The following is a 230,686-nucleotide window of genomic DNA, read 5'->3' as shown; positions in this document are numbered from 1 at the left end:
GTCTCCCCGCGGGCCCCGCCGGTGCCGGTGTCGCGGCCGGGGTCGGCATCGGCATCGGTGTCGGCATCGGTGTCGGTGTCGCGCACCGAGACGGTCACCCCGTCGGCGTCCTGCGTCAGGCCGTGGACCTCGGTGCCGTAGCGGATCGTGGCGCCCTGCTCCAACGCCCGGCGCAGCAGCAGCTTTTCCACCTCGTACTGCGGGGTGACCAGCAGGAACGGGAACCGCGAGGGCAGTTGGCCGATGTCGAACGGTATCGCGCCGAACAGCCGCAGCTCCCGGATGACCTGTCCGGTGGGGACCAGCTCGTCCGCCAGGCCCCGGGCGTCGAGGAGTTCGAGGGTACGGGCGTGGACGCCGAAGGCCCGGGTGAGGTTGCTGACGCCTTCCGGGCGCCGTTCGAGGACCACCACGTGCACGCCGGCAGCCGCGAGGTCGCCCGCGAGCAGCAGCCCGCTCGGGCCGGCGCCGGCCACCACGACCGTGCGGGAAGGCGGTTCGGCCGGACCCGTGCCGGTGCGGTGCCGAGGTTCCTGGGACATGCGCGACTCGCTTCCTGAAGAGAAGACGGGGCAACGCGTGCCGGCCCGGAGTCGGCGGTGCGGCGGGAGCGCGGCGGGCACCGCGGGCTCCGCGGAACAGGGGGCGCGGGGCCGGCTCGCGACACGTCTCATCCTGCTCCGCGTCTGTGAACCCCGTGCTGCGACGGCATGTCAGCCCCCGGGCTCCGGGTACGGGCCACCACGGGCTGCCGGTCTCGGCGCGGGCCCCTTCGCAGCCGCCTACCGTGCCGCCCGGCGGGCCGCGGCCAAGTCGGTGACCAGGAGCTCCTCGACGGGGACCGAAGGGTCCGAGTACTGGCCCGACAGGCAGACCGGCCCGTGGTAACCGAGCTCGGCCAGTACCTCCAGCGCGGTGGCCCAGTTGGCGAGCCCCTCCTCGCCGGGAACGAACCAGGTGCGCCAGCGGTCGCCGGTGGAGGAGCGGCCGGCTTCCACCGGGGCGTAGACGGCGTTCTTGAGGTTGACGATGCCCAGCCGGTCGGCCGCCAGCGGCAGGGTGACCCTCGGGTCGTCGCCGGCCAGCGCGTCGTGCGCGGCGTCCCAGACCAGCCTGAAGTGCGCGGAGGGCAGGCCGTCGAGGAGGGCCAGCACCCCGAGCGTGGACGAGACGTAGCTCCCGTGGTGAGGCTGCACACCGACCTGCACGCAGTACCGCTCGGCGAGCGGCGCCGCCGCTTCGAGCCAGGCGCGTGCGCGGTGTGCGGACGCCGCGTAGCCGTCCGGGCCGAGTGCTGCCATCACCCGGATCATGGGGACTCCCGCGGCGGCGCACGCCGCGAAGAAGGACTCGTCGAGGTCACCGGCGAGGCTGATCACTTCGACGCCGTCGTCCTTCAACCGCTGGGTGAGCCTGGGCAGTTCCCGCTCGGCCACGGCGGGCGTCACATACGAGGTGTCCCGCACGGGTACCTCGGCGCCGGCGAAGCCCAGGCCGGCGACGAGGGGTCCGAGCCGGTCGCCGGGGAGTTCGGACCAGGGTTTGGTGAAGACGGACCACAGGAATGTCATGGTTCAGCGGCCTCCGAGTCCGCTCATGGTGCTGCTCGTCGTGGGAGGGACCAGCGCCGTCGCCGGCCCGGAAGGCGGTCCTGTTCGGCCGGGACGGCGGCCTTGTTCAGCCCGGACGGCGGTCCGGGCCGGGTCACCCGCGGCTCAGGGCTTTCGCTTCGGCGCGGATGCGCTCCTCGTCGACCTCCACGCCGAGCCCGGGCGCGGTGGGCACGGTCGCTGTGGCCGCGGTGACGGACAGCCCTTCGACGTAGAGGTCGGCGAGCAGTTCCGGGCCGTTCAGCTCGGCCGGCAGGGCCAGCTCCAGCTGGCTGAACAGGTGCAGCGCCGCGGCGAACCCGATGCCGCAGTCGGTCAGACCGCTGCCGAGCACTTCGAGCCCGTTGGCCGCGGCGAGTTGCGCGGTCTTGAGGGCGTTGCGGATGCCGCCGGACTTGCAGATCTTGACCACCACCAGATCCGCGGCATCCAGGCGCAGGCACCTGGCCAGGTCCCGTGCGGTGAAACACCCCTCGTCGATGGCGACCGGCAGAGCGGTCATCTGCCGCAGCCGCCGCATGCCGAGCGTGTCCGTGCTCGGCACGGGCTGCTCCACGCAGTGCAGGGTCGAGACGTCCCGGAGCCGGTCCAGGAGACGCAGCAGCGCGGTGGGACGGTAGGACTGGTTGGCATCCAGCCAGATCGGCTTGTCGCCGGCCACGCCCGCCACGGCCGTGACCGCCGCGGCGTCGGCGACGGGGTCACCGGCGATCTTCACCTTGTACGCGCCGTAGGCGCGGGATTCCTGGGCGTGGGAGCGGACGGCGGCGGGTTCACCGACTCCGATGGCCGAGCAGAGCGGTATCTCGTCCCGCACCTTGCCCCCCAGAAGGGCGTGGACCGGTTGGCCGGCCAGTTTGCCCGCGGCGTCGTGCAGGGCGATGTCCACCGCGGCCCGCGCGAAGGGGAAGCCGTTGGACACCGACGGGCTGAGCCGGCGTGCGGCCCGGGCGTGGAACAACTCCACGTCGAAGGGCGTGAGTTCCAGCAGGATGGGGGTCAGCTCGCGCTCGATCACCGAGCGGATCGTCTCCGCCGTCTCGTAGCTCCAGCTCGGCAGGGCTCGCTGCTCGCCCCAGCCGCTGACGCCGTCCTCGGTCGTCAGTTTCACGAAGACGACCGAACCCGCCTGGCCGGGGCCGCCGACGGCTCCGCTGCCGAGCACGAAGGGGCGGGCGAAGGGGACGGCGACGGTGAAGACGTCAACCGCGGTGATTCGGGACATGGAGGTCGAACCTTTCGCATCGGGTGCCGGGCACGCGGATGTGCGGACGCGGTACGGTCCGGCGGCCGGCCGGGGACGACTCAGGCCGCGGTGGACCACGCCGCCGGGTCGACCCAGGACGGACCGCGGGCGCCGCTTTCCCACCACGCGGCGACATCGGCCATGACGTAGCCGGTCAGCGCGAGGTGGCCCTCCACCGTGTCGCCCGCGACGTGCGGGGTGAGCAGGAGGTTCGGGCAGCTCAGCGTGTCCGCGTCGAGCACCGGGGGCTCCGCGTCGTAGACATCGAGGGCGGCGAGCAGCCGGCCCGCGCGGGCCTGCTCGATCAGCGCGGACTGGTCGACGGCCGGGCCCCGGGAGGAGTTGACGACGATCGCGCCGTCGGGCATGGCTTCGATGAGCGTGCGGCTCACCATTCCCTCGGTCGCGGGCAGGTTCGGCACGTGGACGGAGACGACGGGACAACTCAGCGCCTCTTCGAGCGAGGTCGTGCGCACGCCGAGCCGCCGGGCCCGCTCCTCGTCGAGGTAGGGGTCGTACACCGCGATGTCGCACTGGAAGGGCGCCAGCAGGGTGATCAAGGCCCGGGCCGTCGAGCTGGCGCCCAGGATGCCCACCCGGCGGTGGGCGAGTTCATGGCCCCGCAGCCGCGGCTGTGTCCAGCCGCCGGCCCGCACCGCGGCGTCCAGCTGCGGAAGCCGCCGGGCGAGGGTGAGCATGGCCCCGAGGCAGTATTCGCCCACCGACCACGCGATCCGGCTCGCCGCCGAGAAGACGGCGACGCCCTGGTCGAGGACCTCCCGGTCGAGGAGCTTCTTCACGGTGCCGGCCGCGTGGGCCACCACGCGCGGGCCGTCCGCGCCGGCCCAGATCGACCGGTCCAGGTGGGGCGTACCCCAACCCGTCAGCAGCACGTCGCTGCCGACGGCGAGCCGGGCGACCTGGGCACCGCTCATCCGCGCGCCGCCCCAGACCACTTCGTAGCTCCCCTCGATCTCGCGGCGGAGCTCCTGCCCGCACACGTCGTCAACGCGCTGCGGTGTCATGGCTACGGCCAGTTTCAGCAACCTGAACTCCTGGATGTGGGATGCCTCGTGTTACCGGGCACGAGCCTAGGAAGGCCCACTCATGCGCGTCCAAGGCCGATTTCGCATCGCCCGATACCGTGACGGTATGAACTACTCACTTCAGCAGCTCCGCGGCTTCGTCGCGGTGGCGGAGGAGCAGCACTTCGGCCGCGCCGCGGTTCGCCTCAACATGACCCAGCCGCCGCTGACCCGGCAGATACAGGCCCTCGAACGCACCCTGGGAGTCACCCTGTTCGAGCGCGGCGGCCGGGGCACGCGGCTGACCGCCGCCGGGGCGGTCTTCCTCGACCACTGCCGCCGGGTGCTCGCGCTGCTGGAGGCGGCGCCGGCCGCGACGCGGCGCGCCGCCGACGGGAGCGGCGGCACCCTCCGCCTGGCCTTCACCTCGATCGGCGCCTATGCCGTACTGGCCGACATGCTGAAGCTGGCGGACGCCCATCTTCCCGACGCGGCGGTCGAACTCACCGAACTCGCCAGCCCCGACCAGTTCACCGCCCTGTCGGAACTGCGCATCGACATGGGACTGGTACGCCCACCGATCCCGGAGCAGTACGAGTCGGTCCTGGTGCACACGGAGGACCTGGTGCTCGCGGTCCCCGCCGGCCACCCGCTCGCCGCGGCGGGACCGGTCCTCCTGGCCGACGTCACGCACGAGTACATCGGCTACAGCCCCGAGGGCTCCCGCTACCTCCACGACGTCTGCGCCGCGCTGATCGGCGTCGACCGTTATGCCGTCAGCCAGTTGACCTCACAGGTGCCGACCATGCTGGCGCTCGTGAGGGCGGGCCTCGGCTGCGCGCTGGTGCCGCGCTCGATCATGGCGATGGGGGTACACGGCGTCCGCTACCGCGACCTCGCCCCGGCCGACGCCCACTCCGTCACCTTGCACGCCTGCTGGAGCCCGGACAGCCCCAATCCCGTGCTGCGCCGCCTGGCCGACGTCCTGCGCGCCGCCGGCTCCGGCCTGCCGGCCCTGCCCGACGCGCGCGGCAGCGAGCGGACCGCGAGCGCGTAGCTGCCAGGACCGGGCAGCCGCACCCGGGCGATGCCGACCCGGGCGGCGGCGAGCAGTTCCCCGGCGTCGCCGAAGCGGGCCCGCGCCCTGCCCGGCTACAGCGCCCGGTGCGGGGAGCGGCGCACGGCGAGGACCGCGAGGTCGTCCTGCTGTACCCCCGCGGCGAAGGAGCGCGCGTCGTCGACGAGCGAGCTGGTGAGCCGATCGGCGGTGTCGGTGCGCCCGCTGAGGCGCGCCTCCAGCGGGTAGAAGGCGCCGTCGGGCGAACGGGCCTCGGTCAGACCGTCGGTGCACAGCAGCAGCGTCGCCCCGGCGGGGAAGGCGAACCAGGCCACCGTGCGCGGCTCGTCGACCAGCTTCGCCAGACCGAGCGGCACATGCTCCGTTCCCACGCCGACGGCGGTGACGTCGCCGGCGTGCAGCAGATACGGCGGGATGTGGCCGCACGAGACGACCTGGGTGTCGACGGCCCCGTCCACCCCCAGGACGAGCGCGGTGACGAACCGTTCCGGCTCGCCGCGCCCGAGCGCGTCGTCGTTGTGGCGGACCACCGCCCCTTCGAGGGCGTCGACGAGCGAGGTCACCGTCGGCTCGCGGTGCGCGGCCTCGCGGAAGGCGCCCACCACGTCGATGGCCATGCCGATGGCGGGCAGCCCCTTCCCCTGGACGTCCCCGATCAGCACCCGGGTGCCCCAAGGGGTGGCGGCCACGTCGTAGATGTCGCCCCCGACGAGCTTGTCCTGCTGCAGCGGCTCGTACACGCCGTCCACGAGGACGTCGTCGGTGAGCATGGGCAGCGGCCGCAGGATCTGCCGCTGCATCGCGGCCGCGGTCGACCGCAGCCGTACCAGTTCCGCCTCGCGGCTGATCCGCGCGCGGGAGGCGTAGACGGCCAGCGCGCCGAACGCGACGGCGAACAGCGAGAGGACCACCCGGTCGACGATCCGCCCCGTGGGTTGCAGGGCCACCGGGATGATGACGATGGCGCAGACCCAGGTGGAGACCATTGCGGTCTGGCGCGGGCTGCACCGCGCGGCGGCGAACGCCGGCAGGAACACCAGCAGGCCGAGAACGAGTACCGCGGTACCGGTCAGCAGGACGAGGGCGACCGCCACCGCCGTCGACACCACCGTCGTCAGTACGACATTGCGGGTGGGCGGGGTGCCGATGGGGGAGTCCTCGTCGCTGTCCGTCGGTCCTCGTGTCGAGGGCGGCGCTGCGCGGAGCAGACGGGACATGCGCGGTTCCTCCAGCGGCGATCGCGGCGAGCCGGTGGCGAGTCCCGCACCCGGCAGCAGACAGACCGCCCCGATCATTCCCTCCCGCCGACCGCCCGTCGGAAGGCTGGCCGCGACCGCGCCGAAATGGGCCCGTACGGGTGGCGATCCGTCGGCGCGCGTGGCGCGCATGCGGTAGCGTGCGCGGCTGACAAGGCTGCCTATGAGATGGCATATAAGGGGCGCTGTGGCACCGCGGCCGGGTGGGGAGACGGACAAGTTCGGCATCCGCTATGAGGGGGCCTGGACGGTCAGACATGCGCTGTACGTCCTGCTGGGCACGGGGACGTCGATCTCCCTGGAGCCGGCTGGACAGTCGGGCGACGGTGTCGAGTTCGTCTATCGTCACGACGACGTGACGGAGGTACACCAGGTCAAGCGGCAGAACCGGAACTCCAACAGCTGGAGCGTGGCCTCTCTTGGTGCCAACGGAATTTGGGCGCATCTGCGTTCTCACGTCGCAGCCGGTCGGATATTCCGTTTTGTCTCCACACTCCCCGTGCGCTCACTTGATGAACTCACCGATCGCGCCCGCCGCTCCGACGACATCGTCTCCTTTGAGACCGAGTGGTTGACAGACGAACTCCGGGGACCCTTCGCCGCCCTTGCCTCACCGGACATCTACGGCTCGGCGGCGGCTGCCTGGCGCATGCTGAGAGGGTTCCGGGTGGAGTGGCACGACGAACGGGAGCTCGCGCACACCAACGCGGTCCTGGCCGAACAGGCCCTGGCGGGTGCGCCGGGCCGGCTGGCGGCCGTCGGTCTGGGGCAACTTCTGCTCGAAAACCTGGGAACCACGCTTGACGCCGCTGCTCTCACCGCCCGGCTGGCACTGTACGGACTACGCCGGGCCGAGCGGGCGGACGGTGCCACGGTGTCCGACGCGGTGCGCAGGACGACGCGGCGGTGGGCTGCCACCGTCGAACGGCAATTGCTCCAGCCTGGCATCCCCCGTGAAGAAGCCGCTCGGGTCGTGGAGCAGTTGATGAGGGATGACCGGCAACTCGTCCTCCTGATCGGCGCTGCGGGAGGTGGGAAGAGCGCCGTGCTGCACCAGGTATTCACCGCACTCGACGACGCGGCCACTCCGGTACTCGCCTTCCGCCTCGACCGGCTGGGCCCATTCGACTCGACCCACGCCCTGGGGCGGTGCGTCGGCCTGAGCATGTCCCCGGTCGGCGCCCTCGGTGTCATGGCCGACGGGCGGCCCTGCGTACTCGTAGTGGACCAGCTCGACGCCGTCAGCATGGCGTCGGGTCGCATCCCGGAAGCCTTCGATGCGGTGGCCGACCTGGTGGACGAGGCGGCGGCGCATCCGGGCATGCGGGTGGTTCTGGCCTGCCGAGCTTTCGACGCGGAGGCTGATCACCGCATTCGCCGGCTCGCCGCCCCGGAAGACTGTCGACGCGTCACGGTCGGGCCCCTCTCCGAGACCCAGGTCGAAATCGCCGTCACCGACATGGGGCTGGACCTTTCCCGACTGGACACGGCGCAGCGGGCGCTGCTGCGCTCACCGCTGCATCTCGCCCTCTTCGCCCGGATCACGCACCACGAAGAGGCCCTCTCCTTCCGCACCACGCGCCAACTGTTCGACGCCTTCTGGGACGCCAAACGGCAGGACTGCGAGCGCCGGCGGTCCTCCGTGCGGTTCCACGAGGCGGTCTCCGCCGTCGTGTCCGCCATGAGTGCGCGGCAGCGACTGTCCGTGCCGTACAGCGTGCTCGACACGGACGATCTCGCCGCCAGCCGGGAGATTCTGGTGTCGGAGCACGTCTGTGTGCGCGACGGCCGGAAGCTGGCCTTCTTCCACGAGAGTTTTTTCGACTACGCGTTCGCGCGCGACTGGCTCCGACGCGACGAGAGCCTGATCGCATTCCTCACCAGCGGGGAGCAGGAACTTTTTCGGCGTGGACAGTTGCGGCAGGTACTCGACCACCTGCGGGACCTGGACCCCGAGAGGTTCGTTGAGGAGGCCGAGCAGCTGCTGACTAGTCAGGAGATCCGCTACCACCTCAAAGACCTGACCCTCGACGTGCTGCGCGGCCTGGACGCCCCCACAGCCTCCGAGTGGGGCGCCGTGATGCGCGTGCTGGACACCCGTCCGGCCTTTCGGGACCACCTCGTCGGCATCATCGGCATCCCCGCTTGGTTCCGTCACGCGGACGACGAGGCAGTCGTCGAGAGCTGGCTGGCCAGTGCTGACCCGAGGGAACAGAGCAGGGCAGTGCGGCTGCTGATGCTGGTTGCCGGTTCCCTGCCCGACCGGGTGGCCCGCATCCTCGAACCACACACCGGGCATCCTCAGTACGGGGCCTGGCTGCAGCAGATCGTTCGTTTCGCCGCCTTCGCCGACAGTCGACCGCTCTTCGACTTGCTGCTCAAAGCCCTTCGAACCGGCCTTCTCGCGGACGGCGACCATATCCTCTGGGTCTCTGCGAGCGAGCTGGCGGGCAAGGAGCCAGCCTGGGCGGTCGAACTCCTGGGTGTCGTGCTGACGGAACGCCCGAACGCCCTTCACCTCGATGACCAGGGCCGCGTCGCCGCGCTGCTGACCTCCGACTACGCGGCACTCCGCACGGTGGCGGCCGCCGCGCTCGGCGCACCTGTGGAGTTCTGTGTCCGGCTGCTGCCGTTCCTGCTGGACGTCATCAGCATGACGGCTGCTCCGTCACCGACCGCAAGGCCCGTCCGTGATCGTCACTTCTCGTACCGTCAGCCAGGAGATGATCCTCGCGACCTTGGCGACGCCCTGGTGCACGGCGCGGCCCAGGCACTGCGGGCGATCGCCGGACGGGACGCCGTGCGTGCGCGCGGGCTCGTGGAAGGTCTCGCCGACCTTCCGTACGAGACGGCACAGTGGCTCCTCTACCAAGCCCTGGCCGCGGCAGGACCCGCCCTGGCTCCGTGGTCGGCTTCGCTCCTTCTCCAGGGCAGCCACCGTTTTATGTCCGGCTACTTGGCCAATGCCGTGTGGAGCGCCCGTGAAGTCCTCCTCGCCGTCAGCGGGGCGCTTCGTGACGAGACCCTTGTCCGGCTGGAGGGTTCTCTGCTCCACCTGCGCCTTTCCCCGGACGGAGAACTCTCGCCCTGGCACGAGTTCACCCTGCTGACAGCCCTGCCCGAAGGACGGCTGTCCGAGCGGGCGGCCCGTCGGCTCGGCGAACTGCGCCGGCTCCACGACAACCGGCGGGAGCCGGACGAGCCGGAGGGAATGACGAGCGGAGTCATAGGACCGCCCATCTCGTCAGAAGCCGCGCAACACATGAGCGACGACCAATGGCTGCGGGCCATGAGGAGATACAGCCAGGACCGGATCGACTGGGCCACCTTCACCGGCGGAGCGCGCGAACTGGCCCAGGTGCTGCGGAGCATGACGGTGACGGACCCCGGCCGCTTCGCGCGGCTCGCCCTGCGGATGGACACCGCCACACACTCCGCGTACGGCGCCTCGCTGCTCCTCGGCCTCGGAGAGGCCGAAGCGTACGACGACCCGGAGGTCGTCTTCGCGGCAGTGCGTCACTTCGCCAGCCGGGGCCGGCCGGAGCAGGACCGTTGGCTCGGACACGCTCTGCGCAGGTACCCCGACCGAGTGCCGCTCGATCTGGTCCGGGTGCTCCTGAGCCGCGCCCTCGGATCGGGTGAGGCGGGCGACGACGAGGGCGGATTCGGCGCAGACGAAGAAGACGTGACACGTGACTTGCTCACTGCGGGGATCAACACCGTATCGGGCAGTGCTGCCGAGATCCTGGGTGACCTGCTCGTCCATGACACGGACGGCTCCCGTGCCGCCCTCGTTGCCCCTCACCTGCGCCGACTCGCGGCAGGTTCCTCCCTCGCCGTCCGTGCGAGCGTGGCCCACGTGCTGCATGCCGCGCTCCGCCATGACCGCCGGGCCGTGGCCGAGGCATTCGACGTACTCGTCCGGGCACCCGACCACCTCCTGGCCTCGCCGCACGTGTACCGTCTGGCGCTTGCCTTGATGCACGCGAACACCGGAATGGTCGGCCCTTTGGCGCAGCGGATGCTGGCCTCCCCGGTGCCGACGGTACGCCGGATCGGGGGCCAGATCTCCGCGCTGGCCGCGATGGACTGGCAGATGCCGGACCTTCTGGCCAAGGTGCTCGCCGGGAACGACGCGGCGCAGCGACAGGGCGCCGCCGATGTGTGCGCACGGCGACTCGTGGACACCGGGGACGTCGCGCTCGCCCACCATGCTCTCGTGCGGTTCTTCCACGACCCCGAGGCACAGGTACGGGAAGCAGCTGCGGAAGTGGCAAGCGCGCTGAGGGGCCGACGTCTGGGACCTCACCGCCGGACACTGACCGCGCTGATCGACTCCCACGCCTTCGAGGCCGCCCTGACACAGTTGCTGATCACGTTGGAGTGCGCCCCTGATCGGGTCGACGAATTGGTTCTAACGTGCGTCCAGCGCTTCGTCGCGGTGTTCGGAGTCGCCTCGGCCGATCTGACACGAGGCGTGGCAGATGACGCTCATCACATCGGAGGGCTGCTTGTTCGGTCCTACGTCCAGGCCAACTCGGCCGCGCGCCGGTCTGAGATCCTCGACGTGCTGGACCGGTTGCTGCTGCTCGGGTCCTACGGTGTGGCCAAGGCGATCGGCGACGCCGACCTGCGCTGAGTGCGGCCGGTAAGTTCCGTCTTCTGGAGGACCGGTTCGCCAGGAGGACGACCGGTGCCCCCACTGTGCGCCGCCGCGCGCCCCGGCGTGCGTCCGGAGCATCGGCGGGCCGTCCGGAAACAGCCGCCACAGCCGTGACCGAGTGCTGTGCTGTGCAGATGACGTATTACGGGTCGAACCCCAAGGGACGCGCGTCGTTCCACGACACGTTGTCGCACGAGGCACGCGCCGCCTTCGCCCAACTCGGCACGCGGCGCCGGTACGCCGTGGGGGAGGTGCTCATGCACGAGGGCGACCAGGCACAGGAGCTGGTGATCCTCCACGAGGGCATGGTGAAGGTGACCGCCCGGCTGGGCAGCGAACGGATGTCGCTGGTGGACATCAGGATCGCCGGGGACGTCGTGGGTGAGGTCGCGGCGATGGATCTCGGACCGAGGTCGGCCACAGTCACGGCCTGCGGTCATGTGGCCGCCACCGTCGTCCCGCGACACGAACTGGAGTCTTTCCTCTTCACCAACCCTGAGACTTGGATAGCCCTCAACCGCATGATCTGCGGCCGGCTGCGCCGCTCTGACCGCTGGCGGCTGGAATTCAGCAGGTACCCGGTCGCGGTCCGTCTCGCCCGTGTACTCGTCGAACTGGCCACCAGTTACGGGCAGCCCGATAGGAAGAACTCGGTACGGATCGACGTCAACCTGTCCCAATCCGAGTTCGCCGCCCTCATCGGTTCCAAAACGAACACCGTGCACAAGGCACTCGCCGGTCTGCGGGAGGAGGGGATCATCAGGACTGGTCACCGACAGACCTACGTACGGGACCTGCCCCGCCTGCGGAGGGCAGCACGCCTCGGCACGTCGGTCGTCGAGTTGACGGGGCGCTGGACTGTGCGTGACGCCTCGTCCTGAGCCGGCCGAGCGGTCGCGGGGCGGTGATCGAACGGCCCCGCCCCCACCGGCGGGTCCTGCGTGGCGATCAGCGCCTACGTGCGCCGACCGGCACGCATAAGCCGTGAACCGGGAAGCAAGACCGGCCGTGCCGAGCGATCGGCCGTTCCCGCACGCGGACTGACCGTCAAGGTCCCACCCCACGTGCCCACAGCTTCGGCCCGCCGGACGCTACGGACCCCGCACCGTGAGGCCGCGGCGATGTCGCATTAATGCGGCTTTCTTGGCTGTCCCGTCCCCTTCTCGGACAGTAGGTACGCAACGCACCGAACACCTACTGAAGGGCGGCGAGTTGCCGTGAACGAGATCTCTCACCCCCGGCCGCGGGAGGGTCTGCCGCACCGTCGGTTGTGCCTTGCCGTGGACGTCGAGCAGTACAGCCGCCTCGACACCCCGAGCCAGTCGGCCGTCCAGGGCGATCTGGTCCTGATGCTGGACGAGGCGGCGTCGCTGACCGGGTTGGACCGGACCGGCTGGGCGCGTCAGCCGCAGGGCGATCTGGAGTTCGCTGTCCTTCCCGAGGGGACATCGGAGGCAGCAGTGCTGGGGCCCTTTGTGCAGCACCTGGCACGCCGTCTCGGGGAGCGCAACGCCCACCCGGCCGCCTGCCGGGTCAGGCTGCGACTGGCTGTGGATACCGGCGTGGTCGCGGATGCCGCCCTGGGGCACGCCGGCCCGGCCCCGGTCGCCGTGGCGCGCTACGTCAACGCGCCACAACTGCGGGCCGTGCTGTCCGCCCTCACGGCGGCTGATCTCGCCGTCATCGTGTCGGACCGGCTGTACCAGGATGTCGTCCGGTCCGGACAGCCCGACCTCGACCCCGCCCAGTACGTGCGGGTCCACGTGCGGGTGAAGGAGTTCGGCGGTTACGGCTGGGTCCGCGTGCCGGGCCACACGTCGGATGAAGTGCGGTCTCCGTTGGCCGAGGCGCCGGCGCCGCAGCCCACTCCGGAGGGTCGGGTTCCGAGCCCGGCGGCTCTGTCCCAGTACGTCCATCAGGGCGCCGCCGTCGGCGGGAACGTCGCAGGCGGTCTCACTGTCGGTCTGCCCGCGCCACATCCGCCGAGCGGCCCTGGGGCTGCCAGGTGACAGCGGCGAATGACCCCTCGCACCGGCGCGAGAGGCGCGACAACCAGTGGGTGGACTACGGAGTGAACGTCGGCAACGCCGTGTACGGCGGTATTCACTTCCACCGGCCCGTCACCCGAGCCGCATCGTCCGATCGGCATGGGAAGGCGCACCCTGCCCGCCTCGAACGTCACGCGGCAGTCCGATCAGCCCTGGCCGACCTCGCACGTGCCTGCGGACGCGTGGCTGTCGCCATGTCGTACCTCCGGCCCGACGAGGCCGGAAAGGAGGAGTGATGACACCGACCGGAAACAGGAGCGTCTTCGCCCGGATCGATAGCAGCGTCTCCGGAGCGTCGGGCGACCCGGGCCCGTTCCTCAGCGTGATCGTCGGCTCCGATACGCTCCGGCTCACCCCGGAGGAGAGCAGGAAGGCGCTTTACGGCCCGGCCCGGGACACGGCGCTCGGCCCGGAGGTATGGCGGCAGGCCGTCGCCGAAGCCCGGCAGGAGCCGCTGAACGGTGACGGGGATCGGCAGCTGCTCGTCGTCTGGCTGGCCCTGCCCGGGCTGTACCGGAACCTGCACCGGATTCTGCGCCTGTGGCAGATCGACCGCGCCGACCTTGAGGCGGAGGCGGTCCTGGCCGTACTCGCGGAGATCCATTCGGCGGACCTGGACCGCCCGGACATCGGCGGTCGGCTGGTCAAGGGGGCCGTGAACCGAATGTGGGCCTACGCCGGGCGCGTCACGCGGGAGATCCCCGTTGCGGACATCGGCGCCCTCCGGCAAGCGCGCAGCACCGTCGTTCCGCCAGAGGAATCCCCTCGCCCACCTGAGGTATGGGAGCTGCACATCACGCCTCTGCCCCGCCGCGAAGGTCTGCGGGCCACGCTCCGTTTCTCCGAACCACGGGCGCAGCGCGGTAACCCGCTGATCGACACCCGCCTGACCGACCTGGTGTTCCGGGCCCGCCGACACGTTGAGTCCGACCTCATCGGCACGCTCGCCCTGCGTCCTGCCGGAGCCGAGTGATGAGCGCGCGATCCGGGCTGCCGCTCGGTTTCGCCGAGGCCCTCGACCTGCCCCTGAGCGTTGACCTGCGCACTGCTGCTCGTGCCTTCTGCATCTGCCCGGCGACGGCTTACAAGCTGATCCGTCTCGGCACCTTCCCCTGCCCCGTACTCAGGGTCGGAGGGCGCTACCGCATCCCCACAGCCTACTTGCTGCGCACGCTCGGAATCGAGGAACGCCCAATCTACGCAGTCCCCCTGGAGGACAGCTCCGGGCCCGAACACCGACTCGATCACAACGACCCGTATGCATCGGAGGCTTGCGAATGACCACACCACAGACGCTCCCACCGGAGCCTGAACAGGCCCAGAGGTGCTTTGTCATCGGTCCCATCGGCGATCCGCACGCCACACACGGCAGCCCCGAGCACGAGGCCTACGAGCACCACCTCGGCGTCTTCGAGCAAGTGATCGCCCCCGCCTGCGAGAAGTACGGCATCACCGCTGTGCGCGCGGACGGGATCGCGCACGCCGGTGACATCAACGAGCAGATCTGTCGGCACGTCGTCGAGTCCGACCTGGTCGTCGCGGACGTCACCGGCGGCAACCCCAACGTGATGTACGAGTTGGGACTGCGCCATATCACCGGCAAGCCGACCATCCACATCGGCGAGGCTGGGCAGTTGCCCTTCGACATCGCGTCGATCAGAACGATCCGCTACCAGCGCAGCCGCAGCCATCTGGTGGCCGCGCGCCGGGAGATCGAGAGTGCCCTGGAAGCCGGGCGTCGGGACGGCTTCGAACTCCTGACCCCGGCAAGGGTTCTGCGAGGGCTCCAGGCAGGCGACGAACCGCCTTCCGCCGCGGACGGCGGAAGCGGGGAGGACGAGGACCCGCCCGGTCTGCTTGACGACTTCGCCGTCATCGAGGACGGAGTGGACGAGATGACCGCCGACATGGAGGAGATCACCAAGACGATCGAGACGATCGGGGCGCTGACCGAGCAGTCGGCCACCGAGATGCTCGATCTCACCCAGGCTAATGCGCCAGTGAGCGCACGGCTCGCGGCTGTGGCCCGCTACGCGGAGACGATCGGCGCGCCGGCCCGCGAACTGAACGCGGTCGCCACTGCGTTCGCGGAGCGGATGACGAACCTCGACAGCGGAATTCGGGCCGCGCTGGGCCTGATCGAGATGACACCCCCCGAGGAGCGCGGCGAGGGCGCGGAGGAGTTCCTGGAGCAGCTGATGTCCCTGGACGAGACAGCACAGGAGGGTCTGGCGCAGATCGGTTCCTTCGGCACCTCTGCGAGCGCCATGACCCGGGTCAGTCGGCACCTGCGCAAACCGGTGAAGGAGATCTCTGGCGCGGTGAGGCAACTGACCTCCGCCATCACGAGAATGGGGGAGTGGGCGGCGAAAGCCCGTACTTTGGCGCGCGGTTCCACCGCGTAACGCTGCCCCTGCAGGACCCGGACCTCTCCGAGGGCCGGGTCCTGTAGCGTCACGCCGCGGGAGCCGCACCCCGGGGGACGCGGCCCACGCGAGCAGCGGTGGTCAGACCGTGCAGCCGGCGCACAGCGTCGTGTCGCAGCAGCTGAACGACCACTCCCAGCTCTGGGCGATCATGCCGCCGTGTGTGACGTCGGCGATGTCGATGGAGCTGACGGGGCTGGAGTCGGGCGTCCCGGTGGGGGTGTATTCCTTCCAGGAGCGCACGACGTCGTTGTCCATGTCCATGTGTCGACCCTTTCTGAGGCGGGCCACGCCGCGGGAGCCGCACCGTTGCGGTGCGGCCCCCGGCCGGCGGTGGTGATCCCGGCAGCGGTGATCAGTGGATGGAGCAGTCGGAGCAGAGCGTCGTGTCGCAGCAGCTGAACGACCACTGCCAGCTCTGGGCGATCATGCCGCCGTGTGCGACGTCGGCGATGTCGATGGAGCTGACGGGGCTGGAGTCGGGCGTCCCGGTGGGGGTGTATTCCTTCCAGGAGCGCACGACGTCGTTGGCCAAGTCCATGTGTCGACCCTTTCGTTCGTTTCTCTGGTGGTGCCGGATGTGGTGCCGCAACATCGCCGGGAACTCCCGGCGGATGCGCGCTTGCCGAGCCGCGGGCCCAGGACGGGGACCGTCCGCGGATCTCAAACCGGTGGAGGCGGCGCCAACAGCAGGACGGGGGCCACCTGTTCGGGCGCGGCGATCCGCAGCAGCCCGTGGCCGATCCCGGCCAGACCGGTCATCAGCCCTGGCGTCGCGATGCCGCCCGGCGTTCCGCAGACCGGCCCGTCCCGCTCGATCTGCGCCACCGCGGCCGACGCCTCCCGGGACCAGGCGAGCTGAACCGCGGTGTGGTGTGCGCCATCCGCGCCGCCCGCGCCGCCCGCGCCGTCCGCACCGCCCGCGCTGACCGACGCCCCCAACGTCCTTGCCGTGGAGAGCAGTTCGAGGTTCCCCAACGCGCCATGGCACAGGCTGTGGTTGCGGTGCCGGTCGAACCGGGCGGTGCTGTCCAGCGCCCGCCGCAGGTCCGCGAGGTTCGCCACGAAGCCGGGTGCCTCGGGGACCCGCGAGTACGCGTGCAGCACCGCGGCCCTGGCCAGGCCGACACCGGGCGCCCCGTGGCACCAGGAGTGCTGGCTGCTCGGCTCCGCCTTGCGGTGATCCGGCCAGTTGCCCGACCGCGCGTCGTACGCGCCGCGTTCGTAGCCGAACGCGCGCAGGCCCGCGGCGCGCGCACCCCCGTCACCGGTCCGCGCGGCGTACGACAGCAGGGCCCAGCCGGCGCCCGCGGCACCGTGGGAGAAACCGAGCAGCGGGCGGTGCGCCGTCCCCGGCCACCCGACACCGTCGCCGGCCGGCACCGCGCCGGCGACGAGCGCCTCGGCGCAGCGTTCGGCCAGCCGGTGCGCGGCCGGCCGGTACGCCGCCCATCCGTGATCGGCCGACAGGGCCTCGGCCACCGCGAGGCAGCCCGCGGTGCCACTGATGACGTCGTGGGCGACGTCCTGCGACACGCGCTCCCGGGCGAGTTCGAGCAGCGGCGCGACAAGAGCGCGCGCGGACGCGTCGCCGAGCAGCGCGGAAGAGCAGGCGAGCGCGTACGCCACCCCGCTCATGCCGGTGAACGCCCCCACGATCGCCTCGGCTTCGTGCGCACCGCCGGCGTCGAGCACCTCCGCCGCGTAACCCGCGACCGGGCCGAGTGCTCCCCGGGCGAGGTCGGCGTGGCGGGGCTCGCCCGTGACGTGGGCGAGCTGCGCCAGGAACAGGGCGATGCCCGCGTAGCCGTTGTACAGATCGACGCCCAGCGGCCGCACCGACCAGCGCGACTCCTGCCACAGGTCGAGCCCGAGCCAGCCGAGCCGCCCCCCGCTCGCGTACGCCGACGCTTCGAGGCGGTCCGCGACGGCCCGTGCGGCGGCCAACGCCCGCTCGGACAGGTCCGATGGCAGGAGGTCCCGATCGGGCAGGGCCCGGCCGGACCCGGCGGCGTCGCCCGACGGTCCGGGCTCGGCGCCGCTCGTACGCGTGGCCAGGTGCGCCGAGACGATCCACCGCTGGTCGTCCAGGCCGCGCCCGCCCATCCCGGCCAGGGCGCGCCCGACCAGGGCCGCGCCGGATTCCGGCAGCAGGTCCGCGAGGACCGCGCCGCCGGCCGTGCGCACGTCACGGGAATCGGCGCGGGCGGTGAACAGCGGGACGTCGCCCGCCCACAGATCGGCCACCTCGTGCCGGACCAGCCGGGCGCGGGCCGGATCGGCCGCCGCCCTGGCCCACAGCACGCCGAACACCTGGTCCCGGTCGAGCGCGTCGCGCAGCACGTCCGGGTGCGTGGTCTCGGCGAGCAGCGTGGCGTACTCGTGGGTGGGCCGCGGGATGACACGCGCGAGGTCGCCCGCGAAGGGGGCCAACGGCCCGTCCGGCGCGAGCGGTTCGCCGGACGAGGCGGGCCCCTCGCGCGACGCGCGTGCCTCACGCGTCGGCAACGGCTCTCCTGGGTACAGCAGTTCGCCGCGTCCCGCGGCGATCGCCGCGTATCCCTCGCGGTAACCGTCCAGCAGCGGGCCCGCGTACCGCACCGCGTCCAGGTCCGCGCCGTCCAGCCGGGGCCGGTTGTGGACGCTGCCGAGGACGGGCTGGACCCGGTCCAGGCGCATCGCGTCGGTGCCCGCCCCGGTCCAGTCCACCACCCGGTACGGCAGCGCCGCGTCCTCGTCGCCCCCCATGCCGCCCGCGTCGAACGCCTGCCCGTCGGCGCCGACCACGACGGAGGGCAGCAGGCCGACCCGGCCCACCGACTCGCGGTACGCCGTCACCGCCGGGTCGCCGTCCAGGGTCGCGCTGCCGTAGGAGCGGGGCAGGTCGGCGCAGAACAGCGATTCGAGGTCGATCGGGACGGGCTGGTCGCCGACGGCGATCAGGTTCTCGAAGTGGAAGTCGACGCCGCCCAGGCTGTGCAGGAGCGCGAGCAGCGCGCCCTGGCGGTGGAAGTAGCGGGTCGCGGCGGCACTGTCCGCGCAGGGCGCCGGCGCGACGAACTCGACCCAGCCGTGCTCCCCGCGGTCGACGACGGTCAGGGTCCGCAGCCGGGACGGGCCCGGCAGCCGCCCGTTGTACCAGTCGATCACGTCGTTGAAGTGGCGGTGCATGCTCAGCGGCCGGGGCTTGTAGACCGCCCGGGCGCCCGAGGCGAAGGTGGCGACGCCCACCGAACGGCCGCCACCGTGCGTGTCGCCCTTGGCCAGTTCGACGCGGGCGAGGGGGCCCGGGGCGGCACCGCCGAACAGCCGGCGCACCAGCTCCGGCCGGTCCTGGACGAGCCGCTGGAGGAACTCCGCGTGGACGGCGGCCACTTGCCCGGCCGTGGCGATCATCAGACGGGCCAGCACGGCGTACTCGTCGAGCAGTTCGGCGAGCGGCGCGGGGCGGCGGAAGTGCCGGACGAACGACCAGAAGCGCTCCTCGGGCGCGTCGCCGTCGAGCCGGCCGGTGACGCGCAGGACGTTCAGTTCGAGCACGAGCACCCGGCTGGCGAGGCGTACGAGACGGCGGGTGACCTCGCCGCGCGCGGCGTCCCTGACCGCCGCGCGGTCCGCGGCGCTTGACGGGCCGATGTTGTCCGTCGCGGCGTCGAACCGGCGCAGCGACTCGTGCACGAACGGCTCGACGACGAGGGCGAAGCCGCGCTGCCAGCCGCCGAGTTGGCCTGTTTCCTGTTGGCCTGCTCCGTGTCGGCTTCCGTCGTGTCGGGTTCCGTCGGGGGCCGGAGGGCCGGCCGGTGCCTTCGCGCCGTGGTCTCCTGTCACCGACGCCGCCACCCGTTCGACGTCCAGGGCCCACGCGGGCTTGGCCACGCGCTGCGCGAGGCGCTCGGGCGGTTCGGCCAGCAGCGTCCTGAGCTGCCGGGGCGTACCGCCGTACTCGCCCGTCTGGCGGTCGAGCGCGTCCGCGGCGAGGTCGGCGAAGGCGTCGCGCCAGCGCCGCAGCCGGATGTCGGCCACGGCCGCGGCGTCGTCGCTCTCGGCGTCCCCGTCCTCGGCCGGACCCGCGTCGTCGGCCTCCGGCCACCCGGTGGCGGCGCGCTCGTCGAGGCGGAGCGCCCGGACCCACCAGGCCCCGGTCAGGGCCGGCCGGCCGCGACGCTCCCAGGGCATGGCGAGCGGGCGGGCAGCGGTCGGCCGGGTCTTCGACGCCATGGGGGCCTCCCTCGTCGCGGTCGGGTAGCTGCCATGAGTCGACCGCGGCTGCCGTCGCACCGCATGCGCGTTCACCACCCACATTCGCGCGTGCGCGCCGGGGCGCGGTCCGGCCGCCGCCGGTCGCGGCCGTCAAGTGCGCCGGGCGGGGCGGAACTTGGGTGCTCAGCACGCATGTCCGTGCCGCGGGCCGCTGCGATCGTCGATCTCGGTCGCGCCGGTCCGGCGCCGGTCCGGTACCCGGCCGGAACCGACGTGCCGCGCCGCGACCCACCCGCACGAACGGACGTCGCCGGGTTCACGCGACGAGGGAGGAGGGCCTGGTGCCGACAGTCGACGAGAACGGGCGGAAGCTCCTCGCCCCCGCCCGCCCGGCACCGACCGCCGGCCGGTCGAGCGGTGGTCTGCCGAGTCGTGCCCTGCCGAGCGGTGCCCTGCCGGTTCGTCGAAGGCCGCCGGTCGCTGGACGGCCGCTGCTTGCCGAACGGCCACTGGTCCTCGAACGGCCACTGGTCCTCGAACGGCCGCCGGTTCTCGAACGGCCTCTGGCGACCGGGCAGTTGACGGTGCCGGCCCGGGTCGGCACCGCTCCGCGGCCCGCTGACGCGCGGTACGGGGCGCCGCTCCTTCGCGCCGCGCCGGAAAGCGTCACGTCCGCCCTTCCCCTGGAGGAACAGCCATGAGCCTCCCCCCGTTCGCGCGTCGCCTCCTTCCGGCCCGGCGGGTCCCGCTGCGCGTCCAGCTGACCAGGACCGAGTGCGGCGCCGCGTGCCTGGCGATGGTGCTCAGCTTCCACGGCCGGCGGACGTCGGTGCCCGAGAGCCGCGCCCGCCTGGAGATGGGGCGCGACGGGGTCTCCGCCGGCGAGATCGCGCGCGCCGCCGAGACGTTCGGGCTGCGGGTGACGGTGGACACCTCCGACGACGCGTGGGCGCGACCGCAGAGCGGGCCGACGATCGCGTACCTGTCCCGCCACCACTTCGTCGTGGTGGCCAAGGTGTCGCGCTCGCACGTCTGGATCGCCGACCCCGGCGCCGGGCGGCGCCGGCTGCCCCGCGCCGAGTTCGCCGAGGGCTACGGCGGAGTGCTGCTCCGCTTCGTACCGGGCCCGGACTTCGCCCACCGCCGGTCGGCGGTCCGGGACCTGCCGATGGTGCGCTACCTGCGGCAGTTCGTCGCCATGCCGGGCGGGCGGCGCCGGCTCGCGCTCGCCGCGCTGCTCGCCGCCGGCCTGCAGGGGCTGGGGCTGGCCGCGCCGATGGCGACCAGGGCCATCGTGGACTCGGTCATCCCCGGCCACCGCGTGGGCTCGCTCGGCTTCTTCTTCGTGGCCGCGGTGGGCGTCGCGCTGCTGTGCGGGGTGCTCGCCGCGGCCCGCGGCCTGGCGATGCTCGCCCTGCGGGTGCGCGGGGACCAGCGGCTGAGCCGGGAGTTCGTGACGCATCTGTTCGCCCTGCCGCTCGGCTTCTTCGGCGACCGGGGCCGGGGCGACCTGCTGATGCGCCTGGCGAGCGTGTCGTCGACCCGGGAGGCGCTGACCCAGCAACTGCTCACCACCGTCCTCGACGGCTGCCTGCTCTCCGGGTACGTCATCGGCCTGCTGGTGACCGCGCCGCTGTTCGCCGTGGCCGTGGTCCCGCTGTTCGTGCTCCAACTCGCCGTCGTCACGGGCAGCTACCGCAAGACGCGGATTCTCGCGCAGCGGGAGCTGGCGGCCAAGACCGAGGAGCAGGGCTACCTCGTGGAGGCCCTCGAAGCGATCAGCGCGCTGAAGGCCAACGGCGTGGAGCGGCGTGCCACCGCCCGCTGGGAGCGGCTGTTCACGACGTACCAGACGGCCAGCGCGCACCGCGGCCGATGGACCGCCTGGCTGACCGGCGCCCAGAAGGGCCTGAGCATGTTCGGGCCGCTGGCGCTGCTCTGGCTGGGGGCGTGGCTGGTGCTCACCCACCGGATGAGCGTCGGCACCATGCTCGCCGACAACGCGATCGCGCTGTCCGTCCTCAGCCCCATCGAGACGTTCGCCAACTCCGGCCAGATGTACCAGGGCATCAGGGCGCAGGTCGAGCGGGTCTTCGACGTCCTGGACGCCCCGCGCGAGCGGTCCGGCACCGTCCGGCTGCCCGCGGCGGCGTCCTCGGCCATCTCCCTGAGCGATGTCGCGTTCCGCTACCCGGGAGGCCGCCGCCCGACGCTGGAGGGCATCACCTTCACCGTCGCCGCCGGGCGGAAGACGGCGATCGTCGGCCGGACCGGCTCGGGCAAGAGCACGCTCGGCGGGCTGCTGCTCGGCCTGCACCTGCCCGAGTGCGGCGAGATCCGGCACGACGGTGTCGCGCTGGTCGACCTGGACCTGCCGGACCTGCGTGCGCACTGCGGCGCCGTCCTGCAGGACCTGACCCTGTTCGACGGTTCGATCCGGGACAACCTGGTGCTCAGCAGACCGGACGCCGGACTCGACGAGATCGTCAGGGCGGCGCGGCTGGCCGGGCTGCACGACGACGTCGCCGCCCTGCCGATGGGCTACGACACGGCGGTGGGCGAGGGCGGCACCGGGCTGTCGGCGGGCCAGCGCCAGCGGGTCGCGCTCGCCCGCGCGCTGATCCACCGGCCGCGGCTGCTGCTGCTCGACGAGGCGACCAGCCACCTCGACCCCGAGACCGAGCGCCGGGTCGACGCGGCGCTCAGCGAACTGTCCATCACCCGCGTCGTCATCTCGCACCGGATCAACGCGGTCCGCAACGCCGACCAGATCATCGCGCTGGAGCGCGGCCGGATCGTCCAGCGCGGCGACCACCGCCGGCTGATCGCGCAACCGGGCGTCTACCGGGATCTGTTCGGCCACGACGAGGCGGCCGGCGCGGACCCAGGCCCGCACCCTGACCTTGCGGTGCCCGCGGGCGGTGCGGCCCCCGGCTTAGTGGCGCCAACGCCTGGTGCGGCTCCTGACCTGGCCGCGCCCGCTGCTGGTACGGCCCTCGACTTGGCCGCGCCCGCTGCTGGTGCGGCCCCCGATCTGGCGGCGCCCGCCGCCGACCGCCGCGTGGAGGTCACCTCATGAGCATCGACGTGTTCACCTTCGCCGATCCCGACTTCTACCTGCCGCCGTCCGCGGTCGCGGACCGCGCGCCCCACCTGCGGCCGGGGACCGTACCGCCGGACTGGACCGCCGCCAGGACCGGGTGGTGGACCCAGTGGACGTCCGACGGCGGGCGGCGGTTCGAGGCGAGCGACCTGCGCGTCCACGCCTCCGCGCACCCCGATCAGCTCCAGCCGGTGCTGGACGCCTTCGCCGCGGCCTGCTTCGCGCGCGGCATCCCCTTCCGGCACGTCGCGAACCGTAGCGTCCACCGTCATCTGAACCACCCGCGCGGCTCGCGGGCGCAGGCGGGCAGGTTCTGTGTCGCCGCCCCCGCCGACGCGGCCGCCTCGGAGGACCTGCTGCGGGCGCTGCGCACGGCGGCCGTCTTCGAGGCCGGGCCGGCGGGGGCGGCCGAGGCGCAGCACCAGGGCCCGTCGTTCGTACGGTCCGGCCGCGTCCCCTCCCCGGCCGCGTCCGCGATCCGCCCGGACGGCACGCGGGCCACCGAGGACTACCTGATGGACGGCCCCGCGCCCACCCCCGTGCCGCCCGAGGGCTTCGAGGTACGGCGGCTCAAGGCGGCCTCCACCGCCGGATACTCCTACACGGCGCGCAACGTGCTCGACGGCTCCGAGATCTTCGTCAAGCAGGCGTTCCCGCACGCCGGGCCGACCGAGAACGGGGGCACGGCGACCGATCGGCTGCGTGCGGAGTGGCGGGCCCTGACCCTGATCCACAAGGAGGCGCCCGGCCTGTGCCCGCGCCCGCTGGTCTTCGTCGCGGGGCGTCAATACCCCTACCTGCTAGCCGAGTTGGTGGAGGGGGTGCCGCTGACCTCCTGGGTGGTCGCGAACAGCCCGCTGGCCGACCCGGCCGCGTCGGCGGCCGACTGGGCGCGCTACCACCGGCGGGCCGCCGACCTGATGGCCCGGATCGAGCGCGACCTGCACCGCCTGTGGCTCCTCGGCCGGCCGGTGGACCGCGTCGAGGCGCGCGACGTCCTCGTCGATGGTGACGACGGCATCCGGTTGACCGGCGGTTTCGTCGGCGCGGGCATCGGCAGCGGCCCGGACGCCGATAGCGATAGCGATAGCGACGCCGGTGCCGGTTCCGGTTCCGGTTCCGCCCGACGGGGGAGCACGGACGGTCCGGCCGCGACCGCCGCCCGCCTGGGGCTGCTCCTGCTGACGCCGCTGGCGCCCTCGGCCGAGCGGAACCCGGGCGCCTTGGCACACCTCCTGCGCGACCTCACCGAACGCGGCCCGGTGCCGCCGGAGCTGTGGCGCCGGGCGACCCGCTCGGCCGGATCGTCCGTGACCGCGGCGGCCACCGCCGCGCTCCCCACCCCCGAACAGGTCGACGCCGACGAGCGCAAGGCCCTCACCGAGCTGCGCGACCGCGTCGCGGCGGGCATCGTGGACGCGGCGGCCGACCGTCCCTGGGGTGTCTTCCCCACCGTCCCGCAGGGCTACGAGACCAACACGCTCGGCGTGGCCTACGGCACCGCCGGCGTGGTGCACGCCCTGCGTAAGTCCGGGGTGGACGTCCCCGACCGGATCACCCGGCGGCTGCGGGAGGACGCGCTGGCGCAGGCCGACTCCCTTCCGCCCGGGCTCTGTTCGGGCCTGGCCGGCATCGCCTGGGTGCTGGCCGACCTTGGGTACCTCGACGAGGCGGGCGCCCTGCTCGGCGCGGCGGACCGCCATCCGCTGACCCGCGACTCGGCCACCCTCGCGTGGGGCGCCGCGGGCGTCGCCATGGCGCACCTGGCCCTGTACGGGCACAGCCGCGACGAGCACCACCTCGACCGGGCCCTGGAGTTGACCAGCCTGCCCGAGCGGCCGGCCGCGCTGAGCGCACGGCTCGGCCCGCACGACATGACCGGCCTGTGCTACGGACGCACCGGGATCGCCCACGCGCTCCAGCAGGTGGCGGCCGTCACCGGCGAGGACCGCCTGCGGCGTGACGGCGTACGGCTGCTGCACGCGGAACTCGACCGAGCCCGGGAGTCGGGGACCGGCGAACTCGTCTTCCCGGTCTCCGCGAAGGACCGCAGGGGCATGTACTACCTGCACTGCGGCACCGCCGGCTTCCTCACCGTGGCCGCCCGCCACCTGGCCGCCGCACCGGACGAGCGGCTGGCGCTGGCCGTACCGAAGCTCGTGGCGAAGTCGTCGATCACGTACGTGGCGCACGCCGGGCTCTTCCAGGGGCTGGCAGGACTGGGGTTCGCCCTGGCCGAGTGCGGCCGACTGCTCGACGACGAGCGGGCGCGGGCCGCCTCGTGGAAGTCGGCGCGCACCCTGTTCGCCCACGCGCGGCCCAGCGGCGACGGCGTCCGCTTCCTCGGGGACCTGCGGCTGCGCCACAGCTGCGAGCTGTGGAGCGGCGCGTCCGGTGTCCTGCTCTTCCTCTCGCACCTGCTCGACCAGCGCCCCGACCCGCTCTTCAGCGTCGACTCCCTCGCGCGCGGCGCCGGTTCACCGTCCCCCGCCCGCCGCGCCGGCCGCCCGGCCCCCGCCGCCCGCCGCGCCGTCACGCCGGCCCCGGCGCGCACCCCCCAGATGTCCGCCCGTCACCCGACGGCGCGGAGACCGTGAAGACCCGACAGATCAGGAGAGACCCATGAGCCAGGTGCTGGACCTCCAGGAGATGGAAATCCCGGCCCCCGACCAGCAGCAGGAGGTAGAGGGCAGCTACTTCATCTGCAGCGACGCCAGCTGGTTCCTCTGCGCGTGAGGCACTGCGCGTGAGGCACTGCCGGGGCGGCGCGTCCGTGACACGCGTCGCCCCGGCCCCCCGCGGGGCGGCCGGCCGCCCCGGCCCCCCGCGGGGCGGCCCCCTGCTCACCCACGTCCGGGAAACGCGAGGCAGCGATGATCGAACAGACCTATGCGATGGCCGACCCCGACTACTACCGGCCCGTCGAGACGCTCGCGGACCGCGGCCGGGAGTACGCTCCGTCGAAGGTCCCGGACGGCTGGCAGTCCTTCGACCACTACCTGTGGCGGTCCTGGGGGCGCAAGGGCCGGCCGATGCCCGACCAGGGCTGGAAGGTGCACGTCTCGGCCCGCGCCGACCGGATCGCCGACGTCCTCGACGTGGTCGCCGACGAGTGCTTCGCGCGCGGTATCCCCTTCAAGCACGTCGCGGCGACGCGTTTCGTGCTGCTGCTCCAGCACAAGCACGCCTCCCGCACGCAGAGCGGCAAACTCGTGGTCGCCTACCCGGCCGACGAACGGGCCGCCCGGACGCTGATGAGCGCGCTCGCCGCGCGACTGGAGTCCGAGCAGGGGCAGTTCATCCTCACCGACCGCCGCTTCGGCGACTCCCAGGTGGTCCACTACCGCTACGGCTCCTTCACGCCCCGGCGCCGGCTCCAGCCGGACGGCACCGGCACGCCGGTGCTGCGGGACGGTCGCGGCCGGATCGTCACCGACCGCCGCGAGCCGAGGTTCCACCTGCCCGAGGGGATCACCGACCCGTTCGCGCCGGACAGCGCGCCCGACGACACGGGGACCGACTTCCACGGCTTCGCCTTCGACCACGCCGTCCGGCACAGCAACGGCGGCGGGACCTACGCCGGCCGCGAACTCGCCACCGGCCGGAAGGTCTTCATCAAGGAGGCCCGCGACCACACCGGGCTCTCCTGGGACGGCCTGACCGCCGTCGAGCGCACCCGCCGCGAGTGGGACACCCTGCGGGCGCTGCACGACGCGCACCCCGGGATCTGCCCCGAGCCGATCGCGTACTTCCGCGAGTGGGAACACGAGTTCCTGGTCACCGAGTTCATCGAGGGCATGACGCTCAACTCCTGGGTGGTCGCCCGCAGCCCGGTGACCCAGGTGGAGGCGCGGCGGCCGGACTTCGACCGGTACACCGCCGACTGCCAGGCGGTCGTCGCGTCGCTCGCGGAGCAGGTGCGGGTCCTGCACGCGCTGGGGTACCTCTTCGGTGACGTCAGCCCCGGCAACGTCCTGGTCGGCGACGGCGACCAGCCGCGCCTGGTGGACTTCGAGGCGGCGCGCGGGCTGCGGGACAAGGGCGTCTCGGTGGCCACCGACGGGTACGCGCCCCCCGCCCACCTGGTGCGGGACGACCCGGCGGTCCAGGACGACTACGGCATCTCGGCGCTGGTCCGGCTGATGCTCGGCCCGACCTTCGCCACGGCCGACCGCTACCCCCGCTCGCTGGAGCACCTGCGGGCCGACCTCCAGGACCGGATGGCCGTGCCCCCGGCGCTGTGGGAGCGCGCGGTCCGCTACCACCCGGCCGACGGCCCGGAACTGCTGCCGGGCCCGCGGGAGGTGGCGGCCGACCCGGTACGCCACCTCCGCGACCTGCGCGACAAGGTCGCGGACGCCCTGACCTCGATGGCCGACCCGGACCGCGCGGACACCCTCTTCCCGACCATCCCCGACGGGTACGCCAGCAACACCGTGTGCGTCGCCTACGGTTCCGCGGGCGTCCTGCACGCGCTGCGGCACAGCGGCGTCATCGTGCACGAGGACCTCGTCGCACGCTTCCGCCGCGACGCGCTGGCCATCGCCGGGAGCCTGCCGCCGGGGCTGCACGTCGGGCTGGCCGGCGTCGCCTGGGTGCTGGCCGACCACGGGTACCTCGACGAGGCGCGCGACCTGCTCGCCGCCGCGACCGAGCACCCGCTGACCGGCCGGCGGGCCGGCTTCGCCGAAGGCGCGGCCGGGGTGGCGATGACGCACCTGTCGCTCTTCGAGCACACCGGCGACCACCGGCACGTCGACACCGCCGAGCGCCTGCTGTCCGCACTGCCGGCGGACGGGGAACTGGCCGGACTGCTGGCGCCCGACGACCCGACCGGATGGCTGCACGGCAGGTGCGGCATCGCCTGGGCGCTCCACCCGCTCGCCGCGGTCACCGGGGACACCGGCCATCTCGACCGCGGGGTGCGGCTGCTGCACCACGAGTTGGACCGGGCGATGCCCGCCGGCTCGGCGTCGCCGCACTTCCCGCTCTCCGCCACCGACCGCCGGTCGATGCCGTACCTGTTCAGCGGCACCGCCGGAATCCTGCGCGCGGTCTGCCGCTACACCACCGTCTGCGACGACGAGCGCCTCGCCGCCGTCGAGAGCGACCTCCTGCCGCGGCTGCGCACCACCTACACGGTCATGCCGGGCCTGTACCAGGGCCTGGCCGGGCTGGGCTTCGCGCTCGCCGACCACGCGGCCGTCAGCGGCGACGAGGCGTCCGCCCGCTCGGCGCTGCGCACCGCCCGGGCCCTGTTCAAGTACGCCGTCCCCGGCGCCACCGGCGTCAGGTTCCACGGCGAGAAGCTCAAGCGGTTCAGCGCGGACCTGTGGAGCGGCGGCGCGGGCGTCCTGCTCTTCCTCGACCAGGTGCTCGGCGCGGGCCAGGACCGGCTGTTCAGCCTCGACCGGCTGAGCGCGCGCCACCGCGCGGCCGCTACGGCACCGGCCGCCACCGACGCCCGCGCCGACGACGGCACGGGACACCACCGACCCGACCTCTCCCACGGAAAGAGCGGACCATGGACCAAGTGATCGCCTTGCAGAGCCTCCCCGACGCACCCCGGCACGACCCCGCCCCCGAGAACGGGGAGATCGCGATCTCCGAGCTGAGTTTCGCGATCTGCGGACCGTTCCCCAGCGAGTTCAGCCTCAGCGTCTGCATCTGAGCCCCCGCCCGCCGTTATGCCCGCGCCCGGGCCCGCCCCCGTTCCGGCCGCGCCCGGGCCCGCGCCCCCACCGCGGGCCCGGCCGGACGGCCGGCGGAACCTGTGCGGCACCGGAGGCTCGGCCACTTGGCGGGTGGACCTCGTTCGCGTGAATCGGGGGGCCGGATCGCTTGAGGATCGGCGGGGGAGCGTAATTCTCCTGGGAACGCAACCCCCGGACGTTCGTCCGCCGACCGGAAGGCGCCCCCGTGCGTATTCTCCGTCCCGCCACGGGCGCTGCCGCGCTCGTGCTCGCCGCCTGCACCACGCTCACCGCCACGTCGGCGGCCCACGCCACCGCGGTCGACCTGGCCTGCACGAGCACCATCGCCCCGCAGTACACCCCCGGGCTGACCCTCACCCCCGCGGCCGTCACCCTGAACGGGCCCGGCACCCTGGACAACTGCGTCGGGAAGCCGGGAGTGACCTCCGGGACCATCGCCGCCCAGGGCTCCAGCGACTCCTTCTCCTGCACCGCCGGGAGCCTGAAGGTCGAGGGCGACATCAGCTGGAACGACAAGACCACCTCGCACTTCACCTTCACGGCGCTGCGCGTGCTCCAGACCAACGGCTCCCTGGTCAGCGTGAACAGCGGCACCATCACCTCGGGCCCCTTCACCGGGGACACCATCACCGCCTCGTACACCCTCAGCAACCTCCCCTCGGCCTGCGCGCTCCCGGGCGGGGTGACCACCGCGACCGGCACCGGCGTGTACACGCTGTCGAACTGACCCCCGAGGTAATTCCGACAGCCACGGGACTTTTGACGCCGCGGATGTTGACGCTGTCGGCGACAGTTGAGGGGCCGCCGGTGGCGGGCCGCGGGAGGGGCGGTTCGGCAGGCATCGAGGGCTGATCCGGAAGCATGGGTCCGGCGAGGGTGTGCCGCCGTGGTGGCTGCGGTTGCGGCGTACGTGTCGTACGAGCACCAGCGGGCGTTCGCCCAGCGTGGCGGGGCGGATCGGATGGGCGCGTCGTCGTCGCCGTTGTCGGTCGACGACCTGCTGGTGCTGGCTACTATCGGACCACTGAAACCTTCTGCTCAGTGCGGTCGGCGAGCACGGCTCGCGGTTCGAGTGTCCTTGTGCGTTGGGTCGTACGCAGACGGGTGCGGACCTCGACCGTGCCGCTGGCATCGACAACTACAGCCGGGCTGTCCTGGCCCAGTGACGCCGCACCGGCCGCGTCCCGAATGGCCCCGAGCCGGGGCGCAGGCACCCCGGCTGACGGGGGGAGAGCGCCTGTGTTCCCCCGCTTCCGCGAAACCGTCCAACCTTGTGCACGGCGGAACACCCCCGCGCTGGCGGGACGGACCCCCCAGTTGGTACCTATGCGGCGTGCAGCGTCGGAACACCCCCGCGCTGGCGGGGCGGACACTTGCTGACCTGGGGCTCAGACGGGGCTTTGCAATTGCTTTGCTCTGCTGCTGGGCTGTGGTGCGGTCATGGCAGCACGCTACAACGCTGAGCGGTCGCGGGTAGGCGTTGTCTCGGGTCCGGCGAGGATCGGCTGTTGCAAAAACGCGCGGGTTTGCCGTGGTTGGCTGCCCGCCGTCGATGGGGTGGATTGCAACGGGGCAGGCAGGCGCAGACTCACTCACGCGGATCGGTCACGGCCCCAGGACTGCTTCGCGCGCGGCGCGGGACCAGATGGACTGCTGCCGGGTGGTGAAGCCCATGCGGTTCCAGTGAAAGAGGACATGGCGGGCGAGGACACCGCGGAGGCCGAGAGCCAGTTGGCCCTCGCCCGCAGCGTTCGCGAGGGCTGCGCCACTTCGTTGCAGAGCATCGAGCCAGGTCCGTATCGATGTGAGGGGGCCGTGGGTCAGTAGAGGGTCGGCGTCGGTGAGGAGAAGGCGGCGCAATGGTGTGCGCATGTTCTCGATGCCGTCCAGGGGCACGTTCGCCGTCAAGGGCCGGTGTTGTTCGACCTGTGCCCAGACGTCGCCTTGTTCGCCGAACTCCAGGCGGGCGGCGCGCATCAAGAGCGTCATGGCCAGGAGCGAGGTGGTCTTGGCGTCAGGCAGTCCCGGTTGCCCTTGGGCGGTGCGGTGTTCGTAGTCGAGGATGCCGGCGCTGTCGACGTGGAACAGGTCGTGGGCCAGCGCCATGCCGGCCGGGCCGCCGAAGGCGGTGGTCTCCGGCTCGTACGGTCCGTGGCGCCAGTTCTTGACCGCGCCTCGCGTGACGGCACGGTCGAGGGCTTTCGCGAGGTGGGTGGCGGCGTCCTCCGTTGCCGCGTCCGCGGCGGGGTGGACACGGAGGCGCCACTGGGGGTGCTTCCGCAGGAACCACCAGCTGCTGACGGGTGCTGTGGTCAGGGCGGGGAGGAGGTGGGCGTGGAAGGAGGCGGCAGCTGTGGGGTAGCGGGTGAACTGGATGTTCAGCTGGTGCCAGCCGCGGGGGTGGGTTTCCAGTGCTGCGCGGCCGGCGGCTCGGTAGCGCTCCAGGTTTTCCGCGAGGTGAGTGGTGGGGATGTCGGCGTGGCGGGCGGCGTCCTCGATCGGTGTCCCGGCGAGGACGGCCAGGACAGCTTCTTCGGCCTGGTCGACGTCACGAGCGGCGGCTGACTCTGTCATGACAGCAGGAGGCAGGCGTCCCACTGCCCTTGGAGCGGGGCGGTCGAGCCGCCGGGTTCGGCGTCCTGGAAGGCCAGGGCGGCTCCCGTTCTCCCTTCGAGGAACCCGCTGTCCTCGGGTGGGCCTGCGGTGAGGAACCTGTTGGCGAGCAGGCCGGTTCGGGCGGTGAACGCCGCGGGGTTGGCGGAGTCCTCGGCGACACGCAGCACCGTGCGCAGGATGCCGCCGTATCCGTGGCACAGGCCGCGGGTGGCGACGCGGTCGAGCGTGGTGGGGTCGGTGATGCAGTGGAGCAGGGCGCGTTCGGCCATCCGCTTGCGGTCGTGGTCTTCGGTGACGATGGCGGCGAGTTGCTGGGCGCGGGCCAGTCCGGGTGTGCCGTAGCACCAGGAGTGCGCGGCGTGGTGGGTTGGTGCGGGGCCGTGCTGGTTGATCCAGCGGGGCCAGTGGGTGCCCTGGTGGTCGTGGGTCCGTATTTCGTCGAGCCAGCGACAGATGCGCAGGATGGCGGTCTCGTGATGGTCGACGGTGGTCCCGGCGCGCAGGGCGAGGGCCAGGAGCGCGAGCGGGCCTGTGATGCCGTGGGCGAGGCCGGCGTTGGCGTGGCCGCCGGGCATGGTGGCCTGGTTGGTGGTCGGGGCGTGGCGGACCCACCACCCCGGTATCGGTGTGCCGTGGGCGGTGATCGGTTCGGTGAGGCGGACGAGGTAGTCCAGGACGGCTTTCGTCTCCGGGCCGCGGGGTTGTCGTTGCAGGAGCAGGGCGCCGATTCCGGTGAGGCCGCGGAAGAGGTCGTACTCGGCGAAGGTGGTGGCGCGGCCGGCATTGATGCGGGCGTGTGCGTCGGTGAGACGCCGGCGGGTGTGGGCGGCCACGATGCCGTCGAGCGTGTGGAGCGCTCCGGCGTACCGTTCGGTCCCGCCTGCGGCCTGGTGGAGGACGAAGGTCATGGCGGGGGCGCCGAGGTAGAGGCCGGCGTCCGGGCCTTCGATCAGGGGGCCGAGGCCGGACAGGGCGCGGTGTACGTTCTCCCAGGTCTCGGTGCCGCGCCGGGCCCGTTCGATGCTGAGCAGGGTGGTTCCGAGGGGGCCGTGGGCGAGGGACTGCCGGACCGATAAAGCACTTTCGGTGGGCGGGGCTGTGGTCACCACGGGGCTCCTTTGAGGCGGACGGTCCAGGACAGGGCCGCCGCGCGGGCGGTGCGGCGGCAGGTGGCTTCGCCCATGGGGGCAATACCCGCGGCGCGGTTGTGGTGCATGTGGAGGAGGGAGGGCAGCACGTCGGCCGGATCGGTTCCGGACGCGTCCAGTGCTTCGCGGTACTGAAGGAGTGCACGGCGTCGCGCTGTCCATGCCGGAGTGAGTTCCGGGTGGCCGGCATCGGGGCCTGCGAGCCGGACGGCGAGGGCCTGGGTGCGCCGGGGTGGGGCCTGGCCGTCGGTGCGCGGCAGGTTCCTGATCATCCAGCCGAGGCCGGCTTGCCGGGAGCCGAGCAGGCCGGTGGCGATGTCCACGAACGAGGCTGCTGCGGCGGCCGGTTGGTGGTCGGCGGGGTCGAGCAGCATCTGTGCGCGAGCGGCGGCGGAGTCGGCTGCGAAGTACGCCTCGGCGGCGTTCAGCGCGGCGCCGGTGCCGTAGCGGCCGGTCTCCGGTCGGTCGGTGTCCCAGGCGATGCGCTGGATCAAGCCCTCCTCAAGGGGCTCGGCTGCCCAGGCCGCCACGCGGTATGCTGCTGCGCCGAACCCTTCGGGGCCGGGAAGGAGCAGCCGCAGACGGACGTGCGGTTCGGGGTCTGCGTAGCGGACGAACCACGCGGCCGGGTCAGTCTCCCAGTCCGCGAGCAGGCCGGGCAGGTGCGTGGTCAGCAGTTCCGGGACGCGGGCCGGGTTGCCGTAGAGCTTGAGGAAGGCGCGGCCAGATCCGCCGGGTAGGCGTACGGCCCCGCGCTCCACCATGCGGTCGGCACGAAGCGCGGGAGCCGGGGCGGGTGGCTGGTCGGAGGCGCAGGGTAGGACCACTTCGTGGGTGTGGCCGATCCAGCCGAAGGCGCTTTCGTCCGGTGCCTCGTGCAGGACGACGGCGCGGTGGCGGTTCAGTTCGTGCCGCAGGAGATGGCGGTGGGCGGCCAGGTCGAGGTCGAGCCGGAGGAGTTGGTCACTGGAGCCGACGTAGACGGTGCGCGGGACGCCGTACTGGACGCGCCAGTTGGTGAACCTGAGAATCCATTCCTTCCCGTCGCCGAGGTCTTCCGCGCGCAGCCGCCAGCACGCGGCGGACAGGATGGTCCGGCCGTAGCGGACCTCGGGCAGGAAGGGCAGGCGGGCCGCGGCACCCCAGGCGAAGGGGATGAGGATCGCGGCGTGCGAACGGTGCACCTCGCACAGGAACCGCACCAGGGGATGCGTGGCGTGGCTCAACTCGACGGCGTTCATCACCGAGGGTTCGATGACGCGACCCGTGGACAGGGACACCAGGTACAGGCGGCGAGCGTCCGCGACGACACCGAGGTCGTTCAAGTCGAGGGTGGCGGCGGGGTTGTGCTCCCCGAGGGCCAGCACCTCGGGAGCGACCACGGGGGCCCGGGCGACGTTGTACGTCTGCTGCTTCATCGGGGGAGCGGAGATCTGGGCCCGGACCGCGCCGGCGGCCAGCGTCGGCAGGGACTCGTACACCCTGGTGTGTCGGGTCAGTTCGTCGGGCGGCAGCATCGACAGGAACCGTCCGGTGGTCGTGCCGGCGGCCGGCGACAGGCCCACGGTGGACAGTGCGAACCGGCCCTGGTCGACGTCGTCCAGGGAGCTGGCGCGTACGGTGAAGCACAGCTCGACGTGGGCGGGCAGCTGGGTCGGTTCGCCGGCGGACAGGGCCTGGATGTCCGCGTCGGTGAGCGTGACCTCGCGCCGGTCGGTGAGCGCCGCGTTCTGGGCGAGCGCGAGGAGGTGTTCGTCGCGCGGTGTCGTGGCGAGGACGGGTCGCGGCAGCACGCTGCCTCGGTAGCCGACGGGAAGACCGAGCCCGGTGTCCGGATCGGTGAGCTCCCGCAGCGGCACGACGGTGCCCACGCTGTACCGCTCCAGGAACCGCGCCCGGTAGTCCTTCCAGGCCGGTGAGCCGTTCGGATACGGCGTGATGCGCGCCATGGCCGTCAGCGCCTGCTCGGCCTCACGAGCGACCAGCTCCGGCAGCACGATCTCGGCATCGAGGCGGACGTTCACCGCCAGGGCGAGTTCCGCGGCCGGAGCGAGAGCCGTCATTGCCTCGGCGGCCTGTGCGCGCAGGGCAGGTTGGCTATCGGGGTCGGCTTCGTCGTGACTCTGGAGGGCGCGGTGGATCTGGCGCAGCAGCGTGACCGCAGGCAGGTCCTCTGCGGCCTGTTCGAGCTGGTGGATCAGGTGGCCGAGCCCGTCGCCCGTGGTCGTCGGCGGCTGGAGATCGGTCAGCAGAACACGGTGTCCGACCAGGCTGGTGACCATCGCGTCGATGGTGGCAGCGGGCGTGCTGGGGTAGCCCGCTCGGAGCTTGGCTGTGAGGTCGCGGACCCGGATCGGGGTGGCGGCCAACGTCAGCGCCTTCTCGGCGGCCGGGGTACGGCGCAGGCTGGTGCTGGTCGGGCCGTCGGTGCCCGGCTGGTAGGGGACCACGCTGCGCGGTCCATGTCGGGTCCGCCATGACCGTCAGGTGCGGCAGCACGGCTCGGTCGCGCTCCAGCGCCGTCATGATCTCGTGCAGCCACCTGGCGTCGACCCCGGCGAACGCCCGGTGCTCCCTTCCCCAACGGGCTTGAGCGCTTTGCCCACACCGCACCGTGGTGACCCCGGCGAACAGGCCGAACGGGGTGGCGCGATGCTGCATCCGCAACAGGTAGCGGGCCAAGGAGCGCGCGGTGCTCTCGACGCGCGGTGGGTGGGCGGTGCCGTTGAGCGTTTTGCGGACGGCCCGCGCGAGTGTGGGCGCGGCATGGGTGACGGCCTCGGCCCGAAGTGCGTCCGCCCAGACCTCCCCCATCCATTCGCGCAGTCGCGCGCGATCGGTGAAGTCCTCGGGCCAGGAGGGCACCGGAGCCGCTGTCGGGATGACGGATGCTCTGATGACGCCGGCGTCGAGCGCGTGGTACATCGTGCCTCCTTCCCTCTCGGGGTGCCCGGGGCCGAGCGGGCGGGTGCCGCTCGGCCCCGGGACAGGGGTAGGGATCAGCCGCCGATGCAGGTGCTGTTGGAACAGGCGGACTGGCAGGTGGAGGTGCAGTTGTCGCTCGTGTCATTCAGCAGCGAACCCAGAACGGGAGCCGCGCTGACGGTCTGGACGTCGAGGTCGAAGTCGGCGTCGCCTCGGTAGTCCGTCGCCGCCTTGGGGACGACGGACGCGTTCTGCTGTGCCATGACATGCCTCCCGAAGAAGTGGGTGGGGATGTGCCTTGTGCCGCCTGACCGTCGGCCCGGAAAGGGCTTACGGCCAGGTGATCGTGACCCGCGTGTGGCGCCGTTCGATGCGGCGGCCCGCGGGGAGTTGGTGATCCGGGGTGCCCGCCGGGTGGACCTCGATGCGGGCCTGGTCACCGCGGTGCTCGCGGTCCCAGATCCGGATCTCGGAGACCAGGCGCTGCGCGAGCTGCTGACCGTGCGGGCCGTGCCCGATCGCCCCCAGCTCGTAGCGGTCCTCGACGTCCGTGGCCCGTACGGTCCGGTAGGCGAAGCTGCTCCCTTCCACGAGGGTCGGGATACCGAGCGGCGAGGCGGAGGCGACCAACCCGCGCTCGCGGGCGCCCGGCTCCGCCGCCATCAGCGGAAGGTTGTCCAAGGCAGTCGTCAACCAGAGGTCCAGGTGCTCGTTGGACTCCGTGCCGCCCAGGGTGACCCCCGACCACACCGTCGCCCGCGGTGTGAACAGCGATCTGGCGAGCGCTGCGGTGTCCGGCTCGGGGTGACCGTCGAGGCGCAGGGCGACCTGTTCGCCCTCCGTGTCGTGGAGGACGGCGAGCCGGACCCGGTTCTCGCCGGCGCCCTGCATCGGGACGAAGCCGCACAGTTCGAACCCGTCGCTGACCAGGCGGTCGCCGGCGCGGACGAAGGCGACGGTGCGGGTCATGCCGCGCATCCGCAGCGGGACGACGAGCCTGCCGCCCTCCTTGAGCTGGTGAATCCACGCGGGGGGAATGTCGGCGGCCTGCACCGTGACGACGATCCGGTCGAAGGGCCCGTGGCCGGGCGCGCCGTCCTCCGCGTCGGCGGTGAGGACGGTGACGTTCGGGTATCCGGCCGCCGTGAGGAACGCCGATGCGCGGGCCGTCACGTCGGAGTCGATGTCCATGGTGAGCACCCGGCCGTCCTCCTCGACCATCTCCGCGAGGTAGGCGGCGTTGGGACCGCCGGACCCGATCTCCAGCACCGTCATCCCCGGCTCGATCCGGGCCTGCTCGATCTGTAGCGCCTGGACCCTCGGGGCCGACACCGAGCTGATGTCCACGCCCGTCGCGTCCGTCTTGGTCACGGCCGCGAACTCCGCGTCGTACGACTTCGCCCTATCGACGTCGGGAGTCGCCAAGTGCCGCGGTACGGACCGGAACGCGGCAACGACCCGGGAGTCCCGAGCGGTGCCGAGTCCGATGAGGCGCTGCACCATGGCATCGCGCAACTCCCTCTCGACGGCGTCGTCGGGTCCGCCGGTCGTATCGGTCATGCGGGTGGTTCCTTTGCTCGTATGGGTCGGCGCGCTCGGCTGGACGCAGTAGCCATGCCGGACAGGGCCGTTGAGGGCAGCGGTAGGCGGCCTCAGCCGTAGGAAGCGGTACGGGCGGTGCTCGGCGAAGGGGGCCACGCGTATGTCCTCCGGAGCGTGACGGATGGGCTGAACCCTTCGAGCCTGGCCCTCTTCCACCCTGTCGGGAATGAACGGCCGTTGCACCGTTGTGGCACTTCCGTGGCCCCTCGCACACCGTCCGTGATTCCATGACGGCACGAGGGAGGCGGTTTGTGACGAGCGTGAGACGTTGGACCGGCCGCGAGGCCGGCCTGCTGCGGCAGGCGCTGCGGATGAGTGTGCGGGGCTACGCAGCCCATCTCGGTGTCGGTATCCGCACCGTCTCCAAGTGGGAGAAGCTGGGCACGGGCACCTGCCCGTGGCCGGACACCCAGGCCATCCTCGATACGGCCCTCACCCGGGCTGATGCCGCCGCCCAAACCCGCTTCGAGCAACTCCTCGCCGGTCCCCGGCGACCACGGCCGAGCAGGACCCCCGTGTCCGCGGTCGACGACCATGAGACGTGGGCGGAGGACCTGGAGCGGATCGTGGTGTGCCTCGACCGCCAGGACTTCGACTTCGCCGCCACGCTCCTGGAACGCCGGCTCGGCCGCGCCCAGGTGCGTGACCTCGACGACCGCGGACTGTACCTGTACGGGCGCTCGTTGACGCTCTCCGGCGATCTGCGCCGTCTGCAAGGGACCCTTCAGGACCTCTTGACCGCCAGGCGGCTCTACACCGACGCGCACGACCTGTTCACCGAACTCGGCATCCCCCGCCGGGCCGCGCAGCTCGAACTCTCCCTCGCCGTGGTCACGGAAATGAGCGGACGCCTCACCCCCGCGGCCACCCGCTACCAGCAGCTCACCGACGACGAACGGCTCGGCTCCGCCGACCGTGCCCGCGCCCTCCTGTGGATCGGCACCGCGCTGGCCAAGGACGGCCGCAACACGTTCGCCATCCAGGTCATGGGACAGGCAGCCGAGCGGTTCGTGGAACTGGACGAACCGGAGGACTGGGCGACCGCCCAGCAGAAGCTGGCACTGGCCCACCGCGGGGCCGGGGACCTGACCCGGGCCTTGGCCTACATCGACACCGCCCGCAGCAACGGCCGCTTCGAGTCCCCGCTTCAGCGCGTCCAGATCGATACCGCGCACGGCCACATCCTGCTCACCGACCGGGCCACCCGCAGCGCGGGGAACGACGTGCTCGACCGGGCCTCGGAGATCGCCCGCCAGTACGGACTGAATCACCAACTGCGAAGCATCAAGAGCGTGCGCAACAGCGGGGAGTACGTGTGACCGGCCAGGCCACGATCAGCGACGCAGACCGGGCCGACGCCCGAATCATCTGGGACTTCCACCAGATGGGCCACGAGCCGAGGCCCTGCTCTGCCGCGATCGCTCTCGGCAGCCTCGATCTCGGCGTGGCCACCACCACCGCCGGCCTCTACCACGGCGGTATGTTCCCGGCGGTGGTCTTCACCGGCGACACCAGCGTCGCCACCCAGGAGAGGTTTCCCCGAGGCGAGGCCACCCACTACCGGGAGCACGCGCTCTCCCTGGGGGTGCCGGACCAGGCGATCCTGCTGGAGCCCAAGGCCACCAACACTGGCCAGAACATCGCCTTCTCCCGCGAGGTGCTGGAGAACGCGGGTATCGCCGTCACCACCCTGCTCCTGATCTCCATGCCGTACATGCAGCGACGCGCCTACGCGACGTGCCGCAAGCTGTGGCCCGAAGTGGACCCGGTCTGTGTCTCGCAGCCGTTGTCGTACGACGAGTACGCCACGACGCACGACGACGAGAAGCAGTTCATCGACATGCTCATGGGTGACATGGAGCGGGTGATGGAGTACCCCAAGCGCGGCTTCGCGATCGAGCAGCACGTCCCGGAAGGGGTCCGCGATGCCTTCGACCGCCTCCGCGCCCGCGGCTACGACAGCTGGCTCCTCCCTTCCTGACCACGTGAGCCGCCAGAACACGCCACTGGCGCGTTCGTGCGCGATCCACCAGCCCAACCTGCTGCCCCGCCTGTCCACCCTGGCGAAGATCCACGCGGCCGACGTCTGGGTGGTCCTCGACGACGTCCAGTTCGCCCGCCGCGACTACCAGCACCGGGCCCGCCTCGCCGCACTCGCCGACCCCCAGCACCGCAAGTGGCTCTCCATCGAAACCCATCTCCCCGACGGGCGAGCGACGTTGATCCGCGATGCGCGACTCGCCGACCCGCACCGCACGGCCCGCCGCCTCGGCCAGCTACCCGCGCAGTTCTACCGCACCAGCCCTCACTGGCCGCTGCTCCGCAGCGCACTCGAACCTGTCCTCCGCTCCCTCACCGAGACCACCCCTACAGCGGCCGTCGCCGAGGCCACCACTCTCGCCCTGCTCAGTCTCCTCGGCTGGCGCGGCTCCGTCGTCCGCAGCAGTGACCTCTCCGCTTCCTCAGACCGATCGGCACGTTTGGCCGACCTGACCACCGCGGTCAGCGCCGACACCTACCTCTGCGGCACCGGCGGCCTGCGATACCTCGACCCTCGCCCGTTCGCCGAACAACACCTCAACGTCCGCGCGTTTCGGCCGCCGGCCGCCGACGGCCTGTGGACCGGCGCGGCGCAGATCTCCGCTCTCTGGGCACTCGCCGCCTACGGCCCATCCGACGTGCGAGCCGCGATCGACCACCAGCGCGCAGCCCCCTGACCGTCGCACCCGCTTTTCCCCACATGTTCGCCGCGGCCGCGCCGACCTTCCCGCCCGGTGCCGCGCGGACGTTCATCCTGGCCGAGCGTGCCACCGCAGGCTGGAACGCCCCGCGCTGGCGGGACGGCCTACGGGGAAAGTGCCTAATTAGGCGCTACGCGGAACACCCCCGCGCTGGCGGGACGGACCCTTTCTGACCTGCGGCTCAGCAAGAGGTTTGCAATCCCTTTGCATTGTGTGAGATCTGCGATCGGGCCACGGCAACACGTTATATCGCTGATGGCTGCGAAGCACGATGGGCGCACGGGCTCTCTGCGCGGTGGCCCGGGCGAACCGCCGCAGTGTGCGCTGCGTTTTCGCCGTGCGGCCGGTGGGATTCGGTCAATTCGACGTTCTATCGGAGAAGTTGGTTCGCTGGTGCGCCCGCGCACTCCTTGCAGAGAGTGCGGGGGCGGGCAATAGACGTGGTGCTTGTTCACGACAGCGGGTTGTCCGTGTCGGTAGCGAGGTGCTGCGTCAGTGGAGACAACGGCGAGGAGTGGGCGTGCCCCGCGGGTGGCCGGACTGCCCTGGTGGGAGGTGTAAGCCTGGCGCTGGGCATGGTGATGCTGGTTGCGTGCAGTCCTTCGGGCGGGTCCGGTGGGTCCGGGCCGCGGCCGACAGGTAGTGCGCCGGAGCACCCATCGATCCGGCCGAGCGCTGTGGCGACGTCCACCGGAAGTGCAGAGCGGGCAGCTCGATCGGCTGCCACCGCCGCGTACTTGGGGATGTGGCGGGATATCGCGCAGGCAGCGACGGCTTCGGATTGGAAGTCCCCTCGGCTCGCCGACCACGCGTCAGGGGACGCGCTTTCCACGGTCTCGCGGGGAATGTACGCGGATCACGTCAACGGGCTGGTGATGAAGGGGGCGCCCAAGAACGATCCGAAAGTGACCCCTGCCATTCCTTCGACGGCCCCCACCACGGTGCTGATCTCCGATTGCGGTGACTCGTCGCACTGGCCGAAATACCGGGCGGACAGCGGCAAGTTGGCCGACTCCGATCCTGGTGGGCGTCAGTCGATCACCGCCGAGGTGAAGCGGCAGTCCGATGGGACCGGGAAGGTCGACCGGAAAGGACCATGCCCAGCACCTATGCGCCGTCGTCCAACCGTGACGACGGCCGTTGTGCCGTGGCTGTAGGTACCCCCGAGGGGCCGCCGACGCCGCGTCACTGCTGGGCCTGGGCGGCCCATGCCGCGATGTGGGAGCGCGAGCGCAGGCCGAGGGTGCCGCGGATGTTGCGGACGTGGGTCTCCACCGTGCGCACCGACACGTGAATCCGCGACGCGATCTGACGGTTCGTCAATCCCTGTATCAGCAAGGCGGCCACGGCCCACTGGCGCGGGCTGAGCGGGCCGTGCCGGGCCTCGTCCCGCGCCGGGGGCGCCGCCGGTGCGTCGCCCAGCGCGTACGCCACCACCTCGTCCGGGCGGAGCGAACGGCCCAGGGCCAGCTCGCGGTCCGCCCGGGAGGTCAGGCCGTTGATGCCGGCGGCCCTGGCGGCCTCGACCCGCTGACGCCACCAAGGGTGGGACCGCAGCCCGCAGGTGACCGACTCGGCCATCTCCTCGGCGGCCGAGATCAGGTGGAGCCCGCGCTCGAACTGGAAGCGCCGGACGGCCACCACGGCCAGCCCCTCGATCAGCCCGGCCGCGTCGCCGGGGCGCTTTGCCGGCGACCGCAGCGGCGCGGTGAAGTGCCGCTCCGCCGTCGAGAGGTCGTCACACTCCACGGCGAGCGCCCCCGCCACGTGCATGATGTCGCACTGCCACTCCGGCGGGACGGCGGGTACGGCGGGGAGCGCCCGGTCGATCAACCGGGCCGCCGAGGCGGGCTCGCCGCGGACCAACTCGTGCCTGGCGAGGTGGCCCACGCACACCGCGAAGGTCGGCTCGTCCGCCAGTTGTTCGCCCGCGCGGACGCTCGCCGTGAGGTCCTCGAGGGCGCCGGAACGGTCGCCGGCGTGCTCCTTCAGCAGGCTGAGCCGGAGCAGCAGGCGGCACAGCAGGGGGCTCGGCGCGCTCGCGCGTTCCCGGTCGACCGCCTCCTGCATGGTGTGCAGCGCCTCGCGGTGCGCGCCGCGCCGAGCGGCCAGCATCGCCGCTGCCTCCAGGGCGATCGCCCGGTAGCGCGCCTCGGGCTTCGCGGCGCGCAAGGCGCCGTGGACGAGGCGGGCCGTATCCGTACCGGCCTCCGGGTCCGGGTCCGGGTCCGTTTCCAGGGTGACCAGCCCGCCCACCAGCAGCAGCCGGCGCTCGTCAGCGTCGGCGGTCGGCCCTTCGAGGGCGTGCCGCAGGTTGGCGAGTTCGGCCCCCGCCGTGCGCACCGTCTCCCGGGAGGCGATCCCCGTTCGCCACAAAGGACTCACCAGGGCCGTCAGCCACCGGGTGAGTCCTTCGTACGCCTGCTCCTCCTCGTGCAGATCGCGGAGTTGCTGGTGGGCGTAACATCGGACCGGTTCCAGCATGTGGAACCTGCCGGCCCCCGCCTCCTCGCGACCCAGGCCGGCCGGGGACCGGATGACGGACTTCGATTCGAGCGCCGTCAACAGCCCGGGCACCGACGACGCCGGGACCTCGTCGGTGACCACGGCGACCGCGGCGTCCACGCCGAAGCCGCCCGGGAAGACCGAGAGCCGCCGGAACAGCAACTGCTCCATCGGCTTGAGCAGGTCGTAGCTCCAGGTGAGCGCCGCCCGCCAACTCCGGTGCCGGGTGGACGCCGTCCGCCACCCGCCGACCAGGAGGGAGAGCGGGTCGTCCAGCCGCTTCCGCAACTCGGCCACCGAGAAGGTCCGGATCAGCTGTGCGGCGAGTTCGATGGGGAGCGGCAGGCCGCCCAGCCGCTCGCAGACCGCCCCGGTGTCCGCGGCGTTCTCCTGGGTGAGCGCGAAGTCCGGCACCACGGCGCGCGCCCGGTCGGCGAACAGCCGGACCGCGTCCGATCGAAGGTATTCGCCGGCCGAGGGCCTGCCGTCAGGGTCCGGCAGCGGCAGCCCGTTCACCGGGTAGACGGTCTCACCGGGTATCCGCAGCGCCTCGCGGCTGGTGGCGAGGATCTGGAGCCCCGGATACCGGGCCAGCAGCCGGCCCACCAGGAGCCCGCACTCGCCGATCACGTGCTCGCAGTTGTCGATCACCACCAGCCAGCCGGACAGCTTGACGCCAGGCCCCTTCGCCTCCGCGAAGAGCGTGTCGGCGTCGATACGGCCGTGCAGCGCGGCGAAGACGCGACTGGCCACGGACTCCGGTCCGGCACACGCCCCGAGTTCGACCACCACGATCGCCTGGCGCCCGCCGCGCTGCTCCTTCCTGGCCACTTCGAGGGCCAGCCGGGTCTTCCCGGTGCCCGCGGTTCCGGTCAGCGTGAGCAGCCGGGTGCCCCGCAGCAGTCTGCTCGCCTCCACCATCTCGTCCACCCGGCCGACGAAGCTGCTCAGCGGGGTCAGCAGATCACCGGACGTCTCCGTCGCCAGAGACTCGCTCTTCATACGCCGTCGATAGGCGCGCTGCCGGCACGCGTTCGAGCAGTACCGAGCGGACGTGCCTTCCGTTCTCAATCCTTTTTCCAGCGGGGTGCCACAGGAATTGCAGGAATGCGGCATGGAATTCGGATGAACCATGAAAAAAACTCCACGACACTAATGGGGGGAAGTCTCGCGCGGTGGACATGGCGGATCTCATGGATGGTGACGAGGTGTCAGACGCTGTGATCGTAGGGCCCGTTGACCGGGGTTTCAAGGCTTCATCTTTCGTCATATTATGACAGCGTTCCGGCTTGTCGGGAGGCCAGGCGGGTATACGCTCGCGGGTTTCCGTCCGCGTGCGGGGCTGAACACACCGCCGAGTGAGGCTGATTTCGGTCATCCGGAAAAGAGGATGGCGGATAAACTCCGGTCGGTCGCCCGGCCGGTGAGGACCGTACGCCGCCGGTCCGGGTGGCACACGGCGCAGGTCACGAGGTGGGCGCATCGCCTTCCTGCCGTCCGTACGGGTCCGGGGCCGGCGTCAGGGGACCTGCGCCGGCCGCCGCGCACTTCCTGTTGCCGCATCTGAGCGATTTCTCCGGTGGGAAATGACGCACATTCTTCATTTGAATCACGAGTCTGCGCGGATTTCATGGGTGAGGTTGCCGACGCGGGCTTCAGCGGTCGGTGGTACGGGCCCCGGCGGCGCGAACCGGCGTAACTGCGGGCATCACCGATACCCGAAGTGTTCGATGTCTGGAACCTTCGGGGCATGAACCCCTTTGACGAACCGGACGGCGAGTTCCTGGTGCTGGTCAACGACGAAGGACAGCACTCCCTCTGGCCCGCGTCCTTCGACGTGCCCGACGGCTGGCGCGTGGGCCTCGACCGGGCCGGCCGCACCCGTGCCCTTGCCCACATCGAGGAGAACTGGACGGACATGCGGCCCAAGAGCCTGGTCGAGGCCATGGACGGGTGAGTTGCGGCTCCCGTCGCGCGCGCCCGCTCGACCGGGCACCGATCCCAGGCGGTGCACCGATCGGGAAGTGCCGCGCGGCGGGTCACCCGGCCGGCACGCGCGCCCCGGTGTCAGGGTGCTCTCCGCGTCGCGAGCCGGCCGGCCGGTCGGTCGGTGGCGGTCCGCCAAGCCGTCGGCCACCAAGCCGGGGCGGGGGCCCTTCCGCCCCGGCGCACCCGGCGCACCCGGCGCACCCCGCACGTCCGGCTCACCCGGCGCACCCGGCACCTCCGCGAGCGGTTCGGTCCGCGCCCGCGGGCCCACCCCGCCGCCCGGTCCGCAGGAGCCGGGCGGGGAAAGCGGGTTACGCAACCGTGCGGACTGCGCCGAGGAGGTCCGCGGACCACTCGGCGTACTCCGGCGACGTGCGCCGAGTCCCGGAGACCGGTCGGACGGCCCCGTGGTGCCACGTCCACGGGGCCCTTCCGCCGGTCCCGACTGGAGGTTGATCAGCCCATGAACACGCTGAGTGCCGCGACCGCCGAGACGGGGGCCGCCCGCGTCCCCCGACCGGGCGGCACCCCCCTTCCCCGCCGTGCCGGACCGACCTTTCTCGGCGTGGGCACCGCGGTCCCGACCCGTTCCTACACGCAGGAGGAAGTCCTCGACTTCTTCGGGATCACCGACGCACGCGTCCGCTCGGTCTTCGCCAACAGCGCGATCGACCGCCGCTGCCTCACCCTCCCGCCCCGTGACCGGCTGGGGCGCCCGCACGTCGAGACCCAGGGCGAACTGCTGCGCAAGCACGCCGCCCAGGGGATCGCCATGGGCGCCGACGCGCTGCGCCGCTGCCTGACGGCCGCGGGGCTGTCGCAGGACGACGTCGGCTATCTGTGCTGCGTGTCGAGCACCGGCCTGCTGACGCCGGGACTCAGCGCCCTGCTGATGAAGGAACTCGGTCTCGCCGTCGACACCGGCCGGCTCGACGTCGTGGGCATGGGCTGCAACGCGGGCCTCAACGCGCTGAACGCCGTGGCCGGTTGGAGCAGCGCGAACCCCGGACGGGTGGCCGTCATGGTGTGCGTGGAGGTCTGCTCGGCCGCCTATGTCATCGACGGCACGATGCGCACGTCCGTGGTCAACAGCCTCTTCGGCGACGGCGCGGCGGCCGTCGCGCTCAGCACCGGCCCGGCGGACGCCACAGGACCGGGACCGGGACCACGACCGGGACCGCGATCGGGACCGCGATCGGGACCGGGACCGGCACCGCGACCAGGACCCGAACTCCTCAAGTTCGCCAGCCACCTCATCCCCGAGGCGTGCCCGGCGATGCGTTACGACTGGGACGACACCGCGGGGAAGTTCAGCTTCTTCCTCGACCGGGACGTGCCCTACGTCGTCGGGGCGCACGCCGAGACCGCGGTCGACCGGCTACTGGCCGGCACCGGTCTGCGGCGCAGCGACCTCGCGCACTGGGTGGTGCACTCGGGCGGCAAGAAGGTCATCGACTCCGTGCGGGTCAACCTCGGCCTGTCCCGGCACGACCTGCGCCACACGACCGGTGTCCTGCGGGACTTCGGCAACGTGTCCAGCGGGTCGTTCCTCTTCTCGTACGACCGCCTGGTGCGTGAGGGCGTGCCCCGGCCCGGCGATCACGGCGTGCTCATGACGATGGGCCCGGGTTCGACCATCGAGACCGCCCTCGTCCGCTTCTGAGCCGGCGCCCCGCACCGACGCCCGGTACCGACCCCGCAGGAGGAGTCCGCAGTATGCACGCCACCATTTCGCAGACGGTCGTGGAAGCCGACATCGACGTGGCCCGCCCCCTGACACCCGGCCTCGTGGCGGAACTCGCCGACGCCTGCGACCGGGTGGAGGACGCCGGGGGCGGCCGGGTCCTGGTGGTGCGGCTGACCGGGTCGAAGGACGCGCCCGCCGCATGGCCGGGACCGGCGCAGGTGCACCTGGTCGGCAAGTGGGAGAACGCGCTGCGCAGACTGGAACGGCTCGACGCGCTGACCGTCGGGATCGTCGCGGGCCGGTGCAACCAGGCCTGCCTGGAGGTCCTGCTGGCCACCGATCACCGCGTCGCGGGACCCGGTACGACGCTGGACGCGGGCACCAGGACCGACGGCATGTGGCCGGGGACCGCCCTGTACCGGCTGGTGCAGCAGGTGGGCCTGGCGACGGCCCGTCGGCTCGTGCTGTTCCCGGGCGAGACCGGCGTACCGGCCCTGCACGCCGCCGGAGTGCTCGACGAGGTGACCCAGGACGCCGGCGCCGCGCTGGCCGCCGTCCTGAAGCGGGCCGCCGACTCCGCCGGGACCGAGCCGGCCCTGCGCCGCCGGCTCCTGCTCGACGCCGGCACGGTCTCCTTCGAGGAGGCGCTGGGGAGCCATCTGGCCGCCTGCGACCGGGCCCTGCGCCGTATCGACCTGACGGAGGACGGCAAGTGACCGCGGCCACCACCGCCGAGGACCGGCAGCCGCCGGCCGCCCCCGTGCCGCTCACCGGCGTCTTCGACACCGACCGTGAACGCGCCACCGCCCGCCTGCGGAACGCGACCGGGCAACTGGCGGCGATGCCCCCGCGGGCGCGAAGGAGCCTGGCGGACACCACCCGGGCGCAGCACCTCCACGACGCGGCACGCCAACTGCGGACCGCCTTCCTGGAGCTGCACGCCGAGCGGGTGTACGACACGCTGACCGCCGGCCGGACGGCACACCTGCGCCTGGTGGAAGTGGCCCACGCGGCCGGCCGGGACTTCCCCGGCCTGGCGCCCTCCGCGCGGCAGATGACCGAGGAGGCGGCGCGCCCCCAGTCCGAGAAGGAGGGGTGGGAGATCGACCAGGGAATCCTCTTCCGCGCCCTGCTGCGCGCTCCCGGCCCGGGCGCCCACCTCATGGAGTCGATGCTGCGCCCGACCCCCCGCGCGCTGGAGCTGCTGCCCGGTTTCCGGGACACCGGCGAGGTGGTCCTCAAGGCGGCGCGGCTCGAACGCCGGCGCGGCGCGGGCTTCGTGACCCTCACCAACACGCACTGCCTCAACGCGGAGGACAACCAGCACGTCGCCGACCTGGAGACCCTGGTCGACCTCGTCCTGCTCGACCCCCAGGTGCGCGTCGGCGTGCTCAGGGGCGGCGTCATGACCCATCCCCGGTACGCCGGCCGGCGGGTCTTCAGCGCGGGCATCAACCTCAAGGAGCTGCGCGCGGGCGCCATCTCCTTCGTGGACTTCCTGCTCGGCCGCGAGCTGGGCTACCTCAGCAAGATGATGCGCGGACTCGTGCGGGCGGACCGGCCCTGGCCGGGCACGGACGCGCAGAAGCCCTGGCTCGGCGTGGTGGACGGGTTCGCCATCGGCGGAGGCGCCCAGATCCTGCTCGCCTGCGACCGGGTACTGGCCGCGAGCGACGCCTACTTCAGCCTCCCCGCCGCCCAGGAGGGCATCGTGCCGGGCGTGGCCAACCTGCGGCTGACCCGGTTCCTCGGCGCCCGCCAGGCCCGCCAGGTCGTCCTGTGGGGCCGCCGGATCGAGGCGGGCGAGCCGGCCGCGCGCCTGGTCTTCGACGAGGTCGCGGCCCCGGACGCGCTCGACGCCGCGGTCGCCGGGTCGGTGGCCCGGCTGGCCAACCCGGCCGTGGCGGCCAACCGGGCCATGCTGAACCTGGCGGATGAGCCCGCCGAGCAACTGCGCGCCTACCTCGCCGAGTTCGCGCTCCAGCAGGCGTTACGCGCCTACAGCCCCGACGTCCTCGCCAAACTGCACCGGTGACCGGTCCGGCGCGCCCGGGGGCACCGCGTCCCCGAGCCGGGCCGCCACCGGTTCCCCGGCGGCCCCGCGCGCACGTAACGGCGGCGATCGCGGATGGTCCGGGGCGTGCGACCGGACCGAGAGTGGGCCGTATGGAACTTGCGGATTCGGACGCCACGTCGGTGACGGTGCCACAGGGGGTCAAGCCGTCCACATCCTGGCTCTCGGCCGGAGGGGACGCCGATGTCCCGGCCTCGCGCGAGGCGGGGCATCCCGCCCGGACGGACGGCGGGATCGCGGACGGCGGGTTCGCGGCCGGCCGTGAACTTCCCACGCTGAGCGGGGCGTTCGGCACGGACCGGCAGCGGGTGTCCCGTTGCCTGGTGGAGCTCGTACGGGCGGTGGACGCGCTGCCGCCGAAGGCGAGGCGCTCGCAGGACCCGCAGCGGCGCGCCGACGGCCTGCACCAGCGGGCCCGCCTGCTGCGCCGGAGGTTCCTGGACCGCCATGCCGAGCGGCTCTACGAGGAGCTGACCGACGGACTCACCCGGTCGCTGCGGGTGGAGGAGATCGCCGTTCTCGCCGCCGAGCGCTGTCCTGGCCTGGTGCCGGGGCCCGAGCGCCTGGCGGCGGAGGCGCGGCTGCCGCAGTGGGAGAAGGAGGGGTGGGAGATCGACCAGGGCCTCCTCTTCCAGGCCCTGTTCGGCTCGGCTGTCGCGGGGCCGCACCTGTTGCGCGCGATGCTGCGGCCGACCCGGCGGTCACTGGCGGCGCTGCCCGGGTTCCGCGCCACCGGTCGCGCGGACCTGGGCACCGTCTCGGTGACCCGCAGGGAGGGCATCGCCCAGGTGGAGGTCTGCAACGACGCCTACCTGAACGCGGAGGACGACGCCCTCGTCGAAGCCCTGGAGACGGCGACGGACCTGGTGCTGCTCGACGACGGCAGCCGGGTGGGCGTCCTGCGCGGAGGGGTGATGACGCATCCCGCCCACCGGGGCCGGCGGGTGTTCAGCGCGGGCATCAACCTGACCCACCTGTTCCAGGGCAGGATCTCCCTGGTGGGCTTCATGCTGCGGCGCGAGGTCGGCTACCTCGCCAAGTTCGTGCACGGGCTGCACCACGGGGAGGACGGTCCGGGCGGGCTGCCCGCGCGCGTGGCCAAACCGTGGGTGGGCGCGGTGGATTCGTTCGCGATCGGCGGCGGCACGCAGATCCTGCTGGCGCTGGACCGGGTGGTGACCGCCGAGGACGCGTGGTTCAGCCTGCCCGCGATGGACGAGGGGCTGGTGCCCGGGGCCGCGAACCTGCGGCTGGTGCCCGCGACGGGGAGCCGGCTGAGCCGGCAGATGATCTTCTGGGGCCGGCGGCTGCGGGCCGGCGATCCGGCGGCGTCCTGGCTGTGCGACCAGGTCGTGCCGGCAGGGGAGTTGGACGCGGCGGTGGAGCGCGCGGCGGCGCACCTGGACAACCCGGCGGTCGCGGCGAACAAGCGGATGCTGGCGATCGGTGAGGAGCCGGAGGACGTCTTCCGCCGGTACATGGCCGCGTACGCGATCGAGCAGGCCGTCCGCATGTACAGCCCCGACCTCATCGCCAACCTGGAACGCACCTGGGTCAACCGGTCGCGCCGACGCCCGGCCGGGGCCTGAGGTGCGCCGGGGTGGAGGCGCAGCCGTGAGCCGGGGTGGAAGCGCGCCTGTGAAGAACAGCGGGACCCCGTCGGGCAGGACCCCGTCGCCGGAAGGTCCCGCCCCTGCCGGTCCCGCCCCGGCCGGTCCCGAGCTGACCGGTCCTGAGCTGACCGGCCGGCCGGTACCGCCCTACCGGCGGGAGTGCCCCGCCGCGGCGGCACTGCTCCCCGACGAGCGGCCGTTTCGCGTCTTCGGCACGCCGGCCGAGGCCGCGGCCGATCCCGCGCTGCTGTTGCGGCTGTACGGCGGGCTGGTCCGGGGCCGCAGGTTCAACACGCAGGCCACCGCGCTGACCCGGCAGGGCCGGCTGGCGGTGTATCCGTCGAGCACCGGTCAGGAGGCGTGCCAGGTGGCGGCGGCGGCCGTCCTGGCCGAGCGCGACTGGCTGTTCCCCAGCTACCGCGACTCGCTGGCCGTGGTCGCGCGCGGCGTGGACCCGGTGGAGGCCCTGACGCTGCTGCGCGGTGACCGGCACACGGGTTACGACCCGTACCGGCACCGTGTCGCGCCGCTGTGCACTCCGCTCGCGACGCAGTTGCCGCACGCCGTGGGTCTCGCGCACGCCGCCCGCCTCAAGGGCGACGACGTGGTGGCGCTCGCCCTCGTCGGCGACGGCGGCACCAGCGAGGGCGACTTCCACGAGGCCCTGAACTTCGCGGCCGTGTGGCGGGCGCCCGTGGTCTTCCTCGTCCAGAACAACGGCTTCGCGATCTCCGTACCGCTGGCGAAGCAGAGCGCCGCTCCGACGCTGGCGCACAAGGCCGTCGGGTACGGCATGCCGGGCCGGCTGGTCGACGGCAACGACGTGGCGGCCGTGCACGCGGTCCTCGCCGAGGCGGTGGAGCGGGCGCGCGGCGGCGGGGGCCCGACGCTCGTCGAGGCCGTCACGTACCGCGTGGAGGCGCACACGAACGCGGACGACCCGGCGCGGTACCGCGCGGACGACGAGGTGGCCGCGTGGCGCGCGTACGACCCGGTGGACCTGCTGGCGGGCGTGCTGCGGCGCCGGGGCCTGCTGGACGACGCGGCGGCGGCTCGTGCCGCGGGAGAGGCGGAGGAGATGGCGGCGCGCCTGCGGGAGCGGATGAACGCGGACCCGGTGCTCGACCCGATGGACCTGTTCGGGCAGGTGTACGCGCGGCGGACCGGCCAGTTGGAGGAGCAGGCGCGGGGGCTGCGGGCGGAACTGGACGCGGCGGCGGAAGCGGCGGAAGCGGCCGAAGCGGCGGAGACGGACGCGGCGGCGGAAGCGGCCGGCGTGCCGGGGCGGGGCGGCGCCCGATGACCGCGCTCGCCGAGCAGCCGGCCGCGCTCGCGGCCCGACCGGCCACGATGGCCCAGGCGTTGCGGCGCGCCCTGCGCGACGCGATGGCCGAGGACTCCTCGGTCCACGTGTTCGGTGAGGACGTCGGCACGCTCGGCGGCGTCTTCCGGATCACGGACGGCCTGGCGCAGGAGTTCGGCGACGACCGGTGCACGGACACGCCGCTCGCCGAGGCCGGCATCCTCGGCACGGCGGTCGGCATGGCCATGTACGGGCTGCGGCCGGTGGTGGAGATGCAGTTCGACGCCTTCGCCTACCCGTCGTTCGAGCAACTGGCGAGCCATGCCGCGAAGATGCGCAACCGTACCGGCGGCGCGATGCGGATGCCGCTGACCGTACGCATCCCCTACGGCGGCGGGATCGGCGGCGTCGAGCACCACAGCGACTCGTCGGAGGTCTACTACATGGCCACGCCGGGCCTGCACGTCGTCACCCCGGCGACCGTGGAGGACGCCTACGGGCTGCTGCGGGCCGCCATCGCCTCCGACGACCCGGTGGTGTTCCTGGAGCCGAAGCGGCTCTACTGGTCGAAGGCGCCGTGGTCGCCGGAGGCGCCGGCGGCCGTGGGGCCGATCGGCCGGGCCGCGGTGCGGTGTTCGGGTTCCAGCGCCACGCTGATCACGTACGGGCCGAGCGTGCCGGTGTGCCTGGAGGCGGCGGAGGCGGCGCGCGCCGAGGGCTGGGACCTGGAGGTGGTGGACCTCAGGTCGCTGGTGCCCTTCGACGACGAGACGGTGGCGCGGTCGGTGCGGCGCACCGGGCGCGCGGTGGTGGTGCACGAGGCGGCGGGTTTCGCTGGTCCCGGCGGGGAGATCGCCGCGCGGGTGAGCGAGCGGTGCTTCCACCATCTGGAGGCGCCGGTGCTGCGGGTGACGGGGTTCGACATCCCGTATCCGCCGCCGATGCTGGAGCGGCACCATCTGCCCGGCGTGGACCGGGTGCTGGACGCGGTCGCCCGGCTCCAGTGGGAGGTGGAGCGCTGATGGCCCCCCGGGTGCGTGAGGTCCGGCTGCCCGATCTCGGCGAGGGGCTGACCGGGGCGGAGGTCGTGGGCTGGCTGGTGGCGGTCGGCGACGTCGTCGTGGTGGACCAGCCGGTGGTGGAGGTGGAGACGGCGAAGTCGCGGGTGGAGGTGCCCTGTCCGTATGGCGGGGTGGTGACGGCGTGCTTCGGTGAGGAGGGCAGCGAACTGCCGGTCGGGGCGCCGTTGCTGACGGTCGCCGTGGACGGGGAGAGCGCGGCGCCGGTGTCTGGCGAGGGGCCGCCGGCCGGGACCGCGCCCGGCCCGTCCGGCTCCCCGGACCCCGGGGCGGGCGCGAGCGGCTCGGGCAGCGTGCTGGTCGGATACGGTACGGCGGCGCCCTCCGCGCGCCGCCGCCGGGTGGTGGCCGGCGGCCCACGGGCCCACGGCGCCCCGCTGGACGCTGTGCCCGCGCAGGGTGCGGGCGCGGGTACGGGTGCGCGGGGTCCGGCCGCGGCGAGCGGGCCGGCCCCGGTGGTGTCGCCGCTGGTGCGGCGGCTGGCGAGGCAAAGCGGCCTCGATCTGCGGCAGTTGGCCGGGAGCGGGTACCAGGGGCTGATCCTGCGGTCGGACGTGGAGCGGGCGATCGCACAGGGGACGGCGCGGGCCCCCGACCCGCGGCCCGCCTCGGGAGCGCCGGGCGCGCCCGTCCGTTCGGCTGAGGCGGAGGACGGTGTGCGGGTGCCGCTCAAGGGCGTACGGGGTGCGGTCGCGGCGAAGATGGCCCGCAGCCGCCGGGAGATTCCCGAGGCGACCTGCTGGGTGGACGCGGACGCGACGGAGTTGATGGCGGCCCGCGCCGTGATGAACGAGGCGGGCGGGCCGAAGATCTCCGTGCTCGCGCTGCTCGCCCGCCTCTGCACGGCGGGGCTCGACCGGTTCCCCGAGCTGAACGCCAGGGTGGACACGGCGGCCCGGGAGATCGTGCGGCTGCCCGCCGTGCACCTCGGCTTCGCCGTACAGACCGACCGGGGCGCGGTCGTGCCGGTCGTGCGCGACGCGCACACCCGCAACGCCGAGTCGCTGGCGCGGGAGTTCGCGCGCCTGACCGACCGTGCCCGGCGGGGGGCACTGGCGCCCGCCGAGGTGACCGGTGGCACCTTCACCCTCAACAACTACGGCGTCTTCGGCGTCGACGGGTCCACCCCGATCATCAACCACCCCGAGGCCGCCATGCTCGGCGTCGGCCGGATCGTGCCGAAACCGTGGGTGCACCAGGGCGAACTGGCGGTCCGCCAGGTCGTCCAGCTCTCCTTGACGTTCGACCACCGTGTCTGCGACGGCGGCGTGGCCGGCGGTTTCCTGCGCTACGTGGCCGACCGGGTCGAGCAGCCGGCGACAGCGCTGCGCACCCTCTGAGCGCACCCGCTGAGCGCATCGCTCAGGGCGCGCACCGAGCGCGGGCTCCGCCGTACGCGCGGAGCCCGCCGTGCCCGCGTCCGGCAGGCACCCCCACTCCGACGTCGACCGCACGCGGAGGGCCGCGGAGGACGCGCCGGGTCCGGCTCCCGCGGTCCGGGACGCCTGCCCGTCCCCGCCCGGCTCCCACGGGCGGACGACCCGGACGACCCGGATGACCCGGACGACACGACGACGTGGACGGCGTAACGGTGGAGATCGCCGATAGCCGCGGCCCGCCGCTCGGCCGGAGAGTGGGCGGCATGGAGCTGTCAGATCTGCACGCGGCGGTGGGCGACCCGTCGCTGGACTCGGTCACCTTCCTGAACGAGGTGGCCGACCGCTACCCGGACGCCGTGTCCTTCGCGGCGGGCCGCCCCTCGGAGGACTTCTTCCGCGTCGGCGACCTGGACCGCTACCTGCGGCGGTACTGCGCGTTCCTGGCATCGGAACGGGGCTTCGACGAGCGCCGGATCGTCCGCACCCTGTTCCAGTACGGACGGACCAAGGGCATCACGGCCGACCTGGTCGCCCGCCACCTGGCGGTCGACGAGGGCATCACGGCCGACCCGGAGTCCGTCGTCGTCACCGTCGGCGCCCAGGAGGCGATGCTGCTGGTCCTGCGTGCGCTGCGCCGGGACGGGCGGGACGTGGCGCTCGCGGTGTCACCGACCTACGCGGGTTTCACCGGCGCCGCACGGCTGGTCGACATGCCGGTGCTGCCGGTGGCGTCGGGAGAGCGCGGCATCGACCTCGACGACCTGCGGGAGCGGCTGCGCGCCACGCGCGGCGAAGGGCTGCGGCCGCGCTGCCTGTACCTGGTACCGGACTTCTCCAACCCGACCGGCCTCTCCCTCGACATCCCGACCCGGCGCCGGCTCCTCGACGTGGCGGCGCGCGAGGACCTGCTGCTGCTGGAGGACAACCCCTACGGCCACTTCACCGGGCGCGGCGACCGGCTGCCCACGCTCAAGGCGCTCGACGAGGAGGCCCGCGTCATCTACCTCGGATCGTTCGCGAAGACGGCGTCGCCCGGCGTGCGGGTCGGCTTCGCCGTGGCCGACCAGCGGGTGACCGTGCAGGGGCGGTCCACCGGGTACCTGGCCGACGAACTGGCGAAGATCAAGAGCATGGTGACGGTCAACACCTCGCCGATCAGCCAGGCCCTCGTCGCGGGGCAGCTGCTGGAACACGACTTCAGCCTCTACGCGGCCAACGCGGAAGCCAGAGCGTCCTACCGGCGCAACCTGGACCTCGTCTGCGACGGCCTGCGGCAGCGCTTCCCGGCCGGCCAGGCCGGAGAGGTCCGCTGGAACGTGCCGACCGGAGGGTTCTTCGTGGTGCTCTCCGTGCCGTTCCGCGCCGACGACGAGATGCTCGAACACTCGGCGCGCGCCCACCGGGTGCTGTGGACCCCGATGGGGCACTTCTACCCGGAACCCGGCGCGGGCGACCACCAACTGCGGTTGTCGTGCAGCCTGTTGACCCCCGCGGAGATCGGGACCGGCCTCGACCGGCTGGCGGATCTGGTCGCCGAGCAGACCCGGCACGAGACCGCCGAGACCGTCGGGTCCGCCGAGACCGCCGAGACCGCCGAGACCGCCGAAGTCGTCAGGGCCGGACCGAGAGCCTGAGCCCGAGCGCACCCGACCGCGAGCGGTCCCCACGACCGACCTCCCATGAAGCCCACGGGCACGCGTCCGTGCCGCGGCGAGAGGAACCCCCACCGTGATCAGGAAGAGCGACCTTCAGAAGATCGTGACGGAAGCCCTGTCCATGCAGGCGTCCGGAGAGGTCGGCTACGACACCCCGCTCGCCATGGACTCCTTCTCGCTCGTCATGCTCCAGCACCTCCTGGAGGAACTCCACGGCATCGAACTCGAACCGGAGCCGGCCATCCTGCACGGATTCGCCTCGGTCCGGGAGATCCACCTCTACCTGGCCGAGAACTTCCCGGCCGACACCGAGGCACCCACGGCCGTGTGACCGAGGAGGCGCCCGCCGGACCCGGTCCGGCACCAACCGATCGGCAACCCGACGTCGAGGAGGAGTGAACCATGGCCACCCGAGCATGGTGGGGCGAGGAACTTCTGGACCGGGGGCCCGACAGCGCCCCGCTGGCCCGGCTCCGCGGGCGTCTCACCCGCGGCGGACTGCGCACCGGGGCACGGGAGTTGGCGGACCTCTTCCGCCGCCAGGGCATCGGCCCGGGGGCGTCCGTCGCCGTGTACGTGCCGCCCGGGTTCACCCTGATGCAGGCACTGGTCGGCCTGTGGTCCGTCGGCGCGCAGACCGTCCTGCTCGACGCGCGCACCCCCCTCGCCGAGCGGGAGCGGCTGGCCGCGCTGTGCGCGCCGCAGTTCCTGGTCGCCGCGGCGGGCCCGGGCGGCAGTGGCACCGGGCTCGTGGAGGAGAGCCCGCTCGTGGTCTCCGCCCGGCCCGGCGGCCGTCCCGCGGACGAGGACATCTGCCTGGTGCAGTTCAGTTCCGGGTCCACCGGCGTGCCCAAGGTGATCGGGCGCACCGGCCGCTCGCTGCGGGACGAACTCGTGCGCTACGCCTCCCTGGACGGCATGCCCGGTCAGGGCGAGCGCGTCCTCCTGCTGAACTCGCTCGTGCACACCGTGGGCCTCATCGGCGGGTTCCTGCACGCGCTCGGCTCGGGCGCGGAACTCGTGCTCCCGGCCGGCACCCGCATCGGCGCGGTCCTGGAGACCGCCCGGGACGCCGACGTGCACGCCGTCTTCGGCATCCCCTTCCACTTCGACCTGCTCTCGCGCGCCTCCGGCCCGCCCCCGCGGTCGCTGCGGGTCACCCTGTCGGCCGGTGAACCGCTCCCCGAGGCCGTCTACGACCGCTTCCTGGCGAAGTACGGCGTGCCCGTCGGACAGATCTACGGCATGACCGAGACGGGCATGCTGACCGGTGACCTGACCGGGTCCAGGAACCGCGCGCCGTGGGTCGGTTACCCGGCCGGCGACACCGTGGAACTCAGGTCCGTCGACGAGGAACTCCAGGTACGGGTCGACCGCTCGCCGTACCTGCGCGGTGACGCCGACCGCTACGCGGACGGCTGGCTGCGGACCCACGACCGGTGCGCGCTGGACGAGGAGACCGGTGCGCTGGCGATCCTGGGGCGGCTGGACTCCGTCGCCACGGTGGGCGGGATGAAGGTCGATCTGGCCGAGATCGAAGGGGTGTTGCGCGGCCATCCGGCGATCCAGGAGGCGGTCGTCGTCCACTGCGGCGCGATCGAGGCGTACGTCGGCGGCGAGGGGCTTCCGCCGTCCGAGGAGCTGATCCGCTGGTGCCGGCTGAACCTCGGCCCCTTCAAGGTCCCGAAGGCCGTCTTCAGAGCGACGGCCCTGCCCCGCAACAGGAGCGGGAAGATCCTCCGGAACAGGGACCTGCTCAGGTCCCACCCGTGGGAGTGATCCGCCATCGGCACGGGACGGGTACGGGAGCACGCCCGCAGCCGGCCCGTGGGCAACGCGCCTCACACGTCAGGAGCGACGGTATGAATGCCACGGAAGAGCGGATGGCCGCGGTGCTGTCCACCAGGTTCAAGGTCGAGCGGGGAGCGATCAGCCCGGAATCGGCGTTCGGGGCGCTCAGGTTCGACTCCCTGACGCTCGTCGAGCTGGGACTCGCCCTGGAGGACGAGTTCGGGGTCCCCATCGAGGACGGCGAGTTGACCGTATCGATGACCCTGCGCGACGCCGCCGAGCTCGTCGAGACACGGGAGGCCGCGCTCTGATGGGCGCTCCGACGGGCGGGGAGAAGGCGTCGTTCGGGGCGGCGATCACCGGGCTCGGCCTGGTGACGCCGGCCGGCATCGGGGTGAAGGAGAACTGGGACCGGGTCACCTCGGGCCGGTCGTGCGCGACGGCGGACGAGCCGCTGGGCGGCCTCCCGGCCGGTGTCACCTGCCGGGTACCGGGTTTCGACGCCGACGCCCTCCTCGGGGGCTTCTCCGCGTGGGGGTTCGACCGGTTCGCGCAGCTGGCGATCGTCGCCTCCCGCCAGGCCCTGGCGGACGCGGGCTGGGACCCGGCGCGGTGGGACGGCACCCGGGTGGGCGTCGTGCTCGGCAACTCGCTCGGCGGGATGCAGTCCCTGGAACGCCAGCACACCGCCTTGCTGGAGCGGGGACCCCGCAAGGTCTCCCCGCTCACGATCCCGATGTTCATGGTGAACATAGTCGCCGGCCACGTCGCGATCGACATCGGCGCGAAGGGACCCAGCGAGGTCAGCGCCGCCGCGTGCGCCGCGGGCGGCACCGCGGTGGGTACCGCACGCGCACTCCTGCGGTCGGGCGTCTGCGACGTGGTGGTGGCCGGCGGCACCGAGTCCGCGCTGACCCCGCTGGTGCTGGCCGCGCTCGGCAAGATGGGCGCGCTGTCCGGGCGTACCGACGAACCCGGCCGCGCCTCCCGCCCGTTCGACGCGGGCCGGGACGGGTTCGTGGCCGCCGAGGGCGCGGGCGTCCTGGTCCTGGAGCGGACCGCGGACGCCAGGGCCCGGGGCGCGAGGGTGCACGCCGTGGTCCGCGGATACGGCAGCGCCTCGGACGCCCACCACCCCACCGCGCCCGACCCGAGCGGCCAGGGCATCGAGCGGGCACTGCGCGCCGCCCTGGCGGACGCCGGACTCGGGCCGTCCGACGTCGACCACGTCAACGCGCACGGCACGGCCACCGTGCTCAACGACGCGGCCGAGGGCCGGATGCTGCGCCGGGTGCTGGGCGACCGGCCCCTGGTCACGTCCACCAAGGGCGTCATCGGCCATACGCTGGGCGCGTGCGGCGCGATCGAGGCCGCCTACACCGCACTCGCCGTCGCCCACCACTGCGTGCCGCCCACCGCCAACCTCACGCGGCTCGACCCGGAAGTCGAGATCGACGTGGTGGGCGGAGCGCCCCGCAGCGCTCCGATCGACGTCGCCGTCAGCACCTCGATGGGGTTCGGCGGCCACAACGCGGCGCTCGTCCTGACGGCTTCCTGACCCGGCCCGCGCCGGTGGTCTGCCCGCGCCGGTGCCCGAGGGTGCCCCCGCGGGTACCGGCGACCGCGCCGAGGGTGCCCCTGCCCGGACCGGCGACCCCGCCCGTACCGGCGACCGCTGCCGTCCCGCCCGCGCCGGTGTCCCGCTCCCGTCAGCGGCGCGTGAAGTGCCCCACCGCGTCGAGGAGCAGGCCGACGTCGGCCGCGGAGTTGAACCAGTGGCAGGAGACCCTGATACCGCCGACGCCGGCCGTGTACCGCACGCTCACCGCGACACCGGCCCCGCCCAGGTAGTGCATCAGGGCGGTGTCCGCCGTGCTCGTACCCAGGGTGAAGGTGACGATGCCGGAGCGGTACCGCCGGCGGCGCGGCGTGACGACGACCATGCCCAGGCGGTCCAGCCCGGCGAGCAGACGGTCGGTGAGCGCCACGATGTGGTCGGCCATCACCGCGGGCCCGACCTCGATCACCAGGTCCAGCGCGGAGGCCAGCGCGATGCCGCCGGGGTAGTTCGCGGTGCCGCCGATCTCCCAGGCCCGGGCGTCGCCGGTGTACGTGAAGTCCTGGAACGGGCTGATGTCGGGACGCAGGAACGCCTTGCCCCAGGTGTCGGCGGGCGGCACGGCCGCGAAGAAACCGGACATCGGGCGGTTCAGGCGCTCACGGATCTCGGGCGCCAGATAGAGGAACCCGGTTCCGAAGGGGGAGTTGAGCCACTTGTGCCCGCTGCACACCAGCACGTCCACCGGTGTCGCCGACACGTCGAGCGGAAGCGCGCCGACGTGCTGGGCGGCGTCGACCACCAGCCAGATCCCACGGCTGCGGCACATCTCGGACACGGCGGCCAGGTCCGCCCGGAACCCGTTCGTCCACTGCACCGAACTCAGCGCGAGAACCGCCACGTCGTCGTCGAGACAGGCCCGCAGCACGTCGACCGAGACCTCGCCCGCGGTGTGCGGGACCCGGCGCACGCCGATGCCGCCGCGCGCCAACTGCGACCAGGTGACGCCCATCTGGATGTATTCGAGGTCCGCGAGCGCCACGGCGTCCCCGGGCTTGAGCGGTAACGCCTGGGCGGCGATCGACAGACCGTGGGTGGCGCTCTCGACGAGCGCGATGTCCTGCGGCTGCGCGCCGATGAGGCGGGCCGCACGCGGCCGGGCCGCGTCCCGCGCCGTGTTCAGCTCGCCGTGGTGGGCCGTGCCCGAATCCGCCGGAATCCACTGGGTCCGCTCGGTGAAATGGGTGACGGCGTCCACCGCGCGCTGCGAGGCCACCCCGATGCACGCGGCGTCCAGATACGCGCGTTCCCTCGTCAACGGGAACTGCGTCGCGGCCATCTTCGACAGTTCATCCTGGATGGCCGTCATGTGCTGGTGCCCTTCTGTGAACCGTCCTGGTCCGCGGAGTTCGGCGGTTCCCGGCTCCAGAATCCAGAAAACCGCCGGTCGGAGCATCCGTGGTGTCCACAGTTACGTGCCCGCCGCCCCGCGATCCCCCCGCCACCGGCCGGCGTACCGCGCGGATCGGCCGCACGGCGGCCCGAACGACCCCCGGCGGTCGGGTGATCACGCCCGTAACGGCGGCGAACGCTGATACCGCGGGACCGACGCGGCACCGGAAGGTGGGGGGAACACCGTCGAGCGGTTGGGATGGATGGCGTGGACCGATCTGGTGAGGGGCTCCTCAAGCTGACCGCCGCCCAGGAGGGCATGTGGTTCGCGCAGCACCTGGCGCCGGGAAACCCGGCCTACCGATGCGCGGAGATCCTGGAGATCCACGCCCCGATCGACGTCGACCTGTTCCAGCGCGCCGCGGAACAACTCCACGAGGAGAACGAGTCGGGCCGGTTGCAGGTCACCCGGACCCCGGAGGGCCTGCGGCAGTTCCCCGGTTCCGGACAGCCGCCGCGGGTGAGGGACGTCAGCGACGAGGCCGACCCCTGGGGCGCCGTACGGGCCTGGACGCACACCGAACTGGCCCGCCGGGTCGACCTGGAGCGCGACCCGCACAGCACCACGGTCCTGTTCCGCGCCGCCCCCGACCACTTCTACTGGACGCAGGTGTTCCACCACGCGCTCCAGGACGGCCACGGCACCACGCTGACCGCGCGCCGGATGGCGGAGATCTACACCGCGCTGGCCGAGGGCGGCTCCTCCGGCACGGGCCGGCCCCTGCCCCCGTACCGGCAACTGGTGGCGGCGGACGAGGCGTACCGGAGCTCCGAGCAGTACGCCCAGGACCGCGGGTTCTGGCGCGAGCGACTGGCCGACCTGCCCGCCCCCGTCACCCTCGCCGGCCGGTCCGCGCCCGCGTCCCCCGCGAACCTGCGGCACACCGTGGACCTCTCCGCCGACCGGTCCGCCCGCCTGCGGGGAGCGACCCGGCGTCTCGGGGTGCACTGGCCCGCGCTGGCGATCGCGGCCACCGCGGTCTACCTGCACCTGGCGACAGGTGCCAAGGACGTGGTCCTGGGCGTGCCGGTCACCGGCCGCGTGGCGGAGGAGACCCGGTCGGTTCCCGGCATGATGGCGAACATCCTGCCGCTGCGCCTCACGGTGGACCCGGAGCGGAGCCTGCGCGCGTTCGTCCTGGAGACCCGGACGGCCGTCAGCGCCGCCCTGCGCCACCAGCGCTACCGGATGGAGCAGATGCGGCGGGACCGCGGCCTCACGCACGTGGACGAGCCCTTGTACGGCCCCCATGTGAACATCCAGCCGGCCGCGTCCGACATCACGTTCGCCGGCTGCCGGACCACCGCGCACAACGTCGCCAACGTTCCCGTCGAGGACCTGGCGTTCGTCGTGCACGACCGCAGGTCGGACGGCATGCACCTCCACGTGGACGCGAACCCCGCGCTGTACCGCGCCGACGAGGTCGCGCTGCACGCCGAGCGGTTCGCGCGGTTCCTGGACGACCTCGCCACGCTGGACCCGGACCGCCCGCTCGGCGACGTCGAGTTGCTGGGGGAGGCCGAGCGGCGTCGCGTGCTGGTGGAGTGGAACGACACCGCGTGCGAGGCGCCGGTGGGCACGGTGCCGGGACTCTTCGCCGCCCAGGTGGCCCGCACCCCCGAGGCGGTGGCGGTGGCGTCCGGAGCGGAGCGGCTGTCGTACCGGGAACTGGACGAGCGGTCCGACCGGCTCGCGCGCGTGCTGGCCGACCACGAGGTGGGGCCGGAGTCACCGGTGGCGGTGCTGATGGAGCGTTCCGCCGAGCTGGTGGTCGTGTTGCTGGCGGTGCTGAAGGCGGGGGGCGCGTACGTGCCGCTGGACGCGCGGGCCCCGGCGGAGCGGCTGCGGCGGCTGCTCGCGGAGACCGGCGCCGGTGTGCTGCTGGTCGACGCCGCCGCCGGCGGGGGCGGCTTCGCGCGGGACGCGGCCGCCTCGGGTGTCCGCGTGGTCGAGGCCGGACCCGCCTCGACAGGTGACGGTTCGGCGCTGCCGGTCCGCTGCGTCCCGGACCAGTTGGCGTACATCATGTACACGTCCGGTTCGACCGGCGTGCCGAAGGGGATCGCCGTCACCCATCAGAACGTGGTGGACCTCGCGAGTGACGCGTGCTGGCGCCATGAGGAGCCGCTGCGGGTGCTGTTCCGGTCGCCCCACTCCTTCGACGCCTCCACCTACGAGTTGTGGGCGCCGCTGCTGGGTGGCGGTCAGGTGGTGGTGGCGCCGGAGGAGCGGTTCGACGCGGGGGTGTTGCGGTCGTTGATCGCGCGGTACGCGTTGACGCATGTGCATGTGACGGCGGGGCTGTTCCGGGTGGTGGCGGAGGAGGACCCGGCGGCGTTCGCCGGCGTGGTCGAGGTCAGCACGGGTGGCGACGTCGTCCCCGCCGCCGCCGCGCGCCGCGTACTGGAAGCCGCACCGGGAATCACCGTACGGAACACCTATGGTCCGACGGAGATGACGTTGTGTTCGGTGCAGGTGGCTTTTGATGGTCCGGGTGGGGTGGGTCGGGTGTTGCCGATCGGGCGGCCTATGGACAATACGCGGGTGTATGTGTTGGACGGTGGTTTGCGGTTGGTTCCGGTGGGTGTGGTGGGGGAGTTGTATCTGGCGGGTGCGGGGATGGCGCGGGGTTATGTGGGGCGGGCGGGTTTGACCGGGGAGCGGTTTGTGGCGAGTCCTTTCGGGTGTGGGGAGCGGATGTATCGGACGGGGGATGTGGTGCGGTGGGGTGTGGGTGGGGTGTTGGAGTTTGTGGGGCGGGTGGATGACCAGGTGAAGATTCGTGGTTTTCGGGTGGAGCCGGCTGAGGTGGAGGCGGTGGTGGTGGGGTGTGCGGGGGTGGCGGAGGCTGCGGTGGTGGTGCGGGAGGATGTGCCGGGGGACAAGCGGTTGGTGGCTTATGTGGTGGCGGATTCGGCGGGTGGTGGTGCGGGTTTCGCTGAGGGGGTGCGGGGTTTTGTGCGGGGGTTGTTGCCGGATTACATGGTGCCGGCGGCGGTGGTGGTTTTGGGTGCGTTGCCGGTGACGGGGAATGGAAAGCTGGATCGTGGGGCGTTGCCGGTTCCGGATTACGGGTCGGGGTCGGGTCGTGGTGGTGGTCGGGGTCCGGTGTCGGTGCGGGAGGAGATCCTGTCCTCGGCTTTCGCCCAGGTGCTGGGGGTGCAACGGGTCGGCGTCGACGACGACTTCTTCGACCTCGGCGGGCACTCGCTCCTGGCGATCCGCCTGATCAGCAGGATCAGGGCGACGCTGAACGTCGAGGTGCCGATCCGGCAGGTGTTCGACACCCCGACCGTGGCCGGGCTCGCCCGCGGGTTGGGCGGCACACGTCCCGTACACGCCCCCCTGGTGGCGGGGCCCAGGCCCGACCGGCCGCCGCTCTCCTTCGCCCAGCAACGGCTCTGGTTCCTTTCGCAGTTGGAAGGCCCGAACACCACCTACAACATCCCGATCGCCGTGCGGCTGACCGGTGCGCTGGACGCGCGGGCCCTGGCGGACGCGCTCGCCGACGTGGTGGCCAGGCACGAGGTCCTGCGCACCCTCTACCCGTCGGACCAGGGCGAACCGTGGCAGCGGGTGCTGCCCGCGGACGCCGCGCGCCTGGACCTGGCGGTGACCGAGGTCGCACGGGACGACCTGGACACGCAGGTGACCGAGGCCGCCGCGCACACCTTCGACCTCACGGCGGAACTTCCGCTCCGGGCCGCGCTGCTGTCGATCGCACCGGACCACGACCCGCTCGGAGGCGAGAAGGACCGGCCCCAGGAGCACGTACTGGTGCTGGTCGTGCACCACATCGCCGGAGACGCCTGGTCGATGGGGCCGCTGTGGCGCGACCTGTCGAGGGCGTACGCGGCCCGCCGGGCCGGGCGGGCTCCGGCATGGGAGCCGTTGCCGGCGCAGTACGCGGACTTCGCGCTCTGGCAGCGCGCGGTGGCCGACGGCGGCGGCGCCGACGCACTCGCCTCGGACCTCGCGCACTGGCGGCAGCGGCTGGCGGGGGCGCCGGAGGAGATCGTGCTGCCCGCCGACCGGCCGCGCCCCGCGGTGGCGAGCCACCGCGGCGGGCGCACCGACATGCGGATTCCGGCCGAACTGCACGCGCGCCTGCACGCGTTGGCGCAGCGGCAGGGCGTGACGATGTTCATGCTGCTGCACGCGTCGCTGGCGGCACTGCTGTCCCGGCTGGGCGCCGGCCACGACCTCCCGATCGGCAGTCCGGTCGCGGGCCGTACCGACGAGGCCACCGACGACCTGGTCGGGTTCTTCGTCAACACGGTGGTCGTGCGGACCGACGTGTCGGGCGACCCGGCGTTCACCGCACTCCTGGACCGGGTGCGGGAGACGGTGCTGGACGCCTTCGAGCACCAGGACATCCCCTTCGAGCGGCTGGTCGAGGAGATCGCCCCGCAGCGGTCGATGGCACGGCACCCGCTGTTCCAGGTGATGCTCGCGGTCCAGAACACCGACGCCGCGGCGCTGGAACTGCCGGGGCTGCGGGCCGAGGAGCACCCCGCCGGACGGCCCGCGGCCAAGTTCGATCTGGACATCCAGTTCACCGAGCGGTTCGCGCCCGACGGCTCACCCGCCGGTCTCCTCGGCGACATCGTCTTCGCCACCGACCTGTTCGACCCGTCCACCGCGGAGGCGATCGCCCAGCGGCTGCTGAGGGTGCTGGAAGCCGTCGCCGACGACCCCGCGCAGCCCGTCGGCCGGATCGGGATTCTGGGCGACCAGGAGCGGCACCGCCTGCTGGCGGAGTGGAACGACACGGCGTGCGAGGCACCGGTGGGCACGGTGCCGGAGCTGTTCACGGCGCAGGCGGCACGCACCCCGACGGCACCGGCGTTGCGGGCCGAGGACCGCGAGCTGACGTACGCGGAGGTGGAGGCGCGCTCCAACGTCCTCGCGCGGCGGCTGGTGGACCGGGGCGTGGCGCCCGAGGCGCGGGTGGCGGTGCTGATGGAGCGTTCCGCCGAGCTGGTGGTCGTGTTGCTGGCGGTGCTGAAGGCGGGGGGCGCCTATGTGCCGCTGGACCTGCGGGCCCCGGCGGAGCGGATGCGGGTGCTGATGGCGGAAGCGTCGGCGGAGCTGCTGCTGGTGGACGCCGCGATGAACGGGCACCCGGCGGTGGGCGCGTTCCGGGCTCGGGGCGGCACCGTCGTGGAGGTCGCGGCCGGATCTGGCTGGTCCGGTGACGGTTCGGCGCTGCCGGCCCGGTGCGTTCCCGACCAGTTGGCGTACATCATGTACACGTCCGGTTCGACCGGCGTGCCGAAGGGGATCGCCGTCACCCATCAGAACGTGGTGGATCTCGCGAGTGACGCGTGCTGGCGCCATGAGGAGCCGCTGCGGGTGCTGCTGCGTTCCCCGCATTCCTTCGACTCCTCGACGTACGAGTTGTGGGCGCCGCTGCTGGGTGGCGGTCAGGTGGTGGTGGCGCCGGAGGTGCAGTTCGACGCGGGGGTGTTGCGGTCGTTGATCGCGCGGTACGCGTTGACGCATGTGCATGTGACGGCGGGGCTGTTCCGGGTGGTGGCGGAGGAGGACCCGGCGGCGTTCGCCGGCGTGGTCGAGGTCAACACCGGCGGGGATGTCGTCCCGGCCATCGCGGCGCGGCGGGTCTTGGAGGCCGTTCCCGGCGTGGTGGTGCGCAATCTCTACGGTCCGACGGAGATGACGTTGTGTTCGGTGCAGGTGGCTTTTGACGGTTCGGGTGGGGTGGGTCGGGTGTTGCCGATCGGGCGGCCTATGGACAATACGCGGGTGTATGTGTTGGACGGGGGTTTGCGGTTGGTTCCGGTGGGTGTGGTGGGGGAGTTGTATCTGGCGGGTGCGGGGATGGCGCGGGGTTATGTGGGGCGGGCGGGTTTGACCGGGGAGCGGTTTGTGGCGAGTCCTTTCGGGTGTGGGGAGCGGATGTATCGGACGGGGGATGTGGTGCGGTGGGGTGTGGGTGGGGTGTTGGAGTTTGTGGGGCGGGTGGATGACCAGGTGAAGATTCGTGGTTTTCGGGTGGAGCCGGCTGAGGTGGAGGCGGTGGTGGTGGGGTGTGCGGGGGTGGGGGAGGCTGCGGTGGTGGTGCGGGAGGATGTGCCGGGGGACAAGCGGTTGGTGGCTTATGTGGTGGCGGATTCGGCGGGTGGTGGTGCGGGTTTCGCTGAGGGGGTGCGGGGTTTTGTGCGGGGGTTGTTGCCGGATTACATGGTGCCGGCGGCGGTGGTGGTTTTGGGTGCGTTGCCGGTGACGGTGAACGGCAAGCTGGATCGTGGGGCGTTGCCGGCTCCGGATTACGGGGCGGGGTCGGGTCGTGGTGGTGGTCGGGGTCCGGTGTCGGTGCGGGAGGAGATCCTGTCCTCGGCTTTCGCCCAGGTGCTGGGGGTGCAACGGGTCGGCGTGGACGACGACTTCTTCGACCTCGGCGGACACTCCCTGCTCGCCGTGGCGCTCGTGGAACGGCTGCGGACCCGGGGCATCTCGGTCGACGTCCGCACCCTGTTCGCGGCGCCCACCGTGGCCCGGTTGGCCGCAGCCGAGGTCCGCGACGAGGTCGTGGTGCCACCGTGCCTGATTCCGGCGCAGGCGACGGCGATCACCCCCCGGATGGTGCCCTTCGCCGGGCTGACCGCCCGCCAGCTGGCCGACGCGGTGGCCGGTGTGCCCGGCGGCGCCGCGAACGTGGCGGACGTCTACCCGCTGGCCCCGTTGCAGGAAGGGCTCTTCTTCCACCACCGGCTGGCGGCCCGGGACGGCCACGACCCCTACCTTCTCCACCAGGTCCTGAGGTTCGACTCCCGGGCCCGCCTCGACGCCTTCGTGGCCGCCTGGCAGCACGTCGTCGACCGGCACGACGTGCTGCGCACCGCCCTCGCCTGGCAGGGCCTGCCCCACCCGGTGCAGGTGGTGCACCGGCACGCCGCGATCCAGGTGACCGAGGTCGAGGCCGGCCCGGCGGCCGGCGACGACGCGGCGCGCCTGCTGGCCGAGGCCGCCGGGACCGCCCTGGACCTGGGCCGTGCCCCGCTGATGGACGCGCACATCACGGCGGAGCCGACCGGCGGCCGGTGGATCATGGTGCTGCGGATGCACCACATCATCCAGGACCACACCGCGCTTGAGGTGATGCTGGACGAGGTACGGGAGGTGCTCGCCGGACGCCAGGACGCGCTGCCCGCACCGCTGCCCTACCGCGCCTTCGTCGCGCAGGCCCGGCTCGGCACCCCGAGCAAGGAGCACGAGGCGCACTTCGCGGCACTCCTCGGCGACGTCACCGAGCCGACCGCGCCGTTCGGCGTGGAGCGGGCGCGGGGAGACGTCGGCGCCGTCAGCGAGGCCCGGGGCGCGGTGGACGACGCACTCGCGGCCCGGGTGCGGGAGCAGGCCCGCCGGCACGGCGTCAGTCCCGCGACGGTCTTCCACGTCATCTGGGCACGCACGCTGGCCGCCGTCTCGGGACGCGACGACGTCGTGTTCGGCACCGTGCTGTTCGGCCGGATGCGAGCCGGCGCCGGAGCCGACCGGGTCCCCGGCCTGTTCATCAACACCCTGCCGGTACGGGCCCGCGTCCGGGGCGTGACGGTGGCCGAAGCGGTCGGCGCCATGCGGGCCCAACTCGCCGACCTGCTCGTCCACGAGCACGCGCCCCTCGCGGTGGCCCAGCGCGCCAGCGGCGTCGCCGCACCGGCACCGCTGTTCACCGCCCTCTTCAACTACCGCCACAGCGACGCCCGCCGCCAGGTCGGCGGGCTCTTCGACGGCGTCGAGGTCCTCTCCGCGAAGGGGCGGACCAACTACCCCCTCACGGTGGCCGTGGACGACCTCGGTACGGGGTTCGTGGTCGTCGCGCAGGCGGCGGAGCCGATCGACCCCGACTGCGTGCGCACCCTGTTCCTGACCGCGGCCGAGGGGGTGGTGTCCGCCCTGGAGACCGACCCCGGCACCCCGCTGGGCCGGGTTCCGGTCCTGGGCGGGGCCGAGCGGCACCGGGTCCTGGTGGAGTGGAACGACACGGCCCGCGAGGTGCCCGCCGCCACGGTGCCGGAACTCGTCGACGAGCAGGCCGCCCGTACCCCCGGCGCCGTCGCGGTGGTGTCGGAGGACGCCCGGCTGACGTACACCGAACTCCAGGAGCGCTCGAACGCGCTGGCCCGATTGCTCCTCGCCCGGGGAGTGCGGCCCGAGTCGCGGGTGGCGGTGGTCATGAACCGCTCCGCCGCGCTGGTCGTCGCCTACCTGGCGGTGCTCAAGGCCGGCGGCGCCTACGTGCCCGTCGACCCGGCGTACCCGGCGGAGCGGATCGCGAGCACGACCGCCGACGCCGGGGTGGTCGCCGTCCTCACCCACACGTCGGTGGCGGACCGGCTGGAGGCAGCGCTTCCCGAGGGGCCCGGGGTGCCGCCGCGGATCGTCCTGGGCACGCCCGGGGTCCGCGCCGCGCTGGCCGCCGCGGGCACGCACGCGCTCACCGACACCGAGCGCCGGAGCCGGCCGCGGCCGGAGCACCCCGCGTACGTGATCTACACCTCCGGCTCCACCGGCCGTCCCAAGGGCGTGGTGGTCGAACACCGGTCGGTGGTCGCCTACCTGGCCCGGGAACGCGCGGTGCACGGCGACGTGGCGGGCGGCACCGCACTGCTCCACGCCTCGATCTCGTTCGACGCGACGGTGACCGCGCTGTACGTCCCGCTGGTCTCCGGCGGGGCGGTACGGCTGGCGGACCTGGACGAGGAGGTGGTCTTCGGACCGCGGCCGTCGTACATGAAGGTGACCCCCTCGCACCTGCCCCTGCTGGCGGCGCTGCCGCCCGGGGCGTCCCCGTCGGGCACGCTGATCGTGGGCGGGGAGGCGCTGACCGGCGAGGCGCTCGACCCGTGGCGCCGCCGCCACCCGGACGCCGTCGTGGTCAACGCCTACGGCCCCACCGAGGTGACGGTGAACTGCCTCGACCACCGGATGGCGCCCGGCACCCCGACACCGCGGGGCGCGGTGCCGGTCGGACGCCCCTACTGGAACACCCGGGTGTACGTGCTCGACGCGTGGCTGCGCCCCGTCCCACCGGGTGTGCCCGGCGAGTTGTACGTCGCGGGGGCCCATGTGGCGCGCGGCTATCTCGGCCGGGCCGCGCTGACGGCCGAGCGCTTCGTCGCCGACCCCCACCGGTCCGGGGAGCGGATGTACCGCACCGGCGACGTGGTGAGGTGGAGCCCCGAGGGGCTGGTGGAATTCGTCGGCCGGGCCGACCACCAGGTCAAGATCCGCGGCTTCCGGATCGAGCCGGCCGAGATCGAGGCGGCCCTCCTCGCCGACGACCGGGTCTCCCGGGCCGTGGTGGTGGTGCGGGAGGACACGCCCGGGGACAAGCGCCTGACCGGCTACGTCGTCCCGGCCGCCCCCGGCGCGGACGTCAGCGCCGCGGAGCTGAGGGCGGCCGTCGCCGACCGGCTGCCGGCCCATATGGTGCCCGCCGCCGTGGTCGTGCTGGACGCGCTGCCGCTCACGGCGAACGGGAAGCTGGACCGGCGGGCCCTGCCCGTGCCCGCGTACCCGGCCGACGTGACCGGCCGGGAGCCGCGGTCGCGGCGCGAGGCGGAACTGTGCGCGCTGTTCGCCGAGGTGCTCGGCGTCGAGCGGGTCGGCATCGACGACAGCTTCTTCGTCCTCGGGGGCCACTCGCTGCTCGCCACCCGGCTGGTCGGGATCGTCAACGAGCGCCTGGCCGCGGCCCTTCCGCTGAAGGTGATCTTCGACCACGACACCGTCGCCGCGCTCGCGCCGCTGCTGGACGCGGCCCCGGCGGCCGGGGCGACGAGCCTGCCCGCCGCCGCGGACCGGCTGATCGCCGACGTCCACCTCGACCCCGCCGTCACCGCCGAGGGGCACACGCCCCGGGTGCCGGACGGGCGGGCCCCGCGCAGCGTCCTGCTCACCGGCGCCACCGGGTTCCTCGGCGCGTTCATCCTGCGCGAGGTGCTGGACCGCACGGCAGCGGACGTCTTCTGCCTGGTGCGCGCGGCCGATCCGGGCCAGGCCCTGAAGCGGGTCCACCGGACCCTGGACGGGTACGGACTGTGGGAGGAGCGGTTCGCGGGGCGGATCGTCCCCGTCCCGGGGGACCTGGAGCAGCCCCTCCTGGGACTGCCGCCGGAGCGCTTCGACCGGCTCGCGCGCCAGGTCGAGGCGGTCTTCCACAACGGCGCCCGGGTCAACCTCACCGAACCGTACGCGCGGCTGAGGAAGGCCAACGTGCTGGCGGTACGCGAGATCTGCCGGCTGGCGGCCCTGCACCGGGTGAAGCCGGTGCACTACGTCTCCACGCTCAGCACCGCCATCGCGGGCCCCGGCGACCCCGAGGTCCTGCCCGAGGCATGGCGCAGCGACCCGGCCCTGCTGGAGTTCAGCGGCTACGCGGCGAGCAAGTGGGTCGCGGAGGGCATCCTCCGCCTCGCGCACGAACGGGGCATCCCGACCGCGGTCCACCGCCCGGCGCACGTCAGCGGCGACTCCCGCAGCAACGTGGTGAGCGGCGACGACGCGCTCTGGCACTTCGTCAGGGCCTGCGTCGAGCTGGGCGCACGCCCGGCCACGGAGGTCGACTTCCAGGCGAACCTGGTCCCGGTGGACTTCGTGGCCAAGGCGTTCACCCATCTCGCGCTCGGCGGGCGGGCGGACGGCACGGTCTACAACATCGCCGCGCCGGCCGCGACCGGGACCGGGACCGTGCTGGACCGGGTGGCCGCCCTCGGCTATCGCCTGGAGCCCGTCCCGTACGACGCGTGGCGGCAGCGGCTCGCGGACGCGGCGGCGAGGACGCCCGTCTCCGAACGGACGTCGCTGCACGCCGCCCTGCTGCTGGACAGCGCTCCGCGGCCCGCCACCGGGGCGTACCGGCTCCGGGCCGACCGGCGCAACCTCCTGCGGGGGCTGGCCGGAACCCCGCTCGTCGGGGCCCCCGTCGGGTCCGCGCTGCTGCACCAGTACCTCACGTACTTCATCGAGACGGGCTTCCTGCCGAGGCCGCCGGAGGACGCCCACGAGAGCGGTGCGTGATGCCGACCGCCCGAGGAGAGGGAACACCCGTGAGCGCGAAGGACGTTGTCCGCAACAGCACGGTCCCGACGCACACCGCACGCCACTACGACCTGGTCTGCCGGGCCTGCGGCCACACCATGGCCGACGACGGACTCACCCTGCGCTGCCCGCGGAGCCACGCGCCGGCGCTGCTGCGCACCCGCTACCACGACCGGGAACTCGCGGTGAGCCCCGCGGCCGACGGCCTGTACCGCTACCGGCGCTGGCTGCCGGTCGTCCGCACCCTCCCCGGGGCGGGCCGGACGGTCGTCTACCGCGGCGAGGAGTTGGGGCGCGCGCTCGGGCTCGACGACCTGTGGATCGCGTTCAACGGCTACTGGCCGGAACGCGGCGCCGACCTGCGGACCGGCACGTTCAAGGAACTCGAGGCGTACGCCGTCTTCGGCCGGCTGCCCGAGCGTCCCCCGGTCCTCGTGGTGCCGTCCGTCGGCAACACCGCCGCCGCGTTCGCCTCCGTGTTCTCCAGGACCGGGGTGGAGTGCCTGCTCGTGGTGCCGGACAGCGGACTGCACCGGTTCGCCGCGGTCCCCGACCTCGCGCCGACCGTCCGGCTGGTGTCGATCGCGGGCGGCGACTACGACGACGCCATCGAACTGGCCGAACGGGTCTCGGCGTTACCCGGGTTCCGGGCCGTGGGCGGGGCGTGGAACGTCGCCCGGCGCGACGGTCTCGCCACGGTCCTGCTGTCCGCGGTCGAGGCGATGGGCGCGCTGCCGGACGTCTACGTCCAGGCCGTCGGCAGCGCGGTCGGGGCGATCGCGGTCCACGAGGCGGCCACCCGGCTGATCGCCTCCGGCCACTACGGCCCGGCGACACCGCGGCTGCTGATCTGCCAGAACGAGGGCGTCGCACCGGTGCACCGGCTGTGGCACGAAGGCGCCGCGGCCCGCGGCCCGGTGGACAAGCGGCAGCGCCGCGCCGCGACCGGCCGGGTGTACGCGGACGAACTCGTCAACCAGCACCCGCCGTACGCCCTCACCGGAGGCATCGAGGAGGCGCTGCGCACGAGCGGCGGTGACGTCCTGCACTGCCCCGGCGACGCGGCCCGCGCGGCGGCCGAACTCTTCGCGCGGACCGAGGGGATCGACATCGAACCCGCGGCGGCGGTGGCCCTCGCCTGCCTGGGCCGATCCGTGCGGGAGGGCCGCGTGCCCAGGGGTGCCCGCGTCCTGTTGAACATCACCGGCGGCGGCCGCGCCCGGCTGTCCGCCGCGACACGCGACGGCCTCGCCCCCCGGCCGGTCCTGCGCCTTGACCCCGCCACGCTCGAATCCCCCGGCACCCTCCAGCGGGTCCGGGAGCTGTTCCCCGCGGCGGAGGCGTCCGCCTGAGCGCGCGGCAGGCCGCCCGGCCCCACGCCGCGCGAGCGGACGCGACATGTCCACGATGGGCGATACGAGTGGCCGTGGCGAGAGATCCCGCGGGCGCGGCGGGGAGCCGCCGGTGGCCTAGGCCGTGTTTTGGAAGTAGCGCCGTCCGCCCAAAGGGCGGGGCCCGTGGCGTCTGGTGCTCCCCCACAGCCTGCGGCGTGGGAGGTGCCCCCAGATCGCAAGGCGGAGGGTTGTCCTCGTAGGGGGCCTACTCGGACAAGCCCGACAACGAAGCGAGCGTGCGTGCCAGGCGCCACGGGATGGGGGCACCTCCCCCGCCGAAGGCAGGGGGGGAGGGACTTCCAAAACACGGCCTAGTGTTCTGAGTCGGGAGTTCTGTTCATAACGGTAGGCTGTGTCTGTGGTGCGGACGGGTCGGCCGAAGGCCGAGTTGGTGTTGTCGGATGATGAGCGGGCTGCCCTGGAGGGGTGGGTGCGGCGTCGTTCGACGCCGCAGGCGTGGGCTTTGCGGTGCCGGATCATCCTGGCCTGCTCGAGTGGGGCGTCGAACAAAGACGTGGCGGCGGAGGTGGGCTCGACGCCGCATGCGGTGGGTCGGTGGCGGGCGCGGTTCGTTCAGCACCGGATCGCCGGCTTGGGTGACATGCCCAGGCCGGGTGGCCCGCGCACGGTGACCGATGAGCAGGTGGCGGACCTGATCGCCAGGACTTTAGAACGTACTCCGAAGGACGCGACCCACTGGTCGACGCGGTCGATGGCCAAGGAGACGGGGCTGTCGCAGTCGACGGTCTCGCGGGTGTGGCGGGCGTTCGGCCTGCAGCCGCACCGTAGTGAGACGTTCAAGCTGTCGACCGATCCGTACTTCGTCGACAAGGTCCACGACGTGGTCGGGTTGTATCTGGATCCGCCTGAGCGGGCTCTGGTGTTCTGCGTGGACGAGAAATCGCAGATCCAGGCACTGGACCGGTCCCAGCCCGTACTGCCGATGATGCCCGGAGTCCCGCAGCGGATGACGGCCGACTACGTCCGGCACGGCACGACCACCCTGTTCGCCGCACTGGAGGTCGCCACGGGCAAGGTCATCGGCTCACTGCACCGCCGGCACCGGGCCGAGGAGTTCAAGAAGTTCCTGGCCAAGCTCGACAAGGAGATACCGGCGGACCTGCAGGTGCACCTGGTCCTGGACAACTACGCCACCCACAAGACCCCGGCCATCAAGACCTGGCTGCTGGCACACCCACGGTTCCACCTGCACTTCACACCGACCGGCTCGTCCTGGCTGAACCTGGTCGAGCGATGGTTCGCCGAACTGACTAACAAGCAGATACGGCGAGGCGTCCACAAATCCGTCCAGGCCCTGGAGACCGACATCCGCCAGTGGATCGCCACCTGGAACACCGATCCCAAGCCCTACATCTGGACCAAGACCGCAGAGGACATCCTCGAACGCCTCGCCGGATATCTGAAGCGAATTCCCGACTCAGAACACTAGGTCCCCGCGGCGCGTCTCCCGCCACGCCGAGGCAGGGAAGCGCGAGAGAGAGCGGGACGGACGATGACGGATCAGCACGCGACGGGCCCGAACCCCTTGCGCGGCACGGGCGTTGCCCCGCTCGGAGCCGCGGTGGCCGGCCCGGCGCTGCTGCCTGGCAACGAGGGCTGCCGGAGGAGTGCGCCACCTTCGATCTGATGACGCCGGTCCGGCCGGCGGTGGCGGTCGGCGCGAGGGGAGGGGCCGACGCCCCGACCGGGTCGGCCGCCGCTTGACCCGCGCCCCGCGCCCGTACGCCCCGTGCTCGTACGCCTCGCGCGCGTACGCTTCGCGGCCGGCTCAGTGGAGCTGCGCGATGAGTTCGGTCGCGTAGTCGCACAGGGCCGAGCGGTGCGGCCGGCCGGTCTTGGCGAGCAGCTTGGCGACGTGCTTCTCCACCGTCCGCGGGGAGATGTACAGCCGCTCGGCGATCTCCTGGTTCCCCAGGCGCGGCGCGAGCAGCAAGAACACCTCGTACTCGCGTGCGGTCAGCCCCTGGCGTCGCAGCTGGGTCGGTACGCCGGGCGTTCCGTCCCGCCGCTGCCGGACGGTCGCGCCCGCCCGGCGCAGCAGGTCGCGGCAGCTGTTGGCCACGGCTGGCACGCCCGCGCCGTAGAAGTACTCCTCGGCGTCGCGCAGCCAGCCCACCGGGTCACCCCAGCCGTCGGCCAGCGCCACCGGCGCCACCAGCCGCTGGCCGAGCCGGCGGGCCATCAGGAACGGCTCGCCCGCCTCCTGCGCCTGCGCCACCGCGGCCTCGGCCGCCGCTCCGCGGCCGGCCCGGCCCTCGTGCACCGCGAACGCGAGCCGTTCGAACTGCCGGTTCCAGGGGAGCGCCGCGGAGGGGTCGGCGACGATCTCCGCGTGCTCCTCGGGGCCGGCCTGCCCGGTCAGCGCGCGCAGCAGCGGCCGCAGTCCGTAGCGGCCGTTGAGGTAGTGCACGGAAGGGTTGCCCTGCTCCCAGGCGAACGCCTCGTCGAGTTCGCGCAGCGCCCGCTCCTGGTCCTCCTCCAGCAGCGCGCAGATGGCGCGGCTGCCGAACGCCTGCGGCGACTGGAGCGACTGCTCACCGCCCCAGCGGCGGAACTCGGCCAGCTCCCGTTCCATCTGCCGGCGCCGCCCCTGGTGGGCGGCGAGCGCCACACGGGTGAGCAGGACGAACTGGTGGTTGTCGGCGTCCCGCAGCCGCGCGGTGCCCTCGGCGCAGCGGTCGGCCAGCTCCTGTGCCCCGGCGTAGTCGCCGCGCAGGACCTGCTGCATGGCCATGGCGGCCTCGGCCCGGTACATCAGTGCCAGCGCGCCGTGCCCGAGCGCTGCCCGGTGGGCCCGCTCCAGGCGGGCGGAGGAGCCGGTGCGCATGAAGTCGTTGACGCCCAGCCACATCAGGGTGTCGAGCTGCCACGCGGTCAGCCGGTGCTCGTTGGCCAGCACGAGGCACTTCTCCAGGTACGTGTCGGACTGCTCGAAGCCGTGCCGGCGGGCCAGCACGGCGAGTAACTGCCATGCCTGGCAGGCGATCTCCGGCAGCCCGGCGCGCTCCGCGCCGTCCGCGGCCTGCCGGGCCAGCCGTTCCGCCTCGTGGGTGCGGTCGCCGCCGCTCTCCCGCACGCCGGAGAGGATCAGATGGGCCTCGACCATCTTGACCGCCGGCCCCAGCGCGGCGCCGGCGGACGGGCCGTCGCCGTCGGGAACCAGCCGGAGCAGTTGGCGGACCTGGCGCACCCGCCCCGCGGCGTCCTCGAACCGCGCGGCCGTCACGGCCGCCCAGGCGATCCGGGCCTGCAAGGTGGCGGCCCGGACCGCGTCCAGGGCGCCAGGACCGGCCTCCGGCAGCTCGTCGGCCAGGGCGCAGGCCCGGTCCAGCTGGCCGTTCTCCACCAGCGTGTACACCAACTGCTCGACCAGCGGCGCCCGTTCGGCGGCCTGGTCGGCCCCGGGCAGCAGGTCGAGGGCCCGTTCGAGCAGTGACACGGCGGAGTTGACGGCGCCGCTGTCCAGTGCGGACCGGCCGGCCTCCGCGAAGCGCAGCGCGGCGGCCCGGGCGTCCCCGGCCGCCTGCCGCAGGGCGGCGACCAGGACGCACCACTCACCGGGCAGCCCGGGGTGCGCGCGTTCGATCGCGTCGGCGCCCCGGGCCGCGATCGCGGCGCGTTCCGCGGGCACCAGCGCGGCGACGAGAGCCTCGGCGGTGAGCGTGTGCCGGAACTCGTACCAGTCGCCCACCGGACGGCTGGGCGAGATGAGGTGGGCGTCCATGCCGGCCCGCAGATGGACCAGCAGGTCGCGGTCCGGCAGCCCGCTGACCGCCTGCAGGACCGCCAGCGAGAACCGCCGGCCGAGCACGGCGGCGCTGTTGAGCAGGGCCCGCCCGTCCGGGCTGAGCCGGGCGGAGCGCTGGGAGACGCTGTGCACGACGGTCCGGGGGACATCGATGTCCAGATCGCCGCAGACCTGCCAGCCGCCGGCCGGCCCGCGGCGCAGCACGTCGGCGCTGATCATGCCGCTGAGCAGTTCCTCGACGACGAACGGGTTGCCGTCGGCGTCCCGGGCGAGCCGGTCGACCACCTCCTGGGGCAGCCCGACCGCCGCTTCGTGCGGCGGCGGTCCGGTGGCCGCGAGGGCCGCTTCGGCCATCACCCGGACCTCCTCGCCGGTCAGCGGGCGCGGTTCGGCGAGGACCGCGGACCGGCGCTGGGCGACCTGCCGGGCCAACTGCTCGGCCGGTCCTGGCTCCGGGCGGAGGGTGGCCAGCAGGAAGATCGGCTGCCCCCGGAGGTTGTCGCACAGGTACTCGATGAGGGCGAGGGTCTCGGTGTCGGCGTCGTGCAGGTCCTCCAGGACCAGCAGGCAACCGGGGTGCCGGTGCTGCGTCAGGTCCCGTCCGATGGTGACCAGCAGCCGCAGCATCGCCTCGGCCGTCTCCACCGGCGAGGCCGGCGCCCCCGGGTGCCCGGTGGCGCGCCACTCGGGCAGCAGGCCGCCCAACGCCGAGCGGTACGGGGCGAGTTCGGCGTCCTCGGGCAGGCCGCCGAGCCGGACGAACGACAGCAGGGCCTCGGCGATCGGGCGGAAGGGCGCGGCGGCGCCGCTGGCGGCCCCGGACCGGCCGCGCAGCACCGCCAGGCCGCGGGTGAACGCGCGGAACGCGCACTCCGCGGCCAGGCGCGACTTGCCGATCCCGGCCTCGCCGAGCAGGAACACCGCCCGGCCGTCCCCTTCACGGGCAGCGGCGAGACTCGCGTCGAGCACGGCGAGTTCAGCGCCGCGCCCGATCACCGTTGGTGATGTGATGAGCACCAACGGAGGGTATCTCCGGCTCTGATCATCTGCCAGGGGCGGGGGGAACGCTCGTCGGTTCCTCCGGTGCGGTCAGTAACCCCCGGGGTCGCACATGGAGGTGAAGGTCAGGGAGTAGGTGGGAAACACGGTGGAGGGCTCCTCCTCCATCGTGGCCAGGCCGGCCAGCAACTGGGCGCGGCGGCCGACGACCGCACCCGTGCCCAGGCGGATGGCGCCCGCTGGGTGGGCGACGACGGCCCCGTTCCGGGCAGCGGGGTTCTTCCACACGTTGACGAGGGCGTTGTCGCTCATCGGATGCTCTCCTTCGAAGGGCCGGGGTGGGCGGTCACGAGGCCGGCGACTGCAACAGCAGTACCGAGGGAACACGGGAAGCGAAGCCGAGCTGCAGCAACGCGTGCCCGATGCCGGCCAGGCCGGTCAGCAGCCCCGGGCTGCTGACGGAGTCGGGTGTCCCGCAGCGCGGGCCGAACCGGTCCAGCGCGGCCAGCAGCGCGGCCGCGCGGGGCAGGGCCGCGCCGGGCCGGGCACGGCCCGCGCGGGACGCGGCGAGGAGGAGGTCGAGGGCTCCCGCCTCGCCGTGGCAGAGGCTGTGGTCGCCCGCGGTCGGCGCGGCGGCGCGCGCGACCACGAGATCCAGCAGCGCGGCCAGCTCGGGGACGTCCGCGGCGGCCGCGCTGTCGGCGATCGCCAGCGCGGTGCCCGAGAGTTCGTCGCACCAGCCGGTCCCGACCGGGGCCGTCGCGCACCGGGCCGCCGCCGTACGCAGCGCGGCCAGGCCGGCCGCCGCGTATGCGGCTCCGCCGCCGGTCGCGGTGTGCCCGGGTCCGCCGCCGGGTGCCGCGTATCCGGGTCCGCCGCCCGGTGTCGCGTGTTCGGGCTGGCCGTTGGCTCCCGCGTGTCCGGGCTGGCTGCCGGTCGTGGTGTGTCCGGGTGTGCTGCCGGTCGCGGTGTGCCGGGGTCCGCTGGCCGGTGTCGCGTGTTCGGGCTGGCCGTTGGCTCCCGCGTGTCCGGGCTGGCTGCCGGTCGTGGTGTGTCCGGGTGTGCCGCTGGTCGCGGTGTGCCAGGGCCCGCTGCCAAGTGCCGCGTGGTCGGGTCCACTCCCGGTTGCCGTGGACCCGTGTTCGCTGCCGGGTGTCGCGTGTCCGGGCTGGCCGCCGGTCGTGGTGTGCCCGGGCTGGCCGCTGGTCGCGGTGTGCCGGGGTCCGCCGCCCGGAGTCGCGTGTCCGGGCTTACCGCTGGTCGCGGTGTGCCAGGGTCCGCTGCCGGGTGTCGCGTGGCCGGGTCCACTACCGGTTGCCGTGGACCCGTGTTCGCTGCCGGGTGTCGCGTGTTCGGGCTGGCCGTTGGCTCCCGCGTGTCCGGGCTGGCCGCCGGTCGTGGTGTGTCCGGGTGTGCCGCTGGTCGCGGTGTGCCAGGGTCCGCTGCCGGGTGTCGCGTGGCCGGGTCCACTCCCGGTTGCCGTGGACCCGTGCTCGCTGCCGGGTGCCGCGTGACCGGGCCGGCTGCCGGTTGCGGTGTGTCCGGGTCCGCTGCCGGGTGTCGCGTGGCCGGGCCGGCCGTTGGCCCCCGCGTGTCCGGGCTGGCCGCCGGCCGTGGTGTGCCCGGGTCCGCCGCCGGGTGCCGCGTATCCGGGTCCGCCGCCCGGAGTCGCGTGTCCGGGTCCGCCGCCGATCGCCGCGTGTCCGGGCGCGTCGCCGGCTGCCGCGAACCGCAGCAGCGCCCAACCGACGCCGGCGGCCCCGGTGCTGAAACCACCGGTCGGCAGGGCGTCGGGTGCGTGGGCGGCGAGACGGTCGGCGCAGGCCCGCGCGACGCGGCCCGCCGCCGCAGACCCGGTGGCCCGCTGCACGGCGACCATCGCCGCCAGGCAGCCGGCGTCGCCGTCGAGGACCCCGGGCTGCGGGCTCGCACCGGCCGCGGCCGCGGCCAGGTCGACCGTCGCGGCGGCCCAGCCGGCGATCTCCGCGTCGTCCAGCAAGGTGGCGAGCCGGCTGAGCGCGTAGGCGATCCCGCCAAGGCCCGCGAAACCCGCGCCGATGGCGGGCAGGTCGGCCGGCCGGTCGGCCAGCGCGGCGAGCAGGCCCGGCAGCGGGGCCAGCGCGCGCCGCGCGACCGAGGTGTACCGCTCGGTGCCGGTGAGGTCGGCGAGCTCCGCCAGGAAGAGCGCGGTGCCGCAGTAGCCGTGCGGCAGTCCGGCGCCGAGCGGCTGGACCGCCCAGATCCGGTCGTCCAGGGGCTCCAGGCCCAGCCAGTTGACCCGCCGGCCGTCGTCCTGGGCGCTGGCCAGGATGCGGTCGGCTATGCCGCAGGCGGTCGCCAGCAGCCGCTCGGCGTCGGGCACGGTGGCGGCCGGCGGGCCGGGTGGCGCGACGGCGGCGCGCGGTCCGCCGTCGCGGCGCCGGGTCGCGAGCGTGGCGCGGATCATCCACTCCTGGTCGAAGCGGTCGGTCTCGCCCATCGCCGCGATCCGGCGCTCGGCCCGGGCCAGGCCGCACTCGGTGACCAGGCCGTCGACCGTCAGCGGGCCGACCGCCAGCTCCGTCGTACCGGGGGAGCAGGCGGCCACGGGGACGTCCCCCGCCCACAGTTCGGCCAGCTCGGCGCCGACCAGCGCGCGCAGCCCCGGGCCGCCGGCCGATTCGCGCCACAGCGTGTCGAGGAGCCGGTCCCGGTCGAGCGCGTCGCGCAGGACGTCGGGATGGGTGGACTCGTCCAGCAGGACCGCGTACGAGCGGGTGGGACGGACCACCGCACGCGTCACATCGTGCGTGAAGCGGGCCAGCAGGCCGCCGGGGCCGGTGAGTTCCGTACGGTGGCCTGCGATCACGTCGTAGCCCGCCCGGAAGCCGGCGACGAGGGAATCCACGTGGAGGGCGGGGTCGGCTTCGGCGTCGCGCAGCAGCGGCCGGTTGGCCGAGCCGCGGAACACCCCCACGGTCCGGACCAGTTGCATCTCGTCCGTCCCGGGCGCCGACCAGCCGGTCACCTCGCCGGGCAGCGGGGTGTCCCGGTCACCGCCGAGACCGGAGACGTCCAGCACGCCGTGCTCGCCGACCAGGAAGAACGGCAGCAGCGCGGTCCGCGCGACCGACGCCGTCAGCACCGCCTGCGCCGGGTCGCCGCCCGCCGGCCCGGACAGGTCCGGGTGGAAGAGCGTCTCCAGGTCGACCAGGACGGGCTGGTCGGCGCAGGCGATCAGGTTCTCGAAGTGCATGTCGGTGGCGCCGAGCGCGTGGATCAGGGCCAGCAGCGCGCCGAGCCGCCAGTAGAACCGGCCCACCTCGGCCGGGCCCGCGCACGGTGCGGCCGCGGCGTACTCGACCCAGCCGTAGCCCGAGCGTTCGAGCACGGCCAGATCGCGCAGATCCAGGCCGTCCAGGCGGGAGTTGAGCCAGCGGACGGTGTCGTTGAAGTGCCCGTGCACGGTGACCGGGCGGGGCTTGAACACCACCCGGGCGCCGTGTTCGAAGGACAGTACGGCGACCGCCCGCCCGCCCTGGTGGCGGTCGCCGGCGCTCATGTCCACCTGGACCAGCAGGCCGGGGTCGACGCCGCCGAGGAGACCTTCGACCACCGCGGTCCGGTCGGCGACCAGGCGCCGCAGCAACTCGGTCCAGGCCGCCACAGCCTGGTCGCAGGTCTGCGCCAGCAGCCGTGCCAGGACCGGGTACTCGGCGACCAGGGCGCGCAGTCCCGCCCGGGCCGAGGTCTGCCGGACGAAGTCGTGGAACCGGCCTTCCGGAGTGCTGCCGCGCAGCCGCTCGCGCACTCTCAGGACGTTGAGTTCGAGCACCAGGGTCCGCCGGGCGAGCTGCACGAGCGCCCGGCCCAACCCGTCGGTGAAGCAGCCGCGGAGCGCCTCCTGGTCGGTCAGCCCCGCGAGGCCGTACCGGTCGACCGCCCGCAGCAGCCGCGTGGCCGCCGTCTCGGTGAACGGCGCGAGCACCGTGGCGAATCCCGCCGACCACGAGCCGCCGGCCGGCAGCGGCGGGTCGAGCGGAGCGCAGGCCAGCGCGTCCTCGACCGTGCCGACCCAGCCGGGCCTCTCGATCCGGCCGGCCAGGGCCGCGGGCTCCTCGGCGAGCAAGGCGCGCAGGCCGTCCTCGTCCAGCCCCCGGTCCGCCAGCCGGGCCCGCAGCAGCGCGGGCGAGGAGTAGTCGGACCGCCAACTCTCCGCCAGGCTGGGGGTGCCGGCGGATATCGGGGGCGGCGGCAGCCGCTCGGCCAAGGCCACGCCGCCGGTCCACCACGTCTGCGGATCGATCACGCCCGCGATCCTGCCATCGATGGCCCGCACCTCCTATGGGGGACGGCCCCCATATTCCGGTGCGGGCGGGGGCCGTGACCGGTGGGCGCGGTGGAATGCGGGGGGCGGTCCCCATAGGAAGCCGGTACCCGGCAGGCGACGCTCGATCCATCACGACGACGGCTCGGCACGGCCGAGCAGCACGGGTGCGGGCGGGCACGTTTCCGGTCCGGCCGCACCCGGCACCGCACCCGTGCCGACGCGGGTGCGGCCGTGCCCGGACGGCGGTGGTGCGGGTCGCGCAGGGCTCCTGCGGACCTCCGAGAGCGGGACACCGGATCGAGGTGGTGCCAGGTATGCGTGCAACGTCCGTTACCGCCCGCGCATTCATCTCAGCCGACCGCCCCGGCGCCGCGGCCGTCGGCACGTACCCGAACTCCGTGGAGGCACGCCATGCGCGATGACCAAGCCCGCGAGCAGCCGGCGCAGAGCCCCGACACCGTTCAGGCCCCCGCGTCGAGCCGCGCGTCCACCGCTGCCTCCGCGGCGGACGACCTCCGGCCCGGCGCCACGGGCCGCGGCCCGCGGCCGGCCGGCGCGGCCGGGCCCGCTCTCCCTCGGCGGTCTCCGGCCGCCGGCGCCGCGAGCCGGCGCCTCGCGGCGCAGCGGCCCCACCGGACGGTCCTGACCTACCAGCGGGCCGTCCGGCACGGGACGCCGGGAGCGCGGGAGCGGGCCCGGCTGGAGGCGGTGCGGCTGCTCGGCGGCCACCCCGCGACACGGTCGGCCGACGCGGCGCGCCTGGAGGCCGCGGTCGCCGAGGCGAGCGCCGTCGCGGCGGTGATCGAGGCCCCCCGCAGGCAACTCCTGCTGGCGGTGGACGCGTTGTTCCGCGGCCGCTTCTCCCAGGCGGCCGCGCTGGTGGACACGGCGTGGGTGGACATCGAGCGGCTGGGGCTCCTGGGCCTCGGAAGCCACGCGCTGGCCGTGCAGGCGCTGATCCACGCCCACCAGGGCCGGCGGGACGCGCTGGCCGACGCCTCGGCGCGCTTCGACGCCTGGCGCGGGGACCGCGAGGACGAGGTGCCGATCGTGCGGGGACTCGGCCACGCGGTCTGCGAGTTGCTGCACGGCGCCGGCGAAGCCGCACGGGCCCTCCTGCACCAGCTCCACGCCGGAGACGGCGACCGCGCGGGGAACGGCGAGCGCTCCGACACCCACCACCTGTGCGGCCCGTACGGCCTCACCCTGCTGCTGGACTGCGTGGACGGCTCGGCGGGCCGGCGCGACCATGCGGCGATCTCCGCCCACCCGGCCGGCCGGCTGCCGTGGAACGCGTTCTTCGTCCACCTCGCCGACGCCGTGCTGGCCGGCCGCGAAGGCGATGCCCGCGCCGCGGAGAGCGCGCTCAGGCAGGCGTGCGCGGTCGCGGCGAGCTATCCGCCGGCGCGCCACCTCGGCCTGGGGCTGGTCGCCCGCACGGCTGCCCGTGACGGCTGGGGCGAGCCGGTCCGCTGGCTCCAGGAGGCCGAACTCTTCTACGCCGCGCACGGGATACAGCCCGCCGCCCGGCACTGCCGCAGCCAGTTGCGCGACCTCGGCGAGCGGGTGCGGCAGCGCCGGCACGGCAGCGCCGACGTGCCCGAGCGGCTGTGGCGCCTCGGCGTGACCGTGCGCGAGTTCGAGGTGCTCACCCGGCTCGGCCGCCGCCACACCAACCGCGAGATCGCGGCCGCGCTCCACCTGTCGCACCGCACGGTGGAACGGCACGTGGCCAACCTCCTGGAGAAGACGCAGGCGGCCAACCGCCGGGAGTTGGCCGCGCTCCTGACACCGGAGCCCAGGGACCCGGTCGGCGCGTACGGGTGAGCACCGCCCCGTGCGAGCCAGATCGCGGTCCGCCGCTGCCCGGTCCGGCGGCGAAGACCCGCCCCCGCGCGCCCGCCGGCGACCGCGCGGGCGCGCCCGGGGGGAGGCGCCGCCGCGGAGGCGCCGCCTCGCCCGCCGACGGCCGCGGACACCCGGCCCGGAGCGGCGGACCCGGCACGACCGCCGGGGAACAGGCCGTACACGGGGCTGGGGAACAGGCCGTACACGGGGCTGGGGAACAGGCCGTACACGGAGCTGGGGAACAGGCCGTACACGGGGCTGGGGAACAGGCTGTACACGGAGCCGGGGAACAGGCCGTACACGGAGAGGATCGCGCCACCCACGATGAGACGTACAGCGACTCACACCCCGGTGAGCGTCGAGGAGTTGGTCGGCGCCTGCCTCGACGGCGCGTCCCTGCTGGTGGAGATCGCCGGTGAACCCGGCAGCGGCAGGACCCGGCTGCTCGGTGAACTCGCGGCCGGCGCGCGTCGTGGCGGTCTGCTGGTGGCGCACGGCCTCCAGGTCGTCCGGGCATCGCCGGGCCGCGGCGTGGTGCGCTGCCTGGACGACCTCGACCGGGCCGGCCCCGAGACGGCGCGACCGCTGCGGCGCCTGCTGGCCGAGCGCCCGACCGTGCCGACCGTGATCACGTACACGGTGTCGACCGGCCAGCCGCCGATCTGGCTGGTGTCCTGCCTCGCCGCGGCCAGCGACAGCTACCGGACCCACCGGATTCCGGTCGGGCCGCTGACCCCGGAGGATTTCGCCGCCCAACTGCCCCCTGGCACCGGCCCGATGCGTGAGGGGCTGCTGTACGAGCTGAGCGGCGGCGTCCCGGGCTGGCTCGGCGTGCTGAGCCACCTCACGTCGCCTCAGTTGCGGGAGCTGGCGACCGCCGACCACCCGCCGGGCACCGTCCCGCTGCCCGCCAACTGCCCTCCGCTGCGCGCCCTCGACGGGCTCGCCCCTGAGCAGATCGAGGTGGTCCGCTGCGCGGCCGTGCTCGGCGATCCGTTCGCCCCCGCGCTGGTGGCGGCCGTCGCCGACCGCGCGACGCACGCGGTGCTGAGCGTGCTCGACGACCTGGTGGCACGCGACCTGATCCGCGCGGTCGACGGTGGCGCGCCGCTGTTCCGCTTCCGCCATCCGCTGCTGCGCACGCTGCTGTACGCCAGAACGCCCCCGGGCCGGCGCATCACCGCACACACGCGAGCCGCGGAAGCGCTGGACCGGGTCGGTGCACCCCTCGTGCAGCGCGCGCCGCATCTGGCCCGGTCCGCCGAGCAGGGCGACCGGCGGACCGCGTGCCTGCTGGCCCGCGCGGCGCGAAACGTGCTGGACACCCGGCCGGCCACCGCGGCGTCCTGGCTGCGCGCCGCCCTGCGCATCCTGCCCGACGACGACTCCGCCGACCCCGACGGCCCAGGTGACCCCGAAGGCATCAGGCCCGCCGAGCGTTTCCGTATGGCGGCGCTGCTGTACCACGCGGCCGAACGCACCGGGCAGTACGCCGAGTGCCGTCGGCTCCTGCCCGCCCTGCTGGAGGCCGCGGGGAACGACGCCACGCCCGCGACCTGTCCCGGGGACCTGCTCGACAGGACCCTGATCGTGGACCTGCACACCCGGCTGGAGTCCGACCTGGGGCGCAGCCGCCTCGCACGGGCGCTGCTGGACGGCGAGTTGGCGGCGGACCCGCGGCCCGGCGCCCGCGGCGAGCGCGTCCTGCTCCTGCGGAAGGCCGCGATGGCCGCGGCCGAGGGGGACCTGCCGGCCACCCGCCGCCACGTCCACCAGGCGCTTCGGCACGCCGACCGCGCTCCCGACGTGCTGCGCGTGGACGCCGCGGCCACGCTCGCCCTGGCGGGGGCGAGGGCCGGCGATCCACCCCGGCCGGCCGGGACCGACGGCGCCGACGGCATCCTGGACGCCGTCCGGATGGCCGACGCGCTCGGTGACCCCGAAGTGGCCGGCAGGCTCGATGCCGTGGCCCGCCTGGGCTGGGCCCTCAACCTCGCGGAGCGGCACGGCGACGCGCTCCGGCTGCTCACCCGGGCACTGGGAATCGCCCGCCGTACGGGGCGCGTTGCCGCGTTGCCGCCGCTGCTGCTCGGCCGCGGCTACGGGCATGCCGCGCTCGGCGGCCTGTCCGCCGCGCTGCGCGACACCCGCGAGGCGGAGGAGACCGCGCTGCTGCTCGGCGACGGTGAACGGGCCGGCTGGGCCCGGGTACTGCGCGCGTGGACCACCTTGTGGTGCGAGGGCCCGGACGGCGCGGCGGATCTCGCTGATCACGTGCTGCGGCAGCACCCGGGCCCTGGGGCGCTGGGGGAGGCGGCGGCCGGCGTGCTCGGGTGGGCCCGGCTGGCCCAGGGGCGGCCCGGGGAGTGCCTTGCGCTGGTACTGCCGGCCGCACGCGGTACGGATCGGCCGCCGGTGGCCGGAGTGCGGGTGCTGTGGTGGTCGGCGGCGACCGTGGCGGCCTCGGACCTGGGCGCGGCCGGCGCCCGGGAGTACGCCACCCGGGCCACACAGGGGGCCACCGCCTTTCCCACGGCCGGAGCACGGGCCGAGGCCCTGCGCGCGCAGGCCCTGCACACGCCGGACGAGGCCGCCGTACGGTCGCTCTCCGCCGCGGTGGAGCTGTCGGCCGCGGCCGGCCTCGCGGTCCTGGAGTGCCGGGTCCGTCTCGAACTGGCCCAGCGGCTGGTCGCGGTGGGCCGGCTGGAGGACGCCGCCACCGAGGCGGGCCGGGCGAAGGAGCGGGCCGACCGGATGGGCGCCCGCTGGCTGCGCGGGGTCGCCGTCGACACCCAGCGCAGGATCGGGGCCAGCCGGCCGCGCCGGACATCCGCGCGGCAGGGCCCCCGGAGCCGGGAGGGGGAGGTCCTGTCGGCACGGGAGGAGCAGATCCTCGACATGGTCTGCCGGGGGATGTCCAACCGGGAGGTGGCCGGCGCGCTGTTCGTCTCCGTCAAGACCGTGGAGGCGCATCTGACCCGGATCTTCCGCAAGACCGGCGCCCGTTCGCGGGCCTCCCTGGTGGCCGCCTTCGCTTCGGTGCGGCCGGTCCGGGTGTGACGGCGTCGGGTTCGACGGTTCGACGGCGGGCCTGTGCGGGGTCGCGGGGCCTGTACCGGATGCCGTGTTAGGGGACGGGGGTCGGGAGGGGCGGTGTACCCCGGGTGTGTGGCGAGTAGTTCGGCGTGGGTGCCGTACGCGTGGCCGTCCGCGTCCAGGATCAGTACCCGGGCGGCGCGGGCGGGTCTCCCTGGTGGCTGCCATCGCTTCGGTGCGGCCGGTCCGGGTGTGACGGCGTCGGGTTCGACGGTTCGGCGGCGGGCCGGTGCGGGGTCGCGGGGCCTGTACTGGGCTCCGTGTTAGGGGACGGGGGTCGGGAGGGGTGCGTTCCAGTGGCCGACCAGGGTGGCGTATCCCGGGTGTGTGGCGAGTAGTTCGGCGTGGGTGCCGTACGCGTGGCCGTCCGCGTCCAGGATCAGTACCCGGGCGGCCCGGGCGGCACTGCTCAACCGGTGGGCGACCACCACGAGCGTGCCCGGGCGGCGGGCGAAGGCCGCCTCCACGGCGGCCTCGGCGGCGGGGTCGAGGTGGCAGGTGGCCTCGTCCAGGATCACCAGGCGGGCAGGGGAGGCGTACACCCGGGCCAGCGCGATCAGTTGGCGCTCCCCGCTGGACAGCGTGCCCGCCGGGTCGGCGAGTTCGGCGTCGTAGCCGCCGAGCCGGGCCGGCAGCGGGCCCAGACCGACCGCCGCGGCGGCCCGGTCCAGCGTGTCGTCGGAGGAGTCCGGCGAAAGGTAGGCGATGTTCTCCCGCAGCGTGCCGGGGAAGACGTACGCCTCCTGTGGCACCAGGGCGACCGAAGCCGCGCGCTCGGCCTCGGGCAGCGCGGCGATCGCCCGCCCGCCCAGCGTGACCCGGCCCGCGTCCGGCTGCCCGATCCCGGCCAGCAGCCCGGCGAGCGTGGACTTGCCCACGCCGCTGGGCCCGACCAGGGCGAGATGGCCGGCGTCGGGGACGGTGAAGGAGACGTCGCGCAGGACGGGGGCGGCGTGCGGACCGTAGGCGAAGGTGAGCCCGTGCACGGCGAGTTCCGCGTCGCCGTCGCCCGCGGGACCCTCCGCCGGCGCGGGCGGGTCGGGCCGGGCGGAGGTGGCGGCCAGCCGGGCGGCCAGCACGCGGAGCTGGCTCCAGAAGCCGGCCACCGACCCGGTCATCTGCTGGAGCGCCGGGATCAGGTACGCGGTGACGTAGCTGACCGCGCCGATCACGGCCCCCGGCGACACCGTCCCGTGGCGCACCAGGGAGGGCCCGGCGAGCAGCAGGCCCAGGACCGGGAGTTGGCCGCCGATCAGGATCACCGGGACGCGGAGCGCGTTCGCCCAGGCCACGGTGGTCGCCGCCCCGGCCGAGGCGGCGGCCGCCCGCTGCACCTCGGCCAGCGCCTCGCGGCGGGCCCCGAGGGCGGCCACGTCGCGCGCCGCCCCGACCACCGAGCCGGTGGCGGCGGCCACCCGCTCCTCCGCGAGCAGGAAGGCGGCCCGGCGCCGGGTGAGGGTGCGCATCGCCGGGACGAAGGCCGCCACGGCCGCCAGCAGCGGCACCGCGACCACGACCGCCATCCGCAGGTCGAGGGAGGCCAGGCCGAGCAGCGCGGCCAGCAGGTTCACCGCGAGCGGCAGCGCCGTCCGCAGCAGCGCGGAGACCGTGCCGCGCACCGCGTCCACCTGGCTGCTCAACCGGGTCACCCCGGCGGCGTCGGGCCCGGCCCCGGGCAGTCCCTCGTGGACGGCCCGGCGCAGCGCCCCGCGCACCACCCGGCGCACCAGCTCGTCCCGCATCGGCTCGACGATCGCGGCCAGCGGGTCGAACACCGCCCGCTGGGCCGCCGCGCGTACGCCGTACAGTGCGGCGATCCCGGCCAGCCAGCCGATCCCGACCATCGGCCGGCCGGCCAGGAAGCCGTGGTCGAGGGCCGTGGCCAGCATGCGGCCGGAGGCCAGCGCGGGCGCCGCCTGGACGGCCGACCAGCCCAACGCCCGCACCAGCGACCGCCGGGAGCCGGCCGTCGCCTCCCGCAGCAGCCGCAGCCCCGGGTCAGATCCCACGATGTCCGGCATACCGCTCCCCGCCCTTCTCCTCGCCCGTGCCGTGATGCACGGCGTCCTCCGGCCCCGGGGTGCCGTGTTCGGCTCCGTCCGCGGCGAACACCGCCCGGTACGCCGGGTCGCGCCACAGCTCGGCGTGCGTGCCGCGGGCCCGGACCCGGCCGCCGTCCAGCCAGACCACCTGGTCGCAGCGGGCGGCCGTGGCCACCCGGTGGGCCACCACGATCCGGGTGCGCCCGGCGAGCGCGCCGGTGACCGCCGCGCTGACCTCGGACTCGGTGACGGTGTCCAGGCCCGAGGTGGCGTCGTCCAGCACGTAGACCCGGGCCGAGCGGGCCAGGGTGCGGGCCAGACCGAGCCGTTGGCGTTCGCCGCCCGACAGGGGCACCCGCTCCATCGGGGTGTCGTAGCCGTCGGGCAGCCGCCGGACGAAGCCGTCCGCGGCGGCGGCCCGCGCGGCCTCGCGCACGGTGTCCTCCGACAGCCCGGGCCGCCCGTAGCCGATGGTCTCGCGCACGGTGCCGCCGAGCAGGGCGGGCCGTTCGAAGGCGTAGGTGACCGCCGCCCGCAGCGGGTCCTCCGCCAACTCCCGCACCGGGCGGCCGTCGAGCAGCACCTCGCCCTCGTCCGGGTCCGCGAGCCGGCCGGGCAGCCCGGCGAGCACGCTCTTGCCCGAGGCCGTGCGGCCGACCAGTGCCACGCAGGCGCCGGCCGGGATGTCCAGGTCGATCCGGTCCAGCACCGGCGCGCCGGTCGGGCGCTCGGCAGCCGAGCTCCCGGTCGGCCGCTGCGCACCCTCCGCCGCGGCGGCCAGGACGGTGATCCCGCGGAAGGACACCGCGCCCGCCCCCGGACCGGGGGCCCCGGTCCCGTACCGGACACCCGGGTGCGCGAAGGTCCCGGCGAGGCGGCCCGCGGCGGCGCGCGCCTGGGCGAGGGTGAAGAACACGTCGACCTGCTGCACCGCGGGGAACGCGAGCTGGAGGTATCCGGCCACCGCCACCAACTCCCCGGGCGAGAGCCGCCCGTCCGCGACGCCGAGGCCCGCCACCGCGAGCACCAGCGCCTCGGTGAGCGAGAGCAGCAGGCCGAACTGCCAGACGGTGCCCTTCTGCAACCGCCACATCCGGTACCCGGCCGCGGACACCTCCCGCAGTGGCGCGAGCACCCGGGTCACCTCGCGGTCCAGCGTCCCGGAGGCCCGGATGGTCCGGGCCCCGGAGAGCGCGGCCAGCAGCCGCACGGCGATACGCGACTGGGCGGCCAGATAGCCGCTCTGGACCCGTGTCACCCGGCTCACGAAGCGGCGGGTGATCAGCACCGTCAGCGGGACGACCACCAGGAACGCGAGCCCGCAGCGCCAGTCCAGCCACCACAGGGCGACCAGCGCCGCGGCCGAACCGGTCACCGTCACACCCCATTCGGCCACCGCGACGGGCAGCGCCCCGGCCTGCTGGGCGGCCTGGGTGACCTGGGTGACCGCCTCGCCGGTCGGCACCGGCGAGCGCCCGCCCAGGCCGAGCAGATGGCCGACCGTGCGCAGTTGCAGCCAGCGGGTCCCGTACGCGGCGCAGGAGACGCCGAGCGGTGCCATCAGCGTGTCGCCGGCCGCGCCGGCCGTGGTCACCGCGCCCCAGGCCAGCGCCGGGCCGACGCCGCTTCGGCCGTGCAGCACCGCGTTCACCGCGGCGGCCAGCAGGGCGGGCAGGGCCAGCGCGGCGGCGATGCGCAGCACCATCAGGGCGACCAGCAGGGACAGCCGTCCGCCGGTGTGCCGGACGGCCCCGGCCAGCAACCGGCCCGCGCCCTGCGGGCGGTCGCCGCTGCCCGGCCCCGGCCCCGGCACCGCCCCCGGCCCCGGTTCGTTCCTTGTCACGTGATCGCCTCTCTTCCCCTCGCCGTGCGGGCGTCCCCCGGGTACGCGGGAGGGGCGCCGGAACAGGTCCGGCACCCCTCCCGCTGCTGCCGACCGGTCTCCGTGACGGGCCGGAGCCGTCAGCCGGTGACCTTGCAGGTGTACGTACAGCTGTCGAAGGTGCAGGTCACGGCGCACTGCATCGCGTCGGTGTCCTGGTCCTCGGGCAGGGCCTGCAGAGCGTCGAGGTCGAGCTCCATCGGTCTGTCCGGACTATTCGGTGAGGGTGCAGGTGGCGGGGCAGGAGTAGGTGCTGCACGTCCAGGTGCACTCCATCTCCGTGGTGTCGTCGCCGCCGGGGAGCAGTTCCAGCGCGTCGATGTCTGAGTTCATGGCTTTCTCCTTCTGGGTGGTGGCGCTCAGTTGGTGGAGGTACAGGTCTCTCCGCCGCAGGTCTGGCCGTAGCCGCAGGTGACGGTGCACAGCATCTGCGTGGTCGGCTCCTGCTCGGCCGGCAGGGCCTGCAGGGCGTCGATGTCGATGTCCATGGGTTCCTCCTCTCGGGGTGGCGTGGTGTGCGGGGTGGCCGCGTGCCGTCGCGGGCACACGGGCGGGTTCCCTCCGCGGTCAGGGGCGGTCCGCCATCCAGGGGCGCGGGCCGCCGTGGTCGAGCCGCAGGAGGAAGCTGATGACGCCGGCGGTTCCGGTCTGGTAGCCGGCGGTGAAGGCGCTCGCGCCCTCGTCCGGGACGAGGCGCAGGCCCCCCACGACCGCGTGCCGTGCGTACAGCACCGTGGCCAGGTCCTCGGCCCAGGCGCGGTAGGGACCCTCCGGCCGGGCCGCCGCGAGGTCGAGCAGGAACTCGCCGTCCCCGGCGAGGCCGTGGCAGACGGCGGTGGGGGAGGTCCAGGCGGCGGCGCGGACCGACTGGGCCGCCTCCTGCGCGAGCCGGAGGTGGCGTTCCTCGCCGGTGGCCTGCCCCAGCCGCAGCAGGAAGGTGCCGACGCCGGAGGAGCCGCTGCACCAGTGGTAGATCAGTCCGGTGCCGGGCTTCTCGTCCAGGTCGGAGCGCCAGCGGGCGCCGACCTGGCCGCGTTCGGCCTCGGCCGCCAGGGTGTCGCCGGCCATGACCGCCAGGTCCAGGGCGGACCGCTGTCCGGTCGCGTCGGCCGCGGCCAGCAGGAACGCGCCGATCCCGGCGACGCCGTGCGCGAACCCGAGGTGTCGGATGCCCGCCAGCTTGGAGTCGAAGTCCGGGGGCACCTGCCAGACCACCCGGTCCGCGGTGCGGTCGGCGGCGGCGACCAGCGCGTCGGCGCACCGCGCGACCCGTTCCAGGAACTCCCGCCGCCCGGTGGCCTGCCAGAACTTGAGGTGGGCGAGCCCGGAGCCGGCCGCCCCGTGGCAGATGTCCGGGTTGGGCCACACCACCGGGAGCGAGAGCGCCAGGTCGGTGGCGTGCGAGGCGAGCGTGTCGTCGCCGAGGTGCCGGGCGGCGTCGTACAGGGCCCAGGCGGTGCCGGCGCGGCCGAAGTAGAGGCCGGGCAGCAGTTGCGGCACCTCCGTACGGCGCCGGTCGATCCAGGCCGCGACGCGCCGGACGGCGACCCGCAACTCCTCCCGGTCCAGCGCCCGGTCGGCCCGCACCAGGGTGCCCAGCACGCCGGCCGCGCCGTACTGCACGTTGCACGGGTCGGTGCCGTCGCCGAACGCGCTGCCGGACCAGAGGCGTTGGGCCGGGCCCTCGGGGTCGGCCATGCCCCTCAGCAGGTGGGTGAGGCCGTCGTCCACCAGCCCGGCCCGGATCTCGCGGCCCGCGGTGGGGCGGTCGGGTCGGCCGCCGCGCGACCAGACCGGGACCGGCACGGTCTCCGTCTCGGCCGCGTCTCCCGCGGTCTTCGCGGTGGCCGGCCCGGCGTCAGTCGCCGCGTCTCCCGCGGTCTCCGCGGTGGTCGGCCCGGCGTCAGTCGCCGCACCAGCGGCTGCCTCGGTCACCTCGGCTGCCCCGGTCGCCCGGGCTGTCCCGGCGGCCGCGTCCGCGAGGAACCCGGCCAGCCGGGCCGACGTCCAGCGGTCCTCCGGGCGTTCGGCCATCAGGCCGAGGATCGCCGGGGTGAGCAGCCGGGCGGCCGGACGCTCCTCACCGAGCAGGGAGAGCACCAGGGCGATGCGCTCGCCTGCCGTGCGGCCGGCGGGGGCGTACGGTCGGTGCGAGCCGTGCGCGCCCTGCGGGTCGTCCGAGCTGTCCGGGGCGAAGGACGGCGGTATCCCGGTGGCCAGGAAGTACAGCACGCCGCCGAGGGCGTAGCGGTCGACCTCCGTCCCGAACGCGGGCCCGACCCGCGGCTCCGCGGTCTGCTCGGGCGCGCCGAACCCGGGGGTGTGCACGCGCAGGATACGGGTGCCGGGGGTGGTGGCCCACTCCGCGTCGATCAGCACCAGCCGGTCCTCCGGCGTGACCATGATGTTGTTCGGCGTGAAGTCCTGGTAGACGACGCCGCGTCGGTGCACCTCGTCGAGCAGCGCACGCAGCTTCTCCGCCAGCGCCAGCACCTGCGGGACGGGGATGAACCCGGGCTCGGCCCGCCGGTCGGTGACCCAGGAGGCGAGCGCCTGCCCGGGCACCAGGCTCTGCACCAGGAAGGCGTGGCCGTCCTCCTCGAAGAGGTCGACCAGCTCGGTGCAGAGCCCGGTGAGCGCGGTGAGGTTGGCGGCCTCCCGGCGCAGGCAGGCCCGGGCGTCCTCGCCGGTCACGTTCACCGCCACGTGCGCGCGGGCCTGCTTGACGATGACCTCGGCCCCGGTGCGCTGGTCCAGTGCCCGGTACACCCCGCCGCGCGCCGAGTGCCGGATCGCCTCCCGCACGACGAACCGGTCCGCCAGCAGCACCGGTTTGGCGCTCTGCGCGGTGGCCGGACGTCCCGGGCCGCCGGGGAACGGCAACTCCGCCCAGGGCGGCGGGCTGAACCACGCCTTGCGGTGGTCGTCCACCAGCGTCCCGTCCGGGGCCCGCAGGCGTACGTCGAAGGAGCCGTCGTTGCCCAGCACCCGTACGCCGTGGAAGCCGCCGTAGCGGTAGTGCACCAGGCCGCCCTTGCGGTAGGGGCGGTCGGAGAGGATGGCCGGGCCGGGCAGCCCGGCAGTCGCGTCGTCCAACCGGGCAGCGAGCTCCCGCAGTTGGTCGTCGTCCCGCGGATACGCGGTGATGATCTTGCCGCACTGGGCGCGGTCGTGGTTGCCGGAGGTCATCTCCTCCACGGTCTGCAGGTCCCGGGCGGTCTTGAAGGCGCATCCGGCCCGGACCAGTACCCCGGCGGCCCGGTGCAGGACCTCCGGCGCGGACAGCCGGGTCGCCGAAAGGTGCAGCTTCCACCCCTGCACCCGGGGTTCGTGCTGCGGAGGAGTCACCCGGCACCAGACGCCGTCCTCTTCGACCTGCCAGTCTTCCTCGTCCAGCGCGGTGAGCACGGAGCGCACCACGTCCCGCAGAGAAAATGTGAGCAAGAGGACCCACTCCCAACGCCCGGCTGACGGAGCCGGACGCCCGGCTCGCGAACGGGTCCACTCTCGCCGCGGCCGGCGGCGCCGAGCATTGGGGGAATCCCTATGCTCGGCGCCGCCGGCGGCCCCGGGTGCAGGCCGTCAGCGTCGGGCCGTCAGTGTCAGACCGTCAGCGTCAGGCCGTCAGTTCACGGACCCACCGCTCGGGCCCGGTTCCCGCGGCAGGGCGATCCCGCCGGCACTGGCGAACGGCCTGCCTTCGGTCGCCGACGTGGCGGTGAGCCCCCGCCCCTGACGGCCGCGACGATGCGTCCGACCCGGCATCGGGCCAGGTCGGGCGCGTCCTGCGGCTTTGGCCGCGGTGCCGGGCACCGCCGCCCGCAATGGGCCGATACCGGCCGCGGCGAATTCCTTCCGGCCGGCCGGAGATGCCGAGTATCCAAGGGCTCCTGCCCCTTTCCGTGAATGGCCGCACCGACAGCCATTCCTGGCGGCACATGGGCGCGCCTGAGCGCGGGGGAAGCCGAGCCGTCCCTCTTCTGGACATGGGATGACCTGCTAGTATCCCGGCGGGAGCAGGGGAAGGCGTGGTTCGATCGATGTCGCTGACCGACAAGGCAATCGCCCGGATAAGGGAACTCATTCGGTCCGGCGAATTGTCACCCGGTGGCAAACTGCCGCCGGAACAGCAGTTGGCGGCCGAGTTGGGCCTTTCCCGGAACCTGACGCGGGAGGCGGTCAAGGCCCTTGTCGTCGCGCGCGTCCTGGAGATCAGGCGCGGAGACGGGACCTACGTGACCAGCCTGGAACCGGCCCTGCTGCTGGAGGGCATCGGCTCCGCGGTCGAACTCCTCCGCAGCGACACGGTGCTGGAAGTGACCGAGGTGCGCAGGCTGTTCGAGCCCGCCGCGACCGGGCTGGCCGCCGGCCGGATCTCCGATGGGCAACTCCTCGACGTCAGACGGCACCTCGACGCCATGATCCGGGCGCGCGACGACGTGGAACTTCTGAACGAGCACGACGCCGCCTTCCACCGCGCGGTGATCGCGGCCGCAGGGAACGCCACGCTGGCCAGCCTGCTGGACGGCATCTCCAGTCGTACCATCCGTTCCCGCGTGTGGCGCGGGATGGTCGACGACAACGCCGCGGGCCAGGCCGTCGCCGAACACGAGGCGATCTACGCGGCCCTGGAGACGAGGGACCCGGTCATGGCGCAGGCCGCGGCCCTGATGCACGTGAGCACGACCGAGCAGTGGCTGCGCCGCCACCTGGGTTCCGGGAACGCCGACCGGCCCGCCACCGAGGAGTAGCCGCATGGCGGCCCCTTGGCGGGCCCGGTCGCGGCAGCCCGGGCACGCGGGCACGCGGGCACGCGGTCACGCGGTCACGCGGTCACGAGGGGGCCGTCCTCCGATACGACGACCGCCTTGCGTCCGGCCTCCGGATAGACTGCTTGCAGAATGTGCATGGAAGTTGCAGAGGAGACCGGAATGGCGGCAGAGCAGGGGACCAACCAGAGCGTGGAGCGGGCCGCCGCCGTGCTCCGGGCCCTCGCCGAGGGGCGGCCGGAGCGCCGGGTGTCCGATGTGGCCGCCGGCGCCGGGCTGGGTGCGTCCACAGCCTCGCGCCTGCTGGCCACCCTCGAACAACTCGACCTGGTGGAACGCGACCCGGTCAGCGGCCTGTACCGGCTCAGCCTGGGTACGGTGTCGCTGGCCGCCGTCGCGCTCAACGCCGACCCGGTGCACCGCGCCTCCCGCATGGTGCTGCAGGCGCTGGCCGCACGGACGGGTCTCGGCGCCAATGTCGGCATCCGGCGCGGCGGCGAACTGATGTTCCTCGCCAACTTCGAAGGCGCGCGCACACCGCGGGCCTACACGCAGGCCGGCCACACCGCGCCGCTGCACGCGACGGCGATGGGCAAGTGCCTGCTGTCCCGGATGACCGGGGCCGAGCGCCGGGACCTGCTCGGCCCCGACCTGGAAGCCCCGACCGAGCACACGATCACCTCCCACGACCGGCTCGACTCCGTGGTGGACGAGGTGCGCCGTACCGGCTACGCCACCGAGGCCGAGGAACGCGCCCTCGGCCGCGCCTCGGTGGCCGCACCCGTCAGGGACGCCGCGGACCAGGTGGTGGCGGCCGTCTCGCTGTGGGGCCCGGCCTCGCTGCTCGCCGAGGAGAACGAGGGAGCCGGCCGGAGCGGTGACCTGACCCGCCAGGTCATCGAGGCGGCCGACGCGGTCAGCCAGGCGCTCGGCGCACACTGACCCGGCCGGTCCGGCAGGTCCCATTACTTCTGGCAGGTCCCGTCACTCCTGGCGGCTCCGGTCAGTCCCGGTAGGCCCGGACCGCGAACAGGTGCGCGCGGGGCGCGCCGTGCGTGGCGTCCACCACCACGCGCAGGGCGGTCGTCCGCAGCGGTTCGTCGGTGAAGCGGTGCACCCGGTGGCGGCGGCGGTTGCCCTCGACGACGGCCGCGATCCGCCACCCCCCGTCGGCGGTGCGGGCCAGCAGGCGGTAGTCGCGCACCAGTTCCGGCATCACCTCGAACGGGGTGCGGTGCCGGTGCAGGTTGTTGAGGTACTCGTCCACGTCGTCGTCCCACACCAGGTGGACCGTCCGCAGCTCCTGCTCGCCGTCCCATTCGAGCTGGAGGTGCTCGCTGCCGCGGCCCGACCCGGCAGTGGTCTGCGAGACCCACATCTGGGGTCCGCCGTAGGGCCGTTGGTAGCCGCCGACCGCCTTCGTGGGCGCGAAGGCGGCGGTTTCGGGGGAGACCCGGAAGCAGAACGAGCGCCGGCGCAACTCGCGGGCGGACCACTCCACGAGCGGCTGGCCGCCCTCCTCGGGTATGTCGTGATCGACGGCGGCGTCACCGTCCGCCTTGCGGCGCAGGGCGAGCACCCCCTCGGTCCGGTCCGGCACCAGGTACAAGGCGACACCCGGGACCGCGCGCACCACGAGGACCACGTTCGCGGGCGACGCCGGGCGGTAGGGGAGAGGCGCCGTCACCCAGCCGGGGCCGCCTGGCGGCACCGCCACCCGGGTGCCGGCCAGGCGCTCCAGCGGGACCCCGTTCTCCGGCAGGAGGGTGCCCCACAACTCCACGGTCAGGTCGGCGCCGCCGCCGGCGGACACCAGGAGGTCGACCGACTCCAGCGCCGGATGGACGGGCAGCAGGATGCCGATGTCACGCTCCAGGGCGAACGGTTCGCAGCCGCCGCCCGGCGCGGGCTCGGCCGCCAGCCGGCGAAGGTGCGAGGACGCGGTGACCCGGGCGGCCGTACGGGCGAGGTCCGCGGGGTCGGTGTTGGCGACGCCCATGACCGACGCGTCCTGGCGCAGCAGCACCTGGCCCACCAGGTCCGCGTGCTCGGTCGCCAGCGTGCGCGGGCTCAGCTTCTCCGCGACGCACAGGGCCGCCGCCGTACCCGCCGCCTCGCCCAGCGTCGCGCAGGTGGCCATGACGCGGGTGGCGCCGAACGCGATGTGCGTGGCGGAGATGTTCCGGCCGGCGAAGAACAGGTTGCCGACGTTCGCCGAGTACAGGCAGCGCAGCGGGATGTGGAAGACCCCGTTCGCGTACCGCTGCCGGGCGCCGGGCCCCTCCGCGTACATCCCCTGCACCGGATGGAGGTCCACCGACCAGCCGCCGAAGGCGATCCGGTCGGCGAACTGCCGCTGCTCCAGGATGTCCTGCTGGGTCAGCACGTGGTCACCGGCGAAGCGGCGGTACTCCCTCTTGCCGGGCACGCTGCCCGCCCACTCCAGGACGAGGTCGTCGGCGTCGAACTCGCCGGAGTTCTTGATGTGGTCCCAGATGCCGGCGATGACGGCGGACAACTCGTCGCGGATGCGCTCGTTGTCGTGGACGGTGTCCAGTTCCCCGCCCCACTCGACCCACCAGTAGTCGCAGCCGTTGTCGCCGGTGCGCAGCACGCGGTTGCGCAGGATGGGTGTCGTCGCCAGGTCCTTGGCGTAGCTCGGGGGCACGAACTTCACCGGCCGGTCGGCCTTCTTGGTGTAGAAGAGCAGCGTGGAGCCGAGCAGTGCCCCGTCGGCCTCCTCGGGGGCCCACGGCTCACCGAATTCGCGGCGTGCCTCCCGCCCCAACCGGTACCGGGCGCCGGCGAGATGGCCCACCAGACCGTCGCCCGTGCAGTCCAGGAACTGCTCGCCGGTGAAGGTGAGGACGCGCTCGGAGCCCATCATCCAGCCGGTGACCGAGCGAACGGCGCGGGCGTCCTCGGGGCCGTCCGCCTCGACCTCGCGTACGTCCGTGTTGAGGTAGAGGTCGATCAGCGGCTCGGCACGGACCGCGTCCAGGACGACCTGGTCCCAGTAGTACGGATTGCCCTCGGGATTGCGGAACTGGTTCTCCGTGTACAGCTCGCCCATGATGCCGCTCTCCCGGGCGAACCGCTGTACCCCGTGAGCCGTCGCGCCGCAGACCCACACCCGGACCTCGCTGCTGCTGTTGCCCCCCAGCACGGGCCGGTTGTGGACCAGTGCCACCCGCGAGCCCAGCCGGGCGGCGGCGATCGCGCCGCACACGCCGGCGAGTCCGCCGCCGATCACGACGATGTCGTGGTGGTGGTGTTCGTGCCGCATGGTGCTGTGCTCCCTCACGTCGGCGGCGCGCCCGCTGTCACCATCGCTGCAACTGGCATCCATATAACGCGCTCGATGTGCACAGTATGCATCCAAGCGAACGGTCTCCGGTAGTGGGTGCGTGCGATGCCGTTCAGGTCGTCGCCGCCCGTGCCTCGGCCCGGTCGTATCGCCGTACGCCGGCGGGGCATCGGGGTCGGCATCGGGCCGCGAGGCGGGCAAGCCATGGGATGAATCCACCGGCACCCGCCCTTCGGCTACCGCCCCGCCGACCAGACCTACTTCTCCATTCCCGGCGGCACTCCGGACGAGAGCAACGACCTCGTCACCACCCACAGCCTGGACGGCGGCGCCCCCGATCCCCGGTACGGCGATCCCGAGCACGGGGGCTACACCCTCCAGCCCACCTCCCCGGCGGTCGACGCCGGAGCCGTCGTGCCGGGCGTGACCGACGGCTACGCCGGAAGCGCCCCCGACCAGGGGGCCTACGAGTCGGGCCAGACCCCCTGGGTCCCCAGCGGGACTTACGCCCTCGTCGACGCGTTCCGGGTCGTCGACCCGGTCATCGACGACGCCTCGGACCGGGTGGTGTACGCGGGGGAGTGGACCCACGCGGACGCCTCCCAGAGCTGGACCCAGGACGACCTCGACCGGACCGAGTCGTTCAGCCGGAAGGCCGGGGACACCGCGCACGCGGACTTCTGGGGCAACGGCGTCCGCGTGATCTGCCCGAAGGGGCCGACCCAGGGCATCGCGGAGATCAGCGTCGACGGCGGCGCGGCCACCCGCGTGGACCTCTACGCCGCGGCCAAGAACGCCGCCCAGAAGGTCTTCGAGCTCGCGAACCTGCCGGAAGGCCGGCACACGGTGTCGGTACGGGTCACGGGCGACAGGAACACGGCGGCGAGCGACACCTTCGTGTCGCTGGACGCCTTCGAGGTGCTCAGCGCCGACCCGTTCGCCGCCCAGGAGCCGGGCGTCCGGCTCATCACCAGCGCGCGGATCAACTACCCCGACCTCGGTTGGGGCAACTACACCGATCCGGCGATCACCCTGGCCGCGAACTTCAGCGCCACCACCCGGATGCGGCTGCTGGGCTCGTAGCCCGGCGCCGGCCCTAGGGAAGGCCGAGGTCGTGGCTGGTCTCCGCGAGGTGGCCGGTCATGGCCTCGGCCGCCGCCGCGCCGTCTCCGGAGGCGATGGCGTCGAGGATGCGCTGATGCCCCTCGATCGTGGCGTCCTGTCCGGTGCCGCGCTGCTCGCGACCCTGGTAGCTGGCCCGGCGGGCGTCGAGCAGCACGCCGTTCATGGCCGCGAGCAGGAAGGAGAACACCTCGGACCGCGCCAGGTTGGCCACCGCCTGGTGGAAGGCGAGGTCGCCGGCGATGAAGGCGTCGCGGTCCCCGACCGCGCCCCGCATGGTCTCCAGCGCCTCCGCCGCCTCGGCCACCGTGCCCTCGCCCGCGGCGACGCACGCCGCGGCGCGCTGCGCGAGTTCGCCCTCCAGCACCCTTCGGGTGTCGAGCAGGTCCCGCAGGTCCATCGACTTCTGGCTGAGCCGGAATTCGAGGATCTGAGCCAGCACGGCGGGCGAGGGGGTGGCCACCGTCGCGCGCTTGCCCTGGCTGGACGCGAGGACGCCGCGCGCCACCAGCGTGCGGATGGCCTCGCGGACCACCAGCCGGTTCACGCCGTGCCGCTCGGCGAGTTCGCCCTCGGCCGGGATCTCGTCACCGGCACGCAGCTGGCGCTGCTTGATCTCCGCGATGATCTCCCGGACCACGTGGTCGCTCAGGGTGGTGCGTGCGAACGTCATGCGCGCGCCTCCAGACCGCACTTGGCGTCCGGGCACGCCTGGTAGGGGTGTCGCGAGGCACAGCGGCCGACCGTCTTCACAGCCGCCATATTGCCATGTCGCCGGGCGCCGGGGCGCCCGACGGCCGGCGGGCTGTTCCGCGGTGCGCCGGGGACCGCGCCGGGGACACCCCTGTGCGGATGCGCCTTCATCCGATTCCCTCTCCGTTCGGCTTCCCCGGCGGCCCGGCCCCCAGGTCGGGACGCCGGGGAAGCCGCTTCGACGAAAGCCCGTGACGAGCTCACTGTCTATGCTTGACAGCATAGCTGCCAAGTGCCATCGTCCTGTCGTATTCGCTATGACGGACTCCATGGCCGTGCCTTCGCTGCCGGGAGCGGTCGGATCGAGCGACCACTCCGTTCAGGAGAGTGGACCCCAGAAAACCGGAAGGTGTGGCGGCGATGCGTGACCGGATCACCACGAAACGCGCGGGCAGGTCTCTTGTGGGGAGCCGGACATGAGCCCCCTGCGGAGTTCGGCCTGGTGGGACGAGCCCGGCAAGGCCGGCTTCATCGCCCGCCACCACATGCGCCAACTCGGACTCACCCGCGACCAGTTGCGCGGCAAGCCGGTGGTGGGCATCTGCAACAGCTGGTCCGAACTGTCCCCGTGCAACGCGCACCTGCGGGTGCTGGCCGAATCCGTGCGCCGCGGGATCACCGCCGCGGGCGGCCTGGCCCTGGAGTTCCCGACGATGTCCATCGGCGAGCCCCTGATGCGGCCCACGTCGATGATGTTCCGCAACCTGATGAGCATGGACGTCGAGGAGACCATCCGCGCCAACCCCCTGGACGCGGTGGTGCTCCTCGGCGGCTGCGACAAGACGCTGCCCGCGCAGCTCATGGGAGCGGTGAGCGTCGACCTGCCCGCCATCGCGCTGTCCGGCGGCCCGATGCTGACCGGACGCTTCCGGGGCCGGACGGTCGGCTCCGGCACCGACATCTGGCGGATGAGCGAGGAGTTGCGCGCCGGCCGCATCACGCAGTCCGACTTCGACGAGTTCGAAGGCTGCCTCGCCCGCTCGGCCGGCCACTGCATGACGATGGGCACCGCCTCCACCATGGGCTGCGTCACCGAAGCCCTCGGGCTCTCGCTGCCCGGCGCCGCCGCCCTGCCCGCCGCCGACGCCCGCCGCGCCCAACTCGCCGAGGAGTCCGGCGCCCGCGCGGTCGAACTCGCCCGCGAGGGCCTGCGCCCGTCGGACATCCTCACCGAGAGGGCCTTCACCAACGCCGTCGTCGTCAACGCCGCCATCGGCGGCTCGACCAACGCGGTACTGCACCTGCTCGCGATCGCGGGCCGGGCGGGCGTGCCCCTCACCCTCGACGACATCGACACCCTGGGCCGCCGGGTGCCGCTGCTCGCCGACCTGATGCCCAGCGGCCGCTTCCTCATGGAGGACTTCGCCTACGCCGGCGGCCTTCCCGCGCTCATGGCCGAACTCGGCGATCTGCTGGACCACGACGCGCCGACCGTCAACGGGCGGACCCTCGGCGCGAACATCCAAGGCCATCAGGTCTGGAACCGCGAGGTGATCCGCCCGGTCGACGATCCCGTCCAGCCCGTCGGCAGCGGCACCGTGGTGCTGCGCGGGAACCTGGCACCGGACGGCGCGGTGCTCAAGCAGTCCGCGGCCTCGCCGCATCTGCTCCGCCACCGCGGCCCCGCCCTGGTCTTCGACGACATCGAGGAGTACCTGCGCGCCGCGGACGACCCCGACCTGCCGGTGGACGCCGGCACGGTCCTCGTCGTCCGCAACCTCGGCCCCCGCGGCTACCCGGGCATGCCCGAACTCGGCAACCTGCCCATGCCCGCCAAGCTGCTGGCCGCGGGCGTCACCGACATGGTCCGCATCTCCGACGCGCGGATGAGCGGCACCGCCTACGGCACCGTCATCCTGCACGTGGCACCGGAGTCCTCCGTCGGAGGGCCGCTCGCCCTGGTACGCACCGGCGACACGATCGAACTCGACGTCGCCGCCCGCAGCCTGCGCGTGGACGTCACCGACACCGAACTCGCCGAACGCCGCGCCGCGTGGACCGCCCCGCAGCGCACGGACACCCGCGGCTGGACGCGGCTGTACGTCGACCGCGTCCTGCAAGCCGACCGCGGCGTCGACCTCGACTTCCTGGTCGGCGGGTCCGGCGACCAGCCCGGAAAGGTGCCCTTCTGATGAGCGTGCCCCCGACCACCGGCGCCGACCTGCTGCGCGGGGTGATGCCCGTCCTCGAAGTGCCCTTCACCGCGGGCGGCGACCTCGACCTCGACAGCTTCGACCGCCTGGTGCGCCACGTCCTGGACACCGGCGTCACGGCCGTCATGTTCCCCGGCTTCGCCAGCGAGTTCCACAAGCTGAGCGACGCCGAACGGGACCTGCTCACCGCCCGCCTGCTCGACCTCACCTCGGCCCGCCCCGACGTGGCGGCCGTGGTGTCGATCCCCGACCACGCCACCCGCCTCGCGGTCGAGCGCGCCACCGCCGCCGTGGACGCCGGCGCCGACGCGATCAACCTCCTGCCGCCGCACTTCCTCGCCCCTCCGGCCGACGAGGTGCGCCGGCACGTGACGGCGATCCTGACCGCTGTCGCCCCCACGCCCGTGGTCCTCCAGTACGCCCCCGCGCAGACCGGGTCGTCCTTCACCGCGGACGCCCTGCGCGCCCTGGCCGCGGACCACCCGAACCTGGTGGCCGTCAAGATCGAGACGCCGCTGCCGGGTCGGCTCGCGGAGGACCTCGCGGCCGGCACCCCGGGCTTGCGCTCCTTCACCGGCTACGCCGGACTCCAACTGGCCGACGGGCTGCGGCGGGGCGTCGACGGCGTGCAGCCGGGATGCTCCTTCACGGAGATCTACCAGGAGATCTGGCGGCTGTGGCATTCCGGCGACGAGGCCCGGGCCCTGCGCCTCCACGCCCGCCTGGTGCCCTACCTTGCGTACTGGATGCAGGAGGTGGAGTTGATCATCATGGTGGAGAAGGTCGTCTCGGCCCGCCGCGGACTCATCGACGACCCCCAATGCCGCCATCCGGCGCGCAGCCTGGACCCGCAGGAGATCGGCGGCATCGACCGGTTCCTGGCCGAGTTCGACGCGCTCCTGCGGCCCCGGCGGAACAGGAGCGCATCATGACGGATCTCACCGGCCACCGCGTACTCGTCACGGGTGCCGCACGGGGGATCGGCGCGGCCGTCGCGGCCGCGGTCGTCGACGCCGGCGGCCGCGCCGGCCTGCTGGACATCGACGCGGACGGCGTCCGGGCGACCGCCCGCCGCCTCGGCGCGTCGGCCGCGTCGGCCCCCTGCGACATCACCGACGAGGAGCAGGTCGCCGCGGCGGTGGCGGCACTGAGCGCGGAACTCGGCCCCTTCACCGGGCTGGTCAACAACGCCGGGCGCAACTCCTACGCCGACCCGGTCGCGATGACGACCAGCCAGTGGGACGAGGTGTTCGGCGTCGACCTCAAGGGGGCCTGGCTCACCGCCCGCGCCGTGCTGCCCCCCATGCTCGGCGCCCGACGCGGCTCGATCGTCAACATCGCCTCCATGCACGCCAGCCTCACCTGCCCGGGGATGTTCCCGTACGCCGCGGCCAAGTCCGGCCTGGTCGGCCTCACCCGCAGCCTCGCACTGGAGGTCGGCCCGCAAGGGGTACGGGTCAACGCGGTCAGCCCCGGCTACATCGAGACCGACCTGCTCGCGGAGTACTTCGCGCAGAGCGCGCCGGACGAGCGCCAGGACGCGCTGGACAAGCACATCCTCGGCCGGCTCGGCACACCCGCGGACGTCGCCGCCGTGGTGGTCTTCCTGCTCTCCGACGCGGCAGGCTTCGTCACCGGCGCCGACTGGCCGGTGGACGGCGGCGTGTCCGCCCGGTTCGCCTGAACTCCCCACCGGGCCACCGGCCGGCGGCCACCGCGTGCCGCCGGCCGGTGGGCGCCCGGCCGTGGGGCGCCCCTCCTCAGCCGCCGGCCCGGCCCTCCGGACCCGCGCCCGGCGGTTGCCGGTGCAGCAGCCGGCCCACGGCCTTGCTGACGCCGGCGTAGTGGTGGTCGTTCTCGATCTCGCCGGCCACCGTGTACTCCCGCATCACCATGATGCGGTCGGCGAGCGTCACCATCTCGGGCAGGTCGGACGAGATCAGCAGGATCGCCAGGCCGCCCGAGGCGAGTTCGACGATGAGCTCGTGGAACGCGGCCTTGGTGCGCACGTCGATGCCGACGGTGGGTTCGTCGATGATGAGGATGTCGCACTCGGCGGCGAGCCACTTGGCCAGGCTGAGTTTCTGCTGGTTGCCCCCGGACAGCTGGCCGGCGAGCTGGCCCGGCCCGGACACCCGCATGCCCAGCCGCTCCTGGTACGTCGCCAGGACCCGGCGCTCGTCGCGTTGGCGCACCATGCCGGCCCTGGCCAGCCGGTTCCAGACGGTCACGGCGACGTTCCGGGTGACCGGCTGCTGGAGGAAGACGCCCTCCTCCTTGCGGTTCTCGGTGACGTAGCCGATGCGGTGCCGGTGAAGTGCCTGCCGGACACCGCCGATCCGCACCTCGCGGCCGTGCACGCGCACGGCGCCGCCGGTGATCGCGTCCAAGCCCAGTACCGCGCGCGCCAGTTCGCTGCGGCCGGCACCCACCAGCCCGTACAGGCCGAGGATCTCGCCGGGGCGGACGGCCAGCGAGACATCGCGGTGCCCGGCGGCCGTGCTGACCTGGTCGAGTTCCAACGACGGTGCCGCGTCGGCGGGGACGGGCACGCGGTCGAGCCGGACCTCCGCGTGGGCCCGGCCCACCATCAGGTCGACGATCTGGGCGACGGAGTGGTCGGCGAGCGGTTCGGCCTCGGTGATGGTACGGCCGTCGCGCAGCACCGTGACGGTGTCGGCGACGGCGAACACCTCCTCCAGCTTGTGGCTGACCAGCACCACGGCACGCCCTTCGTCGCGCAGCCGGCGGACCACGGTGTACAGCCGGTCGGCCTCCTGCGAGGTGAGCGACGCGGTGGGTTCGTCCAGCAGCAGGACGCGGCTGTCGGTCGCCAGCGCCTTGGCGATCTCCACGAGTTGCATCTGGGCGACGGACAGCGAGGAGACGGGGCGGTCCACGTCGAGGTCGACGTCGAGTCGTGCCAGGCAGTCGCGGGCGAGCGTCCGCATGGCCGACCGGTCGACCAGCCCGCGGCGTCCGGGCAACGCCTGCAAGGCGACGTTCTCCGCGACGCCGAAGGCGGGAACGAGGTTGCGTTCCTGGTGGACGACCCCGATCCCGGCCTGCTGGGCGTCATGCGGCCCGGAGAACCGCACCTCTCGCGCTCCGGTTCCCGCCGCGTCCTGGAGGAGCAGCCGGCCGTGGTCCGGTCGGACCACTCCGGTGAGGACCTTGATCAGGGTGCTCTTTCCCGCCCCGTTCTCGCCGAGCAGCGCGTGCACGGAGCCGGGTTCGAGGCGCAGCGTCGCGTGGTCGAGGGCCCGCACTCCGGGGAAGGTCTTGACCAGGCGTTCGGCGGTGAAGATCATCGGGCGCCGCCCGGCTTGCCGCGGCGCAACTGGGTGAGCAGGACGGCCCCGAGCACGACGGCTCCCACGATGAGGTCCACCCAGTCCGGATCGACGGAGTACTGGGCCTGCGCGACGTCGACGAGGCGGATCACCAGCGCGGCCAGGCAGGTCCCCAGGACGCTCACCACGCCGCCCGCCAGGGCGACGCCCCCGATGATCGGCGCCGCGAAACTGGGCAGCAGCAGGTCGTCGCCGATGGTCGCGTTCACCGATCCGGACAGGGCGACCACGATCACCCCGGCCACCCCGGCCAGCAGGCCGGACAGGAGGTGCGCGACCACCACCGACCGGTCGTTGGACACTCCCGACAGCCGCGCGGCGAGCGGATTGCCCCCGCTGGCCAGCAGTTTGCGGCCGAGCATCGCGTTCCGGAAGAAGAGGCCGACGAGGACGGCGACGAGCACGGCGGCCAGGAACACGGTGGGAACGCCGAGGAGCGAACGCTGGCCGAGGGAGACCAGGCCGGGGGAGTACCCCTGGTAGGTCGCCGTGCCGTGGATGCCGTAGCGGAGGCCGTCGATGATGGTCATGGTCGCCAGCGTGACGATGAACCCGTTGATCCGGGTGAGGACCACCAGCAATCCGTTGACCAGGCCGATCGCGGCCCCGGTGAGGACTCCGCCCAGGACGGCGAGCCACGCGGGCAGCCCGGCGGCCGCCATCAGCCAGGCGCACACCATGGCGCACAGGCCGGTGAGGACTCCGCTGCTGAGGTTCATCTGGCCCACGCTCAGCACCGCCATCTGGGACAGTCCGATGACCATCGGCACCGCCAGGAACTGGAAGACGGCGGTGAGGGTGTCCCCCGAGACGACCGCGCCGTGCGTGGTCGCGGCGAGCAGGGCGTATCCGGCCACGGCGAGGCAGGCCAGGGTGAACTCGGTGCTGCGGACGGTCTGTTGCCAGCGCCCGCGGGGACGCGGGCCGGCGCCCACGGTGGGGTGCGGGGTGGTCATGCGCTGCCTCCTCTGCGCTGGGCGATGACGTGCCGGACCCGGTCGAGTGACAGAGCGGCGAGCAGCACGAGACCGATGAGGATCTTGGACTTCTCGATCTGGAACTGCATGAGGTTCAGACCGGTCTGGATCACCTCGGTGAGGGCGGCCCCGAGGACGGTGCCGATGACGCTCACCGCGCCGCCGGCCAGCAGGGTGCCGCCGAGGACGGGGCCCAGGAAGGAGGGGAGCAGGAACTGGCCACCGATGTCCGCGGAGAACGCCCCGTTGGTGATGGCCAGCAGGAAACCGGCGAGCGCCGCGAGCAGCCCGGACACGGCGTGCGCCTGGACGACCCTGCGGGCGGTGGGGATGCCCGACAGTTCGGCCGCTCGCGCGTTGGAGCCGGTCATCAGGATCTCCCGGCCCAGCCGGGAGTACCGGAAGAGCACGCCGACGGCGACGACGGCCAGGAGGGCGAGCGGGGCGATCAGCGGGACCGGCGGCCCGCAGACGTTGCCGGCGCAGTAGTCGCTGAACGTGTCGTTGCGCAGGCTGTCCATTCCGGCGGGGTGGACGTGGAACGCGACCCCGTCACCGACACTGCTGTACAGCAGGGAGACGAGCCCGATCAGCCCGAAGTCCAGGGCGAGCGTCACCACGAAGGAGTTGACGCCGGTGGCGTGGATCGTCCAGCCCGCGGCGGCGCCCACGGCCGTCCCGACGGCCATGCCGACGAGCAGGCCCACCGGCAGCGGCAACGACAGCTTGTCGTAGCACCAGCCCATGGCGAAGGCCGAGATGGCGGCGATCCGGCCGATCGCCAGGTTCATGTGCCCCAGGGACAGGACGGACAGCTGGGCCAGGCCGACGACCACGAACACGCTCAGGTCGGCCTGCATGGGCACCAGCGTGAGATCGGTGTCGAGGAACTCCGGTCGCAGCGCGGTGAAGACCCCGACCAGCGCGGCGATCACGACCAGGAGGCCGAGCCGCGGATTGGCCCAGTACGGCAGCGCCCGGGTGACCGGGGGGAGCGGGTCCGGTCCGGGGCCGTCCAGGTCGGACGCGGCGGCGGGCGAGGCGGCGGGGGGCGGTGAGGAGCGGCTCATCGTCAGGCCTTTCGCAGCGCGTCGATGGCGTCCCGGTCCCAGTCGATGCCCAGGCCGGGCGTCCGGGGAACGAGGGCGGCGCCGTCCTCGACGGCCAGCGGGCTGCTCGTGATCGCCGTCAGTTGCGGGATGTACTCCAGGTAGCGGCCGTTGGGGACCGCCGCCGCCAGGCTGACGTGCAACTCCATGAGGAAGTGCGGGCAGATGGCGACGTTGTGCGCCTCGGCGAGGTGCGCCACCTTCAGCCACGGGGTGATGCCCCCGATACGGGCGACGTCGGCCTGGACCACCCCGGCCGCCCCCCTGCGCAGATACTGGGCGAACTGGCCTATGGAGTAAAGGGATTCGCCCACCGCCACCGGGATGGTGGTGGAGCGGGCCAGGTGGGCGTGGCCGTCGAGGTCGTCGGCGGGCAGCGGCTCCTCCAGCCACAGCAGGTTCACCGGTGCCAGGAGGGCCGCGCGGCGCACCGCTTCGGCGGCGGTCATCGACTGGTTGGCGTCGACCATCAGGTCGATGTCCGGGCCGACCGCGGACCGCACCGCCGTGAGCCGTTCCGCGTCCTCGACCGCGGACGGCTTGCCGATCTTGACCTTGATGCCGCGGCGGCCCTGCGCCACGGCCTTGCGCGCGCCGGCGACAAGTTCCTCCGTGGTCAGGTGGAGCCATCCGACCTCGGTGTCGTAGAGCGGGACGCGGTCGCGGGCACCGCCGGCCATGATCCACAGCGGCAGGCCGGTCTGCCGGCCCCGCAGGTCCCACAGCGCGGTGTCGACCGCGGCCAGGGCCAGCGAGGTGATCGCGCCCACCGCGGTGGCCCGGGTCGCCGCGAACAGGTCCTGCCAGATCGCGTCGATCCGGCGGGCGTCCTGCCCGTGCAGCCGGGGCAGCAGGTAGTCGCGGAGCAGCGCAAGGACCGCGGTGCCGCCGGTACCGATGGTGTACGAGTACCCGGTGCCGGCGGCGCCGTCTGCCGTGGAGATCTCCACGAAGATGGTCTCCTGCTTCAGGAACGACTGGACGGCGTCGTTGCGCTCGGCCTCGACGGGCAGGTCGACGAGGTAGGCCACGGCGCGGGTGATGCTGGACAAAGGGCTCTCCTCGGCGCGGCCGGCCGGAGGTGCACCGGCCGCGCCTGCTCGGGGTGTGCGGGGCGTTCGGGGTCGTCTTCGCGGTCGTCGGAGCGTGCGGGGTGTTCGGGCTTACGGGCAGGACAGGTAGCTGCGGTCGAAGTCCTTCCTCAGCTGCGCCGTCTTCGCGGCGCGGGCGGCGTCGTAGCTGCCGACGTCGGCCGTCGTGACGACGAAGGACCCGGAGTCGATCACCACACCGGGCGTGCGCATGGTGCAGCCGCCGGCGAGCTTCATCAGGGCGTAGGAGCCGACATAGGCCTGGCCGACCGGGTTCTGCACCACGGACGCGGTGACCGAGCCGTCCTTGATGTCGGCCAGGATCGTGGGGTCGTCGTCGATCGCGACGACCTTGATCGGCAGGCCCGCCTTCTTCACGGCCGCCGCCGAGGCCACCGCGGGGTTGTAGGCGGTGTTGACGATGCCGTTGATCGCCGAGCCCTTGGCCGCCAGCAGGTCGGCGACGGCTTTCTGGGCGGTCTGCAGGTCGGTGTCGATGTCGGTGACGGTCTGCAGCAGCGTCACCTTCCCGCCGGTCTCGGCGACGGCCTTGGCCACGCCTGCCTCCCGGCGGGAGGTGTTGGAATCCGTCTTGTTCCCGGTGAGGTGGACGAGCCGGCCATGGCCGCCCATGGAGGTGATGGCCGCTTTGGTGGCCTTGTAGGCGGCCTGCTCGACGTCGGTGGACAGGCAGAAGTCCGCCGCGTCGGTGCTGCCGGCCGGGCACGAGCCGAGGGACGCCACGTGGAAGCCCTGCCGTTCGAGGTCCCCGAAGGTCGAGTTGATGTTGTCGGGCGACACGCCGAACACCCCGAAGGCGTTGTACCCGTGGGCGGCAAGCGACTTGAGCACCGAGTTCTGCGTGGTCTGGTCCCAGGCGGACGTCTCGTTGAAGGTGACCTGGCCGAGCGAGAAGTCCTTCCTGGCCTGCTGGATGGTGCTCTTCCAGGGCTGGAAGTAAGGGTGCGGGCCGCCTGGGACCAGGGCGACGTTGACCTTGCCCGGCGACAGGCCGTGCCCGGCGCCGTCGCCGTTGTCCGCCTTCTTCGCACATCCGGTCAGGGCGACCGCGAGGGCGATCAGGCCGGCCGACGCGCTGAGGCATCGGCGAGTGAGGGGGGAGCGCATGACGTACCTCTCTGTAAGCCCGGAGGACGCGCGACGTACCGCGGACTCCTTGCTGCGGTGCGTGGGATCGCCGGCCCGTTGGCGGTGGGGGGCGACCGAGAATGGCGCACAACATAATTCGTCATACGAATGCAGTCAAGGGAATGCGTCGACTATGCTCCACGGTCAGAACCCAGCGCGAGAACGGACGCCATGAGCCCTGTTCCACCCCCCGCGGCCGGCGGTACGGACGGCCCCGCACCCGCATCCGGCCCCGCGTCCGGCAGTACGGACGGCCCCGCAGACGAGCACGGCACCGTGCTGCGGCCATGGCCTCGCCGTCCCAAGCGGCTTGCCACCGCGGTCGTCGAGGACCTCATCGACCGCATCGTCGGCGGAGACCTGCCCGAGGGCGGCCCGCTGCCCATCGAGCCGGTGCTGTGCGAGCTGTTCGGCGTCAGCCGTACGGTGATCCGCGAGGCGGTGAAGTCACTGGAGGCGATGCGGCTGGTGACGGCGCAGCAAGGACAGGGCACCCGGATTCGCCGTTCCGACGAGTGGGACCTGCTCAATCCGGTGGTGCTCGCCGCCAGCGTCCGCCACGACGCGGAACTGGCGATCCTGGAGGACATGGTCGCGACGCGCCGCGCCCTGGAGGCCCAGATGGCCTCGCGGGCGGCCGCCCGCTCGGCACCCGAGGACCTGCAACGCATCACCGCGGCCTTCGAGTTGCTGGTGGCCGAGGAGAACGATCCGGCCCGCTACCTGCGCGCGGACCTCGAGTTCCACGACGCGATCATGGTGGCGTCGGGCAACCGCCTCGGCCGGGCGGTGGTGCGCACGATCAACGCCGAGGCGTACCGGAGCCTGCGCTACATCGGGGACACCTCGGTCAAGGACTGCCAGGACTCCACCGCCGAACACCGGCTCATCCACGATCGGGTGCGGGCCGGGGACGCCGAGGGCGCCGCGCGGGCGATGGACGACCACATCCAGCGGTCCTGGCTGCACCGGCGGCCGCCTCGGCCGGAGCGGCCGGAGCGCTGACCTCGCGTCCTGAGTGACCGTCAGCCGGCCCCGCCCGGCCCGGCCCGTCGGGTGGGTGCCGGTGGTGGGCCCGTATCGCCGCGCGGTTGCCGCACGTTCGCCGTACCCTTCGCCGCACGTTCGCCACATCTTCGCCGCACGTCGAGGGCCGCGCGCCGGCCGCCGCGGTGAACCGGTGCGGTACGACCTCTTGCGCCGGCGGCCCGGCGAGGACATCCTCTGCATCGTATTTCGTCATACGAATGCTCAGCAGGACGTCCACCGGAAGGACCTGCCCCATGGCTGACATGTCCCGACGCAGCGCGCTGAAGGCCGGAGCGGCGGGAGCGGCACTCCTGTGGGGTGGCCGGCTGTTCACCGCCGCTCCCGCGACCGCCGCCACCCCGGCAACCGCCTCGCTCGTCACCCCCGATGCCGCGAGCCTCCTGCGGTACACGGCGCCGGCCACCGAAAGCGCGATACTCCAGCAGGGCCTCGCCGTCGGGAACGGCCGCATCGGCGCCCTGACCACCTGCGGGCCGGCGAGCGAGGCGCTCTACCTCAACGACGGGTCGTTCTGGAACGGCACCGCCAACGCCACGCTGCAGTCCGACGGCCAGTTCCCTTACGACAACACCGAGTTCGGCCACACCGGCCTCATGGGCAAGGTGTACGTCGCGGTTCCGGCGCACCAGTCCGCCACCGGCTACACCCGCCAACTCGACATGGCCAACGGCATCGTCTCCGCGAGCTACACCGTCGACGGTGTCACCTACCGCCGCGAGATCGTCGCCAGCGCGCCGGGCGAGGTCATCGCGGTCCGGCTGACCCAGTCCGGCGGCGGCACGTACACCGGAACGATCACGCTCGCCGGGCTGAACGCGGAGCAGCCGACGGCCGATTCCGCGACGAACACCGCCGGTTTCGCCGCCGCGTCGGACAACGGACTGAAGTACGCCGTGGCGGCCTCGGCCACCGCTTCCGGGGGAACCGTCGGCGTCAGCGGCAGCACCGTCACCTTCACCGGGTGCAGCGACGTGCTGGTGGTCGTCACCGCGGGGACCGACTACTCGCCGACGGCGGCCGGGTACCAGGACACCTCGATCAACCCGGCCGCCGTCGCGGCGAGTCGCCTTGCCGCGGCCAAGAGCGCGGGAGCCGACCAGGTGCTCGCGGCGCACCTCGCCGACTACCAACCGCTGTACGGCGCCCAGAAGATCGACCTCGGCGCGTCCACGCCGGCGCAGCGGGGCATGGCCACCCCCGACCGGCTGGCCGCCCGCAGCGCCTCGGGTGCCGCGCCGGACCCCGAACTGGAAGCGTCCTACGTGCAGTTCGGCCGCTACCTGATGATCAGCGGATCGCGCCACGACCTGCCGATCAACCTGCAGGGCCTGTGGTTCGACGGCCCCAACCCGCCGTGGCAGGGCGACTACCACACCGACATCAACGTCCAGATGAACTACTGGCTCCCCGACCGGTGCGCCCTGCCCGCCTCGTTCGAGCCGTTCGCGGACTACTGCGTGTCGCAGCTTCCGGTGTGGACCGCCACGACGACGGCCGACTTCAACGACACGCGCAACCGCTACCGCAACACCAGCGGGAAGATCGCCGGTTGGGCGGTCGGCATCTCCACCAACATCAACGGCGGTTCGGGGTGGAACTGGCATCCGGCGGGCAACGCCTGGCTGTGCACCACCCTGTTCGACCACTACCAGTACACCCAGGACGCCGCCTATCTGGCGAAGATCTACCCCCTGCTGAAAGGGGCTTGCGAGTTCTGGCAGGCACGGCTGGTCACGATGGACGTCGGCGGGAGCCAGGTGCTCGTCGACGACTACGACTGGTCGCCGGAACACGGCCCGGACGGCACGGTTCGCGGCATCACCTACGCGCAGGAACTCGTCTGGCAGCTCTTCGAGGACTTCGGCGCGGCGGCCGCGGCCCTGCACCGCGACGCGTCCTTCGCCGGTGCGGTGGCCGACCTCCAGAGCAGGCTGTACCTCCCGGTGGTCAGCCCGACCACCGGCGACCTGGAGGAGTGGATGGACCCGGCCGACCTGGCCGACGATCCCCAGCACCGGCATCTGTCCCCCCTCATCGGGCTCTTCCCGGGCGACCGGATCGCGGTCGACTCCAGTCCGGCGGCCCTGCTCGCCGGCGCCAGGAGCCTGCTGACGCGTCGCGGCGACGGGTACTACGGCTGGGCCGAGGCCTGGCGGTCGGTCTGCTGGGCCCGGTTGAAGGACGCCGGCAAGGCGTACCAGTACTTCGCCAGCGTGATGAAGCTCAGCGTGAACAACAGCAACGGCACGGCGATCAACTTCTTCGACGTCTACACCGGGCTCTTCCAGATCGACGCCAACCTCGGCACGCCGGCGGCGGCGGTCGAGATGCTCGTGTACTCACGGCCCGGGGTGGTGGAGGTGCTTCCGGCCCTGCCCCCGGCCTGGGCCACGGGCTCCATCACCGGGGTGCGGGCCAGGGGCGGGCTGACCGTCGACCTCACCTGGTCCGGCGGGCAGGCCACGTCGGTCACGCTGCACGGCCCGGCGGGCGCCACGACGAGCCTGCGATTCGGTACCTGGACCCAGCACGTCACCATCCCGGCGAGCGGTGCGCTCACGGTCACCCCGGCGCGGCCCGCGACCGTCAGACTGGTCAACCGCCTGACGGGCATGGATCTTGAGGTGCCCGGCGGCTCCCGGCAGCAGGGCGTCCTGCTCGACCAGTGGCCGGACGCGGCCGGGTCGTCGAACCAGCAGTGGCGGATCGTGGACCGGGGCGCGGGGAAGGTCGCCCTGCGGAACGTCAACTCCGGGCTGCTGGCCAACGTCGGCGGCGGTTCGACGGCCGACGGCGCGACCCTCATCCAGTGGCCGTCGGGCAACAGCACCAACGAGGAGTGGACCATCGACCCGGTCGGCGGCGGCTTCGTGACCCTCACCTCGGTGCGCAGCGGCAAGGTCATCGGCGTGGCGGACGCCGCCACCTCCCAAGGCGCGACGCTGACGCAGCAGACGAACACCGGTGGCTACCACCAGAACTGGACGCTCATCGCGGTGTAGACGGCCCCCGCGGTGCGGCGCGGTTTGGCGGGAGTTTGGTGAGGTTCTGGAGGGCCCGCCGAAGGTGAGGAAGCACGTTCCGTTTCCCACTCCAGGAGGTCAGCGATGAAGAAGATCGTGATCCGCAAGGCCGGTCCCGTCCGTCTCACGACCGCGGGCTGCCACACCTACCCGACTGCCTGATCCAGGCCGAGGGTACGCCGCCGTCCAGCAGCCTGCTGCCGGGCGGCGGCGCGCGCCCCCCATCTGCCAGCGGGGCACATCGCCCCTGCGGACGGCCGCGGAGAAGCGAGGTCGAGCGGTGCCGGAACAGATCACCAGCAGTCAGGGCACGAGCAGTCAGGGCACGAGCAGTCAGGCGCCCGGCGGCCAGGCCGTCAGCAGCGAGGCCACCGGCGGTCAGGCCGTCGACCGCCAGGCCACCGGTCAGAGCACGCGGAAGCCGATCCTCTTCCACCCGCTGGTCTATCTCGAAGACGGCGACGGTGTGACGATCGGCCGGGCGGACATCGACTCGTACGCGATCTTCCCGCCGGACGGCGCCCAACTCGTGCGCTGGCTCGAAGGCGGCGCGACCGCCGACGAGGCCGCCCGCCGCTACCGCGACACCTACGGTGAGAGCGCGGACGTCGAGGACGTCCTGGCGGCGCTGGAGGAACTGGGCTTCACCAGGACCGTCGACGAGGAGCCCGCCGAGACGGCCCCGCTGCGGTGGCAGCGCCTGGGCCGGGCGACGTTCTCGCCGTACGCCTGGTTCTGCTACGCGGCACTGGCGGTGACCGCCGTGGTGCTGATGGCGCGTTCGCCCAGCCTGGTGCCGCGCTCGCACGACCTCGTCTTCAGCTCGTACTACTCCCTGGTGAACCTGACGCTGCTGGTCGCGGTCACCCCGCTGATCGCGCTGCACGAGATCTTCCACGCGCTGGCCGGCCGCCGGCTCGCCATCCGCTCACGGCTGTCGATGTCCTACCGCTTCTACTTCCTGGTGGTCGAGACCGCCCTCGACGGGCTGGTGGCGGTGCCCCGGCGCAAGCGGTACCTGCCGATCCTCGCGGGCATGCTCGCCGATGTCCTGGTGCTGTGCGCGCTGGTGGTCCTCGCCGACGTCCTCGGTGGGACGGGCAGCCACCCGTCCCTGGCCGGCCGGGTCTGCCTGGGCGTGGCCTTCGCCACCTTCACCCGCCTGCTCTGGCAGTTCTTCTTCTACCTGCGCACCGACATCTACGTCCTGATCACCACCATGCTCGGCAACGTGGACCTGCACGGCGTCGCCCTGCGGACCCTGCGCAACCGGGTCAACCGCCTCCTCGGCCGGCGCGACAAGATCACCGACCTGAGCACGGCGCATCCGGTGGACCTCAAGGCCGCCCGCTGGTACGCGTGGCTCGTGCTGGCCGGCTACACCATCAGCCTCAGCACCACGCTCTTCGCGCTGCTGCCGGTCTTCGTGCACATGTGCGTGAACTCCGTGGAGCGCTTCACCTCGGGCGGGGCGAGCGCCCTGCGGCTGCTGGACTCGGTGGTCTTCCTGGTCCTGCTGCTCACGCAGACGCTGCTCCCGCTGTGGATCGCCCTCAGGGACCGCGCCCGCCGCCGATCCGAAGCCGTCCACGTCGTCGCCTGACGGCCGCACGCCCGGAGCACAGCTCACCTCGTCGCTCGAAAGGCAGGCTCATGAGTAGCCACTACTGGATACAGGCGCCGTTGCGCGCCGACCGTGACCGGCTGATCAGGGGTCTGTCGCTGCCGCCCCTGCTCGCGACGGTCAGCGCGCACCGCCACCTGCGCGGACCCTACACGGCCGTCGGGACCCTCCTGCGGGCGATCGCCCCGGAGGCGCTGCGGCGCGACCCGGAACTCGCGCGGCGGCACCGCATCGAACTCCAGGAGACGACACCCGAACTGGCCGGCCTGGTACCGGCGATCCACCGGCCCCTGGAGGCGAGCGCCACCGGGCCGGTCGCGGTCAGCCGGTACCCCGCGCGACTGCACTCGCTGCGCATCTCGCACGGCCTGGTCGACTTCCTCGAAAGCCACCTCGGCGGCCCCGGCGGGGCCCCGCAGACGCTGGTGGTGCACGATGTCGAACACGCCGACGCCACCGACCAGGAGTTCCTGGCCGTGCTGCTGCGACGGGTCCCCGCCCGGCTGCTGACCGTCGTGGTCGCCACCGGCCCCGACACACCGCCGTCGCGGCCGGGCCCGATCTCCGAGGACCTGCCCCGGGCCCTGCTCGCCCACACCGAGCGGATCACCGCGCCCGGCCGGGTGCCGGAGCCCGCCGCGGCCCGACCGGCCGCCGCCGCCCCCACGCCGGACGAACTCGCCCGCGCCTACGCCGAGTCCGACGGCGTCGCGGACAACCCGGCGACGGTCGCGGCGTACGAAGCCCTGGACCCGGCAAGCCGCGTGGCGCTGCACGACGCCCGCGCCGCCGTACTGGCCCCCATGACCGAGGCCCAACCGTCCCTGCGGCTGGGCGCCTTGGCCTACCACCTGGAACGCGGCAGTGACCGCGGCACCGCCGGCGTCGAGGCGCTGCGCTGGGCGCAGACCCGCTGCAAGTACCTCGGTCTGTACGGGACCGCGGTGGAGTACGGCGAGCGCGGGCTGCTGCTGGTGGAGGCGGCGCAACAGCCCGACGCCTGGTGGGAGTTCACCCGGGACACCGCGGTCTCGCTCGCGGCGGCGGGCCGGGCCGAGGAGTCCGCGGCCCTCCAGGACGCCGCCCGGCGCACCAGCATCGACCCGGCCGTGCACATGAAACTCGCCTACGAGACCGGCATGCTCTACGCCCGCCACTTCAGCCCGGACAAGCGCGATCCGGGGCTGGCCAGGGCCTGGATCAACCAGGCGATCGCCATCGCCTCGGTGCTGGAGGACCCGCAGGAGCGTACGTTCTTCTCCGTCTTCAACCGCAACGGGCTCGCCCTCGTCGCCACCCGCACCGGCGGCACCGACGAGGCGCTGAAGCTGCTCGACGAGGGCATCGAGCGGCTGGACAGGGAACTCGGCCTCGGCGAGCGCAGCTGGCACCGGGTGGGGCTGCGCTACAACCGGGCCCAGGTCCACACGATGAGCGGCCGGCTGGAGGAGGCACTGGCGGACTACGCCATCGTGATGGCCATCGACGACGACTTCTCCGACCACTACTTCAACCGCGGCAACATCCTGCGCCGCCTGGGCCGCACCGAGGAGGCGCTCGCCGACTACGAGCACGCGCTGACGCTGGAACCGCCCTTCCCCGAGGCGCACTACAACTGCGGTGACGCCCGGCTGGAGCTCGGGGACATCGAGGGCGCGCTCGCCGAGTTCGACCGCACCCTGGTGCTGGACCCCGGCAACGTGGACGCGCTGCTGAACCGGGCGGGGGTGCACGCCGAACTCGGCGACCCGCAGGCCGCGCTGCGCGATGTCGCGGCGGGCCTCGACGTGGACCCCGGCAACGCCCATCTGCTCACGCTCAAGGGCCGGTTGCTGGCCGAGCAGGGCGAATCGGGACCCGCGCTCGACGCGCTCGGCGCGGCTCTGGAAAGCGCCCCCGACCTCGCCGAGGCGTGGGCGGTCAGGGCCGAGATCGCCTTCGGCGCGGGCGATCTGGACCGGGCGACGGCCGACTTCGACCGGGCGGTCGGAATCGGCGGCGGCGCCGCCATCCGCTACAACCGGGGCCTGGTGCACGAGGCGGCGGGCCGGTTCGCCGACGCCGTGAGCGACTTCGCGGCGGTGCTGGAGGAGACCGACGACGAGGAAGCCCGGGTCCACCACGCCTCGTGCCTGCGCGCCGAGCGGGCCGGGGTGTAGGCGGTGCCGCCGGGAGGGGACGCGGCGCTGACCGCGGTCTTCACCGAGAGCATGGCCCGGCTCGCGTCCGCGGTGGCCGTGGTCACCGTACGGCGGGCCGACGGCGCGCCGTGCGGGCTGCTGGTCTCCTCGGTCTGCTCCTACAGCGTGGCGCCGCCCTCCGTGCTGGTCGCCGTCGCCGAGTCCGCCCGCGCCTGCCCGGCGCTGGCGGTCGTCGGCGCGGCCTTCGGCGTCCATCTGCTGAGCGCCGCGGACCGCGCGACGGCCGAGCTCTTCGCCCGCCGGGGAGCGGACAAGTTCGCCCACACGCGGTGGAGTTGGGACGGGCCGGTGCCGCGTCTCGCGGACGTGCCGTCATATCTGCGGTGTGTGTCCACCGCGGTCCTCCACCACGGCGACCACGCCGTGGTGGTCGGCGAGGTGGTGCGCTGCGTGCCGGCCCCGGCGGAGGACGATCCCCTGGTCCACTACCGGCGGCGGTTCGGGTGGCGGCTGGCGGCGCCGGAGGACCAGGGGGGCGCCGCGAGGGCGGGGGAGGTCGCGGGGGAGCGGGACCAGGTGGCGGCGCCACGGTGACCGGGCCCCTGTCGTCGCGGATGTCTCCGTCCTCGTCCGCGTCTTCGTCGCCGCTCGCGCGCGGAGGCCCGCCCTTGCCCGGAGTTCCGCCCTCGCCCGGGTCCTCGTCCTCGTCCTCGTCCCCGTCCCCGTCCCCGTGCCGCGGTCCGTCAGCGGCAGTGCAGATGCCCGGTCCCGTAGGGCTCGCGTGCTTCCAGGGCGACGAGTTGGGCCGCTCTGAGCCCCGGGCCGGGTTCGATGCCGAGTTCCGCGATCATCATGCCGCGCACCCGGGCGTAGACCGTGAGCGCCTCGGCGCGGCGGCCGACCCGGCACAGCGCCCGGATCAACTGCTCGTGCAGCGACTCCCGCAGCGGATGGGCGGCGCACAACTCGTGCAGCTCACCGATGACATCGCTGATCTCGTGGCTCCTGCCCCGGCACAGCACCACGTCGATGCTGTCGCCGAGCGCCGAGAGGCGTTCCTCCTCCAACCGCACGGCGTAGGAGCCGAGTCGGCCGGAGTGCTCCAGGTCGGCGAACGGGTGCCCGCGCCAGAGTGCCAGCGCCTGGCGGAGCGCCTCGCCCGCCTGCCGACATCGTCCTTCGGCCAGGTGGCGGCGGCCGGCCGCGGTGAGGGTGCGGAACCGGTCGAGGTCGAGTTCGCCCGGTGCCACCCGCATCCGGTAGCCGTTCGCCTCGGTGCGCAGCACCGGATGGTGCCGCGGGTCGCGATGCGCGGCACCGTGCTCGGGGTCCAGGGCGCGGCGCAGTCCGGAGACGTACATCTGCAGGGTCGCGGCGGCGGCCTGCGGCGGGCGCGACCCCCACAGCCCCTCGATCAGCCGGTGGGTCGGGACGGGAGCGTTGGCGGACAGCAGCAACAGGGCCAGCAGGGCCCGCTGTTTGAGCGCGCTGGGGGTGCGGGGCAGGCCGTTCCGGAGCATCGTCACCGGTCCCAGCACGAAATAGCGTGGGCCTTCCGCTCTCGTTGCGGGGAGGATTCCGGGTGACGCTGGAGTGAGCTGACTGACCACGGCGGTCTCCGAATTCTACGAACCGGTCTGATCGTTGCGGCAGAGCTGATCCGATCGATATGCGCGCGCGGACGACGTGCGGAGAACATCCCTAGGCAAGGGCGGGAACCGAGGGGGCGACTTCTCGCCGATAAGGCGGGCCGGAGTTCATGTCACGGCCATGGGAGCCAATAGCCCGGGAAATCCGCCCCGCGGGCGCGGCCGGCGGGTGAAGGGCGGGCCGACGCAGCACGTGCGAAGCGGTGCGGTGCCACGGAGGAACGCACGGCGCGCACGGAACGATGTGCCGGCCACAGTGCCCTCCCTCGAAAGAGACGTTCCCCGTGTGAGCTGACGTGGATGGAACTCTTCCACATGCCAGCCATCGCACAAAGCTGGATTCAAGACAAAAGAAGATTTGCGCCATTCCTGATATTCGATCTTGGCGGAGCGCCAACTCCCCTCGTGGGCAGCCCATTTCGTGGCCCGGAAAATCCTCGGCGGCAATGGTCGGAGGTTCCGGATGCGCTGTCCGCTGTCTCGAAATACGGCAATCCGAGCGCCGGGCCGGTGACCGCCGGGCCGGCCTTCGAACGCCGGCTCGACCCGCGCGGGGGGCTCGTTCACCGCAGTGCGAGCAGCATTCCCACCGAGCCGACGACGAGCACCGCGTCGACGAGAAGCTCGAAGGTGCGTACGCGAAGCCGCCGCACGACCCACCTGCCGCACATGGCGCCGGTGAGCAGGGCCACCCCGATGACGAGGCCGCGGGCGACGACGGGCGGCGCGAGGACGCCGGCGGTGTCGAACGTCGCGAGCTTGCCCGCGTAGAGCAGCACCGCGCTCGCCGCCTCGGAACCCAGGAACGCGCCACCGGTCATCCCGTATCCGGTGAACACCGGCACGCTGAGCGGCCCGGTGGACAGGACCAGCCCGGTGAGGAAACCGACGAACGCCCCCGCGAGCGCCATGTGCCACAGCCGGACACGGACGCGTGAGCGCCGGATCAGGCGACGGATCGGGATCATCGCCAGGAAGAACCCGGCCAGGAAGACATCGACGGCGGCCGGGGGGATCGTCAGCAGGGTGTGGGCGCCGAGCACAGCGCCGGGCACGCCGGTCAGCGCGTACGCGAGCACCGGCCGCCAGCGGATCTCGCGCCACCAGGCGATCACCCGCCCGAGGTTGCCGAACACCGAGGCGATCGCCATCACCGGAACGGCGACCCGCGGCCCGTACAGCACGACGAGCACCGGCAGGAGGACCAGCGAGGAGCCGGTGCCGACGACGCCACCGAGCACACCGGCGGCGAGGGCGAGGCACGAGAGAAGGGACAGCGCGAGCATGCGGAAGGACCGTTTCTGTCCCGTCGCGGGCGCGAGCGGAACCGATCCTCCAGGCTTTTGTCCTTTGAGATGACCGCGCCCCGATCGGCGGCGCGCGGTGGCGCCGCTCGGACCAGCCGTGCCACCCGGCACCGGAACCCTAGGCGCTGTCGGGCACGATGCTAGCGCCATGACGGGAAAGGTGCACCGGTTCGCGGCGCCCGGCACGGCAGCTCGCTGCGTTGGCGGTGTACGGCGGCCAGGGACCCAGCTCGAAGACCGACGGCACGGTGAACCTCAACGTGGTGTCCGGCCACCTGAACAGCAACCCCAGCTGGTTCGAGTGCAGGATCGACAACGGCCCGTGGAACGGCGGCGGCCCGCACCCCAACCGCCCGGCGCGGCTCCGCGCCACCCGGTCGCGGACCGGTCCCGGTCAGGCCGACGTCTCTGGTGACCTGGTCAGGAGGAAGACGCGGATCGCGCGGTCGGGGGCCCGCGTGGCGTAGGCGTCGTACGCGGGCCAGTACGCCGCGACCTTCTCCCACGCGCTCCGGCGCTCCTCGCCGGTGAGCAGCCGCGCGGTCACCGCCGTCGTACGGCCGCGGGCGGTCACCTCCGCCCGCGGCTGGGCGAGCAGGTTCGCGGACCAGCCCGGGTGGCGGTCGCCGCCCCAGTTGGAGCCGACCACGACGAGGCCGCCGCCGTGGCGGACGTACAGCACGGGGACCTGCCGGGGCTGCCCGCTGTGCCGGCCGGTCGTCGTCAGCAGCAGGGTGGACAGACCCGCCGCCGCTCCCACTCCGACCCGGCCACGGCTCAGGGCCAGCAGAACGCGGTCGGCGGGGGCCAGGAAGCGACCCAGGGCCGCCCAGGCCCGCGTGGCGCCCGGCTTCATGAGCAGCTTCCGTATCTTCGGCACAGCGGAGGCTAACACGCGTCCGCGCGGCCCGAGTGCCGGTGCGGGAACCGTGTGCGCCGGCCGGCCGGCTTCGGCGCGCCACGGGAGAGGCCGGAGATATATTCCAGGCGGAGAACAGGAGAACAGCAGAACTCAGCGAGGCGGTCGCAGTGGCGCAGGACCGGAAGTCGGGGCGGGCGGGGCGGAGCGCGGTGCAGCAGGGCATCCGCGAGGCGCTCGCGGCCGGAGACATGGTGCCCGGCCAGCGGCTGGTGGAGCAGGAGTTGTCGGACGGGTTCGGCGTCACCCGCAGTTCGGTCCGCGAGGCTCTCCAGGAGCTGGCCGCCGAGGGGCTGGTGGAGCTGGTGCCGAACCGGGGCGCGCGGGTGCGCGTGGTGTCGGTCGAGGACGCCGTGCTGATCACGGAGTGCCGCGCGGCGCTCGAAGTCCTGTGCGCGCGGCGGGCGGCCGTCCACGCGACGGCCGAGGACCGCACGGCGCTCCTCGACGTCGGGGAGCGCATGCGCGCGGCCGTCGCCGAAGGAGATCTGGACACCTACTCCGCCCTCAACCGCCGCCTGCACGAGCGCGTGGCCGCCGCGAGCGGTCAGACGGTGGCCGAGTCGCTGCTCGACCGGCTCAGCGCCCAGATGGTGCGTCACCAGTTCCGCCTCGCCGCCCGCGCCGGCCGCCCCGCCAGGTCGCTGCCCCAGCATCTGGCGATCATCGACGCGGTCGTGGCCGGGGACCCGGACGCCGCGCAGGAGGCGACGCGGGCGCATCTCGACAGCGTGCTGGAGGAGTTGCGAGCGACCGCTGACGGTGCTGCCTCGTCCGTCGTCGGCTGAGACGGAGCTGAAACGGGGCTGAGGCGGGGGCGGGGGCCGGGGGCGGGGGCGCGCGTGGGGTGGGCCGCATCGCGAGGCGGAACCGGAAGCGCGCCATCTGCGGGTGGGGCCGCTCCAGTTGGCGCTGGGCGACGGCCCGGCCGGGGGACTCGATGACGAGGTCGTGCGGGCTGCGGTTGAGCGTGGAGTAGGTCGCGAAGGCCCCTTCGGCGACCGCCGTACGCAGGCGCTCGCCGACCTCGACCGTCGCGGCGCGCTGCTCCTCGTTCGCGGTCCCGGCCGCTGTCCGCGCGCACAGGCGCTCCAGCGCTGAGGCACCCGGTGATCTGGAGGGCCTCCTCGACCGAGACCACCCTGACCCGGGCGCCCCGGTTCGGCACCGGCCCACTGGCCCACCGGCCCACCGGCCCACCAGGTCGTCGGAGGCGAGGTCGAGCAGCGCCTCGCGCACGAAGCCGCGGGTTGCCCCCGGCCGGTCGGCCGGGTCCTGCTCCACCAGGCTTTGCCCCGGCATGAGTTCGCCAACCCACAGGGCGCTTCGGATCTGGGCGCCGACGTGGCGCCGCGCGGCCGCCTTCTTTCTTCGCGTGCTGGTCACCTGTCGCCGCTTCCTCTCTCATGGGTCCCGCTCTCATGGGTCCCGCGCGGCCCGCGGCCCCGGCCCGCAGGCCCCAGGTCGACACCCGTGGATCGCTCAGCCAGTTGCCGACTTTACCGTTGGCAATATTGTCAGCAATATGATGGACGACTAGCATGCGGAGTGCGACACGACAGACGAACGCCCGCCCCCAGCAGCCTTCACGACCAGCGAGGAGAGGCCGCGTTGATCATCGACTGCCACGGCCACTACACGACCGCTCCCGTCGCACTGGGCGAGTGGCGCGAGCGCCAGATCCGGGCCCTGGCCGGCTCCGGTGAGCCGCCGCGGCCCTCCGACCTTCGGATCGGCGACGACGAGATCCGCGCGACCATCGAGGCCAACCAGCTGCGGCGAATGGACGAGCGCGGCATCGACCTGACGGTCTTCTCCCCGCGTGCCTCGTTCATGGCCCACCACATCGGCGACTTCGCCGTGTCGGAGGCATGGGCGCGGTGCTGCAACGACCTGTGCGCCCGTGTCGCCGAGCTGTTCCCCGACCGCTTCGCGCCCGCCGCGATGCTGCCGCAGTCACCCGGGGCCGCCCCGGCCGGCTGCGTCCCCGAACTCGTCCGCGCGGTCGAGGAGTTGGGCGCCGTCGCGGTCAACCTCAACCCCGACCCCTCCGGCGGCCACTGGACGGCGCCGCCGCTGACCGACCGCTCCTGGTACCCGCTCTACGAGAAGATCGTCGAACTCGACGTACCGGTGATGGTGCACGTGAGCACCAGCGACAACCCCGCGTTCCACACCACCGGCGCGCACTACCTCAACGCCGGCACCACCGCCGTCATGCAGCTGATCCAGGGCGACCTGTTCGCCGACTTCCCCACGCTGCGGCTGGTCATCCCGCACGGCGGCGGCGCGGTCCCGTACCACTGGGGCCGCTTCCGCGGCCTGGCCCAGGCGCTCGGCCGGCCGGAGCCGGCCGAACACCTCCTGGGCAACGTCCACTTCGACACCTGCGTCTACCACCAGCCGGGCATCGACCTGCTGTTGAAGGTGATCCCGCACGCCAACGTGCTCTTCGCCTCGGAGATGATCGGCGCGGTCCGCGGCATCGACCCGGACACCGGGCACCACTTCGACGACACCCGCCGCTACGTCGAGCGGGCGGGCCTGTCTGCCGCGGACCTCGCGGCGATCACCGAGGGCAACGCCCGACTCGTCTATCCCCGGCTCGACGCGCGCCTGCGCGCGGCAGGACGTTGAGCCGCGCCCCGGCCCGACGGCACGTCAGGCCGGCCCGTGACAGAAATGCGTCACCGAGCCACGGGTGAAAGGAAGAAGCATGCGAGAACTCGGCGTCGTCCACACGTCGATCGATCGAGCGAGCCGATCCCGGGGCCGTGGCGCGGCTGTCCGCGCCGGGCGTGGCGACCGTGCACGAGGCGATGGGCCGGCACGGCCTGACGCACCCCTCCCTCCGCCCGATCCACCCCGGCGCCCGCCTGTGCGGCACCGCGCTGACGGTGCCGAGGCACAACACATCCCGATCTGCCGGCAGATGACCGTCGAGGGAATTCCCGCGCTGAGCCGCGCACGTGAACGCCTCCCGCGCACCCGCGCGCTGCTCGACCACCGCGCGCGCCCCGACCTGTCCGACGGCGCGCCGTACCGGCGGTCCGGGGCGCTGTCCGAGCTCGCCGACTTCGCCGGCTTGCCTCTGCAACCGAGCCGCCGGGCGAGCGGCGCCGCCCGGCACGGCGCTTCCACGGTGCCGGACTTCCTGGCCGCGCTGCTGTCCGCAGCCGGCTCCGCGCGTCTGATGTGGGGTTCCGGCTTCCCCGCAGCGGAGGGCGAGCCGGCCGGTCCGCCCGGCCCGGCTCGTGAGTCGCCGGCGATCCTGCCGGCCGCGGACGCCGAGGCCGTCTTCGGCGGCACCGCCGAGCGCTGCTCCTGGGTCGCGCGGACGAGGACGAAGGAGAACGGCGATGCGTGAGGTCCGGCTGCGTACCGCGCTGGGCGCCCACCCCATCGGCGACCTGCTGCGCGCGGGCACGTTCACCGATCCTGCCGTCGGCCTGGACTTCGTCCAAGTGGCGCCGATCCACCGGGCGTTCGCGCCGATGGTGCGCGAGCAGGCGTACGACGTCAGCGAACTGGCCGTCGTCACCGCACTACAGGCGATCGCCCACGGCCACCCGATCGCGGTGCTGCCCGTCGTGGTGGCCGCGCGGTTCCAGCGCGGATACCTGATCGCGCACCGCTCGCGGCCGATCACCGACCCGACCGGGCTGCGCGGCCGCCGGATCGGCGTGCGCTCCTACACCCAGACCACCGGGATGTGGGTGCGCGGCCACCTCGCCGAGGACTTCGGGCTGGCCGCCGAGGAGTCGCACTGGGTCACCCAGGACGAGGCGCACGTCCCTGAGTACGACGACCCGCGGTTCGTGGAGCGCACGCTGTCCGGCAGCCTCGTCGAGGCACTGCGCTCCGGCGAGGTCGACGCGGCGGTCCTCGGCAACGACCTTCCCGGCGGGGAGGAGTTCGTCCCCGTGATCGACCGGGCCGCCGAGCGGGACCGGGCGTGGTGCGCCGCCCACGGATACGCCCCGGTCAACCACCTCGTGGCCGTCTCGACGGCGACCCTGGAGCGCGAGCCGGCGGCCGTGCGCGGCGCGTACGCGCTGCTGTGCCGGGCGGAGGAGGCCGCCGCGGGTCAGGCCGCCGCCGGGCAGGCCGCGGCCGGGCAGGCCGCCGCCGGGCGGGCGCCGGCTCACCCGGCCGACGAGCCACGGCTCACGATGTCGGGCCTGGAACGGCTGAACCGCCCGATCGAGGAGATCGCCGCCGCCTGCCTCGCCCAGGGACTGCTGCCCCGCCCGCTCGGCGCCGACGAGGTCTTCGAGCCGTTCCGCCGCCTGCTGGGCGCCCCACCGGCCGGGACCTGACCCGGCCACGTCCGCCGAGGCGGCGGCGCGTCCTCCCCGACCCGAACGGCTCCGCGTCGACCGTGTGCGCCCACCACCGGACGGCGGCACCCGACAACTGGACGGCGGTGCCCGGTGATCCGCGCCGGGCCGACCAGGGGAGGCCGTCCACGGTCCGGCTTCAGCAGTCGAACACCCACCAGCAGATGTCGTTGCGCAGCCGCTGGTCATCGAGGACGAGCTCGCGGATCGCGTCCGGGAGCCGGTCGCGCTGCCACCGGCACTCGACTCGTCCCGCGGCCTCGCTCTCGCCTTCCGGTGCCGCCGCACGTGCGGCCTTGATCGCGTAGGCGGCCGCGCCGAGCTCGTGCGCGGCGACGTGGGCGACCACCCCGGCCTGGCCGGCGGCGTACGCGGCGTGCCGGGGCGCCCCACGCAGATCCCTGGCCGCCCCCATCGCGTGCCCGCCCGCCGCGCGGGCCCGCATCATCCCGACCTCGCCACGTACCCAGGCCCGGGCGTGCTCGATCGCCTGGCGCGGTCGCGGGTCGTCGGGCCGGGCCGACTCGAAGAGGCCGAGGACGTGCTCCGCGCAGGCGGCGGCCCACAGCGCGAGGAGGCGGTGATCCGCGTCGGTGAGCGTCCCACCACGGCGGATCGTCACGAAGCGGGGGTCGCGGACCTTCGGGAGGATCACGACGTGCCCTCCCCCCTGTCCGCATCGGCGCCGCTCGCTTCGACGGGCCCTGGTGGCCGGTCAACCGCCTGGCGCAGGGAACGGTCCAGAGCGCCCATCAGCCGGGCGACGCGACTGCTGCCGCCCGGCGCGGGCGGGTAGCGGCACAGCACATCGATGAGCATCGGTGTCGCAAGCCGCCGCGACCGTTCCAGCAGGGCGTCTCCGATCGCGGGATCACCACCCGCCGCCACCTCCCCGATCCGCGCGGCGCTCGCGCCGGCCCGCAGGATGTGGCCGACCTGGCCGGCCTGGGCGATGGGGTGCAGGTACGCGGCCGATGCGGCGTCACCGGCGGATCGCGCGGCCAGGCGCGCGGCTTCGGAGGGCGCGGACCGGGCGGCCCGATGAGCGTCGATGGAGGCGACGCGCTGCAGTTTCGTCCGGCCGGCACCGTTGATGAACACCCAGGCCGCCTCGATCGCCGCACGGGGGCGTGGATCATCGGGAACGGCCTGCTCGAAGACCGGCAGGACGTCCTCCGCGTGCCGCACCACGTAACGCGCCACGACGCGCAGTTCGTCCATCGTGAGATCGAAGTCCCCGGACACGGTGTGCGTGCTCTGCGCCATGGCCCCGAAGCGTAACCCTGACCGCACCGGCGCCACGGTTCCGTCGAGCGGCTCCCGTCCGGCCAGGCGGCCCACGGCCGGGAGCGGCGGAAGGAGATCCGGTGCTCCGAGGCGGGGCCGCCGGCGGCCGGCGGTGGGCGGTTCGGGCACCCACCCCATGACCCGGCTGTTACGAGACGGTGACGAGGCGTCCACAACGCAATCGTGCGATCGGCCGTCTTATCCGGTGAGACCACACCAACGGCACTTATCACGCCTTTGGTTGATACCGCGAAGTTTCACAAGGGAACGGACAGACTCATGGTCATCACCAAGCGGAACTCCCTGCGCGTCGCCGCCCTCGGAGCCCTCACCGCGGCCTCCCTCGCCGTGGCCGGCACCGCGATGGCGGCCACCCCGGCCGCGCACGCCGCGCCTCCGGCCGCCGCGCAGTCGGCGGCGCCTGCCAAGGCCGCCATCACCGCCACGCCGTCGGTCACCTCGGTCGCCGCCTGGAAGCTGTTCCGGGTCACGGGCAAGACCACCGGTCTGAAGGCCGGCAGCAAGGTGACGCTCCAGCAGAAGCAGCACGGCAAGTGGGTTTCCCTGCCCGCCTCCGCGCCCATCACCCGCAGCGGCTCCTACTCCCTGGGCGTCGAACTCGGCCTGAAGGGCAAGAACGACCTGCGCATCGTCAGCGGCAGCACGGCCTCCCCGGTGTTCCACGTCACCGTCCGCTAGAAAGCCCGCGCCGGGGCCGCCCGCGGCGGTCGAGAAGGGGACCCCGGACCGGGTCCCGACCCACCGGGCACCCGATTACGCGCCGGGCCCGGCGGCACTTGAGGTGCCGCCGGGCCCGGCCGGCGCCGTCCCGGTGGGACGGCGGGTGTCAACTGCCGGAAGGGGTCAGGACGTTCCCGCCGCGGCACCGGCCGCGATGAGCTTGCGGTTGATGTCCCGAACCGGCCCGGGCTCGACCTTGACGACCTCGCGGTCGTAGGTGATCAGCCCGTTCAACTCGCCTTCGACGTCGCTGAGTTGCGTGTACACCGAGCCGGACAGGTTGCCGGCCGCGGCGGTCAGCAACTGGCTGGTGTTGTCGACGTAGTCCTGGGTCAGCTCCGCGATGGTCGAGGCGTCGCCACCGTAGTTCTGGCCGCCGGAGACCCCCAGGATGTGGCCGGGCACGTTCAGCGAGTACCCGCCGTGCTCGCCGTCCACGGCGGCCCGGGTCGCGTCCGGGGACGGGAACGCGGGACCGTGGTACACGTGGTAGTCGATCAGGTCGCCCTTGCCCGAGTCGCCCTGCGAGGCACAGCAGTTGACGCCGGACGCGGCATCGACCAGCCGGCTCGGGTCCTGCTGCTTGATCGAGTCGGCCAGCGCGCCGGTGGCCTCCTTGGACTGCTCGCCCCAACCCTCGTTCATCATGGTCCAGACGATGATGGACGGGTCGCTGAGGTGCTGGTCCACGATCTCGTGCGCCTGGTCGCTGAACGCCTTGTCGCTGGCCTCGCTCGCGCCGGGCCCGACGTTGCGGCTCGGCATGTCCTGCCAGACCATCACGCCGAGCTTGTCGGCCCAGTAGTACCAGCGCGCGGGCTCGACCTTGATGTGCTTGCGCACCGTGTTGAAGCCGAGCTGCTTGTCCAGCTCCAGGTCGGACTTGAGGGCCGCGTCGGTCGGCGCGGTGTAGATGCCGTCCGGCCAGAAGCCTTGGTCCAGGTTGGCCAGCAGGTAGGTCGGCTTGCCGTTCAGCTCCACCTTGTTCACGCCGCCGACCTTGGCGACGGACACCGACCGCATGCCGAAGTACGAGCCCACCGAGTCGTACGAAAGGCCGTCGGTGAGAGAGACCTTGAGGTTGTACAGGTACGGGTGGTCGGGGCTCCACAGCTCCGGGTGCGGCACGTGCAGCGTCAGCTTCCCGCCCACGGTGCCGATGACCGTGCCCACCGGCTTGCCGCCCGCGTACGCGGTGGCGTTCACCAGGGACCACGCGGGGGTGCCGGCGGACGGGCGCACGGTGACGGACAGCGTGTCGTCGGACAGGTTCGGCGTCAGGACCAGCGAGTCGATGCTCGCCTTGGCCACCGGCTCCATCCAGACGGTCTGCCAGATGCCGGAGGACGGGGTGTACCAGATGCCGCTGGGGTCGCTCGACTGCTTGCCGGTCGGCGTGTTGGGGTCGATGGTGTCCTTGACCTTCAACGTGAGGGTCTGCGGCCCGCGTCCGGCCAGCGCGTCGGTGACGTCGGCGGTGAACGCCTCGTAGCCGCCGACGTGGTGGGCGACCTGCTTGCCGTTGACGTAGACCCACGCCTCGTAGTCCACCGCGCCGAAGTTGAGGTTCAGCCGGTTGCCCGAGCCGACCCGCCAGTTCCGCGGAACGGTGAACGTGCGCTGGTACAGCGACCAGTCGTGGTGCTCGGCGACGCCGGACAGCGGCGCCTCCATCGGATACGGCACCAGGATCGACCCGCTCAGCTTGCCGTTCGGCAGCGCGGCGTTCTCGGCGGTGCCCTGGAACTGCCAGGTGCCGTTGAGGTTCTGCCACTTGTCACGGGTCATCTGCGGCCGGGGGTAGTCCGGGAGCGCGTTCTCGGGGCTGACGTCCTTGGCCCACTTGGTGGCGAAGTACCAGGTGGAGTTGTTGGTCGCCAGGCCGGAGAAGAGCGGGACCGGGCCCGCGGCGGTGGCCAGGCCGCCCTGCCCGTCGTAGCTGATCCGGACCTTCGCCTTCAGCGCGGCGGGGATGTCGGACTTCCCCGCGGTCAGCAGCAGTTGTGACCTGTCGGCGGGGTTGACAACGATGTCGGGCGTCCACCGACTGCTGCCCGCGATGACCGCCAGGTGCTTGCCGAGGTCGGACGGCAGCGAGCTGACCGCTCCGGGCAGTTGCACGGTCGCGCTCTTGCCCGAGGACGTGACCGCGGCGTCGACGGTGGGTGCGGTGAAGCCGGCCGGCAGGTGCAGCGCGGAGTCGGGGATCGCCTGCCGGGTGATCCCGGGGCCCGACCACTCGGTGGTGATGTACGCGCCGCCGTCGCCCTGGTTGTAGTCGAACGCCAGGGTGTGCGGGCCGGCGGTCAGCGTGATCGGCTCGGACTGCGTCTGGACGTCCCAGTCGGTCGTCCAGTGGTCGATCACGCTCGACCCGTCGAGCGACATGCGGAAGCCGTTGTCGCCCTTGATGTAGAACGTGTACGTGCCGCCGGCCGGGACGTCGAGCTGGCCCGTCCAGTGCGCGGCGACGTTCAGGGTCGAACCGGCGTAGTCGCGCAGGGTGGGCAGCAGGTCGGGGACGTTGAGGGAGTTCTCGACGCCGGTGCTGCTGTACTGCGCGAAGTCCAGCGACGTGGCGTCGGAGCTGAGGTAGTAGTCCGCGCGCAGGCCCTGCGGGGTGTCGGCGACGGGCGCCGCGGACCGGGCGGCGGACGCCGGTTCCGCGGCGCCCGCGGTGGTCGGGACGAGCAGTGCCGCGCCCAGCAGCAGCGGTACCAGGGCGGCGAATCGGCGTCGGTGCGGTGGGCGGAATCTGCCTGATCTCACTGCGGATACACCTCTCCGTGGGAGAACTCGGCGTCCAGGGAACGGCGGAGGAACGGCGGAGGGATATGCCGCCACCGCCATCTTTCCAACGTTGGAAAAGTGGACGGTAGGAATGAAAGCAGGGTGGTGGGGCGGCGTCTACCCCCTGTGCAATGACTGCGCAAAGTCGTTTTGGTGCCGTTTGCTGCGGTGATCCACGGCTCGCGGCAGGGAACGCGAAATCGAATTCGGCGCAGTTGTCGCCCTTGCCGAATGTGGCGACGTCGTGTCCTTCGGCGGCTTCGGGCCACTTCGGCGCACTTCGGCGCACTTCGGCGCCCTTCGGTGAGCGGAAGGGCGCCGAAGGCGAGGTGCCTCATGCGGCGAGGACGGGCGCCGTGGCGGCCGTCAGCCGTCGATGGTCTTCCAGAAGCCGCACTGGTGTTCCTGGGCGAGATCGACCGGTTCCGTCTTCCCCGGTTGCAGCGACTGGACGTGTCGGCCGGTTCCGAATCGGGGCCAGGGCGCCGTGCCCTGGCCGTTCGGGTCGCCCGTGTAGGCGAACCGGGCCCAGTAGCGCACCATCGTGTCCGCGAGTCGGTGCTGGGCGGGAGTGGCCGGACCGGGGAGCTGCTCGTCGTCGAAGAGATACTCCAGCTCGCTGCCGTGGAACGCCCCGGTGGGGAAATCGGGTTTCTTGAGGGTGTCGAACCAGGGAGCTTCGGCGTCGTCGAACTCGTAGGCGTAGGTCGGCACGTGCCGGTCCAGGGCCAGGTCCCGGTCGAGGACCGTGCACCCCCAGGCCCAGTCGGTGACGACGGCGGACAGCGCCTCGCCGGGGGAGTGGAAGTGGTCGGCGGGGTAGCGGGCCAGGACACGGGCCGCGTCGCCCGGGGTGAAGAGGGCCCGGATCTGCTGCCGGTAGCCGGCGTCGGTCGTCGTCTGGCCGGTCGCGGCTTCGATGGCCGCGGTGAACAGGCGGTGTTCGTCCCGGGTGGTTCCCTGGATGACGGGGACCCGGTTGAAGTGGCCGGTGGCGAAAGCCTGTTCCGGGCTCACGGGCAGTACGCCGCCGCCGACCGCCGGTCCGGACCCGAGCCCGTAGTCGGACCACTTGACGAGTTCGTCCACGGGTACGGCGCGGAGGCAGGCCGCTGCTGTCCGGCGGTCGGAGCAGCCGACCTTGGCCGCCAGGTCGAGCCCGTGCCGCTCGCGCTCCGCGCGCGGCAGCGGGAACCAGGTCGCCGGACCCGGTGACCATTTTCGTCCCGTGCACTGGGCGCTTTGCAGGATCGCCTTCTGGAAGAGGCCCGCTGACCCCGGCGCCACGAGATGCGCGCAGACACTGGTACCGCCGGCCGACTCGCCGAAGAGCGTGACGTTCGCCGGGTCGCCGCCGAATGCCGCCGCGTTGCGCCGCACCCACCGCAACGCGGCCTGCTGGTCCTCCAGGCCGAAGTTGCCCGACAGGTGCTTGGCCGGGCCGTGGTCGAGCGCGGGATGGTCGAGGAATCCGAAGACGCCGAGCCGGTAGTTGAAGCTGACCACGATCACCTTGCCCGTGGCGGCCAGGCGCTGCGCGTCGTAAAGGCTCCCGGCGCCGTTGATGAAGCCGTTGCCGTGAATCCACACCATCACCGGCAGGCTGCGGGCGCTGCCGCGCGCCGGCGTGGTGACGTTCAGATAGAGGCAGTCCTCACTGCTGCTCTGCTGGTCGATGAGCCCCGCTGCCTGTGCGCAGCGGTTGCCGGGTTCGGTGGCGTTCCGCACGCCGGACCAGGACGCGGCCGGCTGGGGCGAGGCCCAGCGCAGCCGCCCGACCGGCGGGGCGGCGTAAGGAATCCCCTGGAACATCCGGGTGTCCGTGCCGAGGCGGCCTTCGACCAAGCCGGTGTCCGTCCTGACCACGGTGGCGGGACCGGCTGGGACACCCCCGGCGCGATGGGCAGCCTGCGAGCATCCGGCCGCGCCGATGACCATGGCGCCGCAGAGCAGAGCGGTCAGCAGGGACCGTAAACGCGACCGCAGGGAGGTCCGCGACCTGCCATGGCCCGGTGAGAGGTCCTGCTCGATGGGCCGGCCGGTGGGTTGGTCGGTGGGCGGGTCGGTGGGCGGGTCGGTGGGCTCGCCGGTGGGATTCATCGACGTTCTCCTCCTCAAACTAGTTCGTGTGGGGTCCACACTAATATAAAGTGTGAGGCACCCACGAAGTCAATGCCCTGCGGACGAGACACGGAGACGGGCCCGATGCCGACAAGTGACGATGAGCGGCTGCCACCTGGCCTCGCCCTGGCGTGGGGGCTGACCGCCAAGACGGGGCGGCTGGGCCGGAAGCCCTCGCAGAGTGTCGAGGGAATCGTCGAAGCGGCCGTCGCGCTGGCCGACGCGGAAGGCTTCGCGGCCCTGTCCATGCCGAACATCGCCAAGCGGGTGGGGCTCAGCGCCAACGCGGTCTACCGGTATGTCAGTTCGCGGGACGAACTGCTGGTGCTCGTCGCCGAGACCGCGTGGGGCCCGGCGCCGGACCTGGAAACCGGCACGGAGCTGGCAACCGGTACGGACCTGGAAACCGGCACGGACCGGTGGCGGGCCGCGGCCGCCAGGTGGACCAGGGCGATGATCGAGCGATGCGACACCCATCCGTGGCTGCCCGACCTGCCCATCCGCGGGGCGCCCGCGACCCCGAACCTGCTGCGCTGGACGGAAGTACTGCTGGAAGCGCTCACCGGCGCCGGGCTGAGCACCGCCGAATCGCTAGGGTGCGCGCTGCTGCTCGACGGCTACGCGCGGCGCATCGCCAGTGCCCGCCGCGACGTGCGCAACAGCAGTGCGGCGCCGGTCCAATCGGCCGCCGTGGCGCAGTTCCTTCAACCGCTCCTGCATGAGCACGGATATCCCATTCTGGCGGCCATGATGACGGACAACGCATACGACGATGCCATCGGCGACGACGACGTGGACTTCGGCCTGACCCGAATCCTGGACGGAATCGAGGTCCTGATCGCTCGACGTACGAAGGGCCGCTGAACCGCGGCTTGTCCAGCGGGAATGCGGCCCTCCGACCGCCGGTGCGGCCACGCACGCGGTCTGCTGACGGCCGCGAAGATGCCCCCCGGCAGCGGGCCGGGGCGCGGCAACCTCCTCCAGGAGGGCGGCCGGGGCGACTTCCTGGTCCACGTCGAGGTGCGCGACTGAGCACACCCTGAGCCCTTTCCGATCTGCCCGGGCCGACCGCGCAACGTAGCCCGCGCGTTCACGCCGTGGCGCCGGCAACTGCGCATTCGCCGGGCCGCCGAGGCGGGCGTAGCGTGGAGCATACGTTCGGAAAGCCGCGATGAGGATTCCTCAGCGTGAGGAGCTGACGCGTATGAGTAAGAACTCCCAGGTGAAGGGCCACCACGGTCTGGGTGCGCGAGGACAGGGAAAGCTGCTCTACTTCCACACCCAGATCGCGCATGTGGTTCGGGAGTCGAAAGACCAGATTCTCGACAAACGTCACCGCCCGCACGATCACCGCCAGCCCAACGGCCACTGGACGTCGTGACTCGCCATGGCTCACATATCTGATCTGACACCCGAAATCCTGGCCGCCCTGCGCACCCCGAGGCCGTATCCCGCGATCACCCTGGCCATGCCGACCGAGCGGGACTTCCCGTTCGGCGAGAAGGACCGCATCATGCTGCGTGACCTCACCATCGAGGCCAAGCGGCAACTGGCGGAAGATCCGGACGTGGAGCGGGGCGCGGCGCTGGAACTGCGGGACCGCATGCTGGTTCCTGACGTGATCGAGGACGCCACCGATCCGGTCCGCGCCCACGACGCGCTGGTGATCTATGTGACGCCGGGGGAGGACGTCCAGGTGTGGCAACTGACGTCGCCCGTCACACCGCGCGTGGAGTTCGCCACGGTGTTCCTGACTCGTTACCTCGTGGCCGCCGAGCAGCGCTCGCAGCCCTACCTGGTCCTCGTCCTCGATCAGGAGATGTGCCGGCTGTACAGAGGGTCGGACCGGCAGTTGGTGGAGGTGAAGGAGCACGGCTTCCCCGACTCGCCGCAGATCCCTTCCCCTGAGGATTCCCTGCCCGGGCCCATTCCCCACTCGGCGCCTTACGAGGGACACGGCGAGCGGGTCAAGCAGTATCTGCGGACCGTCGACGCCCGGCTGAAGCCGGTGATGAAGGAGTACAACGGGGCGCCGCTGTTCGTCATCGGCAGCGACAAGATGCTCTCGGCGTTCAAGGGACTCAACGGCCACGCGCACCTGATCGCCGGCGCGTTGCCGCTGACCGGCATGAACACGCGTCCGGCCGCGGAGGTGGCGGAGCGGTGCGAGCCGCTCCTCGCGGACTTCCACGCCCGGCAGGTCGCGGAAGCCGTCGCGGAACTGGACGCGGCACGCGCACAGGACAAGTACGCGAGCGGAGCGCCGCAGGTGTGGACCGCGGTCGCCGACAAACGGGTACGCCGACTGCTCGTGGAGGAGAGCCTGGTGCTCGCGGGCAGGGTCGGCGGCGACGGGCGGGAACTGGAGGTCGTGCCGTTCCCCGAACCGGTGACGCTGCCGGAGCCGAAGCCGGATGTCGAGCCGCCGGCCCGCGCGTCCGGCGTGGCTACCGACATCGTCGAACAACTGGTGGAGAACGCCATGTTGGCGGAGTCCCGGGTGATGTTCGTACCCGACGGAACGCTCCCCGACGGTGTGGCGGCGGTGCTGCGCTACTGACCGCCGCGGGCGGTGAAAGCCGGCCCCGCGCCGCGGCCGACCAGGGCCGAGGCCGGGTCGCGGCGGGGCGAGCCCCGACGGCTCCGACCCCGTGAGCCTCAGCCCGGAGACGCCGGACGGCACGACCGGGCGGACCAGCCTGGTCAAGCGGGACCGCCGGGAGCCGCCCCCGAGCCGCCGCGGCCTGAACCGCCCTGTTCAGCGCGCCGCGTGCCGCCGGGTCCCCGGAGGACCGGGCGAACGTTCCGAGGGTGCACGCGAAGGACCCGGGCCGGAGTGGAGGCCGGCCCGGGCCAGGAGCACGGCGGCGGGAGCCAGCCGGGGATCAGCGGTGCCGCGTGCTCAGCACGCCCCGCTCAACTCGGCAGGTTCCACTGCTGAGCGGCGGTGCCGTTGCAGTCGTAGATGTCGAACTGGGTGCCGGGCGTGGTACTGGCCGCCGGGACGTCGAGGCACTTGCCCGACGCCGGGTTGCGCAGCGCCTTGCTCGACGCGGTGTACGACCAGGTCTGGGCCCCGGTGCCGTTGCAGGTGAAGAGGTCGACCTGGGTCTTGTCGGCCGTGCCCGCGGCGAGCACGTCGAGGCACTTGCCGAGCGAGCGGAGCGTGCCGTCAGAACCCACCGTCCACTGCTGCGCGTCGGTGCCGTTGCAGGTGTAGGTCTGCACGGGGGTGCGGTCGGCGTTCGACGCGGCCTTCACGTCGACGCACAGGTCGGAGATGCCGGTGACCTGACCGGTCGGGCCGGAGACACCGGCGGCGGGTGAGACCCAGGACTGGCCCGCTGTGCCGTTGCAGGTGTAGAGCTGGAGCTGGGTGCCGTCGGTGGTCGAGCCCTTCGGGTCGTCGAGGCACTTGCCGGACGCGGGGTTCACCAGTGAGCCGTCGGAGCCGTCGTGCCAGACCTGCGCGCCGGAGCCGTTGCAGTCGTAGATCTGGATGAGCGTGCCGTCCGTGGTGCCGGCGGCCTTGGCGTCCAGGCACTTGCCGGCGGCCCTGAGCGTCCCGTCGGCGAGGTGGCTCCAGGACTGGCCGCTGGTGCCGTTGCACGTGTAGATGTCGACCTTGGAGCCGTTGGTGTTGTCGTCGGCGCCCAGGTCGAGACACTTGCCGCCCTGGCCGATGAGCGGGGTGGTGGGCACGCCGGCAGTCGAAGGCGAGATCGTCCACACGAACGAGGTGGTCGCGGAGGCGCCGTTGCCGTCCTTGGCCGTCACGTCGACGGTCGTGGTGCCGGCTCTGGTCGGGGTGCCGGTGATGGTGCCGGCGTCGGAGATCTTCAGACCGGCGGGGAGCCCGGTGGCGCTGAACGTCGGGGTCTGGCCGCTGGTGGAGTCCTTCGCGGTGACCGGTACGGAGACCGCGGCGCCTGCGATGGTGGCCTGCGGCCCGGGGTTGGTGACGGTCACCGGCTGGCCGAGCTGGCCCGAGGTGACGTTCAGGGTGCCGGTCAGCGGGATGTCGGCCGCCGAATCGCCGACGCGGATGCCGTAGGCGCCGGTGTCCGTGGTCCAGTTGTTCGACCCGGTGTTCCAGTGCCGCAGGTTCTGCTCGGTGACGGGGAAGCTGACGGTGGTACTGGCACCGGCCGCCAGGGTGACCTTGCGGAAGCCCTGGAGCTGCTTGGACGGTTCCCCGGACGCGGCCGGGTCAACGATGTAGAGCTGGGCGACATCGGAGCCGGCGCGGCTGCCGGTGTTGGTCACCTTCGCCGTGACGGTGGCGGAGCCGCCCTTGGTCAGCGAGCCCACGCTGAGGTCGCTGAAGCTGAAGGACGTGTACGACAGGCCGAAGCCGAAGGGGAACAGGGGGGTCTGCTTGGTGGCGTCGTAGTGGCGGTAGCCGACCTGCAGGCCCTCGGAGTACTGCACCTTGTTGTCGGCGCCGGGCCACTGCGCCGCGCTGTTCGCCGGCACCTGGTCGAGCGAGGTCGGGAAGGTCACCGGCAGGTGGCCGGAGGGGTCGACGTCACCGAACAGCAGGTCGGCGATGGCGTTGCCGTCCTCCTGGCCGGGATACCAGGCCTCGAAGACGCCGGAGACCGAGGACAGCCACGGCATGGTGACCGCCGAGCCGGTGTTCAGCACCACGACGGTGTGCGGGTTGGCCTTGGCCACCGCGGAGATCAGCGAGTTGTCGGAAGCGGCGAGGTCGATGTTCGCCAGGTCGCCGCCCTCGCTCTCGGACTTGCTGACGAAGACCACGGCCACGTCGGCCTTGGAGGCTGCCGTCGCCGCCGAACTGGATGACGAGCCGCTGTCGTAGCTGACCTGCACGCCGCTGCCGGCGCGGGAGGTGATGCCGGAGAGCGGGCTGACCACGCTGCCCGCCTTGACGGACGCGCTGCCGCCGCCGGCGCTGCGCACGCTGGTGGAGGCGTCCGCGCCGATCACGGCGATGGACTTCGTGGCGGAGGTCAGCGGCAGCTGGTTGCCGGAGTTCTTCAACAGCACGGTGCCCTGCTCGGCGATCTGCCGGGCGGTGGCGGTGTGCGCCGAGGATGTCACCGTCGCGCGCGGTGAGCCGGCCGGGACGTTGTCGAAGAGGCCGAAGCCGAACATCTGGGTCAGGATGCGGCGGACCGCGGTGTCGATCGTCGACTTGCCGACCTGGCCGTTGGAGACGGCGGACTGCAGCGCGCTGCCGTAGTAGCCGTCGTCTCCCGGCATGTCCTGGTCCAGGCCGGCGTTCGCCGCCGCGGCTGTCGTGTGGAGGGCGCCCCAGTCTGACGTGATGAACGCGTCGGAGCCGAACTGCTGGTGCACGACACCGTTCATGATGTCCGGGTTCTGGCAGGCGTCGGTGCCGTTGATCGTGCTGTAGGAGCACATGACCGACGAGGCCGCGCCGGTGCCGACCGACTCGGCGAACGCGGGCAGGTAGATCTCCTGCAACGTGCGCTGGTCGACGATCACGTTGTCGCTGGGGGTGTTGCGGTGGGTCTCCTGGTTGTAGGCGGCCAGGTGCTTGACCTGTGCCATCTCGCCGGCCGACTGCACACCGCGGATCTCCGACGCGCCGAGGACGCCGTTGAAGTACGGGTCCTCGCCGATCGATTCGAAGGCCCGGCCCCAGCGCGGGTCGCGCACGATGTTGATCGTCGGCCCGAGGTCGACGTCGGTGCCCTTGGCGGCTTCCTCGGCGCCGACCACCTTGCCGTAGTCGGCTTCCGCGGCGGTGTCCCAGGTGGCGGCCGCGCTCACCGGCGCGGGCAGCTGGGTCACACCGGTCATGCCGTCGGCGACGCCGGCCGGGCCGTCCTCCAGGTTCACGGCGGGGATGCACAGCGAGCCGATCGCCGGGGTCTCACCGACGAAGCTGGACCCCTTGCCGCCGGTCATCATGGAGATTTCCTGGGTCAGGCTCATCCGGCCGAGCAGTTGGTTGACGCGGCTGCTGACCGGGGCGTTCGAACCGACCCAGGGGCATGCGCTCGACGCGGCGGGGGCGGCGTCCGCACGCGTCTGGGCGGAGGCCGGGACTTCGGCCGCCACGAGTCCGGCGGCGCCGAGACTCAGAGCGGTCATGGCGATGAGCACCTTGGCTCTCACACCTGGTAGGTGAGGCATGGGCATGGGGGGACATCTCCTTTTGGTGTGGCGGGAGTCGATGGCTGGAGGTGCGCTCGGACCATGTGTCCTCGACCGCCCCGCGGCCCGCGCCCGCCGGCGCCGGCCGGCGGGCGCGAGCGCGCGGGTGGCGGGGCCAGCCGGCGGGTCCAGCGCTCAGTGGTAGGACCAGGACCACTTCTGGTTGGCGTCGCCGTTGCACGTCCACAGTTGCAGCGGAGTGCCGTTGGCGGTCTTCGCGCCGGTCGCGTCCAGGCACAGGCCGGACTTCTGGGCGACGATGGTCCCGTTGCTCTTGACGGTCCACTTCTGGGCGTCGCCGCCGTCGCAGTTCCACAACTCCACCTTGGTACCGGGGGTGGTGTTGCCGTTGTAGGCGTCGAGGCAGTCGGTGGCGCCCATGGTGCGCAGCTCACCGGAGTCGGTCAGGGAGAACTCCTGGTTGATGCCGCCGTTGCAGTCCCAGAGCTGCTCCTTGGTGCCGTTGAAGTAGACGTTGCCGCCGTCGGCGTCGACGCACTTGCCGGACTGGGCACCGACCAGTTCGCCGGTGCCGCCCGTCCCGGAGGTGGGAACCGCGGAGATGAGGGCGACGCCGCCGGCGGCCACGCTGGTGGTGTAGGTGCTGACGGTGCCGAGCGGCTTGTCGTCGTTGATCATGTCGGTGATCTTCGCCGAGCCGGTGAGGCCGAGTCGGGCCAGCGGAAGGCTGAAGGTGTGGCTGGCCGAGGTGTCGGTGTTGAACACCCCGACGTACCAGGTGCCGTTCTTCTCGCGCTTGGCGAAGACCTGTTCGTTGCCGCTCTTGACCACCCGGGCGGCGGGGATGCCGTCCTGGTCGATCGCGATGAGCCGCTTGTTGGTCAGCAGTGCCTTGTCGCCCGGGTCGAGGTTGGTGAGGTCGGCGCCGAGCATGTACTGCGAGCTCGCCAGCGCCCACAGCGCCATGTTCGTCTGGCGCTCCGGCGGGGTGATGCCGTCGTTGTCGCCGTTGCCGACGCCGAAGGAGTCGAGGTCGTTCCACCCGCCCTTGCCCGCGTTGGGCTGGGCGTCGGCCGCGTCGTCGAACCGCTTGGACAGGTTGCTCCAGCTGGTGAGCGGGAAGCTGGAGCCCTTCGGGCTGGCGCCGATGTCGCCGTCGATCCGCCAGGAGTTGGCCAGCGACGACCAGGTGGGGCCGTCAGAGGCGGACAGGCTGGCGGAGAGGTTCAGCGCGATCGGGCGGCCGGTCTGCTTGAGTGCCTTCGACCACGCCGTGACGTCCGAGGTCTTGGACGGGCCGACCCCGTCCAGCTTCACGTAGTCCACCCCCCAGCTGGCGAACTCGTCGGCCCAGGAGTTGATGAAGTCCTGGGCTCCGGGCTTGCCGTAGTCGATGTTCCGCATCCCCTTGCAGTTGAAGTTGCTCGCGGACGAGCTCTCGGCGATCTGGTCGGCGGTGTAGGACGTGCCCTTGATCTGGGTCTTCTTCGACACCGCCTGGGCGGAGACGCCCGGGGTCACGTAGATCCCGAACTTCAGGCCCTTGCTGTGCACGTAGTTCGCCAGCACCTGCATGCCGTCGGTGGAACCGCTGTCGGGGAAGAGCGAGGTGTCGGTCACCCAGCGGCCGTAGGAGTCGACGTCCGGACCCTGGCTGCCCGGGCACTTGTACCAGAAGTCGTCCATGTTGGCGTAGACGTAGCCGGAGTCCTTCAGGCCGCTCGACACCAGGGCGTCGACCTGGGCCTTGAACTTGGCCGCCGAGGGGTCCCGTTGCAGGAATCCCCAGTCGCTCCACCCCATCAGCGGCGCGTTGACGGCGATGCCGTTGTCCGATGCCTCGGCCTTGGGCCCCAGCGCCTGGGGCGCCGCCAGTCCGATGCTGACGGCGGCTGCCAGCACGGGCACGGTCCATCGTTTTCTCATCTGTCCTCCACTGGGGCGGATGCGCATGTTCTGCCGCGTGTCCGGGGTCACTTGAGGGTCCACTGCTGGTTGTCGCCGCCGTTGCAGGTCCACAGCTCCAGGGCCGCGCCGTTGGGGTTGGTGGTGCCGGTGACATCGAGGCAGAGTCCGGACTGGACGCCGGTGATGGTGCCGTTGCTGTTCATGTTCCACTGCTGGTTGGTCTGGCCGTTGCAGTCGAACATCTCGACGGGCGTGCCGGCCTTGGTCTCGTTGTTGTAGGCGTCGAAGCACTTGCCTTCGAGCTTGAGGCTCTTGTTGGAGGAGGTGTGGACGACGTTCTGGTTGGGGGCGCCGTTGCAGTCCCACACCTCGAGTGGGGTGGTGTTGTAGGTGGTGCCCTGCGGGGAGTCGGCGCAGCGGCCGGACAGCTTGCTGACCAGGGGTGTGCCGATGGTGCCGTGTCCGGCGGCGGGGGTGACCTTCAGCAGGCGGGAGCCGTGGCTGGGCAGGGAGGCGGTGAAGGAGTTGGTGGAGGTGCCCAGGTCGGTGTGGCTCCAGTCGTCGTGGACGGTGGCGCTGCCGGTGAAGCCGAGGTCGGAGAAGGTGGCGGTGACGTCGGCGGTGGAGCCGGAGAGGTTGAACAGGCCGACGGTGTAGGTGCCGTCGCCGTTGTAGGCCCACCAGGTCTGCTGCTGTGCGCCCTGGACGACGGGGTGGGCGGGGTGGCCGGCGCGGTCGACGCCGAGGACCTCGTCATTGGTCAGCAGCGACAGGTCGGTGGAGTCCATGTGGGTCAGGTCGGTACCCAGGACCAGCGGGGCGGCGGAGATGGACCACAGGGTCATCTCGCTGCGGCGCTCGTCCACGGTCAGGCCGTCGCTGGAGCCGTTGCCGACGTCCACGGAGTCCGGGTCGCCCCAGCCGCCGGAGCCGTCGTAGGCGACCCAGGCGGGCAGGTCGTTGAAGCGCTTGGAGACGTTGGACCAGTTCGTCAGGGTGCTGCAGTAGCACTCGACGTCGCCGTCGATGCGCCAGCCGTTGGAGTTCGCCTTCCACACGGCGGCGTTCTTGACGTCCAGGGAGTTGGACAGCTGGAAGTGGATGGTGCGGCCGGACTGCTTCAGCGCGGTGGACCAGTGCTGGACGTCCGCGGTGTCGTCCGGCCCGACGCCGTCCATCTTGAGGTAGTCCACGCCGTAGGAGGCGAGCAGGTCGGCCCACGAGTCGAGGTAGGCCTGTGCGGCGGCGGGGTTCTTGCTGTAGTCGATGAAGTACATCGACCCGTCACCGAAGTTGTAGTTCTTCTCGTAGTGCGACGTGTCGGAGACGATGTCCCGCGCGTGGTAGGACGTGCCGGCGATCGGGGTGTTCTGGTTGTACGCGGCCACCGGTATGCCCGGGGTCAGGTACATCCCGAACTTCTCGCCCTTGCCGTGCACGTAGTCCCCGACCGCCTTCATGCCGTGCGGGAACTTGCTGGTGTCGATCACCCAGCGCCCGTTGGCGTCCACGGTCTGGCTGGGGTTGAGGTAGTAGAAGTCGTCGATGTTGACGTAGGTGAATCCGTGCCCGACCAGGCCGGTGGAGGCCATCGCGGCGGCCTGCGCCTCGATGTTCGCCTCCGTCGGGTTCTTGCGGATGAAGCTCCAACTGCTCCAGCCGGACTGGGGCGTGAGCGCGGCACCGTTGGACTCCGCGTGGGCGGGGGGAGCGGCGGAGATCGCCGTTCCGTACAGCAGGGAGGCCAGCAGTGCGGCCACGGCGAGCAGGCACCACCAGGCATGGCGCCGGAGGTCGCCCGCGCCGGGCGGCGGGAGCGGAATCGATGACGTCATGAGCAGTCCTTCATGTTTGTTGTGGGGGTCGGTTCGAGCTGCACGCCACCGGTTGGGTGGGGCCGGCGAACCGCAACGCGATCAGCAGCAGCGCCAAGGACGCGGTGTGGATGACGGGGATCGCGTCGGACGCGGGTACGCCGTCGCGGACAGGACGCAGTTGGCCACCCCAGGTTCGGGACGTGCCTCCCGCCGTGACCGACGAACGTTTCCGAGCGCCCGGCCGTGCGGTGGTCGTGCCGGAGAATGCCGGTCCATTGCGGGGAGGTGTTTTTCGCTCGGTGAGGGGATGGCGCACAGTGTGTTGTCTTGTTTCATCAGAGGTCAAGACTCAAGACAAAGAAACATTTTCCAACACTCCGGCGCGGCAAGAAGTCGCAGGCCGGAGTACGGGAAGCGCTCTCTCGAAAGACGTCGGACGCCCTCGGTGGTTCGCCTACGTGAACAAGCGGGGCTCAAATCGCCCTGTCTGCACGGAAGTTGCACCTCCGTGCAGGAGGGTTGACCCCTGGTGCAGCCCGGCCTAGCCTCGCATTTGGCCGCAGTTCATGTTTCAGATCGTCGTTCATATCTATGAACCATCGGATTCGAGATCCCTACCCCGCCCCACTGCGTGTGGAGGTACGTGCGGACCGGGACCACATTCCCCCATCTTGGGAAGGCGGCACCATGAACGAACATCCCAGTCGTCGGCAGGTGCTCGGCACCGTGACAGGTGGTGTCCTCGCCACCTTCACCGGCGTCGGCACGGCGGCGGCCGCCGCGCCGGCCGCGACGCAGACCTACACCCCGCCCGCACTGCGCGCCTGGCCCAGCCTCGACTCGGGTTGGCGCTTCCACAAGGGCGACGTCCCAGGGGCGCAGGCGCCCGCCTTCGACGACAGCGGGTGGGGCGCCGTCAACGTTCCGCACACCTGGAACGCGCAGGACGGCGCGGACGGCGGCGGCAACTACTACCGGGGCATCGGCTGGTACCGCAGGCGCTACACCCTGCCGTCGAACCTGTCCGGCAAGGAGCTCTTCCTCCAGTTCGCCGGCGCCAACCAGGTCGCCGACGTCTGGGTCGACGGCACCCACCTCGGCCAGCACCAAGGCGGCTACTCCCGCTTCCGGTTCGGCGTGACCGGAAACCTCACGGCAGGCAAGGAAAGCGTCATCGCGGTCAAGGTGACCAACGCCGGCAACAGCGACATCGCCCCGCTGAGCGCCGACTACACCTTCCAGGGCGGTATCTACCGCAACGTCAGCCTCTACGCGATCGACAAGCTCGGCATCCGGATGCTCGACTACGCCGGCCCCGGCATCTACCTGCGCCAGCGCGGTGTCAGCGCCTCCTCGGCGACCGTCGACGTGACCGCGAAGGTCTTCAACAACCACACCTCCAGCCGCTCGGTGGTCGTGCGCGCCGTCATCACCGACGCGAGCGGCACCGTCGTGGCCGACAAGAGCACCCCGCCGAAGACCGTCGCGGCCAACGCCGAGTGGGACGTCGTCCAGACGGTCACCATCACCGACCCGCGCCTGTGGAACGGCCTCGCCGACCCGTACCAGTACAGCGCCAACGTCGAGGTCAGGGACGCGACCGCCGGCACGGTCACGGACGTCGTCACCGAGCCGCTCGGCCTGCGCAGCTACCACCTCGACAGCACCGGCTTCACGCTCAACGGCCGGCACCTCGGCCTGCACGGCGTCGATCTGCACCAGGACCGCGGACCCGAGGGGTGGGCCCAAACCGACGCCGACCACGAGCAGGACTGGTCCCTGATCAAGGAGATCGGCGCCACCACGGTCCGGATGGCGCACTACCAGCACGACCAGAAGGACTACAACCTCGCCGACGCCGCGGGCGTGGTGGTGTGGGCCGAGGTGCCGCTGATCAACGCGACCACCGACTCCTCGGCGTTCACCTCCAGCACGGAGAACCAGCTCCGCGAGCTGATCCGGCAGAACTACAACCACCCCTCGATCGTCTTCTGGAGCATCGGCAACGAGCAGAACAGCGACGACACCCCCACCAACACGCTGCTCGCGAACCTCGCCGACCTCGTCAGGAGCGAGGACCCGGACCGGATCAGTACGTACGCGAACGACCTCGGCAACGACGCGAAGGTGGCCTCGCACGCCGACACCACCGCGTACAACAAGTACTTCGGCTGGTACGGCGGTTCCATCGGCGACCTCGGGCCGTGGGCGGACGGTCTGCACCAGGCGGAGCCGAGCCGCACCTTCGCGATCTCCGAGTACGGCGCCGGGGCCAACACCGCGCAGCACGCACTCAACCCATCGGGATACAGCAGCAACTTCCACCCGGAGGAGTTCCAGTCGCTGCTGCACGAGTCGCAGTGGAAGCAGATCGCCGCGCGGCCCTTCATCTGGGGGTCGTTCGTGTGGAACATGTTCGACTTCGCCTCCGACGGGCGCAACGAGGGCGGCCAGCCCGGCATCAACGACAAGGGCCTGGTCACCCGGGACCGCGCCACCCGCAAGGACGCCTTCTACTGGTACAAGGCCAACTGGTCGACCGCGCCCACCCTCTACCTCACCAGCCGGCGCTGGACCGCCCGCACCGACGCCGCCACCGAGGTGAAGGTCTACTCCAACGCCACACAGGTGACCGCTGCGCTGAACGGCACTTTGCTGGGTGCGCGGAGCAGTTCGGACCACATCTTCACCTGGACCGGTGTGAACCTCCGCACGGGGACCAACACCGTCACCGTCACGGCCTCCATCGCCGGCGTGACCCACACCGACACCGTGACCTGGACGCTGGCCGGGTCCTGACGGGACCTTCGGCACACGTCACAAGGGCGCTCGCCTGACACCCCCACACCATGAGGCAGGACATGAGAAGCCACCCCGCGCGACACGCCGTGGCGAGAGCCGCCACGCCCACGACCGACGTTGCGAACCGCGGTTCGGCCGAGCCCGGCCGCCGAGGCCGTCGGACGAACCGTAGGCGCAACACCACGATCTTCGGCGCGGCTGTGACGGCCGCCGCCCTCAGCGGACGGATCGCCACTGATCGGAACGGCCGGGCCTTCCTCGGCGGCGACCTCGCCCGCCGTCGGCGGCGTCGCGGCGCTGATGTCGTCCTACGACTCGGGCACCGGCCAGATCGGCACCGGCTGGTGGACTCCGCGGTGGCCCTGAGCACGACCGAGACCTACCAGCAGACGACCGGTTCCACCCAGCACTCGTACGCGATCTCCGGCGCCTTCGACAAGCACAAGCCGGTCAACGACGGTCTCGACAGCTCGGGCAAGAACAACGGCGTCTCCTTCAAGGGCATCTTCGTGCGCGGACCGCGGCAACTGGCCACCGCCGCCAAGACCACCGACCACGACGCGTGGCTGAACGCCCGGGCGAGTTCGATCGAGGCCCACGACACCACCAGCACAGGGTTCGGGGTGTCCTGGGCCGGACCGATCAGGGAGCTCTCCTCCGGCAGCACGGCGAGTGCGGGGGGCGCGCTCGTCGCGGCCCTGCCAGGAGCCGGCACCCCGTCCGAACCGGCCGGACCGGTGACGTCAGGGAACACCGGCAAGTGCCTGGACGACTCCCAGGATTCGTCCGCGCCGGGAACCAAGGCCCAGATCTGGGACTGCAACGGCAACGCCGACCAGAAGTGGACGGTGCCGCAGCCGGCTTGATCCGTGCGGCGCGGCCGCACCGGCCCGCGCGACAGCCCCCCGATCGGTTCGACGACGACCGCGCAGAAGGCAGGACCCATGCTGAGGAACACCGCCGGCTTGGGGGAGCTGCTCCGGCGAGCCGAGACGGGACTGCTGCTCCTGGCCGTGGCGAAGGTCGGCGTCGCGACCAGTTCCACGCCGTGCGGTCCGTACCTGTGCCACGGCAGCTCCCACCCGCTGGGCTTCCAGAACACTTCCTGCACCCTCAGGAGCCTCAACAGCGGCCTGGTCATCGACATCCCGAAGGGCTCCACCACGGCGGGCACGGCCCTGGACCGGTGGAGCAGCAACGGCGGTTCGAACCAGGTCTGGCGCGTCTCCTGAAAGAAGCGAAGACCGCATGCGGGTGCCCGCACCACCCACGTCCCGGCTCACCGCACGTACAAAGACACTGCTCCGATCCTGGCGGCCCCACCTATGGGAGACACCTATGGAACACCAACAGATCAAGCGCAGGACCCTGCTCGCCACGGCCGTCGGCACGCTGGCCGCGGGCGCCGTCACCTCTGTGCCCGCGTTCGGGGCGACCCCCACCGGCGCACAACTCGGCAACTACGCGTCCCACACCGCCGACGGCCGGAGCATCACCGTCACCAGCTCGTCGGGTCAACAACTGCGGATCACCGCGTACGGAGCCCAGATCGTCAGGGTGCACGCGGTGCGCTCCGGGGAGTCCTTCTTCGCGGACACCCGCTACGAGATGGTGGACCCCGCGAACCACACCTCGATGGGCGGCACGCTCAGCGTCAACGTGACGTCGAGCACCCTCGAGTTGCTCACCTCCGCAGCGAACGGACTGCGCATCGTCCTGCAGAAGAATCCCCTACGGCTGGAGTTCTACGCCCGGGCGACCGGTGTGCTGCTGGCGAAGGAGGACGCCACCCACAGCATCAACTGGAGCGGCTCGAACAACACCGTCGTCACCGAGTCCTTCGCCGCCCCTTCCTCCGACGAGCACTTCCTCAAGGCCGGGCACGGCATCCTCGGCCGCACGCCCAGGCTGGATCGCACCGGCGACACGGTCTCCCACAACTACGCCGACGCGGCGGAGGCCGCCGACAACCCCAACGACCAGGCACCGGCCATCGTGCCGTTCTACCTGTCAAGCAAGGGATACGGGGTGTTCTTCAACACCACGTTCGACACGACCTTCAACTTCGGCGGCAGCAACGGGTACGGGTTCTACGCCGACGGGCACAACGCCGGGGGCTCCGCCCCCCAGCTGGACTACTTCCTGGTCAACGGGCCCGCTTTCGCCGACCTCCTCGACCGCTACACCCAGCTCACCGGCCGTCCGCGGCTGCCCCAGCGGTCCATCCTCGGCCTGCACATGACCGACCACAGCTTCCCTGACGTGAGTGACCAGAGCTGGTGGCAGACGAAGATCACCCAGCACCGCGCGGCCGGCTTCCCCTTCGACCACCAGGTCAACGACAACCGCTGGCGCAACGGCACCGGCGGCTGGTCCGGCTCGTGGTTCGAGTTCAGCCCCGACCGCTGGCCGGACCCGGCCGGATACGAGAAGTGGGCCGCCGCCAACGGCGTCACCGTGACGCTGGACTACAACCGCAACAACACCGACCTGATGGAGAACTGGAAGGGCGGCCCGCCGCCCGGCGGCTACAGCTTCCAGACCGCCGACCTGAAAAACGTCGCAGAGAACGGCTCCGTCCCCGACTGGAGCAACCCCGCCACCCGCGCCTGGGTGTGGAAGGTCTTCTGGGACAAGGCGCTCGACCCGAGCCTGAAGTACCCCTGCGACGGGCTGTGGATCGACGAGACCGACGACATCGGCGAACTCCCGTACACCGCGAAGACGGCCGACGGCCGCACCTGGGCCGAAGGGCGCAACGCCTACATCCTGAACCTGCACAAGGGCGTCGGCGCGGAAGGCTGGGACCCCACCGGGAGCGGGCACATCGGCTCGGCCAAACGCCCCTGGACCTGGAGCCGCGGTGCCGTCGCGGGCCAGCAGCGCTACGGGCACTACTGGACCGGCGACATCAGCTCCACCTACGCCGAGATGCAGGACCAGATCCGCGGCATGCAGACCGCCGGCCTCGGCGGGTTCCCGTTCCACAACGTCGACGGCGGCGGCTACGGCGACGGCAACGTGGTCTCCGACGCCTTCTACCGCAACTGGCCGGTCGCGTGGTCCAGCCTCGCCCCGATCTGGCGCCCCCACACCTCCGCCACCGTCCCGTCGAAGGGAAAGAAGGCGTCGCGCTGGCCGCTCGACCAAGGCACCACGGCGCAGGCGGATTTCGCGAAGTACGGGCAGCTGCGGTACACCCTGATGCCGTACCTCTACACACTCGCCCACCAGGCTGCCGCCAGCGGTATGCCCATGGCACGCGCCATGGTGATCGACTACCAGGACCGGTCCCAGGCGTACGACCACGACCTGCAGTACATGTTCGGCCCCTCGCTCCTGGTCGCGCCGCTCACCTCCGACGGCGGCGCCGTGCAGAAGATCTGGCTGCCGGCCGGAGCTACCTGGTACAACTTCTGGGCGGACATCAAGCACACCGGAACCGACAGCAGCGACTTCTCCTACACCACGACCACCGGTGAGACGCCGCTGTTCGTCAAGGCGGGGGCGATCCTGCCCAGGTACCCCTACGCCCAGAGCAGCGCCTACTTCACCAAGCAGCAGCTCGAACTGGACGTCTACGCGGGCGCCGACGGCACCTTCGACGTCGTCGAGGACGACAACGTGACCGAGGCGCACCGCGGCGGCGCGACGGCCACCACCCACCTCGCCTACACCGACGCCGCCACCCGTGTCGTCATCGCGCAGCCGAAGGGTACGTACAACGGCGCGCCCACCTCCCGCCGCTACGTCGTCCGCTTCCACGGCCTGTCGAAGGCCGTGGGGATGCGGGTCAACGGCGGGGCCACCCTTCCGGCCTTCACCAGTGAGGCCGCGGCCCTCATCGCCGGGACCGCCGGGACCGTGTGGAACGCCACGACGAAGGTCCTGAGCGTGGTCACGGCGCCGATCGCGGTGAGCACCTCCGGCGGCACCGCAGCGACCGTCGAACCCAGCGGCGCGGCCTTCCCCGCTGTCAGCGGCGGCACCGTCTACCAGGCCGAGAGCGCGCGACTGGACAGCACCTTCATCCTCGACACCCAGCACCCCGGCTACACCGGCACCGGCTACGCCGACTTCAACGGCACCTCCGCGGGCTCCACGATCTCCTGGACGGTCAACGTCCCCGCGGCCGGGAAGAAGACGCTCCTGGTCCGCTACGCCAACGGTGACAGCGCGGACCGCCCGCTCACCCTCGACGTCAACGGCACGAAGATCACCACCCTGGACATGGCGTCCACCGGCGGCTGGGACACCTGGGCGACGGCCTCCTGCACCGCGACCCTCCCCGCGGGGGCGAACGTCACCGTCCGCGCCACCCTCACGAAGGCCACCGGCCCGAACATCGACAGCCTGATCGTGCAGTAGCAGTAGCAGTAGCAGTAGCAGTAGCAGCCGCGTCGCTGCCACACGTCCCGCGCCGTAGCCGTCCGCGCCCGTCCGGAGCGGGCGAGCCCACGGTGCGGGACTGCCTGCTGAGCGAGGGATACAGCATCGGTGACGACGTGCTCGGAGACGTTCGTCCTGGTGAGTGCAGGCGCTCTGCACCGCGGCGCCGCGCCACCGGCACCCCCCGGTCGGGATGCTGTCCGGCATCCGAACGGAGAGTGACGTGGGTCAGCGTCCTGGGGCCCGCCCCGAGCGGTCACCCCAGGACAGGACAGCTGATGGACCCGAGCAGCAGGACGGACACCGCATGAGCGAGGCGAGCCAAGGTGAGGAAGGGACCGGCAAGGTCTTGTCACCTCGGCTGCGTGCCGTGCTCGACACGATCCCGGTCTACGTGCCGCGCAAACCGGCCGTGTCCGCCGACGGCACCGGCTGGAAGCTGTCCTCGAACGAGAACCCCTACCCCCCGCTTCCCGGTGTGCTGGAGGCTCTGACCGCCGCCGCTGGGCAGGCGACGACGTCGTGTATGCCTGGCGCTCCTTCGAGTCCTATCCGATCGTCTCGATGCGACGGCCGTCACGTTCGCGGCGATGGGGCTCTTCGACGGCCTGACGCCTGATCAGCGCACACGGGTGCTGCTGCCCCACGCGGACCGCGGGCGCAAGCACTGGAACTTCCTGCCCGAGTCCGGCCGGCACGGACTCCCGCTGGGAGAACTCGACCGCCGCCGGGAAGTACTGGCGCACCGGTTGATCGCCGAGTCGATGTCGATCCCGGCCTACGCCCGCGGCGTCCGCGCCGGCGACCAGGGACTCGGCGGAGGCGGCTCGTTCGTGCACGTCCTTTGTGCAGTTCGTCGGGCGGGCCGGACGGTCCTGATGGGGGCCGTCCGGCCCCAGCGTGCGGCCGAGGCGTGCGCGATGCTGGTGGCGAAGCCGGAGGGACGGGTCGCGAGGAGCGCAGCACCGCGCGTCCACGGTAGGTGTCGGGCGGTCCCCTTCCTCGGCGGAGCAGCCGTCTCGGGACGTCCACCCGTACCGCTGGAGGAGATCATGTTCAGCTCACCTGTGACCGTCGAGGACGTGATGACCCGTACCGTCGTCGCGCTGGGTCGGGACGCCTCCTTCAAGGAGATCGTCAAGACGATCAAGCACTGGAAGGTCAGCGCGTTGCCGGTGCTCGAAGGGGAGGGCCGGGTGGTGGGAGTGGTCTCGGAGGCGGACCTGCTGCCGAAGGAGGAGTTCCGCGCCGTGCCGCCGAACCGCTTCGACCGAGAGGAGCGGAACAGGGATGTGGACAAGGCCGGAGCCGTCACCGCCGGCCAGTTGATGACAGCTCCGGCGGTGTGCGTGCACGCCGACTCCACTCTGGCGCAAGCCGCCCGGATCATGGCCGTGCGGGGTGTCAAACGCCTGCCGGTGATCGACGCGGCGGGCAAGCTCCGCGGCATCGTCAGCCGCTCGGATCTTCTCAAGACGTTTCTCCGCACCGACGAGGAGATATCCGACGAGGTGCGCCATCAGGTCGTGGACGTGCTCTTCCCGGGCGGGTCGGACGTGGAGGTCGACGTCAACGACGGACGGGTCGTGCTCCGCGGTGCCGCACTGGAGCCCGAGCTGATCCCGCTGGCGGGCCGCCTGGCACGCGCGGTCGAAGGTGTCGTAGACGCGGAGTGCGAGTTCCGGCCCGCGCAGTCGGGTGCGCCCGTCACCTGAGGGCGGGGCCTGATCCGGTCGGCGCGGTGGATCGTGACCGTCTCCGCGCCGCACGGGGAAAGGTCCGGGCGACCCCTGCACGGGACCGTTCGGCCCCCTGACGCGGCCGCTGGGACTGCGTGAGGGTGAGAACGCGACCTCACCGGAAGCAGCACACCTGGAGGCGACGAGGATGCGACGCGAACTGGTGGTGGGGATCGACGGCTCGGACTCCAGCCTGCGGGCCGTGGACTGGGCGGTGGAGGAGGCGGTCCGGCACGACGTGCCCCTGCGACTGGTGTACGGAACGCTGTGGGAGTACTACGAGCGGGTGCCCCCGGGCAGTGGTGGCCGGTCGACCTACCAAGTCGTGACCGACCGCATGATGGCATCGGCGAAGGAGCGGGTGACCCGCCAGGCTCCTGATCTGCCGGTGACCACGAGGCTCGTGGGTGAGGATCGCGTGTCGGCGCTGGTCGGGATGAGCCAGGAGGCCTTCGGGGTCGTGGTGGGGAGCCACGGGTGGGGCGCGGCGAAGGGAACGCTGCTGGGGTCCACCAGCCTGGCGGTCGCGGCGCACGCGCGGTGCCCGGTGATCGTGGTGCGGGGTGAGGACGCGAACGTCCACGGAGACTTCGGGAGGGTGACGATGGGGGTCGCCGACGAAGGAGAGTCGTCCTCGGCCGTCGACTTCGGGTTCCGGGAGGCACAGATCCGGGACGCGCAGCTGGACGCGATCCGCGCCTGGCGCCGCCCATGGAGGGGTTCCCCGTCGCCGAGCCTTCCGGACACCGGCCCCGAGCAGCACAGGGCCGCCGCCGGTGCGGCCCTCGACGACGCGTTGGCCGCGGCGGTCGAGACGTATCCCAAGGTGCCCGTTCAGCGCGAGACGCCCGAGGGGCCGGCCCGTGACGCCCTGCTGGACGCATCGTCCGAAACCGACTTGCTGGTGGTCGGCGCGCGCCGCCGACGGGGCAGGGTCGGCATGCAGCTCGGCCCGGTGAACCATGCGGTACTGCACCACGCGAACTGCCCGGTGGCCGTGGTGCCCCAGGAGGACTGAACACCGATGCCCGCGGGCGTCGGAACGACGGCGGTAGGGCAGGCCGGCGGCGCGGAGGGCCCAGAGCCGGAACACACTATCGAGCCGAGCACGAGGAGCTGATCTCCATGAAGGCGCTCGTTTTCGACGGACCGGGCAGGTCCGCCTGGCAGGACGTCCCCGATCCCGCGATCAAGGACGCCACCGACGCGATCATCCGGGTGGAGGCGGTCACCATCTGCGGCACCGACCTCCACATCCTGGCCGGAGACGTACCGGAGGTGCAGCCGGGAACGGTCCTCGGGCACGAGGCCGTCGGGGAGGTGGTGGAGACCGGGGCCGCGGTCACGCAGGTGCGCCCGGGCGACCGCGTGCTGATTTCCTGCATCTCCGGCTGCGGGCGCTGCCCGGCCTGCCGGCGCTCGGCCTACGGCCAGTGCCGTGGCGGCGGGGGCTGGGTGCTCGGCCACCTGATCGACGGCACGCAGGCCGAGTTCGTCCGGGTGCCGTTCGCGGACATGTCGCTGCACCCGTTGCCGGCCTCGATCGAGGCCCGGGAAGCCGTGCTGCTCGCCGACATCTTCCCCACCGCCTACGAGGTGGGTGTGCTCAACGGGAACGTGAGCCCCGGGGACACCGTCGCTGTTGTCGGCACCGGCCCGATCGGGCTTGCCGCGATCGCGACCGCGCGGTTCTACTCCCCGGGCCGGATCGTGGCCGTCGATCTCGCGGCGACCAGACTGGACGCGGCCAAGGCGCTGGGGGCGGACGCCGTCGCCTCGCCCGACGAGGCCGTCGCATTGGTCGGCGACCTCACGCAGGGCCTCGGCGCCGACGTCGTCATCGAGGCCGTCGGTGTGCCGCAGAGCTTCGAACTGTGCACCCGTATGGTCCGGGCCGGCGGCACGGTCGCCAACGTCGGTGTGCACGGCGCACCGGCCACGCTGCACCTGGAGGAGCTGTGGAGCCGTGACGTCACGATCCGCACCGGGCTGGTCGACACGTACTCCACGCCGACGCTGCTGCGGATGCTCATCGACGGCAGGCTCCCGGCGGCCTCCCTCGTGACCCACGCCTTCGGTCTTGGTGCGATGGAGGAGGCGTACGACGTGTTCGCGCGGGCGGCCGACACCGGGGCCCTCAAGGTGGTGCTGGGGGAGCCCCGGCACGACACGGTGCGGCCCCGCGCGGGGACGTGAAGTGCGCCGACCGGGCGGAATCGCCGGCCGAATCCCGTGAGTGCCCTGTCGGAACACCGCGGCCGCTTCGCTGCTGGTTAGCGTGCGGGCGAGAGGCGCCGTGGTTTCGCGGGTCAGCAGCGGTGGAGGATGCGGTGGGCGATGGTGGCGACCGGCCCGGACTGGAGCTGGACGGGCTGCTGGAGGAGTTGCAGACCCGCATCGACGAGGTACGAGGAACCCAGGCCCGCGTCCACACCCTGCTGGAGGCGCTGCTCTCGGTGGGCAGCGAGCTTGACCTGGAGCACGTGCTGCGCCGGATCGTCGAAGCGTCGGTCACCCTCGTCGACGCCGAATACGGCGCGCTGGGCGTGATCGAGGGCACGCGGCTGTCGGAGTTCCTGACGGTGGGGGTGGACGAGGACCGGGCGCGCGAGATCGGCGCGCTGCCCTCCGGGCACGGAATCCTCGGCGAGCTGATCAGGAATCCGCGGCCGCTGAGGTTGCCGGAACTCTCGGATCACCCCGCCTCGTACGGTTTTCCGCCGAACCACCCGCCGATGCACTCCTTCCTCGGGGTGCCGATCCGGGTGCGCGACGAGGTCTTCGGGAACCTCTATCTCACCGAGAAGCGCAGCGGCGCCGACTTCGACGTGGAGGACGAGACGATCCTGCGCGTCCTGTCCGTCGCGGCGGGCATCGCGATCGAGAACGCCCGGCTCTACCGGGGGGCCCGCGCCCGGCAGAGCTGGCTGGAGGCGAACGCGCAGGTCGTTCGGGCACTGTTGTCGGGGCTGCCGCAGGCTGAGGTGCTGGAAGGGATCGTCGGTCACGCCGGGCGCATCCTCGGGGCCGATCTCGGTGTGCTCGCCCTGCCCGTCTCCGGGAGCACGGACCTGCGGGTGGCGATCGCACTGGGCGTGGACGCCGAGGCGCACCGCGATCTCGTACTGCCGGTGGAGGGCTCGTTCATGGGTGCGGCGGTGACCGCCGGTGAGCAGATCGCCACGGCCGATATCCAGAAGGACCCGAGGGCCTTCGCGGGGCCGCCGCGCTGGCGTGGACTGGGCCCGGTGGTGGCGGTCCCGATGGTCACCGACGACGGCGTACGCGGAGTCCTCCTGCTGGCCAGGAAAGTGCAGGAGGCACCCTTCAGCGAGGAGGAGACCGCGCCGCTGCTCGCCTTCGCGGGGCAGGCGGCACTTGCGATGGAGCTGGCCGAGCGCAGGCGCGACGCGGAACAGGTCGCGCTGTTGGAGGACCGCGACCGTATCGCCAGGGATCTGCACGACATGGCGATCCAGCGTCTGTTCGCCACGGGCATGACGCTGCAGAGCACGCTGCGGTTCGTCGACCACCCCGAGGCGACCGAACGTCTCATGCGGGCCGTCGACGACCTCGACGAGACCATCAAGATCATCCGGAGCACGATCTTCGGTCTCCGCGCCCACGAAGCGGAGCACCGGACCGGCGGGCTGCGCTCGCAGGTCGTGGCGGGCATCGAGCGTGCGGCCGCCACGCTCGGGTTCACGCCGTCCCTGGAGATGGAGGGCCTGATCGACACCGAAGTTCCGTCGGCGGTCGCGGAGGAGGCCGTCGCGGTGCTCGGTGAAGCCCTGTCCAATGTCGCGCGGCACGCCGGCGCGTCCGCCGTGCGCGTCTCGCTCAAGGCCGCCTCCGGCACGCTCACCCTGACCGTCTGCGACGACGGTGTCGGCATCGCACCCCGGGTCCCGCGCAGCGGCCTGCGGAACCTCGCCGAGCGGGCGCAGGGTCTGGGCGGGAGCTTCCAGGTCGGCCCGGCCCCGGAGCGTGGCACCCGCCTGCTGTGGCGGGTGCCGCTGGCGGGCGGGAGCCGACCCGGGTAGGGCCCGGTGGCCCGGGCTCAGACCGGCGGCCGTGAGGCGGGCGGAAGGCCGACGGTGAACTCCGCCCCGGGTTCCACCATGTGCGTCTGCCCGGCCATGGCGAACCGGACGGGTTCCCGGTCCGAATGAGGAACCCTCATGTGCAGATGCCCGGAGTGCAGGGTCAGCCGCACACCCCAGTGGCCGTGGTAGTGCAGCGCGAGGTGGAACCGGGACAGTTCCGGCAGCGGCACGGGGTCCAGATGCAAGGCGCCGCCGCGCAGTTCGAGGCCGGTCAGGCACCGCTGGACGAGATCGAGGGTGCCGCCCATGGCGCCGAGGTGGATGCCCTCGCCGGTCGTTCCGCCCTGCAGATCGGCCACGTCGCCCAGGAGCGACTGCTGCACGTAGCTCCATGCCTCGGCTCGGCGGGACCGCGCCAGCACCCACCCGTGGACCAGCTCGCTCAACGTCGACCCGTGGCTCGTCCTGGCCAGGTAGTGGTCGACGGTGGCGGTCCAGGTCTCCTGGTCGAGTTGGTGCCCCAAACGCCGGAACAGCGCGGACAGTTCGGTCATCGGGAACAGGTAGCCGAGCATGAGCACGTCGGCCTGTTTGGACGCCTGGTAGCGGTTGACGCTGTCCCCTTCGGCTTCCAGGATGCGGTCGAGGCGGCGGATGTCCCGGTAGCGGCGCCGATAGCCCGCCCAGTCCAGTTCGGTCAACTCGCCGTAGCCCTCGAACTGGCTGATGACACCCTGGTGGGACGGCACCCTCAGCCGGCGGGACACGTCCTCCCAGCGCTCCAGTTCCGCCCGGTCCAGTGAGAGGCGCTCGAACAGTTCGTCCCGGCGCGGGGCGGGAAGGATGTCGGCCGTCTCCAGCGCCCGGCACAGCACCCACGCGGCCGTGACGTTGGTGTAAGCGTTGTCGTCCAGCCCCGGTTCAGCCGCGCCCGGATAGGCGTCGTGGTACTCGTCCGGGCCGACGATCCTCTCGATGCGGTACCTGCCGTATGCCGGGTCCCATCGCGCGGTGTCCGCCCAGAACCGCGCGATCTGGAAGAGCATCTCGGCCCCCTGGGCGTGCAGGAAGGCCGCGTCGCCACTGGCCTGGTAGTACTGCCACACGTTGTACGCGATCGCGGAGCCGACGTGGTGCTGGAGCCGGGAGTGGTCGGGAAGCCAGCGTCCGGACTTCGGGTTCAGGTGCAGCCGCTGGGTCTCCTCCCGCCCGTCGCTGCCGCTCTGCCACGGGTACATGGCACCCTTCCGGCCGACGTCGGCGGCGCTGCGGCAGGCGGCGCCCAGCCTGCGGTAGCGGTAGAGCAGAAGCGCCCGCGAGACCTCGGGAAGGTGCAGGCTCAGGTAGGGCAGGACGAACAGCTCGTCCCAGAAGACGTGTCCCCGGTACGCCTCTCCGTGCAGGCCGCGGGCGGGCACGCCGACGTCCAGGCTCGCGGTGTGCGGGGACAGCGTCTGGAGGATGTGGAACAGGTGCAGGCGCAGTACGTGTCCGGCCCTGCCGGGTACCTCCAGCTCGGCTCGCTGCCACAACCGGTCCCACGCGGTGGTGTGCGACTCGAGCAGGGCCGCGAAGTCCGGGGCCTGCTCGGCGCGGGCGAGCGCCGCGTCCAGGGGATTGCCGATCGCGGTGTCCCGCGTGGTGTCCAGGGCGAGCGTCTTCTCCACGGTGACCGGCCGGCCGGGACGGATGGGCACCGTCAGCCGCAGCAGCGCGCGCCCTTCACCGCCGGCGCGGGCCGGTTCCCGTAGCGGGGCGCGGTCGACACGGGTGCGGCAGGCCATGGCGATGCCGATGCCCGAGGAGGACGTACGGCAGCTCAGCGACACCGTGCCCGGCCGGGGAGCCCCGACCCGTAGGTCGACCAGGTGACGGCCTTCCAACGCGCGGTACCGCTCGACGCCGTCGTTGGCGACCTGGCCGTCCAGGCCGGACTCGATCTCCAGCTCGCCCGCCCATCCGGTGGCGGTCACCTCCAGGCGCTGAGCGGCGAGATGCGGGTCGGCCATGTGGACGATCCGGGTCTCCTCCACCGCGACCTCCCGGCCGGCCGGGTCCCGCAGCCGCATCCGGCGGGTGAAGGTGGCCCGGCGCAGGTCCAGGAGCTGCTCGTACCCGAGGACGGAGCAGGTGTCGGGTGCGAACCACGGTCCCGGGCCGGCCCGTATCCGCAGCGGCAGCCAGTTCGGCAGGTTGACCATGTCCTCGTTGTCGACCTCGTGGCCGGCCACCCGGGACGACAGCCGGTTGTAGCAGCCCGCCGCGTAGGTGCCCGGGTAGTGGACCTCGTCCGCGACCGACTCCGCAGCCGCGCCACGGGTCGCGAAGTAGCCGTTGCCGAGCGTGCACAGCGCCTCGCGCAGTCGCTCCCGCGACGGATCGTAGCCTTGGTACGCCCAGGTCCAGCCGGTCGGCGCCGTCCGCTCCCCGCCCGTGGCGCTCGGGCGGGACGAGGACGTGTCGCGCCGGCGGGGCCGGCTCACATCGCTCCGATACGGCGCCCGGTGACGCTGTCGGGGCGGATGCGCATCCACTGCGGGCGGTCTCCTCCGGCCCAGGGCCGGATCGGCTGCTCCTCGGCGAGTCGGTGGGCCTCGGCGGTGTCGTCGATCCGTTCGGCCCTGCCGGTGACGAGGACGCTCCAACCGCGGCTGGAACTGTCGTCTACCTGGTCCACCTGGAACGAGACCATCGTGCCGTCCGCGGGCGCGGCGTCGCCGTGCGGTGAGGTGCGGTAGACGACGGTGCCGGCGTCGACGGCGTAGTTGACGGGGAACGCGACGGGAGCCGGCTCGGCGGGCAGCACCACACGGCCCACGCCGTGCGGTCCCAACCGGTCCCAGCACTCCGTGGCGGTCAGGTGGACGAGCACCGGTCGTTCCGCCCGGTCCACCTGCCCGGGCGGAGCGTCCGTCCGGCCTTCGAGCAGGTCCTGAGTGGTCGTGCGCAAGGCGGCGGCGACGCGGTAGAGCCCGTCTGGATCGAAGTCGGTTCCGGCCGCCGCCAGTTGGCGAAGGTAGTGCGGGGACATCCGTGCCTTCCTCGCCACCGCCTCCTCGCTCATGCCCAGTTGGCGCCCGCGTTCCGTGATGTGGCGCCAGAGCAGATCCGGATCGGGGGCGTGCGCCTCGGGGCTGACATTCGCTTCCACGCGTTCTCCTCCTCACGAAGGCCGGGAGCCTGGGCCTCGACGTGGGCCCGTGCGACGTCCAGGCCGTTGTGCCCACCCCGCTCGCACGCGGGGATCGGGGACGCCGGCGGCCGGTGTTCCCGGTTGATGCGAGGAACGCCTCGCCACGCGGGGACCCGGTCTTCCAGCGTCGCTCGCCCCCGCGGACTCCCGCCACTACCCGGCCCGGCCTCCTGCTTCAGTCGCGGAGGCCGACTCAGCGATGGATCACGACTCCTTGGAGATCTCCACGCGGTGAGGTTCGGACTCGGCCGCGGTCGGCATCGGCGCCTTCACCGTGAGCACGCCTTTGTCGTATCCGGCGGTGATGTCCTTCTCCTTCACGCCGGGTGGCAACTGCACACTGCGCGTGAAGGAGCCGTACCGGAACTCGGAGCGGTGCTTGTCCTCCGCCTCCTCGGTACGTTCGGCGTGCACGGTCAGCAGGCCGTCCCTGACAGTGATGTCGATGTCCTTTTCCGGGTCGACACCCGGGAGCTCGGCCTTGACCGTGTACGCCCCGTCCTCCTTGCTCTCCTCGACCCGGATCATGTGCTCGCCAGGCGAGCGCAGGTCGAACGGAAGGTCCTCGAACCACTCCGAGAACGGCGGCAGCCAGCGCGGGCGCCGTTCCGTCTGACGTGAAGCCATGGCTTTCGCTCCTTCATGTGGCGTTCTGCACGTCACGGCTCGTCACGCGGCCCGACGAACACGGCGTCCCGTCTCGCTCCTGACCGCCTCTCACGACCACGGTCCTCGCCCATGGCGACCGGCGCAGCGGTCCGGAGGTGCCGTTGCCGTGGGCCGGTCGGCCCTGTGACGGGGGCCGACCGGCCCACGGATGGATGCCCGTGCCGGGTGCCGCGGGTCAGGTGCGGTGGCGCCGCCACTCGGGGCCGACCACCGCCCACTCGTAGTCCAGACGGGCAGCGCGGCGCCGGTCCAGCGCGCAGCGCACGATCGCGTAGCTGCCACTGGCGAACAATGCCGTGGCGGAGCCGGTCAGAATGCCGAAGGCGATGGCATCGGACCGCGCGCTGAGTGATGCGGCGGGGTCCTGACGGACGGTGCCGGTGGGGTCGAGCCAGATCGTGGTGCGGGTGCCCGCCGGGCTGTTGGGCCGTACCAGTGCCTGGCCGGTGTGGTCGTGGCCGCCGGGCACATGCCATCGCACCGTGGCACGCACCGGCCGGCCGCCGGCGTCGACGCCGGTGATGGTGCTGGGTGGTGGCGCCTTGTGGGTGACGACGGCGGAGACCGCCTTCCAGTCGGCGGGCGGCCGATGTGCATCCGCCATGACGGCGAGTCCGCTTTCCACGCCGACCGCCGGCGTCCCCACGACCAGCAGCAGACCCGAAACCAGCAGCGCCCACGCCTCCACGCGGTCGGTGCCGCGCTTGAGCGGATTGCGCCGCCAGCGCCAGAACCTTCGGCTCGTGCCCATGGAAGCAGCCCTTCCCTCGCAGGCTCGCCGGCCTCACCTTCGACTGTCGCGGCACCTCGCCGGGAGGGACAGGGGCCTACCAGCCCCCGGCGAGGGCCCGACGGCATCAGCTTCCGGTGTGCGGCTCCGGGGCCCGGGACATGTGGCCGGCCCGGCCGGCCCTGGGCGGGAGCGGCGGCCCGGCGCACCGTGGGAAGCACGGAGTTGCGCACGCGCCGGACGCGTCATCGACGTCCGCAGCTGACGGAAGGGCAGGATGCGTCATGAACGGACGGAACGAGGCCGTTGTCGCCGGGGTCGCGCGTACCTGGGCCCCGCTCGTTGACCACGTCATCGGCTTGGCCGCCGACGAAGCGGCGTTCAGGGGCCTGCCGCTGGTGCTGCTGCACGCGCAGGAGTGGCCCCACGGCGTGTCGGAGCACACCGATCCGAGCCACCCGGCCCACCTGTGGTCCCGGCACTTCCTGGCGAGGGGCCGGATGCTGCTCTCTCAGGCACGTGATGTCGCCAAGGCGCGGCACCCCGCGCTCGAGGTGAGCACGGAACTGGCCGCAGGGAGGCCGACCCATGTCCTGCGTGAGGCGGCTGACGACGCCGCACTGCTCGTGCTGGGTGCCAGGACGTTCACCAGCCTCGCGGATTCCGTCGCCGGCGGGAGCACGGCCAGGTCGCTCGTGGGCCACCTTCCGTGCCCGGTGGCGCTGGTTCCCGAGCCTTCGGCCGACACACCGCAGGACGCGCCCGTCGTGGTCGGAGTGGACGGGTCGCCGGCCTCCCGGGCCGCCGTGGAGCTGGCCTTCTTCGAGGCCGCGGCCGCAAGGGTCGGCCTGGCCGCGGTCGAGGTCCGCCCACCCCGGGAGGCGGGCGCTCCCGAGTTCCTGGACACCTCCTTGCTGGAAATGTCGGAGATCCTCGCGGGATGCGGCCAGGAGTACCCCGACACCAAGGTCAGCCACGAGGTCCTCACGGGCGAAGCCGCGTACATGCTGACCGCGGCGGCCCGTCACGCGCGTTGTCTGGTGGTGGGGTCGCGGGGCCGAGGCGGTTTCCGAGGGATGCTGCTCGGCTCCACGAGCCGCTCCCTCGTCCACACCACGCACTGCCCGCTGCTGATCGCCGCGCCGGTCCGGACCAGGTGAGGACTTCCACCTGCTGCCCCGCGGTGGCCGTCGTGACGGTCCGGTGTTCACGAGCCGCGGTCGGCGGCCGGTCGGCCGACGGAAAAGGGCCGAACGACTCCGTGCCGCGCTACCCCAGGCCCCTGCCGTCCCGCCCGGCGCTGCCTGACCGTGGAGACAGCGAGCCACACGGAGGACGCCATGTCTACGCCAACGCTGGACGCCACGACATTGGACAAGCTGATCTCGGCCGCCGTCGCGGCCCCGTCGATCCACAACTCCCAGCCCTGGCGCTACCGGCTCGACCCCGACACGCTCACGATCGAGGTGCACGCGGCCCCGGAGCGGAAGCTGCCCCACGCGGACCCGGACGGGCGCGCCCTGCACCTCTCCGTCGGGGCCGCGGTCTTCAACCTGCGGGTCGCCGCGGCCCACTTCGGCTGGGCGCCGGAGGTGCGGCTGCTGCCCCGGCCCGAGGAATCCGACCACCTCGCGTCCGTGCGGCTCGGCCGACCGGGGCCGGGTGAAAGCCGGCCTGACGACAGCCTGTACGACGCGTTGTGGCGCCGGCACAGCTGCCGCCTCCCGTTCTCCGACCGCCCCGTGCCCGTGCAGGTCCTGCGCGCCCTGGTGACCGCCGCCGAGAGCGAGGGCGCGCGCATGGCACTGCCGGCTGCCACGGAGACCGCGCGCATCCTGGAACTCACGGCGGAGGCCGAGTGGTACGAGTCCGCGAACGCGCAACGACGGGTGGAGAGCCGCTCCTGGATACGAGACGGAGCCCCGGACGGAGTTCCGTCCTCGGCACTCGGCCCCCGGGACACGGCGGGGCACATGCCCATCCGGGACTTCTCCGCGCCGGCCTCGGTGCGGCCGCCGCCACCGGCCGAGTTCGAACCGCACCCGGTCGTCGCCGTCCTGTCGACGCCACGCGACGCGCCTACGGACTGGCTGCGTGCCGGCCAGGGACTGGAGAGCGTGTTGCTGCTCGCGACGGCCCACGACCTGAAGGCGTCCCTGCTTCACCAGGCGCTCGAATGGCGCGACCTGCGCTGGGCGCTCAACGACCCGCACGCGGGGATCAGCGACGTGCAGATGCTGATCAGGCTGGGTTACGGCCCTGAAGGTCCGCAGACACCCAGGCTGCCCGTCGAGGACGTTCTGGAGCGCCCGAAGTGGCCGCCGGACTGACCGTCCACCGCCTGGCTCCGACCGCCCCCGGCGGGTGCGGGAAGGCGGATGTGCTCCGGGTCGGCCGGAGGGACCGTTCGGCCCATGCGCTCGGGGAGCGGCGCGACGACGATGGAAGCGCAGGACACAGCCGGGCCGTACGCCGGCCGGCCGTACCTCCGAGGACGCAGAGGCGATCATGACGACCAAGCTGATGACCATGACGCGGCAGCTCGAAGTCCTGTCCGACGAACACCGCGACAGGTTGATGGCGCTGGCCAGGGAAGTGGAGTTCCCCGCGGGCAGCCGCATCTTCGAGGAGCGGGGAACGGCAGACCGGTTCTGGATCGTGCGGGACGGCGACATCGCGCTGGAGATGCGGGTGCCCGGCGAACGTCCCGTGCAGATCGAGACGCTCGGTCAGGGGTCCCTGCTGGGATGGTCGTGGCTGTTCCCGCCGCGCAGGTGGCACATGGGCGCCAGAACGCTCACCCCGGTCCGCGCCTACGAGTTCGACGCGGAGGCCGTGCGGGCGCTCTGCCGGGAGGACCAGGAGTTCGGCTATGTCTTCGTGCTGGCCTGCGCCGAGACCATCGGGCACCGGCTCGAAGACGCCCGGAACCGACTGCTGGACGTGCTCGGCCCGCACGGCAGCGGACTGCCGCACTGACAGGCCGGTTGCACAGCAAAGGCGGTGCGAACGATGACGAATCCCGTGCTCGTAGGGATCGACGGCTCCGCGGAGAGCCTCTCGGCGGCCGACTGGGCCGGCGAGGAGGCGGCACGGCGGAACCTGCCGATCAGGCTGCTGAACGTCTGGGCCAATCCGGTGAGCAACGTCCAGTTCTCGCCCAACCCCGAAGGAATGCGCTTCTGGGCGGAAGGCCAGGTGCGCGAGGCGGGAAGGCGGATGACCGAACGCCACCCGCACATGGCGGTCGAAGCACAGCAGATCTACGGCGTCCCGGGGCAGGTGCTGCTCCACGCCGCTGACGCCTCGGAGCTGACCGTACTCGGCCATCATGGCCGAGGAGCGGTAGCCGACTCCGTGCTGGGCGGAACGGCTCTGCACGTGCTGGCGCGCTCCGGCCGGCCCGTGGTGCTGGTCCGCGCGGACCAGCCCGCGGACGAGACCGGCAAGGTCGTCGTCCTCGGCCTCGACCTCGGGCGGCCGTGCGAGTCCCTGTTGACGTTCGCCTTCGAGCAGGCGGCGGATCGAGGAGCCGTGGTGCACGCCGTGCACGTCTGGAACGAGCACGAGGTGCACCTCGCGGCCCCGACACCGGGCGCGGGCCTGGCCGCACAGGTACTGGCCGAGCAGGAACGCGGGTTGGCTCAGGCTCTCGCGCCGTGGCGGCAGAAGTTCCCCTCGGTCGAGGTCCGGCACTCGGTCCTCCAGGGCCCGGTCGCCCAGCGACTGGCAGAGGCGGGCAAGGACGCCGACCTGCTGGTCATCGGTCGCCGCCGCCTGCATGCGCCGAGCGTGGTCCACATCGGGCCCGTGGCCCGTGCCGTGCTGCACCATGCGGCCCGTCCGGTCGCCGTCGTCTCGCACGAGTGACCGCGGCAGGGAAGGTCCCGTTCACGACCAACAGGATGTATTCGCAACCGGAGGTACTCAAGATGACCGACGTCGTCAAGGAAGAACAGCGCATCGTGGTCGGAGTCGACGGCTCCGAGCCGTCCAAGGAGGCCCTTCGATGGGCCGTCGACCAAGGCCGGCTGACCGGAGCGGCCGTCGAAGCGATAGCGGCCTGGGAGCCGCCCACCGACTGGTACGGGATGGTGCCGAAGTCCGACCGTCCATCCACGGTCGAGGAGACAGCGGAACGGAATCTGGCCGAGACGGTGGACCAGGCAGTGGGCTCGCACCCCGGCGTCGACGTGCGGACGACCGTGGCGAAGGGGAATCCCGCGGCCGTACTGCTGAAGGCGGCGCGTGATGCGCGACTGCTCGTGGTCGGGAACCGTGGCCGCGGCGAATTCACCGAGGCACTTCTGGGCTCGGTCAGCCTGCGCTGCACGCAGCACGCCACGAGGCCGGTGGTCGTCATCCGTGAGGACAGCTGAGAGCAGAGCCTCGCCGGCCTCGCGCCGAGCGGCCCCGAGCCGACGGCCGAAGGCCGTACGAGTGGAGTCCTCCGCGTCCTCGTCGTACGTTCGCGAGCGGATCGGCGGAGCACGGGGCCGAATGGACCGTTCGGCCCTGGCACCGGAGGCTCGCGCGCTTCATGATCGGAGAACCGGGGCGGCAGAACACTGGGTGAAGGGTCGGCGGACATGAGCGACGCGCGGCAGTTCTCACCGCAGGAACCGATCAGGGTCTTCCTGCTGGACGACCACGAGGTCGTCCGGCGAGGGGTGCACGACCTGCTGGACGCGGAGCCCGACATCGCGGTGATCGGGGAGGCCGCGACCGCGGACCACGCACTCGCCCGGGGGCCCGCGCTACGGCCGGACGTCGCGGTGCTCGACGTGCGGCTCCCCGACGGGGACGGCATCACCGTCTGCCGCGAACTGCGCTCGCGGATGCCCGATCTCGCGTGTCTGATGCTCACCTCCTTCGACGACGACGACGCGCTGCTCGACGCGATCATGGCGGGCGCCGCGGGCTATGTGCTGAAGCAGATCAAGGGCTCGGACCTGGTCTCGGCGGTGCGCACGGTCGCGTCCGGGCAGTCGATGCTGGACCCGGCCACCACGACGCGGCTGATGAGCAACCTGCGCGGCGGCGAGGAGGACGCGGAACCCGAGGCGGAGGCGCTGTCCGGCCTGACCCCGAGGGAGCGCGAGATCCTGGGCCTGATCGGCGAGGGGCTGACCAACGCGCAGATCGGCAAGCGGCTCTACCTGTCGGAGAAGACGGTCAAGAACAACGTCTCGCGGCTGCTGGCCAAGCTCGGCGTGGAGCGCCGCGTCCAGGCAGCCGTCATCGCCACGCAAGGGGCGGCGCAGACCTCCAGCCCTGATCACGGCCGGCACTGACCCCCGGACCGCCCGGCCGCATCCGCGGACCCCGCAGGTCCGTGGCGCTGGCTCGGTCACCGGGTCCCGGACAGCGCGCGGTTGAGTTCCACGACGTCGACGTGTTTCTGGCCCAGGAAGCCCAGGGCCCGGCTTTGGACGTGTGCGGCGACGAGCCGGTGCACCACCGCCGAGGCAAGCCCGCGGGCTCTGGCGACCCGGCCGACCTGCTCGTAGGCGTAGGCGGGGGAGATGTCCGGGTCGAGTCCCGAGCCGCCGGCCGTCAACGCGTCGACGGGCACCGTCCGCGGTGGGACGCCGTCGAAGGCCGCCACCGCCGCGCGCCGCTCCCGGATCTCCCTGATCAGCGTGGCGTTGTTCGGTCCGAGGTTGGACGCGCCGGAGGCGAGCGGATCGTACGACCCGGCGGACGGGCGCGGCTGGAACCACCTCGGGTCGGGCGACGCGGTGGTCCGTCCCGTGCCGGGCGGCAGGTCGAAGGTCTGGCCGAGCAGGCTGGAAGCGGCTGTCCGCCCGTGGACCTTCACCAGCGAGCCGTTGGCACGGTGCGGGAAGGTGGCCTGCGCGATGCCGGTGACGAGCAGCGGATAGGCGACGCCGGTGATCACGGTGAACACGATCAGCAGCCGCAGGGCCGCGACGTGCTGCCGGACCACCGTGCCGAAGGTCTGGGCCATCGGGTCGCTCCCTTGCTCGCCCGGCGCTCGGCGCGGTCCGGGAATGATCAGCGCAGTCCGGGGATGAACTGCACGACGAGGTCGATGAGTTTGATGCCGGCGAACGGCACGACGAGCCCGCCCAGGCCGTACAGCCAGATGTTGCGGTTGAGCAGCGCCGAGGCCGAGGACGGGCGGTAGCGCACCCCCCGCAGGGCAAGCGGGATCAGCACGACGATGATCAGGGCGTTGAAGATGATCGCCGAGGTGATGGCCGAGGTCGGGCTGTGCAGCTTCATGATGTTGAGCTTGTCCAGGCCCGAGTAGACCCCGGCGAACATCGCCGGGATGATCGCGAAGTACTTCGCGACATCGTTGGCGATCGAGAAGGTCGTCAACGCGCCCCGGGTGATGAGCAGTTGCTTGCCGATCTCGACGATCTCGATGAGCTTGGTGGGGTTGGAGTCCAGGTCCACCATGTTCCCGGCCTCCTTGGCGGCCGAGGTGCCGGTGTTCATGGCGACGCCGACGTCGGCCTGGGCGAGGGCGGGTGCGTCGTTGGTGCCGTCGCCGGTCATCGCGACGAGTTTGCCGCCGGCCTGCTCCCGTTTGATGAGCGCCATCTTGTCCTCGGGGGTGGCCTCGGCGAGGAAGTCGTCGACGCCGGCCTCGTCGGCGATGGCCTTGGCGGTGAGCGGGTTGTCGCCGGTGATCATCACGGTGCGGATGCCCATCCGGCGCAGCTCGTCGAAGCGCTCGCGCATGCCGGCCTTGACGACGTCCTTGAGGTGGATGACACCAAGCACGCGCGCGGTCGGGGTGCCGTCTCGCCGCAGGACCTCGCCCACGACCAGTGGAGTGCCACCACTGGCGGAGATGCCGTCGACGATCTCGCCGACCTGATGGGAGGGGTGGCCGCCCGCCTGGCGCACCCAGCGGATCACCGACACCGCCGCGCCCTTGCGCAGCGCCCGGCCCGGCGGGTCGTCCAGGTCCACGCCGCTCATCCGGCTCTGAGCGGTGAACGGGACGAACGTGGCGTGGGCGAGTTCACCTTCACCACGGCCGCGTAGCGCGTGCCGCTGTTTGGCGAGGATCACGATGGATCGACCCTCCGGCGTCTCGTCGGCGATCGACGAGAGCTGGGCGGCGTCGGCGAGTTCCTCGACGTCGATCCCCTCCACCGGGTGGAACTCCGCGGCCTGCCGGTTGCCGAGGGTGATGGTGCCGGTCTTGTCCAGCAGCAGGGTGTTGACGTCGCCGGCGGCCTCGACCGCGCGCCCGGACATCGCCAGCACGTTGCGCTGCACCAGCCGGTCCATGCCGGCGATGCCGATCGCCGACAGAAGGGCGCCGATCGTGGTGGGGATCAGGGCGACAGCCAGCGCGACCAGGATCACGATGGACTGCTCGGCGCCGGCGAAGACGGCGAACGGCTGCAGGGTGACGACGGCCACGAGGAAGACGATGGTCAGCGAGGCGAGCAGGATGTTGAGCGCGATCTCGTTGGGCGTCTTCTGCCGCGAGGCGCCCTCGACGAGGGCGATCATCCGGTCGATGAAGGTCTCACCGGGCTTGGAGGTGATCTTCACGACGATCCGGTCCGACAGGACCTTCGTGCCTCCGGTCACGGCGCTGCGATCGCCGCCGGACTCGCGGATCACCGGCGCGGACTCGCCGGTGACCGCCGACTCGTCGACCGAGGCGATGCCCTCGACGACGTCGCCGTCCCCCGGGATGACCTGCCCGGCCTCGACCACCACGTGGTCGCCCAGCCGCAGCTCGTTGGCCGGGACCGGCTCCTCCTGCGCGGTCGCGCCTCCCGGGGCCCAACCGGTCAACCGCCTGGCCGTGGTGGCGGTCTTGGTACGCCGCAGCGTCTCCGCCTGCGCCTTCCCCCGCCCCTCGGCCACGGCCTCGGCCAGATTGGCGAACACCGTCGTCAGCCAGAGCCAGACGCTGATCACCCAGGCGAAGACACTGGGGTTCCTGATCGCCGACACCGTGGTGAGCACCGCGCCGACCTCGACCACGAACATCACCGGATTGTGGTACATCACGCGCGGGTGGAGCTTGCGCAGCGCGCCGGGGGCGGACCGTAGCAGCAGCTTCCTATCGAGCACGCCACCGGCGATCCGGCGTGGCGGTTCACCGCCCGGCCTCCCGTTCCCGGCCGGCTGCGGAGGCCGACCCGCGGTCGCGGACATCAGTGCAGTCCTTCCGCGAGCGGCCCGAGTGCGAGGGCGGGGAAGTAGGTGAGCCCGACGACGATCAGGATCACCGCCGCGAGCAGTCCGACGAACTGGGGCCGGTGCGTGGGCAGGGTGCCCGCGGTGGCCGGCACGGGCTGCTGGCCGGCCAGCGAGCCGGCCAGTGCCAGGACGAAGACCATCGGCAGGAATCGGCCGACGAGCATCGCCAGGCCGAGCGCGGTGTTGTACCAGGTGGTGTCGGCCGACAGACCGGCGAACGCCGAGCCGTTGTTGTTGGCGGCGGAGGTGAACGCGTAGAGCACCTCGGAGAAGCCGTGCGGCCCGGAGTTGAGCATCGCCGCCCGCTCGCCCGGAAGGGACATCGCGATCCCGGCGCCGACCAGCACGATCGCCGGCGTGGTGAGGATGTACAGCGAGGCGAACTTCATCTCCCGGCTGCGCAGCTTCTTGCCCAGGTACTCCGGGGTGCGGCCGACCATCAGCCCGGCCACGAACACGGCGATCACCGCCAGAACCAGGATTCCGTAGAGCCCGGAACCGGTGCCGCCGGGCGCGATCTCACCCAGCATCATGTTGAAGATCGTCATCCCGCCGCCGCCGGGCGTGTACGAGTCGTGGGAGGAGTCGACCGCGCCGGTCGAGGTGAGCGTGGTGGACGCCGCGAACAGTGCCGAGGCCCAGATCCCGAACCGCTGCTCCTTGCCCTCCATCATTCCGCCGGCGTCGTGCCCTGCCGTACTGCTGACACTGTGCAGTTCGTTGGCCGTGATCAGGGCGACGGACGCGGCCCAGATCAGGACCATCACCGCCACGATCGCGTAACTCTGCCGGTGGTCGCCGACCATCACCCCGAAGGTGCGAGGCAGCGAGAAGGAGACGACCAGGAGGAGGTAGATCTCGACGAGGTTGGTGAAGGCGGTCGGATTCTCGAACGGGTGGGCGGAGTTGGCGTTGTAGAAGCCGCCACCGTTCGTGCCCAGTTCCTTGATCGCCTCCTGGGAGGCGACCGGTCCGCCGGTGATGCCCTGGTGGCCACCGGCGATCGTGGTGACGTCCTGGACACCGTGAAGGTTCTGGATGACACCGGCCGCGACGAGCACGATCGCGAAGACGAACGAGATCGGCAGCAGCACCCGAAGCACGATCCGGGTCAGGTCCACCCAGAAGTTCCCCACGCGATCGGTTCTCGTCCGGGTGAATCCGCGGATCAGCGCGGCGACGACGGCGATACCGACCGCCGCGGATGCGAAGTTCTGCACGGCCAGCCCCGCCATCTGCACGAGGTGTCCGAGGGCCGACTCACCCGAGTACGACTGCCAGTTCGTGTTCGTGACGAAGGACGCCGCGGTGTTGAACGCCTGGTCGGCCTTCATCGACGGGGTGCCCAGGGCGAGCAGCAGATGGTTCTGCAGGCGCAGGAAGCCGTAGAGGAACAGGACGGAGACCGCGGAGAACGCCAGCACGCTGCGCAGGTAGGCCGCCCATGTCTGGGTGGCGTCCCCGTCGATACCGCCCGCCCGGTAGACCAGGCGTTCCACTCGCCAGTGCCGGCCGGAGGACAGGACGTGGGCCAGGTAGTCGCCCAGCGGACGGAACGACGCGGCCACGGCCGCCACCAGCAGCAGGATCTCCAGCCAGCCGCCGAGAGTGTCGCTCACCTCAGAACCTCTCGGGGAAGATCAGGCACAGCACCAGATAGACCACGAGAGCCGCGGCGACGACCAGTCCGACGATGTTGTCCGCGCTCACAGCCGGCCGACCCCTCTGGCGATCGCGCCCAGAAGCGCGAACACCACGATGGTCAGGCCGATGAAGACGAGGTCCGCCATCGCCGGAATACACCTCGCTTGCGCTGACGCTGAACCGGAACCGCCGGGAAGGCGGCCCGGATGCCAAAAGGAAACGGAACCGGAACCGAACTCCGGCGAACCGCGCGGAAGAAACGCCCCGCACGTCATGGCGTCTTCCCGCAGCGCCTCGACGTTAGCGGAGGTCAACGCGTACGCGGCCGCACCACACGGCCGCCGACGGAGTGAATCCCGGCGGGGCGGGGAACGACACGAGGGACGGGCGACAGGCGCACACGCGGATGTCCCCTCACCGACTGCTGGGAGAACCGCCTGTCACCGGGGAGTCGCGCGGGGCATGCGGAGCAGCCGGCCGTGGGCCGCCGCGGAGTGGGTCACGACGCATACGTCGATGTCGTCACCGGAGCCTTCGACGATGGCCTCACCGATGCCGCGGCTGAACAACCTCTGCAGGCGGCTGCGCCGGGTGGCACCGATCAGGATCTGACTGGCGTTCACCTGCCGGGCGAAGTCGAGGATGGCGTGGGCGCGGTCGCTGCCGGTGACGGTGTGGCAGGTGCCGCCGAGTTCCTCGACCAGGGCGCGCTGGCAGGCCGGCAGGCCGGAGGAGCGGGAGGCGAGGGTGTCGTCCGGCTCGACGTGCACGGCGAGGAACTCCCCACCCGCGCCGCGCGAGGCGGTGCGTTTGGCACGGCGGATGAGGGTGTCTCCCTCGTCCCCACCGGAGAGGGCGACCAGAACTCGCTCGCGGGTGGACCAGGGCCGCTGGATGCCGTGGTCGTGGCGGTAGCGCTGGAGTGCCTCCTCCGCGCGGTCGGCCACCCACAGCAGGGCGATCTCGCGCAGGGCGGTGAGGTTTCCGGCGCGGAAGTAGTTGGCCAGCGCCGTCTCGGCCTTGTCCCGCGGATAGATGTTGCCGTGGACCATCCGCCGGCGCAGCGCCTCGGCCGACATGTCCACGAGTTCGATCTGGTCCGCGCCCCGGACCACGTCGTCGGGCACGGTTTCGTGCTGCTTGGCACCGGTGATGTGCTCCACCACGTCGTTGAGCGACTCGAGGTGCTGGATGTTGACGGTGGAGATCACGTCGATGCCCGCGGCCAGCAGTTCGTGGATGTCCTGCCAGCGCTTCTCGTGGCGCGAGCCGGGGACGTCGGTGTGGGCCATCTCGTCGACCAGGGCGACCTGCGGGTGCCGGAGGAGTACGGCGTCGAGGTCCATCTCGGTGAAGGTGCAGTGGCGGTATCCCACGGTCCGGCGCGGCACGCTCTCCAGGCCCTCGGCCATCTGCCGGGTCAGCGGCCTGCCGTAGTCCTCCATGTACGCGATGACCACGTCGGTGCCCCGCTTGGCTCGGCGATGTCCCTCGCCGAGCATCGCGTACGTCTTGCCCACTCCGGAAGCCGCCCCGAGGTACACCCGCAGAATTCCGCGCACCACGGTCGCTCCCTTCTCGCCCTTGCGAGCTGACCGTCCGACGTGGCACCGGTCCCGCCCGCTCCGGCATGGGCCAGGCGGTCCGGCGACCCCTCTTCCGTCCTTACCTCCACATTCCCACCTCAATCCCGCTCAACGGGATATCTCCCACTCAACGGGATGTCTCCCGCGCACCGTCGCCGGCTGAGAGCGGGACCGTCGCCAGGGACGTTGGGCCCCAGCCTCCGCCGACGAAGCGCGTCATGCTGGTCCGAGAAGGAGGCGCAGTATGAGGACGTTGCCCCATCCGCACACGGGGGAGGGGGCTGCCGCGCTGGGAGCCTTCGTCGTGGCCGCGCTGGAACTCGTCGCCCTGAGCACTGCTCCGGCCGGGGACCGTCCGGTCATCGCGGCCGCCCTGGTCGGCGCCGCCCTGGTCTTCCTTCTCCTGGCCGGGGTACGGCACAGATGCCGCCGGTGCTCCGTCCAGCCGGTCCAGGCGGCTCCGTCGAAGGCCGTGGACAAGGACTGGTTCACCGCCGAATCGGTGCAGGACTTTCCGATCGAAGCCGTCAGGCCACTGCTGTCATGTGCGGACCCGCCGTCCCTGAGCAGCCTGTACAGCGCATGGGTCTTCGCCACCGAGGGCCACGACGCCGTATGGATCGAACGCCACCTCGGTCTGTCCCCGGTGGCGGTGCACACGCTGTGCGAGGTGGCCCGCACACGCCGACAAGGCGAGGCCGGTGCGAGAGCGGGGCAGGGCAGCACATGAGGTCCGCGTCCGTCCGTATGGGCCTCCCGGCCCGGGGCGCGGGCCATCCGGCCCATGCGCGCGTCGGGGACCGGCGCAGAGGGTGGAGGCGGGGGTGTATGCCGGACGACCTGGAGGAGCCATGGACAAGGCAGCGCTCAAGAGCGGCCTCGGTCCCGTCGCGGTCGGCACGGACGGTTCGGAGCACGCTGCCACCGCCGTGCTGTGGGCTGCCTCGGAAGCAGCGTGCCGAGGCCGGCCGCTGACCGTGGTGTACGCGGTGGGGAACGATCAGACCCGGTGGTTCGGACCCGGCGGGGAGCGGTTGCTGCTCGAGGAAGGCGACCGCTGCCTCCAAGCCACGGTCGGACTCGTCTCCTCGCGCTCTCCGGAACTGTCGGTCGAGACGGTGCTCAGCCGGGGCGACCCCGCCGAGAGCGTTCTGGAAGCGGCCGGCGCCGACGGCACCGCTGTGGTGGGCTCCCGCGGCCTGGGCGGGTTCTCCGGTCTGCTGCTGGGTTCGGTGAGCCTGCGCGCGGCGGCCCGGGCGCAGGGGCCGCTTGTCGTGGTGCGCGAGATCGCCGAGCCGGAGACGGGAGTGGTGGCCGCGGCGGTGCGCGACGACGGCGACCGTGACGCGCTGCGGTTCGCCGCGCGCACGGCGCTGGCGCACGGTGCCACGCTGCGGGTGGTGAGTGCCTGGATGTTCCTGGAAGGCGTGGGAAGCATGGTCCCGTTGGTCGACGACGTGGGGGCCATCGCGGCGGACGAGGCCGCCGCCACGCGCCGGACGGTGCGGCCGATCCGTCAGGAGTTCCCGGACCTGGAGATCACCGAGGAGACGGTGCGCACGAGGTCCGTGGGAGGCGCGCTCGTCGCGGTCTCCGAGCAGGCCGACCTGCTCGTCATGGGCGCCCGCAGGCCCGCCCACGCGTTCCGCACGCCCTTCGGGGGCGTGACCCACGCGGTGCTCCACCACGCGCGCTGCCCCGTCGCGGTGATCCATCGCGGCTGACCGGAACCCGGCGAAGGCGGTGACCGGGACCGACCGTCCCACCACCGGGACCTCCGGCCCCTTCCTGGGGCACCGACCGGAGACCCACGCTGGAGACGAGACCCGACCGAGGAGGCAAACGCGATGCGCCGCAATGTCACTGCCGGAATCGACGGTTCGGCCGCCGCTGTCGCTGCATGCGAGTGGGCGGCCCGCGAAGCGGAGCTGCACGGGGTGTCCCTGCGTCTCCTCCACGCCGTGGCCCCCTTGCCCGGGCGCGCCACGGTCACCACGCCGACCGATCCCGCTCCCCGCCCCAGGACGGCGGCTCGGGTGGGCCCCGAGGCCGAGGACCGTATCCGTGACGAGTTCCCGGATCTGCAGGTCGTGACCGACGAGATCGCGGCGCGCCCCGTCGACGCGCTGGTGAGCACCGCCGAGGACACCGAGATGCTCGTCCTGGGGTCGCACGGGGCGGGAGCGGTCTCCCAGACGCTCCTCGGCTCGGTGGGACGGGGTGTCGCGGGACGCGCGACCTGCCCCGTCGTGCTTGTGCCCGAGGATGCCGGCAGCGCAGAGAACTCCGCCGGGCGGAGCACCGAGGGCCACACGCCGTCCGGGGATGTTGTCCTCGGGCTGGACCTCGACCGGACCGGCGACCGGGCGATCGGATTCGCCTTCGACGAGGCCGCTGCCAGGGGCGGGAGCCTTCGGGTGGTGCACGGTCGCTCCGGGCAGAACGCAGGCGGCCGCAGCGGGGAAGGTGAGGGAGCCGACCAGCAGGGTGCGGTCCGCTCGGAGGACGAGTTCGCGACGCAGGTGGAGTCCTGGCGGGCGAAGTACCCCACGGTGCAGGTGGTCAGCGAGGCCGCGGACGGCGCAGCCGACCGGCATCTCGCCCACGCGGCGACCTCGGCTTCCCTGGTCGTCCTCGGCCGTGGTTCCCGGGGCGGTGCCGGTGGCCTCGGGACGGTGGCCCACGCTGTTCTCCGCAGCGGTGCGGCTCCCGTTGCCGTTGTTCCGTGACGAACCGCCACATTCCATCTCCTCGGTTCCCGCGCCCATGCCAGTCCCTGCGGTCCGGTCCCGGCGGCGCGCCGCGCAGGGGCGGTACGTGAGGCTGGCAGGGCGATGGCTTCCGTGGCGGTGGGGAGGAGGGCCGGCCAGGGCGAGGGCGACCCGCGGGTGCGCCCGGCCGAAGTCCCGCAGGTCGTCGGAGAGGACGCCCTGGAGGACGGCGACCCCGGCGAAGCCGATCCGGACCGTTCCCGTCTCACCGTGCACTGGCTCCCGGGCCACCCGCAGGGCGCGGTCCGCCTGCGCCAGGGCTCTGCGAGTCGGCCGGTACAGGGCTCTGCGAGTCGGCCGGTACGGGAGAACAGGCGTCCGCCCACCTCCCGCTCGAGAGCCTGGACCTGGGCGCTGAGGGGGGACCGGGTGATGTGCGGCAGGACGGCGGCCCGGCAGAAGTGCCGTTCGTCGGCGACGGTGACGAAGCAGCTCAGGTGCCGCGGTTCCACCGTCCACTCGTGTCCGTCGTTTCAATCGCCTGGTTGATCGCGTCTTTCTGTTGGATCTGCCACTCCTGGTGGCACACGCTGGATGCATGAACGTGACATCTCAGGATCGACAGGATATCGCCGACCTCATGACCGGGTGGATCTACCGGGACCTGGGTGAGTGGGGCCGGCTGAAGGGCCTCTTCCACCCCGACGGCCGGATCGAGATCACCTGGTTCGAGGGGTCGGCGTACGAGTTCGTGGACGCCTCCGCCCGGATGGGGACCTCCGCCTTCCGGACCAAGCACCTGATCACCGCACCTGTGGTGACCTTCTCCACTGACGGTGCCCGGGCCGTCAGCGAGACCAACGCCGTCATCATCGGCGAGAACGTCGACCTGCGCCTCGGCTGCAACGGGCACAACCGATTCATCGACCGCCTGGAGAAGCGGGACGGGACGTGGCGCATCAGCGACCGCAAGAGCGTCTACGACTTCGGCGCCTTCACCTTCCCCGCCGGGGTCGTCGACATCGACGCGGAGACAGTGGCCCGGTACCCGCGGGAGTACGCCGCTCTCGCCTACCTGCTGGAGGCCAGCGGATTCCCGGTGAGCCGGGTCTTCGCGACCAAAGGCAGCGACCTGGAACGCGACATCAAGGAGTCCGCCTTCGCCTGGCTGGGCGAGCAGGCCGACAGCTGACGACCACCGCAGCGAACGAGAAATGCAGAGAGGCACGATAGAACTGGTCACGAGAGAAGAGCACAGGCAGCACGCCGGAGTGGCCACGGCGTCCGCCGCGCGGACGGCCGGGGCGGGCGCAGGGGGCGCCCACCCCGGCCGGGTCAGAGGCGAGGGCCGCTCAGGAAGGGAGTTTCCATTGCTGGTTGCTGCCGCCGTTGCAGTCCCAGATATCGAGCTGGGTGCCGTTGTCGGTATCGAAGCCGGGGATGTCCAGGCAACGCCCCGAGGCGGGGTTGACCAGCGTGCCGTTGGTCGGCTCCCATTGCTGGTTGGCGCCGCCGTTGCAGTCCCACAGCTCGACGAGCGTGCCGTTGGCAGTGCTGCCGCCGGTGACGTCCAGGCACTTACCCGATGCTTGGAGGGTGCCGTTGCTGTAGGTCCAGTTCTGGGCCGGGGTGGTGTTGCAGTCCCACACGTCGGCCTTGGTGCCGTTGGTTGCCGAGCCGGTGTAGTCGTCCAGGCACTTCGAGGTGTTCAGGCCCGAGGTGATCGGGCCGGTGGGCGGTTGCGCGGTGCCGGTGCCCGGCGTGATCGACAGGTTGTCGAACTGGTCGGTGCGGTACCCCTGGATGCCCAGGCCTGCCTGTCCGGACAGGAACGAGGCGTCGGTCACCGACCCGATCTGCTTGCCGTCGACCTTTGCGCTGATCGTCGTGCCCTGGAAGGTGAACGACAGGTTGTGCCAGGTCTGGGTGCCCAGCGCGGTTGTCGTCCCGGTGGCCAGCGTGTGGTTCGAGCCGTCTGTGTACATCTTCTCGATCCACCACTGCCCGGTGTCCCTGATCCGGAAGTAGTACGCGTTCATGTGCGACTGCGGCCGCTGCTGGGTATTCGCCCGCCCGATCAACTCGGTGGTGCCCGCACTGCGCAGGTAGACGTCCGAGCTGACGGTGTAGTTGGACCAGGTGGTGTCACCGATCAGCGAGTAGGTGTCGGAGTCGTCCTGCCACTCGATCGGCTTGACCGGCGCCATCTGCTGCAGGCACTGGCCCGACCGGCCCGAGCACGGCTGGGCCTCGAAGGCACCCTGCATGTCGGAGAGGTACTTCGCCTCCGAACCTGAGGAGTAGCTGTCGAAGTTGTCCGTGTAGGGCAGGGCGAGCGCGTGTCCGGCAGGACCCGCCGCGGTCCCTTTGCCCTGGCCGGTGGTGGTGGTGACCGTGTACACGTAGCCGGGCTGGAGGGTCAGCGAGTAGGAGCCGCCCGAGGGGGTGACGTCCTGGGTGTGGACGAAGTCCGTCGCCGCACTCGGGGAGTTCACCCGCGTCGCCCACACATGGGCGGTGCCTGTGGACAAGCCGCCCTGGACGTGCAGGTTCACCGTTTGCGCCGCGCTCGCGGTGGTCGTCTCCAGGACGGTGGAGTAGTCGCTGCCGTTCGGGGACTTGAGACTGACGTAGGCGCCGTTGGACTCCGAGCCGCCGAGATAGCCGGACGCGGAGTCGATGAACTTCCATCCGGGCTGCGCGAACTGGGTGACCTGCGCGGTCGCCCAGGTGTTCTCGCCCACGCTGTACTGGCCCGACCAGGGCGATGGCGCGGTGAGCAGGCCCACGGTGCTGTAGGGCAGGTTGGGGTAGATCGCGGCGGCCAGCGGCCAGTTGAGGTAGGCGGTCATCTTGGCGTCGGTGTAGCCGCGCACGATGGAGCGGATCAGCGCGGGTGCGCCGGTGTTCATGTCCTGCGAGCCGTTCTCGGAGGCCCACAATGGTTTGCCGTTGTTCTGGGCGGTGGTGGTGCTGGAGCAGCTCGTCGCCGGTCCGCCGTCGCCCTGGCAGGGGTAGTGGGCCCCGATGACGGAGACCGCGTTGTTGAAGTCGGAGTTCTTGGCCATGTCGTCGGCGGTGTCCCAACCGCTGTCGTCGGCCACGATCTGTACGCCGGAGTAGCCGGCGCTGTTCAGCGCGGAGCGCAGCTGGATGTACCAGTTGACGTCGTGGCCGCGTTCGTTCCAGCCACCGAGGTACTTGATGTTCAGGCCGTGCTGCTTGGCACAGCCGAGCCAGGAGATCAGGTAGTTGATGGTGTCGGTGGACCAGAAGCCGCCGTTGATCCAGCCGGGCGCGGCCCATGCCAGGCCGTACAGGCCGATGTCCGGGTTGCGCTGGACAGCCTGTTCGGCGAGCCAGAACTCGTAGCCGGCGTTGCAGTTGACGGTTCCGCGGCTGTGCTCGATGGACGGCTCGGCGCCGTCGGTGGAGTTGGCGTCACCGCCGATCTCCAGTTTCAGCAGCTGGAGGTCGGCGCCGTAGCCGGGTTTGAACAGGTAGTCCAGGATCTGCTGCTGCTGGGCGGCCGGATAGTCCCGCAGCAGGCGGGAGTTGCCGCCGCCGCCGCTGATCGCGCCGATACCGTCGAACGTTCGTCCGCCCTGCGTCCCGTCCACGGTGATGGTCGAGGTCGCGGCGTGTGCGGGGGCGATGCTGCTGACCGACAGGACAGCAGCGAGCAGCGCCAGCACCCATAAGGGGGCTAGTCGCCCGAGTCGGGTCATCACTGACACCCTTTCATTGGGGGGAATGGCGCACAGTGTGTGGTCGTGTTGAGTTGGCGGTCAACCCTGTTGCAAACAAAAACAGAATTGGACATGCCGTGTCTCCGTCCTCGGGGCGGGCGGGCAGGCCTCTGGTCAGCGAACGAGCGCCCCTCAGCCGCCCCACGGCCTGTTCGTGGACCCCGGGCGACGGCGGCCGCCGAGCTTGGCTCCCAGGCATCCGCCGACGGGCCGCCGCGGAGCGACCCGCTTGTGCGATCCAGGTTTGCGCAACCATTCCGCCGCAGCTGAACGGGACATGCGCCGGGGGAGCGCCCGGGGCGGAGCGCGGACGTGCGGCGGTGACGGCACCGGTCCGATCGGCCCGGGCGACTTGGTTTCGGCCACTTCGCAGCTCCCGCGGTGCCGCGGGCCCCACTGGTGGCGTTTGCGCGGACACGCCACTGACCAGCGGTCCTGGCTGGTGGTGTGCACCACGAGAGGACGGTGGATCACATGAAGGAACGCTCACGTTCCCCCATTGTCGACAGCTGAAGTGGCCGCATCCTGTTGGATATTGTTCGCTGATTCGGTCGATTGTGTTGACAGCGTCGGTGGATGGGCCTTTGCTGTCGGGCGTCCACCTCCGCCCGCCCGGTGCATTCCGTGCCGTCCCGAGGAGAGGTCCCAGCGATGCAACGATGGCGCATCCCCCTGGCGGCGAGCCTGCTGTTCCGCGGATTGGCCACGCCCAGCGCCGCCGGCCATCCTGCGGCCGCGACCGGCTCGGCGTCTTCGGCCAACCCGTTGCGCGGCACCTCCAACGGGGGCAACACCTTTCCCGGCGCCGACACCCCGTTCGGGATGGTGCGGTGGGGCCGTGCCGCCTCCACTCGCCCACCCGGAGGTGACTACGCGTGTTCTGACAACGTTATCGCCGGGTTCGGCTTGACACCCGGCACCTCCGACCTGGCCCTGGACGGCCCGCTGTTCACGTCCGTCGACGTGACACTCGGCAGCGGCGGCCACCACTGGAGCTGTGGGACTGCAACGGCGGCACGAACCAGCAGTGGACGACCTTGCCCGTTTCCTGAAGGCGGACCATCCCGACCGCGCCCGCCCAACCGGCCGAGAGCCGCACACAGCGTCGCCCACGCTGTGCAGCGCCTCCCGGCACATCCCGGTCACCGCCGCGCGCTGTGCCACAGCCAAAGCGGCGACCTTCCCCCCAATGCACCACCGACAGGACGGTTTTCCGAACCATGAGAAGAAGATCTGCCGCCATCGCCGCGGCATGTACGACATTCATGCTGGCCGGCGCGGGCATGCTGACCGTGTCCACGGCACACGCGGACACGTTGCCGTCGCCCGACAGCGTGTTCCAGAGCTGGAACGACAACTTCCTGGTGACCGGCGGCAGCACCGGGACGTACTACACCGACGAGCTGAAGAGCCAGGGCACCGAGCGGGCGGGCACCTGGATCGGGGCGCTGGACATCCTGGTCGCCGATGACGTGTACCTGCGTACCCGCACTCCCACCGACCGACAGCGGGTCAGCGACCTGGTCAGCACCTTCCTGGACAAGGAGGGCACCAACTGGACGTCGTGGGACGGCTGGAACGACGACATCGCGTGGATGATCACCGCCACCCTGGACGGCTACAAGGCCACCGGCAACACCAGCTGGCTGAACACCGCGGCCGACCAGTGGAACTCCACCTACAACCGCGGCTGGACCGGCGACGGCGGCGGCGGCATCTGGGAGAACGACACCGACTACAGCAAGTGCGCCCTGAGCAACGACCCCATGATCAGTACCGGCGTCGGCCTGTACGAGGCCACCGGGGACGGCGCGTACCTCACCAAGGCCGAGCAGATCTACACCTGGATGCGTGGCCACGTCGTGGACACCTCCAGCGGTGTCGTCAACGAGTGCGTGGCCTTCCCCAACGGCCCCGGTGGCTCCACCATCGTGCAGACGTCTGACAACGCCTACAACGCCGGGTCATGGATCGAGGCTGCCGACGACCTGTACCGGACCACCGGCAACACCTCGTACAGGGACGACGCGCAGCGCACCGCCGACCACTTCCTGAACAACGTGCCGATCGTGGCGAACAACGGAACGAGAGGGAGTTCCTACCAGTACTGGCTGTTCAAGGGCATGAGCGACTTCTGCACCGACGCGAACCTGTGCAGCCGCTACAGCGCCTACATGAACTCCAACGCCGCCCAGGCATGGAGCGAGCGCAACAGCGCGAACCTGACCTGGAACGACTGGACCAAGCCCACCAACGACACCAACCCGGACGCGTTCGAGATGAACGGAATGGTCGGCCTGTTCCAGGTGCTGCCGAACACAGCCGCGTCACCGTTCTCGGGTGACTACCGGATCGAGAACGCCACCAGCGGCCTGTCCCTTACCGTGCAGAACGGCTCCACCGCCAACTCCGCCCCGATCGTGCAAGGCGCGGACACCACGGACGGCAGCGCGTCCTGGTCCTTCGTCCCGGAGAGCAACGGCTACTACGAGATCAAGAACACCCACAGCGGCCGACTGCTCAACATCAGTGCGGCCTCGGGCAAGCCCGGCGGCTTGGCCGTGCAGTGGCCGGCCGGAAGCACCGCCCAAGGCAACGATCAATGGAAGCCGGTCCGCAACTCTGACGGCACCTGGTCCTTCTACAACCGCAACAGCCAGTTCGCCCTCGACGACCCCGCGGGAAGCACGACCTCCGGCACCCAGTACGAGCAGTGGAGCCCCACCGACAACTCCAACCAGCGCTTCACTCTGATCTCACGCTCGACCGGCACCGGGCCGTCAGGAGGCACCGGCCCGGTCCGGTCGGGCGTGGCAGGAAAGTGCCTCGACCTGCCCGGCGGCAACACCGCCAACGGAACCAAGGCGGAACTGTGGACGTGCAACGGCAACAGCAACCAGTCATGGTCGCTGGCGCAGGACAACACCCTGCGCATCTCGGGCAAATGCCTGGACGCCACCGGCGGCGGCACGGCCAACGGTACCCCGCTGGAGATCTGGGACTGCATCGGCGGCAGCAACCAGATCTGGCAGCCCTACAACGACGGGTACCGCAACCCCGCCTCCGGCCGCTGCATCGACGACCCCGGCGCTTCCACCACCGACGGCACCCAGCTGGAGCTGTGGGACTGCAACGCAGCAGCCCAGCAGATCTGGTCACTGCCCGGCTCATGAGCGCCTGAGAGCCGACGGATCACCGCCCGGACCAACGAGCCGGGCGGCGATCCGTCATGTCTTCTCCGCATGAGGAAGCCCAATAGTCTGTGCTTATGGGTGCCGGCCTTTCTGGCCGCGCTGCTGGCCGCGAGCGCGGCGCCGTCTACCCGAAGGGACTGGGCACGAACTCGATCAGCGACGTCACCATCTACCTCGGCGGCAACTGCTCCGAGTTCACCTCCACGGTCGGCAACGACGCCGACGCCACGGAGACTGGGCCGCACCCAAGCTCACCTGCTCCGGCTGACGAACGGCGGCCCCCCGGGCCGGCTGCGCACGCCCATGTGCGGCCGGCCCGGACAGGCCACCAGCGCACCATGACGAGAGACCGCGGGCCCCATCGCTCCTGACAGGGGTGCCCGCAACTGCCCGATGCAGCGGTTCCGCGCGTGTGCGTACGATGAGCGCCGTGGACGCATCCAGCGATACCGCCGCCGGGCACGCTTCGACGGCTACCTCCACGCGCGGCACCTACCTCGGCCAGACCCGGGAAGAACGCGCAACCGACCGGCACGAGCGACTGATGAAGGCGGCCTTCGAACTGTTCGCCGCGCGCTCCTACGACGACGTGACCGTGGCCGATGTCTGCGCACACGCCAAAGTGGCGAAACGCTACTTCTACGATCACTTCACAGACCGGGGCGCCTTGCTCACCGCGGTCCACCAGGAGCGGAACGAATGGCTGCTCGCCGGCGTCGAAGCCGCGGTGCCGCGACAGCCGGCCGCCCTGCAAGATCTCCTCAGGCCGATGATGACGGCCCTGACCACCATGCTCGCCGCGGACCCCTCGTCGGCCCGCGTCATCTACCTCAACGCTCCGAGAATGGAACTGCGCCGCCGCGACGTCCTACGTGAAGACGCCAAGCGATTCGGCACGTTCGTCACCACAACACTGCGGCGGGAACCCCGGGACCTGCTCCGGCACCATCGCGCGATGATCGCGCTGGCAGCGGGAATCTCCGAGGTGATCATCGAATGGCTGGACGAAGGCATGCCCGACGACCCCCACACCCTCGCCGACCACCTGACCGGCCTCGCCACAGCACTGCTCGCCCCAGCCCTGTGAACAGCGCCCCGAAAGTCCTGTGAGCAGCGCCCGGGAAGACGGTCAGCGCTCGGTGTGAGTTGCTCTGAGACGCCATCCGCTCATCGACGGCGGGGCTGGGCTGGTCGGGGGCGGGTGGCGGAAGGCAACCGGGTGGGCTCGGGCGTGCGAACTGTTCCCCCCCGAACTCGCCCGCGACGTCGGCCTCGTCGGCCGCCACCTCGGCTGGTTCCACGTTCTCCCCGGCGCCGCCGCACCACGTCTCCTCGGTGTCGATCCACACCGTCCTGCCCGGGATTCGCTGCCACGCCCCGAATGCCGTCCGACTCCTCCGGAGCGGCAAGGAGCTTGCGGGGCGTTGACCCGGGTGAGGTACCGCGGCAGGCATCGGTCGCCAGGGACCCCCGGATCGCCGCGACGATCTCCGTGCCTGGGGCCGTTCGGCTGGGTCGCTGACACCAACGGCGGAGCTTGGCCCCGTCGGTCGGGTGTCGCGTCCGCCGTTCGCCCGATCCTGGCGGCGGACCGCATCTGCCCGGGTCGCGGGCAGGGCTCCGTCCCGCGCACCCACCTCCGTCCGAAGGAAAACGATGAAGCGCTTGCCCACGTTCGCTCAGGCCACCAGGATCGCCGTCGCCGCGGCAGGCTCCCTGGCCGTGTTCGCCCTGCCCGCCGGTTCGGCGGCGGCGTCACCCGCCCCGCACCCGAGCGGCTCCGAGGGTCCGGTGTTCGTCCAGACGGACAACACCGCCGCCAACAAGGTCGTCGCCTACCATCGTGCCGCCGACGGCTCGCTCCACCGGCGGGGCACCTTCGCCACCGGTGGCAAGGGCGGCATGCTCGACGGCTCGGTGGTCGACCACCTCGCCTCGCAGGGCTCCCTCGCCTACGACTGCGCCCACCACCTGCTGTTCGCGGTCAACGCGGGCAGCGACACCGTCACTGTCTTCTCGGTCGACGGCGACCGGCTCCACCGCGAGCAGGTCATCGGGTCCGGCGGCTCCTTCCCGGTCAGCGTCACCGTCCACCAGGACCGGGTCTACGTCCTCAACGCCCGCGAGGGCGGCTCCGTCCAGGGCTACCGGATCGCCGGCGGCGGCAGGCTGGAGCGGGTCGCCGGATGGAACCGCCACCTCGGTCTCGACACCACCACGGCACCGGAGTTCACCCACACCCCCGGCCAGGTGTCCTTCACCCCGGACGGCTCCCAGGTGGTCGTCACCACGAAGGCGGGCGGCAGCAGCATCGACGTCTTCGGGGTGCGCCCCTCCGGAGCCCTGTCCGCCCGGCCGGTCGTGAACGTGGAGAGCGGAGCGGTTCCGTTCGGCTTCACCTTCGACGGCCGGGGCCGGCTGGTCGTCACCGACGCGGGCACCAACGCCGTACTGACCTTCGCGATCCGCCGGGACGGCACCGCAGTCCGGCTCGACGACGCGCCCACCGGCGAGCAGGCCACCTGCTGGATCGTCCGCGCCGGCGACCGCTTCTACGCCTCCAACGCCGGCAGCAACACGCTTTCCGGCTTCCGGCAAACCGGCCGCGCGACGCTCGAACCGCTCGGCAACACCGCGACCGGCGACGGCACCGTCGACTCCGCCGTCACCCCCGACCAGCGCTTCCTCTACGTCCAGACCGGCGCCACCGGTGGCGTCGACGCTTTCCGCGTCCGGCCGGACGGCTCCCTCGGCAAGGTCGGCACCGTCACCGTCCCCGACGCCGTCGGCGGCGAGGGAATCGTCGCCCTGTAGCCCTGTAGCCCTGTAGCCCTGTAGCCCTGTAGCCCTGTAGCCCCGACGCCCGGAAGGTCACTGCTCGGCGGCCGGCATACGGCCGGATCGAACGCCCCCGACCGTCCACGCCGAACCCGAGCCGGCACCGTGGTTCGATTCCGGTCGGCCACGCGTTGATGCGGCGGGCCGGTCAGGGGCGGCCGGGCTGTTCGCACGCGGCCCGGCCTTCCGCTGCCGCTTCACCTTCGGCCACGTCGAGCAGTGTCCACGGGGCTTGGAGGGCGTACGTGGTTCGGGGTTGATCTGACGGTACGGCGGGCGGTGGCGCACCTGGACGCCGTCGGGAACGGGACGTTGACCATGGCCGTGCACAACGGCATTGGCGTGCCGGAGCACTTGGACATGGTGGCTGCTCCGGACGCGGGGCGCGGCTCGTTGACGCGGGCGGTGAAGGGCGAGGACAGGGCGCTCACCGACGCCGGCATCCTGTTGCCGGCCGGGAGCACCGTCACTTTCGGCGGGAGAGGCACGAAGGGTCCGACGATCAGCCTGGTCCACGTCTATGGCGTGACTGCCGCCCACACGCTGCCGTTGTTCCTCCGGTTCGGGGTGGCGCGGCCGGCACGCCTGTCGGCGGTCGTGGCTTCGACGTGGCCCGCACTGTCCTGACCTATGATCACTGCCGGTGAGTCGGGGAAGCCGGTCGGCGACGTGTCCTTGGACGTCCGCCGTGAAAGGTTCTCGATGACTTCGCCCAGTCCCGGCCGAGCCACCAGATCCGTTCCGTCGCCCTTGCGGGCTGGTCCGCGCCGTTCGGTGCTCTTCTTCGCGTTCGCCTTCGCGGTGATCGCCGATCCGGTCTCTTCCGTCGCCTACGCGATCGAGGCCGCACTGCGCGCCCTGCACGGTGACCTGGCGCTGCTGCTGCCGACGATGTCGCTGGTGGTGGGGCTGGTCGTGGTGGTGACCGCCAACTACTGGCAGCTGGTGCGGCGCTTCCCCAAGGGCGGTGGTGCCGCGGCCGCGGCGGGGCGGGCGTTCGGGGCGCGGTGGACGTTCCTGCCGATCGGGGCGCTGGTGGTGGACTTCGTCCTGACCATCGGCATCTCCATCTCCGCTGCCACCAGCGCCGTGATCGCCCTGGCGTCGGGGCTGGCGCCGGCGCGGATTCCGCTGGCGCTGGTCCTGCTGGTCGTCGTGGCGGGCCTGACGTGGTTCGGGCACGGCGGTCGGTTGCTGTTCGCCGTCATGACCGCGCTGTTCGTCGTCGTGTCGGGTGCGGTGCTGGTGCTGGGCTTCACCGCGCCGCACGCCCTGGGGCACGCGCCGTCCTCGACCGACCCCGGCCGCTCCGCCGTGGTCGCGGTCGTGCTCGCGTTCCCGGTGGCGATGGCACTGGCGACGGGTATCGAGGCGCCGTCCACGGCGATCGCGCAGCTCGGTCAGCTCGGCGACGCCGACCGTCGGCGCTTCGGCCGCGGAACCCTGGCGCTGCTGGTGGTGATCGTGGGCGGCCTCACCTTGGCGCTCACCGCGCTGTCGGTCCGGCTGCACATCGGCCTGCCGGGCGGGGACTCCACCCAGATCGCCGACATCGCACACGCGGCGGCCGGCCCGGGGTGGCTGTACGGGGCCTTCCAGCTGACCAGCGCGTTGCTGCTGCTGGCAGCGGCGAGCTCCTCCTTCCAGGCGGGCCCCGGTCTGCTGAAGGCACTGGCCGGCACGACGACGCGTCCCGGGGTGCTGCCGCCGGTGCTGGGCCGGGTCAACAAACACCACACGCCGTACTGGTCGGTGCTCGTGTACCTGACGGCCTCCGCACTGGTCATCGTCGGGGCGACCGCGAAGGAGCAGCGGCTGGTGCTGTTCTACGCGGTCGCGGTCTTCGTCAGCTTCCTCGTCGGCCTGCTCGCGATGACCCGCTTCGCCCGGACCGAGCGCAAGCCCGCGCTCGCTTCGTTCAACGCCCTGGCCGCGGCAGCGGTGGCCTTCACCCTCGTGGTGAACCTGCTGCGCGGCTGGCCGATCCTGTCCATGGCGGCCACGTTGCTGATCGCCGCGGCCCTGTACGTCCGCTGGGCGCGGGTGGGACGGCCGAGCGGCATCGAGGACATCGAAGCGGAGGCGGAGGAGTGAGCCGGCGCGGCATCGGGCTGGGGCAGCGCGAAGTACCGCGGCCAGAGGTAGCGGGCGCAGGCGCCGGTGAAGACGGCCAGCGCCGCGAGGCGGTTGCTCAACCACGGACATCCGGCGCCGCTGGTGATCCGGGCGGGCGGCAAAGCCTTCTTTGCGGCGCCGGCCGAGTACGCGTGCCGCTCGGTCTGCGCAGCGCAGCCGGGGATCACCACCCGGTGCCCGGTTCGGTGCCCCTGGGCGCGGGTGACCAGATGCTCCTGTACACCGATGGCGTGACGGAGGCTCACGACACGGCCGGCTCGTTCTACCCGCTTTGCGAGCGCGTTCATCTCCTCGGCCCCGGTGACCCGGACGCGGCGCTCGACGCTGCGCGGGCCGATGTCGCCGCCCTTACCGCGGGGCCTCCGCTCGACGACGCGGCCATGCTGCTGTTCCGCTTCCGCGCATCCCTGCCCCTGGACTCCGGTGGCGCGGTTCCGTTTGCCGCGAAGCCCGGCCGTCGCGCGGCGGACGGCGAGGGCCCCGTCGGTGATGCTGCGATCCGGTGACGCGGTGAGGCGATTTGCTATGACAGTGCAAAAGTTGCATAGACTGAGGACGGCGGGAGGCGTCCCAGTGGGGACTGGCGCCCTCGTCTCAGGTCGGGTCGCCGGAGGAGGGCGGAGGGGATGCCGGAGCGGACATCGCCACAGTCAGGCAACGCCCTTCCCGGCCACCCGGCCGCACGAAGCTCGACCGTCCCGTTGACGGCACTGGGTGGTCCGAGCGGCACGGTCTGAGATCCGGCGCCAAGCCCTGGCGGCCGCCCTCGCGGGAGGCGGGCTGGTGGAATCCGTGCTCGCCGCGTTACGCCTCTGATCCCTGTCGCCCGACCGCGAAGCGCAGCCCGTCACCAGGCGGGAACGGCCGCCGCGCTGACGGAGGGTTCCGAGCCGGCCTCGGTGAACGCGTGCAGCGCCTTGAGGAGTTCGCGGCGGCGTACGGCGGGCATGGCCTCGACGATGCGGGCGATCTCCTTGCGGCGGCGCTCGGTCGCCTCCGTGACGGTGCGGCGCCCGGCGGCGGTCAGCGAGATCAGCGTGGTGCGGCGGTCGTGCGGTACGGTGCCGCGCTCGACCATCGACACCGCCACGAGCCGGTCGATCATGCGCATCGCGGTGGACGGCTGGACGTCCAGTTCGGCGGCCAGCGCGGACAGGCTGAGGGGGCCGCGGGTGTGCAGCGCCACGAGCATCCGGAACTGCGGGAGGGTCAGTGACTCCTCCACCGCCGCGAGAGAGCGGGCGGAGACGGCGACCAGGAGCCGTGAGGCGGTCAGTAGCGCACTGACCATGGCCTCGGCGTCGTTGTCCGGATCGGACTGGGAAGCGACCATGGACACCTTTCTACAGGCCCAGGGTCGCTTCCCGCCGCCACGGGCACGACATTCGGCGGCGGCCGACCGCCGGGGGAGGGGTCACGGGGACGCGGCGGTCCTGGACGCGTGTCGCAGGGCGCGGAGGATGTTCTGGTGGGTGATCCAGCCGGTGAGGTGTTCGCGGGCGTCGTCGAGGACGGGTAGGCCGGCGCCTTCGGCGGTGACGAGGGCGTCGAGCGCGGTGGACAGGTCGGTGGTGGCGGTGACGGGGGCGGGCAGATGGGCGATGGTGTCGACGGTGGCGGTGGCGTGTGCTCCGTCGGCGAGGGTCTCGGCGGCGGTGCGGGCGGTCGCGGTGCCGAGGTAGGTGCCGTCCGTGGTGATCGGCAGGACGCCGTGCGGGGAGCGGGCCAGTGCTTCGGCCGCCTCGGCGAGGGGGGTGGCGCCGTCCAGCGGGTCGGGGACGGGTTCCATGACGGCGGAGACGGCGATGCCGGCGAGGACGGCATCGCCGGGGGTGTGGTCGAGGTCGACGCCGCGGCGGCGCAGTTTGAGGGTGTAGATCGTGTCGGCGGACATCGCGCGGCTGGTGAGGGTGGCCAGCACGATGGCGGTCATGAGCGGCAGGATGATGGTGTATTCGCCGGTGAGTTCGAACATGATGACCACGGCGGTGATCGGGGCGCGGGCCGCTCCCGCGAAGGCGGCGCCCATCCCGATCAGTCCGTAGGCCCCGACCGGTCCGGCGACCGAGGGCAGCAGGTGGTGGGCGGCGGCACCGTAGGCGGCGCCGAGGGTGGCGCCCATGAAAAGGGAGGGCGCGAAGACCCCGCCGCTGCCGCCGATGCCGATCGTCAGGCTGGTGGCGAGCATCTTGCCGAGGAGCAGGACCACGAGGAACCCGATCGCGTACTTCCCGCCGACGGCGTTCTCCAGTACGGGGTAGCCGACGCCGTACATCTCGGGCAGGACCAGCAGCAGGCCGCCGAGCAGCAGCCCGCCGAGTGCGGGGCGGGCCCACTCCGGGCCGCGCCAGGCCCAGTCGCAGGCGTCCTCCACCCGGTACAGGACCCGGGTGAACCCGACGCCGACGGCGCCGGCCAGCACGCCGAGTGCGGCGAACAGCAGGTACTGGGACAGGTGGGTGACGGTGAACGCGGGCAGGTGCAGGAAGGGGTGGTCGCCGAACGCGGCCCGGCCGATGACGCTGGCGGTGACCGAGGCGAGCACGACCATGCCGAACGACTCGGCGGTGAAGTCCCGCAGGATCAGCTCCATCGCGAAGAACACCCCTGCCAGCGGGGCGTTGAAGGTCGCCGCGATGCCGCCGGCCGCGCCGCACGCCACCAGCACCCGCATCCGGTCCTCCGCGACCCGTACGGTGCGGCCGAGCGTGGAGCCCAGCGCCGAGCCGATCTGCACGATCGGGCCCTCCCGGCCGACCGAGCCGCCGCCCCCGATGCACAGCGCTGAGGCCAGCGACTTCACCACCGCGACCTGCGGGGCGATCCGCCCGCCGCGCCGCGCGACGGCGTACATCACCTCGGGAACGCCGTGGCCGCGGGCCTCCTTCGCGTAACGCTGCACCAGCGGGCCGTAGACCAGTCCGGCCAGGACCGGGGCGAGCAGCACGAACCAGTGCCCGAGCCACGGCACATGCGGGTTGGCGACATGGCCGGCGGCGGAGTAGTCCGCGTGCCCGGACAGCGCGCGGGTGAAGGTCTTGATCAGCCAGCGGAACGCGATCGCGCCCACCCCCGCCCCGCAGCCGACGACCAGGGCCAGCACCAGCAGCCCGCTCTTCGCCTCACGCAGCAGCGGGAGCAGGGCAGCCGGTCCGCGGCGCACGCGGGGTGCCGATGTGGCGCGAAGGGAGGCCGTGGGGGAGTCGGGGTCCTTGGGCGGAAGGTCGGCAGGCGTCAGCATGATTGCATTATGCAATACAAACCCTTGCTCTGTGCAATAGTGTCATTGGGCAAGAGGTCGGACGGGGCTGATGCGGACGCCTCGTCCGCGCCTCCGCCGGGTCTACGTCTCCGAGGTGCCGCCGGGTCTCTTCCGGCCGTAGGACGTCGCGGCCACCCTTCTGGAGCAGCCGGACGCGAAGTGGCCCGAGCCGGGGAAGGCGCGCCGGCCGCGGGGCCTGCACGAGGAGGAGCCCGCAAGGGGGAGGGGACGAGCCCCGAACGCTCGGCGAGCAGCGTGTCGAGGTGGCGCGGCGGGAAGGGCTTGTGGGGTATCCGAGCCTAGGAGCGCCATGACGCTGACATGGAATGTGCTGGACGAGTCCCATCTGCCCGAAAGCCCGGTGGCCCGGTGCCATGAGCTCCTCGCGGAGCCGGGTGTCGCGGCGGCAACCCATGACGAACTGGTCACACGGCAGCGGGAGTCGGGGCTCACGTACGGGGACCGTCCGCTGGCGGGTGCGCTGCGCCCGCGGCTGGTCACCGAGACCGAGCACGCCTATGTGGCCGAGGCGGCCACTCTTGTCGCACGGGCCGCACGCCGGCTGGCCGCACAGCTGCTGAACCCCGACAGCGGGCTGCCCGCGGCCGTCAGCGACAGCATCGTGCTCGGCCCTACGGAGCGGGCCCTGGCCCGGCTGCCTTTCCCAGGCGGGGAAGCAAGCCTGCTCGGACGGCTGGACGGGTTCGGGGCCGGACGGGGGCTGAGGTTCGTGGAGTACAACGCCGACAGCGCCGCCTGCATGATGACCCAGGAGCAGCTCGCGGCCGTCTACTCCGCCACTGCCGCGATGAGGGGGCTGGCCAAGTACATGGAACTGCGGCCCGCTCCCACGCTGGATGCCGTCGTGACACTCCTGCTGGATGCCTGGCACGCCGCCGGCCAGCCCGGCGATTCGGTGAGTGTGGCCGTGGTCGACTGGCCGGAAGGCGCCTGGCTCGGCGAATTCGACCTGCTGTGCGCGGCTCTCGAGGCACGGGGTGTCCCCGCGTTCGTCTGCACGCCCGAAGCGCTGTCCCTCACCAACGGGCGGCTCTCCGGCCGCACCGCCCAGGGAGAACTGCGCCCCGTCACCCTGGCCTACCGGCGTGTCCTCGTCACCGACCTGCACCGCAGGCTGGGACCGGAGCTGCTGCAGCACCCCCTGATCCGGGCGGCGGCCACGGGAGCCTGCGCGGTGGTCAACCCACCGGCCGCCGAGCTCGCCCAGCGCAAGTCCCTCTTCGGACTGATGAGCGACGAACGCGTCCTTGGCTGGCTCCACCCGGACGAAGCCGAGGCCGCACGCCGCCACGTGCCATGGACCCGCCCGCTGCGCTCGGGGTGCACGACCTACCAGGACGAGGAGGTCGACCTCCTGCACTTCGCCCGCCTCCAACGGGAGCGACTGGTCCTCAAACCCGACAACGAGTACGCCGGGCACGGGGTGGTGTGCGGCTGGCAGACCCCACCCGACTCCTGGGACGCCGCTCTCGCGCAAGCGCTCACCACTCGGCACGTTCTGCAGGAGCGAGTCCTGCCCCTGGAGGAGACGATCCCCTACCTCGTCGAAGGCCGCTTGGTATTCCGGCGCCGGATCATGGGCACCGACCCCATGCTGCTGGGAGACCGCGTCGCCGGCTTCCTGTCCCGCATCTCGACGGACCCGGTCATCAACGTCTCAGCAGGAGGCGAACTCCTGCCGGTACTCACCTGCGAACCCTCCGGAGCCTGATCCACAGGGGTCCATCGGCGGTCGGGCAGGGTTGCATCCGGAGTTGCCTGCTCGGCCTGTAGCTGTCCCGGTGGTGCCGCATCCGATTCGTCGACGCCCGCATCGCCTCGTACGAGAGCGCCCCGCCCATCACCGAGGTTTCGAAAAGGGGTTCGCCAGGCGTCTCAGGCAGATGATGCAGCAAGTGAGTCGCGTAGTGCGAAACGGAGATCAGCACGTGTTACGTCGCCTGGGGCTTGCTTGGCCGCAGTGCGGGCCGCATCCTCAGCGGGTGGAGGAAGCGAGAACGAAGAACAGCCGGTGATCGAATTCCAAGAATGGCTCGGCGTAGCGTGCGTCAATTTCGGCGAGTCCGTCGCTCAACGCCTCGTCTTCGAATTCCGAGAGGACGGAAATGTAACGGTCGGCGACCATGGTCAACCATTTCTTCTTGGCAATCCTCCTCCTGAAGCCTTCCTCTGTGAGCTGGACGTTCATCCCCATCCCGGCCAGAAAGGCGGTCATCTCAGATGGATCAGGGAACTCCTCATAGCGTTGCAACGCTGTATCGAACAGTGGAATTTTCGGGCTTGTGGGAGGAGTCACGACCAGAAGCTTGCCCCTGGCCGAGAGGATATTTGTCAGGGTGCTGATGGATGCTTTCCAGTCCTGCGTGTGATGGATGACATCTTTCGCGAGTACCGCATCGTAACGTCCGCCGAACGGAAGGCTTACGGAGCCTTCGTCGAGTTCTTCGAGCGATGCCCGGATAGGCACGAATTCCGGCTTTGAGGGGAGGCGGGCCAACATCTTCGCAGACGGATCGACGCACACGACGGTGTGGCCGTCCGAGGCCAAGGCCCCTGCGTACAGGCCGGTCCCGCACCCGATGTCTGCGGCCCTGTCGCCGGCTCGCAGAGGGAGCAGGCGTGCGCTGATTTCCCGGTTCAGCCATGAGACGAGGTCGGGGTCGGACGCCCAGTTGGAGTTGAACTTCTCGGCGATCCGATCATAGTGATCAGCCAGTTGATCAGGGCGAAGGGGCATGTTGTCCTACCTTGGCGAGTCTGGCATGTCCACTGGTCTTCAGGTGGGTCTCCGTGCTCGGATTCGGCATGAACGTCGCCTCCCCTCGGTATCAGCGAAGAGAGGCGAACCCGTTGGGGCGAGGATAACGCCGGTTGGTTCTCCTCGCAGGTGCTCCTGCTCCCACCGCTATGAACACCGCCCTCGCCACTGCCTGGCATTTCTCGGCCTCGCCGCATCCCTCTGCCGCTGCAAACGACTCATCCGCCTCGCCACACAGGACACGGTCCAAAGGGCTCGCGGAGAGCAGACGCGCTGAACTGATGACGGCAGCTCGTGTAGGGGACCCTTCGACACGCGGACGGGCCTGCCCGCATCGGGAATCCGTGCTGCAAGGGAGCAGACCACGTGGTACGCCTTTGCCCGCGAATGCACCGACCAGCGAGGGAACCGGACTTCCGGCACCAAGACGCACGTCGCCCGACGCTCCAGCGACGATCAGATCGGCCTGACCGTCACCCAGGCCCACCGCCTGTCCCAGCTGTTCACCAACCTGCTGCGGGGCCTGCCCACTGCCCTCGCCACCCCCCGCATGACCTTCCACCTTCAGTGGTCCACCCGGCGGCGACGCCACCAGGCACGCGCCCGTCGGCATCACTACAAGCGACGCTCCTCGGGTACCTGCTCGTCGAGGTAGATCACGAGCAGGTCCTCCGTGGTGGGCCGAGGCTCGACGGGCCCAACCGCCTCGTGGACGAGTTCGAGGTGCCAGGAGGCGTCGGGCCAGCCGACCATCAGCAGGTCGTGCTCTCCCGGCGCATCGAAACCTGTTGCGGCCCCGGGGTGCCGGTGCCGTTTATGCGGCGGAGGTGAGTTCGGCGCGGCCGAACAACAGCGCGTGGCCGGTGGGGAGCTGGTGGAGGATGCGGGTGATGAGGTCAGGGCCGGCGTGGGCGGTGACGGCCGCGAAGACGGAGCCGGTGTCCCAGCGGGTGGCGGCCAGGGATGCGCTGGAGCGGGCGGCGAGATCCTTGACGAAGGCCCAGCCGGTCAGCGGCTGGGTGTCGGGGACCTGTGCGGTCAGGACACGTGCGGCTTCCAGGGGCAGGCAGGCGGCAAGGTCGACGCGTTCGTCGCCGGTCAGTTGGCGCCCCAGCCCGGCGAGAACCAGGCGGACGGCTTCCTCGGCTCGCTTGCGGGTGGGGTAGGCGCCTTCGTAGCGGACCTTCTCCAGCATCTGCTCATACGCCGTCGAGTACGGCTGCTGGTGCTCAGCCGGTACGCGCACGTCGGTGATCACTGCGGTGTGTGCCTTTCGTGGAGCGGTGCAGGTGTGGGGCACCGAGGTAGGGGTCAGGTGGGCTGGGGACGGCCGAAGAGGAGGTCGTAGCCGGCGGGGAGCTGGAGCAGGATCTGCCCCAGCAGGTCCTCGCCGGTCGTGTCGGCGACCGTGGACAGCACGGCGCTGACATCCCAGGTCGCGGTCTGCTCGGTGGCGCCCTCGATCCAGGCCGCGGTCGCCCGCACGAACCGCTCCGGGGGGAGCGGTTCGGCGCTCTGCAGGGGGTTGAGCAGGATCAGGGCGAATTCCTCCGGGAGACGTGCCGCGAGCTGGGTGCGGACCTCGCCGACCAGATGCGCGCCGAGCAGGGCGAGCACCACACGGGCCGCGCGCTCGGCTTCCTCCGCAGTGCCGTACTCGCCGCGTTCCTTCACATCGTCGAGGAATGCTTCGCGTCGCCGAGTCATCTCGGCCGTCACCCCTTCTTGTCCTTCGGACTGCGCACGGGGTGCGGAGGGCGGGTGAGGGGAAGATCAGATGCCCGTCCTGCGCACCTGTCCGGTGTCAGCCGGAGATTTCCTTGTGGCCGGATGATCCGACGCCGATGGAGATCTTGCGGGGCTTGGCGCGCTCCGCGATCGGGATGCGCAGGGTCAGCACGCCCGCGTCGTAGTCGGCCTTGATGTGCTCGGTGTCGAGGGTGTCGGCGAGCACGATCTGGCGGGAGAACACGCCCAGCGGCCGCTCGGACAGCTCCATCTGCACGTCGTCGCCCTTCGCCACCGGCCTGCGCTCGGCCTTGACGGTGAGCATGTTCCGCTCGACGTCGATGTCGATCGCGTCCGCGCTCACGCCGGGCAGGTCGAAGGCCACCACGAACTCGTCGCCCTCGCGGTAGGCGTCCATCGGCATCGCCGACGGCTTCGACCAGGTACCCGGCCCCATCAGCTGCTGAGCGATCCGGTCCATCTCACGGAAGGGGTCAGTGCGCATCAACATCGTGAAACACCTCCAGCGGGTTCGGGCAGTTGCTGCCAATGCGCTGCACTGACACTGTTGTAGCATGTCATCCAATGGATGACAAACATGAAGTCGTCCATTGGATGACAAGGAGGAGGTGTCGTGACCACAGCCGACCAGCCGTCCACGCCCAGCACCGGCGCCCACCGCCCGGCGACATTCCTCGCCGCCGCGGCCGCCCTGAAAGCCATAGAAGACGCCCTGCACACCGCCCGGGACGAGGCTCCCGACACCACCGGCTCTCCCGTTCCCGGACCGGAGGCGGCCCTGGCCTCCCTGATGCTGCTCCGGCAGGTCCGCGAGCAGCTCGCCGGATGGGAGACCGGGCTGATCGAAACGGCCCGCGACGCGGGCGCCAGCTGGGCCGACCTCGCCCAACCCCTGGGCGTAGCCAGCCGCCAGGCCGCCGAACGCCGCTACCTGCGCGGCCGCCCCGGCCCCGTCGGCACCACCGGCGAACAACGCGTCCAGGCCACCCGCGAACGCCGCGCCGCCGACCGCACCGTCGCCGCCTGGGCCCGCCACAACGTGGCCGACCTGCGCCGCCTCGCCGGCCAGATCACCGCCCTCACCGACCTTCCGCCCGCCGCCCGCCGCCCGCTCGGCGCGCTTCACGCCGCCCTCGCCCACGACGACCCCGCCGACCTCATCGCCCCCCTTGCCGCCACCCGCCCGTACCTGGCCGCCGCCCACCCCGACCTCACTGCCCGACTCGACACCCTCACACCCCCCTGAACCCACCCCACGCACCGCGACAGCAGCCCGGTCACGTCCGCCACCGTCAGCGGCCTGCCTGCCAACTGCACCTACGAAGCGATCAACCTTCGGCGTCCGCGGTGCCGGTTGCCGGTCGCCGGCTGGGGCCTGCTCAACCTCAAAGGGGGAGTGGTGAACCCGGAACGGGAAGGGAGCGACGACGGCAGCGTCCACGAAGTGGCAGGCGGCTATGTGGACGCCGTGGCCTACGGCGTGACCTGGGGCGCGTGCCCGAGAAAAGGCTCTCACCCTCGACGAGCACGCCGTCCTGCCGGCGAAGCGTCCGTAGACCTGCGCCACGCTGGACCCGCCGTGCCGCAGCAATCGGTGGGGGAACGGCAATCCGGCCCGGAAATGCCCCGGAACAACTGGGCCGGGGCGTCCACCTGCTCGACCTGCACGCCCGCGCTGTTGACGGCTTCGGCGGCGGCCTGCACCGTGGCAGCCACCTGCGGTCGATGGGGCCGAGCCCGGAGTCGACGAGCCAGCCCACGCGCACCGGGCGGTCGGGGCCGGCGCCCAGACCGGCGTCGTAAGAGCGGGGGATGGTGGTGAAGCCGTCGGCGCCGTCGGGTCCGGACATCAGTGAGCAGGTCAGGGCGATGTCGCGGACGATGCGGGCCATGGGGCTCACATGCCAGTCCCGCCGCGATACGCGCGGCCACACGCCGGTCATGGGGACCCGGCCGTAGGCGGCCCTCAGCGCGACGATGCCGGTGTGGGGGCCGGGCTGCGTACCGAGATCGCCAGGTCACTGCCGAGCCCGAAAGGGGACAGTCCGGCGGCGACGGCCGCCGACTCGCCACCGCTCGAGCCGCCGACCGTGCGATCGAAGTGGTAGGGATTGTTCGTCCGCCCGGTGAGCAGGTGTCGCTCTCGGTGGAGTAGGAGAACTCCGGCAGGTTGGTCTTTGCCAGCAGGAATCCGCCGGCCTCCTTGATACGGGCGACGCTGGTGGCATCGGTGTCGGGGATGCGCCCCTTGAAGATCGGGGAGCCGTGTTGGGTCAGCACCCCGGTGGTGTCGAAGGAGTCCTTGACCGTGAACGGGACGCCGTGCAGTGGACCGCTGTGCACGCCCTCCGCCAGAGCCCGGTCGGCGGCTTTTGCGACCGCCGCGCCCACCTGTGCGGGCGCCGCGATGCGCATCCGTCATCGCGGGTCCGGCCGCCGGGCCGGCGGGTCCTCACCCCCCCGAAACCCGGATCGCTCCGAGCGGGTTGTTCGCGCTCTGGTGCGGGGCGGTTCGTACTCCCGGCCGGAAGGGGGAGGCTGGCTCGGAGTTCTTCGGTGCGGGCGCCGTCGGGTCAAGCGTCGCAGAGGCCGTGGGGCCGGTTGGGCTGACCGGGGCCAGAGGCGGTGTGGTGCGTTCGGCGTCCGTCCGGGTCAGGCCGATGGCCACAACGACCGTGGAGGCGACCGCCAGCGCGCTCACCGCGGCGAGCGCGGCCCGGCGGCGCCGGATACGGCGACCGCCCGCGACCGCGGCGTCGGTGACACTGGGCAGCGGCAGCTCAGGCTCCGAACGGAGGATCGCCTCGAAGGCGGCGTGCAGGGAGTCGTCGTGCTCGTCCATGTCCGGTCTCACCCGCCGGTCCGTTCGCTGGTCAGGCGCTCGATGATGCCCTTCAGCCGGGTGAGCCCGCGGGCACTTTGGCTTTTGACCGTCCCCGGGCTCACCTGTAGTGCGTGTGCGGTCTGCTCGACGGTCCAGTCTTCCCAGAACCGCAGGACCAACACGGCTCGGTAGCGGGGTGGCAACTCCATCAGGGCCTCTTGCATCATCAAGCGCAACTCCGGGGTGACCGAGGCGGTGGGGGCCAGATCGGGCGGCTCGCTCACCGACTCCTCGCGCCAACCCTGCTTGCGCTGCTGGTCGATGAAGGTGCGGGTCAGGATGGTACGGGCGTACCCGTCCACGTTGCCGTCCCGGGTGACCCGGCCCCAGGCCGCGTACAGCTTCATCAAAGCAGTCTGAGTCAGGTCCTGTGCCTGGTGCCAGTCACCGCACAGCAGGTAGGCGCTGCGTCTCAGCTGTGCCTGCCGCGTCTCGGCGAATTCCCGGAACTCCCGCTCCCGGACGGCTTCCCTCACTCTTGCAGGCCCTCCACTCGCACACCCCCGCCCGTAGTACATACGGGGAGCGGGCCTCCGGGGTTGCACGGTGCGACAGGAAAAACTCTCTCCCCCGCTGCGTGCAACCCTCCCGGGACCGCCGCCGTACTCCTCTCACACAAGGGCTTCCGCGCCACGAGTGGCAGCCCGGGACCGAGACAGAGGATGACCGTTGTCGAGTCACCGTAAGATCACGCAGAACCGCCGCAGGATGTACACCATCGCCGTCGGAACCGTCCTGGCCGCCGCGGCCACGGTCGGTGTCGCCTCCGCGGCCCCGGCCCACCACGCCGCGCCCGTCTCCGGTGCCAAGAGGGTCACGACCACCGGGGTGAAGGCGGCATCCGTCGCCGGTGCCAAGAGGGTCACGACCACCGGGGTGAAGGCCGCGCCCGTCGCCGGTGCCAAGAGGGTCATCCCCTCCGTGGGGGACCCTGCGGGTGCTGTCCGGCCCTGGGAGCTGACCCCGGCTCAGAGGGCGAGCGCGGTGGGCTGACCGCCGGGCACCCACACTTCGCCGGGGCACGGGCTTTTGTCCGGCCCCGGCGGCGTGTGTGGCGAACGAAGCGGTAAACGAAGCCTGGACGCACCTGCCGACCGTCCACCGGCACATCCGCCACCGTCCGGACGTGATACCCGTGCGACCTTCGCCGTCTCCACCCCGCACACCGGGCAGGGCACCGGAACATCCCGAGTCCGCGCGATCACCCGGATCGCCTCACCGTCATCCGCCGCATCCTCGATGATCAGCGCCGAGGGCCCCGAAAACACCATTGCCACAAGGGAGTTGACCTCTCGCATACAACGTCAACGACGCCCGTGACCTGTCGTCACCACCGACTACGGAACAGAGCCGCTCGTTTGACAGACCTTGGTCGGGTCCATCGGGATCAGGAAGTAGAAGGCCACAACCAGCGCGATCCGGACGGTCGTACGCAGGGTCGCCACAACCACGAGGCGTCGTCTGGGTGGGGCCGGCAAGTCGTGGAGCGGCGTCGGCGCCATCCTGGCCCTCCTGTAGGGGTGTCACAGTGTCGGGCAGCAAACCTCGACAACGGAGGCAGGGTCTCACCAGCGCGGAGAGAGTCCGGTGCCGTTGCCGAGGAAGGTTTCCGGTGCCGGCTGAGCAGAAGTGGGAGACGGTCAGGCTGGTCGCGGCGGCGCTTTGGCGGTGCGCTTGGCGAGCAGGCCGGCCAGCAGCATGACGAGCAGGCCGATCCCCACGCCGCACAGCGTCCACAGCATCCGGTAGCCCTCGGCGGCATAGTCGGACGGCTGCGGAAGGTCTACCAGGATGAGCACTCCGGCAGCGATGGCCGCGCAGTAGAGCGCGTAGTTCCAGAAGCGGATCGCCGCGCCGTGCATCAGCAGGACGAGTGCGACCACTTCGAGTCCGCGCGTGACCGCGAAGAGCCTGAGTCCGTGTTCGCCGGCGGGTACGAGCAGCAGGGCGGTGACGAACCTGCGCACCCCGAACGCGACCGCCAGGCCGGACACCAGGGTGACTGCGAAAGCCGCAAGCACCAGCCAACCCCAGGCGTCCGCGCCGATGCCGAACCCCAGCGCGGTCACCCCCGCACCGATCAGCGCGAAGACGGCGATGCGCGAGACTCGGTGCCCGAAGCCGCCTCCCGGGTCGTCCAGCATCGCCAACAGCAGGCCGAACAATGAGCCGAGAAGGTACTGCTCGTGCCCGATCGTCCAGAAGACGACCAGCGGCACCAGCGCGACGTCCAGGAACATCACCGCTCGCGGCCAGTTGATCCCGGCGGGGTTGAGCTCGAACACCTTCGACAGCCAGCCCGCGACCATGCCGCCGTGGACGGGCTGTTGAGGGGCTTCGCTCGCAGTGCCCATGGTCGCCCTCGCTCGCCTGGTCGCTACGTATGCCACTCCAGTCCAGAATTCTGCGATTTCGCCGAGATCGCTGCGGTGCGACCCGCAGGGCGCGATCAAAGGCGGCGCGCCCGTCAGCCGTACGGCCGAAAGAGTCGACACTTGGCGAGCATCTTCCGCGCCCGGCTCGAGCTGGGGCCGAGCGACCTGTCTGCCCGCGCCCGGCGATGTGGCCACGCGAAGCCGTCATCGGCTTGGGCCGACAATGCCGTCATAGCCAACTGGGAACGAAGCGGCCGGAGCCATCGCATAGTGCACGGTCCGAGTACCGTCACTTCCCCAGTCCGCTACGACCGGCACGCGGTGTTTGAGATCCGCCGCTGCATCGACCTGGTCCGCTACCGCTTCTTCGGCGCCGACCTGCTCGGCCTTGAGCCGGTCGTCACCGCAGCCCGCGACCGCGGCCCGGGAGCGGGCTCGCGTCGCGACGGGCGAGTGCCGAAGGCGCAGTTGGCCGAGGGCGGGATCTGCGAGTTGCGGGACGCCCTGGACGAGGTGCTGGTGTCCTTGGGCGAGGACGTGCGGCGGATCGAGCGCAAGCAGTACCGGGGCCTGGGTCATCACGGAACCGGGGACCTGGAGGTCCGGCTGCGTACCGAGAAGGACCTGGAGCGAGCGGGCCAGTTGCCGCGGGTCAGGGGGCAAGGCCCCGGGAGTGGTCCGGAACAACTGGTCAGGGGTGGGATGCCGGTGGGAGATATCGGGAGGATTCGGAGCGCGAGGCCGCCGCGTCGCTGACGGCCGCGAAGATGCGCCCGACCGGGCATCAGGCCAGGTCAGACGCATCCTCGCTGGCCTCTAGAAGAAGCCGAGTTTCTTCGGGGAGTAGGAGACGAGGAGGTTCTTCGTCTGCTGGTAGTGCTCCAGCATCATCTTGTGGTTCTCCCGGCCGATCCCGGAGTTCTTGTAGCCGCCGAACGCCGCGTGCGCGGGATACGCGTGGTAGCAGTTGGTCCACACCCGGCCGGCCTTGATCTCCCGGCCCATCCGGTAGGCGGTGTTGCCGTCGCGGGTCCACACCCCGGCGCCGAGGCCGTAGAGCGTGTCGTTCGCGAGCTTCAGCGCCTCGTCGACGGAGTCGAAGGTGGTCACGGACACCACCGGGCCGAAGATCTCCTCCTGGAAGATCCGCATGTCGTTGGTGCCGCGGAAGATCGTCGGCTCGATGTAGTAGCCGCCCTCCAGCCCCTCGACGGTGCGCTTGGTGCCGCCGGTCAGCACCTCCGCGCCTTCCTGCCGGCCGATGTCGATGTAGGAGAGGATCTTCTCGTACTGGTCGTTGCTGGCCTGCGCGCCGAGCATGGTGGCCGGGTCGAGCGGGTCGCCGCCCTTGATCGCCCGGGTGCGCTCCAGGCAGCGGGCCATGAACTCGTCGTAGATCCCGGCGTGGATCAGCGCGCGCGACGGGCAGGTGCACACCTCGCCCTGGTTCAGCGCGAACATCACGAAGCCCTCGACCGCCTTGTCCAGGTAGTCGTCGTCGGCGGCCATCACGTCCGGCAGGAAGATGTTGGGGCTCTTGCCGCCCAGTTCCAGGGTCACCGGGATGATGTTCTCGCTGGCGTACTGCATGATCAGCCGCCCGGTGGTGGTCTCGCCGGTGAACGCCACCTTCGCCACCCGCGGGCTGGACGCCAGCGGCTTGCCGGCCTCCACGCCGAAGCCGTTGACGACGTTGATCACGCCCGGCGGGAGCAGGTCCGCGATCAGCTCCATCACCAGCAGCAGGCTCGCCGGGGTCTGCTCGGCCGGCTTGATCACCACGCAGTTGCCCGCGGCCAGCGCCGGTGCCAGCTTCCAGGTCGCCATCAGGATGGGGAAGTTCCACGGGATGATCTGCCCGACCACGCCCAGCGGCTCGTGGTAGTGGTACGCCACCGTGTCCGCGTCGATCTCGCCGATCGAGCCCTCCTGGGCCCGGATGGCGCCGGCGAAGTAGCGGAAGTGGTCCACCGCCAGCGGCAGGTCCGCGGCGAGGGTCTCCCGGACCGGCTTGCCGTTCTCCCAGGTCTCGGCGACCGCCAGCTTCTCCAGGTTCTCCTCGATACGGTCGGCGATCTTGTTGAGGATCACCGCGCGCTCGGTCGTGGACGTACGGCCCCACGGGCCGGCCGCCGCGTGCGCCGCGTCCAGCGCGGCCTCGATGTCCGGCGCGGTGGAGCGGGCGACCTGGCAGAAGGTCTCACCCGTCACCGGCGACGGGTTGTCGAAGTACTGGCCCTCGGCGGGCGCGACCCAGTCGCCCCCGATGAAGTTGTCATAACGTGCGGCGTAGTTGACGATGCTGCCTTCGGTGCCGGGTTGCGCGTAGACCATGGCGGGGCTCCTGAGAGTACGCAGAGGTACGACGTGACCACTGTGGCCGCCCGAGGTTGGCGAAAGGTTGGCACGGCGGCCGGGGTACGGCATCGGTGCTCCGAGCACGCGGACGCCCGGCCGCACCCGTCCGCACCGTGCCGCCGCCGCCGTCTTCGCCGCCGCGTTCGGCGCAAGGGCGAAGCGAAGGCACCGTGAAGGGATAGTGTGTGCGGCGTGTCCTTGAGATGGCGCAAGTCGCTTTCCATAGCCGGGTGTTCGCTCGCGATCGACGTGTTCCTCGTGGCGTACTGGCGCTGGGGTATGCACGACTCGTGGGCCTCGACCACCCGCTTGGATGTGGTCCTGCTGGTCTTCACCGCCGCCACCACCGCGTACACGTGGTGGTGGTACGGCGACCCGCGGCGCGAGGAGCGGGTCCGGCGGCTGCGCCGGGAGCGGGACGAGCGGGCCCGGCTCAGGTAGGAGGCACCGTTCGCGGCGCCCTCCTGGCGGCGGGTGGTCGTCGTGGCGGCGGACCCGCACCCGTCGGCGGTCGGCCGGCATCCCGTCAGCGCCGGGACGCGCCGATCCGGCTCACCGCGATACCGCGGCGCACGTCGCCCGGTCCGAGCAGCCGCAGCGCGTGCTCGTGCACCTCCGTGTCGTACGGTGCCCGCTCGCCGTAGCGCAGCGCGTACTCCGGGCGGGCCGCGGCCAGCACCGCCTCGCGCACCACCACCTCCAGGTGCTCGCGCCAGGCCACCACGCCCGGCGCCTCCGACAGCGGCAGCAGCGGGCCGCGGTAGCGCTCCACCGCGGTCCCGGTGTCACCGCGGCCCAGCGCCGCCAGCACCTCGACGGCGTCGCACACCACCGGCGCGGTCAGCGCGTACGTCCGGGTGGCGACCGCGCCGTCCAGGGCGCGTCGCAGGTGCGAGACCTCGGCCTTGAAGGTGGACGCGGTCACCGGCCGGTCGCCGTACAGCGACGCGCGCAGCCGCTCCGGGGTGAAGCCGCCCGGCTCCAGCGCCAGCAGCGCCAGGATCTCCAGCTGCCGTGGCGGCAGGTGCAGCGGCGCGCCCGCCCGGGTCACCCGCGCCGGGCCCAGGCAGCGCAGCTCCACGCCCGGCGGCGCCTGCCCGCCCTCCGCCCCGTCCCGCAGCCGCGCCTCGATCGCGGTGGCCAGGGTGCGTACGGTCGGCAGCGCCAGCGGGTGCGAACGGTCCCAGGTGGTGGACAGGTCGAGCACGCCGAGCACCCGGCCGTCCGGGCCGTGGATCGGCGCGCAGTAGCAGACCCAGCCGTGCAGGGCCGCGACCAGGTGCTCGGCGGAGAACACGGTGCTGGGGTGGCCGTTGCGCAGCGCCAGCGACAGCGCGTTCGTGCCCATCGCGCCTTCGTCCCACCGGCCGCCGGGCGCGAAGTTGACCCGTTCCGCGCGGCGCCGCATCACCCGGCCGCCGCAGGTCCACAGGATGGTGCCCGCCTCGTCGGTGACCGCGGCGACGAAACCGGCGTCCTCGGCGATGCTCAGCAGCTCGGCGGTCAGGTCCGTGACCGGCCGGTACAGCGGGGAGCGCGGCCACCCGGCGGTGCCCCCGCCCGCGGCGGGCGGCGCGCTCTCCAGGCCCGGGTCCACGGTCGGCAGCGAGCGCGCCCACGACTCCGTGACCTCCGCCCGCACCGGCGGCCCGCCCGCCGAACCGCGCCCGGCGGACCGCAACTGCGGGACCACCCGGGCCCATTCGTGCTCCAGCAGCGTCCGGCGCCGCTTGAGCGCACCCATCTCCGCCATCGTCATCCCGACTTCGTCGTCGTTCGACCGTCGTCCTGCCGGGCCGGGTCGGGCCCGCCTCTCATTCAAGGGGTGCGCCGCCGCTCCGTCGAGCCCCGCGGACGAAAACCGACGGTTCGTGGGCTTCGCGGGATTCTCGCGGGCTTCTCGGGAGGCTTCGCGGGAGGCTTCTCGGGCTTCTCCGGTCAGGACCGGGACCACCGGCGGGCCGCGCGCAAGGAGTGGCCGACGCCACTCCGGGAACGGGAATGGATCAAGGGACCCGGCCGCTCAACCAAGCGGAGGGCCCGCCGAACCGCGAGAGCCCGTACGGACAAGGAAGTTGGACCCCATGTACAAGAACATCCTCGCCGCTGTCGACGGCTCGTCCCACGGCACCGCCGTGGTCGAGGCCGTGGCATCTCTCGCCAAGCTCACCGGTGCCGCGGTCCAGGTGATACACGTCCGTCCCTCCCAGGTCATCGGCGGCGCGATCGCCAGCACCGTGGTGCCGGTCGAGGAGCGGGAGGAGAGCCGCCGCGTCGTGGACGAGGCGGTCGCGCGGCTGCGCGGCGACGGGATCACCGCGGACGGCGAGGTCGACGAGGGCCTGCGCGAGGAACTGGCCGCGATCCTCACCGAGCGCGCCGAGGTGCTCGGCAGCGACCTCATCGCGGTCGGCCCCGGCCACTACAGCGGCATCTCCGCCCTGCTCCACCCGAGCGTGAGCCGCGGCGTCGCGAAGACCGCGCACGTATCCGTCCTGCTGGTCCGCAGCGACGAGGTGTAACCCTCCGCCGGCACCCGCCCGTACTACGGCCCCTCCCGGACGTCCGGACGTCCGGGAGGGGCCGCGCCGCGTTCCGGCGGGCCACGGTCCATGCCGCGGCCCGCCGGAACCGGCCGCTACCGTGGCCGTATGAACTCCGACTTCGTGCCGCCGGCAGACCTCGCGACGATGCCGAAGGCCGAGTTCGGCTTTCCCGGGCCGCTGCGCGACCGGCTCGTCGCGGCGATCCTCGACGGCTCCAAGACCTCGACGACCGGGCTGGTCGCCGACTACGCGCACGAGGGGGAGGCGCTGCCGGAGGTCGGGGACCGCGCGGTGGTCGTCGACTCGGACGACCGGCCGGTCGCGGTCATCGAGGTGACCGGCGTACGGGTCGTCCCGCTCGGGCGGACCGACCTCGCGCACGCCATGGACGAGGGGGAGGGGTACACCAGCGTCGCCCAGTGGCGGGCCGGCCACGAACGGTTCTGGCACAGCGCGGAGATGCGGGCGGCCCTGGACGACCCCGGCTTCACGGTGGACGACGCGACGCCGGCGGTGCTGGAGCGCTTCCGCGTGGTGGGCGAGGTGCGGGCCGAGCCGAACGCGTCCTGAGCCGGGGCGGTCGGCCGGTCGGGCGGGCGCTCGTCACTTGGACGGGGCGAAGAGGCGTTGGGCGGCGACCGCCGCGCCGCCGCGGGCCCACTCCTCGAAGGGGAGCGGGCGGACCAGGAGGTCGCAGTCGGCGGCGGCGCCGAACGCGTGGGCGGCGAAGGTCTGCCGGATCTGGTCCTCGTACAGGTCGTAGGAGGAGACGCCCTCGCCCGAGATGATGATCCGCTCGGGGCCGACGAGGTTGGCGACCGAGGCGAGGGCGAGCCCCATCGCGTGCCCGGCCCGGGCGAAGACCGCGCGTACCTCGCGGTGGCCGCCGTGGGCGAGCCGGACCGCGCCGGCCAGGCCGAGTTCCGGGTCGCCGGCCGCCTCCCGGGCCTGCTCGGTGATCGCGTGGCTGGAGGCGACCGCCTCCACGCAGCCGGTGTTGCCGCAGGTGCACACCCGGTCGGTGCCGCCGACCGGAAGGTGGCCGACCTCGCCGGACACCCCGTGCGCCCCGGACACCACCCGCCCGCCGATCGACAGGCCGCAGCCGATACCCGCGCCGACGGTGACCAGCGCGAACGAGGAGAGCCCGACGCCCGCGCCGAACCACTGCTCGGCGACGGTGAGGGCGCGGACGTCGTTCTCGATCACGGTCGGCGTGCCCGTCGCGGTCTCCACCAGCTGGGCCAGCGGCACCCGGCGCCAGTCGAGGAAGGGGGAGTACTGCACGGTGCCGGTCCGGCCGTCGACGTCCCCGGCGATGGTGACGCCGATGCTGTGCACGTCATCGTCCCGCGCGGCGCCCGCGTCGGTGCGCAGCCGGGCGACGAGCCGGGCGATCGCGAGGACCACGGTGCCCACGTCGCGGGAGCGCAGCGCGGCGCGGCCGCTGGCCAGCGGCCGCGCGGTCAGGTCGGCGAGCACGCCGATCAACTCGTCCCCGGTGACCTTCACCCCGACGAAGCGGGCCCGTCCCGCGCGGACCGCGATCGGCACGGCGGGACGGCCGGAGCCACGCTCAGTGGCTGCCGCCGGGCTGCCGAGTTCCGTGATCCAGCCGTCGGCCAGCAGGGGAGTGGCGACCTTCGTGACCGCGCCCGGCGACAGGCCGGTCCTGCGGCCGACCTCGGCGCGGGTCAGCGGGCCGTGGATCAGGAGGGTCTGGAAGACCAGGGACGCCGCGGGCGGCTGGTCGGCGAGCGTCATACCGAGACGATACATTTCCGAAGGAAACGAAGGAAGGTCCCTGCGGGGCGTGAACGGGCCCGGGCTGCCCCTCTTCCGCGGAAGGAGCCGCACCTGCTCAGGGGCGCGGGAAACTCCGCGCGCGACCCGTCACCGGCGGATGGTCCCCGAACCGGCGGGGCGGGGCAGCCCGGGAGAGGGCGCCCCGCAGGCGGGACGCCGAATATGTTGACGGCGGAAGGAAACCCTCGCTAGATTCGCCGCACTCCGCGCCCCGGGCGGTGGGACCTGCTCCGGGCGCGGGCCAACCCTTCTCCGCTTTGAGGCGGCCGACCGCGCCCGCGCGCGGCGAGGCCGGGATGGAGTACACCGATGACCCGTCCGGCAAGACCCCCACGGCGCTCGGGCACCCGCGGCACCCGCACCCGCGCTCACGTTCTTCCGCTGCTCGCCGTCACCGCGGCCACCGCCCTCGCGGCGGCCGTCGCCGTACCAGCCAGCGCATCAGCGTCCACGTCCGCGCCCGCATCCCGGCACACGCCCGCTTCCCGGCACACGCCCGCACCCGTGCTCGCCGCCAAGCCCTACATGGGATGGAGCAGTTGGAGCCTGGAGTCGACCAGCGCGCCGGGCTACGGCGGGGAGGCGTGGCTGACCGAGGCCCATGTCCTCCAGCAGGCCGACGTGGTGGCGTCGAAGCTGAAGCCGCACGGCTACGACTTCGTCAACCTGGACGCCGGCTGGAACGTGGACGCGGACGGCCACAACACCTCGGACGCGTACGGCCGTCCGGTCGGCGACGCCACCAAGTTCCCGCACGGCATGAAGTACGTCGGCGACCAACTCCACAAGAAGGGGCTGAAGTTCGGCGTCTACCTGGCGGTCGGCCTGTACATCGACGCGTACAACGACGGGAAGACGCCGGTCTACGGCGCCCCCGGCTGCACCACCAAGGACCTGGTCTATCCGGACCTGCGCAAGACCAGCGGCTGGGACAACGTGTCCTACCAGATGGACTTCGCCACCCCCTGCGCGGAGAAGTACATCGACTCCGTCGCCGACGAACTCGCCTCCTGGGGCGTGGACTTCCTCAAGATCGACGGCGTCGGCCCCGGCTCCGGGCAGGGCGACGCCGCCCACGACAACATCCCCGACGTCCAGGCGTGGCACGCCGCGCTCCAGCGCACCGGCCGCCCCATCCAGCTCACCCTCTCCTGGTCGCTGAGCCACCCCCAGGTCGCGACCTGGACGCAGAACGCCAACGGCTGGCGAGTGGACACCGACGTCGAGTGCTACTGCGACACCCTCGCCACCTGGAACAACTCGGTCAAGCAGCGCTGGAACGACGTCGTGCAGTGGATACCCGACGCCGGGCCCGGGCACTGGAACAACCTCGACTCCCTCGACGTCGGCGACGGCGCGCTCGACGGCCTCACCGACGCCGAACGGCAGAGCTACGCCACGCTGTGGGCGATCGAGTCCGCGCCGCTCTACACCGGTGACGACCTCACCAAGCTCGACTCGTACGGCCTGTCGCTGCTCACCAACGACGAGGTCATCGCCGTCGACCAGGCCGGCCGCCCGGCCAAGCCGGTCAGCCAGGCCACCGACCAGCAGACCTGGTACGCCCGCAACGCCGACGGCAGCGTCACCGTCGCGCTGTTCAACCTCGGCTCGGCCGCGGCCGACGTGACCGCCGACTTCTCCGACCTGGGCATCGGCGGCACCGCGTCCGTCCGCGACCTGTGGAGCCACCGCGACCTCGGCTCCGCCGCCGGCCGGCTCACCGAGCACCTGCCCGCGCACGGCTCGCGGCTGTTCACGATCACCCCGAAGAACGCCGGCAACGGCCCGGGCACCCCGCTCGCCGTGCACGGCACCGCGGCCACGGCGACCAGCGTCTCGCTCGCCTGGGACGCGGTGAACGCGGGCCGCTCCGCCACGACCGGCTACACCGTCTACGCCGACGGCCGGAAGGCCGCCACCACCAGCGGCGCCGGCGCCACCACCGCGACCGTCCGCGGTCTCGCGGCCGGCAGCGGCCACTCCTTCACCGTCGTCGCCCACGACGCGCACGGCCGGACCTCCGCGCCCAGCAAGGCGGTCGCGGTCACCACGCCGTCCGCCGCCGGACCGGTGGCCTACGAGGCCGAGGCGCCCGGCAACACCCTCGCGGGCGGCGCGAGCGTCGCGGACTGCGCGGGCTGCTCCGGCGGCAAGAAGGTCGGCAACCTCGGCGGCACCGGCAACACGCTGACCTTCAACGGCGTGACCGCGCCCGCCGACGGCACCTACCTGATGCGGCTCGACTACGTCGACGGCTCCTCGGGCCGCACGGCCGTCATCACCGTCAACGGCGCCTCCTTCCAGCTCCCGCTGGCCGGCACCAACGACAACGACTGGGGCGCCGCGCAGTCCGTGACGGTCCCGGTGCACCTCAAGGCGGGCACGAACACCATCGGCTTCGGCAACCCCACCGACTACTCCTCCGACATCGACAAGATCACGCTCTGAGCCATGGACGGACCGGCTGGGCCGTGCCCTACCCGGTCCGTACAGCGGCGTCTGATACGAACGAGCGATGGCCCGGCCGCCCGGCCGGGCCATCGCGGCGGTTCGGCTCCCGGAACCCCGGTGTCCGCAGCCCCGGCCCCCGGCGTCCCGGGTGCCCGAACCTCCGACCCCCGACCCTGAACCCCGGTTTCCGGAAGGACCTTTGTATGCCCAGCACTTCGGCGCGGATCGTCGCCCTGCGCGCTGCCGGTACGAGTTTTGTCGTGGAGCTGACGGAGCCGGTGCCCCGGGTTCTGCACTGGGGGGCCGACCTCGGTGAGCTGAGCGGCGCGGACTGGGCGGCGTTGAGCCTGACGGCCGAGCCCGCGATCCTGAACAACGCGCTGGATGTGGAGCGGCGCTTCACGGTGTGGCCGACCGAGGCGGACGGGTGGTCGGGTACGCCGGCGCATCACGGCCACCTGGCCGGGGGCGCGGGTGCGCCGCGGCTGGCCCTGTCCGGTGTCGAGCACCACGAGGACCCGGACGGCGGGGGCGAGGTGCGGATCGCGCTGGCGGACGCGGGGGCCGGCCTCGACGTGGCGGTGACGTATCGCCTGGAGCCGTCGGGGGTGCTGGGGGTCCATGCGGAGCTGACCCGCCGCGCCGGCGCGTCCGACGGTGGCGCAGAGGCGGTGCCGTACGACCTCGCGCAGGCGGTGACGCTGCTGCCGGTGCCCCGGCGGGCGGCTGAGATCCTCGACTTCACCGGCAAGTGGAGCCGTGAACGCAGCCCGCAGCGGCGCCCGTTGGGACATGGCACGTACGCGCGGGAGGTGCGGCGGGGTAAGCCGGGGCTGGACTCGCCGTATCTGCTGACGGTGGGCACACCCGGGTTCGGGTTCCGGTCCGGCGAGGTGTGGGGGGTGCACGTGGGGTGGAGCGGTGACCAGCGGTTCCTGGTGGAGCAGTTGCCGGAGGGCGCGGGCGTGCACGCGGCCGCGCTGGGCGGCGGCGAGCTGCTGCGGGCCGGCGAGGTCCGGCTCGCGCCGGGGGAGGCGTATCGCACGCCGGTGAGCTGGTACGCCTGGTCCGCCGACGGTCTTGACGGTCTGGCCGACCGGTTCCACGCCCTGCTGCGGGCGCGCCCGCAGCATCCGGTCGCGCCGCGTCCGCTGGTGCTCAACAGCTGGGAGGCGGTGTACTTCGACCACGATCTGGAGCGGCTGCTGCGGCTGGTCGACAAGGCCGCCGAGGTCGGGGTCGAGCGGTTCGTGCTGGACGACGGCTGGTTCGCCGGCCGCCGCTCGGACAACGCCGGCCTGGGGGACTGGTGGGTCGACCCGGTGGTGTGGCCGCGGGGGCTGACCCCGCTGATCGACCATGTCCGCGCGCGCGGGCTGGAGTTCGGGCTGTGGGTCGAGCCGGAGATGGTCAACCCCGACTCCGATCTGGCCCGGGAGCACCCGGACTGGGTGCTCGGCCCCAAGGCCGGGCTGGGCCCGTCGGCCCGCAACCAGTACGTCCTGGACATCACCAACCCCGACGCGTGGGCGTATCTGCTGGACAAGCTGGACGCGCTGCTGTCGCGGAACGCCATCGCGTACCTGAAGTGGGACCACAACCGCGAGCTGCACGAGGCGGTGCACGGACCGGACGACCGCCCGGTCGCGCACGCTCAAGTCACGGCGCTGTACCGGCTGTTGGACGAGCTGAAGGAGCGTCATCCCGGGGTGGAGATCGAGAGCTGCGCCAGTGGCGGCGGCCGGGTGGATCTGGGCATCCTCGCGCGGACGGACCGGGTGTGGGCGTCGGACTGCAACGACCCGGTGGAGCGGCAGGCGATCCAGCGGTGGACGGGGCAGCTGCTGCCGCCGGAACTGGTCGGCGCGCATCTGGGTCCCTCGCCCGCGCACACCACGCACCGGGCGACGGCGGACTCGTTCCGGCTGGCGACGGCGCTGTTCGGGCATGCCGGCATCGAGCAGGACCTGACGGCGTGCACGGACGAGGAGTTGGCGCGGATCACCGCGTGGACGGCGATGTACCGGGAGTTGCGGCCGCTGCTGCACGGCGGTCGAAGCGTCCGCGCGGACCTGACCGCGCCGGACGACCCGGACCGCGAGGCGCGGCTGCTGCACGGCGTCGTCGCGCTCGACGGCTCGGCGGCGCTGTACTGCTGGGCGCGTACTGCCACGTCCGCCGAAGGCCAGTACGGCCGGGTGCCGTTGCCCGGGCTGGCCGCCGACGGGAGCTACCAGGTTCGGGTCCGGACCGAGCTCGGCCTGCCGTCGCTGCACCAGACCTCCGGGCCCGCCTGGCTGACCGAGGCGCTGACGGACTGGGTGCGGATGCCGGGTGCGGTGCTCGCGCAGGCCGGAGTGCCGATGCCGACGCTCAACCCCGGCCAGGCGCTGCTGATCGAGGTGCGCCGGGCCGCGTGAACCGCGCGGCGGTCGCGGTCGTCGCGGTCGTCCGGGTCGTCGGAGTCCCTGGGAGGTCCGAGCTGCCGGGGTGCCGGGGCGCGCGAGTGTAACCGGACATCCGGAGCCGACCGGACGCGGGCGAGCGGTTGATGCGCGGCAGTTGTACGACCCCCGTACGGTCGTGCAACTGCCGCGCACGCGCGGGCCGATGGCGATCGGGACATTGCGGCCCCCTGAGCTGCAACGTCTCGAATACGGCAGTAATCCATACCCCGAGGGGGAGCCGCTCACGCATGTGTCGACACCGCGTCGGACCGACAGTACCGTGACTTGGGTGACACCGTTGCAATTGCATCGGAAATTGCAACGGCACGTGCACCCACGGTGTTTCGGCAACTGCCGTGGCCCCTGGTGCGCCAGCGTAGCCAAGTGGCGCCCGGCCGACGAAGGAGCGATGCCAAGTGCAGCAATTCGAGAACGGTGTGCAGGCCAGTTCGATTTCCGGGGTCCGCTGGACCAAGAGCGCGCGCAGCAACCAGAGCGGCAATTGCGTCGAGGTGGCCGCGCTACCGGACGGCAGCGTGGCGATGCGCAACTCGCGCCATCCGGACGGGCCCGCGCTCGTCTACACCCGCGCGGAGATCACCGCGTTCGTCGAGGGCGCCAAGGACGGCGACTTCGACGGGTACATCGGCTGAGGCCGGCGCGGCCTGCGACGGTGACCTGAGGAACTGCCCGCCGGCAGCCGCCGGCGGGCAGCCCCGAATGCCCATCCGGTGCAATACTGGTCCGTCCAGTAACTGTGTTGGGAGCCTGTATGCCTGCCGCGCCGCAGCTCGTCTCGCCCATACAGCTTCTCGAACGCCGCCCCGACATGGGTGCCAAGGCGATGGCCCGCGTGCTCGGCAACTACCTGCGGGCGCTACGGGAGAGCCGCTCCATCAGCCCGGTCGTCGCCGGCCGCCACATCCGCGCGCACGCCTCCAAGATCAGCCGGATGGAGACCGCCCACGTCAACCTCAAGTCCCGTGACGTGGAAGAGCTGTTGGACCTGTACGGCGTCGACCCGGTCGAGCAGCGGCAGATCATCGCGATGGTGGAGCGCTCCGCCCGCCCGGACTGGTGGCAGCCCTACGGCGAGGTGGTGCCGGACTGGCTGCAGCAGCTCATCGGCCTGGAGCGCGACGCGCATGTGATCCGCACCTACGAGAACCAGTTCGTGCCCGGGCTGCTCCAGACCCCCGCCTACGCGCAGGCCGTCGTGCTGAGCGGCCATCGGCTGGCGCCGGCCGACGAGGTCGAGCAGCGGGTCCAGTTGCGGCTGGAGCGGCAGCGCCGGATGGGCGAGCCGGGCGCGCCGGTGCTGTGGGCGCTGATCGACGAGGGCGTGCTCCACCGCCCGGTCGGCGGCCGGCAGGTGATGCGCGACCAACTCGTCTACCTGCTCGAAGTGTTGCGGCAGCCGGGGGTGCGGCTCCAGGTCGCCTCCTACGAGGCGAGCGCCGCCGCGACCCCGGGTGCGGCCGTGACCTACCTGCGCTTCGCCCAGGGCTTCCTGCCGGACGTGGTCTACCTGGAGCACATGACCAGCGCGGTCTACCTCGACCGGCTGGAGGACCTGGACCGCTACCGGGCCGCGCTCGACGAACTCAGCGCGGTGGCGGCGACCCCGGCGGAGAGCCGGCTGCTGCTGGAGGAGGCGCTGACCCGCTACGAGTAGCGGTCAGCGCACCCGGCCGACGCCGCCGAACTCGATCCACTCGTAGCTGGGTTGGACCAGCGCGAGTTCGTTGTCGGCGCGCCAGGTGGAGACCTCCACCAGGCCGGGCGGCAGGATCTCGGTGCCGTCCAGGTAGTGCAGCAGGTCGCTTTCCTCGCGTACCTCGCCCCAGTTGCCGCCGGTCGACTCGTCCATGAACTCGCTGACCCCGCATCGCACTTCGGGATCGTCGCTGACCAGCTGGCACACCACCAGGCAGCTGCCGGCCGGCAGCCGGTCACGCACCCGGTGCACCATGCCGGCCGGGTCCTCGACGGCCTTCACGCAGTGCAGCACCGACACGAACAGCGCCGCGACCGGCTCGGCCAGGTCGATCAGCCGATGCACCTCCGGGCTGTCCCAGATGCTCTCGGTGTCGCGGAAATCGGCCTGGAGGACCGCGGTGTTCTCGTTCTGCTCCAGCAGCACCCGGCCGTGCGCCAGCACGATCGGGTCGTTGTCCGCGTAGACCACGCGGGCGTCGGGGTGGACGCGCTGGGCGATCTCGTGCACGTTGTCCTGGGTGGGCAGCCCGGAGCCGTGGTCGACGAACTGCCTTATGCCGTAGTCCTCGGCGAGCACCCGCACCACGCGGCGCAGGAACTGGCGGTTGTTCAACGCGAGCACCTTCATGCTCGGCACCTGCTCCAGCAGTTCCTCGGTGGCGCCGCGGTCAGCAGGGTAGTTGTCCTTGCCGTCCAGGAGGTAGTCGTACATGCGGGCGACACTCGGCACCGTCACATCGATCGGGGGGCTGGGCGACACGTCTCGGGATGGCATGGGCCCCTCACGACATTGCTGATCCTGCGCAACTACCGCCGCCGAGCGACATCGGGGGCAGCCGCCATCTTAGGCAGCGGCGATCGGCCGGTCGAGTGACGTGTCAAGGTCGTTACGCGGCGCACCCTTTCGAGGCACCCGAGGACACGCTCGCCGGCAGGGCCAGCGTCAACCCGAGGCCGTGGGAGTCCGTACGCGCCCCGGTCAGGGCGACGCCCGGCGGAAGCGAGGGGGCCTTGACGGTGCGCGGGGCGAGTTTCGCGGCGAGCGCGGAGCCGCCCTGACCACCCGTCATCTGCGAGACGGGGAGGGTACGGCCGAGCACGTCGACGTCGGTGGGCGTGACGGTGATCGCGTCCTTGCTGGTGCTGATGGAGGTGTGCACGGTCACCGGCAACGGGATGCCCACGAGGGTGCCGGTGAGCACCAGCCCGCCGTGGCCGTCGGACTCCGGCCGCAGCCCGGCCGCCTTGCGGTTCAGCCGCTTGCCCAACTCGTCGTAGGAGATGGTGGCCGTGGCGGTGCCGCCGCTCATGGTGCCCTTGGTGGTCACCTCGTGCAGGTCGGCGGCGACGGACAGGTCCATGCCGTCACGCCGTACGTCCTCGGCGCGGATGTGCACGGTGCCGACGTCGCCGGTCAGCAGCCGCAGCCCGGCCAGGCTTCCGGACAGGTCCGCCGACACAGGGCCGGTCGGCTTGAGCTTGCAGCCGGCCGCGCGGGCGATCCGCTCCCGCGCGGTGTGCGCGAGGACCAGGTCGGCGGCGGTGGCGAGCACGGCCAGCCCGGCCACCACCGCGGTGGCCACGATCAGCGGTTTGCGGCGCGGCACGAACCGGCGGCGCGGCTGCGCGGGGGCCGGCTCGCGCAGCTTCGTCGCGTCGGGGCCGGGGCCGGGGCCGGGGCCGGGGCCGAGGTCGGGGTGGGCGTCGGCGTCGGGGTTGCGGTCGGCGTCGCCCGCAGCCGTATCGGCACCCGTATCCGGTGCCGTGGACGCGGCGGGCGCGCTGCCGGGTTCGATGGCCACCCCGGGTGCGCCGGGTGCGCCGGGTGCACCGGATATGCCGTCTTCCGCACCCGAGGGCGCGTCTTCGGCGTGCGCGCGCCGGACTTGGGGCTCGTCGCTGGGCGTCATGCGTCGGCGGTTCCGATCCGGGGGAGGTGGGCGAGCAGGGCCAGGGCCTCGGGCAGCAGCCGGGCCCCGGTGGGTTCCGCGGTGCCGGCCGCGCGCCGGCCGCGCTGGGTGCGCAGCACCGCGCGGGCGGCGGACAGCGCGGCGCCGGCCAGGACGGCCGCGCGCAGATCGCGATCAGGCAGGCCGGCCGGCAGCCGCCGCTCGACGAGCGTGGCGAGCCGGTCCTCGAAGTGGACGAACTCCTGCACCAGCCGCGCCATCACCAGGGACTCGGTGCCCTCCAGCGGGTGGGTGAGCGCGCTCAGGCTGCTGGCGCCGAAGGCGTGGGCCGCCGCCAGCAGCGCCCCGCACACCGCGTCGAGCGGCGGCTCCTCGACCGGCCGGTCCGCCAGCTCCGCCTCCACCCGGGCGAGCAGCTCCACCCCGTCGGGCAGCAGGAGCGCCTCCTTGCTGTCGAAGTAGCGGAAGAAGGTGCGCTCGGAGACGTTGGCGGCCGCGGCGATGTCGGCGATCGTGGTGCCCGCGAATCCGTGCACGGCGAAGAGCCGGGCCGCGCTCCGGCGCAGCTCGTGGCGGGTCTGCTCCTTCTTGCGCTCCCGCAGTCCGGGTTCGGACGCGGTTTCGTTGGGTGTGGCGGACACGGCGCCCAGCCTAGCGAACGTGTCGGCTATGTCAATTGGCAGTCCTGCCAGTTTCCGCCCGGTGGCCGAGGCCCCGGCCGCCGGGGCCGCCCGGGTGCGCTCCCGGACGGCCCCAGCAGGTGTTCGCTCCGTTCAGGGTGCCGCCGTCAGTTCTGCAACCCCGTGTTGAGGGTGTTGAGCAGCGAACCGTCGGGGGTGTCGCCGGACATCTCCCAGATCATCGCGCCCAGGAGGTGTTTGGACTTGATGTACGCGGCCTTCTTGCCGATCGACCAGGCGTCGTCGAAGGACCACCACTGGCCGCCCTCGCCGGTGTAGCCGTAGGTCGCCACGGTCTGGTCGTTGTGGTAGACGGTCAGCCCCGGCACGCTGGTGACCAGGTTGTTGTAGCCGCGGGTGCCGGCCTCCTCGGCGAACTGGCCGGGCGCGGCGCCGTTGGCGCTCTGCCACTCGCCGTTCGCGCCGCCGCCGGTCACCTGCTGCCAGCCTCTGCCGTAGAAGGGGAGGCCGATGGTGAGCTTGCGCGGGCTGACGCCGGCGTCGAGGTACGTCTGCACCGCGCTGTCGACGCTGAAGTCGTTCGGGTAGGGCGAGTTGGGGTCGGGGTAGAGGTTGGCCTGGTCACCGGTGCGGTTCGGCTCCCACGAGTTGTCGCTGCCCGAGCCGTGGAAGTCGTAGCCCTGGATGTTCTCGATGTCCAGGTTCTTCGACACCTGCGGCAGGTCCCAGCCGGCGTCGATCTTCTTGGGGTCGGCCGGGGTGAAGGCGGTGAGCAGTTTGTGGTCGCCGCCGAGCGCGTCGAGTTCGGTGCGGAACTCGGCGATCAGCGCGGTGAAGTTGGCCTTGTCGGCGGTGCTCCAGTGGTTGCCGGGGTGGCCGTCCGGGGAACCGGGCCACTCCCAGTCGAGGTCGAAGCCGTCGAAGATGCCCGCGGCGACGCCCGGGCCGCCGGCGCCCTCGGTCTCCGGCAGGTTGCCCTTGATGTACATGTCGATGCAGGACTGCACGAACTTCTTGCGGGAGGCGTCGGTGGCGGCCACGTCGGAGAAGTACTTGGAGTACGTCCAGCCGCCGAGCGACATCACCACCTTCAGGTTCGGGTACTTGGCCTTGAGCTCCTTGAGCTGGTTGAAGTTGCCGCGCAGCTTGCCCCAGCCGTCGTCCGCCTGCCCGTTGACGGACTGCGAGGCGGGGAACGCCCGGCCGTAGTCGGCGTCCGCGTCCCCGGCGCCGTCACCCTGGTTCGGGTCCTCCGGGTCGGCCGTGGTGCCCTTGGTCACGCCGTTGAGGCAGGTGAGGTTGGTCGGGTCGATGTTGCCGAACGCGTAGTTGATGACGTCGAGCTTGCCGGCGGCGCCCGAGGTGTCGAGGTTCTTCACGAAGTACTGGCGGCCGTAGATGCCCCACTGCACGAAGTAACCGACCTTGGCGTAACCGCCGTTGCCCACGGCCTCCAGGGTGGTGACGGTGACCGCATTGCCGGCCGGCGAGACGTTGTCGGCCAGGTCACGGGCCTTGACGGTGAAGGTGTAGGCGGTGGCGGGCGCGAGACCGACCAGGGTGGTGGTGCGGGTGTCGGCGGGCACCGTCGCGGCGAGCGTCGAGCCCTGGTAGACGTCGTAGGCGGCGACGCGGATGTTGTCGGTTGCCGCGTCCCAGGACAGCTGGACGGTGCTGGAGGTGACGGTGCCGGCCCGCAGGTTGCCCGGAGCGGTCGGCGGGACGGTGTCGGTGGACGGGTCGAAGGTGGTCGCGGTGACCGGGGCGCTGGCCGGCCCGGTGTTGCCGCGGGAGTCCTTCGCCCGCACCGTGAACTGGTACGACGTCGCCGGCGACAGGTTCGGCACGGTCGCCGTGGTGGTGGCGCTGGAGGCCACGACGGTGGCCCCCTGCAGCACGTCGTAGGACGCCACGGGGAAGTCTCCGGTGGCCGCCGCGCTCCACTTCAGGCTCACCGTGTGCGCGGTGGCGTCGGCGACCGCGACCCCGGTCGGCGCCTTCGGGGGCACCGCCGGGCTGCCGTCGCACTTGTCGCCGTTGATCAGGCACCCCGTCGGCGTGCCGAGCGGGCCCGAAGCCTGGAACGTGTAGCTGTACGGATACGTGGACCCGTTCGCCGGAATCGTCGCGTTGTAGTAGGCGGGCGTGACGACGACATGGGAACCGGTGACCGAACTGGTGCCGTTGGTCTCGCTGGTGATCGTGACACCGGCCGGAAGGTCGAACTCCAGGCTCCAGCCGTTGACCGCGGCCGAGGAGCCGTTCTTGACGACGTAGCTGCCGGACCACGACGAGCCGCTGCCGGTGCTGCTGAACTCCGCGGTGAGCGCGCCGGCGGCGTGCGCGGCGGGGGTGTTGAGCCCGACGAGCCCGGCCATCGAGAGGGCCAGGGCGGTGAGTCCGGTGACCAGCCGGGCGCGTAACCGCACCGCCCGGCGGACAGGTCTGGGCGTTCTGAGTCCTGTGAACACGGCTCTCCTTGGGGGTGGGGGGATGCCCAGGGCGGCGTGGAACGGCGTGACTCCTGTTCCGCACCGCACTGCCGGGGTATCGCACAGCCAGGACAGCCGAGGCCGCTGTCGAGCGGCAATGGGTCGGACGAACAATTGGACTGTACCAATCGGTGCGCTGCGGGCAGGGCCGCGCGCGTTGCCGCAGATGAAAAGGGACTAGACCAATTGCCGTGATTTTACCTTCACTTGACCGTCTGGGGATGTCGGGCGCCGGACCGCCCGTGCACGACGCCGCTCCGCGTGACGAGGCGGCCGAGCCGGAGCAGGGGCGCCGGAGCGGGTGCCGCGCCGGATGCCGAGGCGCTGCCGCCGGTACGCGGGCGATCCGGCCCGACGGTGGCCGCTGGATGGCCGCGGAAAACGCAGCCCTTCCATGCGTCACGCAGGCTTCATCCGGCCGACTCGCCGCCCACAGCGCCCTGTTGACCTGCCCGCTCCGGGTCGAGTCGTGAACATCGCGACCGCTCGGCCGCGTTGTGCAGGTGCCGAGGGTGGGTGGGGTCAGTCCGTGCCCAACGGGTCGGTGAGTAGTTCGGGTACCGCGGTCAGTGCCGCCTCTCGCAGCGCGGGCATCGCACCTGGGTGCCGGTGTGGGATGGGCCGACTCGTTGTGCGCGGGGGTTTGTTGGTGTGCCGGCTCGGGGTCGGGTCGTGAATGTCGTGACCGCTCGGCTGCGTTGTGGGTGGGGTCAGTCCGTGTTCAACGGGTCGGTGAGTAGTTCGGGTACCGCGGTCAGTGCCGCTTCCCGTAGCGCGGGCACCTGCTCCGCCGGCACCCAGCGGTGCGGCCACCGCACCCGGGTGCCGGTGCGGGACCAACCGCCCACCGCGCACAGTGCCTTGTCCAGCGCCGGATCGCTGTAGCCGTCGGCCGCGAGCGGCGCCACATGGCGGTCGAGGAAGCCGCGCAGCCGCGCCTCCACGTCCGCCGCGCCCCGCGGGTCCGCGGCCATCTGCGCATACCAGCGCACCGCGCCGGCCGGACTCATGCAGGCGACGTTCGAGTACGACCCGGCGGCGCCACCGCGGCGGCCGGTCGCCAGCGTGTGGCCGGCCACGAACACCGCGAAGCGGTCGGTCAGGCCCTGAGCGACCTCCACCGCGGGCACCTTCAACCCGACCACCTGCGGTACCTCTTCGCCGATCCGCGCCAGCAACGCCGGCGTGACCTGCGTCTTCGCGTACGGCGGGTTGTACAGCACCAGCGGCACACCGTCCGCGGCGGCGGCGAACCCGCGCAGCGCGGCGACCACTTCACCGGGCCGCAGCGGCAGCCAGTCCGGCAGCACCACCTGGATCGCGCCCGGCCGCAGCGCCGCCGCCCGGCGGACCCGGTCCAGCGACAGCCGCCCGCCGGGGTGGCTCGCGCCGAGCTGGTACGGCACCCCGGCCGCGGCGCAGCGCGCGGCCACCAGCGCGTGCAGGCGGTCGTACTCGCCCTCGTCCAGGGTGTGGAACTCGCCCGCGGTGCCGTTGGTGTAGACGCCGTGCACGCCCGAGCCGAGCACCGCCTCCAGCGACTCCTCCAGGCGGCCGAAGTCGATCGCGTCGTCCGCGTCGAGCGGCAGCAGCGTCGGCGACCAGATGCCGCGCAGCGTCCGCGAGGTGAGTGGGTCCACCGATCCCTCCCCAGGGTCCGGGCCGGCGTGCGCGCGGCACCGCCGCCACGTGATCACCGAACATCGGACATCCTACGTGGGATGAGTGCTGCCGTCGATCGCACGCCGGGGAACCCTTCGCATCATGGGAAGTTCGGATCGTCGGAACAGCGGCTTGTCGACATGCCAGCTCGTCGGAACGTCCGATCGTCGCAACGACAGCTCTTCGCAACGACAGCTCTTCGGAACGACAGCTCTTCGGAACGGCGGACTTTCGGAACGTCCGATCGTCGGCACGGGCGGAATGTCGTAGTCCGGCCGCCCGAACTGCGGGCGCGGCCTTCGCCGTACACCCGTGAGGGGGCCGCCGCCCGCGCCGGGCAACGGCCCCCTCACCCCCATGGGCCACGCGTCAACGCGCCGGGCACCTCACCAGGTTCACCGGCGCGGGTGCCGGTGCCCGGGTGGGCCACGGCACCGTTGATCACGTGGTCGATCGCATCGGCCCGTCCGGCGGGCCTCCGGTACCCGTGAGCGAGCGGCCGCCCTCGCCGTTCCGCGCCACGCCGGACGTCCGGAAACGCGCCACGAACAGGCCGCTGGCCCGCACGTCGTCGCCGTTGACCACCACGTCGGCCGCCGTGCCGCCGGCCGGCCGGTCCTCGCCGGTGCCGGGTCCGGCGCGCCACACCCGGACGTGGTCGAGCAGCACATGGTCGCTGTTCACGACGAGCGCGGTGGCCGCCCGGCCGCCGTCGCCGATCCGGAAGCACACGTCCTGCACGGACGCCGGGTCGCGCGGGTCGCTGCGTCCGCCCCGCCGTGCGCCGATCTCCAGCAGCACGATCGCGGCGGCCGGGTCCGCGTCGGCCGGGTCCGTGTCAGCCGGGTCCGCGTCGGACGGTTCCGCGTCGAACCGCAGCCCCGCGATCCGCACCCTGCGCGCGTCCGCGACCGTCATCGGCACCACGCCCTGGCGCGGGGCGAGCGTCACATGGCCGAGCCCCAGCACCACCGTGCCGGCCCACTTGACCTTGATGGTGTCGGCCAGTTCGTAGCAGCCGGGGGTCAGCAGCAGGTGACGTCCTTGCGACAGCGCCTTGTTGAGGGTGCGCACCGAGTCGGAGGGCCTGGCCACGAAGAACCGGTCGATCGGCACCGACGAGCCCGGGGTGCTGCCGCCGGCCCAGCTCGCGCCGACCGCGCCGTGCCGCAGCGCCGGCAGGAACACCCGGTACCGGCCGCCCTCGTCGACGTAGAGGAACGGCTTCTCGCGGCTGAGCGGGCCGCCCGGCGGCGTGACCCGCGGAGCCGTGCCCGGCACCGAGTACGGCGGGTCGGGGAAGGCCGGCGCGGGCGCTCCCTCGACGCCGGCGAAGACCTGCCGCCCGGCCGGGTCCGGCCAACCGCCGACCCGGCTGTCCCGGGTGAGCGAGCGCTGCCGCGCGGTGTCGAGCACATCCCCGTCCACCACCGAGTCGGCGATGAACCCGTCACCGCAGGCGCCGTCCGGCCCCGGGCAGAGCAGGAGCCGGCCGCGGACGTGCACCCGGCGCAGCGGCGCGGCGGGGGAGACCTCCCACCGCTGGGTGCCGCCGGCGGGCAGGATCGCGAGGTTCTCCGCGGCGCGCCACGAGTCGGTGGCCGCGCGGTCGCCGCCGCCCGGCCCGCGCTGGTCCGCGGCCCGCACCGCGCCGTCGATCGTCACGTCGTCCGGGTGCGCGCCGAGGCCGGCCACGGACGTGCGGGGTCCGAGCCGTACGTCCACGGCGTAGCGGCCCGGCCTGAACAGCAAGGCGCTCCGGCCGCCGCCGACCGCGGCTGCGTCCAGGGCGGCCTGGACCTGCCCGACCGGCATGTCCGGGCCGAAGACCTTCACGTGCGGGCCGAAGTCCGGCTCCGCGGGCGGCGACTGGCGGGCGTACGGGGGCCGCTGCCCGCTGCGGGAGCGCGCGGTCCCGGGCAGGGGCGCGGGCGTGGAAGCGGGCGCGGACGCGGGAGTGGCGGCACCGGTCACCGGTACGGCGCCGGGCAGGGCCGCGGTGGTCATGAACGTACGGCGGCCGAGCGCGTCGCCGACCAGGGTGTCCGTCCCGCCCCCGGGTCTGTGCGCGGCTGCCGGGGCTTCACTTCCTGCGGCCCTGCTTGATGACATACGTACGACCTACCTCTGTCCGGACGGCCCGGCGGCACCGCGACGCCCGGGCGCTGCGCGCGGGCGGGGGCGCTTGTGCGCGAGCGGTGAGCCCCCGCTCTGAGAGCGCTCTCTGGGACGTACCTTGGAGGGCCGGGGGCGCCGTGTCAAGGCGTTGAGAGAGCGCTCTCCCCGATCCGCGGCAACCGGCGGCCTCTGGTGCGGGTGTGGCGGGTGAGGTCACGGGCCGGTGACGGTCCGGTCAAGGGTCGGGGGTGGGGTGGGGCGTTGCCGGGTGGGGGTGTGGCGGCCGGGGAGGGCCGGCCCGGGGTCGGGGTCGGGGCCGGAGTGCGAGGGGCGGGGGGTGGGGGTCTGCCGGGGATCGGCGGGCGGGGGTCAGGGGGTCTGGTCGGGGCTGTGGTGGGGCGCCCGGCGCGGGGCGCGCGCGTCCCAGGTCATCTGCTTCAGCTCCATCCGTGCGGCGGGCGCGGTGCCGGGGAGGGTGGCCCAGTAGGGGTGGGCGCTGATGCGGACGGACAGCCGGACCAGACGCCGGCGCAGCACCGTGGTGCGCGAGCCCGCGCCCGCGCTCGCCGCCAACTCGCGGTAAGTGGTGTACCAGTCGCGCTGGGCCTGGACGAGGTCGTCGGGAAAGGAGTGGGGCATGGCTGGATTCTGGCACATGTTCGAACTGCTGTGCGATTAGGGTGGTGGACCGGGTGTCGGGCGACCGCCGCGGCCTCCGGGCGTCGGGGCGCGTACGGCTGGGTCGTACGGTCGCGGCGCGGCCGGTCGGCCGGTCGGTACGCTCGCCCACGGCGACGCGCGGCCGGTCCGACCGCGCTTGCTCGGGCGCCTGGGCCATGGGGTCCGGGCGCCGACGATCACCTGCCGGGAGGGCTCGATGGACGTGGTGCTGCGTGCGGTGGAGGACGGTGATCTGCCCGTCTTCTTCGCGCAGATGACGGACCCCGAGGGGGTGTGGATGGCGGCGTTCACCTCCGAGGACCCGGCGGACCGCGACCGGTTCGAGGCCCACTGGGAGCGAATCCGCCGGGACCCGGCGGTCGTCACCCGCACGGTGGTCGGTGCGGGTGGCGAAGTCGTCGGGCACGCGGGCGCGTACGGGCCGCCGGAGGAGCGCGAGGTGACGTACTGGATCGGCCGGGAGCACTGGGGTCGCGGGGTGGCCACCGCCGCGCTGCGCGCACTGCTCGCCGAGGTGCCCGAACGCCCCCTGCGCGCACGCGCGGCCGCGGACAACGCCGGCTCGATCCGGGTGCTGGAGAAGTGCGGGTTCGTGGTCACCGGCACCGAACGGGGTTACGCGAACGCGCGGCGCGCCGAGATCGACGAGGTCGTCCTCACTCTGCCGGCCCCTTCCGAAACCCCCTGACCTGGCGGCCCCGCCGGCGCGAACGCGTCATGACCGCCGAGCCCGATCGCCACCGGGTCGACGCCCCTGACGGCGTGGTCCGCCGGCGTGTGCGCCTCGGCGTCCTCGCCGTCGACCACGAGGCGTGCCGGGTCGGGGTCGGCTTCCGCGCACGGCGCTCGCCCTCACTCCCGCCGGTGGCCACGCCTTCCAGGACGGCCACCCGACCCGAGCGGCTCGTCCACCGGATGGAACGCGGGCGACTCGGCCCCAGGGTCCTGGCGGGGGTGCCGGGAGTCGCACGCCGTCGGGCGAGCGGGTGGACGAGCGGGTGGACGAGTGGGTGGACGGGCCGGGCGGTCCCCTCGAATCTGCGCGCGTCAGGGCTGAATGGTCTCCAGGTCCTCGAGGAGGCCGGCGTGGGTCGGCTGCCAGCCGAGCGCCTCACGGGTGTGGGCGCTGGACGCCGGCTGGTCCATGGCGAAGATCGGGCCGAACGGGCCGAAGTTCTCCTGCGGAACCTCCTCGACCGGCAGGCCCAGTCGCCGCCCGATGACCGCGGCGATGTCCCGCACCGCGTCGCCCTCGTCGCCGACGGCGTGCCAGGACGTCCCGGCCGGTGAGGACTCAAGAGCCAGGCGGAACAGGACCGCCGCGTCGAGCGCGTGCACGGCCGGCCAGCGCTGGGTGCCGTCGCCCGGGTAGCCGGCCACCCCCGTGCGGCGCGCCTGATGGGCCAGCAGGCCGGCGAATCCGCCCTTGCCCTCGTTGTGGACCGTGCGCGGCATGCGGACGGCCGTGCCGCGCACGCCGCGCGAGGCGAGGTCCAGCAGTGCGTTGACCGAACGGCCGCGACCGCCCACCGGGCCGTCGGTCGGCAGCGGATCGGCCTCGACGGAGGCGCGTCCCGGCACCCAGGGCGTGCCGGAGACCGTGACGATCGGGCGGTCGCTTCCGACGAGTTCCTGCCCCAGCGCGGCGAGAGCGGCGCTCTCCTCGGCGATGGCCCGGGTGAGCGCGTCCGGACTGCTGTAGTCACGTCCGAACGCCAGGCTGATCACGCCGTCGCACTGCGCCGCGCCGGACCGCAGGGTGTCGAGGTCGGCCAGGTCGCCGCGCAGCACCTTGGCGCCGGCGCCCTCAAGGGCTTGCGCGGAGCCGTCCGAGCGAGCCAGTGCGAGAACGGTGTGGCCGTTGCCGAGCAGTTCGGAGACGACGGCGGAGCCGATGGTGCCGGTACCGCCGGTGACGAAGACATGCATGCGCTCTCCCTGAAAGTGATGAGACCATTGTCCCATCACCGACCCTACATGGTGATAGGACAGGAGTCTCATCACCTATCCTGGTCTCATGGCCAGATGGCAACCGGGAGCGGACCAACGACTCGTCGTCGCGGCGGTCGACCTGTTCACCGAGCAGGGGTACGACGCCACCACGGTGGCGCAGATCGCCGAGCGCGCCGGCGTCACCAAGAGCACCTTCTTCCGGTACTTCTCCGACAAGCGCGAGCTGCTGGTCGCCGGCCAGGAGACGCTCGGCAGGCTGCTCGCCGACGGCATCACCGAGGCCCCCGCGGGCGCCAGCCCGCTCCAGGCGGTGGCGGCCGGTCTCGAACGCGCATCGGGCGCCATGGGTCCGGCGAACCGCGAACTCGGCCCCCGCCTCAAAGCGGCCGTGGCGGCCAGTACCGAACTGCAGGAGCGCGACGCCCTCAAGAGCGTCGGGCTCGCGGCCGCCATGACGGCCGCGCTCGTCGCCCGCGGCGTCCCGGAGCCGACCGCGCACCTCGCGGCCGAGCTGGGAGTCCTCGCGTTCAAGCGGGGATACGCCCAGTGGTCCGAAGGCGAGCGTGACGACACGGAAGGGCTCGCGCCGCATGCGCTGGCGGCCTTGGAGGACCTGCGCGCGGCAACCGCGTCGCTGGGCTGATCGATGCCGCTCGGCTGCCCCGACGTGCGTGCCGTTCGCGGGCGTCCTTGCGTGCGCCCCGCGGGCGTCCGGCCGTTGAATGCCCTTCGGCCGCCGGAGTGGCGGGGTGGGGCGGTCAGTCGAGTTTGTGGACGGTGGTGTCGTCGGGGGTGAGGGGCCGTCCGTCCGCGGCGTGGACCTCCAGGGCGCGCAAGGGGCGGCCCTGCCGGCGGTCGAGAAGCTCGGAGTGGGGCTCGCCCGGGGCGAAGAGGTTCTGCTCGCCCCACTGCCGCAGGGCGACGACGACGGGGAAGAGGCCCCGTCCCTTCGGGGTCAGTACGTACTCGTGGTAGGCACTGCCGTCCGAGGCGGGCGCGGTGTCGAGGACGCCGGCGGCGACCAGGGCGCGCAGCCGCGTGGTGAGGATGTTCTTCGCCACGCCGAGGCTGCGCTGGAACTCCCCGAAGCGGCGGCTGCCGTCGAAGGCGTCCCGCACGATCAGCAGCGACCACCAGTCGCCGATGGCGTCGACCGACCGCGCGACGGGGCAGTCGCTGTCGTCGAAGCGGGTCCGCTCCACCATGGCGTGCCCTCCTCCTCATGTCCGGTTGCAACATGCTACCAGCTACGGCTACCGTCCATCTGGTAGCAAGATGAAACCGGATGTGAGGGGCTGCGCGTGGGACGCGATCACAGGGTCATGGCGGGCGAGGCCGAAACCGCGATCGATGCCGCGAGCGAAGCCGAGGTCTCGGGCGCAGGCACGGGCAGCGCGGGCACGGGCGGCGCAGGCACGGGAGCGCGCGCGGCGCCGAGCACGGGGACGTCCGGATTCAGGCTCTCCAGAGGGCTCACCCTGCTCTTCGCCGTGGCCTGCGGCACCGCGGTGGCCAACGTCTACTTCGCCCAGCCGCTCCTGGTGACGCTCGGCCGCGACTTCTCGATCGGCACGGCGACGGTCGGCGCGATCGTGACGCTGACCCAAGTCGGCTACGGGCTCGGGCTGTTCTTCCTGGTGCCGCTGGGCGACCTGCTGGACCGCAGACGCCTCGTCGTCGCCCAACTCCTCTTGCTGGCAGCGGCGTTGACCGCCGTCGGCACCGCCGGGAACGCCGCGCTGCTGCTGGTGGGCCTGACCTCCGTGGGGCTGCTCGCGGTGGTCACCCAGACGCTGGTGGCCTTCGCCGCGTCGCTGGCCGCGCCCGAGGAACGCGGCAAGGTCGTCGGCCTGGTGACCAGCGGCGTGGTCACCGGCATCCTGTTCGCCCGCTCCGTCTCCGGCCTGCTGGCCGACCTCGCCGGCTGGCGCTCGGTGTACCTCTGCTCGGCGGCCCTCACCGGCCTGCTCGCCCTGACCCTCCACCGCCTGCTGCCGTCCCGGAACAAGGCCGCGCCGAGGGCCGGCGGGTACGGTCAACTGCTGCGCTCCACCGTTCAGTTGTTCGCACGCGAGCGCCTTCTACGGGTACGGGCCCTGCTCGCCCTGCTGATCTTCGCCGCCTTCAGCACGCTGTGGAGCAGCGTCGCGCTGCCACTCAGCGCGCCCCCGCTCTCCTTGTCCCACACCGCGATCGGGGCGTTCGGGCTGGCCGGGGCCGCGGGCGCGCTCGCCGCCACCGGCGCCGGCCGGCTCAACGACCGCGGCCACTCCCGGCGCACCACCGGTATCGGGCTGGCCCTGCTCACCGTCTCCTGGCTGCCCCTGGCCTTCACCCGGCACTCGCTGTGGGCGCTGGCCGTCGGCGTGATCGTCCTCGACCTCGCCGTCCAGGCGGTGCACGTCACCAACCAGACGCTGATCTACGCGCTGCACCCGGAGGCGGGGAGCCGGCTGATCGGCGGCTACATGGTCTTCTACTCGATCGGCAGCGCCTCGGGCGCCGTCGCCGCGACCACGCTCTACGCGGCGGCGGGCTGGACGGCCGTGTGCGCGCTGGGCGCGGGGATCAGCCTGCTCGCGTTCCTGCTGTGGGCGGCGCTGCCTGAGCGGCCGGGCGCAGCGCCATGAGCACGATGTCGTCGCTGTTGTGGGGACCGGCGACCTCGCGGGTGAGGCGGGAGAGGAGTTCCGGGAGCGGCATCCCGCGGTGGGCGAGCAGCGAGGCCGCCGCGCGGGCGATGCCGTCGTCGATGTTCGCCCGGCGGTGCTCGACCAGGCCGTCGGTGTACAGCAGCAGGGTCGCGCCGGGGTCAAGGCGTACGTGCTGGTCGGTGCGGTCGGGCGGGGTGAGGGCGTGGTGGAAGAGCGCGTCGTGGACGGTCAGCTCCTCGACCCGGCCGTCCGCGTGCAGCAGCAGCGGCGGCGGGTGGCCCGCGTTGGTCCAGCTCACGTGCCAGGCCGGGCCCTGCCGGCGCAGGTGCGCGTGGATTAGGGTGCCGCCGGCCTCCAGCGGCAGGTGCGCCACCGCCCGTTCCAGGGCCGCCACGACCGCGGCGGGGCCCTGCCCGGGGTGGTCGAGCGCGGCCTGGCGCAGCATGCTGCGGACCTGGCCCATGACGGCGGCGGCGTGGATGTCGTGGCCGGTGATGTCGCCGACGGTGATCGCGAGGGTGCTGCCGGCGGCCACCGCGGGGGCCGCCGCGACCGGGCCGGGCCCGGAAACGGCCGAAGGCGCCGCCGAGGAAAGGGGCTCGGACAGGGACGCGAGCGCCTGCGGGGCCACGCTCAGGGGGATCGCGTCGTACCAGTCGCCGCCGACCATCTCCCCGGAGACCGCCGGCAGGTAGACCGCCGCCATGTCCAGGCCGTCCACCTCGGGCAGGGTGGTGAGCATGGCCTGCTGGAGCTGGTGGGCGACGTCGATCCGATCGTCCAGGAACACCGCGCGTTCCACCGCCTGGGCGGTGTAGCCGGCCACCGCGCTCAGCGCCGCGTACTCGGTCAGGTCGGTGCGGTGCGGCTCGGCCCACCCCGTCACCAGCACGCCCAGCGGCCCGCGTACGGCGGGCAGCGGCACGCACACCGCGGACTGGAGCCCCAGCGAGTCGTAGGCGGCGACGGCCTCGGCGCTGTACCACTCGACGAGGTGGGCGCGGTCGGGCACGGTCACGGTGCGCCGCTCCCGCAACGCCCGCGCGGTGGGGAACGCGTCCTGCGGGCCGTACCGTTCGAACAGGGTCTCCACGGCGTGCGCGGTGTCGGGGTCGGGGACCCGGCGCAGCTCCCCCTCGTCGAGGAGCACCAGGCCCACGTAGCTGGGCTTGAGCAGCCCGGAGACCAGTTCGCGCACCTTGCGGCGCACGTCGAGCAGGCTGACGGTGCCGGTCAGTTCCTCGGCCGCGCGCAGTTGCAGCTCCGCGCCGGCCAGCACCTGCTCGGCCGCCCGGCGGGCCTCGTCCGCGGCCGCGCGGGCCTCCTCGCCCTGGCGGTTGGCGATCCGCAGCCGCAGCTCCGCCGAGCACGCCTCGGCCAGGTCGGCGAGGTCCTGGACCTCCCGCCCGGTCCACTCGCGGACCACGGAGTCGATCGCGCACAGCGACCCCAGGACGTTGCCCCGGGCGTCGGTGAGCGGCATCCCGGCGTACGCGACCAGGCCCATGTCGGGGATGGCCAGGCTGTCGCGGGTCAGGTCGTCCGCCCGCACGTCGGCCAGCACCAGCGGCTCCCGCGACGCCACCACGTACTGGCACAGCGAGTGCGTCAGCGGTGTCTCCCGGCAGCTCGCCCACGGATCGCCGAGCCCCACCATGCCGGGGAAGACCTGCCGCTCGGGCTCCAGCAGGGACACCAGGGCGACGGGCACGTCCAGCAGGCGCGCGACCATCCGCGCGAAGCGGTCCATGTCGGGGTCCGACCGGGCGGTCAGTCCCGCCTCGGCCAGCCCGCGCAGCCGGGCCTGCTCGCGCTCCGGCGCCTCGCGCCCACCACCCGGACCAGCAGCCAAAACCGGCCCTCCCACGTCATCCGAGTCCTGCCCGTAGCGGCCGTCGGGCCGACGGCGCAACGTATCAGCATCCTAAGCAGCCCGCGCGCTCCCCGCCTGCCAGCCCGCCGTACCCGGGCCCCGCGGAGGCGATACGGTGCGGGGGTGGCGGGTGTGCCGAGGGGCGAGGGGGACCGGGCGGCGGGCGGTCGGGGTCCGGGTCAGGCTTCGGGCGCCAGGACCGGTACGGGTACGCATATGGACAGAGCTACGGGGTGGTCGCGGTGAGCGGGGTCGACACGGCGAGGTTCTGGTCGCTGCTGCGGCAACTGCCCGCACCGGACGACGCGGAGTTCCTCTACGGCGCGGACGAGGCGGGCCGGCTGCGGACGGACAACCTGCGCCGCTACCTGGAGTTGATCGCCCGGAACCGGCCCGGCGTCATGCTGATCGGCGAGGCGCCCGGCTACCGCGGCCACACGATCAGCGGCATCTCGTTCACGAGCGTCCGCCAGCTCACCGCCCGGCCCGGGCCGATCACGGGGGACCCGGACGGCGACGGCTTCCGGGTGCCGCGGGACCCGGCGTTCGGCTGGGAGGCGTCCTCGGCGGTGGTGTGGGGCGCGATGGCCTCGTGGCGCGGGGCGCTGCCGCTGTTCTGGCCGATCTACCCGCACCACCCGCAGGAGCCGGGGCGCCCGGAGAGCAACCGCACCCCGCGGGCGGCCGAGGTCGCCGCGGGCGCTCCGGTCGCGCTCGCCCTCGCCGAGGCGTTCGCGATCACCACGTTCGTCGCCGTCGGCCGCAAGGCCGAGGCCGCGCTCGCCCGCAACGGCGTGCCCGCGATCGCCGTACGCCACCCCGCCCAGGGCGGCGCCCGCATCTTCGCCCGCCAACTCGCCGAGCTGAACGCCTCGTTGACCGGCCAGACGCGGTAAGCAGGATGCCGTCCCGCCGCAGGCCGCCGCGCTCCTGGCCCGGCACGCCCCGCGGCCTGTTCGCGCGGCGCCCTGGACGCGCCCGGGCGGCATGAGGACGCGCCCGGACCGCGACGCCGACGTGGGCGGTTCGCCGTCCGGGCGCGGGGCCCCGAACTACCCGGTCAGGGCGTGTTGTTGGCCAGTGCCAGCAGTCGTGAGCTGTCGGCGCTGAACCGGTCGCGGTCCACCGCGCCCGAGATGCCGCTGATCGAACCGGAGTCGCTGTACTGCCAGAACGTCCAGAACGGGAAGCCGCTCGGGATGGTGGGGCTCGAGCCGGTCGTCCAGTACGCCACGTTCAGCGGGCTCCTGGCGGACATGCCGGTCCAGCCGCCGGTGCAGCTGTTCCACCAGCTCGCGCTGGTGTAGATGACGACGTCGCGGCTCGTCTTCGCCTTGTAGGTGTTGTAGAAGTCGAGAATCCACGACTGCATCGAGGCCGCCGACAGGCCGTAGCAGCCGCCCTCCAGGTCCAGCATCCCGGGCAGCGTCAGGTTGTCCGCCGACCAGGCGCCGCCGTGGGTGGCGAAGTAGGTGGCCTGCGTCGCGCCGCTGGAGAGGTCCGGGTGCGCGAAGTGGTAGGCGCCCCGGATCACCTTGGCGTTGTAGGCGTTCAGGTAGTTGGCGCTGAAGTTCGGGTCGGTGTACGTGGTGCCCTCGGTGGCCTTGATGTAGGCGAACTGGATGCCCGCGGCCTTCACCGAGGACCAGTTGATCGACCCCTGGTAGTGCGAGACGTCGATTCCCTCGGGGTACGCCGCGGCCGGGGCCATGATGCCCTGGGCGTTGAGCTGGAGGTGCTGCGGGTCCGGCTTGAAGTCCTTGCTGTCCTGGACGTAGCCGACGCCCATGTAGCCGTGGCCGAGCGGGATGGTGCTGCCCGACGGCGCGGGCGCGGCGGCGGCCGGGCCCGTCGTCGACATCGTCGCGGCCAGCGCCAGGCCGGCGGTGAGGACGGCGGCCGTCATCAGTCTCCGCGGCACAGCCCGGGCGTTGCGGTTTCGGGAGAACAAGGCTTTCCTCCAGGCACGTTGGGGTGGGGGGAGCGTGCGGGTGCGTGGTGAGCTCGTGCTCGTCCGAGGAGCGGGTCTACTCGCGTAGCCCTGGCCTCACAGGTGACCGCGGGAGATCGCCGGTCGGGGTGGTGTGGTGCGGGTGAGGTGCTCGTGGTGAACGCGCCACGAGTGACGCATGAACGACCCTGTCGCGTAAAGGGGTTGGGGAAATCCTCTGTGGTCCAGTCCAGTTGGCCG

At 72.3% G+C, this 230,686-nt stretch carries 171 protein-coding genes and 7 pseudogenes (1 of these 178 running past the window's edge); 98 read left to right on the top strand and 80 right to left on the bottom strand.

Annotated elements, in window-relative coordinates:
- The 4 genes from OG896_RS02595 to OG896_RS02580 form a co-directional block, all read right to left on the bottom strand.
- Positions 1–542 carry the 5' portion of an FAD-dependent monooxygenase gene (locus OG896_RS02595; RefSeq protein ID WP_329361986.1) on the bottom strand. 1,087 nt of this gene lie to the left of the window's left edge, so only the first 542 of its 1,629 coding nucleotides appear in the window; it begins with the start codon at positions 540–542; the stop codon falls past the left edge of the window.
- A gap of 240 nt (positions 543–782) precedes the next feature.
- Entirely contained in the window at positions 783–1,571 is a 789-nt protein-coding gene (locus tag OG896_RS02590) for a sugar phosphate isomerase/epimerase family protein (RefSeq protein ID WP_329361984.1), read from the bottom strand.
- A gap of 133 nt (positions 1,572–1,704) precedes the next feature.
- Positions 1,705–2,835, bottom strand: a complete 1,131-nt coding sequence (locus tag OG896_RS02585) for a mandelate racemase/muconate lactonizing enzyme family protein (protein ID WP_329361982.1) — start codon at positions 2,833–2,835, stop codon at positions 1,705–1,707.
- 80 nt (positions 2,836–2,915) lie between these two features.
- Positions 2,916–3,881, bottom strand: coding sequence for a hydroxyacid dehydrogenase (locus OG896_RS02580; protein WP_329361980.1), 966 nt, complete (start codon positions 3,879–3,881; stop codon positions 2,916–2,918).
- 127 nt (positions 3,882–4,008) lie between these two features.
- On the opposite strand from OG896_RS02580, the gene OG896_RS02575 reads away from it, so the two are divergent.
- Positions 4,009–4,938: a LysR family transcriptional regulator gene (locus OG896_RS02575; protein ID WP_329361977.1), complete on the top strand. Its 930-nt coding sequence runs from the start codon at positions 4,009–4,011 to the stop codon at positions 4,936–4,938.
- A gap of 95 nt (positions 4,939–5,033) precedes the next feature.
- Here OG896_RS02575 and OG896_RS02570 read toward each other — a convergent pair whose 3' ends face one another.
- Entirely contained in the window at positions 5,034–6,176 is a 1,143-nt protein-coding gene (locus tag OG896_RS02570) for a PP2C family protein-serine/threonine phosphatase (protein ID WP_329361976.1), read from the bottom strand.
- Between the two features lie 226 nt (positions 6,177–6,402).
- On the opposite strand from OG896_RS02570, the gene OG896_RS02565 reads away from it, so the two are divergent.
- The 6 genes from OG896_RS02565 to OG896_RS02540 all read left to right on the top strand — a co-directional run bounded on the left by OG896_RS02565 (position 6,403) and on the right by OG896_RS02540 (position 15,331).
- Entirely contained in the window at positions 6,403–10,854 is a 4,452-nt protein-coding gene (locus OG896_RS02565; RefSeq protein ID WP_329361974.1) for a hypothetical protein, read from the top strand.
- Positions 10,855–11,012: 158 nt separating this feature from the next.
- Complete coding sequence (locus tag OG896_RS02560) at positions 11,013–11,759, top strand: Crp/Fnr family transcriptional regulator (protein ID WP_329361972.1); 747 nt, start codon at positions 11,013–11,015, stop codon at positions 11,757–11,759.
- Between the two features lie 399 nt (positions 11,760–12,158).
- On the top strand, positions 12,159–12,887 hold the full coding sequence (locus OG896_RS02555) for a hypothetical protein (protein WP_329361970.1): 729 nt from the start codon (positions 12,159–12,161) through the stop codon (positions 12,885–12,887).
- Between the two features lie 271 nt (positions 12,888–13,158).
- Positions 13,159–13,899, top strand: a complete 741-nt coding sequence (locus OG896_RS02550) for a hypothetical protein (RefSeq protein ID WP_329361968.1) — start codon at positions 13,159–13,161, stop codon at positions 13,897–13,899.
- Entirely contained in the window at positions 13,899–14,207 is a 309-nt protein-coding gene (locus OG896_RS02545; RefSeq protein ID WP_329361966.1) for a helix-turn-helix transcriptional regulator, read from the top strand. Before OG896_RS02550 ends, OG896_RS02545 begins: the two co-directional genes overlap by 1 nt.
- Positions 14,204–15,331 (top strand): hypothetical protein, encoded by a 1,128-nt coding sequence (locus OG896_RS02540; protein WP_329361964.1) that lies wholly within the window; start codon positions 14,204–14,206, stop codon positions 15,329–15,331. Before OG896_RS02545 ends, OG896_RS02540 begins: the two co-directional genes overlap by 4 nt.
- A gap of 102 nt (positions 15,332–15,433) precedes the next feature.
- Here the strand turns inward: OG896_RS02540 and OG896_RS02535 are convergent, their stop codons facing one another.
- From OG896_RS02535 to OG896_RS02525, 3 genes are all read right to left on the bottom strand, one after another.
- On the bottom strand, positions 15,434–15,616 hold the full coding sequence (locus OG896_RS02535) for a hypothetical protein (protein ID WP_329361962.1): 183 nt from the start codon (positions 15,614–15,616) through the stop codon (positions 15,434–15,436).
- A gap of 91 nt (positions 15,617–15,707) precedes the next feature.
- Positions 15,708–15,893, bottom strand: a complete 186-nt coding sequence (locus OG896_RS02530) for a hypothetical protein (RefSeq protein WP_329361961.1) — start codon at positions 15,891–15,893, stop codon at positions 15,708–15,710.
- A gap of 122 nt (positions 15,894–16,015) precedes the next feature.
- The gene (locus tag OG896_RS02525; protein ID WP_329361959.1) at positions 16,016–19,570 is read right to left on the bottom strand and encodes a type 2 lanthipeptide synthetase LanM family protein; all 3,555 of its coding nucleotides are present in this window, start codon (positions 19,568–19,570) and stop codon (positions 16,016–16,018) included.
- Positions 19,571–20,249: 679 nt separating this feature from the next.
- Here OG896_RS02525 and OG896_RS02520 point away from each other — a divergent pair.
- The 7 genes from OG896_RS02520 to OG896_RS02490 all read left to right on the top strand — a co-directional run bounded on the left by OG896_RS02520 (position 20,250) and on the right by OG896_RS02490 (position 29,846).
- Positions 20,250–22,631, top strand: a complete 2,382-nt coding sequence (locus OG896_RS02520) for a peptidase domain-containing ABC transporter (protein ID WP_329361957.1) — start codon at positions 20,250–20,252, stop codon at positions 22,629–22,631.
- Positions 22,628–25,252 (top strand): lanthionine synthetase C family protein, encoded by a 2,625-nt coding sequence (locus OG896_RS02515; RefSeq protein WP_329361955.1) that lies wholly within the window; start codon positions 22,628–22,630, stop codon positions 25,250–25,252. Before OG896_RS02520 ends, OG896_RS02515 begins: the two co-directional genes overlap by 4 nt.
- A gap of 25 nt (positions 25,253–25,277) precedes the next feature.
- The gene (locus OG896_RS02510) at positions 25,278–25,391 is read left to right on the top strand and encodes a SapB/AmfS family lanthipeptide (protein ID WP_329361953.1); all 114 of its coding nucleotides are present in this window, start codon (positions 25,278–25,280) and stop codon (positions 25,389–25,391) included.
- 137 nt (positions 25,392–25,528) lie between these two features.
- Positions 25,529–28,192, top strand: coding sequence for a class III lanthionine synthetase LanKC (gene lanKC / locus OG896_RS02505; RefSeq protein ID WP_329361951.1), 2,664 nt, complete (start codon positions 25,529–25,531; stop codon positions 28,190–28,192).
- Positions 28,180–28,326, top strand: a complete 147-nt coding sequence (locus OG896_RS02500; protein ID WP_329361949.1) for a hypothetical protein — start codon at positions 28,180–28,182, stop codon at positions 28,324–28,326. The genes lanKC and OG896_RS02500 overlap by 13 nt, the downstream gene beginning before the upstream one ends.
- A 248-nt stretch (positions 28,327–28,574) precedes the next feature.
- A complete protein-coding gene (locus OG896_RS02495; protein WP_329361947.1) occupies positions 28,575–29,096 on the top strand; it encodes a hypothetical protein in 522 nt (173 codons plus the stop codon).
- A 159-nt stretch (positions 29,097–29,255) separates the two neighbouring features.
- Positions 29,256–29,846: a DUF2637 domain-containing protein gene (locus OG896_RS02490; RefSeq protein WP_329361945.1), complete on the top strand. Its 591-nt coding sequence runs from the start codon at positions 29,256–29,258 to the stop codon at positions 29,844–29,846.
- Between the two features lie 128 nt (positions 29,847–29,974).
- Here OG896_RS02490 and OG896_RS02485 read toward each other — a convergent pair whose 3' ends face one another.
- From OG896_RS02485 to fxlM, 6 genes and pseudogenes are all read right to left on the bottom strand, one after another.
- Entirely contained in the window at positions 29,975–30,943 is a 969-nt protein-coding gene (locus OG896_RS02485) for a thiopeptide-type bacteriocin biosynthesis protein (RefSeq protein WP_329361943.1), read from the bottom strand.
- Positions 30,940–32,091 carry a lanthionine synthetase C family protein gene (locus OG896_RS02480; protein WP_329361941.1) on the bottom strand — a complete coding sequence of 384 codons (1,152 nt, stop codon included), beginning with the start codon at positions 32,089–32,091 and terminating at the stop codon, positions 30,940–30,942. The genes OG896_RS02485 and OG896_RS02480 overlap by 4 nt, the downstream gene beginning before the upstream one ends.
- On the bottom strand, positions 32,088–32,897 hold the full coding sequence (locus OG896_RS02475; protein ID WP_329373629.1) for a thiopeptide-type bacteriocin biosynthesis protein: 810 nt from the start codon (positions 32,895–32,897) through the stop codon (positions 32,088–32,090). The genes OG896_RS02480 and OG896_RS02475 overlap by 4 nt, the downstream gene beginning before the upstream one ends.
- 210 nt (positions 32,898–33,107) lie before the next feature.
- A pseudogene (locus OG896_RS02470) lies at positions 33,108–34,947 on the bottom strand (lantibiotic dehydratase family protein); the annotation flags it as partial.
- Between the two features lie 185 nt (positions 34,948–35,132).
- Positions 35,133–35,321: an FxLD family lanthipeptide gene (locus OG896_RS02465; protein ID WP_329361939.1), complete on the bottom strand. Its 189-nt coding sequence runs from the start codon at positions 35,319–35,321 to the stop codon at positions 35,133–35,135.
- Between the two features lie 67 nt (positions 35,322–35,388).
- Positions 35,389–36,618: a methyltransferase, FxLD system gene (gene fxlM / locus OG896_RS02460; protein ID WP_329361937.1), complete on the bottom strand. Its 1,230-nt coding sequence runs from the start codon at positions 36,616–36,618 to the stop codon at positions 35,389–35,391.
- Positions 36,619–36,911: 293 nt separating this feature from the next.
- Between fxlM and OG896_RS02455 the strand changes: the two genes are divergently transcribed.
- The 4 genes from OG896_RS02455 (at position 36,912) to OG896_RS02440 (ending at position 40,558) form a co-directional block, all read left to right on the top strand.
- Entirely contained in the window at positions 36,912–37,979 is a 1,068-nt protein-coding gene (locus OG896_RS02455; protein WP_329361935.1) for a hypothetical protein, read from the top strand.
- Positions 37,980–38,044: 65 nt separating this feature from the next.
- Positions 38,045–38,641, top strand: a complete 597-nt coding sequence (locus OG896_RS02450; protein WP_329373627.1) for a YdcF family protein — start codon at positions 38,045–38,047, stop codon at positions 38,639–38,641.
- 4 nt (positions 38,642–38,645) lie between these two features.
- Positions 38,646–39,377: a WbqC family protein gene (locus tag OG896_RS02445; RefSeq protein WP_329361933.1), complete on the top strand. Its 732-nt coding sequence runs from the start codon at positions 38,646–38,648 to the stop codon at positions 39,375–39,377.
- An 869-nt stretch (positions 39,378–40,246) separates the two neighbouring features.
- Positions 40,247–40,558, top strand: a complete 312-nt coding sequence (locus OG896_RS02440; RefSeq protein ID WP_329361930.1) for a hypothetical protein — start codon at positions 40,247–40,249, stop codon at positions 40,556–40,558.
- Positions 40,559–40,586: 28 nt separating this feature from the next.
- Here the strand turns inward: OG896_RS02440 and OG896_RS02435 are convergent, their stop codons facing one another.
- A complete protein-coding gene (locus OG896_RS02435; protein ID WP_329361928.1) occupies positions 40,587–42,908 on the bottom strand; it encodes an ATP-binding protein in 2,322 nt (773 codons plus the stop codon).
- A 748-nt stretch (positions 42,909–43,656) separates the two neighbouring features.
- Between OG896_RS02435 and OG896_RS02430 the strand changes: the two genes are divergently transcribed.
- The 13 genes from OG896_RS02430 (at position 43,657) to OG896_RS02370 (ending at position 58,034) form a co-directional block, all read left to right on the top strand.
- Positions 43,657–43,863, top strand: a complete 207-nt coding sequence (locus tag OG896_RS02430; RefSeq protein ID WP_329361926.1) for an MbtH family protein — start codon at positions 43,657–43,659, stop codon at positions 43,861–43,863.
- Positions 43,864–44,358: 495 nt separating this feature from the next.
- Complete coding sequence (gene dpgA / locus OG896_RS02425) at positions 44,359–45,558, top strand: 3,5-dihydroxyphenylacetyl-CoA synthase DpgA (protein ID WP_329361924.1); 1,200 nt, start codon at positions 44,359–44,361, stop codon at positions 45,556–45,558.
- A 53-nt stretch (positions 45,559–45,611) separates the two neighbouring features.
- Positions 45,612–46,298 (top strand): enoyl-CoA-hydratase DpgB, encoded by a 687-nt coding sequence (dpgB, locus tag OG896_RS02420; RefSeq protein ID WP_329361922.1) that lies wholly within the window; start codon positions 45,612–45,614, stop codon positions 46,296–46,298.
- Positions 46,295–47,617, top strand: a complete 1,323-nt coding sequence (gene dpgC / locus OG896_RS02415; protein WP_329361920.1) for a (3,5-dihydroxyphenyl)acetyl-CoA 1,2-dioxygenase DpgC — start codon at positions 46,295–46,297, stop codon at positions 47,615–47,617. Before dpgB ends, dpgC begins: the two co-directional genes overlap by 4 nt.
- 131 nt (positions 47,618–47,748) lie before the next feature.
- Positions 47,749–49,245 carry an enoyl-CoA hydratase/isomerase family protein gene (locus OG896_RS02410; RefSeq protein ID WP_329361919.1) on the top strand — a complete coding sequence of 499 codons (1,497 nt, stop codon included), beginning with the start codon at positions 47,749–47,751 and terminating at the stop codon, positions 49,243–49,245.
- Positions 49,246–49,378: 133 nt separating this feature from the next.
- A complete protein-coding gene (gene pdhA / locus OG896_RS02405; RefSeq protein WP_443057222.1) occupies positions 49,379–50,572 on the top strand; it encodes a pyruvate dehydrogenase (acetyl-transferring) E1 component subunit alpha in 1,194 nt (397 codons plus the stop codon).
- A complete protein-coding gene (locus OG896_RS02400; RefSeq protein ID WP_329361917.1) occupies positions 50,569–51,594 on the top strand; it encodes an alpha-ketoacid dehydrogenase subunit beta in 1,026 nt (341 codons plus the stop codon). Before pdhA ends, OG896_RS02400 begins: the two co-directional genes overlap by 4 nt.
- Entirely contained in the window at positions 51,594–52,991 is a 1,398-nt protein-coding gene (locus OG896_RS02395; protein WP_329361915.1) for a dihydrolipoamide acetyltransferase family protein, read from the top strand. The genes OG896_RS02400 and OG896_RS02395 overlap by 1 nt, the downstream gene beginning before the upstream one ends.
- A gap of 302 nt (positions 52,992–53,293) precedes the next feature.
- A complete protein-coding gene (locus OG896_RS02390) occupies positions 53,294–54,664 on the top strand; it encodes an aminotransferase-like domain-containing protein (RefSeq protein WP_329361913.1) in 1,371 nt (456 codons plus the stop codon).
- 94 nt (positions 54,665–54,758) lie between these two features.
- Positions 54,759–55,016: a hypothetical protein gene (locus OG896_RS02385; RefSeq protein ID WP_329361911.1), complete on the top strand. Its 258-nt coding sequence runs from the start codon at positions 54,759–54,761 to the stop codon at positions 55,014–55,016.
- Between the two features lie 71 nt (positions 55,017–55,087).
- Positions 55,088–56,464, top strand: a complete 1,377-nt coding sequence (locus OG896_RS02380) for a class I adenylate-forming enzyme family protein (protein WP_329361909.1) — start codon at positions 55,088–55,090, stop codon at positions 56,462–56,464.
- Positions 56,465–56,547: 83 nt separating this feature from the next.
- A complete protein-coding gene (locus OG896_RS02375; RefSeq protein WP_329361906.1) occupies positions 56,548–56,787 on the top strand; it encodes an acyl carrier protein in 240 nt (79 codons plus the stop codon).
- The gene (locus OG896_RS02370; RefSeq protein WP_329361904.1) at positions 56,787–58,034 is read left to right on the top strand and encodes a beta-ketoacyl-[acyl-carrier-protein] synthase family protein; all 1,248 of its coding nucleotides are present in this window, start codon (positions 56,787–56,789) and stop codon (positions 58,032–58,034) included. The genes OG896_RS02375 and OG896_RS02370 overlap by 1 nt, the downstream gene beginning before the upstream one ends.
- Before the next feature lie 151 nt (positions 58,035–58,185).
- Here OG896_RS02370 and OG896_RS02365 read toward each other — a convergent pair whose 3' ends face one another.
- Positions 58,186–59,403 carry an aminotransferase class V-fold PLP-dependent enzyme gene (locus OG896_RS02365; protein ID WP_329361902.1) on the bottom strand — a complete coding sequence of 406 codons (1,218 nt, stop codon included), beginning with the start codon at positions 59,401–59,403 and terminating at the stop codon, positions 58,186–58,188.
- Positions 59,404–59,694: 291 nt separating this feature from the next.
- Between OG896_RS02365 and OG896_RS02360 the strand changes: the two genes are divergently transcribed.
- The 3 genes from OG896_RS02360 (at position 59,695) to OG896_RS02350 (ending at position 73,398) form a co-directional block, all read left to right on the top strand.
- Positions 59,695–70,533: a non-ribosomal peptide synthetase gene (locus OG896_RS02360; RefSeq protein ID WP_329361900.1), complete on the top strand. Its 10,839-nt coding sequence runs from the start codon at positions 59,695–59,697 to the stop codon at positions 70,531–70,533.
- Between the two features lie 29 nt (positions 70,534–70,562).
- The gene (locus tag OG896_RS02355) at positions 70,563–71,906 is read left to right on the top strand and encodes a cysteate synthase (RefSeq protein WP_329361898.1); all 1,344 of its coding nucleotides are present in this window, start codon (positions 70,563–70,565) and stop codon (positions 71,904–71,906) included.
- Between the two features lie 400 nt (positions 71,907–72,306).
- Positions 72,307–73,398 (top strand): IS630 family transposase, encoded by a 1,092-nt coding sequence (locus OG896_RS02350; protein ID WP_329361896.1) that lies wholly within the window; start codon positions 72,307–72,309, stop codon positions 73,396–73,398.
- Positions 73,399–73,737: 339 nt separating this feature from the next.
- On the opposite strand, the gene OG896_RS02345 is transcribed toward OG896_RS02350, so the two are convergent.
- The 3 genes from OG896_RS02345 to lanM form a co-directional block, all read right to left on the bottom strand.
- Positions 73,738–76,734 (bottom strand): helix-turn-helix transcriptional regulator, encoded by a 2,997-nt coding sequence (locus tag OG896_RS02345; protein WP_329361894.1) that lies wholly within the window; start codon positions 76,732–76,734, stop codon positions 73,738–73,740.
- A 72-nt stretch (positions 76,735–76,806) separates the two neighbouring features.
- The gene (locus OG896_RS02340) at positions 76,807–77,028 is read right to left on the bottom strand and encodes a hypothetical protein (RefSeq protein ID WP_328472806.1); all 222 of its coding nucleotides are present in this window, start codon (positions 77,026–77,028) and stop codon (positions 76,807–76,809) included.
- A gap of 34 nt (positions 77,029–77,062) precedes the next feature.
- Complete coding sequence (lanM, locus tag OG896_RS02335; RefSeq protein WP_329361892.1) at positions 77,063–81,004, bottom strand: type 2 lanthipeptide synthetase LanM; 3,942 nt, start codon at positions 81,002–81,004, stop codon at positions 77,063–77,065.
- Positions 81,005–81,436: 432 nt separating this feature from the next.
- Between lanM and OG896_RS02330 the strand changes: the two genes are divergently transcribed.
- On the top strand, positions 81,437–82,852 hold the full coding sequence (locus OG896_RS02330; protein WP_329361891.1) for a helix-turn-helix transcriptional regulator: 1,416 nt from the start codon (positions 81,437–81,439) through the stop codon (positions 82,850–82,852).
- Between the two features lie 345 nt (positions 82,853–83,197).
- Entirely contained in the window at positions 83,198–85,933 is a 2,736-nt protein-coding gene (locus OG896_RS02325; RefSeq protein ID WP_329361889.1) for a helix-turn-helix transcriptional regulator, read from the top strand.
- 299 nt (positions 85,934–86,232) lie between these two features.
- Here the strand turns inward: OG896_RS02325 and OG896_RS02320 are convergent, their stop codons facing one another.
- The 6 genes from OG896_RS02320 to lanL form a co-directional block, all read right to left on the bottom strand.
- On the bottom strand, positions 86,233–87,978 hold the full coding sequence (locus OG896_RS02320; RefSeq protein WP_329361887.1) for an ABC transporter ATP-binding protein: 1,746 nt from the start codon (positions 87,976–87,978) through the stop codon (positions 86,233–86,235).
- Positions 87,968–89,854 (bottom strand): ABC transporter ATP-binding protein, encoded by a 1,887-nt coding sequence (locus OG896_RS02315; RefSeq protein ID WP_329361885.1) that lies wholly within the window; start codon positions 89,852–89,854, stop codon positions 87,968–87,970. Before OG896_RS02315 ends, OG896_RS02320 begins: the two co-directional genes overlap by 11 nt.
- A gap of 119 nt (positions 89,855–89,973) precedes the next feature.
- Positions 89,974–90,093, bottom strand: coding sequence for an ALQxL family class IV lanthipeptide (locus OG896_RS02310; protein WP_329361883.1), 120 nt, complete (start codon positions 90,091–90,093; stop codon positions 89,974–89,976).
- A 13-nt stretch (positions 90,094–90,106) separates the two neighbouring features.
- A complete protein-coding gene (locus OG896_RS02305; protein WP_329361881.1) occupies positions 90,107–90,226 on the bottom strand; it encodes an ALQxL family class IV lanthipeptide in 120 nt (39 codons plus the stop codon).
- A 26-nt stretch (positions 90,227–90,252) separates the two neighbouring features.
- Positions 90,253–90,381, bottom strand: coding sequence for an ALQxL family class IV lanthipeptide (locus tag OG896_RS02300; RefSeq protein WP_328472820.1), 129 nt, complete (start codon positions 90,379–90,381; stop codon positions 90,253–90,255).
- Between the two features lie 79 nt (positions 90,382–90,460).
- On the bottom strand, positions 90,461–93,337 hold the full coding sequence (lanL, locus tag OG896_RS02295) for a class IV lanthionine synthetase LanL (RefSeq protein WP_329361879.1): 2,877 nt from the start codon (positions 93,335–93,337) through the stop codon (positions 90,461–90,463).
- Between the two features lie 596 nt (positions 93,338–93,933).
- On the opposite strand from lanL, the gene OG896_RS02290 reads away from it, so the two are divergent.
- The gene (locus OG896_RS02290; protein ID WP_329361877.1) at positions 93,934–94,644 is read left to right on the top strand and encodes a FadR/GntR family transcriptional regulator; all 711 of its coding nucleotides are present in this window, start codon (positions 93,934–93,936) and stop codon (positions 94,642–94,644) included.
- A gap of 180 nt (positions 94,645–94,824) precedes the next feature.
- On the top strand, positions 94,825–95,604 hold the full coding sequence (locus OG896_RS02285; protein ID WP_329361875.1) for an IclR family transcriptional regulator: 780 nt from the start codon (positions 94,825–94,827) through the stop codon (positions 95,602–95,604).
- Positions 95,605–95,665: 61 nt separating this feature from the next.
- On the opposite strand, the gene OG896_RS02280 is transcribed toward OG896_RS02285, so the two are convergent.
- Positions 95,666–97,948, bottom strand: coding sequence for an FAD-dependent oxidoreductase (locus OG896_RS02280; protein WP_329361873.1), 2,283 nt, complete (start codon positions 97,946–97,948; stop codon positions 95,666–95,668).
- Between the two features lie 435 nt (positions 97,949–98,383).
- Here OG896_RS02280 and OG896_RS02275 point away from each other — a divergent pair, with 435 nt between their 5' ends.
- Positions 98,384–99,052, top strand: a complete 669-nt coding sequence (locus tag OG896_RS02275; RefSeq protein WP_329361871.1) for a hypothetical protein — start codon at positions 98,384–98,386, stop codon at positions 99,050–99,052.
- 13 nt (positions 99,053–99,065) lie between these two features.
- Here OG896_RS02275 and OG896_RS02270 read toward each other — a convergent pair whose 3' ends face one another.
- Positions 99,066–99,764: a FadR/GntR family transcriptional regulator gene (locus OG896_RS02270; RefSeq protein ID WP_329361869.1), complete on the bottom strand. Its 699-nt coding sequence runs from the start codon at positions 99,762–99,764 to the stop codon at positions 99,066–99,068.
- A gap of 496 nt (positions 99,765–100,260) precedes the next feature.
- Here OG896_RS02270 and OG896_RS02265 point away from each other — a divergent pair, with 496 nt between their 5' ends.
- The 3 genes from OG896_RS02265 to OG896_RS02255 are packed head-to-tail and all read left to right on the top strand — an operon-like array spanning position 100,261 to position 103,681.
- Complete coding sequence (locus OG896_RS02265) at positions 100,261–101,976, top strand: IlvD/Edd family dehydratase (RefSeq protein ID WP_329361868.1); 1,716 nt, start codon at positions 100,261–100,263, stop codon at positions 101,974–101,976.
- Positions 101,976–102,929 carry a dihydrodipicolinate synthase family protein gene (locus OG896_RS02260; RefSeq protein WP_329361866.1) on the top strand — a complete coding sequence of 318 codons (954 nt, stop codon included), beginning with the start codon at positions 101,976–101,978 and terminating at the stop codon, positions 102,927–102,929. Before OG896_RS02265 ends, OG896_RS02260 begins: the two co-directional genes overlap by 1 nt.
- Positions 102,926–103,681 carry an SDR family NAD(P)-dependent oxidoreductase gene (locus tag OG896_RS02255; protein ID WP_329361864.1) on the top strand — a complete coding sequence of 252 codons (756 nt, stop codon included), beginning with the start codon at positions 102,926–102,928 and terminating at the stop codon, positions 103,679–103,681. Before OG896_RS02260 ends, OG896_RS02255 begins: the two co-directional genes overlap by 4 nt.
- 76 nt (positions 103,682–103,757) lie before the next feature.
- Here the strand turns inward: OG896_RS02255 and OG896_RS02250 are convergent, their stop codons facing one another.
- From OG896_RS02250 to OG896_RS02230, 5 genes are all read right to left on the bottom strand, one after another.
- Positions 103,758–105,308, bottom strand: coding sequence for a sugar ABC transporter ATP-binding protein (locus tag OG896_RS02250; protein WP_329361862.1), 1,551 nt, complete (start codon positions 105,306–105,308; stop codon positions 103,758–103,760).
- Positions 105,305–106,306, bottom strand: a complete 1,002-nt coding sequence (locus tag OG896_RS02245) for an ABC transporter permease (protein WP_329361860.1) — start codon at positions 106,304–106,306, stop codon at positions 105,305–105,307. The genes OG896_RS02250 and OG896_RS02245 overlap by 4 nt, the downstream gene beginning before the upstream one ends.
- Complete coding sequence (locus OG896_RS02240; RefSeq protein ID WP_329361858.1) at positions 106,303–107,397, bottom strand: ABC transporter permease; 1,095 nt, start codon at positions 107,395–107,397, stop codon at positions 106,303–106,305. The genes OG896_RS02245 and OG896_RS02240 overlap by 4 nt, the downstream gene beginning before the upstream one ends.
- Before the next feature lie 2 nt (positions 107,398–107,399).
- Complete coding sequence (locus tag OG896_RS02235) at positions 107,400–108,488, bottom strand: mandelate racemase/muconate lactonizing enzyme family protein (protein WP_329361856.1); 1,089 nt, start codon at positions 108,486–108,488, stop codon at positions 107,400–107,402.
- A 111-nt stretch (positions 108,489–108,599) separates the two neighbouring features.
- Complete coding sequence (locus OG896_RS02230; protein WP_329361854.1) at positions 108,600–109,655, bottom strand: sugar ABC transporter substrate-binding protein; 1,056 nt, start codon at positions 109,653–109,655, stop codon at positions 108,600–108,602.
- A gap of 192 nt (positions 109,656–109,847) precedes the next feature.
- Here OG896_RS02230 and OG896_RS02225 point away from each other — a divergent pair, with 192 nt between their 5' ends.
- The 5 genes from OG896_RS02225 (at position 109,848) to OG896_RS02205 (ending at position 118,108) form a co-directional block, all read left to right on the top strand.
- Positions 109,848–110,681, top strand: a complete 834-nt coding sequence (locus tag OG896_RS02225) for a FadR/GntR family transcriptional regulator (protein WP_329361853.1) — start codon at positions 109,848–109,850, stop codon at positions 110,679–110,681.
- 278 nt (positions 110,682–110,959) lie between these two features.
- Positions 110,960–113,728, top strand: a complete 2,769-nt coding sequence (locus tag OG896_RS02220; protein ID WP_329361851.1) for a glycosyl hydrolase family 95 catalytic domain-containing protein — start codon at positions 110,960–110,962, stop codon at positions 113,726–113,728.
- Positions 113,729–114,029: 301 nt separating this feature from the next.
- Complete coding sequence (locus tag OG896_RS02215; RefSeq protein WP_329361849.1) at positions 114,030–115,352, top strand: hypothetical protein; 1,323 nt, start codon at positions 114,030–114,032, stop codon at positions 115,350–115,352.
- Positions 115,353–115,402: 50 nt separating this feature from the next.
- A complete protein-coding gene (locus OG896_RS02210; protein WP_329361847.1) occupies positions 115,403–117,532 on the top strand; it encodes a tetratricopeptide repeat protein in 2,130 nt (709 codons plus the stop codon).
- Between the two features lie 3 nt (positions 117,533–117,535).
- Complete coding sequence (locus tag OG896_RS02205) at positions 117,536–118,108, top strand: flavin reductase family protein (RefSeq protein WP_329361845.1); 573 nt, start codon at positions 117,536–117,538, stop codon at positions 118,106–118,108.
- Positions 118,109–118,257: 149 nt separating this feature from the next.
- Here OG896_RS02205 and OG896_RS02200 read toward each other — a convergent pair whose 3' ends face one another.
- The 3 genes from OG896_RS02200 to OG896_RS02190 form a co-directional block, all read right to left on the bottom strand.
- The gene (locus OG896_RS02200) at positions 118,258–119,034 is read right to left on the bottom strand and encodes an AfsR/SARP family transcriptional regulator (protein WP_329373624.1); all 777 of its coding nucleotides are present in this window, start codon (positions 119,032–119,034) and stop codon (positions 118,258–118,260) included.
- Positions 119,035–119,726: 692 nt separating this feature from the next.
- Entirely contained in the window at positions 119,727–120,449 is a 723-nt protein-coding gene (locus OG896_RS02195) for a sulfite exporter TauE/SafE family protein (protein ID WP_329361843.1), read from the bottom strand.
- A gap of 415 nt (positions 120,450–120,864) precedes the next feature.
- A complete protein-coding gene (locus OG896_RS02190; RefSeq protein ID WP_329361841.1) occupies positions 120,865–121,350 on the bottom strand; it encodes a nitroreductase family deazaflavin-dependent oxidoreductase in 486 nt (161 codons plus the stop codon).
- A gap of 149 nt (positions 121,351–121,499) precedes the next feature.
- Here OG896_RS02190 and OG896_RS02185 point away from each other — a divergent pair, with 149 nt between their 5' ends.
- A complete protein-coding gene (locus tag OG896_RS02185; RefSeq protein WP_329361839.1) occupies positions 121,500–122,177 on the top strand; it encodes a GntR family transcriptional regulator in 678 nt (225 codons plus the stop codon).
- A 70-nt stretch (positions 122,178–122,247) separates the two neighbouring features.
- On the opposite strand, the pseudogene OG896_RS40390 reads toward OG896_RS02185, so the two are convergent.
- A pseudogene (locus tag OG896_RS40390) lies at positions 122,248–122,775 on the bottom strand (GntR family transcriptional regulator); the annotation flags it as partial.
- 225 nt (positions 122,776–123,000) lie between these two features.
- Between OG896_RS40390 and OG896_RS02180 the strand changes: the two are divergent.
- The 4 genes and pseudogenes from OG896_RS02180 to OG896_RS02165 all read left to right on the top strand — a co-directional run bounded on the left by OG896_RS02180 (position 123,001) and on the right by OG896_RS02165 (position 125,708).
- Positions 123,001–124,026, top strand: coding sequence for an amidohydrolase family protein (locus tag OG896_RS02180; RefSeq protein ID WP_329361837.1), 1,026 nt, complete (start codon positions 123,001–123,003; stop codon positions 124,024–124,026).
- 79 nt (positions 124,027–124,105) lie between these two features.
- Positions 124,106–124,289 (top strand): annotated as a pseudogene (locus OG896_RS02175) (4-carboxy-4-hydroxy-2-oxoadipate aldolase/oxaloacetate decarboxylase); the annotation flags it as partial.
- Positions 124,290–124,321: 32 nt separating this feature from the next.
- Positions 124,322–124,756: an amidohydrolase family protein gene (locus OG896_RS02170; RefSeq protein ID WP_329361835.1), complete on the top strand. Its 435-nt coding sequence runs from the start codon at positions 124,322–124,324 to the stop codon at positions 124,754–124,756.
- A complete protein-coding gene (locus OG896_RS02165; protein ID WP_329361833.1) occupies positions 124,749–125,708 on the top strand; it encodes a PhnD/SsuA/transferrin family substrate-binding protein in 960 nt (319 codons plus the stop codon). Before OG896_RS02170 ends, OG896_RS02165 begins: the two co-directional genes overlap by 8 nt.
- A gap of 160 nt (positions 125,709–125,868) precedes the next feature.
- Here OG896_RS02165 and OG896_RS02160 read toward each other — a convergent pair whose 3' ends face one another.
- Together OG896_RS02160 and OG896_RS02155 are read right to left on the bottom strand one after the other, a co-directional pair.
- The gene (locus OG896_RS02160) at positions 125,869–126,384 is read right to left on the bottom strand and encodes a putative immunity protein (RefSeq protein ID WP_329361831.1); all 516 of its coding nucleotides are present in this window, start codon (positions 126,382–126,384) and stop codon (positions 125,869–125,871) included.
- Entirely contained in the window at positions 126,381–126,995 is a 615-nt protein-coding gene (locus OG896_RS02155) for a putative immunity protein (RefSeq protein ID WP_329361829.1), read from the bottom strand. Before OG896_RS02155 ends, OG896_RS02160 begins: the two co-directional genes overlap by 4 nt.
- A 300-nt stretch (positions 126,996–127,295) precedes the next feature.
- On the opposite strand from OG896_RS02155, the gene OG896_RS02150 reads away from it, so the two are divergent.
- Entirely contained in the window at positions 127,296–127,715 is a 420-nt protein-coding gene (locus OG896_RS02150) for a hypothetical protein (RefSeq protein WP_329361827.1), read from the top strand.
- Positions 127,716–127,880: 165 nt separating this feature from the next.
- On the opposite strand, the gene OG896_RS02145 is transcribed toward OG896_RS02150, so the two are convergent.
- Positions 127,881–130,526: a PA14 domain-containing protein gene (locus OG896_RS02145; protein ID WP_329361825.1), complete on the bottom strand. Its 2,646-nt coding sequence runs from the start codon at positions 130,524–130,526 to the stop codon at positions 127,881–127,883.
- A gap of 387 nt (positions 130,527–130,913) precedes the next feature.
- Positions 130,914–132,647 carry a carboxylesterase/lipase family protein gene (locus OG896_RS02140; RefSeq protein WP_329361823.1) on the bottom strand — a complete coding sequence of 578 codons (1,734 nt, stop codon included), beginning with the start codon at positions 132,645–132,647 and terminating at the stop codon, positions 130,914–130,916.
- Between the two features lie 105 nt (positions 132,648–132,752).
- On the opposite strand from OG896_RS02140, the gene OG896_RS02135 reads away from it, so the two are divergent.
- The 3 genes from OG896_RS02135 to OG896_RS02125 all read left to right on the top strand — a co-directional run bounded on the left by OG896_RS02135 (position 132,753) and on the right by OG896_RS02125 (position 135,228).
- Positions 132,753–133,532, top strand: a complete 780-nt coding sequence (locus tag OG896_RS02135; protein ID WP_329361821.1) for a TetR/AcrR family transcriptional regulator — start codon at positions 132,753–132,755, stop codon at positions 133,530–133,532.
- Positions 133,533–133,872: 340 nt separating this feature from the next.
- The gene (locus OG896_RS02130) at positions 133,873–134,049 is read left to right on the top strand and encodes a hypothetical protein (protein WP_328472913.1); all 177 of its coding nucleotides are present in this window, start codon (positions 133,873–133,875) and stop codon (positions 134,047–134,049) included.
- Between the two features lie 6 nt (positions 134,050–134,055).
- Entirely contained in the window at positions 134,056–135,228 is a 1,173-nt protein-coding gene (locus tag OG896_RS02125; protein WP_329361818.1) for a baeRF3 domain-containing protein, read from the top strand.
- Positions 135,229–135,584: 356 nt separating this feature from the next.
- Here OG896_RS02125 and OG896_RS02120 read toward each other — a convergent pair whose 3' ends face one another.
- From OG896_RS02120 to OG896_RS02110, 3 genes are all read right to left on the bottom strand, one after another.
- Positions 135,585–138,755, bottom strand: coding sequence for a glycoside hydrolase family 3 C-terminal domain-containing protein (locus OG896_RS02120; protein ID WP_329361816.1), 3,171 nt, complete (start codon positions 138,753–138,755; stop codon positions 135,585–135,587).
- A 198-nt stretch (positions 138,756–138,953) separates the two neighbouring features.
- Positions 138,954–140,705: a glycoside hydrolase family 27 protein gene (locus tag OG896_RS02115; RefSeq protein ID WP_329361814.1), complete on the bottom strand. Its 1,752-nt coding sequence runs from the start codon at positions 140,703–140,705 to the stop codon at positions 138,954–138,956.
- Positions 140,706–140,752: 47 nt separating this feature from the next.
- Positions 140,753–142,522, bottom strand: a complete 1,770-nt coding sequence (locus OG896_RS02110; RefSeq protein WP_329361812.1) for a glycoside hydrolase family 27 protein — start codon at positions 142,520–142,522, stop codon at positions 140,753–140,755.
- A gap of 669 nt (positions 142,523–143,191) precedes the next feature.
- Between OG896_RS02110 and OG896_RS02105 the strand changes: the two genes are divergently transcribed.
- From OG896_RS02105 to OG896_RS02065, 9 genes and pseudogenes are all read left to right on the top strand, one after another.
- Positions 143,192–145,303, top strand: coding sequence for a glycoside hydrolase family 2 protein (locus OG896_RS02105; RefSeq protein ID WP_329361811.1), 2,112 nt, complete (start codon positions 143,192–143,194; stop codon positions 145,301–145,303).
- A 203-nt stretch (positions 145,304–145,506) separates the two neighbouring features.
- The gene (locus OG896_RS02100; protein ID WP_329361809.1) at positions 145,507–146,172 is read left to right on the top strand and encodes an RICIN domain-containing protein; all 666 of its coding nucleotides are present in this window, start codon (positions 145,507–145,509) and stop codon (positions 146,170–146,172) included.
- 78 nt (positions 146,173–146,250) lie between these two features.
- Positions 146,251–146,538 carry an RICIN domain-containing protein gene (locus OG896_RS02095; RefSeq protein ID WP_329361807.1) on the top strand — a complete coding sequence of 96 codons (288 nt, stop codon included), beginning with the start codon at positions 146,251–146,253 and terminating at the stop codon, positions 146,536–146,538.
- A 106-nt stretch (positions 146,539–146,644) separates the two neighbouring features.
- Entirely contained in the window at positions 146,645–149,674 is a 3,030-nt protein-coding gene (locus OG896_RS02090) for a TIM-barrel domain-containing protein (protein WP_329361805.1), read from the top strand.
- Between the two features lie 328 nt (positions 149,675–150,002).
- A pseudogene (locus tag OG896_RS02085) lies at positions 150,003–150,259 on the top strand (hypothetical protein); the annotation flags it as partial.
- A 26-nt stretch (positions 150,260–150,285) separates the two neighbouring features.
- The gene (locus OG896_RS02080) at positions 150,286–151,410 is read left to right on the top strand and encodes a CBS domain-containing protein (RefSeq protein ID WP_443056910.1); all 1,125 of its coding nucleotides are present in this window, start codon (positions 150,286–150,288) and stop codon (positions 151,408–151,410) included.
- 172 nt (positions 151,411–151,582) lie between these two features.
- Positions 151,583–152,452 (top strand): universal stress protein, encoded by an 870-nt coding sequence (locus tag OG896_RS02075; protein WP_329361804.1) that lies wholly within the window; start codon positions 151,583–151,585, stop codon positions 152,450–152,452.
- 107 nt (positions 152,453–152,559) lie between these two features.
- Entirely contained in the window at positions 152,560–153,630 is a 1,071-nt protein-coding gene (locus tag OG896_RS02070; RefSeq protein ID WP_329361802.1) for a zinc-dependent alcohol dehydrogenase family protein, read from the top strand.
- Positions 153,631–153,764: 134 nt separating this feature from the next.
- A complete protein-coding gene (locus OG896_RS02065; RefSeq protein WP_329361800.1) occupies positions 153,765–155,477 on the top strand; it encodes a GAF domain-containing sensor histidine kinase in 1,713 nt (570 codons plus the stop codon).
- A gap of 17 nt (positions 155,478–155,494) precedes the next feature.
- On the opposite strand, the gene OG896_RS02060 is transcribed toward OG896_RS02065, so the two are convergent.
- The 4 genes from OG896_RS02060 to OG896_RS02045 all read right to left on the bottom strand — a co-directional run bounded on the left by OG896_RS02060 (position 155,495) and on the right by OG896_RS02045 (position 160,093).
- Positions 155,495–157,963 carry a glycoside hydrolase family 65 protein gene (locus OG896_RS02060; RefSeq protein ID WP_329361798.1) on the bottom strand — a complete coding sequence of 823 codons (2,469 nt, stop codon included), beginning with the start codon at positions 157,961–157,963 and terminating at the stop codon, positions 155,495–155,497.
- Positions 157,960–158,631, bottom strand: coding sequence for a pyridoxamine 5'-phosphate oxidase family protein (locus OG896_RS02055; RefSeq protein ID WP_329361796.1), 672 nt, complete (start codon positions 158,629–158,631; stop codon positions 157,960–157,962). The genes OG896_RS02060 and OG896_RS02055 overlap by 4 nt, the downstream gene beginning before the upstream one ends.
- Before the next feature lie 246 nt (positions 158,632–158,877).
- Positions 158,878–159,300 (bottom strand): Hsp20/alpha crystallin family protein, encoded by a 423-nt coding sequence (locus OG896_RS02050; RefSeq protein ID WP_329361794.1) that lies wholly within the window; start codon positions 159,298–159,300, stop codon positions 158,878–158,880.
- Positions 159,301–159,517: 217 nt separating this feature from the next.
- Positions 159,518–160,093 (bottom strand): Rv1733c family protein, encoded by a 576-nt coding sequence (locus tag OG896_RS02045; RefSeq protein ID WP_329361792.1) that lies wholly within the window; start codon positions 160,091–160,093, stop codon positions 159,518–159,520.
- 263 nt (positions 160,094–160,356) lie between these two features.
- Between OG896_RS02045 and OG896_RS02040 the strand changes: the two genes are divergently transcribed.
- The 6 genes from OG896_RS02040 to OG896_RS02015 all read left to right on the top strand — a co-directional run bounded on the left by OG896_RS02040 (position 160,357) and on the right by OG896_RS02015 (position 165,366).
- Positions 160,357–161,232 (top strand): universal stress protein, encoded by an 876-nt coding sequence (locus tag OG896_RS02040; protein ID WP_329361790.1) that lies wholly within the window; start codon positions 160,357–160,359, stop codon positions 161,230–161,232.
- 180 nt (positions 161,233–161,412) lie between these two features.
- On the top strand, positions 161,413–162,402 hold the full coding sequence (locus OG896_RS02035) for an Acg family FMN-binding oxidoreductase (RefSeq protein ID WP_329361788.1): 990 nt from the start codon (positions 161,413–161,415) through the stop codon (positions 162,400–162,402).
- Positions 162,403–162,580: 178 nt separating this feature from the next.
- Positions 162,581–163,051, top strand: a complete 471-nt coding sequence (locus OG896_RS02030) for a cyclic nucleotide-binding domain-containing protein (protein WP_329361786.1) — start codon at positions 162,581–162,583, stop codon at positions 163,049–163,051.
- 33 nt (positions 163,052–163,084) lie between these two features.
- Positions 163,085–163,942 carry a universal stress protein gene (locus OG896_RS02025; RefSeq protein WP_329361784.1) on the top strand — a complete coding sequence of 286 codons (858 nt, stop codon included), beginning with the start codon at positions 163,085–163,087 and terminating at the stop codon, positions 163,940–163,942.
- Between the two features lie 62 nt (positions 163,943–164,004).
- Positions 164,005–164,451, top strand: a complete 447-nt coding sequence (locus OG896_RS02020) for a universal stress protein (protein WP_329361782.1) — start codon at positions 164,005–164,007, stop codon at positions 164,449–164,451.
- Between the two features lie 210 nt (positions 164,452–164,661).
- Positions 164,662–165,366, top strand: a complete 705-nt coding sequence (locus OG896_RS02015; protein WP_329361780.1) for a response regulator transcription factor — start codon at positions 164,662–164,664, stop codon at positions 165,364–165,366.
- A 56-nt stretch (positions 165,367–165,422) separates the two neighbouring features.
- Here the strand turns inward: OG896_RS02015 and kdpC are convergent, their stop codons facing one another.
- The 6 genes from kdpC to OG896_RS01985 form a co-directional block, all read right to left on the bottom strand.
- Complete coding sequence (gene kdpC, locus OG896_RS02010; RefSeq protein ID WP_329361777.1) at positions 165,423–166,043, bottom strand: potassium-transporting ATPase subunit KdpC; 621 nt, start codon at positions 166,041–166,043, stop codon at positions 165,423–165,425.
- Positions 166,044–166,090: 47 nt separating this feature from the next.
- The gene (kdpB, locus tag OG896_RS02005) at positions 166,091–168,229 is read right to left on the bottom strand and encodes a potassium-transporting ATPase subunit KdpB (protein ID WP_329361775.1); all 2,139 of its coding nucleotides are present in this window, start codon (positions 168,227–168,229) and stop codon (positions 166,091–166,093) included.
- Positions 168,229–169,893: a potassium-transporting ATPase subunit KdpA gene (kdpA, locus tag OG896_RS02000; RefSeq protein ID WP_329361773.1), complete on the bottom strand. Its 1,665-nt coding sequence runs from the start codon at positions 169,891–169,893 to the stop codon at positions 168,229–168,231. Before kdpA ends, kdpB begins: the two co-directional genes overlap by 1 nt.
- A gap of 1 nt (position 169,894) precedes the next feature.
- Entirely contained in the window at positions 169,895–169,984 is a 90-nt protein-coding gene (gene kdpF / locus OG896_RS01995) for a K(+)-transporting ATPase subunit F (protein ID WP_329361771.1), read from the bottom strand.
- Positions 169,981–170,232: a hypothetical protein gene (locus OG896_RS01990; protein WP_329361769.1), complete on the bottom strand. Its 252-nt coding sequence runs from the start codon at positions 170,230–170,232 to the stop codon at positions 169,981–169,983. Before OG896_RS01990 ends, kdpF begins: the two co-directional genes overlap by 4 nt.
- Positions 170,233–170,358: 126 nt before the next feature.
- Positions 170,359–171,483, bottom strand: a complete 1,125-nt coding sequence (locus OG896_RS01985) for a universal stress protein (protein ID WP_329361767.1) — start codon at positions 171,481–171,483, stop codon at positions 170,359–170,361.
- A gap of 265 nt (positions 171,484–171,748) precedes the next feature.
- On the opposite strand from OG896_RS01985, the gene OG896_RS01980 reads away from it, so the two are divergent.
- The 3 genes from OG896_RS01980 to OG896_RS01970 all read left to right on the top strand — a co-directional run bounded on the left by OG896_RS01980 (position 171,749) and on the right by OG896_RS01970 (position 174,233).
- The gene (locus OG896_RS01980; protein WP_329361765.1) at positions 171,749–172,234 is read left to right on the top strand and encodes a hypothetical protein; all 486 of its coding nucleotides are present in this window, start codon (positions 171,749–171,751) and stop codon (positions 172,232–172,234) included.
- A 121-nt stretch (positions 172,235–172,355) separates the two neighbouring features.
- A complete protein-coding gene (locus tag OG896_RS01975; RefSeq protein ID WP_329361763.1) occupies positions 172,356–173,228 on the top strand; it encodes a universal stress protein in 873 nt (290 codons plus the stop codon).
- 123 nt (positions 173,229–173,351) lie between these two features.
- Positions 173,352–174,233 (top strand): universal stress protein, encoded by an 882-nt coding sequence (locus OG896_RS01970; protein WP_329361761.1) that lies wholly within the window; start codon positions 173,352–173,354, stop codon positions 174,231–174,233.
- 347 nt (positions 174,234–174,580) lie between these two features.
- Here OG896_RS01970 and OG896_RS01965 read toward each other — a convergent pair.
- Positions 174,581–174,727, bottom strand: a pseudogene (locus tag OG896_RS01965) (helix-turn-helix domain-containing protein); the annotation flags it as partial.
- A gap of 86 nt (positions 174,728–174,813) precedes the next feature.
- On the opposite strand from OG896_RS01965, the gene OG896_RS01960 reads away from it, so the two are divergent.
- On the top strand, positions 174,814–175,407 hold the full coding sequence (locus OG896_RS01960; protein ID WP_329361759.1) for a nuclear transport factor 2 family protein: 594 nt from the start codon (positions 174,814–174,816) through the stop codon (positions 175,405–175,407).
- A gap of 160 nt (positions 175,408–175,567) precedes the next feature.
- On the opposite strand, the gene OG896_RS01955 is transcribed toward OG896_RS01960, so the two are convergent.
- A complete protein-coding gene (locus OG896_RS01955) occupies positions 175,568–177,943 on the bottom strand; it encodes a ricin-type beta-trefoil lectin domain protein (protein ID WP_329361757.1) in 2,376 nt (791 codons plus the stop codon).
- Between the two features lie 597 nt (positions 177,944–178,540).
- On the opposite strand from OG896_RS01955, the gene OG896_RS40385 reads away from it, so the two are divergent.
- The 8 genes from OG896_RS40385 (at position 178,541) to OG896_RS01925 (ending at position 186,638) form a co-directional block, all read left to right on the top strand.
- Positions 178,541–179,188: a hypothetical protein gene (locus OG896_RS40385; RefSeq protein WP_443056906.1), complete on the top strand. Its 648-nt coding sequence runs from the start codon at positions 178,541–178,543 to the stop codon at positions 179,186–179,188.
- On the top strand, positions 179,185–181,137 hold the full coding sequence (locus OG896_RS01950; RefSeq protein WP_329361755.1) for an RICIN domain-containing protein: 1,953 nt from the start codon (positions 179,185–179,187) through the stop codon (positions 181,135–181,137). The genes OG896_RS40385 and OG896_RS01950 overlap by 4 nt, the downstream gene beginning before the upstream one ends.
- Positions 181,138–181,232: 95 nt before the next feature.
- Complete coding sequence (locus OG896_RS40380) at positions 181,233–181,529, top strand: NPCBM/NEW2 domain-containing protein (protein ID WP_443056904.1); 297 nt, start codon at positions 181,233–181,235, stop codon at positions 181,527–181,529.
- A gap of 59 nt (positions 181,530–181,588) precedes the next feature.
- Positions 181,589–182,245, top strand: a complete 657-nt coding sequence (locus OG896_RS01945) for a TetR/AcrR family transcriptional regulator (RefSeq protein WP_329361753.1) — start codon at positions 181,589–181,591, stop codon at positions 182,243–182,245.
- A gap of 569 nt (positions 182,246–182,814) precedes the next feature.
- A complete protein-coding gene (locus tag OG896_RS01940) occupies positions 182,815–183,972 on the top strand; it encodes a lactonase family protein (protein ID WP_329361751.1) in 1,158 nt (385 codons plus the stop codon).
- Positions 183,973–184,314: 342 nt separating this feature from the next.
- Positions 184,315–184,623 (top strand): hypothetical protein, encoded by a 309-nt coding sequence (locus OG896_RS01935; protein ID WP_329361749.1) that lies wholly within the window; start codon positions 184,315–184,317, stop codon positions 184,621–184,623.
- A 75-nt stretch (positions 184,624–184,698) separates the two neighbouring features.
- Positions 184,699–186,090, top strand: a complete 1,392-nt coding sequence (locus OG896_RS01930; protein WP_329361747.1) for an amino acid permease — start codon at positions 184,699–184,701, stop codon at positions 186,088–186,090.
- Positions 186,087–186,638 carry a SpoIIE family protein phosphatase gene (locus OG896_RS01925; protein ID WP_329361745.1) on the top strand — a complete coding sequence of 184 codons (552 nt, stop codon included), beginning with the start codon at positions 186,087–186,089 and terminating at the stop codon, positions 186,636–186,638. Before OG896_RS01930 ends, OG896_RS01925 begins: the two co-directional genes overlap by 4 nt.
- Positions 186,639–186,979: 341 nt before the next feature.
- Here the strand turns inward: OG896_RS01925 and OG896_RS01920 are convergent, their stop codons facing one another.
- Positions 186,980–187,465, bottom strand: a complete 486-nt coding sequence (locus OG896_RS01920; RefSeq protein WP_329361743.1) for a MarR family winged helix-turn-helix transcriptional regulator — start codon at positions 187,463–187,465, stop codon at positions 186,980–186,982.
- A gap of 81 nt (positions 187,466–187,546) precedes the next feature.
- On the bottom strand, positions 187,547–189,238 hold the full coding sequence (locus OG896_RS01915; RefSeq protein ID WP_329373620.1) for a chloride channel protein: 1,692 nt from the start codon (positions 189,236–189,238) through the stop codon (positions 187,547–187,549).
- Between the two features lie 466 nt (positions 189,239–189,704).
- On the opposite strand from OG896_RS01915, the gene OG896_RS01910 reads away from it, so the two are divergent.
- On the top strand, positions 189,705–191,126 hold the full coding sequence (locus tag OG896_RS01910; RefSeq protein WP_329361741.1) for a hypothetical protein: 1,422 nt from the start codon (positions 189,705–189,707) through the stop codon (positions 191,124–191,126).
- A gap of 264 nt (positions 191,127–191,390) precedes the next feature.
- Here the strand turns inward: OG896_RS01910 and OG896_RS01905 are convergent, their stop codons facing one another.
- The 5 genes and pseudogenes from OG896_RS01905 to OG896_RS01885 all read right to left on the bottom strand — a co-directional run bounded on the left by OG896_RS01905 (position 191,391) and on the right by OG896_RS01885 (position 194,412).
- Positions 191,391–192,152 carry a class I SAM-dependent methyltransferase gene (locus OG896_RS01905; RefSeq protein WP_329361739.1) on the bottom strand — a complete coding sequence of 254 codons (762 nt, stop codon included), beginning with the start codon at positions 192,150–192,152 and terminating at the stop codon, positions 191,391–191,393.
- 648 nt (positions 192,153–192,800) lie between these two features.
- Positions 192,801–192,965: pseudogene (locus tag OG896_RS01900) on the bottom strand (VOC family protein); the annotation flags it as partial.
- Between the two features lie 22 nt (positions 192,966–192,987).
- On the bottom strand, positions 192,988–193,431 hold the full coding sequence (locus OG896_RS01895; protein ID WP_329361737.1) for a DUF2267 domain-containing protein: 444 nt from the start codon (positions 193,429–193,431) through the stop codon (positions 192,988–192,990).
- 53 nt (positions 193,432–193,484) lie between these two features.
- Positions 193,485–193,880, bottom strand: coding sequence for a DUF2267 domain-containing protein (locus OG896_RS01890; protein WP_329361735.1), 396 nt, complete (start codon positions 193,878–193,880; stop codon positions 193,485–193,487).
- A gap of 97 nt (positions 193,881–193,977) precedes the next feature.
- Entirely contained in the window at positions 193,978–194,412 is a 435-nt protein-coding gene (locus OG896_RS01885) for an Hsp20/alpha crystallin family protein (protein WP_329361732.1), read from the bottom strand.
- Positions 194,413–194,535: 123 nt separating this feature from the next.
- On the opposite strand from OG896_RS01885, the gene OG896_RS01880 reads away from it, so the two are divergent.
- Complete coding sequence (locus OG896_RS01880; protein ID WP_329361731.1) at positions 194,536–195,168, top strand: type III effector protein; 633 nt, start codon at positions 194,536–194,538, stop codon at positions 195,166–195,168.
- Between the two features lie 139 nt (positions 195,169–195,307).
- Here OG896_RS01880 and OG896_RS01875 read toward each other — a convergent pair.
- The 3 genes and pseudogenes from OG896_RS01875 to OG896_RS01865 form a co-directional block, all read right to left on the bottom strand.
- Positions 195,308–196,337 (bottom strand): annotated as a pseudogene (locus OG896_RS01875) (amidase).
- Positions 196,338–196,374: 37 nt separating this feature from the next.
- Positions 196,375–196,764 carry a hypothetical protein gene (locus OG896_RS01870; RefSeq protein ID WP_329361729.1) on the bottom strand — a complete coding sequence of 130 codons (390 nt, stop codon included), beginning with the start codon at positions 196,762–196,764 and terminating at the stop codon, positions 196,375–196,377.
- Between the two features lie 8 nt (positions 196,765–196,772).
- Positions 196,773–197,282, bottom strand: coding sequence for a SigE family RNA polymerase sigma factor (locus tag OG896_RS01865; protein ID WP_329361727.1), 510 nt, complete (start codon positions 197,280–197,282; stop codon positions 196,773–196,775).
- A 193-nt stretch (positions 197,283–197,475) separates the two neighbouring features.
- Between OG896_RS01865 and OG896_RS01860 the strand changes: the two genes are divergently transcribed.
- Positions 197,476–197,799: a hypothetical protein gene (locus tag OG896_RS01860; RefSeq protein WP_329361725.1), complete on the top strand. Its 324-nt coding sequence runs from the start codon at positions 197,476–197,478 to the stop codon at positions 197,797–197,799.
- A gap of 647 nt (positions 197,800–198,446) precedes the next feature.
- On the opposite strand, the gene OG896_RS01850 is transcribed toward OG896_RS01860, so the two are convergent.
- A complete protein-coding gene (locus OG896_RS01850; RefSeq protein ID WP_329361722.1) occupies positions 198,447–199,160 on the bottom strand; it encodes a hypothetical protein in 714 nt (237 codons plus the stop codon).
- A 342-nt stretch (positions 199,161–199,502) separates the two neighbouring features.
- Here OG896_RS01850 and OG896_RS01845 point away from each other — a divergent pair, with 342 nt between their 5' ends.
- Complete coding sequence (locus OG896_RS01845) at positions 199,503–199,937, top strand: hypothetical protein (protein WP_329361720.1); 435 nt, start codon at positions 199,503–199,505, stop codon at positions 199,935–199,937.
- Positions 199,938–199,997: 60 nt separating this feature from the next.
- On the opposite strand, the gene adh is transcribed toward OG896_RS01845, so the two are convergent.
- On the bottom strand, positions 199,998–201,515 hold the full coding sequence (gene adh, locus OG896_RS01840) for an aldehyde dehydrogenase (protein ID WP_329361718.1): 1,518 nt from the start codon (positions 201,513–201,515) through the stop codon (positions 199,998–200,000).
- Positions 201,516–201,731: 216 nt separating this feature from the next.
- Here adh and OG896_RS01835 point away from each other — a divergent pair, with 216 nt between their 5' ends.
- Complete coding sequence (locus OG896_RS01835; RefSeq protein ID WP_329361716.1) at positions 201,732–201,980, top strand: hypothetical protein; 249 nt, start codon at positions 201,732–201,734, stop codon at positions 201,978–201,980.
- Positions 201,981–202,065: 85 nt separating this feature from the next.
- Here the strand turns inward: OG896_RS01835 and OG896_RS01830 are convergent, their stop codons facing one another.
- On the bottom strand, positions 202,066–203,298 hold the full coding sequence (locus OG896_RS01830; protein ID WP_329361713.1) for a transcriptional regulator: 1,233 nt from the start codon (positions 203,296–203,298) through the stop codon (positions 202,066–202,068).
- Positions 203,299–203,623: 325 nt separating this feature from the next.
- Here OG896_RS01830 and OG896_RS01825 point away from each other — a divergent pair, with 325 nt between their 5' ends.
- Both OG896_RS01825 and OG896_RS01820 read left to right on the top strand, forming a co-directional pair.
- On the top strand, positions 203,624–204,061 hold the full coding sequence (locus OG896_RS01825) for a universal stress protein (RefSeq protein ID WP_329361712.1): 438 nt from the start codon (positions 203,624–203,626) through the stop codon (positions 204,059–204,061).
- A gap of 129 nt (positions 204,062–204,190) precedes the next feature.
- Positions 204,191–204,655: an ASCH domain-containing protein gene (locus OG896_RS01820; protein WP_329361710.1), complete on the top strand. Its 465-nt coding sequence runs from the start codon at positions 204,191–204,193 to the stop codon at positions 204,653–204,655.
- 33 nt (positions 204,656–204,688) lie between these two features.
- Here the strand turns inward: OG896_RS01820 and OG896_RS01815 are convergent, their stop codons facing one another.
- Complete coding sequence (locus tag OG896_RS01815) at positions 204,689–205,849, bottom strand: ROK family transcriptional regulator (RefSeq protein ID WP_329361708.1); 1,161 nt, start codon at positions 205,847–205,849, stop codon at positions 204,689–204,691.
- Positions 205,850–206,200: 351 nt separating this feature from the next.
- Between OG896_RS01815 and OG896_RS01810 the strand changes: the two genes are divergently transcribed.
- The 4 genes from OG896_RS01810 to OG896_RS01795 all read left to right on the top strand — a co-directional run bounded on the left by OG896_RS01810 (position 206,201) and on the right by OG896_RS01795 (position 212,467).
- Positions 206,201–208,342, top strand: a complete 2,142-nt coding sequence (locus OG896_RS01810) for a fibronectin type III domain-containing protein (protein WP_329361706.1) — start codon at positions 206,201–206,203, stop codon at positions 208,340–208,342.
- 206 nt (positions 208,343–208,548) lie between these two features.
- Positions 208,549–210,765 (top strand): alpha-galactosidase, encoded by a 2,217-nt coding sequence (locus OG896_RS01805; protein ID WP_329361704.1) that lies wholly within the window; start codon positions 208,549–208,551, stop codon positions 210,763–210,765.
- A gap of 443 nt (positions 210,766–211,208) precedes the next feature.
- On the top strand, positions 211,209–211,445 hold the full coding sequence (locus tag OG896_RS01800) for a DUF397 domain-containing protein (RefSeq protein WP_328473044.1): 237 nt from the start codon (positions 211,209–211,211) through the stop codon (positions 211,443–211,445).
- Positions 211,446–211,564: 119 nt separating this feature from the next.
- The gene (locus OG896_RS01795) at positions 211,565–212,467 is read left to right on the top strand and encodes a helix-turn-helix domain-containing protein (protein WP_329361702.1); all 903 of its coding nucleotides are present in this window, start codon (positions 211,565–211,567) and stop codon (positions 212,465–212,467) included.
- A 3-nt stretch (positions 212,468–212,470) separates the two neighbouring features.
- On the opposite strand, the gene OG896_RS01790 is transcribed toward OG896_RS01795, so the two are convergent.
- From OG896_RS01790 to OG896_RS01760, 7 genes are all read right to left on the bottom strand, one after another.
- Positions 212,471–213,286 (bottom strand): SAM-dependent methyltransferase, encoded by an 816-nt coding sequence (locus OG896_RS01790; protein ID WP_329361700.1) that lies wholly within the window; start codon positions 213,284–213,286, stop codon positions 212,471–212,473.
- A gap of 112 nt (positions 213,287–213,398) precedes the next feature.
- Positions 213,399–214,421, bottom strand: a complete 1,023-nt coding sequence (locus OG896_RS01785; protein WP_329361698.1) for an LmeA family phospholipid-binding protein — start codon at positions 214,419–214,421, stop codon at positions 213,399–213,401.
- Positions 214,418–215,062, bottom strand: coding sequence for a TetR family transcriptional regulator (locus OG896_RS01780; protein ID WP_329361696.1), 645 nt, complete (start codon positions 215,060–215,062; stop codon positions 214,418–214,420). The genes OG896_RS01785 and OG896_RS01780 overlap by 4 nt, the downstream gene beginning before the upstream one ends.
- A 146-nt stretch (positions 215,063–215,208) precedes the next feature.
- A complete protein-coding gene (locus OG896_RS01775) occupies positions 215,209–217,533 on the bottom strand; it encodes a glycosyl hydrolase family 18 protein (RefSeq protein ID WP_443056903.1) in 2,325 nt (774 codons plus the stop codon).
- A gap of 731 nt (positions 217,534–218,264) precedes the next feature.
- A complete protein-coding gene (locus OG896_RS01770; RefSeq protein WP_329361694.1) occupies positions 218,265–219,194 on the bottom strand; it encodes a dihydrodipicolinate synthase family protein in 930 nt (309 codons plus the stop codon).
- Between the two features lie 463 nt (positions 219,195–219,657).
- Entirely contained in the window at positions 219,658–221,328 is a 1,671-nt protein-coding gene (locus tag OG896_RS01765) for a coagulation factor 5/8 type domain-containing protein (RefSeq protein WP_329361692.1), read from the bottom strand.
- A gap of 375 nt (positions 221,329–221,703) precedes the next feature.
- Positions 221,704–221,973, bottom strand: a complete 270-nt coding sequence (locus tag OG896_RS01760; RefSeq protein WP_329361690.1) for a hypothetical protein — start codon at positions 221,971–221,973, stop codon at positions 221,704–221,706.
- A gap of 238 nt (positions 221,974–222,211) precedes the next feature.
- Here OG896_RS01760 and OG896_RS01755 point away from each other — a divergent pair, with 238 nt between their 5' ends.
- Positions 222,212–222,703 (top strand): GNAT family N-acetyltransferase, encoded by a 492-nt coding sequence (locus OG896_RS01755; protein ID WP_329361688.1) that lies wholly within the window; start codon positions 222,212–222,214, stop codon positions 222,701–222,703.
- Positions 222,704–223,062: 359 nt separating this feature from the next.
- On the opposite strand, the gene OG896_RS01750 is transcribed toward OG896_RS01755, so the two are convergent.
- Positions 223,063–223,944 (bottom strand): SDR family oxidoreductase, encoded by an 882-nt coding sequence (locus OG896_RS01750; RefSeq protein ID WP_329361686.1) that lies wholly within the window; start codon positions 223,942–223,944, stop codon positions 223,063–223,065.
- A gap of 88 nt (positions 223,945–224,032) precedes the next feature.
- On the opposite strand from OG896_RS01750, the gene OG896_RS01745 reads away from it, so the two are divergent.
- Positions 224,033–224,611, top strand: a complete 579-nt coding sequence (locus OG896_RS01745) for a TetR/AcrR family transcriptional regulator (protein WP_329361684.1) — start codon at positions 224,033–224,035, stop codon at positions 224,609–224,611.
- Between the two features lie 115 nt (positions 224,612–224,726).
- On the opposite strand, the gene OG896_RS01740 is transcribed toward OG896_RS01745, so the two are convergent.
- Complete coding sequence (locus OG896_RS01740) at positions 224,727–225,173, bottom strand: winged helix-turn-helix transcriptional regulator (protein ID WP_329361682.1); 447 nt, start codon at positions 225,171–225,173, stop codon at positions 224,727–224,729.
- Positions 225,174–225,290: 117 nt separating this feature from the next.
- Here OG896_RS01740 and OG896_RS01735 point away from each other — a divergent pair, with 117 nt between their 5' ends.
- Positions 225,291–226,598 (top strand): MFS transporter, encoded by a 1,308-nt coding sequence (locus OG896_RS01735; protein ID WP_329361680.1) that lies wholly within the window; start codon positions 225,291–225,293, stop codon positions 226,596–226,598.
- On the opposite strand, the gene OG896_RS01730 is transcribed toward OG896_RS01735, so the two are convergent.
- Positions 226,537–228,474, bottom strand: a complete 1,938-nt coding sequence (locus OG896_RS01730; protein WP_329361678.1) for a GAF domain-containing SpoIIE family protein phosphatase — start codon at positions 228,472–228,474, stop codon at positions 226,537–226,539. The genes OG896_RS01735 and OG896_RS01730 overlap by 62 nt on opposite strands.
- Positions 228,475–228,737: 263 nt before the next feature.
- Here OG896_RS01730 and OG896_RS01725 point away from each other — a divergent pair, with 263 nt between their 5' ends.
- Entirely contained in the window at positions 228,738–229,391 is a 654-nt protein-coding gene (locus tag OG896_RS01725; RefSeq protein WP_329361676.1) for a uracil-DNA glycosylase, read from the top strand.
- Positions 229,392–229,555: 164 nt separating this feature from the next.
- On the opposite strand, the gene OG896_RS01720 is transcribed toward OG896_RS01725, so the two are convergent.
- Positions 229,556–230,401: a GH25 family lysozyme gene (locus tag OG896_RS01720; protein ID WP_329361673.1), complete on the bottom strand. Its 846-nt coding sequence runs from the start codon at positions 230,399–230,401 to the stop codon at positions 229,556–229,558.
- Positions 230,402–230,686: the final 285 nt, after the last annotated feature.

Source organism: Streptomyces sp. NBC_00669 (assembly GCF_036226785.1).
Taxonomy (GTDB): domain Bacteria; phylum Actinomycetota; class Actinomycetes; order Streptomycetales; family Streptomycetaceae; genus Actinacidiphila.
Note: the sequence above shows the minus strand (reverse complement) of the source record. Positions and strands in the feature narration are given on the sequence as shown.

What these genes read in the sequence shown, in the direction of transcription:
- OG896_RS02590 (WP_329361984.1), bottom strand. Translation starts at nt 1,571, where the DNA reads ATGACATTCCTGTGGTCCGTCTTCACCAAACCCTGGTCCGAACTCCCC.
- OG896_RS02585 (WP_329361982.1), bottom strand. Translation starts at nt 2,835, where the DNA reads ATGTCCCGAATCACCGCGGTTGACGTCTTCACCGTCGCCGTCCCCTTC.
- OG896_RS02580 (WP_329361980.1), bottom strand. Translation starts at nt 3,881, where the DNA reads ATGACACCGCAGCGCGTTGACGACGTGTGCGGGCAGGAGCTCCGCCGC.
- OG896_RS02575 (WP_329361977.1), top strand. Translation starts at nt 4,009, where the DNA reads ATGAACTACTCACTTCAGCAGCTCCGCGGCTTCGTCGCGGTGGCGGAG.
- OG896_RS02570 (WP_329361976.1), bottom strand. Translation starts at nt 6,176, where the DNA reads ATGTCCCGTCTGCTCCGCGCAGCGCCGCCCTCGACACGAGGACCGACG.
- OG896_RS02560 (WP_329361972.1), top strand. Translation starts at nt 11,013, where the DNA reads ATGACGTATTACGGGTCGAACCCCAAGGGACGCGCGTCGTTCCACGAC.
- OG896_RS02545 (WP_329361966.1), top strand. Translation starts at nt 13,899, where the DNA reads ATGAGCGCGCGATCCGGGCTGCCGCTCGGTTTCGCCGAGGCCCTCGAC.
- OG896_RS02540 (WP_329361964.1), top strand. Translation starts at nt 14,204, where the DNA reads ATGACCACACCACAGACGCTCCCACCGGAGCCTGAACAGGCCCAGAGG.
- OG896_RS02535 (WP_329361962.1), bottom strand. Translation starts at nt 15,616, where the DNA reads ATGGACATGGACAACGACGTCGTGCGCTCCTGGAAGGAATACACCCCC.
- OG896_RS02530 (WP_329361961.1), bottom strand. Translation starts at nt 15,893, where the DNA reads ATGGACTTGGCCAACGACGTCGTGCGCTCCTGGAAGGAATACACCCCC.
- OG896_RS02525 (WP_329361959.1), bottom strand. Translation starts at nt 19,570, where the DNA reads ATGGCGTCGAAGACCCGGCCGACCGCTGCCCGCCCGCTCGCCATGCCC.
- OG896_RS02520 (WP_329361957.1), top strand. Translation starts at nt 20,250, where the DNA reads ATGAGCCTCCCCCCGTTCGCGCGTCGCCTCCTTCCGGCCCGGCGGGTC.
- OG896_RS02515 (WP_329361955.1), top strand. Translation starts at nt 22,628, where the DNA reads ATGAGCATCGACGTGTTCACCTTCGCCGATCCCGACTTCTACCTGCCG.
- OG896_RS02510 (WP_329361953.1), top strand. Translation starts at nt 25,278, where the DNA reads ATGAGCCAGGTGCTGGACCTCCAGGAGATGGAAATCCCGGCCCCCGAC.
- lanKC (WP_329361951.1), top strand. Translation starts at nt 25,529, where the DNA reads ATGATCGAACAGACCTATGCGATGGCCGACCCCGACTACTACCGGCCC.
- OG896_RS02500 (WP_329361949.1), top strand. Translation starts at nt 28,180, where the DNA reads ATGGACCAAGTGATCGCCTTGCAGAGCCTCCCCGACGCACCCCGGCAC.
- OG896_RS02485 (WP_329361943.1), bottom strand. Translation starts at nt 30,943, where the DNA reads ATGACAGAGTCAGCCGCCGCTCGTGACGTCGACCAGGCCGAAGAAGCT.
- OG896_RS02475 (WP_329373629.1), bottom strand. Translation starts at nt 32,897, where the DNA reads ATGGTGGAGCGCGGGGCCGTACGCCTACCCGGCGGATCTGGCCGCGCC.
- OG896_RS02465 (WP_329361939.1), bottom strand. Translation starts at nt 35,321, where the DNA reads ATGGCACAGCAGAACGCGTCCGTCGTCCCCAAGGCGGCGACGGACTAC.
- fxlM (WP_329361937.1), bottom strand. Translation starts at nt 36,618, where the DNA reads ATGACCGATACGACCGGCGGACCCGACGACGCCGTCGAGAGGGAGTTG.
- OG896_RS02450 (WP_329373627.1), top strand. Translation starts at nt 38,045, where the DNA reads ATGGGCCACGAGCCGAGGCCCTGCTCTGCCGCGATCGCTCTCGGCAGC.
- OG896_RS02440 (WP_329361930.1), top strand. Translation starts at nt 40,247, where the DNA reads ATGTACGCGGATCACGTCAACGGGCTGGTGATGAAGGGGGCGCCCAAG.
- OG896_RS02435 (WP_329361928.1), bottom strand. Translation starts at nt 42,908, where the DNA reads ATGAAGAGCGAGTCTCTGGCGACGGAGACGTCCGGTGATCTGCTGACC.
- OG896_RS02430 (WP_329361926.1), top strand. Translation starts at nt 43,657, where the DNA reads ATGAACCCCTTTGACGAACCGGACGGCGAGTTCCTGGTGCTGGTCAAC.
- dpgA (WP_329361924.1), top strand. Translation starts at nt 44,359, where the DNA reads ATGAACACGCTGAGTGCCGCGACCGCCGAGACGGGGGCCGCCCGCGTC.
- dpgB (WP_329361922.1), top strand. Translation starts at nt 45,612, where the DNA reads ATGCACGCCACCATTTCGCAGACGGTCGTGGAAGCCGACATCGACGTG.
- OG896_RS02410 (WP_329361919.1), top strand. Translation starts at nt 47,749, where the DNA reads ATGGAACTTGCGGATTCGGACGCCACGTCGGTGACGGTGCCACAGGGG.
- OG896_RS02400 (WP_329361917.1), top strand. Translation starts at nt 50,569, where the DNA reads ATGACCGCGCTCGCCGAGCAGCCGGCCGCGCTCGCGGCCCGACCGGCC.
- OG896_RS02395 (WP_329361915.1), top strand. Translation starts at nt 51,594, where the DNA reads ATGGCCCCCCGGGTGCGTGAGGTCCGGCTGCCCGATCTCGGCGAGGGG.
- OG896_RS02390 (WP_329361913.1), top strand. Translation starts at nt 53,294, where the DNA reads ATGGAGCTGTCAGATCTGCACGCGGCGGTGGGCGACCCGTCGCTGGAC.
- OG896_RS02380 (WP_329361909.1), top strand. Translation starts at nt 55,088, where the DNA reads ATGGCCACCCGAGCATGGTGGGGCGAGGAACTTCTGGACCGGGGGCCC.
- OG896_RS02375 (WP_329361906.1), top strand. Translation starts at nt 56,548, where the DNA reads ATGAATGCCACGGAAGAGCGGATGGCCGCGGTGCTGTCCACCAGGTTC.
- OG896_RS02370 (WP_329361904.1), top strand. Translation starts at nt 56,787, where the DNA reads ATGGGCGCTCCGACGGGCGGGGAGAAGGCGTCGTTCGGGGCGGCGATC.
- OG896_RS02365 (WP_329361902.1), bottom strand. Translation starts at nt 59,403, where the DNA reads ATGACGGCCATCCAGGATGAACTGTCGAAGATGGCCGCGACGCAGTTC.
- OG896_RS02340 (WP_328472806.1), bottom strand. Translation starts at nt 77,028, where the DNA reads ATGAGCGACAACGCCCTCGTCAACGTGTGGAAGAACCCCGCTGCCCGG.
- OG896_RS02330 (WP_329361891.1), top strand. Translation starts at nt 81,437, where the DNA reads ATGCGCGATGACCAAGCCCGCGAGCAGCCGGCGCAGAGCCCCGACACC.
- OG896_RS02325 (WP_329361889.1), top strand. Translation starts at nt 83,198, where the DNA reads ATGAGACGTACAGCGACTCACACCCCGGTGAGCGTCGAGGAGTTGGTC.
- OG896_RS02310 (WP_329361883.1), bottom strand. Translation starts at nt 90,093, where the DNA reads ATGGAGCTCGACCTCGACGCTCTGCAGGCCCTGCCCGAGGACCAGGAC.
- OG896_RS02305 (WP_329361881.1), bottom strand. Translation starts at nt 90,226, where the DNA reads ATGAACTCAGACATCGACGCGCTGGAACTGCTCCCCGGCGGCGACGAC.
- OG896_RS02300 (WP_328472820.1), bottom strand. Translation starts at nt 90,381, where the DNA reads ATGGACATCGACATCGACGCCCTGCAGGCCCTGCCGGCCGAGCAGGAG.
- OG896_RS02290 (WP_329361877.1), top strand. Translation starts at nt 93,934, where the DNA reads ATGTCGCTGACCGACAAGGCAATCGCCCGGATAAGGGAACTCATTCGG.
- OG896_RS02285 (WP_329361875.1), top strand. Translation starts at nt 94,825, where the DNA reads ATGGCGGCAGAGCAGGGGACCAACCAGAGCGTGGAGCGGGCCGCCGCC.
- OG896_RS02280 (WP_329361873.1), bottom strand. Translation starts at nt 97,948, where the DNA reads ATGCGGCACGAACACCACCACCACGACATCGTCGTGATCGGCGGCGGA.
- OG896_RS02270 (WP_329361869.1), bottom strand. Translation starts at nt 99,764, where the DNA reads ATGACGTTCGCACGCACCACCCTGAGCGACCACGTGGTCCGGGAGATC.
- OG896_RS02265 (WP_329361868.1), top strand. Translation starts at nt 100,261, where the DNA reads ATGAGCCCCCTGCGGAGTTCGGCCTGGTGGGACGAGCCCGGCAAGGCC.
- OG896_RS02260 (WP_329361866.1), top strand. Translation starts at nt 101,976, where the DNA reads ATGAGCGTGCCCCCGACCACCGGCGCCGACCTGCTGCGCGGGGTGATG.
- OG896_RS02255 (WP_329361864.1), top strand. Translation starts at nt 102,926, where the DNA reads ATGACGGATCTCACCGGCCACCGCGTACTCGTCACGGGTGCCGCACGG.
- OG896_RS02250 (WP_329361862.1), bottom strand. Translation starts at nt 105,308, where the DNA reads ATGATCTTCACCGCCGAACGCCTGGTCAAGACCTTCCCCGGAGTGCGG.
- OG896_RS02245 (WP_329361860.1), bottom strand. Translation starts at nt 106,306, where the DNA reads ATGACCACCCCGCACCCCACCGTGGGCGCCGGCCCGCGTCCCCGCGGG.
- OG896_RS02240 (WP_329361858.1), bottom strand. Translation starts at nt 107,397, where the DNA reads ATGAGCCGCTCCTCACCGCCCCCCGCCGCCTCGCCCGCCGCCGCGTCC.
- OG896_RS02230 (WP_329361854.1), bottom strand. Translation starts at nt 109,655, where the DNA reads ATGCGCTCCCCCCTCACTCGCCGATGCCTCAGCGCGTCGGCCGGCCTG.
- OG896_RS02225 (WP_329361853.1), top strand. Translation starts at nt 109,848, where the DNA reads ATGAGCCCTGTTCCACCCCCCGCGGCCGGCGGTACGGACGGCCCCGCA.
- OG896_RS02220 (WP_329361851.1), top strand. Translation starts at nt 110,960, where the DNA reads ATGGCTGACATGTCCCGACGCAGCGCGCTGAAGGCCGGAGCGGCGGGA.
- OG896_RS02210 (WP_329361847.1), top strand. Translation starts at nt 115,403, where the DNA reads ATGAGTAGCCACTACTGGATACAGGCGCCGTTGCGCGCCGACCGTGAC.
- OG896_RS02200 (WP_329373624.1), bottom strand. Translation starts at nt 119,034, where the DNA reads ATGCTCCGGAACGGCCTGCCCCGCACCCCCAGCGCGCTCAAACAGCGG.
- OG896_RS02195 (WP_329361843.1), bottom strand. Translation starts at nt 120,449, where the DNA reads ATGCTCGCGCTGTCCCTTCTCTCGTGCCTCGCCCTCGCCGCCGGTGTG.
- OG896_RS02170 (WP_329361835.1), top strand. Translation starts at nt 124,322, where the DNA reads ATGACCGTCGAGGGAATTCCCGCGCTGAGCCGCGCACGTGAACGCCTC.
- OG896_RS02165 (WP_329361833.1), top strand. Translation starts at nt 124,749, where the DNA reads ATGCGTGAGGTCCGGCTGCGTACCGCGCTGGGCGCCCACCCCATCGGC.
- OG896_RS02155 (WP_329361829.1), bottom strand. Translation starts at nt 126,995, where the DNA reads ATGGCGCAGAGCACGCACACCGTGTCCGGGGACTTCGATCTCACGATG.
- OG896_RS02150 (WP_329361827.1), top strand. Translation starts at nt 127,296, where the DNA reads ATGGTCATCACCAAGCGGAACTCCCTGCGCGTCGCCGCCCTCGGAGCC.
- OG896_RS02140 (WP_329361823.1), bottom strand. Translation starts at nt 132,647, where the DNA reads ATGAATCCCACCGGCGAGCCCACCGACCCGCCCACCGACCCGCCCACC.
- OG896_RS02135 (WP_329361821.1), top strand. Translation starts at nt 132,753, where the DNA reads ATGCCGACAAGTGACGATGAGCGGCTGCCACCTGGCCTCGCCCTGGCG.
- OG896_RS02130 (WP_328472913.1), top strand. Translation starts at nt 133,873, where the DNA reads ATGAGTAAGAACTCCCAGGTGAAGGGCCACCACGGTCTGGGTGCGCGA.
- OG896_RS02125 (WP_329361818.1), top strand. Translation starts at nt 134,056, where the DNA reads ATGGCTCACATATCTGATCTGACACCCGAAATCCTGGCCGCCCTGCGC.
- OG896_RS02120 (WP_329361816.1), bottom strand. Translation starts at nt 138,755, where the DNA reads ATGACCGCTCTGAGTCTCGGCGCCGCCGGACTCGTGGCGGCCGAAGTC.
- OG896_RS02115 (WP_329361814.1), bottom strand. Translation starts at nt 140,705, where the DNA reads ATGAGAAAACGATGGACCGTGCCCGTGCTGGCAGCCGCCGTCAGCATC.
- OG896_RS02110 (WP_329361812.1), bottom strand. Translation starts at nt 142,522, where the DNA reads ATGACGTCATCGATTCCGCTCCCGCCGCCCGGCGCGGGCGACCTCCGG.
- OG896_RS02105 (WP_329361811.1), top strand. Translation starts at nt 143,192, where the DNA reads ATGAACGAACATCCCAGTCGTCGGCAGGTGCTCGGCACCGTGACAGGT.
- OG896_RS02095 (WP_329361807.1), top strand. Translation starts at nt 146,251, where the DNA reads ATGCTGAGGAACACCGCCGGCTTGGGGGAGCTGCTCCGGCGAGCCGAG.
- OG896_RS02090 (WP_329361805.1), top strand. Translation starts at nt 146,645, where the DNA reads ATGGAACACCAACAGATCAAGCGCAGGACCCTGCTCGCCACGGCCGTC.
- OG896_RS02080 (WP_443056910.1), top strand. Translation starts at nt 150,286, where the DNA reads ATGGGGCTCTTCGACGGCCTGACGCCTGATCAGCGCACACGGGTGCTG.
- OG896_RS02075 (WP_329361804.1), top strand. Translation starts at nt 151,583, where the DNA reads ATGCGACGCGAACTGGTGGTGGGGATCGACGGCTCGGACTCCAGCCTG.
- OG896_RS02070 (WP_329361802.1), top strand. Translation starts at nt 152,560, where the DNA reads ATGAAGGCGCTCGTTTTCGACGGACCGGGCAGGTCCGCCTGGCAGGAC.
- OG896_RS02050 (WP_329361794.1), bottom strand. Translation starts at nt 159,300, where the DNA reads ATGGCTTCACGTCAGACGGAACGGCGCCCGCGCTGGCTGCCGCCGTTC.
- OG896_RS02045 (WP_329361792.1), bottom strand. Translation starts at nt 160,093, where the DNA reads ATGGGCACGAGCCGAAGGTTCTGGCGCTGGCGGCGCAATCCGCTCAAG.
- OG896_RS02040 (WP_329361790.1), top strand. Translation starts at nt 160,357, where the DNA reads ATGAACGGACGGAACGAGGCCGTTGTCGCCGGGGTCGCGCGTACCTGG.
- OG896_RS02035 (WP_329361788.1), top strand. Translation starts at nt 161,413, where the DNA reads ATGTCTACGCCAACGCTGGACGCCACGACATTGGACAAGCTGATCTCG.
- OG896_RS02030 (WP_329361786.1), top strand. Translation starts at nt 162,581, where the DNA reads ATGACGACCAAGCTGATGACCATGACGCGGCAGCTCGAAGTCCTGTCC.
- OG896_RS02025 (WP_329361784.1), top strand. Translation starts at nt 163,085, where the DNA reads ATGACGAATCCCGTGCTCGTAGGGATCGACGGCTCCGCGGAGAGCCTC.
- OG896_RS02020 (WP_329361782.1), top strand. Translation starts at nt 164,005, where the DNA reads ATGACCGACGTCGTCAAGGAAGAACAGCGCATCGTGGTCGGAGTCGAC.
- OG896_RS02015 (WP_329361780.1), top strand. Translation starts at nt 164,662, where the DNA reads ATGAGCGACGCGCGGCAGTTCTCACCGCAGGAACCGATCAGGGTCTTC.
- kdpC (WP_329361777.1), bottom strand. Translation starts at nt 166,043, where the DNA reads ATGGCCCAGACCTTCGGCACGGTGGTCCGGCAGCACGTCGCGGCCCTG.
- kdpB (WP_329361775.1), bottom strand. Translation starts at nt 168,229, where the DNA reads ATGTCCGCGACCGCGGGTCGGCCTCCGCAGCCGGCCGGGAACGGGAGG.
- OG896_RS01980 (WP_329361765.1), top strand. Translation starts at nt 171,749, where the DNA reads ATGAGGACGTTGCCCCATCCGCACACGGGGGAGGGGGCTGCCGCGCTG.
- OG896_RS01975 (WP_329361763.1), top strand. Translation starts at nt 172,356, where the DNA reads ATGGACAAGGCAGCGCTCAAGAGCGGCCTCGGTCCCGTCGCGGTCGGC.
- OG896_RS01970 (WP_329361761.1), top strand. Translation starts at nt 173,352, where the DNA reads ATGCGCCGCAATGTCACTGCCGGAATCGACGGTTCGGCCGCCGCTGTC.
- OG896_RS01960 (WP_329361759.1), top strand. Translation starts at nt 174,814, where the DNA reads ATGAACGTGACATCTCAGGATCGACAGGATATCGCCGACCTCATGACC.
- OG896_RS01955 (WP_329361757.1), bottom strand. Translation starts at nt 177,943, where the DNA reads ATGACCCGACTCGGGCGACTAGCCCCCTTATGGGTGCTGGCGCTGCTC.
- OG896_RS40385 (WP_443056906.1), top strand. Translation starts at nt 178,541, where the DNA reads ATGGGCCTTTGCTGTCGGGCGTCCACCTCCGCCCGCCCGGTGCATTCC.
- OG896_RS01950 (WP_329361755.1), top strand. Translation starts at nt 179,185, where the DNA reads ATGAGAAGAAGATCTGCCGCCATCGCCGCGGCATGTACGACATTCATG.
- OG896_RS40380 (WP_443056904.1), top strand. Translation starts at nt 181,233, where the DNA reads ATGGGTGCCGGCCTTTCTGGCCGCGCTGCTGGCCGCGAGCGCGGCGCC.
- OG896_RS01940 (WP_329361751.1), top strand. Translation starts at nt 182,815, where the DNA reads ATGAAGCGCTTGCCCACGTTCGCTCAGGCCACCAGGATCGCCGTCGCC.
- OG896_RS01935 (WP_329361749.1), top strand. Translation starts at nt 184,315, where the DNA reads ATGGCCGTGCACAACGGCATTGGCGTGCCGGAGCACTTGGACATGGTG.
- OG896_RS01930 (WP_329361747.1), top strand. Translation starts at nt 184,699, where the DNA reads ATGACTTCGCCCAGTCCCGGCCGAGCCACCAGATCCGTTCCGTCGCCC.
- OG896_RS01920 (WP_329361743.1), bottom strand. Translation starts at nt 187,465, where the DNA reads ATGGTCGCTTCCCAGTCCGATCCGGACAACGACGCCGAGGCCATGGTC.
- OG896_RS01910 (WP_329361741.1), top strand. Translation starts at nt 189,705, where the DNA reads ATGACGCTGACATGGAATGTGCTGGACGAGTCCCATCTGCCCGAAAGC.
- OG896_RS01905 (WP_329361739.1), bottom strand. Translation starts at nt 192,152, where the DNA reads ATGCCCCTTCGCCCTGATCAACTGGCTGATCACTATGATCGGATCGCC.
- OG896_RS01890 (WP_329361735.1), bottom strand. Translation starts at nt 193,880, where the DNA reads ATGACTCGGCGACGCGAAGCATTCCTCGACGATGTGAAGGAACGCGGC.
- OG896_RS01885 (WP_329361732.1), bottom strand. Translation starts at nt 194,412, where the DNA reads ATGTTGATGCGCACTGACCCCTTCCGTGAGATGGACCGGATCGCTCAG.
- OG896_RS01870 (WP_329361729.1), bottom strand. Translation starts at nt 196,764, where the DNA reads ATGGACGAGCACGACGACTCCCTGCACGCCGCCTTCGAGGCGATCCTC.
- OG896_RS01850 (WP_329361722.1), bottom strand. Translation starts at nt 199,160, where the DNA reads ATGGGCACTGCGAGCGAAGCCCCTCAACAGCCCGTCCACGGCGGCATG.
- adh (WP_329361718.1), bottom strand. Translation starts at nt 201,515, where the DNA reads ATGGTCTACGCGCAACCCGGCACCGAAGGCAGCATCGTCAACTACGCC.
- OG896_RS01830 (WP_329361713.1), bottom strand. Translation starts at nt 203,298, where the DNA reads ATGACGATGGCGGAGATGGGTGCGCTCAAGCGGCGCCGGACGCTGCTG.
- OG896_RS01825 (WP_329361712.1), top strand. Translation starts at nt 203,624, where the DNA reads ATGTACAAGAACATCCTCGCCGCTGTCGACGGCTCGTCCCACGGCACC.
- OG896_RS01820 (WP_329361710.1), top strand. Translation starts at nt 204,191, where the DNA reads ATGAACTCCGACTTCGTGCCGCCGGCAGACCTCGCGACGATGCCGAAG.
- OG896_RS01815 (WP_329361708.1), bottom strand. Translation starts at nt 205,849, where the DNA reads ATGACGCTCGCCGACCAGCCGCCCGCGGCGTCCCTGGTCTTCCAGACC.
- OG896_RS01810 (WP_329361706.1), top strand. Translation starts at nt 206,201, where the DNA reads ATGACCCGTCCGGCAAGACCCCCACGGCGCTCGGGCACCCGCGGCACC.
- OG896_RS01805 (WP_329361704.1), top strand. Translation starts at nt 208,549, where the DNA reads ATGCCCAGCACTTCGGCGCGGATCGTCGCCCTGCGCGCTGCCGGTACG.
- OG896_RS01795 (WP_329361702.1), top strand. Translation starts at nt 211,565, where the DNA reads ATGCCTGCCGCGCCGCAGCTCGTCTCGCCCATACAGCTTCTCGAACGC.
- OG896_RS01790 (WP_329361700.1), bottom strand. Translation starts at nt 213,286, where the DNA reads ATGCCATCCCGAGACGTGTCGCCCAGCCCCCCGATCGATGTGACGGTG.
- OG896_RS01785 (WP_329361698.1), bottom strand. Translation starts at nt 214,421, where the DNA reads ATGACGCCCAGCGACGAGCCCCAAGTCCGGCGCGCGCACGCCGAAGAC.
- OG896_RS01765 (WP_329361692.1), bottom strand. Translation starts at nt 221,328, where the DNA reads ATGTCATCAAGCAGGGCCGCAGGAAGTGAAGCCCCGGCAGCCGCGCAC.
- OG896_RS01760 (WP_329361690.1), bottom strand. Translation starts at nt 221,973, where the DNA reads ATGCCCCACTCCTTTCCCGACGACCTCGTCCAGGCCCAGCGCGACTGG.
- OG896_RS01755 (WP_329361688.1), top strand. Translation starts at nt 222,212, where the DNA reads ATGGACGTGGTGCTGCGTGCGGTGGAGGACGGTGATCTGCCCGTCTTC.
- OG896_RS01750 (WP_329361686.1), bottom strand. Translation starts at nt 223,944, where the DNA reads ATGCATGTCTTCGTCACCGGCGGTACCGGCACCATCGGCTCCGCCGTC.
- OG896_RS01745 (WP_329361684.1), top strand. Translation starts at nt 224,033, where the DNA reads ATGGCCAGATGGCAACCGGGAGCGGACCAACGACTCGTCGTCGCGGCG.
- OG896_RS01740 (WP_329361682.1), bottom strand. Translation starts at nt 225,173, where the DNA reads ATGGTGGAGCGGACCCGCTTCGACGACAGCGACTGCCCCGTCGCGCGG.
- OG896_RS01735 (WP_329361680.1), top strand. Translation starts at nt 225,291, where the DNA reads ATGGCGGGCGAGGCCGAAACCGCGATCGATGCCGCGAGCGAAGCCGAG.
- OG896_RS01720 (WP_329361673.1), bottom strand. Translation starts at nt 230,401, where the DNA reads ATGACGGCCGCCGTCCTCACCGCCGGCCTGGCGCTGGCCGCGACGATG.